125 protein-coding genes and 1 tRNA gene are annotated in these 167,214 nt (G+C 35.8%); 46 read left to right on the top strand and 80 right to left on the bottom strand.

What is annotated here, in order from left to right; all coding sequences use genetic code 11:
• Positions 1 to 58: 58 nt before the first annotated feature.
• The 5 genes from A8L32_RS13120 to A8L32_RS13100 all read right to left on the bottom strand — a co-directional run bounded on the left by A8L32_RS13120 (position 59) and on the right by A8L32_RS13100 (position 6,686).
• Positions 59 to 2,110 carry a TonB-dependent receptor gene (locus tag A8L32_RS13120; RefSeq protein ID WP_066631200.1) on the bottom strand — a complete coding sequence of 684 codons (2,052 nt, stop codon included), beginning with the start codon at positions 2,108 to 2,110 and terminating at the stop codon, positions 59 to 61.
• A 178-nt stretch (positions 2,111 to 2,288) separates the two neighbouring features.
• Positions 2,289 to 3,698: a PQQ-dependent sugar dehydrogenase gene (locus tag A8L32_RS13115; protein ID WP_066631199.1), complete on the bottom strand. Its 1,410-nt coding sequence runs from the start codon at positions 3,696 to 3,698 to the stop codon at positions 2,289 to 2,291.
• 299 nt (positions 3,699 to 3,997) lie between these two features.
• Positions 3,998 to 4,795: a DUF4382 domain-containing protein gene (locus A8L32_RS13110; RefSeq protein ID WP_066631198.1), complete on the bottom strand. Its 798-nt coding sequence runs from the start codon at positions 4,793 to 4,795 to the stop codon at positions 3,998 to 4,000.
• Between the two features lie 44 nt (positions 4,796 to 4,839).
• The gene (locus A8L32_RS13105) at positions 4,840 to 5,217 is read right to left on the bottom strand and encodes a ribosomal maturation YjgA family protein (protein ID WP_066631197.1); all 378 of its coding nucleotides are present in this window, start codon (positions 5,215 to 5,217) and stop codon (positions 4,840 to 4,842) included.
• A 65-nt stretch (positions 5,218 to 5,282) separates the two neighbouring features.
• Positions 5,283 to 6,686, bottom strand: coding sequence for a tryptophanase (locus A8L32_RS13100; RefSeq protein WP_066631191.1), 1,404 nt, complete (start codon positions 6,684 to 6,686; stop codon positions 5,283 to 5,285).
• A gap of 438 nt (positions 6,687 to 7,124) precedes the next feature.
• Here A8L32_RS13100 and A8L32_RS13095 point away from each other — a divergent pair, with 438 nt between their 5' ends.
• The 6 genes from A8L32_RS13095 (at position 7,125) to A8L32_RS13070 (ending at position 16,795) form a co-directional block, all read left to right on the top strand.
• Positions 7,125 to 7,628, top strand: a complete 504-nt coding sequence (locus A8L32_RS13095) for a YfiR family protein (RefSeq protein WP_066631189.1) — start codon at positions 7,125 to 7,127, stop codon at positions 7,626 to 7,628.
• 10 nt (positions 7,629 to 7,638) lie between these two features.
• Complete coding sequence (locus A8L32_RS13090) at positions 7,639 to 10,164, top strand: TonB-dependent receptor plug domain-containing protein (protein ID WP_066631186.1); 2,526 nt, start codon at positions 7,639 to 7,641, stop codon at positions 10,162 to 10,164.
• A gap of 291 nt (positions 10,165 to 10,455) precedes the next feature.
• Entirely contained in the window at positions 10,456 to 10,962 is a 507-nt protein-coding gene (locus A8L32_RS13085; RefSeq protein ID WP_083631322.1) for a YfiR family protein, read from the top strand.
• 42 nt (positions 10,963 to 11,004) lie between these two features.
• Complete coding sequence (locus tag A8L32_RS13080) at positions 11,005 to 13,500, top strand: TonB-dependent receptor plug domain-containing protein (RefSeq protein ID WP_158027243.1); 2,496 nt, start codon at positions 11,005 to 11,007, stop codon at positions 13,498 to 13,500.
• 311 nt (positions 13,501 to 13,811) lie between these two features.
• Positions 13,812 to 14,318, top strand: a complete 507-nt coding sequence (locus A8L32_RS13075) for a YfiR family protein (protein ID WP_083631321.1) — start codon at positions 13,812 to 13,814, stop codon at positions 14,316 to 14,318.
• Between the two features lie 11 nt (positions 14,319 to 14,329).
• Positions 14,330 to 16,795, top strand: a complete 2,466-nt coding sequence (locus A8L32_RS13070; RefSeq protein WP_083631320.1) for a TonB-dependent receptor plug domain-containing protein — start codon at positions 14,330 to 14,332, stop codon at positions 16,793 to 16,795.
• A gap of 77 nt (positions 16,796 to 16,872) precedes the next feature.
• Here A8L32_RS13070 and A8L32_RS13065 read toward each other — a convergent pair whose 3' ends face one another.
• From A8L32_RS13065 to A8L32_RS13055, 3 genes are all read right to left on the bottom strand, one after another.
• On the bottom strand, positions 16,873 to 17,730 hold the full coding sequence (locus A8L32_RS13065) for a hypothetical protein (RefSeq protein ID WP_066631179.1): 858 nt from the start codon (positions 17,728 to 17,730) through the stop codon (positions 16,873 to 16,875).
• Between the two features lie 191 nt (positions 17,731 to 17,921).
• Positions 17,922 to 18,782: a sigma-70 family RNA polymerase sigma factor gene (locus A8L32_RS13060; RefSeq protein ID WP_066631178.1), complete on the bottom strand. Its 861-nt coding sequence runs from the start codon at positions 18,780 to 18,782 to the stop codon at positions 17,922 to 17,924.
• A 90-nt stretch (positions 18,783 to 18,872) separates the two neighbouring features.
• On the bottom strand, positions 18,873 to 20,357 hold the full coding sequence (locus A8L32_RS13055; RefSeq protein WP_066631176.1) for a Do family serine endopeptidase: 1,485 nt from the start codon (positions 20,355 to 20,357) through the stop codon (positions 18,873 to 18,875).
• 276 nt (positions 20,358 to 20,633) lie between these two features.
• Between A8L32_RS13055 and dapF the strand changes: the two genes are divergently transcribed.
• Positions 20,634 to 21,425, top strand: a complete 792-nt coding sequence (dapF, locus tag A8L32_RS13050; RefSeq protein ID WP_066631174.1) for a diaminopimelate epimerase — start codon at positions 20,634 to 20,636, stop codon at positions 21,423 to 21,425.
• A gap of 41 nt (positions 21,426 to 21,466) precedes the next feature.
• Here dapF and mltG read toward each other — a convergent pair whose 3' ends face one another.
• Positions 21,467 to 22,540, bottom strand: coding sequence for an endolytic transglycosylase MltG (gene mltG / locus A8L32_RS13045; RefSeq protein ID WP_083631319.1), 1,074 nt, complete (start codon positions 22,538 to 22,540; stop codon positions 21,467 to 21,469).
• 205 nt (positions 22,541 to 22,745) lie between these two features.
• Here mltG and A8L32_RS13040 point away from each other — a divergent pair, with 205 nt between their 5' ends.
• Both A8L32_RS13040 and A8L32_RS13035 read left to right on the top strand, forming a co-directional pair.
• Positions 22,746 to 23,186 (top strand): SPOR domain-containing protein, encoded by a 441-nt coding sequence (locus tag A8L32_RS13040; protein WP_066631168.1) that lies wholly within the window; start codon positions 22,746 to 22,748, stop codon positions 23,184 to 23,186.
• Between the two features lie 115 nt (positions 23,187 to 23,301).
• Positions 23,302 to 24,501, top strand: a complete 1,200-nt coding sequence (locus A8L32_RS13035; RefSeq protein WP_066631166.1) for an FprA family A-type flavoprotein — start codon at positions 23,302 to 23,304, stop codon at positions 24,499 to 24,501.
• Between the two features lie 83 nt (positions 24,502 to 24,584).
• Here the strand turns inward: A8L32_RS13035 and A8L32_RS13030 are convergent, their stop codons facing one another.
• Positions 24,585 to 25,469, bottom strand: coding sequence for a dienelactone hydrolase family protein (locus tag A8L32_RS13030; protein WP_066631164.1), 885 nt, complete (start codon positions 25,467 to 25,469; stop codon positions 24,585 to 24,587).
• A gap of 37 nt (positions 25,470 to 25,506) precedes the next feature.
• Positions 25,507 to 27,876: an outer membrane beta-barrel family protein gene (locus A8L32_RS13025; protein WP_066631162.1), complete on the bottom strand. Its 2,370-nt coding sequence runs from the start codon at positions 27,874 to 27,876 to the stop codon at positions 25,507 to 25,509.
• Between the two features lie 195 nt (positions 27,877 to 28,071).
• Here A8L32_RS13025 and A8L32_RS13020 point away from each other — a divergent pair, with 195 nt between their 5' ends.
• Together A8L32_RS13020 and A8L32_RS13015 are read left to right on the top strand one after the other, a co-directional pair.
• Entirely contained in the window at positions 28,072 to 29,097 is a 1,026-nt protein-coding gene (locus tag A8L32_RS13020; RefSeq protein ID WP_066631160.1) for a sensor histidine kinase, read from the top strand.
• 40 nt (positions 29,098 to 29,137) lie between these two features.
• Positions 29,138 to 29,839, top strand: coding sequence for a LytR/AlgR family response regulator transcription factor (locus A8L32_RS13015; protein ID WP_066631158.1), 702 nt, complete (start codon positions 29,138 to 29,140; stop codon positions 29,837 to 29,839).
• A gap of 61 nt (positions 29,840 to 29,900) precedes the next feature.
• On the opposite strand, the gene gyrB is transcribed toward A8L32_RS13015, so the two are convergent.
• The 5 genes from gyrB to A8L32_RS12995 all read right to left on the bottom strand — a co-directional run bounded on the left by gyrB (position 29,901) and on the right by A8L32_RS12995 (position 39,072).
• Positions 29,901 to 31,868 (bottom strand): DNA topoisomerase (ATP-hydrolyzing) subunit B, encoded by a 1,968-nt coding sequence (gene gyrB, locus A8L32_RS13010; protein WP_066631157.1) that lies wholly within the window; start codon positions 31,866 to 31,868, stop codon positions 29,901 to 29,903.
• Between the two features lie 99 nt (positions 31,869 to 31,967).
• Positions 31,968 to 32,168 carry a hypothetical protein gene (locus A8L32_RS23405; RefSeq protein ID WP_143525094.1) on the bottom strand — a complete coding sequence of 67 codons (201 nt, stop codon included), beginning with the start codon at positions 32,166 to 32,168 and terminating at the stop codon, positions 31,968 to 31,970.
• Positions 32,169 to 32,251: 83 nt separating this feature from the next.
• Complete coding sequence (locus A8L32_RS13005; protein ID WP_066631156.1) at positions 32,252 to 33,940, bottom strand: Na/Pi cotransporter family protein; 1,689 nt, start codon at positions 33,938 to 33,940, stop codon at positions 32,252 to 32,254.
• Between the two features lie 263 nt (positions 33,941 to 34,203).
• Positions 34,204 to 35,973: a porin family protein gene (locus A8L32_RS13000; protein WP_066631154.1), complete on the bottom strand. Its 1,770-nt coding sequence runs from the start codon at positions 35,971 to 35,973 to the stop codon at positions 34,204 to 34,206.
• Between the two features lie 33 nt (positions 35,974 to 36,006).
• Positions 36,007 to 39,072, bottom strand: a complete 3,066-nt coding sequence (locus A8L32_RS12995) for a tetratricopeptide repeat protein (RefSeq protein WP_066631152.1) — start codon at positions 39,070 to 39,072, stop codon at positions 36,007 to 36,009.
• A gap of 268 nt (positions 39,073 to 39,340) precedes the next feature.
• Between A8L32_RS12995 and A8L32_RS12990 the strand changes: the two genes are divergently transcribed.
• On the top strand, positions 39,341 to 40,051 hold the full coding sequence (locus tag A8L32_RS12990; protein ID WP_083631318.1) for a cell division ATP-binding protein FtsE: 711 nt from the start codon (positions 39,341 to 39,343) through the stop codon (positions 40,049 to 40,051).
• A gap of 33 nt (positions 40,052 to 40,084) precedes the next feature.
• Here the strand turns inward: A8L32_RS12990 and A8L32_RS12985 are convergent, their stop codons facing one another.
• Positions 40,085 to 41,422, bottom strand: a complete 1,338-nt coding sequence (locus A8L32_RS12985; protein ID WP_066631150.1) for an amidohydrolase family protein — start codon at positions 41,420 to 41,422, stop codon at positions 40,085 to 40,087.
• 165 nt (positions 41,423 to 41,587) lie between these two features.
• Here A8L32_RS12985 and A8L32_RS12980 point away from each other — a divergent pair, with 165 nt between their 5' ends.
• A complete protein-coding gene (locus A8L32_RS12980; protein ID WP_066631148.1) occupies positions 41,588 to 42,484 on the top strand; it encodes a DMT family transporter in 897 nt (298 codons plus the stop codon).
• A 29-nt stretch (positions 42,485 to 42,513) separates the two neighbouring features.
• On the top strand, positions 42,514 to 43,062 hold the full coding sequence (locus A8L32_RS12975) for a WcaF family extracellular polysaccharide biosynthesis acetyltransferase (protein ID WP_066631146.1): 549 nt from the start codon (positions 42,514 to 42,516) through the stop codon (positions 43,060 to 43,062).
• A gap of 67 nt (positions 43,063 to 43,129) precedes the next feature.
• Here A8L32_RS12975 and A8L32_RS12970 read toward each other — a convergent pair whose 3' ends face one another.
• Positions 43,130 to 44,173 carry a hypothetical protein gene (locus A8L32_RS12970; protein WP_066631144.1) on the bottom strand — a complete coding sequence of 348 codons (1,044 nt, stop codon included), beginning with the start codon at positions 44,171 to 44,173 and terminating at the stop codon, positions 43,130 to 43,132.
• A 198-nt stretch (positions 44,174 to 44,371) separates the two neighbouring features.
• Here A8L32_RS12970 and A8L32_RS12965 point away from each other — a divergent pair, with 198 nt between their 5' ends.
• Positions 44,372 to 45,997: a sensor histidine kinase gene (locus tag A8L32_RS12965; protein ID WP_066631143.1), complete on the top strand. Its 1,626-nt coding sequence runs from the start codon at positions 44,372 to 44,374 to the stop codon at positions 45,995 to 45,997.
• Positions 45,998 to 46,022: 25 nt separating this feature from the next.
• Positions 46,023 to 46,724 (top strand): response regulator transcription factor, encoded by a 702-nt coding sequence (locus A8L32_RS12960; protein WP_066631142.1) that lies wholly within the window; start codon positions 46,023 to 46,025, stop codon positions 46,722 to 46,724.
• Here the strand turns inward: A8L32_RS12960 and A8L32_RS12955 are convergent.
• The 8 genes from A8L32_RS12955 to A8L32_RS12920 all read right to left on the bottom strand — a co-directional run bounded on the left by A8L32_RS12955 (position 46,721) and on the right by A8L32_RS12920 (position 56,011).
• Positions 46,721 to 47,617 (bottom strand): hypothetical protein, encoded by an 897-nt coding sequence (locus A8L32_RS12955; protein WP_075590701.1) that lies wholly within the window; start codon positions 47,615 to 47,617, stop codon positions 46,721 to 46,723. The two genes, A8L32_RS12960 and A8L32_RS12955, sit on opposite strands and share 4 nt — an antisense overlap.
• A 281-nt stretch (positions 47,618 to 47,898) precedes the next feature.
• Complete coding sequence (locus tag A8L32_RS12950) at positions 47,899 to 48,096, bottom strand: YwbE family protein (RefSeq protein WP_066631135.1); 198 nt, start codon at positions 48,094 to 48,096, stop codon at positions 47,899 to 47,901.
• 32 nt (positions 48,097 to 48,128) lie between these two features.
• Complete coding sequence (locus A8L32_RS12945; protein ID WP_066631134.1) at positions 48,129 to 49,250, bottom strand: adenylate/guanylate cyclase domain-containing protein; 1,122 nt, start codon at positions 49,248 to 49,250, stop codon at positions 48,129 to 48,131.
• 194 nt (positions 49,251 to 49,444) lie between these two features.
• Complete coding sequence (gene htpG / locus A8L32_RS12940; RefSeq protein WP_066631133.1) at positions 49,445 to 51,502, bottom strand: molecular chaperone HtpG; 2,058 nt, start codon at positions 51,500 to 51,502, stop codon at positions 49,445 to 49,447.
• A gap of 240 nt (positions 51,503 to 51,742) precedes the next feature.
• Positions 51,743 to 52,093 carry a P-II family nitrogen regulator gene (locus A8L32_RS12935; RefSeq protein ID WP_066631132.1) on the bottom strand — a complete coding sequence of 117 codons (351 nt, stop codon included), beginning with the start codon at positions 52,091 to 52,093 and terminating at the stop codon, positions 51,743 to 51,745.
• Positions 52,094 to 52,205: 112 nt separating this feature from the next.
• Positions 52,206 to 53,525, bottom strand: a complete 1,320-nt coding sequence (locus A8L32_RS12930) for an ammonium transporter (protein WP_066631129.1) — start codon at positions 53,523 to 53,525, stop codon at positions 52,206 to 52,208.
• A 276-nt stretch (positions 53,526 to 53,801) separates the two neighbouring features.
• Positions 53,802 to 54,170 (bottom strand): response regulator, encoded by a 369-nt coding sequence (locus A8L32_RS12925; protein ID WP_066631127.1) that lies wholly within the window; start codon positions 54,168 to 54,170, stop codon positions 53,802 to 53,804.
• Positions 54,170 to 56,011: a PAS domain-containing sensor histidine kinase gene (locus A8L32_RS12920; RefSeq protein WP_066631125.1), complete on the bottom strand. Its 1,842-nt coding sequence runs from the start codon at positions 56,009 to 56,011 to the stop codon at positions 54,170 to 54,172. Before A8L32_RS12920 ends, A8L32_RS12925 begins: the two co-directional genes overlap by 1 nt.
• Positions 56,012 to 56,213: 202 nt before the next feature.
• On the opposite strand from A8L32_RS12920, the gene A8L32_RS12915 reads away from it, so the two are divergent.
• The 7 genes from A8L32_RS12915 (at position 56,214) to A8L32_RS12880 (ending at position 61,559) form a co-directional block, all read left to right on the top strand.
• The gene (locus A8L32_RS12915; RefSeq protein ID WP_066631124.1) at positions 56,214 to 56,777 is read left to right on the top strand and encodes an RNA polymerase sigma factor; all 564 of its coding nucleotides are present in this window, start codon (positions 56,214 to 56,216) and stop codon (positions 56,775 to 56,777) included.
• A gap of 12 nt (positions 56,778 to 56,789) precedes the next feature.
• Positions 56,790 to 57,329, top strand: coding sequence for a hypothetical protein (locus A8L32_RS12910; RefSeq protein ID WP_066631118.1), 540 nt, complete (start codon positions 56,790 to 56,792; stop codon positions 57,327 to 57,329).
• Positions 57,330 to 57,353: 24 nt separating this feature from the next.
• The gene (locus A8L32_RS12905; protein ID WP_066631116.1) at positions 57,354 to 58,439 is read left to right on the top strand and encodes a hypothetical protein; all 1,086 of its coding nucleotides are present in this window, start codon (positions 57,354 to 57,356) and stop codon (positions 58,437 to 58,439) included.
• 75 nt (positions 58,440 to 58,514) lie between these two features.
• On the top strand, positions 58,515 to 59,033 hold the full coding sequence (locus A8L32_RS12900) for a hypothetical protein (protein WP_066631113.1): 519 nt from the start codon (positions 58,515 to 58,517) through the stop codon (positions 59,031 to 59,033).
• A 64-nt stretch (positions 59,034 to 59,097) separates the two neighbouring features.
• Entirely contained in the window at positions 59,098 to 59,754 is a 657-nt protein-coding gene (locus tag A8L32_RS12895; RefSeq protein ID WP_066631111.1) for a hypothetical protein, read from the top strand.
• A gap of 257 nt (positions 59,755 to 60,011) precedes the next feature.
• Positions 60,012 to 60,096, top strand: a tRNA-Ser gene (locus A8L32_RS12890).
• Between the two features lie 248 nt (positions 60,097 to 60,344).
• Positions 60,345 to 61,559 (top strand): site-specific integrase, encoded by a 1,215-nt coding sequence (locus tag A8L32_RS12880; RefSeq protein WP_066631107.1) that lies wholly within the window; start codon positions 60,345 to 60,347, stop codon positions 61,557 to 61,559.
• 40 nt (positions 61,560 to 61,599) lie between these two features.
• On the opposite strand, the gene A8L32_RS12875 is transcribed toward A8L32_RS12880, so the two are convergent.
• Together A8L32_RS12875 and A8L32_RS12870 are read right to left on the bottom strand one after the other, a co-directional pair.
• Positions 61,600 to 62,835, bottom strand: a complete 1,236-nt coding sequence (locus A8L32_RS12875; protein ID WP_066631105.1) for a type II toxin-antitoxin system HipA family toxin — start codon at positions 62,833 to 62,835, stop codon at positions 61,600 to 61,602.
• A gap of 7 nt (positions 62,836 to 62,842) precedes the next feature.
• Positions 62,843 to 63,121: a helix-turn-helix domain-containing protein gene (locus tag A8L32_RS12870; RefSeq protein WP_066631103.1), complete on the bottom strand. Its 279-nt coding sequence runs from the start codon at positions 63,119 to 63,121 to the stop codon at positions 62,843 to 62,845.
• Positions 63,122 to 63,672: 551 nt separating this feature from the next.
• Between A8L32_RS12870 and A8L32_RS12865 the strand changes: the two genes are divergently transcribed.
• The 4 genes from A8L32_RS12865 to A8L32_RS12850 all read left to right on the top strand — a co-directional run bounded on the left by A8L32_RS12865 (position 63,673) and on the right by A8L32_RS12850 (position 66,297).
• Positions 63,673 to 64,038 (top strand): helix-turn-helix domain-containing protein, encoded by a 366-nt coding sequence (locus tag A8L32_RS12865; protein WP_083631317.1) that lies wholly within the window; start codon positions 63,673 to 63,675, stop codon positions 64,036 to 64,038.
• A 92-nt stretch (positions 64,039 to 64,130) separates the two neighbouring features.
• Positions 64,131 to 64,949: a TOTE conflict system archaeo-eukaryotic primase domain-containing protein gene (locus A8L32_RS12860; RefSeq protein ID WP_066631101.1), complete on the top strand. Its 819-nt coding sequence runs from the start codon at positions 64,131 to 64,133 to the stop codon at positions 64,947 to 64,949.
• A 346-nt stretch (positions 64,950 to 65,295) separates the two neighbouring features.
• Positions 65,296 to 65,532 carry a DUF4248 domain-containing protein gene (locus tag A8L32_RS12855; protein ID WP_066631099.1) on the top strand — a complete coding sequence of 79 codons (237 nt, stop codon included), beginning with the start codon at positions 65,296 to 65,298 and terminating at the stop codon, positions 65,530 to 65,532.
• Positions 65,533 to 66,060: 528 nt separating this feature from the next.
• Complete coding sequence (locus A8L32_RS12850; protein ID WP_075590699.1) at positions 66,061 to 66,297, top strand: DUF4248 domain-containing protein; 237 nt, start codon at positions 66,061 to 66,063, stop codon at positions 66,295 to 66,297.
• 17 nt (positions 66,298 to 66,314) lie between these two features.
• On the opposite strand, the gene A8L32_RS12845 is transcribed toward A8L32_RS12850, so the two are convergent.
• The 9 genes from A8L32_RS12845 to A8L32_RS23780 all read right to left on the bottom strand — a co-directional run bounded on the left by A8L32_RS12845 (position 66,315) and on the right by A8L32_RS23780 (position 73,909).
• Positions 66,315 to 67,061 (bottom strand): metallophosphoesterase, encoded by a 747-nt coding sequence (locus A8L32_RS12845; protein ID WP_066631095.1) that lies wholly within the window; start codon positions 67,059 to 67,061, stop codon positions 66,315 to 66,317.
• Positions 67,062 to 67,144: 83 nt separating this feature from the next.
• Positions 67,145 to 68,674: a Fic family protein gene (locus tag A8L32_RS12840; RefSeq protein ID WP_066631093.1), complete on the bottom strand. Its 1,530-nt coding sequence runs from the start codon at positions 68,672 to 68,674 to the stop codon at positions 67,145 to 67,147.
• Between the two features lie 204 nt (positions 68,675 to 68,878).
• Positions 68,879 to 69,580, bottom strand: coding sequence for a WG repeat-containing protein (locus A8L32_RS12835; protein WP_066631091.1), 702 nt, complete (start codon positions 69,578 to 69,580; stop codon positions 68,879 to 68,881).
• Positions 69,577 to 70,539 carry a methyltransferase gene (locus A8L32_RS12830; RefSeq protein ID WP_066631089.1) on the bottom strand — a complete coding sequence of 321 codons (963 nt, stop codon included), beginning with the start codon at positions 70,537 to 70,539 and terminating at the stop codon, positions 69,577 to 69,579. The genes A8L32_RS12835 and A8L32_RS12830 overlap by 4 nt, the downstream gene beginning before the upstream one ends.
• Positions 70,536 to 71,228, bottom strand: a complete 693-nt coding sequence (locus tag A8L32_RS12825; RefSeq protein WP_066631088.1) for a tyrosine-protein phosphatase — start codon at positions 71,226 to 71,228, stop codon at positions 70,536 to 70,538. Before A8L32_RS12825 ends, A8L32_RS12830 begins: the two co-directional genes overlap by 4 nt.
• Complete coding sequence (locus tag A8L32_RS12820) at positions 71,204 to 72,226, bottom strand: radical SAM protein (protein ID WP_066631087.1); 1,023 nt, start codon at positions 72,224 to 72,226, stop codon at positions 71,204 to 71,206. The genes A8L32_RS12825 and A8L32_RS12820 overlap by 25 nt, the downstream gene beginning before the upstream one ends.
• A complete protein-coding gene (locus tag A8L32_RS12815) occupies positions 72,210 to 73,496 on the bottom strand; it encodes a glycosyltransferase (protein ID WP_066631086.1) in 1,287 nt (428 codons plus the stop codon). Before A8L32_RS12815 ends, A8L32_RS12820 begins: the two co-directional genes overlap by 17 nt.
• A gap of 122 nt (positions 73,497 to 73,618) precedes the next feature.
• Positions 73,619 to 73,768 (bottom strand): hypothetical protein, encoded by a 150-nt coding sequence (locus A8L32_RS23640; protein ID WP_198931777.1) that lies wholly within the window; start codon positions 73,766 to 73,768, stop codon positions 73,619 to 73,621.
• Between the two features lie 6 nt (positions 73,769 to 73,774).
• Positions 73,775 to 73,909 (bottom strand): hypothetical protein, encoded by a 135-nt coding sequence (locus A8L32_RS23780; RefSeq protein WP_262495118.1) that lies wholly within the window; start codon positions 73,907 to 73,909, stop codon positions 73,775 to 73,777.
• Positions 73,910 to 74,053: 144 nt separating this feature from the next.
• Between A8L32_RS23780 and A8L32_RS12810 the strand changes: the two genes are divergently transcribed.
• Complete coding sequence (locus A8L32_RS12810; RefSeq protein ID WP_066631084.1) at positions 74,054 to 75,874, top strand: sigma 54-interacting transcriptional regulator; 1,821 nt, start codon at positions 74,054 to 74,056, stop codon at positions 75,872 to 75,874.
• A 283-nt stretch (positions 75,875 to 76,157) separates the two neighbouring features.
• Here A8L32_RS12810 and A8L32_RS12805 read toward each other — a convergent pair whose 3' ends face one another.
• The 23 genes from A8L32_RS12805 to A8L32_RS12695 all read right to left on the bottom strand — a co-directional run bounded on the left by A8L32_RS12805 (position 76,158) and on the right by A8L32_RS12695 (position 112,747).
• Positions 76,158 to 77,795, bottom strand: coding sequence for a sulfatase-like hydrolase/transferase (locus tag A8L32_RS12805; protein ID WP_066631083.1), 1,638 nt, complete (start codon positions 77,793 to 77,795; stop codon positions 76,158 to 76,160).
• A 130-nt stretch (positions 77,796 to 77,925) separates the two neighbouring features.
• A complete protein-coding gene (locus A8L32_RS12800; RefSeq protein ID WP_066631081.1) occupies positions 77,926 to 79,743 on the bottom strand; it encodes an arylsulfatase in 1,818 nt (605 codons plus the stop codon).
• Positions 79,744 to 79,790: 47 nt separating this feature from the next.
• Positions 79,791 to 80,588, bottom strand: a complete 798-nt coding sequence (locus A8L32_RS12795) for a 3-keto-disaccharide hydrolase (RefSeq protein WP_066631080.1) — start codon at positions 80,586 to 80,588, stop codon at positions 79,791 to 79,793.
• Positions 80,589 to 80,608: 20 nt separating this feature from the next.
• Complete coding sequence (locus tag A8L32_RS12790; protein ID WP_071797469.1) at positions 80,609 to 81,793, bottom strand: DUF6786 family protein; 1,185 nt, start codon at positions 81,791 to 81,793, stop codon at positions 80,609 to 80,611.
• Positions 81,794 to 81,815: 22 nt separating this feature from the next.
• Complete coding sequence (locus tag A8L32_RS12785) at positions 81,816 to 82,802, bottom strand: family 43 glycosylhydrolase (protein WP_066631078.1); 987 nt, start codon at positions 82,800 to 82,802, stop codon at positions 81,816 to 81,818.
• Between the two features lie 31 nt (positions 82,803 to 82,833).
• Positions 82,834 to 84,399, bottom strand: coding sequence for a sialate O-acetylesterase (locus tag A8L32_RS12780; RefSeq protein ID WP_066631222.1), 1,566 nt, complete (start codon positions 84,397 to 84,399; stop codon positions 82,834 to 82,836).
• A 31-nt stretch (positions 84,400 to 84,430) separates the two neighbouring features.
• Entirely contained in the window at positions 84,431 to 86,539 is a 2,109-nt protein-coding gene (locus A8L32_RS12775; protein WP_158027242.1) for a glycosyl hydrolase 115 family protein, read from the bottom strand.
• A 4-nt stretch (positions 86,540 to 86,543) separates the two neighbouring features.
• A complete protein-coding gene (locus tag A8L32_RS12770; protein WP_066631075.1) occupies positions 86,544 to 88,007 on the bottom strand; it encodes a sulfatase-like hydrolase/transferase in 1,464 nt (487 codons plus the stop codon).
• A gap of 17 nt (positions 88,008 to 88,024) precedes the next feature.
• Positions 88,025 to 89,254 (bottom strand): SGNH/GDSL hydrolase family protein, encoded by a 1,230-nt coding sequence (locus A8L32_RS12765; RefSeq protein ID WP_066631073.1) that lies wholly within the window; start codon positions 89,252 to 89,254, stop codon positions 88,025 to 88,027.
• Positions 89,255 to 89,425: 171 nt separating this feature from the next.
• Positions 89,426 to 90,727, bottom strand: a complete 1,302-nt coding sequence (locus A8L32_RS12760) for a Gfo/Idh/MocA family protein (protein WP_066631072.1) — start codon at positions 90,725 to 90,727, stop codon at positions 89,426 to 89,428.
• Between the two features lie 8 nt (positions 90,728 to 90,735).
• Positions 90,736 to 92,385, bottom strand: a complete 1,650-nt coding sequence (locus A8L32_RS12755; RefSeq protein WP_075590698.1) for a T9SS type A sorting domain-containing protein — start codon at positions 92,383 to 92,385, stop codon at positions 90,736 to 90,738.
• 18 nt (positions 92,386 to 92,403) lie between these two features.
• A complete protein-coding gene (locus A8L32_RS12750; protein ID WP_075590697.1) occupies positions 92,404 to 93,819 on the bottom strand; it encodes an alpha/beta fold hydrolase in 1,416 nt (471 codons plus the stop codon).
• A gap of 583 nt (positions 93,820 to 94,402) precedes the next feature.
• Positions 94,403 to 95,191 carry a 3-keto-disaccharide hydrolase gene (locus A8L32_RS12745; RefSeq protein ID WP_066631070.1) on the bottom strand — a complete coding sequence of 263 codons (789 nt, stop codon included), beginning with the start codon at positions 95,189 to 95,191 and terminating at the stop codon, positions 94,403 to 94,405.
• A 9-nt stretch (positions 95,192 to 95,200) separates the two neighbouring features.
• Complete coding sequence (locus A8L32_RS12740) at positions 95,201 to 96,502, bottom strand: Gfo/Idh/MocA family protein (protein WP_066631069.1); 1,302 nt, start codon at positions 96,500 to 96,502, stop codon at positions 95,201 to 95,203.
• Between the two features lie 47 nt (positions 96,503 to 96,549).
• Positions 96,550 to 98,106 carry a sulfatase family protein gene (locus tag A8L32_RS12735; RefSeq protein WP_198931776.1) on the bottom strand — a complete coding sequence of 519 codons (1,557 nt, stop codon included), beginning with the start codon at positions 98,104 to 98,106 and terminating at the stop codon, positions 96,550 to 96,552.
• A 45-nt stretch (positions 98,107 to 98,151) separates the two neighbouring features.
• Positions 98,152 to 101,241, bottom strand: a complete 3,090-nt coding sequence (locus A8L32_RS12730) for a VPS10 domain-containing protein (protein ID WP_066631068.1) — start codon at positions 101,239 to 101,241, stop codon at positions 98,152 to 98,154.
• A 55-nt stretch (positions 101,242 to 101,296) separates the two neighbouring features.
• Positions 101,297 to 103,405 (bottom strand): glycoside hydrolase family 88 protein, encoded by a 2,109-nt coding sequence (locus A8L32_RS12725; RefSeq protein ID WP_066631067.1) that lies wholly within the window; start codon positions 103,403 to 103,405, stop codon positions 101,297 to 101,299.
• 85 nt (positions 103,406 to 103,490) lie between these two features.
• Positions 103,491 to 105,110 (bottom strand): arylsulfatase, encoded by a 1,620-nt coding sequence (locus tag A8L32_RS12720; protein ID WP_071797467.1) that lies wholly within the window; start codon positions 105,108 to 105,110, stop codon positions 103,491 to 103,493.
• 237 nt (positions 105,111 to 105,347) lie between these two features.
• On the bottom strand, positions 105,348 to 106,865 hold the full coding sequence (locus A8L32_RS12715) for an alpha-L-fucosidase (RefSeq protein ID WP_158027241.1): 1,518 nt from the start codon (positions 106,863 to 106,865) through the stop codon (positions 105,348 to 105,350).
• Positions 106,866 to 106,940: 75 nt separating this feature from the next.
• Entirely contained in the window at positions 106,941 to 108,518 is a 1,578-nt protein-coding gene (locus A8L32_RS12710; protein ID WP_158027240.1) for a sulfatase family protein, read from the bottom strand.
• Between the two features lie 4 nt (positions 108,519 to 108,522).
• Positions 108,523 to 109,941 carry a sulfatase family protein gene (locus A8L32_RS12705; protein ID WP_066631063.1) on the bottom strand — a complete coding sequence of 473 codons (1,419 nt, stop codon included), beginning with the start codon at positions 109,939 to 109,941 and terminating at the stop codon, positions 108,523 to 108,525.
• 21 nt (positions 109,942 to 109,962) lie between these two features.
• Complete coding sequence (locus A8L32_RS12700) at positions 109,963 to 111,426, bottom strand: sulfatase family protein (RefSeq protein ID WP_066631061.1); 1,464 nt, start codon at positions 111,424 to 111,426, stop codon at positions 109,963 to 109,965.
• A gap of 13 nt (positions 111,427 to 111,439) precedes the next feature.
• Positions 111,440 to 112,747 (bottom strand): amylo-alpha-1,6-glucosidase, encoded by a 1,308-nt coding sequence (locus tag A8L32_RS12695; protein WP_066631059.1) that lies wholly within the window; start codon positions 112,745 to 112,747, stop codon positions 111,440 to 111,442.
• A 395-nt stretch (positions 112,748 to 113,142) separates the two neighbouring features.
• On the opposite strand from A8L32_RS12695, the gene A8L32_RS12690 reads away from it, so the two are divergent.
• A complete protein-coding gene (locus A8L32_RS12690) occupies positions 113,143 to 115,620 on the top strand; it encodes a LamG domain-containing protein (RefSeq protein WP_158027239.1) in 2,478 nt (825 codons plus the stop codon).
• A gap of 534 nt (positions 115,621 to 116,154) precedes the next feature.
• On the opposite strand, the gene A8L32_RS12685 is transcribed toward A8L32_RS12690, so the two are convergent.
• The 4 genes from A8L32_RS12685 to A8L32_RS12670 form a co-directional block, all read right to left on the bottom strand.
• Entirely contained in the window at positions 116,155 to 118,764 is a 2,610-nt protein-coding gene (locus tag A8L32_RS12685; protein WP_066631055.1) for a glycoside hydrolase family 2 TIM barrel-domain containing protein, read from the bottom strand.
• 332 nt (positions 118,765 to 119,096) lie between these two features.
• Positions 119,097 to 120,146, bottom strand: a complete 1,050-nt coding sequence (locus A8L32_RS12680; protein WP_143525093.1) for a glycoside hydrolase family protein — start codon at positions 120,144 to 120,146, stop codon at positions 119,097 to 119,099.
• A 154-nt stretch (positions 120,147 to 120,300) separates the two neighbouring features.
• On the bottom strand, positions 120,301 to 121,935 hold the full coding sequence (locus tag A8L32_RS12675; RefSeq protein WP_066631052.1) for a glycoside hydrolase family 43 protein: 1,635 nt from the start codon (positions 121,933 to 121,935) through the stop codon (positions 120,301 to 120,303).
• Between the two features lie 7 nt (positions 121,936 to 121,942).
• Entirely contained in the window at positions 121,943 to 122,323 is a 381-nt protein-coding gene (locus tag A8L32_RS12670; protein WP_066631050.1) for a glycoside hydrolase family protein, read from the bottom strand.
• 519 nt (positions 122,324 to 122,842) lie between these two features.
• Here A8L32_RS12670 and A8L32_RS12665 point away from each other — a divergent pair.
• Positions 122,843 to 123,781, top strand: a complete 939-nt coding sequence (locus tag A8L32_RS12665) for an aldo/keto reductase (RefSeq protein WP_066631048.1) — start codon at positions 122,843 to 122,845, stop codon at positions 123,779 to 123,781.
• 74 nt (positions 123,782 to 123,855) lie between these two features.
• Here the strand turns inward: A8L32_RS12665 and A8L32_RS12660 are convergent, their stop codons facing one another.
• The 4 genes from A8L32_RS12660 to A8L32_RS12645 form a co-directional block, all read right to left on the bottom strand.
• The gene (locus tag A8L32_RS12660) at positions 123,856 to 125,730 is read right to left on the bottom strand and encodes a hypothetical protein (protein WP_066631046.1); all 1,875 of its coding nucleotides are present in this window, start codon (positions 125,728 to 125,730) and stop codon (positions 123,856 to 123,858) included.
• A 6-nt stretch (positions 125,731 to 125,736) separates the two neighbouring features.
• Positions 125,737 to 127,266, bottom strand: a complete 1,530-nt coding sequence (locus A8L32_RS12655) for a DUF1961 family protein (RefSeq protein WP_075590695.1) — start codon at positions 127,264 to 127,266, stop codon at positions 125,737 to 125,739.
• Positions 127,267 to 127,285: 19 nt separating this feature from the next.
• On the bottom strand, positions 127,286 to 128,428 hold the full coding sequence (locus A8L32_RS12650) for a glycoside hydrolase family 88/105 protein (protein WP_066631042.1): 1,143 nt from the start codon (positions 128,426 to 128,428) through the stop codon (positions 127,286 to 127,288).
• Between the two features lie 131 nt (positions 128,429 to 128,559).
• The gene (locus A8L32_RS12645) at positions 128,560 to 129,915 is read right to left on the bottom strand and encodes a helix-turn-helix transcriptional regulator (RefSeq protein WP_066631040.1); all 1,356 of its coding nucleotides are present in this window, start codon (positions 129,913 to 129,915) and stop codon (positions 128,560 to 128,562) included.
• A 220-nt stretch (positions 129,916 to 130,135) separates the two neighbouring features.
• On the opposite strand from A8L32_RS12645, the gene A8L32_RS12640 reads away from it, so the two are divergent.
• The gene (locus tag A8L32_RS12640; RefSeq protein WP_075590694.1) at positions 130,136 to 131,734 is read left to right on the top strand and encodes a LuxR C-terminal-related transcriptional regulator; all 1,599 of its coding nucleotides are present in this window, start codon (positions 130,136 to 130,138) and stop codon (positions 131,732 to 131,734) included.
• 29 nt (positions 131,735 to 131,763) lie between these two features.
• Here the strand turns inward: A8L32_RS12640 and A8L32_RS23315 are convergent, their stop codons facing one another.
• Together A8L32_RS23315 and A8L32_RS12630 are read right to left on the bottom strand one after the other, a co-directional pair.
• A complete protein-coding gene (locus tag A8L32_RS23315) occupies positions 131,764 to 132,528 on the bottom strand; it encodes an L-rhamnose mutarotase (RefSeq protein ID WP_083631311.1) in 765 nt (254 codons plus the stop codon).
• A 42-nt stretch (positions 132,529 to 132,570) separates the two neighbouring features.
• Positions 132,571 to 133,830, bottom strand: coding sequence for a uroporphyrinogen decarboxylase family protein (locus A8L32_RS12630; RefSeq protein WP_066631036.1), 1,260 nt, complete (start codon positions 133,828 to 133,830; stop codon positions 132,571 to 132,573).
• A gap of 89 nt (positions 133,831 to 133,919) precedes the next feature.
• Between A8L32_RS12630 and A8L32_RS12625 the strand changes: the two genes are divergently transcribed.
• Entirely contained in the window at positions 133,920 to 134,822 is a 903-nt protein-coding gene (locus A8L32_RS12625; RefSeq protein ID WP_066631034.1) for an AraC family transcriptional regulator, read from the top strand.
• Positions 134,823 to 134,832: 10 nt separating this feature from the next.
• Here A8L32_RS12625 and A8L32_RS12620 read toward each other — a convergent pair whose 3' ends face one another.
• Positions 134,833 to 136,005, bottom strand: a complete 1,173-nt coding sequence (locus A8L32_RS12620) for a hypothetical protein (RefSeq protein ID WP_066631032.1) — start codon at positions 136,003 to 136,005, stop codon at positions 134,833 to 134,835.
• Between the two features lie 215 nt (positions 136,006 to 136,220).
• Here A8L32_RS12620 and A8L32_RS12615 point away from each other — a divergent pair, with 215 nt between their 5' ends.
• From A8L32_RS12615 to A8L32_RS12590, 6 genes are all read left to right on the top strand, one after another.
• Positions 136,221 to 137,504 carry a Gfo/Idh/MocA family protein gene (locus A8L32_RS12615; RefSeq protein WP_158027238.1) on the top strand — a complete coding sequence of 428 codons (1,284 nt, stop codon included), beginning with the start codon at positions 136,221 to 136,223 and terminating at the stop codon, positions 137,502 to 137,504.
• A gap of 99 nt (positions 137,505 to 137,603) precedes the next feature.
• Positions 137,604 to 138,341, top strand: a complete 738-nt coding sequence (locus A8L32_RS12610) for a 3-keto-disaccharide hydrolase (RefSeq protein WP_066631025.1) — start codon at positions 137,604 to 137,606, stop codon at positions 138,339 to 138,341.
• Between the two features lie 10 nt (positions 138,342 to 138,351).
• Entirely contained in the window at positions 138,352 to 139,782 is a 1,431-nt protein-coding gene (locus A8L32_RS12605) for a sulfatase (protein WP_066631204.1), read from the top strand.
• A 22-nt stretch (positions 139,783 to 139,804) separates the two neighbouring features.
• Entirely contained in the window at positions 139,805 to 142,273 is a 2,469-nt protein-coding gene (locus tag A8L32_RS12600; RefSeq protein WP_066631023.1) for a glycoside hydrolase family 2 TIM barrel-domain containing protein, read from the top strand.
• A gap of 651 nt (positions 142,274 to 142,924) precedes the next feature.
• The gene (locus tag A8L32_RS12595) at positions 142,925 to 144,496 is read left to right on the top strand and encodes a sulfatase family protein (RefSeq protein WP_066631021.1); all 1,572 of its coding nucleotides are present in this window, start codon (positions 142,925 to 142,927) and stop codon (positions 144,494 to 144,496) included.
• A gap of 386 nt (positions 144,497 to 144,882) precedes the next feature.
• Positions 144,883 to 147,438 carry a T9SS type A sorting domain-containing protein gene (locus A8L32_RS12590; protein WP_066631019.1) on the top strand — a complete coding sequence of 852 codons (2,556 nt, stop codon included), beginning with the start codon at positions 144,883 to 144,885 and terminating at the stop codon, positions 147,436 to 147,438.
• Between the two features lie 205 nt (positions 147,439 to 147,643).
• On the opposite strand, the gene A8L32_RS12585 is transcribed toward A8L32_RS12590, so the two are convergent.
• The 4 genes from A8L32_RS12585 to A8L32_RS12570 form a co-directional block, all read right to left on the bottom strand.
• Complete coding sequence (locus tag A8L32_RS12585; protein ID WP_066631017.1) at positions 147,644 to 148,393, bottom strand: 3-keto-disaccharide hydrolase; 750 nt, start codon at positions 148,391 to 148,393, stop codon at positions 147,644 to 147,646.
• A 67-nt stretch (positions 148,394 to 148,460) separates the two neighbouring features.
• On the bottom strand, positions 148,461 to 149,336 hold the full coding sequence (locus tag A8L32_RS12580; protein WP_066631015.1) for a sugar phosphate isomerase/epimerase family protein: 876 nt from the start codon (positions 149,334 to 149,336) through the stop codon (positions 148,461 to 148,463).
• A gap of 44 nt (positions 149,337 to 149,380) precedes the next feature.
• Positions 149,381 to 150,676: a Gfo/Idh/MocA family protein gene (locus A8L32_RS12575; RefSeq protein ID WP_066631010.1), complete on the bottom strand. Its 1,296-nt coding sequence runs from the start codon at positions 150,674 to 150,676 to the stop codon at positions 149,381 to 149,383.
• A gap of 12 nt (positions 150,677 to 150,688) precedes the next feature.
• Positions 150,689 to 152,071, bottom strand: coding sequence for a Gfo/Idh/MocA family protein (locus tag A8L32_RS12570; protein ID WP_066631008.1), 1,383 nt, complete (start codon positions 152,069 to 152,071; stop codon positions 150,689 to 150,691).
• 271 nt (positions 152,072 to 152,342) lie between these two features.
• On the opposite strand from A8L32_RS12570, the gene A8L32_RS12565 reads away from it, so the two are divergent.
• From A8L32_RS12565 to A8L32_RS12530, 8 genes are all read left to right on the top strand, one after another.
• Entirely contained in the window at positions 152,343 to 153,509 is a 1,167-nt protein-coding gene (locus tag A8L32_RS12565) for a helix-turn-helix domain-containing protein (RefSeq protein WP_066631006.1), read from the top strand.
• A gap of 255 nt (positions 153,510 to 153,764) precedes the next feature.
• Positions 153,765 to 155,369 carry a sodium:solute symporter gene (locus tag A8L32_RS12560; protein WP_066631004.1) on the top strand — a complete coding sequence of 535 codons (1,605 nt, stop codon included), beginning with the start codon at positions 153,765 to 153,767 and terminating at the stop codon, positions 155,367 to 155,369.
• 23 nt (positions 155,370 to 155,392) lie between these two features.
• A complete protein-coding gene (locus tag A8L32_RS12555) occupies positions 155,393 to 156,466 on the top strand; it encodes a mandelate racemase/muconate lactonizing enzyme family protein (RefSeq protein ID WP_066630999.1) in 1,074 nt (357 codons plus the stop codon).
• Positions 156,467 to 156,475: 9 nt separating this feature from the next.
• Complete coding sequence (locus A8L32_RS12550; protein ID WP_066630997.1) at positions 156,476 to 157,492, top strand: zinc-binding alcohol dehydrogenase family protein; 1,017 nt, start codon at positions 156,476 to 156,478, stop codon at positions 157,490 to 157,492.
• Positions 157,493 to 157,538: 46 nt separating this feature from the next.
• A complete protein-coding gene (locus A8L32_RS12545) occupies positions 157,539 to 158,309 on the top strand; it encodes an SDR family NAD(P)-dependent oxidoreductase (RefSeq protein WP_066630995.1) in 771 nt (256 codons plus the stop codon).
• Positions 158,310 to 158,447: 138 nt separating this feature from the next.
• Positions 158,448 to 159,278 (top strand): amidohydrolase family protein, encoded by an 831-nt coding sequence (locus A8L32_RS12540; protein WP_066630993.1) that lies wholly within the window; start codon positions 158,448 to 158,450, stop codon positions 159,276 to 159,278.
• Between the two features lie 21 nt (positions 159,279 to 159,299).
• Entirely contained in the window at positions 159,300 to 160,241 is a 942-nt protein-coding gene (locus tag A8L32_RS12535; RefSeq protein WP_066630991.1) for an aldo/keto reductase, read from the top strand.
• A gap of 93 nt (positions 160,242 to 160,334) precedes the next feature.
• Positions 160,335 to 161,834, top strand: a complete 1,500-nt coding sequence (locus tag A8L32_RS12530) for an alpha-L-fucosidase (protein WP_066630988.1) — start codon at positions 160,335 to 160,337, stop codon at positions 161,832 to 161,834.
• A gap of 85 nt (positions 161,835 to 161,919) precedes the next feature.
• On the opposite strand, the gene A8L32_RS12525 is transcribed toward A8L32_RS12530, so the two are convergent.
• The 5 genes from A8L32_RS12525 to A8L32_RS12495 all read right to left on the bottom strand — a co-directional run bounded on the left by A8L32_RS12525 (position 161,920) and on the right by A8L32_RS12495 (position 166,694).
• Entirely contained in the window at positions 161,920 to 163,335 is a 1,416-nt protein-coding gene (locus A8L32_RS12525; RefSeq protein ID WP_066631202.1) for an SDR family oxidoreductase, read from the bottom strand.
• Positions 163,336 to 163,393: 58 nt separating this feature from the next.
• On the bottom strand, positions 163,394 to 164,074 hold the full coding sequence (locus A8L32_RS12520) for an SAM-dependent methyltransferase (protein ID WP_066630986.1): 681 nt from the start codon (positions 164,072 to 164,074) through the stop codon (positions 163,394 to 163,396).
• A gap of 337 nt (positions 164,075 to 164,411) precedes the next feature.
• Entirely contained in the window at positions 164,412 to 165,056 is a 645-nt protein-coding gene (locus A8L32_RS12510) for a transglycosylase domain-containing protein (RefSeq protein ID WP_066630985.1), read from the bottom strand.
• Positions 165,057 to 165,142: 86 nt separating this feature from the next.
• A complete protein-coding gene (locus A8L32_RS12505; RefSeq protein WP_066630983.1) occupies positions 165,143 to 165,652 on the bottom strand; it encodes a DUF6155 family protein in 510 nt (169 codons plus the stop codon).
• 238 nt (positions 165,653 to 165,890) lie between these two features.
• Positions 165,891 to 166,694 (bottom strand): DUF2971 domain-containing protein, encoded by an 804-nt coding sequence (locus tag A8L32_RS12495; RefSeq protein WP_066630979.1) that lies wholly within the window; start codon positions 166,692 to 166,694, stop codon positions 165,891 to 165,893.
• Positions 166,695 to 167,214 lie beyond the last annotated feature (520 nt).

Here is a 167,214-nt window from a genome sequence, read left to right as displayed (position 1 = left end):
AAAGTAAATCGTTTAGGACGCTATTGATTGAGATAAAACCTTTTTTATAGTTTCTTTCCTAAAACCGCCACTCCAATCCTCCAAACATATTAAATGGCAAGCCTGGATAATAATATCGAGGTAGGCTATTACCAAAAGCCTTAGCATTAACCAATACCATAGACGCGTAATGCGTATTGAACAAGTTATCTGCCCCCAAGTATATATTCCACTCCATTTTTTTGGCTTGAATACCATAAGCTATTTTAGCATTAGTTTTATGATAGGATTGGTATTGTTTGGTGTTGGCATCATTTAAATATTGTTTTCCGTAATATTTATGTCCCAAATAATAACTGAATGACTTATAAGAACCATTAATATCTATACTCCAATTAGATGCAGGAATACCTGGCAAATGTTTTCCATCATAGCTAACTCCGTTATCCACAAACTCATTAAACTTATTTTCTGATATAAAATAGGCTAAAGTAAAAACCAGGTCATGAGGATCATTAAATGAGGTAAGCTTGTAGCTCATACTGGTCTCCATACCTTTATGAGTGGTTTTCCCCGCATTTTTTCCGTAAAACTGGTCGTCCGCATCTCGTTCTGTAACCAATAGGTTATTCATCTTCATCAAATAAAAAGTAACATCGCCAAATAAACGTCGCCCTATATTACTTAAGCGAAAGCCTGCTTCATAGTTCCATCCTTCTTCTGGTTTAATAGTGGGGTTAAAAGAACCATCGGGTAATTGCGCTTCTTCCAACGAAGGTGCCGAAAAGCCATGCCCTGCAGAGGCATATACATTGGTGCGCTCACTTAGTTTGTAATTAAGCCCTAAGCGCGGCGACCAAACAGGTGAATACTGATAAGAAAACCCTTCATCTAATAACTTGTAGCCTGTCTGGTTATAATTGAGTGCCACATTAACCCTCAAACCATTTACAGGATTTACATGAGCCATCCCAAAAATATTGTAGTAATATCGATGATGTTCGGCGCTTGATAACTGTTCACCTATGTTATCTGCTTTTACAGCATACAAATGCTGGTTGTTGTTCTCCAACATTAGTTCGGCTCCAACAGTCGTGCTCACCCTGCAGATACTCGATTCTAAACGGTTTCTTAAACCCCAGCTATATTTATCCTCCTTTAACTGATTAAAAGGTCGCAACTCATCTAAATTAGAAAGCTTGCCGAAAACGCTTAAGGTATTAGACGATTGATTACCTAGCGGAGATATCAAACCTATGCTAGCCATATGTCTGCCTCCTTTTTCATAGCCTCCAATATTTTCCCACGACGAAGCCGCTTTATGCGGATTATCATTAAAATCGATACTATCTAAAGAGCTCGGTATTTCACCATTGAGGTAACGATAGTTGTATAGAAACCGCAAGTAATGATGTCCTATTTTACGCTCTCCTTTAAAGGTAGAGTTATACCTTTTATAATTGGCGTTATCGCGATACCCATCCGATAATAATGCGCCTCCTGTCCAGCTGTATCTACCGTTTTTCGTCCCTCGCCAATTTACCTGTGCATGCTGCGAAAAAGTATTATAACTGCCGTACTCGCTCTTTAAATGAACACCAGATACTATGTTGTTATTGTTCCATGGACTGATTAAAATAGCTCCGCCCATACCAGCTCCATATAAGGCAGAAGCCGACCCTTTTATCACCTGTAGACTAGTCATATCATTGAGTCCAATATCTTCAATGGATGTAGCGCCATCGCCATCCGTTAAAGGCATCTCACCCCAATAAGCTTTAATACGATTGGTTTGATATGGCGTTCGGGAACCTATGCCACGTATGGTAATGCGATTGGTACTCATGGTTCCTTGCTGCATCATCACTCCTGGCACAGTATTTAATTGTTCTTGCAGATTATAAGCATTGCCTTGCTTCAACTGACTACCACTTAAACGTGTATATCCACCCGACCAGTTTTCCTTAGCCATAATTCGAATAGGTGATTGTACTGTAACCTCTGAAATAAAGCGATGGTTTAAAGTTGGAACCGTATCGTTGGAGATGATAGCAATAGAATCATTTTTTGTTTGAGCCAACAAACCATAATTAATAAACAATAAGAGAGCTAATAGTTGAATTCGATTCATTTACAAAACGTTAAACGCGGCCAGTAACAATATGACCGAGTATAGTTTCCGACGCAAATTTATTCAGTATTGATAACACATTTTGTAATGCGTCGGGATAATTTACAATTCCTAATTCCCAGCCCTACAGACTGGGCTATTGCCTATTGACTAATACCTGATGACCATTGACTGATGACTAATTCATCGGAACCAACTTTAATATCTTACCTGGTTTTTCAATGGCTACATATATATACCCATCCGGACTCATCTCCACATTTCGAACACGTCCAATTCCTTGCAGTAATTTTTCTTCATGAGCCACTGCTTCTCCATTAAGTACAACACGGTGTAAATATTCAAATCGCAATGAACCTGTTAAAATATTATTTTCCCAGTTAGGATATCGATCTCCTTTAACAAAAGTCATCCCGCAAGGGGCAATAGAAGGAACCCAATAGGTAATCGGTTGCTCCATGCCTGCCTTGGCCGTATCGTTGGTAAAAGTGGTTCCGTTATAATTAATACCAAAGGAAATAACTGGCCATCCGTAATTTTTGGCAGGACTAATTAGGTTTATTTCGTCACCTCCTTTAGGCCCGTGCTCATCCGTCCATATTCTTCCGGTTACTGGGTGCATGCAAACACCTTGCGGATTACGATGACCGTAGGAATAAATTGTAGGCATGGCATTCTCATGAAGCACAAATGGATTATCCTCAGGAATACTTCCATCATCATTAATACGATGAATTTTGCCACAATGATTATCTAAGGCTTGAGGATTTCTATCCCGATTCCCTCTATCTCCTACTGAAAAATATAGATAACCTTGCTGATCAAATTCCAACTTACATCCCCAATGATGGCGTTTATTCGTTTCAGGCATCGCTTTAAATATACGTTGCTTATCAACCAACTGATTACCTTGCAAACGAGCTCTCATAATAGCCGTATTGCCTATCTTGTTATTTTGCTCATTGGGTGATGAATAAGCAAAGTACAACCATCCATTTTGTTTGTACTGCGGATGTAATTCTAAATCGAGTAAACCTCCCTGTCCACCTGCTTTAATAGGTGGCAATCCGTTTACTTGTTGCAGTTTTTTATCTTTTGTAAAACGATATAACTCACCTTTTCGTTCAGCAATTAACAAATCACCATTAGGTAAAAACTCCAATCCCCAAGGCACTTCTAATCCTGAAACTACTGTATCTACTTTAAACTTTTGGCTTTCGCTGATAACAATACCATCTTGGCTATTCACTGTTTCATCATCCAGTAAAGGTACCATGGTAGATAATCCTAAGATGTAATCTGTTAAAACATAAATAGCCGAATCACTTAATCCATCCGAAAATGAAGGCATCCCATGAGCCACTCTCCCATGCTTTATACTATTAAAAAGATCGTCTTTTTCATTTCCCCACAACCACTTTCTATCTACAAAAGATGATTTTTTATCGTTATGGCAGCCTAAACAATAGTTATTAAAAGTCTTTTCAACTTCAGTGAGTTCTTTCACTTCTTCATTATTGTTGGTTTGTTTGCACGCAACTAAAGAAGGAATAAAAGCAATTAGGATGATGATAAAAGTATGTTTCATGTGTTTAAATTTTCTTTCAATGGTCAAATGGAACTCGCCAAATTTTAAACATTTCTCTATGGTGAGAATCTATTTTCATGGCTCATTTCATGATAGATAATATTGCAGTTTTCATTTTAATGAACAGTTTATTCGCTACAGTGTTCTGAAAAGTTATGAATTGCCTTCCTTAAATTCAAATTTTCTTTTAGTCAACTAAAAAAAACAATTTAAATTGCAAAGGTTAAACTGCACCTGGATATACCAAAAGAGGCCATCTCAAACGAGACAGCCTCCAGTATTTTTTAATCAGGAATTAACTACTCTGTTAATTCTGAAATCATTATTTCTCCTAAATCTTTTACCACCCCTTCAACTACATCAATATCTTCAATCTCTTTTTTCTGATATCCTTCAACTGGTCGAATATCTAGTTTATAAGTTCCCTCAGGTAAAGCACGTATTAAAAATTCACCTGAAGCAGTATCGGCAAATGTTGCAAAAGTATCGTTAACAGCAGTAATAGCCATTACATAAGGTTTAGACTCTTTAGGATTAACGATTCCTTGTATTGCACCAGATGTAGCTTCTGTAAAAGTTCTGATTACCGGTTTTAGAGAGTAAGTACCATTCCCTTTTTTTACAACAGAACGACCTGCATCAAAATCAATCCATAACCTGTAAGTTAATCCAGCAACAAGGTCAGCATGAATGTTTAATTTTAATCCTGATTGCTGGGCAGAAGGAGTTTTAAGATCATGGTACTGTCCATCAACTTTAACTTTATTATTATCTCCAAGAATCAAACGCATTTGCGATACTTTTCCGGCTGGAAGTTCCTGTTCTGCTAAAAGTGTATCTACACCATTTGTAAAATCTAACAAATTATAGATACCTGTTTCAACATCATCTAACGTCATCCAGCCTTCATCCTCATCTTCATCGTTTACATTAATTTTAACGCCTTGAATATCGATAAGTACTTCTTCATAAGCAGCGGGTGCATCTGTAAGCCTGATACTCAACTTTGCTAACTTCTCATCATCATCATTATTATTACAAGATGCTACTGTTAATAATAATGCCATTAAAATCGCTCCTAATCTAATCTTCTTCATATCAAATAATTTTTATGTGTTGTGTGATAAAGCAAATATACAAACTATGGTTGGTTCTTTATAAAGAAACTTTCTAAACCAAAAGCTACAATAATACCAACTGAGTAACAAAGCAGGTCTGTCCATAAAAAGCCATGACCTAAAACCAAGGCAAACAACTTAATATCTCTGATCTGATTTATCCAATCGGCCTGATACAGCTGAGAAAATTCTATCATAAAGGAGAATATGAAAGTTGCTAAAAGTATTTTTTTCAAGGGTGCTTTATACAAAACAATGGTAAATAAGTAAAACACCATAAATGCCCAAATTACATCGCCAATATACGCATCGATAAATGGTGGAAGTACTATTAGATTTGAGCGAGATAATAAACCCAATAAAACAGAAAGTATCAGTAGTAATATTCTTCGTAATAGCATTGCTCAAATATAAAACAAAAAAAGAGAGGCATTACCCCTCTTTCATTTCTCCAAGTATTACGATGTTAGTATACCCCCTCTGCATTCTCATTCACTACTGGAGCAAGCTCTACCGTAAAATGTCTTAAAATAGGCGCTTCATTTATTATATGATAGCCTGTTTTTATTTCTTTTCTTCTATCAAAAACATTTTTTAAAGCCACTGCTATTACATCCATATGGTTATTGGTGTATACCCTTCGCGGAATAGCTAGGCGCAAAAGTTCTAATTTAGGATAGCGGTTTTCTCTTGTTACAGGATCTCTATCGGCCAATAAGGTTCCAATCTCTACGCCTCGCACTCCGGCTTCAATATACAACTCAACAGCGAGTGTTTGAGCCACAAATTGATCTACGGGTAATTGAGGTAAAAATCGTTTCGCATCCACAAAAATGGCATGACCGCCAAATGGTTCCTGAACAGGAATACCAAATTCTTTTAGTTTACTACCTAAATACTCTACTTGCTTTATACGTGTTTCTAAATAATCAAATTCAGTTCCTTCATCTAAACCTTGTGCTAAAGCATTCATATCGCGTCCCGACATACCTCCGTACGTAATATAACCTTCGTAAATAATATTAAACTGAGCTGCTTTCTTAAATAATTCCTCATCACGTAAAGCAATAAAGCCTCCCATATTTACAATAGCATCTTTTTTACTACTCATGGTCATTCCATCGGCATACGAATACATTTCTGCAACTATTTCTTTGATGGTTTTATCTGCATATCCTTCTTCACGAGTTTTAATGAAATAAGCATTCTCTGCAAATCGCGCTGAGTCAAAAAATACTTTAATACCATATTTTTTACTCAACTCATATACTTCACGTAGGTTTTCCATGGATACAGGTTGCCCTCCAGAAGAATTGCAAGTAACCGTAACAATGGTGACTGGTATCTGCTCAGCAGGATACTTTAGGTAAATCGATTCAAGTTTATTTAAATCAATATTTCCTTTAAATGGGTGATGAATAGTCGTGTCAAAAGCCTCATCAATGGTGCAGTCAATCGCTTCCGCTTTTCTAAATTCAATATGTCCTTTGGTGGTATCAAAGTGGGTATTTCCAGGAACTACGTCACCTTCCTTAATTAAAGCTGAAAACAATACATTTTCTGCAGCTCTACCTTGATGCGTAGGCAAAAAGTAATCAAAACCTAAAATAGTTTTAATAGCTTGTTTCATGTTGTAATACGATGAAGCTCCTGCATAACTCTCGTCGCCTAACATCATGCTCGCCCACTGACGGTCGCTCATGGCTCCAGTACCGCTATCGGTTAATAAATCAATAAAAACCTGGTTACTTTTTAAATTAAATAAATTGTAGTTGGCTTTTTTAATCCAACGTTCGCGTTCTTCTTTAGTACTTCTTCTGATGGGTTCAACCATCTTAATTTTATATGATTCTGCAAATGGTAAGTTCATAATTGTATATGATGCATTTAAGCAACCAAGGAAAAATATACTATTTATCCCAATGGTTATTTAAACAAATTTAAAATAGAGATGCTTAGAAAAAGTTAATCTCAAAAATCTTAAAAACGATACTTGTTAGTCGAATGACTTTTAAATGCAGAATGAATCCCTGTTCTTAATATTAAGAAAGAGTAATAAAGGGACTATGTATAATATGAGTTGCTTGTTATGCATGTTTTATATCTACGATACAAAGTTAATAAAGGTTTATCTATTTTAAACTAAAACCTCTCTCTTAATTAAGATGAATATATCACAAACAAGCGAATACTTAAACTATTGAATCTAATATTCTAAATAAATCCTTTCTAAATAATACATTAATGTAACCTACAAGAATTATCTACGAATACCCGTGTTATACTTAAACAACCTATTTATAAAAAGATGAAGAAGAAATTGATTGCCGCAATTTTGGTTTTAATGACCATTTCACTTAGCGGTCAGCAATCAATGTTTAAAGCACTGTTTATGTTTAACTTTGCTAAATACATTGAATGGCCCAAACAAGATTCAAAACAAGAGTTTGTTATTGGTGTATACGGTAACGACGATATCGTTCCTGAGCTAAAGAAACTAGCTGCCGCCAGAAAAATTAACAACAAAAAAATTGTTGTAAAAACGGTTAAAAATCCTTCTGAAGTTCCTGACGCAAGCCTGTTTTATGTACCTCACTCAAGCTCAGGTAATATTGAGAAAGTTACTTCATTTTTTGCAGGTAAACCAACATTAATAGTGAGTGACAAAGCCGACCTTTGCCAAAAAGGAGCAGGTATCAACTATGTTATGCAAGATGGAAAAATGAAATATGAAGTCTGCAAAAGAAACTTGACTTCTCATCAATTAAATGTAGATCCAAAACTTATTTCATTAGGAATAGAAATTAAATAAGACCACAACCATGTTATTAAAAAAATATATTCTACTATTCTTTTCTATAGTACTTTGTGCCTCATTATTTGCACAAGAAACTAAAAAAGACGTTAAGCAACTAAGCAAAAACGATGTGCTTGAAATGACCATTGAAGAGCTATCGTTTTACGATCTAGAAGAACTTACCACATTAATGGATCTAGTTGGTGCATCCAGCTTAGATGAGTTATATGAATTACTATTAAACAAAGATGTTACCTCAGCCTCTAAATCGGCAGAAAGCATATTTGACTCTCCGCTTTCAACAACGGTGTTAAGCCACGATCAAATTATTGCCTCTGGAGCAACTTGTTTTGAAGAGGCCTTAAGGATGGTACCTGGAGTAATTGTTCGAGAAAAAACCAATGGAAATTTTGATGTACACATAAGGGGTAATGATAATCTTCCTGGCAAAAACATGATGTTATATTCTGAAAATTCTCAGACTCTTGTAATGATAAATGGTCGTCCTGTATTTAATTACTCGCATGGAGGAACACTCTGGGAATCATTACCTGTTAGCTTTGAAGATGTAGACCGAATAGAAGTTGTTCGAGGCCCTTCAAGTGCACTATATGGACCAAATGCGGTTTCTGGTGTTATTAATATTATTACAGCTGACATTACTTCAGAAACACCACTTGTATCAGGAAACTTCCAAGGAGGAAGTCTGTCTACGTATATTGGAGACATTGCTTTCAGAAAACAAATTAACAACAAACTAGGTTTTGGCATAACTGGAAATTATGAAACCAGAAAACGTGAAAATGACGAAATTTATGTATACAATGGTCTGAATAGTTCTGGAGAAAAAAAATATCTACTTAACGGTAATGCAGTTGGAAACGATTACTATAGTTTAGATGAAATCAGAAATTTATACGTAGTTGATAAAAACAATACCTACAAAGTATTTCCAGAAAAAGGTGAATCGGGCCAATTCGAGAATGGTGAAGATATCACTATTTTTGGACCAGATAAAGTATTTGCTCACCCAGAAATGTCAAAGGAACGTTATGCTATCAATGGCTATATAGAGTATACCCCAAATAAAGAAACAAGCATTAATCTTAGTACTGGATATCAAAATTCAGATGTTCTTACATCTACTATGGGAGATATGCCAACTCCGTATTCAGGAAAAGAATCTACAACAAGTTATATTGATCTTAGAGCTACTATAAAAGATTTTAGCTTTCAAGCGAATTACAATGGTGGAGCAATAGACTTTATGGCTGGTAACGAAGGGTTTAAGTTAGATTTAAAACAATATAATGCTACAGCAGAGTATAATCTTAAGCTAAATAAAATAGATATTCGTCCTGGCTTAAACTACCAACACATATCTTACGATGACTCTCCATACATTCTATCTATGGGCAGAGGTTACCTTAACGGTAAAAAAGATATTGAGATTATGGCAGGAAGTATTCGATTAGATTACAAACCTACAGATAAGCTTAGGTTAATATCTGCGTTAAGAACAGAGAAGTACAACTATCCAAATGAATTCTATACATCGTGGCAGTTTGTAGGTTCTTACAAAGCAAACGATAATAACCTTTTCCGTATTGTATATTCACGAGCAAACCAATCATCCTTTTTAGTGAATGCTCACTCAAATTACACATGGAATCTAGTAAACCGTTCGTCTCCAAAAGTAATGCAGTTTAACGGAAACAAAGAGTATGATTTATTAACCACTGATATGATAGAGTTAGGTTATCGTATGCGCCCAACTAAAAGTGTATTAATAGATATTGAAGCTTTCTATAATACGTCTAATAACTTTGGAGCTTTAATGCCAAGCCAAACTTCATTAGCTGTTTTCAACCCATTAGATGTAATCCAACAAGTTGGCCTTCCTGATGTTAATGCTCATGTTACCATGGAGTATCAAAATACAGAGGTAACATCTAAACAAAAAGGCGTTTCTGTATCGATTGATTGGGTTGTCTCAGAAAAATTAATTGCTAACGGACATTTTACGCTTCAACAAACTAATCTAGATAATTACAATCCTAATAGTAGAGATGAAGTAATTACCTATCAGGCAGGTTCTTTATCGATGGATCCTGAATTAAAAAACCAAATAGGAATTGCATTAAGTGAATTTGGAGCAGGTGTAATGGGTGGAACTATTGATCCTTCAGAAGTACCTTACGTTATAGCAAGCACCACTGCTGCCTACCCTGATAACACTCAAGAAGACAACTACGAACATAAAGCCACCCCTAGTTACTTTGGTGGTTTCTCTTTGACCTATCGACCAATTAAAAAGCTTGAAATATTTCCACAGGCCTATTTCTATGGTGATCAAACTTTCGAGAATCAATATGGTACTATTGACATAGACAGTAAATTTCTGTTAAATGCAAAAGTTTCCTATAAAGCGACAGAGAATTTAACCCTGTTTTTAAACGGACGTAACATCCTTAATAATAGATCTGTTGAGTTTGCCTATATGGACGAAACTCCTGCAATGGTTCTTGTTGGTTTGAATTTTAAATTATAAAAAGTAGATATTTAATCATAAGGGTAGATAAATAATTATCTGCCCTTTTTTATTGCCTCAAACCAAATAGTTACATAATATTTTAACTTGAAAATTAATTAAATTTCTTATTTTTCATATCCTCCACTAAAGAAGAGTATAATCCACAAATACCTGATAAAACGAACCTTACATGAGCCAATATTCAATACTTTTGAATATTGGTCAAATTAATTCGAAAAAGAATAGTGACTTTCGTAACAATTCTATGATAATTACGAATAATGGGTCTTTTAACTTATACTTTATACTATGTTCAAAAAAGGCTCAATTATACTGGTATTGCTTTTGTTTACGCTATCAGTACCCGGGCAACAATCGATGTTTAAAGCTCTATTTATGTTTAATTTTGCAAAATACATTGAATGGCCTACTTCATCCAACCAAACCGAATTCGTGATTGGTATTTATGGCAATGACGATATTACACCTGAATTAAAAAAATTAGCTGCGGCACGTAAAATCAACAGTAAAAGCATTGTTGTAGTAAACGTAAAGAATCCATCTGAGGCAGCAAACGCAAACATCTTTTACATTCCATCTTCGAAGTCTGGTGATATTGAAAAAGTCACGTCTTTTTTCAAAGGAAAATCAACATTAATTGTAACCGACAAGAATGGCTTATGTAGCAAAGGTGCTAGCATTAATTACGTGACTCAAGATGGAAAAATGAAATTTGAAATCAGCAAAACCAACATTACAAAACATAACCTAAAGGTTGATTCTAAACTAATTTCTTTAGGTATTGAAACCAAATAACCAGATACTATGAAAATCAAAGCACTTATAACACTTTTTATAATGATGTGTATAACATCATCATTATTGGCACAACAAAAAAAAGACGTTAATTCAATTACTAAAGCAGAGGTACTAGAAATGACCATTGAAGAATTGTCAGCCTATGATCTTGAAGAGGTAATGAAATTAATGGATATAACTGGAGCGTCATCATTAGAAGAACTATATGAACTATTGTTGAATAAAGATGTAACTTCTGCTTCAAAATCAGAAGAAAGTTTATTCGACTCTCCGCTTTCTACAACTGTATTAAAGCAAGAGCAAATTATAGCATCAGGAGCAACTTCAATTGAAGAAGCACTTCGTTTGGTACCTGGCTTAATCGTACGCGAAAAAACCAACGGTACCTACGATGTACATATTCGAGGAAACGATAACATACCTGGAAAAAACATGTTGTTATATTCCGAAAATTCTAACACTCTTGTGATGATTGATGGACGTCCGGTTTTCAATTATTCGCATGGCGCTACATTATGGGAAACATTACCAATAAGCTTCGTTGATATTGAACAAATAGAAGTTGTACGTGGCCCCTCAAGTGCTCTTTATGGCCCTAATGCCGTAACTGGTGTCATCAATATCTTAACAAAAAAGACTAATTCCTCTTCACCACTCGTTTCGGCTAATCTGCAAGGAGGTAGCTTAAACACTTACATTGGAGATCTTGCCTTTAGAAAATCGTTTAACGAAAAACTTAATATTGGATTAACTGGAAACTATGAAATTAGAGATCGCGAAAAAGAGGAGCTCTATGTTTACAATGGAGGTAGCAGTCCTGAAGACTTTAATTACTGGTTAGATGGAGATGATAAAGCAGTTGGCAGTGATTATTACACTACTGAACAAATGAGTCGTTTACAACTACTAAATCCATATACCCGAAATGAACCATTATTAAATCCTAAGGACGGAAAACCATATTATTTGTGGCCAGCGGAAGGAACAAATGAATATGCTATATATGATACCTATAGTACTTATCCGAACCCAGAACTTTCTAAAAAGAAAATGGGTGTTAATGCTTATGTAAGTTTTAATCCGAATAAAACTACTACAATAGATTTATCAGGAGGTTATCAATATTCGGATGTAATGACTTCTACTATGTGTGATATGCCTTCATCATATGGACGAAAAGATTCTAAAACTGGCTATGCCGATTTAAACATAAAAATTAAAGATTTTAGTTTCCAAACCAATTATAATGGAGGAACTACAAACTACGCTATCGGCAATGAGGGGTTTGAATTAGACTTACAACAATTTACTAGTCAAGCAGAATACAACCTTAAACTTGAGAAAATTAGCATCCGTCCAGGAGTTAGTTTTCAATCTATGTCTTACGACGATTCAAAACACCTAACAGAACTTGGACGAGGATATCTAAACTCAAAACAAACTGTTAACATAGCGGCAGGAAGTTTACGCCTTGATTATAAACCTACTGAAAAGCTAAGGTTAGTTGCTGCACTGCGAGCTGAAAAGTATAATAACCCAAGTGATGTATACGGATCGTGGCAGTTTGTGGGATCGTATAAGATTAATGAGAATAATATTTTTAGAGCTGTATATTCCAGAGCAAATCAATCAGCATTTTTAGTTAATACTTATTCAAATTACTCTTGGAACGTAGTTAATCGACCATACCCTAATGTAATTCATTTTGATGGAGATAAAGATCACCAATTAAAAACAATGGACATGTTTGAAATTGGTTATAGAATTCGCCCATCTAAGAATGTATTAATCGATATCGAAGGTTTTTATAATATAACAGAGAATGGCGGAGCATTAATGCCTGATTACACATCAGCTACTTTTTATAACGTTGTTGATGCAGCAATAGACATTGCCGACAATGGTCAATTCGATACAAATGCACCAGTTGCTATTCCAGATTCCATTCACATGACTTACTTAAATATGCCACTTAAATCAAAGCAATTAGGGGCAAGTGTAAATGTTGATTGGGTAATTTCTGAAAAGCTGGTTGCTAATGCTCATATTACAGTACAACAAACTAAACTGGACAATTACTTAGCATATAGCCGAGATGATATAATAGAGTATCAAGTAGGTAAAGCTGTTGAACAAACTATAGGACTAGCATTGCACGAAATGGGACAAGGAGGAACAGTTAACCCTGTTCAAACTATTTCATCTAGCGAATATCCTACAGACTTTAATAACGATTACAAACACGAATCAACTCCAAGCTATTTTGGAGGTTTGTCTTTAACATATCGACCAATAAAAAAACTAGAGATTTTCCCTCAGTCATACTTTTATGGAGCTCAAAAGTTTGAAAATCAATACGGAGATGTAAATATTGATAGTAAGTTTTTACTAAATGCAAAAGTATCTTATAAAGCAAATGATAAATTAACCTTGTTTTTAAACGGACGAAATATTTTAAACAATAAGACTGTTGAATTTGCATACATGGACAATACACCAACTTTAGTTTTGGTTGGATTTAACTTTAAGTTATAGTAGAAAAATAAATATTTGTGGGCGAGATATAGTTCTCGCCCATTTTAGCTCAATTTTAATCGCATTTAAACATACGTTTACCGCAGCTTAAGTGCACTTAATCAAAATATATAAATTATTTGAGTGTACCTACACCTCACCAAGCCCCTCCCCTCAAAAAGCCTTACGTACTAATATTCTGCACTTTACACACCACCCTCATTTTAATCACAAAATCAACAAGCTTTTTCCACATTTATACTAAGCGTTATCTCGTAACCATTTTATAGCTAAATTCGAATACGTAGCTTGTAAACTTTAACTTTTTAACTATGCTTAAAAAAGGATTTATTTTACTGGTGTTGGTTTTTATGACTATATCAGTACCCGGACAGCAGTCAATGTTTAAGGCATTGTTCATGTTTAACTTCGCCAAATACATTGAATGGCCTGCATCTTCCAACCAAACCGAATTCGTTATAGGAGTATACGGTAACGACGAAATTATTACCGAACTCAAAAAATTAGCGGCAGCACGAAAAATTAATAACAAGAGCATTGTTGTTAAAAGTGTCAAAAGTCCTTCGGAAGCAGGTAATGCCCATATCTTTTATATTCCTCCTTCAAAATCAGGTGAAATAGATAAAGTCACTTCTTTTTTCACAGGAAAATCAACCTTAATTGTTTCAGATAAAGATGGCCTTTGTAAAAAAGGAGCTGGCATCAACTATGTGATGCAAGGTGGAAAAATGAAATTTGAAGTAAATAAGGCAAACATTATAAAGCAAAAATTAAAAGTTGACCCTAAACTTATTTCATTGGGTATTGAAATTAAATAAACCAGACTACTATGAAACTAAGAAATATAATTACAATATTACTGATGATGATATTTACATCATCATTGTTAGCGCAAGAGAAAAAAGATGTTAGCAAAATAACCAAAGGGGAAGTTTTGCAAATGACTATTGAAGAACTATCTGCATACGACTTAGAAGAAGTGATGAAATTAATGGACATTGCTGGAGCCTCATCTTTAGAAGAATTATACGAACTGCTTTTAAATAAAGATGTTACTTCTGCATCTAAATCAGAAGAAAGCTTATTCGACTCTCCCCTATCAACAACGGTACTGAGTAGCACTGAGATTAAAGCATCAGGAGCAACATCTATTGAAGAAGCTCTAAGGTTGGTTCCAGGTATTATTGTTCGCGAAAAATCAAATGGTAATTACGATGTACAAATTAGAGGTGGGCAAAATATGCCCATGAATAACATGCTTATTTATGCTGAAAACACAACTACATTGGTAATGATAGATGGCAGACCCGTATTTAATTATGGAATGGGCGGTATTCTTTGGGAAACCATGCCTGTTAGCCTTGGTGAATTAGATAGAATTGAGGTTGTAAGAGGTCCATCTAGCGCATTATACGGCCCTAATGCAGTAAACGGTGTAATCAATCTAATAACAAAAGATATCGATAAAGATACACCATTAGTATCTGCTAATTTTCAAGGAGGTTCACTTTCCACCTACATTGGAGACTTTAGTGTAGCCCAACAATTGAACGAAAAGTTTTCGGCTGGAATTTCTGGCTCACTGGAAAAAAGAAACAGGAACACTGATGAGATTTACGCTATATATGCGGATGAATTTATGTCTGTAGATAAATATGACCAGTTAAATACTTCACAAGCTTGGAGTAATGATGATATTTATAAAATGATGGATGAATCAGAAATTGCCAAAGATAAAATGGGTGTAAATGCATACCTAGATTATGTGGCAAATGAAAACTTATCATTTAATGTAAGTGGAGGTTATTTAGAATCTCAAGCCAATACTTCAACTATTGGAGATAACCCAACGCCATATAACATTCGAAGCTCTGAAGGTTATTTTCTGAACTTAATTGGTAACATATATGGGTTCAACCTACAAACTAGCTTGAATAATGTAGAGCAAGATTTTTGTAGAGGAAGAACAGGATGGCAACAATCTACAGAACAGTACAATGTAGATCTTGATTATTTATTTAAATGGGATAAATTAAGTTTTCGTCCTGGAATTAGTTACCAATCGGTATACTACGATGATAGAAACCATATTGATGAAATTGGAGATGGCTTTTTTAATAATAGAATAGCTTTAAGAAATTTTGCAGTTAGTGGTCGATTTGATTACACCCCGATTGAAAAATTGAGATTAGTTGCTGCTTTACGCTCTGAAAAATATAATGTACCTGATAAATGGATGCCTTCATATCAATTTATTGCATCTTATAAAATAAATGAGAACAACTTGGTAAGAGCTGTATATTCACGCGCTAATCAAAGCACATTTATGATTAACGCTTACAGTAACTATAATTGGAACAGAAAAGATTTACCAGGACCAGATAACGTACATTTTGGTTTTAACAATAATCCAAACATGATGGTAATGGACATGATTGAATTAGGCTTTAGAACACGTCCTTCTAAAAACATATTATTAGACTTTGAATTATTCTACAACAAAGCTAAAGACTTTAGCGCTTTAATGCCTGATAGTTTAGGGTATACAGTTACAGATTTTGATTTTACAGAAGAGGTACCAATAGGCTCTCAAACACTATACACTTCGCATCGTGCATTGGATTTCGATAGCAAACAGCTTGGATTAAGCGTATCTGCAGAAATGGTTGTATCCAAAAAACTACAACTAAAAGCACACCTAAACTGGCAGCAAACAAAGGTTAATAACTTCACAGATGCCAATAGAGATCAGATAGCTACTTTACAAGGTGGAGAACTTTCAGGAATAGTTGCAGCCAACTTACCTAACGATTTACCTAAGATTCTTGGAGGAACGCCTGTCACTTATACTTCTTCCTTGCAACAAGGAGAAAATCTTGCGCTTGAAGGAGCGTTGGATGAACTTGGCGTATTAAAACAAATTGAAGTTTTAGATAATGAGAAAAACGAAGCCATGCCTTCATTTTGGGGAAGCCTATCCTTAACTTACAAACCCATTGAAAAATTAGCTATTACAGCGCAAGGTTATTATTACGATAAATATTACTTGTACTCACAGTATGAAAATGATCCAAGAAGAGCTGGCCTAATTGAAGCTGGTGTTAAACAGGAGATGGAATATTCAGGAAATATAGATAGCAAGTTTATTGTAAATACTAAAGTGAATTACTCTATTAATGAAAACATTGATTTATTTGTAAACGCTAGAAACTTATTAAATAATGAATCGCAAGAATATGTGTTCATGGATAAAATTGGAGCACTGTACTTAGCAGGTTTTAATATTAACTTTTAAGCAATAACAAAAGCATCAAAAAAAAGACCGATTCAGCATTTGAATCGGTCTTTTTGTATATTATAAAATCTCTTTAGTTACACTCCTACTACTTCGGTGGTTACATCAGCAATAACTTCATCTCCAACAAAAGCTTGCGCAAACATAACAATAGTATTATCTTCCTTTTGCTCTAATAGCTTACCTTCAAAGTGAACAAATTCTCCTGCAAAAGCCAATCGTTTTGCATTTATCACTGCACTTTTATCAATCATCTGATGGCAACCAGTTACATGCTCCAATAAATTAACAGCTAAATCACCAAATAATCCACCTACAATAGCAACAGGTAAACAAGGGTAATTTTCAAAATGACCTTCGCACTCACTGCTATTAACCACTCCGTAAGTAGCTGATATTTTATTTTCATCAACGAAAACGTTTCTCAACCTTTTTCTTACTTTATACGGGCTAATTTCTTGTGAGAGGATATTTTCAATCTTGTTATTCGCATTTAAGCGCTGAAAAGTAGTACGGTTTAAAACCATATACCCAACCTCCGCTGTAAATAACACATTATCGTTTGAATCAAATAATTCACCATAAACACTCCCAGCCCTTTTGGTTTGAGAAATTGGCGACACTTTTATTGTGAATTCTTCATTCTCATAAACTTCTAAATGGTTTCTGGTTAAGTCTGCTTTTATGGCAAGATAGTAGTGTTTTTCTTGACGAGTATTATTTTTGGCCAAAAGCATTGATCCTAATATAGCTGCATGTCTACCAAACTCCGAACATTGCATAGGACCACTTTCCTGCTTCATTAAATATTCATTTTTCACACTGGCAATAACATTGCCTTCCTCATCTGTTTTAATATCCTCTAAAATATTATATGGTTTAGTAACCATGATAAGGTCTTGCAAGGATAACTCTAGAACATTAGTTTCCATCATCTTAAGTAGTTGTAGGATTAAAAATTGGCTTATCAATATGGTGGTATTATTGATAATAATATTTACATGGCACAAGTTACTTAAGCTAAATGAAAAAATATGCTAATTAATAATAATATTTATAAACAAAATAATGCACAAAAAAAGGCCATCTATAAATAGATGGCCTCAGTATATAATACTAAATAATATTATCCCAAGTACGACTTCAGTAATTTACTTCTAGAAGTATGTCTTAATCTACGAATCGCTTTCTCTTTAATCTGACGAACACGCTCTCTTGTTAATCCAAATCGCTCTCCAATTTCTTCAAGCGTCATTTCTTGTGTTTGAATTCCAAAGAATAACTTGATGATATCAGATTCACGTTCAGTTAAAGTAGCTAATGCACGCTCAATCTCTCTAGCCAAAGACTCATTAATTAAAGTTTTATCAGCATTTGGAGAATCTCCGTTTACTAATACATCTAATAAACTATTGTCCTCTCCTTCAACAAAAGGAGCATCAACTGAGATATGACGTCCAGATACTCTTAATGTATCGGCTACCTTATCAACAGGTAATTCTAACTTATCAGCTAACTCTTCAGGAGATGGCTTACGCTCATTTTCCTGCTCAAACTTTGAATAAGCTTTATTAATCTTATTTAATGAACCAACCTGATTCAAAGGTAAACGTACAATTCTAGACTGCTCTGCTAACGCTTGCAATATAGATTGACGAATCCACCATACTGCATAAGAAATAAACTTAAACCCACGTGTTTCATCAAATTTTTCAGCTGCTTTTATCAATCCAAGATTACCTTCATTAATTAAATCGGGTAAGCTTAATCCTTGATTTTGATATTGTTTAGCAACCGAAACAACAAAACGTAAGTTAGCTCTTGTCAGCTTTTCCAAGGCAATTTGGTCGCCTTTTTTAATGCGCTGAGCTAATTCTACTTCTTCTTCTACAGATATCAATTCCTCACGACCAATTTCTTGTAGATATTTATCTAAAGAAGCACTCTCGCGATTTGTAATTGACTTTGTTATTTTAAGTTGTCTCATATTCTATATGCAAAATGTGGCGCAAAATTATACTTTTAAATTGAATTTTCCAACTATTTTATTAAAGAGTGAGACAATTTATAATAAGCTCTACTCCTCAAGATTAATAGCATAATAGGCAACTTGCCCATTGGGATACACTCCTGTGATAAACAAACCGCCATCTAATGATGCCATCACTCTTTTCAAATCTGAAATATTACTAATAGGTTGACGATTGGCTTTTAATATAACAAAGCCCTCTCCTATACCACTTTCCTTTAATTTGCCACCAGATAGTTTAACGATTTTCATACCGTAGTTAATACCTAGTTTATACTTTTCATCATCGGATAGTTCTTTTAGCTCAGCACCTAATAAATCAGAAATTCCTTTTTTCTCATTCACTATGTCTACAGAGCCGTAGCTATTACGTAAAATTACGTCAATTTGTTTTGTTTTTCCAGCCCTTTTTATCACTAAATTAACACTATCCCCAGGACGATGTTTACTAACTTGCTCAATTAATTCAGAATTTGTGTTAACTACAACTTCATCAATACTAATAATTACATCTCCTTTTTTAACGCCAGCAGCATCGGCACCTCCATTAATAGTAACTCCATTTACGTATACTCCTTCAACTTTATCCAACTCAAGTTCCTTAGCCATTTCTGCATTAACGCCTTGTATGGTAACACCTATAAAAGCTCGTTGCACTTCACCAAACTCCTTTAAATCAGCGACCACCTTACTCGCAATACCCACCGGAACTGCAAATGAATATCCTGCATACGAACCTGTTTGAGATGCAATAGCCGTATTTATGCCAATTAATTCACCTTGAGTATTTACTAAAGCTCCACCGCTATTACCAGGGTTTACAGCCGCATCAGTTTGAATAAATGATTCAATACCCATAGGCTGATTTCTATTAGATAAAATATTTATACTTCGTGACTTCGCACTAATAATACCAGCAGTAACCGTTGAAGTTAAATTAAACGGATTACCAACAGCTAATACCCATTCTCCTATTCTTACATCATCAGAATTTCCATAAGTTAAAAATCTTAATCCATTCTCTTCAATCTTTAATAAAGCAATATCGGTTGTTGGATCAGCTCCAATCAATGTGGCCGTATAAGAACGTCTATCATTTAACACCACTTCTATCTCATCCGCATTATCTATAACGTGATTATTTGTAATAATGTATCCGTCTTGCGAAATAATTACACCTGAACCAGACCCCATCACTGGACTACGCTCAGGCATATTACCACCACCTCCACCACGTGGACCAAAAAAGAAATCGTAAAACGGGTTACCATGAGAATAGCCGTTACCAGAAACAGTAGCCTTTGTCATAACATGAACAACCGCCTCTACCGATTTTTCCGCAGCTTCGGTAAAATCGGTTACTCCGGCAGGAACCGGAACACTCATTGATGCGTACCTAGCCGCAGGAACAACCTGTTTTTCAACTGTTACAATTTCTTTATTTGGTTTTACCACTAATACAAAAGCGTAAACCCCAACAATCCCTCCAAGCACCGCTGTCAGGAATACAAAAAATATCTTTCTTACATTCATAACTAATAAGTTTAAAATTTATTCGCCAATGGGCATTAAATCAATTTATTTTCATTGAAAAGCTGAAGAACTTCAGCTACAACAAATTCATATAGTTAAAAACACTAGTACCATATTGAATCTGTATCCCAAAAATGGCAAATTATATGCCCTTATCATGCCAGAACAACTACGTTAACCTAATTTTAACTGATTTTTCGTTAACTTTGTTCAATAATTATTTATTAAATATCATACAAAAAAGACTAGCTATCAACTACTTTGATACCGAATTATATGAAAATTGATTTTTGTAAATACCAAGGTACTGGTAACGACTTTGTTATCATTGACAATAGAGATGGAAATTTTGACAGTAAAAACACGGACCTTGTCAGTTTTTTATGTCATCGCAGAATGGGAATTGGTGCAGATGGATTAATGCTTCTAGAAAATCATCCTTCTAAAGATGTTGATTTTACTATGCGCTATTATAATAGTGACGGCAAAGAAGCCTCAATGTGTGGTAATGGGGGGCGATGTATTGCTGCCTTCGCTGTAAAAATTGGAGCGGTAACAAAACCAGAAGAATTTTATTTTGAAGCTGTAGACGGTATGCACGTAGCCAAATACAATGATGGTATCGTGAGTTTACAGATGACCGATGTAAAAGAAATTAGCAATGGTGAAAACTATTATTTTTTAGATACTGGATCGCCTCATTACGTATCTCATAAATCGAAAATAGATACCATTGATATAAAAAAGGATGGGAGTGAAATTAGATATTCCGACACATTTAAACCAGGAGGAACGAATGTTAACTTTGTGGAAGAAATAGCACCTGATCACATTAAAGTCAGAACCTACGAAAGAGGTGTTGAAGACGAAACATATTCTTGCGGTACAGGTGTAGTAGCATCAGCTATCAGTACGTTTGTGCGAAACAACGAGTGTAAAGATTTTAATATCGATGTTAAAGGTGGAAAACTTCAGGTTTGGTTTGAAGGTGATTCTAAAGTAGGCTTTAACAACATTTGGTTAACTGGTCCAGCTACTTTTGTATTTAAAGGAAGTATTGAAGTTTAAAATATAAGTCATTGGTCAACTTGGCCAATGACTCTCTCCAACTACCTTCTTATCCCAAGCTTATTTAGCTCTCTGCGGTACTTAGCAGCATTAGCGTTGTGTTGCGATAAAGTTTTCGCAAAGTTGTGATAGCCTGAAAAATCTTCCTTAGCGCACATGTACAAATACTTATGATCCTTGGCATTTAAGACTGCTTTAAGTCCCGTTAATGAAGGGATACGGATTGGTCCTGGTGGCAATCCTGCATACTTATAAGTATTATATGGCGAATTTATTTCTTTATCCTCGTTAAGTAATCTCTTAATAGTAAAATCACCCAAAGCATACTTTAAAGTTGGATCTGCCTGTAATCGGATACCTTTTTTTAATCTATTCAAATAAAGTCCCGCAACAATAGGCTTCTCATCCACCTTTTGTGTTTCTTCATCCACGATTGAGGCTAAAATACCTACTTCTATCGGTGTTAAGCCTTTGGCTTTTGCCTTTGCAATTCTTTCCTCTGTCCAATACTTATCATATTCCCGTTTCATCCTAGACACAAACCCTTTTGCATCTGTATTCCAATACATTTCGTAGGTATTGGGCAAAAACAACACTGGAAAAGTATTATAATTAAAACCCTGTTCATTTACATAGGAAAAATCTTTGAATAAATTAACCAACTTTGTAGAATCAGTCATAATTTTATCACCAACAATACCTGCTAACTGGTTTAGTTTTCGAATATTATTAAAAGTGATTTTTATAGGCTCTTGTTTGCCACTACGCAGTAGGTTAACCAATTTATTATTGGACATTCCATCCTCTAACTTATACCTACCACCTTTTATATTATTCGTATATTTTTTTTGATCGGCAACCCAAGTAAAACTTTCTAAATCTTTTACAGCACCATGGTTTTCTATAATAGTCTTTAGCTCAGCAAAGGTTATATTATTAGGAATATATAGATAGCTAGTTTCAGCCTTAGATAAATCGACATTGGCTCCATTTATATATCTAAAAAATCGTCCACCAACTAATATGCCAATTAACACTAATATAACAAGAAACAAACCCATTCGCTTAATTCTTCTGGTCATCTTTCGCTTTGTCTTTTTTACTTTATTCTTCATTAAAAAAAATACTTGAGCATACTATAAGTCTACAAAAACCATTCATTTTTGGAATAAAGTTTGCTCTGTTCAATTCAAATATAACATAAAAATGTATTGCAAAAATAGTAACTCAATTTAAATATTATTCACAATAAAAAATAATTAAAAACAATTGCCAATAATATTCTATTTTTGCAGTCAGAAATAAATAAAAACAATAAATATGAATAAAGTAATTCTATTAGCCGCATTAACCTTAAGCATCGCAAGTTGTCGTTCTCTTAAAGATACAGGTAGTTCAAGTTTTAGCGATAGTGATTCTCCATACGTAAAAGAAGAACCTAAAGTAAAGCCCACCGTTAAAGCAAAACCCATTGTAGTTAAAGAGGAAAAAGTAAAAGTAATTGAATCAGAAGATCATGTTGCACATAAATACTATGTAATTATTGGTTCGTTTAAAGTTTTAAGCAATGCAAAAAACTATAAATCATCATTAAGTGAAGAAGGATTTACTAATCCAACCATATTAGAAAATGAGAACGGACTTTACAGAGTTTCTATAGCAGCGTATAACGACGAGAACGATGCACGTACAAAAGTAGGTAGCATCCGAACAAAGTATGAAAAATATAATGACACCTGGTTATTAATAAGGTTGCAGTAAATCAATGTAATAATACACTAAACTTACCCTCAAAAAGATGGATATTATTTTTGGTTTTGATTGTTTTATTTATTTTTGCAGCACTCAAATACCGAAATAAATAAAACTAATATATATGTACAAGCCAGTAAATTTAACCGACGACGTATTTTACGTAGGTGTAAATGATAGAAGAACTCATCTATTTGAAAATATGTGGCCTATTGATCGTGGGGTAGCATACAACTCGTATGTTATTAACGATGAAAAAGTTGCCTTAATTGATTCGGTAGAAATTGGACAAGTTGAGAAGTACTTAAAAAAGATTAAAGCCATCATTGGCGATAAAGATATTGATTACTTAATTGTAAATCATATGGAGCCTGACCATGGTGGCTCTATCGATATCATCAAAAAAATGTACCCTAACATTCAGATTGTTGGTAACAAAAAAACCTTACCAATGCTCGAAGGTTACTTTGGCATCAATGATAATACCATACTAGTTAAAGAAGGTGATACTTTAAGTTTAGGAAAACATACCTTAAACTTTTATATGGTACCGATGGTGCACTGGCCTGAAACCATGGTTACCTACGAATCTACTGAGAAAATTTTATTCTCTGCAGATGCTTTTGGTACTTTTGGAACGCTTGACGGTGGTATTTTTGACGACGAGTTTGACTTTGAGTACTATCGTGATGAAATGCGCAGATACTACTCTAATATTGTTGGAAAATATGGCTCGCCAGTACAAAAAGCACTTGAAAAACTAGGTGGTTTAGATATTAAAATGATTGCTTCTACCCATGGTCCTATCTGGAGAAACTACATTAGCGAAGTAATTGGCATGTACGATCGTTGGAGCAAGTATGATACTGAAGAAGGTGTTGTGGTAGCTTACGCTTCGATGTATGGTAATACGGAAGAGATGGCTGAAGCTGTGGCTCGTGAGTTAGCAGAAAATGGCATCAAACACATTCGTGTTCACGATGTTTCTAAATCTCATGCATCATTTGTTATTTCTGACATATTTAAATACAAAGGATTAATTTTAGCTAGTCCTACTTATTGTAACGAATTACACCCAAACATGGAATCACTTACAACTAAGTTAGTTCACATGGGCGTTCAAAAACACTATTTAGGTATTTTAGGTTCATTCTCTTGGGCAGGAGCTGCAGTTAAAAAATTAACGGCTATTGGCGAAGAGCTTAAATGGGAAATAGTAGGCGAAAGTGTTGAAGAAAAACATGCGCTTAAAGCGGATAAATACGAAGCTTGCTTACAATTAGGTAAAGCTATGGCTGACAGATTAAAAGCTGATAGAGAGTAATACTCTCTATCTTTAAATATATTTAAAATCCACTCTAATTTTTAGGGTGGATTTTTTCTTGCCTCAAATACTCCTTCACGAACCTACTTTAGATGCTCCTTAAAGAAACTTATTGTTCTACGCCACGATAATTCAGCAGCTTCCTTATCATAGCGTGGTGTTGTATCATTATGAAAACCATGATTAACTTTTGGATAAATGTAAGCCGTATAATCTTTATTTAACTCAGATAATCGAGCCTCATAAGCAGGCCATCCTTTATTAACACGGGTATCCAACTCTGCAAAATGCAATAATAATGGAGTCTTAATTTGCGCAACCACATCTGCAGACGGCTGGCCACCATAATAAGGAACAGCCGCTAATAAATCAGTGACTTTAACAGCCATCATATTAGAAATCCAACCTCCAAAGCAAAAACCTACAACCCCAATTTTTCCATTACAATCCGGATGATCTTTTAAGAAAGCATAAGCAGCAATAAAATCTTCTAGCATTTCATTTTTATCTCTCTTTTTCTGCAGCACTCTTCCTTCATCATCGCTTCCTGGGTATCCTCCTAACGGAGAAAGAGCATCTGGAGCAATGGAGATAAATCCTTCCAGAGCCGCTCTTCGAGATACATCCTCTATATGTGGATTTAATCCTCTATTCTCATGTACTACTATTACTCCTGGAAATTTTTTAGCAAGGTTATTTCTTTTTGAAATCAACGCTTTTATAGTACCTCCACCCTTAGGAGATTCATAATTAATATATTCAGAATCTAACCTTGAATCATCTGCCTTTACTTGTATTTTACTGTAATTAGGCATGATAAATCCTAACAAAGAACTAAGCGTTAATCCGCCAATTGCAAAAGTGGTCAGTCTTCCAATAAACTGCTTTCTATCAATTCGGCTATGTGCATAATCATCATATAAATCAAAAACCTCCTGCTGGATTTCTTCTTTCTTAATTTCCTTCATAGCTACCTTATTTATTCATTGACTACCTTAATTCCAACTAACGCCTTCTTCCAGAATACTCCATAGCTTCGCCATCTCCAAAACCATAACTTACTCCAAAAGTAATAAATCGGCCGCTTTGGGTTTGATTATATAAATAATATTCTGGTTCACTTGCTTTACCTTCTGAAATGCGAGATTCAAATACATCTCTTACACTTAAATTAACAACCGTTTTTCCTTTGAATAGTTTTTTTCTTAACCCAAAATTAGCATAGGATTGTGCGGCATATTCAAATTGGGTTGTTCTTCTATCCGAACGAAATATCCCCGTTAACTCAACTTCAAATTCAGCTGGTAGTTTAATTTTGCTCACAATTCTAGATGACCATTGATCCGCATTAAAATCTACAATGGTTTCATTGAATTCCCCTTCTTTTTTGAAGTAGTTATAATTAAAATCACCTGTAAACGTCAACCACTTTTGTGGACTATATTTCCCATTTATCTCTACTCCTGTTGCTCTGTTAGTTCCTATATTCATTGGCTTAGTCACAATTATATTATCCTGAAAAACAGAAACTCTTTCTACAGCATCTGTAGTATACCGATAATAAACACCCAAATTTAAAGAAGCCTTATTAAAAACGTAAATACTGGTAATCTCGTAGGAATCGGTAAATTCCGGTTTCAAATCTGGATTCCCCACCCTCACATTATAGGTATTTCGAATATTAAAAAAGGGATTTAAATCCCACAAACGCGGCCTATAAATTCTGCGGGAATAACCTGCCTGTAACGAAAAAGCACTACTCAACTTTAAAGAGCTATGCAAGGTTGGAAACAAGTTACTGTAATTCTGTTGGTTTCTTTCATTGGTATTAATAAGCAAGGTATTTAAGTTAGTATGCTCTAAACGCAAACCCAACTTTACACCCCACTTAGCACCTTCATAAGCCGCTGTACTATATACTCCCAATACTTTCTGGTCGTATTCAAAAACATTGGTTTGTCCTGGATCAGGAACCCACTCATCCCCATCTAAATCAAGTACCTCGTAATCATTACTTACATCTTGCAAAACGAATTGGCTTCCAGCCTCCAACGTAAATTCCTTGGAAAAAGGATTGGTATAATCCAAGTTAAATGTATGTTTAGCTTCTTTAAAGTCGGTTCTGGTTTGCTGATCTCCATTATCAACATCACCATATTCAATCGTATTTTTAAAATATGACGATTGATCTTTACCAAAAAAGTTACCCAGCGCACTAAATAATAACTGATGGTCCTTTTTATCTCTAAAATCCTTTTTATACTGTAGCTCATAACGCCATTTAGGATTAGTAGCATCTGTATCTTCATCTCTGTACCAAAGAGCTGTTTCAACATCTTTCTCTACAATTTGGTATTCAATAAGTGAAGGCTGTTTCTCTACTTCGTAAGCATAATTTCCCGATAGAGTTAATATATTATATTTATTAATGTGATAATCCGTTCCTAAAATCACATTGTAAAAAGTCTCATTTCGATATTCCGTCCCCTCACTAAAAACGGTTGTGTTAGTGTTATTATCGGTATTAATACTTTTTTTATCGCGAGGCAATTCTCTATGGCCAAAACCAAACTGACTAAACAGGTTAAATTTCTCCGTTCGCCTATTTAAACTTATCCCTACACTATGATTATTGGGTACACCCGCATTAACCGACATAGAACCATTCAAACCCTTTCGCTCTTCTTTTTTAATCACAATATTAATAATACCAGAAGTTCCTTCCGCATCATATTTAGCAGATGGGTTAGTAATCACTTCTATTTTATCAATCATTTCGGCAGTAATAGTACCTAGAGCATTACTCCCTTCACTGGCAATAACAGATGGCTTACCGTTAATTAAAATTTGAACTCCCGTGCTTCCTCTTAAACTAATATCACCTTCAATATTCACATTTACCGAAGGTACATTAGTGAGCACTTCTAAAGCACTCATTCCTGTACTACTAATATCCTTACCCACATTAAAAACACGCTTATCTAACTTAAATTCCGTGCGTGATTTTTCTGCTCGTACTGTTACTTCGTCAACCGTTTGATTATCCTTTGACAATTGAATAGTTCCCAAATCTATACTTCCATTAATCGTATTAAATTCACGAATTATAGTAGAGGCAAAACCAATAAAACTCACCTCTATATAAAGGTTAGCCGCATTAGTTTCTATTTCAAAGGAACCATCAGTACCCGTTGTCGTTCCCGTAATATTCTTCTTGGTTTGCTTATCTTTTATAATTACCGTGGCAAACTCCACCGGAGTATTATATTCACTCTCTACTACGACTCCTTTTACCAGAATACTATTACTTTGCGCTAGTAATGTTTTAGGCACAATGAGCAAAGCAATGAGCAGTATAAAATATATTAGTTTCATTATTACGTTTATTATAATTATCCTGCAAAATACAGGCAATAATTTTCAGGGTAAAAAAACATCTTTGAACGACAGGCTTTGGCATGTGAACAACAATGAAGGCCTGTTTCAAAAACTTTTGCATTTTATAGGTTAAAAATGGGAGTTCACGGGTTAAATTTTCATTTTTAAGAAAGAGAGCTTACTTTTAAAGTTATGGATAAAAAATTAAAATTTGCTGGCATTTCTCTATATGAAATTGTTTTTCAGATCATACTCAATATTCTGGCATTCATATTCTTTGCTTTTGATAAGAAAAACCCTCAGATAGAAATTCACCATGTAGCGTTTTATCTGAATTATGCTATAGTTGCTTTACTTATTAACTATGTCATATTCCCTCGTTTCTACTATAAGAAAAAGTATTTTATTTCGATAAGCTCCATTGTACTAATTACAACAGCAGCAATTATTTTGGAAGAATTTGTACTCGAGAAAATATTCTTTCCGGATACCAGAGGACGTGAATTTGCAGGTATTTTTTATACATTATTAGGCGGCATGCCAGTAATTACAATGCTATCTGGTTTTAAGTTTGCCTGGGATGCTCTAATGAAACAAAAGGAAGTAGAAGACTTAAAAGCTGTTGCCAAAGAAAGTGAGTTACGTTTTTTAAAATCTCAAATTAACCCGCACTTCTTATTTAATAACCTCAATAATTTGTACGCATATGCGATTGAAAACTCTCCTAAAACGCCAGAAATAATTTTAGAGCTTTCTTCGGTATTAAGATACATGCTTTATGAATGCAAAGAGAAATATGTTCCTTTGCAAAAGGAAATTGATTTAATCGAAAACTATATCCGACTTCACCAACTACAAATTGAAGATAGAGGTCACATTCAGTTTACTCAAAAGAACATTAGTGGATCATATCATATTGCACCACTAATACTCATCGTTTTTATAGAAAATGCTTATAAACACAGTACCGCGAGCCAAACAGAAAATATTTACATTGAAGTAAACACTCAACTGAGTGATGATGGAATATTAAGTTTTTATTGCAAAAATTCATTTCAAGAACAATCAAACACCGAGAAGTTACCAAACGGCATTGGGCTAATAAACGTTAAAAAGCGTCTCCAACTTTTATATCCAAAATTACATAGTTTAGAAATAAACAAAGACGAATCATTTTTTGAAGTACAATTATCCATAACTTTGACTAAACAATTGTAGTTAATATTTCTTTCAACTCTTTATAAAAAAGGCCTTTAAAATGAATTGCATTATCATAGAAGATCAGCCTCCTGCGCAAAGAATATTAAAGAAATATATTGATGATTTCGGGGTTTTGGAACTGAAAGCAACATTTTCTAATGCCCTGGACGCCATGGAATACCTAAAAAAGGAAAGCGTCGACCTTATCTTTTTGGATATTCATCTGCCTAAAATATCAGGTATCGATTTCCTAAAAATAATGCCACAAAAGCCATTTGTTATTTTAACCACAGCATTTCCAGACTACGCCATAAAGAGTTATGAATTTAGTGTGATTGATTACCTATTAAAGCCATTTTCATTTCAACGTTTCATCATGGCTATCAATAAAATAAAACCTCACATTAACAAAACGACTTCATCTGAAAATAGCTCTCATAAAGAGGAAGATAGGGACTTATATATTAAATCGGGGCATGATTTTATTAAAGTAAACTCCAAAGATATTATATGCATTAAGTCAGATGCTGACTATACAGAAATTCACACCTACGAAAAAGTACATTTATCTTCAGAGGCTTTAAAACATTGGGAAGAAAAACTATCTGATCAGTCCTTTGTTAGAATTCATAAATCATATATTATCAATACTTCAAAAATTGATAAGATTTCGGGCAACATGGTATTTTTAAGTTCTAAATATGAAATTCCTATAGGCCGATCTTACAAGGATGCTTTCATTAACAAATATGTACATTAAATCAATAAAAAAAACCGCCTTGAAATAAATCAAGACGGTTCATATAATATTATTAATCTACTTAAACATCAATATTGGCATAAGTAGCATTGTCTTCAATAAATTCTCTACGAGGTGGAACATCATCTCCCATTAACATAGAAAACACTCTATCCGCTTCTGCTGCACTTTCGATCGTTATCTGACGTAAAGTTCTGTCTTCAGGATTCATCGTTGTTTCCCAAAGTTGCTCAGCATTCATCTCACCAAGACCTTTGTAACGTTGAATATGAACAGAATCTTCTTTACCCGCACTAAAACGAGCGATAAAATCCTGACGCTGTTGCTCATTCCAGCAGTACTCTTCGTTTTTACCTTTTTTACACAAATAAAGTGGCGGAGTAGCAATATACAAATACCCATTCTTAATCAGATCCTTCATAAACCTAAAGAAGAAAGTCATAATTAAAGTTGTAATGTGACTACCATCCACATCGGCATCCGTCATGATGACTACTTTATGATATCTTAATTTCGTCAAGTTTAACGCTTTACTATCTTCTTCGGTACCAATGGTTACTCCTAAAGCAGTAAAAATATTTTTGATTTCTTCGTTTTCAAAAACCTTATGCTGAAGTGCCTTTTCAACATTTAATATTTTACCTCGCAATGGCATAATCGCCTGAAATTTACGATTTCGACCTTGCTTAGCCGTACCACCTGCAGAATCTCCCTCGACAAGGAATACTTCACACAAAGCAGGATCTTTCTCCGAACAGTCAGCTAACTTTCCAGGTAAACCACCTCCAGACATCACGGTTTTACGCTGCACCATCTCACGAGCCTTACGTGCAGCATGACGCGCTGTAGCAGCTAAAATAACCTTATTTACAATAACACGAGCATCCTTTGGATTCTCCTCTAGGTAATGACCTAAAGCTGCACTCACCGCCTGATCCACTGCTAAACTAACTTCCGAGTTACCTAGCTTAGTTTTAGTTTGTCCTTCAAACTGTGGCTCTTGTACTTTTACAGAAATAACAGCCGTTAAACCTTCACGGAAATCATCCCCTGCAATATCAAACTTAAGCTTAGCCAACATTCCCGATTTATCGGCAAATGTTTTTAACGTACGCGTTAAACCTCTTCTAAAACCAGTTAAATGCGTTCCTCCTTCAATGGTGTTAATATTGTTTACGTATGAGTAAACATTTTCACTAAACGAAGTATTATATTGTATTGCTAATTCAACAGGAACATCATTCTTTTCTGTGGTAATATGAATTACATTTTCCGTTAATTGCTCTCTTGTTTCATCAATAAACTCAACAAATTCTTCTAAACCTCTTTCTGAGAAAAACTCCTCACCTTTCAGCTTACCTTCTTCATCTTGCTCTCTTTCATCCGTTAAAGTAATTCTAATTCCCTTATTTAAGAAAGCCAACTCACGCAAACGATTGGCTAGAATTGAATACTTATATTCAGTTGTAGTAAAAATAGAATCATCAGGTGTAAACGTAACAATTGTTCCTGTTACATCTGTAGTTCCAAGCTCTTTCAATGCTCCTTGAGGCACACCAATAGCATATTCTTGCTCGTACACTTTACCGTTGCGATGTACTTCCGCTTTTAAGTGAGTTGAAAGTGCATTGACACAAGATACACCTACACCGTGCAAACCTCCTGATACCTTATATGAATCTTTATCAAACTTACCACCTGCGTGTAACACAGTCATTACAACCTCAAGTGCCGATTTACCTTCTTTTTCATGATGATCAACAGGGATCCCTCGACCATTATCCTTTACGGAAACAGAAGTATCTTCGTGAATAATTACACTTATAGTATCACAATGGCCTGCTAATGCTTCATCAATAGAGTTATCTACAACCTCGTAAACCAAGTGATGTAGACCTTTTACACCTACATCTCCAATATACATGGCAGGTCTTTTACGAACTGCTTCTAATCCTTCAAGTACCGTAATACTATTGGCTGAGTAACCATTTTCGTTTGAGTTGTTATCGTCAATAATTTCTTCGCTCATCAATGATATATTTCTTGTATGAAAACTTTTACTTTATTCTACTTTTACAAAGGCTTATACACCATTTGCAAAGCATACAAATATAGCAAAAATAGTGGTTTAAGAAAGCATCCTATACAGCTTTTTATCAACACCGATACTATCTGAATTACTGACCCTTACAAGACTTTCAACAAAGCAATTAATTCCTCCAATAAGAATGAAGTTTAAAAGGACAGATACCTCGGTAATTTCAGGCTGAATCCACATACACTTATCGCGCCAACCAAAACGACAAGAGGACCTTGTTAAAACCTTCATATTAGGCCACCAAAGTGCATAAAAATGACAGGGCGTACAAAAGTCATTTTGTACGCCCTGCCAACTAATATCTTTGAAATAATTTACTCTGCTGAATCTACAATAGAAGCACTTACATCATAAACACAATCTGCAAGCTTCTCTGACTCTGAGAAAATATCTTTATATAAAGAACCAACAGCATACGAATACTCTTCTTTTTCGACCGCTTTAACATGTTCTTTTCTTAATTTATTTCTGTACTCATTGATTTTATTTTCAATGTTTTCAGCACTTTCAATATCTACATCATAATGATGCTCATTAAGGTTGGCCAACATAACATCCAATGACTTTTCTAAAAGAGAAAACATTTTAGTAATCTTTTCTTTCATGTCTTCTGTCAATGGAGTTTTCTTGTCTCTAGCTCTGGACATTGCTCTAGCTATGTTTAAGCACGAATCACCCACACTCTCCAATTCATCGATAATTCTGAACATAGAGCTTATACGAGTTGCTGATTTCTTACTCAACTCACCCTCGGATACTTTAGTTAGATATTTTGCAATGGATATTTCCATCTCATCACTCTTATCCTCTCCATTTTTAACCTTATCAAATTGCTTTTGAAACTTACGTTCTTTAGTTTCTTCCAGCATATTTCCTAAGCGCTTAAAAAGCTTCTTAGTCTGTTCTCCGTACAATATAATTTCCTTTTTAACCTGAAGCATAGACAACTCACTTGTACTGAGCATTCCAAAGTTTATATACTTCAATCTAAACTCCTCATCCTCTTCTTGTTCTGGAATAATTTTCTTCACCAAATTCACCAAGAACTTAACAAACCATATTTGTATCAATACATTTAATACATTAAAAAATGTATGAAACAAAGACAAAGCAATAGGCACCGAAGCTGCATCAACAAAGGCTGACTTGCCTGTTAAGTTTGAAGAAATTGCGTCTATTCCTTTTAAGAAATACGGAAAAATTAGAAGTACCCATACAACACCGAAAACATTAAACAATAGATGCAATCGAGCGGCTCGCTTGGCCGTTGAATTGGCCACCATAGCAGCGAGGTTGGCTGTAATAGTGGTTCCAATGTTCTCTCCTAATACCATTGCGGCAGCACTATCAAAACCAATCCAACCATTATTACACATCACCAAGGTTAATGCCATAGTAGCACTTGATGATTGAATGATAACCGTTAACAAAGTACCAATTACAAGGAAAATAATATTAGATAGAAATCCACTATTGGCCCAATCTTTAATAAAAACTAAAACCTCTGGATTACCTTTTAAATCGGGCACACTAGATTTTAAACTTTCTAAACCAATAAACAGAAGTGCAAAACCTAACAATACCTGTCCCCATGATTGATTTCTGGTTTTTTTAGAGAAAACCAAAGGAAAACCAATACCAATAATTGGGTAGGCCAGTATGCTCATTTTAACCTTAAAGCCCAAAATAGAAATAATCCAAGCTGTAATGGTGGTTCCTATGTTGGCTCCCATTATTACACCAGCCGATTCCGACAAGGTTAATAAGCCTGCATTAACAAAACTGACAATCATAACCGTAGTAGCACTCGACGATTGAATAATTGCGGTTAATGAAAACCCAGTAAGTACCCCCATAACTCTATTCGAAGTCATGACAGCTAAAAAGTTTCGCAGTTTACTTCCGGCCACTTTCTGTAGTGCCTCACTCATTAATTTCATTCCATAAAGGAATAAGCCAAGTGAACCTATTAAGGTCAGAAAATCTAGCAATGTGTAGTTCATTTGTTTTTAATTTTTAACGCTGCGAAAATAAATCTTTTTATAAAATAAAAAAGAAACATTTCCTCTTATTACCAAATGAATTACACAAACATGCTTCTAGTGAAAATAATTAATGTTTGATTACGTAAATTCACCTCAATTTTGTGACAAAAAACTATTCAGGCAACTTTAGAAAATATAATAGCATGTAAAAAAAATCGCCAAGCAAATACCATAAATTAATTACAGCACCTACTTGGCGACTCTTAGCTTTTTAATTTTTCTTAGAAAGAGTACCCTACTCCTGCCCTAATATTTAAACCTTGTAGCGGATATCCGTTCCATTGATAATATTTTCCAATTAAAATATTATTGACATTTGCAAACAGATTCCATTTTGAACTCATGTAATAATTAACTCCTAAGTTTAAATCTATAACACCTTTTAGTTCTTTTTCCATATCTGCAGCAACATCATAGGCATATCTTTTTCCGATAGAATATAATCCGGCATTTACCCACACATCTTCAAACATTTCATAATTTGCTGTTGCGCCAATTTCTAGTTCTGGTTTATGCCATCCTTGCTTTAAGTTATCTAGGTTCCAGCCATTATACTTACCTTTTAATAGTAAGTTAAATTGAGTAGAAGGCTCATACTTTAATTCTCCAGACACCTCCAATAGAGTACCATCATCATAAACAACATCAAAAATATTATCCTGATGAATAGGTGCAGGAACACCAGAGAAGGAACCACTTACTACATATCCTCTATTTACAAAAAAGTGCTCATTATCAAAAGTAGAATAATCAACACGTGCCGTAAAACTAGTTTGGGAACTAAAGTTACCTTTTATACCTCCAAACAAATGAATACCATGAAAGCTGTTTTGCACATTCTGATCGGGCGTAACATATCTGTTTTCTCGCTGAACTTTTTCGTAATTGTTGATGTAGTAATCTCCCTTGATACCACCAAAAGCCGTTACAACACCTTCTGCAATTTCTAACTCAGCCTCAATATGCGGCGCTACGTTAAACTCATCATCTTGTCCACCCAATTGCGCATACATATCTAAACCAACCTTTACACTAGCCGCATCAAACTGAAACCCTAAAGCAGGTGCTATATTCACAACAGTCATCTTTCTATCTAAAAATAAATACTGAGGCGAATCAGGACTAGGTACAGAAGTGCCATAATAATCGAATCCTGCAGCCACATCAAAAAACATATTATTTAAATGAACTCTTACATTACCATCTAAACCAAAATTATTTTCGCGCACACCAGTATAGTTGCTAAAACTTCCGAACTTAAAATTGGCATCAAACGGAATATCTGAATCATCTAATATTTTATTATTAAAACCTACTGTTACATCAAAAGAACTTAAGCGCTGCTTGTCATCCTCCCCTAATAAATCGCTACCGGGGATTTCCATCATGCCTATACTTGGCAATGGGTTGAAGTACGACATATCACCATCAATATTTTGATATCCGTAATATCTATATACGTTATGTTGAAAATCAGCATCTATAGATAATGTATAATCTTTCCAAAAGCGACGAAAATATACCGAAGCCCACGTATCATGAAATGGAGCCTCAGATTTAGAATCATCTTCAAGCTTAACCTCACCCATTGATGAAGTATGTCCCACATTTAAACCAACAGCAAAGTCCTCTGAACGAAGCACATTGTAATTTAGCTCTCCAAATAAAGTAACATAGTTGCCCAGGCCTCCTTTAACATAAGACTTATCTAACACTGTCTTACGCTCAGGCGTTAAACGAGCTGCGGTAATGGGCTCTATTGCCAAGCCAGAAGCCATAGCTTTAGAAAGTATATTATAAGAAAAGTTGGGTTTAAACGTACTTGAATCAACCTCACTACCTGGCAATTGATTGATTTTATATGCATCCGAAATAATCGGATTGTATTCTCGAACTACTTTTACATCCTTATTTAATTCTTGCGCAGAAAGCGATACTGTACCTAGAATTGAAGTAGCAAGTAAAAGGGTTTTATATATCTTATTCTTCATCATTGACTTTATTCAAATAGTTAGATTAGTTGGTTATTCCTGAATTTTTAATGAATCGGCAGACTCCTCGGCAGTAGACACCGCCATTTTCTTCTCCAAATTCAACAAACGTTCATTTACCATACCTTGGATATCATCTTTGCCTTTATAGTTTTCTACAATACTCTCTAAATATTGCTTAGCCTGAAAAAACTCTCCACTACTGCTATAAATATCTGATAAAACAATAAAGCTACGCGCCAACCAATACTGATGCGAAGTACCTTTATTGGCAAAATCAAACACCTCGTCTTCTGCTTTCTTAGTATTCCCTGAATCGTAGTAATGCTGTGTAATAATATATTTAGATTCTGCGCCTTCTGCACTTTGTGGGTTTTTAGCCAACACCTCATATTCAGATATCGCCATATCTAAATCGCCTTTTAACTTATGTGCTCCAGCTTTTATAAATCGGGCTTCACGAACAATTTCGCCAGCTACCTTCGGGTCGTTCATCACCACTTGCGCAGCTTGAATAGAGTTCTCTACATCTTCTAGTTTAAAGTAACAGCGTAATAAACCAATTCGAGCCTCCATCTGGTTTTCCTGAATTTCGGCAATCTGAGATAGTTGTTGAAAGTTATTCAAAGCTAATTGATACTTACCCATACCGTAATTTATTTCTCCAGATCGAATTAAAGCATCCTCACTAAAAATATTTTTCCCTTTACTAGTTACTTCCTGATATGCTTTTAATGCATCAAATTTATCTCCTTGCTTATACAAGCAATCGGCCATGTAATAATTAGCATTTAAAACAAACATACCCTGTGGATATTTTTTCAGATAACGTTTAAAGTTATTGATGGCAATATTACATTTGCTTTCCATATAATAACGCTCCGCAGATACATAGCTCAATGAATCCTGCTCACGCTCATCAACCTGCGCAAAAGAACCAAGCGTTTTAGTATAACGAACATAACCATCTAAATCACTTTTATCCATGTAAATATTACGAATACCAAGCAAAGACTCAGTGGATTCTTGCGAACCTGGAAATTCATTAACCACTCGCTTATAAAAAGCCATGGAATTTTCATAATCGCTTGAATTATAATAAACCAACCCTAACTGAAGCATAGCCTTCTTAGAATAACTACTGCTTGGGTATTTTTCTTTAATAGTTTTATACTTTCTAATGGCATTATTCAAATCGTTCATAGCTACATACGACTTACCCATTTCGTATAAGGCATCATCTACATAGTTTGAATTTGGATATTTGTTAATCAATGTATTTAATTCTGATATTTTAGAATCGTGCTGCTTTAAGATTCCCAAAGAAATTCCTTTTTGAAACATGGAATAGTCTGGAGAACCATTGACTACCTGAGAACCTTGGTTGTAATATGAAATAGCTTGCTGAAAATCGCGTTGTACAAAATAACAATCGCCAATTCTATTGTAAGCATCACCAACTGTGGCAGCTCCTTTATCCTTCTCAATATTGATGTACTTGCGCCACCAAACTTTAGCTTTTTCATAGTTCTTCACTTTAAATTCAGCATAAGCAATGTTATAATGTGCTAAATCAAAGTATTCGGTATTAAAGCTACCTGGCAATAAAATAAAGTCATTATAGTCTTTTACTGCAGCAGGATAATTATTCAAACGGTATTTAGCCTCTCCTCGCCAATAAAAAGCCTTTACTTTTAATTCATTGTCGAACTTCTGGTACTTTAAACTATAATCGAAATAGTTGATTGACTCAGTAAATCTTAAATTGGTAAATAAATCGATAGCATGATAATAGGCTACACGCTGCAACGCTTGGTACACTCTGGCATTTTTGATTTTAATATTCTCCAAAGCATCCAGTGCTTGCTTATAGTTTTTAGTGGTTAAAAATACTTTACCTAGGTAGTCATAAGCCAAATCAATTTTATCACTCTCTGGAAACATTTCGATAAAACTCAAAAACGAGTTGATGATTTCGTTAAAAGGTGAGTATGATAATTCGTAGTTCAACTTAATGGTGTTAAACAATGCATCCTCCTGAATATCCTTATCAAAATCTACTTTTGATGCGGCTTCAAAAGCCACCCGTGCACGTTTGGTATCATTCAGTTTTAAGTGACAATCTGCTAAATGATAGTAGGCATTTTGTGCCATTTCATCATTCGCCGAAGTAACCATACTCAAATACTCTGCAGCCTTCTCATATTTCTTCTGGTAATAGTACGCAAAACCCAAGTGGTAATAATCTTCACGACGAGCTTTTTCCGATAGCTCCACCGTTTTCTCAAAATATTCAACAGACTTGTTATATTCCTTTTTTGCAAAATAGGACTCTCCCACTATTCGGGCCATATCAGCTTGGCGCTTTTTAGTACCCTCATCCATCATTGGCAAAGCATATTTAATGGCAGCATCGTAATCGCCTTTTAAATAATGAATTTGAGCAATATAAAATGGCACCACCTTTTTAAAGGCCTTTACATCTGCCAAACGCTCAAATCCTTCTAAGGCTGTTTCGTAATTCTCCTTTTGATATTGAATATGTGCGTAGTAGTAATTGGAAGCATCGTAATATTTTCCATCAATATCTTTTAAATCGTAAAAACCTTGAGAAGCTACATCATATTCCTCCTCCATAAAATGGCAATAACTCTTTTTAAAAGTATATGCATGCCACGTTTCATCATTTAGTTTTCGCTCCTCAACTTTGGCAAAATCGCGCAAAGCTTGCTTGTATTTTTTGCGGTTCATTTGCATATCTCCCAAATGGAAATAGGCATATGACTTTTTATTGCTTTCGGGATGTTCAATGACAAATTGCTCAAACAAAAATTCAGCATCACCATTCTCTAGCTCTTTCGCACATATTGCTCTATAATAGTAGGCTTCTGAAATTAAGGTTGAACCAGCTCTTACCGATTGAGCAATAAACTTTTCGAATTGCTCCCTAGCAGAACCGAATTTATTCAGTCGGTATAACTCTAAAGCCTTATCAAAATCTTTTTCGGGTTGCTGAAATCCAACAGATTGCTGTGAGAAAATATTAATGCTTACTAATAAAGCAATAATGGTTACGGATAGGTATTTAGTATTTATCATTCAATAAACTTTTACTTCTGAATAATGATGAATCGTGTGAATCCTGTTTTCGGGGCATAAAGATAAAAATTTTAGGCTACTACCCTTATACATCAGCCGAATGATTATAGGAATAAATCAAGTACTATTCTAAAATTAATCACTCTCGATTATTTCATGCTCGAAATCAAAATTTGCATCTGCTATTAAAACGTAAGAAAAACACAATTTATTTTTTTAATTTCACCCAATAATTAATTAAGTGTTCCGAAAATACATTTCATAGGCAATGAGCAATAAGCAATCCGTTTCCATCGAAAATAAGCAAAACAATATTGTTGAGTTTAAAAATGCAGTGATTCGCCATCAGGAAAACATTATTTTAAAGGATGTTAACCTAGAGGTTAAAAAAGGTGAGTTTATTTATTTGATTGGAAAAGTAGGAAGTGGCAAGTCTAGTTTACTTAAAACTATGTATGCAGAAGTGCCTGTTTCGGAAGGTTATGTTTTTACCGTTGGTTACAATCTAAAGAAGTTAAAATCGAAGGAAATTCCTTATTTAAGAAGAAAAATGGGAATTATCTTTCAGGACTTTCAGCTTTTAAGCGACCGTTCGGTTTACGAAAATTTGAATTTTGTTTTAAAAGCTACTGGTTGGAAAAACAAAAAAGAAATGGATGTTAGAATACGCGATGTACTCACTCAAGTGGATATGGTACATAAAGGGTATAAAATGCCACACCAACTATCGGGAGGTGAACAACAGCGTATTGGAATTGCCAGAGCTTTATTAAATGAACCCGAGCTTATTTTGGCAGATGAGCCTACAGGCAATCTGGATCCTGAAACGACCAATGACCTGATGCTATTGCTGTTTAAAATATCAGAAATGGGAAAAACAGTAATTATGGCTACCCATAATTATGGTATGATTGATAAATACAAAGCTCGTATTATTAGGTGCGAAGACAGCCACTTAAAAGAAGATGAAGCGGAGTAATCAGTAGGCTTTACAATACTTTTTGTACAAAAACTACATTGGGGATGTCCTGAACACAAATGCTCCATCGGAATGTTTGGGGTAAAAAGATTCTCCATTATATACCATTCTTCCTTTGGCAAAAACAAAATCAGGTCGCCCTATCAGCTTGTACTTTTTCAATGGCGTAATTTCTGCAGTTGGCATTGAGCAGTACAAATTTCTATCAAAAGTTGGGTTCCAGATAACAAAATCAGCATCGGCTCCTGCCTGCAGCACTCCTTTTTTAGGCCACAATCCCATAATCTTTGAAGGGCGAGTAGACACGATATCTACTAGGTCTAAAATATTAATATTACCTTCATTTACGCCAACCGTATACAACATGCTCAGGTAATTCCTGAGATAAAAAAACTTATCGGGTCTGTTAAAAACTAAAGCATCATCCGATTCATCCTCAAAATTTAAATTATAAGATGGTGGATTAATTAGGAACCTTTGATCCTTCACTAATAACCAAACCTCTTCTTCTTTGATAGGCGTTAAACCATGCTGATGGGTTAGTTCACCAAGCTTTTCATTGCTCGAAGTTTCATTTTTATCCGATAAGTTAATAGAAAACGGCATGCTCATACTTACGTAAAAGTCACCTCCGTTATCTAAACCATCATGAATCATTTCTAACTCTTCCTTATACTTTACATTTAAAAACATCAAAGGGCAATTATAGTTAATGCCCAGCTCCACCAATACCGACAGCGCTTCAAAATGATTTTGTAATGTTAAAGGATTGTTGAGCTTAATATCATCGGCACTACTTTTCTCTACATCTGGAATTAAAAGGTCACAAATGATTAACAAATGATAGTTGGCTGCTCTTTTTACAATAGATTCAAGTACGTTAATATTTACTTTATCTAACAATGATACACTCAATAATAAAGTTGAAATTCCCTCGTGAATAAAACTGTAATCAAATGCATTGGCCATACTAGCCTTTAAATCAGAAAAAGCTAAATGAAAGCCATAGTCAATTAAGTTATTTTTGGCCTTTTGCTTAGCTTTATAAATATTATAGAGGTAGTTTTTTTCGTAGAAATCCTCCACTGCATCTAACATTGTAGTGGTTCCGTTATATATCTCTGCTTGATTTAATTTATTAATCTCCTCGGGAGAATACTCTTCGGAAGTTAGGTCTAAAAAATGCCTATTCACATCCACCGCTCCAGGCAAAATATACTTTCCACTGGCATCTATTACTGGTGTTTCTCCCGTAGGTCGCTCAATACCTTGCCCAATTTGCAATATTTTATTACCACCCACCAAAATATCTTCGGTTATAATTGCCGACTGCTTTACAACAAATCCGTTTTTAACGAGCAGATAATTCATGGACGAGAAATTAGTTTATGGCACCAGTAAGATATTAACTTATTTATGAAGTACCTTTTCTAAATTTACGTTAAATATCTCCATTGTACAAAACAAAAACACAATAACTTACTCTGAATTATAATAAAAATCTATTTTTGTGCCCTCAACAATATACGAAGTAAAATGTGGTGGTTATTAGCAATTGTTTCGGCACTATTCTTAGGAATATACGATGTTGTAAAAAAGGTTTCTGTAAACAAAAATGCGGTACTTCCAGTATTACTTTTTAGCTCTATCAGTGGGGCAATTCTTTTCATTCCCATTTTAATTGCTTCTAGAAATGAATTTATCACTCCCGAGCATCTTTTTTACATTCCATCCATTAGCTGGAAAGAACATGCTATGCTCTTTTTAAAGTCGGCCATTGTTGTAACCTCGTGGATATTTTCGTTTTTTGCCTTAAAGCATCTGCCATTAACCATCGTTTCGCCCATTAGAGCTACTGGACCTTTATGGACACTCATTGGAGCCATTATCATATTTTCAGAAAGACTTACCCCTTACCAATGGATTGGCATCGCTATAACATTATCATTTTTCTATATGTTTTCCATTGCTGGAAAAACAGAAGGCATTTCTTTTAGAAAAAATAAATGGGTGTTTTTCATCATACTAGGAACTCTGTTCGGCGCTGTAAGTGGATTATATGATAAGTTTTTATTACGCCACATCAATAGGATGGCAGTTCAGTGTTATTTTACCTTTTACCAAGTGGTACTATTTGTGCCATTAGTATTTGCTATTTGGTGGCCTACTCGTAAAAAAACATCTCCTTTTAAGTGGAGATGGAGCATTCCTTTAATTGGTTTATTCTTGATTATTGCCGATTTCTTTTATTTTTATGCTTTACATATCCCCGAAAGTATGATATCCATTGTTTCAGCACTACGAAGAGGTAGCGTTGTTATCGCTTTTGCTTTTGGCGCATATTTATTTAAAGAGAAAAACATTAAAACAAAAGCTATTTACCTATTGGGTATTTTAATTGGTATAGGCTTACTTATTTTTGGTACAAAATAACATTATAATTCGCAGCAATAACATTTGCCATGAAGCAAACAGATCTCTCAAAATACAATAATAGCTGGTACAAACCAGGTAGTGCAATTAAAAGAACCTTATGGTATTTTATTAATTTATTATTCCTAATAAACCCACTTAATCCTTCTTCTGGACTTAAAAAAGCCTTATTAAAACTTTTTGGAGCCAAAATTGCTTCTGGAGTTGTTATAAAGCCGGGTGTAAATATAAAATACCCTTGGAAACTTTCTATTGGAGAGCATACTTGGATTGGCGAAAATGTTTGGATAGATAATCTAGACCAAGTCACTATTGGAAAAAACTGTTGCTTATCGCAAGGTGCTTTATTGCTTTGCGGAAATCACAATTTCAAGAAAAAAACCTTTGACTTAATGATTGGCCCTATAGTGTTGGAGGACGGGGTTTGGATTGGCGCACAATCTATGCTAACACCCAACACTATCTGCAAATCACACGCAGTTTTATCCGTACAATCTGTAGCCTCAGGAGAACTTGAAACTTATTCCATTTATCGTGGAAACCCTGCTGTAAAGGTTAAGCTACGCAAAATAGAATAAAAAAGCCAGCTCATACAAGACGTAGAACTGGCTTACCTAAATACACAATCTAATTTAACCCAATTTCTTAATCACCTATCATCCTAGCAAATAATTGCTTATTTCGTACTACCACAAAATAATAAGGACTTAAGGCATTCTTCATTTCTATATCTTTTTTATATTCCCCAGTAAATTTCTTTTTTACCTCTTCAAATAAAATACGTCCATTTCTATCCAGTATTTTAACTTGCATATCTTCCACATCTTCAAATGTCAAATACAAACCTGCAGTTTTCACTTCTTTACCAAACTCCTCCTTTACCTTTACATGAACTGCAATATCATTAGGATGCAAAGCCTCTCCTGTTATAACCTTCGGAGAAACTCCCCCTCTTACCAATACCTCAGCATCTGAAATAGGAATTTCAGCAACAAACTTTTGAGATGATTTTGCTCCTTTAGCCTTTATCTTTTTATCTCCTTTTACAATTCTAATGGTTTCTCCAGGATATTTATGCGTACCTACTGAACTATAGGCCATCACTTGTTGTACATCAGCACCCTCCCCATCACTCGAATGTTTAATCACAATAGGAGATTCTCTCCCATCACTACCATTCATTACAATTACTCGTTTCTTTATAACAGTTTTTCCATTCTCAGTCATGGAATCTGTTACTACCTCAATATTCATATTTTTATGAATAGTAGAGTCCATATCATTTTCGTCAAAAACCCAAACCTGCTTTCCTGGTTTGCTCGAATGTGATCTAATTAGGGCATTAATCCTTTTATCATTCGTACTTAATTTATGCATCAATAATACAGAGTCTAAATTGTGCTCAAACCTATACTGATTAAAAATCGAATCATTATTAAATGCAATTACCTCAATACGTTTATTCAAATCCTTATCTAAAGTAGAAAAGATACTATCTAGCTTTTTATGCATATCATTTACTTCCCCTACATTAAACATGGTACGATAAAAGTAATTACTGGTGACTGAATCACCTTCTTCGTTTAACACCTCTACCTTAACATGGTTATGCTGAGCAATAATAGATAATGGCGTTAATACCGCTATCAAAACCATAATGATAAACGACTTAAGCATATATTTCTTCATGATGATAAGTTTTTAATCTTTTACAAGACGGGTTTTAAGTATTTCAAAGGTAAACAACTTATTAAACTAGACTGGTTAAGGTGCGGTTAAAATCAGTTAAGATATAGTTAAAGTGAAATCAAGCCACTAAAAATGGGCTATATTTACATTGTAAAGTTGGCAAAACACAGCCATAAATACATTATTAGATAGCTTACAATGAAGAAAAAATCGTTCTCGGGATTAGTAGTATTAATGGGCTTCTCTCTATTGGGTATTATTATGGTTCAGTTTTTCTGGATGAATAATGCCATTGATGTTAGAAAGGAAAAATTTAACGCAACAGTTTACGATGCACTTAATGCAACCGCACAAAGAGCTCAAAGAGAACAAGCGGCTAATTATTACATGAAACAATTCTTTCAAAACCAGCCAGTAAACCGCAACCTGACCGATACATCTTCATTACAAAGAATGCCCCATTTCCCATTATCTAATCAAGGGAAAAAGAGATTTTCACCCGAAGATATTTATGCACAAGGTAGAGAAGAAACGCGTCCATTAAGTACAGGACATTTTGAAGCTCATATTGAAATATTAAACAATGGAAAATCGCAACAAATAACACTGACTGACAAAAATATAGATTTCAATAATAAATCTGATATTAAAAGAGTTGAAAGAGCCATAGCACATATTCAAGACTCATTACAAAGAGAGATGACGGGCAGTAGTTCCTTGAATGCACAAAGTTTTTTCAACCAATTCTCTTATGAAATTCAAATGCGTTCTTCAGATATTTCAAATAGAATAGACACTAAAAACCTGACCCGTATTTTAGATTATGAGTTAAAGGCAAGAGGTATAGATTTAGAATACGAATACGGCATCTTAAACAGAGACAATGGTCAATTAACCAAGCTTTGTTCGAATACTTACAAGCGTGAAAAAAGTAATTTTTTGTTTGTCGCTAACTTATTCCCTAACGATTTATTTAGAAACATGTCACCGCTTGCCATGGATGTATACTTCCCAAATCAAAAGGCATTTATATATAAATCATTAAATATACTATTGGCATCATCCTTAATTTTCACCCTATTCATTCTACTTACTTTTTATTTTACACTTAGAACCATTATCAACCAAAAAAAGCTTTCCGAAATCAAGTCAGACTTTATTAACAACATGACGCATGAGTTTAAAACACCCATTGCAACCATTAACTTGGCAACTGACAACATTGGAAACCCCATGATTATTGATAAACCAGAACATATCTCTCCTTTTTTAAGAATTATAAAGGAAGAGAATAAAAGAATGAATAATCAGGTTGAAAGAGTTTTACAAATGTCGTTAATTGAGAAACGAGATTTCCAATTAGTTAAGATAAAAACAGACTTGCATCCATTGATAAATGATGCAGTAGAAAAAATAAAACTATTGGCAGAACAAAAGTCCGCAAGTATCAACACACAATTAAATGCGGATCTGACTGTTTTCAATGTAGATGAAGTTCATTTTACCAATGTTATTATGAACCTACTTGAAAATGCACTTAAATACACCGAGCAAACACCTTTAATTGAAGTGTGCACACAAAATACCAAAAGCGGAATTGAAATTAAGGTAAGCGACAATGGTATTGGCATGACCAAGGAACAACAGGCTAAAGTATTTGAGAAATTTTTTAGAGCAACCAAAGGAAACATTCACAATGTAAAAGGCTTTGGCTTAGGGTTAAGCTATGTAAAAGCCATTATGGATCAACATCACGGAAATATTTTTGTTAAAAGTAAATTAGGCGAAGGTTCAACATTTAAGTTATTTTTACCATTTAGTTAATCAACCCAATAACAAATACAGAAAAATGAGCGATAAGAAAAAAGTTTTTATGGTAGAGGACGACCAAAATTTTGGAACCGTCATGAAATCGTATTTAGAAATTAATGGATTTGGTGTTACCTGGGTTAAAGATGGTAACAACGCCCTTAAAACTTTCTTAAAGGGTCATTTTGACATTTGTATTTTAGATGTAATGTTGCCCAATGTAGATGGTTTTACTATTGGTAGAGAAATAAAAGCGAAAGAAGAAACTATTCCTTTAATATTTTTAACCGCAAAAACCCTGAAAGAAGACATCCTACAAGGATTTGGCATTGGTGCCGATGATTATGTAACGAAACCATTTGATTCAGAAATACTGATTGCCAAAATCAATGCCATATTAAGCCGTAGCTCTAATCAATCTGATGAAGATACTCCAAGTTTATTTGAATTAGGATGTATTGAGTTTAATTTTGAATTACGCACATTAAGCTCCCCAGGAAAAGTAAATCAATTATCACCTAAAGAAGCTGAATTGCTAAAAATGCTTTGTTTAGATTTAAATAAAGTAATGCCTCGCGAAAAAGCGCTTAAAAGCATATGGGGAGAAAATAGCTATTTTACCACACGTAGTATGGATGTTTACATTACAAAGCTCAGAAAATACTTACGTGAAGAACCTAGAATTGAAATAATTAATATACATGGAAGTGGATATCTACTCAAATTAAACGAAGAGAGTTAATCCTCCCATTCAACTACAGTCTTTAAGCAACTTTTTACATCCGAAGCAATATCGAAAATTTTTAAAACTTTCGATCTACTTAAGTCTGTCTTAAAAACTGGAATTCTGTAGCGCCCGTTTAAAATAAAAGCCTTATTACCTTGCACCAATATTTCAAGTGGCATAGAGGTTATACAGTCGATTCCTAATAATTCAATTAGTTCTTTTTCTATATCTTCCTCTCCATTAAAGGAGACTCCAAAAATAGCTATTTCCTTATCATCAAAAGTCAACTCATAAACCAATTCACAACATTCTACACCCTTCAGCAAATTTGTCTTTATTGTTGCAATTGCCTCCAGATATTCACTAAATTCATTTAACTCAACAGTATCTTCATATTTAGCCATAGTAGGCATAAAATGATATTCCCACAACTCCTCTTTGGGTATGTCTTTTCCATAATACGTAGAATCTGAAACCAATGGCGAGAGCGCCTCCTTAATTAAAGAATCTGTTACTGCAGTCATTTTAACTGCTTCGTAACGATTAGTATTAGTACTAAAATAAGCTTGTTTTATATAGTGCGGGTTTAAAAGCGTAATATCTGTCATTCCATTATCATGCCCAACTAAACCCACTTTTAATGCAGCGCCAAAAGCTCCTTTATCTGCTACACTGGTGGCCATACTGGTCATCTGGTCGCAAGTAAAAACAATCACGCATAAGTCCTTATCATCATTAGGATGATACATGCCCAACACCTCAAAATCATGCCCCAAAAGAAGTTTAGTAACTTCTGCGGTTAAATCATGAACAGATTCGTGAGATTGCCCAATCCTAAAATATGGTCTTACTGCCCATGTAGAAAAAAACATTCCTAAAAACAGAATCGTAATAAATACCCTCTTCATTTTCATCAAATTTGCATTCGACTTATTATCATTAAATCATTATTCTATATTGAAATCTGCCTATTTCAATAACGACAAGATAGGTATTCCTTTTTATTTTAACAGTTGTTAACAATTTAATTTTAGGGGGTATTTTGATTTTTTACGCATAAGTATCACCTCAAACACATAGACACCTCCTAGATGCCAAGTATATAAAGACTGAATATCTGAAAGTTACCCTTAAAAAGCATACCCCATCTATATTCAATTAATTCTTCCCTATAAAATTACAATGAAAACTACGGAATGATATTTTTAACTCTTCCTACAATGCCTGACTGCAATTGAACTTTTATTCCGTGTGGATGATTACTTGAATTAGTTAGGATCCGTTTCACGATTCCTGTGGTTAATTCTCCTGTTCGTTGATGATGCTTTTGAACCACTTCAACCTCTACTCCTATTTGAATATTTTTTCTTTGATTTCCTGCGCTCATGTTATTTATAATAATGAAGTCGAAATATAGAATTAATATTCCACTTTCTTTTTCTTCTTTTTGGCAGTACGTTTTTGTTTCACAAAATGAATTTCCATGGGACGTCGTTTCCCCTTTAATTTAATTGGGTCTGGCAATGCTTTTATGGTAAACTCATCCTTATCTTCTAAAGCTTCATACAAAACTCCAGAAATCAATAGGTCTTGCTTTTTCTCACCGCACATAGACTCTATTCGTGCTGCTGTATTAATGGCATCTCCATTATAAGAAATATCTCTTCGAATGCTCCCCACCTGAAGCACCATCACTTTACCAATATGTAAACCTGCTTTAAACTTAGGCACCTCGCCATACTTGCGCCTATAATATCTCGAACGCCTTTCGATAACCCTAAGAAATGCAAAAAATGCCCTCAAACAATTATTATTTCTTAAACCACTGCCCTCATTAAAGGTAACCACAGCACCATCTCCCAGGTAGTTATAAATTTCACCGTGATAATTATACAACACCGACATATCATTAAAAACATCTTGCACTAAGCGACTAAACTTTTGATGCCCCAACTGCTCTGCTCTGGTCGTAGATGCCTTCATGTCTATAAACATGAATATTTTCTTTTCTTCTTTAGGTTTATTTAAGCGGCCAAAAAACCAGTTGAAAAAGTTACCAACCCCTATTTTTTTGTACATTTCTTTAAACGTACTGTTACCTACACAAGCCAAATAAAAATAAGTAAAAAAACGAATGTGCTTTATGGTAAACTCAGGAACATACTTTACAAAGGATGGATAATCTACAATGGTTTTTATTTGCAGGTTTTTGTTGGCAGCCAACATCACCAATACCAAAGCCACAGCAAAGTAAAATAATGAGCGAAAAAATACCATGGTTCTGATGGGAGAATATCGCATTATCCTATCAGAAAACAACATGTCTAAAATGGTAAATAAAATAGATATGGAAAGTGCTGCAAACACCACATTTGCATAAATAGATTCTATGGTTAAAAGCTCAAAGTAGTTTACAAAAAAAGAGGCATCTCCTGTTAAAAACCAGAAAAGAAATAAGGCTGAATTCCAGTACAAAAAATGATACCTTAACGCCTTAAACAACTGACTAAACCATATTTTTAATTTCTCTCTTAAAAACATCTATCTTGTAAATAACTTCTACTTTTTGAAATATATCAATACATCCTCAGTGCATTTACCTTTAATCATAAAATTAGTTTCATTACAAGGTCTGTAGTTATTAACAATCCGCAAAAGCGAATCTCATTTTTGGAGATAAAAAAAGCCGTTTGAAAAAAAATCAAACGGCTCATTTATATAATTGCTTAATCTTCTTAGATTAAATCGATGCTTCGTTTAACAAACTTAGTTAAAGCTTCGCCTTTTAGCATATTGTTAGATAATAGCGCTAAATCAATTAACTGAGAAACTAATTTATTATCGGTACTAAAACCACTTAAAATCTCTGTTTTCTTAGTATTTAAATCGCTAATTTTCTTATCTACATCAGCCAACTCATCTTTTTCAGCTTGAGGAATTTCTTCGTCCTTCTTGCCCTCCTTGGCTTTCTCTAATTCCTGACGCTTTCCATTTAAGCTCTCAATCTTACCTCTTAGCGAATCAACTTGCTCTCCTACCTTTTCTGTTTTATCAGCTAAGATACGCTCTACTAATGGGTGATTCTCGTTCACTGCAATTTGATAGCTATCTGGCATTTCACCGTAGAAATTCATTCCACCGCCACCTTGCATAGCACTCATCTCTTTCATACGACGCATAAACTCTTGTTGCGTAATAACTGCAGGATTCGCATTAGGCCCCATAGCTTCAAACGTAACAATAAAGTTCATTTTATCACCATTAGGCACTTGTGCAGCAAATACCGATGTTAAATCATCCTTATCTCCAGTTGAAAGACTTGACTCTAATGTTGATTCTTTAGGGATAAGCTTTTCAACCACATCTCCATCAACACGTACAAAACGAGTTTTATCTAACTTTTGCTCCATATGGTTAATGAAGTGAGAGTCTAATTGACCATCCATCACTAACACATCATAACCTTTATCAACAGCACCTTGAATAAAACTATGTTGCTCTTCAACATCAGTTGTATATAAGTATACAACCTGACCATCCTTATCAGTTTGGTTATCTTTTACGATATCGTTGTACTCATCCATGGTAAAATACTTACCATCTGAATTTTTAAACAATGAGAATTTCTGTGCTTTATCGTAGAACTTCTCTTCAGTTAACATACCATAGTTGATGAATAATCTCAACGAATCCCACTTCTCTTCAAATCCTTTTCTGTCAGCTTTAAAGATTTCTGCCAAACGGTCAGCTACCTTTTTAGTGATATGATTTGAAATCTTTTTTACATTACCATCAGCTTGTAAATAAGAACGAGAAACATTTAACGGAATATCTGGAGAATCGATAACACCATGTAAAAGCGTTAAAAATTCAGGTACAATATTCTCTACAGAATCAGTAATAAAAACCTGGTTGCTATAAAGTTGAATCTTATTTTTTTGAACCTCTACATTATTCTTAATTTTTGGAAAATAAAGAATACCCGTAAGGTTAAAAGGATAATCAACATTTAAGTGAATATTAAAGATTGGATCCTCGCTCATAGGATAAAGATCCTTATAGAACTTGTTATAATCCTCGTCTTTTAATTCATTTGGAGTACGTGTCCAAAGAGGGTTTGTATCATTAACTACATTATCCTCATCTAACTCAACATCTTTACCGTCTTTCCATTCTGTTTTTTTACCAAAAACAACTTCAACAGGTAAAAAACGACAGTACTTATTTAAAAGCTTAGTAATCTCTGCTTTCTCAAGAAACTGCTTATTCTCATCATCTATGTAAAGAATAATATCAGTACCAATAGCATCTTTAGCTTCTTCTTCTAAATTATACTCAGGACTTCCATCACAAGACCACTTTACAGCAGTAGCTCCTTCTTTATGAGATAATGTGTGGATTTCAACTTTTTTAGCCACCATAAATGATGAGTAAAAACCCAAACCAAAGTGACCGATAATTGCATTAGCATCATCCTTATACTTATCCAAAAATTCTTCAGCTCCTGAAAAAGCAATTTGATTAATATACTTCTCAATCTCTTCAGCAGTCATTCCAATACCGTTGTCAGAGATAGTTAATGTTTTCTTTTTCTCATCAACATGAATAGAAACTTTCATCTCTCCAAGCTCGCCCTTAAACTCACCAATACTTGATAGTGTTTTAAGTTTTTGCGAAGCATCAACTGCATTTGACACTAATTCACGCAAGAAAATTTCGTGATCTGAATAAAGGAACTTTTTAATGATGGGGAAAATATTCTCGGTAGTAACCCCAATATTACCTTTTGACATACTATTTTAAGTTTTTATGATGAAACATATTTTCTGATCTTTCCTTTTCAAATGATGTGCCAACAAAACATTGGTGACAGATAGACAGCTTTTATGACATCTTGTATATTTCCACGATATAATGAACGGTAAAAAAGTCAGATAATGACTAAACCGAAAGGAATAAAAAAATAAAACCCCTGCTATTTGCCAGGCAAACAACAGGGGTTTTGGTTTAGATTAGCGTATATAAATCTCTACTTATATAGCATCGCTTCCTCGCTCTTCGGTACGGATACGGATACATTGCTCAAGGGGTGTAACAAATATTTTTCCATCTCCAACTTCACCTTCGTGACCATTATGCGATTTAGCAGCTTTAATGATTGCATTAATTGTTAACTCGGCATACTCTTCGTTTACAGCAACCTCAACTCTCATTTTTGGCGTAAGGTTAGGTACTATTTCTTTACCACGATAAACTTGTTTTCGAACTTGATTACCATGACCAGAAACCCTGGTTACGGTTATACGGGTAATACCTGCACTTATCAAAGACTCACGTACTTGATCTAACTGGTATTCTCTTATTATTGCTGTTATTAATTTCATTTCTACAAGATTTAGTATAAATATTAAGTCATAAAGTATAAAGATACAACATTATCAAACTTCATATACTTAATCTTTATATGTTACTTATTACTTTATTTCTGAATAATATTTAGTTTGGATTTGTCATTCCGTAACCACGCTCACCGTGATAAGAATGATCTAATCCCATCATCTCCTCTTCGTCGGTTGATTTTAAACCAAACACTTTCTCCACAAACCAAATAATTGCAATAGTTAAAACAACTGAATACGCAATAGCAATTACTACTGTGACAACCTGAACACCAAACTGGTCCCAAACAGACCATAATCCAGTAGAAGAAGCTGCTGCTGCATCTGTCATCCAAGAATCTCTGATAAAGAAAACAAGTAAAATAGCTCCAACAATACCACCAACACCATGCACTCCAAATGCATCAAGTGAATCGTCATATCCAAGCTTATCTTTTAACAATAAACCACCGTAACAAACAACTGTAGAAATAGCTCCTAAGGCCATAGCTCCCATTGGTTGAACAACTCCTGCTGCTGGTGTCACAGCAACTAAACCTGCTAAAATACCAGATGCAAAACCTAAAGCAGTTGCTTTTCCGTGGTGTAATAATTCAACGATAACCCACATTAATGCTCCAGCAGCACCTGCCACCTGAGTAGCTGTTAATGCTTGAGCGGTTTCAATACCACTAGAAACACTACTTCCGGCATTAAAACCAAACCAACCTACCCAAAGAAGCCCAACTCCCATCATAGTCATAACTAGATTATTAGGACTTAACTGACGTTGTGGATATCCTCTACGGGCACCTAAATAAATAGCAGCTACTAAACCACTAATACCAGCAGAAATATGCACTACAGTACCTCCAGCAAAGTCAATAGCTCCGGCAGCACCCCAATGGTGTAAGAAACCGTCTTCGGCCCAAACCCAGTGACATAATGGGTTATATACTAATATACCCCAAATGGCTATAAAAATTAAATATCCTTTAAACTTAACACGCTCAGCAAATGCACCAGCAATTAGTGCAGGCGTTATAATAGCAAATTTTCCTTGAAACATAGAAAACACAAGATCTGGCACACCATTAGTAACACTGGTATCAATACCATTAAGGAATACAAAATCGCTATTCCAGCCGCACCAGCCTCCCAATACTTTATCTCCAAAGCACATAGAATAACCAAAGATTACCCATAGTACACTCATCACTCCCATTGCTGCAAAACTGTGCATCATGGTTCCTAAAACATTTTTCGATCTTACTAAACCGCCATAGAACATGGCAAGTCCTGGCACCATTAAAAGTACCAATGCAGTAGATGTAATCATCCAGGCAGTAGCCCCTGTATCAACTTGGGATCCATCATTGGCCCAACTAGTCACAAAAAACCCTAGCAACATGGTTGCTAAAAGAATCACTCTTTTCATAAAAATTATACGTTAATAGGTGGTAATAATCATTTCTCGCTGGCAAACTTATAATTTTTATAGGTATTGTGCAAATTATATTACAATTCGTAAGCCAATACCCCCTTTTTAAATACAGTTTAAATAATAATTAATGCTTTTACCCCTCAACACACCCATTATTCAACACCCAAAATGAAATAAAACATATTTTCAGCATAAAGCTAAAATCAAAACCATAAAAAAACCCAATACTAATAATAGTACTGGGTTATAATATATATACATGTTATATTCCTATTTAAAATACTTTCCTAACTCTTCTTCTATTTTCGATTTTTTTAAGGGTTTCTGAAAATAACCATCTATTAAGTCTTTATTTAAGGCTTCGTCAATTTCGGGAGTTAAACCATAACCTGATAACAGAAAATAGGGCAAGTCTGCTCTCACTTTACGCGCTTCCATTACAAACTCCAAACCATTCATTCCTGGCATCTTCATATCTGTAATGACTGCTCCTATATCTTTTTTATCGGCTAACACATTTAATGCATCCATCCCCGACTCACTTGTTATTATCTCAAAAACTCCTCTAAACATTATCCCAAACAATTTTAAATTGATGGGCTCATCATCTACATAAAGCACAACTCCTAAACTCTGCATTAATTTTTACTTTTAATGGGAATAAATACACTAAACCAGGAACCTTCCCCCTTTTTTGATTCCACATGAACCCTTCCCTTATGTTTATCTATAATATTATATACCGTTGAAAGCCCTAGGCCTGTACCTTGACCGGCTTCCTTTGTGGTAAAGAATGGTTCAAAAATTTTATTTCTAACCTCGTCATCCATCCCTGCTCCATTATCAATAATATCAACTTTCAGCATTATATTTTCCTGAACGCTAATATTTATCTTCACCTCTCCTTTATTTTCTATTGCCTGAATTGAATTATACAACATATTAATAAATGCTCTACTCAATTCACCTTCGCTTCCTTCTACAAACACATCTTCTTCTGGAAACTGCTTAACAACATTAATTCTTCCTTTTATTTCAGAAGCCAAAATACTTAAACAACTCTCAATAATAATACGAATATTACAACTTGTGAAATTTTTCTCGTTTTTTTTGTTGAAGCGTTGCAAACTCTTTACAATATTACTGATACGTCGTACACCTTCTTCCATACCCAAAACAATTTGCTCATTCAGGGATTTCAATTCCAATTCCGACAAGTCTCCATAATGTCCTTCATCTAAATTTTGAAGACTATAAAGACCAGATTGAATATAGTTTAATGGGTTATTAATTTCGTGCGCAACACCAGCTGTTAATATACCAATAGACGACATCTTTTCTGACTCTATTAATTTTTCTTGCGTTTCATGTAACTCCCTTAGTGCTAACTCTAGCTTATTTCTTTGGTCAATTAAATCGAAATTAGACTGTGTTAACTCTTCATTGGTTTGCTCTAACTCCTCTGTACGTACTTGCACCAAACCTTCTAAATGCGTTTTATAACGCTCTAACTCTTCTTCTTGTTTCTTTTGCTTAGTAATATCCTTAACCACGGCCTGATAAAATTGCACATCGCCATCCTTCATTAAGGCCAAGCTAACCGAAGCTAAAAAACTTTCTCCATTCGTTTTCAAATGTCTCCATTCAAAATAATTAGGCTTTCCAATTTCAACCTTACCTTCGATGTATTTAATTTTTTCCTCCGAACTAACTCCATCAACCTGATATATAGTAGACAGGTCTAATATTGTTTTACCTATGAGATTTTCTTTCTTTTCGCCAAACAACTCAAGCGCTCGCTCATTCACTTCTTTAACCTCAATACCATTTAAAATAAAAATAGCATCAAATGAATGCTCAAATAAGTAACGGTATCTATTTTCTCTGTAAGCTAATGCACCAGTTTTGGTTTTTATAACAGAAAGTTTTTCCAAGATGGTATCCGAATAAATTCTACCCACATAAAGCAATGTGAATCCTGTTAATAGAATAATACTTAAATCCATTAACCACGCATTGATATCGAGCACATACTCATTGGCATCAACTGTAAAGGGAATTATATCATATATATATAACACACCAAAACACGAATAGACTAAACCATAAAAGACCATAGCCATTAAAGCCTTTTTATACTCTAATATAAATGATACAAATACAGGTATTAAAATTATATAAGCTTTTGAGGAGACTAAAAATCCATATTTGGTTAGTCCTGAAATTAACGCCAGTAAAACAACCACCATGATGGTGTATACCTTAATACTTAAACTTAATCGTTTTCTGAAAAATGCAATTAACCCCATGCCAATCATAACTACTGTTATTAACACAAAGGCAAAGTCAAAACCATAACTAATTGCACGCGATAAGGTGACAAAATATGAGAAAAGCCCAAAGAAATAGCCAATCACCAATGCCTTATCGACAATAACATTTCTGACTTGAAATAATTCGTTGGGATTTTTCATCTTCATAATTCATTTTGCTCGATAAGAATTTAGTCTTATCAACAAATCGGATGTAATATATTAATAAATTATAAATTTATGCAAGCTATTTGAGTAACATACCAATACATCAAGATAACTGGATGATTCTATCCATAAAATTTTATTTTTATTTACTTTCGGTGCAACTATCCTAAAAACACATTGTCATTAGGTAAAATTTAGATTGTTGGAAACAGTAAATCTCGACATACATAAACCCATTATTAAAAAGGCACAAAAGGGCAACCCTAAAGCTCAGAAGAACCTTTACGAGCTTTATGCCAAGGCAATGTTCAATATATGCTATCGCATGATGAATAATGTGGCCGAAGCAGAGGATGTTCTGCAAGAAGCATTTTGTGAGGCTTTTAGGAAGTTAGACACTTTCCGATTTGAATCGACTTTTGGTGCTTGGATAAAACGCATTGTGGTAAACAGGTGCATCAACCAACTTAAAAAAAGAAAAGTAGAATTAGAATATGGAGACCATGCTTACAAACACGAACTGAGCGAAGAAACGATAGAGGATGATAGTTTAATGCAAGTGGAAAAAATTAAGAGAGCAATGGGGTTACTACCCGATGGATATAGGATAGTTTTTTCGCTTTACTTATTAGAAGGGTACGACCATCAGGAGATTGCAGGAATACTTGACATTTCGGAATCAACCTCGAAATCGCAACTAGCCCGAGCCAAAAAGAAATTATTAGAGATTATTAAGGCTGGGAATTTTGAATATAGTACAAATTAAAAACATTAAATGATGACTGATAAACTTGATAAATACATAGAGGAGAATCGCGGTTCATTTGATGACTTAACGCCCTCAGGCGATATGTGGGAAAGAATATCGCAAGACACTCAAAAAAAACGAGGCTTAAGCCGAAAGCTTATTACATACCGTATTTCAGGAGCAGCAGCTATATTAATGGTGGCACTGTTGGGATACAACTATTTCTCAACTAGTCAACCTCAACAACAACATATGTCAGCAGCTTATGAGGAAGTGCTAGAGACGGAACAGTATTATAATAACAAGGTATTACAAAAGAAACAGCAAATATTTAAACTCACATCGAGCGATCCTGATATTAAAACAGACATTGAAGCTGAACTTGCCTTACTTGATAAGGCTATGCTTGAGCTTAAAAATGATCTTCAGGAAAATATTTCAAATACCGAGGTGGTAGAAGCTATGGTACAAAATTACAGGATGAAATTACAAATATTAGAAGATATACTTAAATACATTGAACCTCAGCAAGAAATAGAAACTGAGCAAACTAAGATTTCTAATATTTAATAGGGACAGAATAAACAATACGTTATGCGATACTTTAAAATACTCATCATATTAACAGGTTTGTGGGGAATTAACCTCAGCACCTCCGCTCAAAATTTCAGGGAAGAATCTAACATTTCTAAAACCTTTAAAATTGCGCCCTCGGGTACATTAGAACTAAGCAATAAGTATGGTTCGGTATATGTAGATACTTGGGACAAGGATTCTGTAAAAATTAATATTGAATTTATTATTGCAGAAAAAAATGAAAATCGATTTAAGAAAATTAAGAATAGTGTAAACTTCGATTTTGCAGGAAATAGCTTATACAGAACCGTTAAAACACAGTACGGAAATAGCTACTCTTCTTTATTTAAGGATTTAAAAGAAGCTACCAATTTGTTTTCTTCTAACGCAGATCAAACACATGTTGATTATTACATTACTATACCCAACTATATCAATTTAAATATTGATAATAAATATGGCAATATAATACTGCCTAGTTTACTAGGTGACACCGATATAAAATTAAGTAATGGTGATTTTCAAGCCAGAGAGTTAAAAGGAAATAACCAGTTAGAATTATCCTTTGGAAGTGCTAGATTAAATGCCATTGAACGCGGTAACCTAAAGCTAAACTTTTTAGAAGCCAGCATTACTAAAGCTAATAATTTAACCATTGAAAGTAAATCTTCTAACTTAAATATTGAAGAGGCTAACCTATTAAAACTTACCAGTAAACGAGGTGATATTGAAATAACTAATACCAACTATTTGTTTTCTGAAACTGAGTTTTGCCAGCTATTTATCAACAACATCAGCTCCGAAGCTAATATTAGATTAAAATATGGCATTCTAAAAAAATTAAATTGTCAAAGTGGATTTGAATCCATAACTATATATAGTACACATGCCGATGTATGGCTTAAGCTACCTAAAGAAGATGCTTACAACATTAAAACATCATATCTAAAGGCAAATTGCAGTAGCGATAAAAGTATTATCTGGCAACCTGCAGAAGTAGCTGATGAAGAAGGTACTTTAACAAAATCTGGCTACCATCTGAATAAGAACAGTAGCAGTAATGTAAAAATTGATATTACAGAAGCCAACTTAAATATTTATTAATTAGTCAGGTACAAGTTCCTTTAAACATAGCTTAGAGAGGATTTTAATATCCATTCCCTAATAACTTCAAGCCCCATGAATACAACTATATATAAACTCTTATTTTTTAGTTTCATCCTAGCTTATTGCTCAAATGCAAAAGGGCAGGATTACAAAAATCTGGTTTCTCTTAAAACAGGTGTATACACAGGTTTTAATTACAAACGACTTTTACCCAACGAAACGGCTTTTTCTGCCCAGTTAGGTTTTAGAGACGGAGGTATAACATTAAATGCGTACAGAACATTTCATCAGCTAGCATTTCCTAAAAAACAGAACTATCAATTGTTTCTATTTTATGGATATGGTGCTCACTTTAGATATTATACTAGATACAAACGAAATAACCCTTTTAAACCTTGGCGCCCTACTAACGAATATAGGGGAAACTATTTTGCTGCTGGTTTAGACGGAATTATAGGATTAGAATATAGATTTTTGAAATATCCTTTTGTGATTTCAACAGATATCAATCCCAACTTTGAATTTGGAGGCGCCACCGCATTTAAAGTTAATATGGATTTAATATCCATAGGATTGGGATATACATTTTAACTGCATTAAAAATATATGCTAATTACATTTTTATCGATTTAAGAAAAAGAAAAACAATTATACCATGAAACATTTACTTTTAATCATTGCCGTTGCCTGTGTTACTAACCTTGTTTATGCACAGGAAGAATCAAATGAAATAAGAACCATTTTTAGTAATGAGTCGGTCCGTAGCAATGGTGGATACGGTGGCCTGATGGTTAATTATTCAAATATAGCCAACAGAGATGCCATTTTGATGGGAGCTAAAGGAGGATGGGTCATTAACCATGCTTTTACCTTAGGTTTGGGCGGTTATGGATTTATTACCGAACCAAAACATGATGTTAGTTTAAACAAGGATTATGAGTTTGCGGGAGGTTATGGGGGACTTCTTTTAGAGCCTATTATTGGAGCTAAACACCCAGTGCACCTATCCTTTCCAATACTTATTGGAGCTGGAGGTGTTGCGTATACAACTACCAACTTTGACTATGATAACAATTACAACTATGAGGATACTTATGAAGATAGCGACGCATTTTTTGTATTGGAACCTGGAGTTGAATTAGAATTTAATGTGGTTAAGTTTATGCGATTTGCATTATCATGTAGTTATAGATATACCAGCGATGTTAACTTAAGCTATACGAGCGAAGGTACAGACTTCAGTTCAATAGCTTCAAAAAACATGTTGCATGGATGGAATTTTGGTTTGGCTTTTAAATTTGGTAAGTTTTAAAAGCATTACAATAACACCTCAAGTCATACTTGAAAGGTATCAAGTAGCTTGAGGTGAAAAATAATTTAAATATTTTTTGAACACATACACATTTGAAAAAAAAGCACTTACGCCCTACAAAGCATTAAAGCTTATATTTTTTTTCATTTTTATTTTTGCAGTTCAAAAAATTCCTCTACATTTGCACCCGTTATCAAAAGAGATACACACTGAAACAATAGCAACAGCAAGGGTTTCAGACGAGATATAAAAATTTTGGAGAGATGGCAGAGTGGTCGAATGCGGTGGTCTTGAAAACCATTGTACTGCGAGGTACCGGGGGTTCGAATCCCTCTCTCTCCGCTGAGTGCGAAAGCAATTTAAAGTAAAACCTTGTAAGTCAACACTTACAGGGTTTTTTAATGCGCAAAAGTGTGCAATAAAAGGCAGAAAAAGGCAGTTTTTGGGTGGATTTCTGGTGGACTTAAAAAGTCCTCATTATAGTCCACCAGAAAGAGTTAAAAAAGCTCTGTATTGCGCTCTATTACTCGGTTTTAAATCGTTTAAAAATGAACTCATAAAAATAATTTTAACACCAAAAATTTATTATTATGAGTGGACTTGAGACCATTAAAATCAACTTCTTTATCAAGAAGACAAAATTGCTTAAAAACGGAGAAGCTCCTATCTTCGTTAGAATCATCATTAACAAAGAAAGAGACGAGTATGCCTTAAAGAAAAGCATTCAACCTAAACAATGGAATGAAACAAAACAATTAGCAAAAGGCAATTCTGAAAAATCACAGGAAGTTAATCAACTAATAGAGCTTCACTCTTCAAAAATTAAATCCTACTTTGATTTCCTCATTATGGACAATCAACAAGTATCTCCCAGAATTATTAAAGAGAAGATTGTTGGCAAAAAAGAAACCAGGCGCACTATTCTTAAAGTATTCCAGGAACATAACGACAATGCCAGAAAGTTAATTGGCATTGACTTCGCTCCTGATACAGTTCAACGCTACGAAACCTGTTATACACATACCAAAGATTTTATTCGTTGGCAACACAAACGTGAAGATATAGCCTTGGAAGACCTGAATCATCAGTTTGTACGTAATTATGAATTATACTTAAAAACTGAACGTAAATGTGCCCACAACACTACCATTAAGTATTTGAAAAACTTCAAAAAGATTGTTCGCATTGCATTGGCTAATGGTTGGATGAAGAAAGATCCATTTGCTACTATTAAATTCAAACTTAAGCCTGTTGATGCAGTATATCTTACCAAAGAGGAATTGGATATAGTCATTAATAAAGATATAAGCATAGAACGCTTAAGACAGGTTCGTGATGTTTTTATTTTTTGCTGTTTTACCGGATTAGCCTTCTCTGATGTCAAATCATTAAAAAGACAGCATATCACAACTGATGGAAATGGAATTACCTGGATACATAAAAAACGTACTAAAACCGATCAGATGAGTACCATATTCGTTATCGAAGCGGCTAAAAAATTAATGGCTAAATATAAAAACGAACCAGAACTCATGGGAAAGGATGCAGTCCTCCCCGTCTTGAGCAATCAAAAGATGAATGCCTACCTAAAAGAGATTGGTATTATATGTAGTATTGATAAACCCATTTCAACACATACGGCACGGCATACTTTTGCCACTACTGTTGCTTTAGAGAATAATATGCCTCTCGAAGTTGTTTCAAAAACTCTTGGTCATTCAAGCACTAAAATGACGCAGCGTTATGCACGAACGACAGAAGCTTTGATTCAAAAAAACATGGAGAAGATTAAGGATTTATACTAATGGATATGGATGATCTGAATTTCCCCTTTTTGGGGGAAATTCAGGCATTTTTATTTACATCATTCATTACCTTTTCAATATTATTAATTAAGGTTTTAGAAACACCACATTCTTTAGCTATTGTATTCCATTGACAAATGGCTTCTTGGACTTCCTCCAACAGTTGATATGGTTTTTTTATCCCAAAATGTTTAGCTAGCTCTAATAAATGTTTCTTTCCAGGATTCTTACTTTCTCCTGCAATCATAGTACTATGGAAACCGTACGCAGAATTTGAGAATGTTAAATCATAGACTGGTGCAAAATTCCAACGCCCTTTGGCATCCATTAAAAATGAAAAATTCTTACTATGATCGTCTCTATTGTGTGCAAACACATTAAATGCAGCTAAACGCAGAACCTTTTCATAGGCTTCAACATGTTTTTCCATCTGAAATGCACAATCCATTAGATGTCCATAATCCATGGTACTCATCCTAAAGTTATCATGCATTAAACCACTAGCTGTGTGCATATGGATTCTTTTGCCTTTAATGCGATCGAAGCGCTTTGTACCAAAATAAGTTTGCCCTGAGCGGCCTGTAAATAATTTACATTCACTCATATTAAGCCCTGCTTTTAAAGCCATCTTATGGTAGGCATACTCAACGTTGGCAATCTCTTTGTTATCTGAAGAAGATGGAAATTTTATAATCCAATCTTCAAAACCTTCAGCCAATTGATGGTGCCCATGCACTATTTCGTTGGTATCCTTATTATAACCAACAAATATTTTTGGGCGAGCACCTCCTGAGGAACCTCCGAGTGTAAATAATTCTTCTATAATATCAGAATCAATACCCTTTAAAATATGACCCATCTCCTGTGCGAGAGTATCTAACTCTATCTTTGATAAAACATTAATATCTTCATCAAACTTTGGTCTATAGCACAAGGCACCCATTCCTTTATCTCCAACATAAGACAAACGATCTAAGGGAGTCAAGCTTTGTAAATCCACTTTCTTAGATGCAAGCGTTCTATCGAGTAATAACTTACCCCAACCATCGGGCAACGAATCACTAAAAACTCCAAATAATCCTTCGAATGGTTCTGGGCCTGCAGTTGCTATTTCACTACTCAAAGGCAACTTAATAGGCGAAATATTTATGCCTAGTTTTAAAAAATTAGTATTATAACGAAAGTAGATAGTCCTATTGTTTAGTACTAATTCTCCAAGTTCATGAGATTGGCCTTCAATATCTAATGAGACTAAAATATTTTTAACATTATCCATAGTAAATTCATGAATTAGTAGTGAAAAGTCCTTCGATTTTGCTCATATCATCCTTTGCTTGGAAAATAGAATTAAAATCTTGCAATCTATTAAGAAGGTTTGCTAATTTAAGCAGTGATTCAAGTGATATATGACCAGTAGTTTCAAATCTTTTTAAACTACCTAAAGATACACCTGAACGTTCTGCAAGCTCTGCTTGAGATATCTTTAGTTGTTTTCGTAAGGCTTTGTGGCGTTTGGCCAATTCCTTAGCAATATCGTTTGGTGTTGGATCTATTGAGTACATACAGCTAATATATTAACCAAATATAATCATTATATACATAAATAGCTAATATATTAACCAGACTTACTTAAGGCATTAATTTATTTAGCCAAAATACTTCAGACGGTGGTCATTGTATTATTTCAATTGCATCAGTTATTTGAACTATGGTGCTGAGAACCATAGTTCAAAAAAGTCTAATATAATCAGTTGGGGTGCTGAGCACCTCAACTGAAAAACTGTTTTCATTAGAACAAACCTACTTGTTTTTTGAAGAACACTATTGGCAAAAATAAAATGTTAATACGGGTAAAAACCTTTCTGTTTACTTCTAAAATATGTCGCTTTTTTTTACAGGTAGAAACGTTACATACTAATCCTTCTACCCCAATTGAAAAAAGCCTATTAAAATTCAGTTGGAGGCCTGAGCCTCACAACTGAAAATTTGTTTTTATAGCCTCACTAGAGCTATTTAAATTTAATCAATAATGAGGAATTTAATAACAGACCTCAATTACAATCGTTGATTTGATATCTTTAATTCTCAGTAATTAAATTCAAAATACATCGTCATGAGAAATCTTATCGAAGAATTGCCTGAACAAATAAGCTTTACTGTTACAAAGCATGATTTAATTGAATTTGCGAATTATTTAATCAAAGAATATGCGTCCTTGCAAAGAACAGAATCAGTCCATGAACATGACTTTAAAAAAATAATTGACATCAATGAGGTTTCTGCATATACAGGATTCTCTCGTTCTTACATTTATAAATTAACAAGCGGAGGTTTAATCCCTCACTACAAAAGAGGTAAACGTTTATACTTCAAAACCAAAGAATTAGAAGAATGGCTTACAGAAAACAGAGGTTTCAATCGAAACGATATTGAGAAAAAAGCGACTGACTATATCTTAAGGAATTCTCGTAAATTATAACAATTTCATACGTAAACTCTCCAAACAATAATTATGGCATATTTACGACAGATTATTATTTTCTTTGTTAATGATTAGCTATTAAAAAATAAATGAGCAACATTGATCACCATATAAAACTTATTCAACAGCTCTTCAGATGTCGTGAAGATGTATTTGCTATTCGTTGGGAACATGGAAATAAAAAAGGTTATATGCCTTCATATAGTTATGATCCCTACGTTTACAAACAACATAAAATCGGCGGAGGTACTTTAGCAAACTTTAAAGACAAGGTTAGAAAGCAGCTTACAAATAATGAAATAAAACATCACCTTGAAGGAAAACAATTTATTGGGATTTATCCCCTACTGGAAAACAACACTTCATGGTTTATTGTAGCTGACTTTGATAAAGAAAACTGGAAGGAAGAATGCGTCCTATTTCAAAATAAGTGCAATGAATACGAAACTCCCGCATATATAGAGCGCTCTCGATCCGGTAAAGGGGCACATGTTTGGATCTTTTTTGAAGAACCACTTCTTGCAGTAGACTCTAGAAGAGTATTTATAGCATTACTGAAAGAGTGTGGGATCATTTCTGAATTTGATAAATACTCAAGCTTTGATAGGCTGTTCCCTAATCAGGATTATCTATCCGGTAAAGGTTTTGGCAACTTAATTGCTCTTCCCTTTAACAGACATACATTAGCCCAAGAAAATAACTGTTTCATTGACGAAACAAGTTTTGAAGCATTTGAAAACCAATGGCAATTCTTGGAGAGTATAAAACGTCTATCATCTGAAAAATTTCAAACTATACTATCAAAATACAAATCCAATCCTAAGTCCATTTCGTCATCAATACCAAAAAATATTGGCAAATTAGCTATTACGCTCCGTAATAAAATCATCCTTAATAGATTTAGTTGAATATTAATTTTTACACCTCAAACCTAAGCAATACGATGAAGTCACTTTCCAGTAAAAGATAGTAACGGAAAGTAAAGGAGAGTAAAGGCAAGTAAAAGATTGTTTTGTATCGTATTTTATCGATTTGCATGTTTTAAATTACGTTCAAGTAAATATTATTGAGTACACGATGCATTCTAATCAGTCTAGTAAAATCGTTTACATCCGTTTACTTCGTTTTATTACCATTTGATTCTCAACCCATTTACTTAACACTACCTTATATTACTATGTTTTACTATTGCTTTTTTATTGCATTCTAATTCTTTATTATTGAAACCGAAAAACGCAAAAAAGACTCAACAAAATGACATTTAGAAGAACGATTTTGAAACAAGATTTGGCAATAAAACTATATCCACAAAGCTCAAATATAAATGCTGCAATGCAGTTACTCAGAAAAGAAATTAAGCTATCATCGGAATTGAATAGTAAACTCGATTTATTGACCCGAAATAAAAGAGCACATTATTACACGCACAAAGAGCTGGAGGTAATCCTGCAACATTTTTGTATTAGTGAGGAAGAATTTGATTTGTTATAATAGGCTTACCTTTAAGAATAATGATAAAGCACAAGGTAAACCATATAGAAACAAGCTCAAAAGCACTAATTATGATAATAATCAGACTGCTTTTGCGTGCTTTTTTATGCTTGTGAGTACTTTTAGAGTATGTATAGACTATATTCAGAGTATATTTCACTTGCTTTTAAGAGCTTTGCCTATGTTGTAGTGTATATTTAGAGTGCTTTTTGAATGCTTCCTAAATTTATGAGAGTACTTTGTGGATGCTTTGCTCATTATCAATAGTACTTAACCCAAATCACCACCAATATGAAAACAGCAGCTATCATTAAATGGTGAAAATGCTTCATTTATGAGCGTATATTTTAGATGCTTATGGGGTGATCTTTAGAGTCTGTGGAGTATGAAGACAAAAAAATGTTCTAAATGGTAGTGATTGGCATAGTTGTGTCGCAAATTGGCACAGCCGTAAGTCGTTCGTTTTGTGATTTATAATATAATTTTACAACCATCAAAATGAAGTAGAATAATATTAAACGCAATATGATGATATTACCCCGAACAATACTAAAACAAGATTTAGCTAAAAAACTATACCCACAAAGTTCAAATACAACTTCCGCCATGCAATTATTGCGTAAAGAAATTAAACTATCACAGGAATTAATCACTAAGCTTGATAAGCTGACACGTAATAAACGTGCCCATTACTTTACTCACAAAGAACTGGAGCTTATCCTGGAACACTTTTGTATTAGTCAGGAAGAGTTTGAGGGGCTTTAAGACCGGATTGGGGCTGCTCAGGTTTCTATAATTAGTTCCTTTTCATAACCATTATATTTCTCATCAATATATCCATGTGGATTACAGATAACTTCAGTTTCATCAATCTTGTATCTCACAGGTGTATGCACGTGGCCATGAATCCAACACTGAGGCTTTTGCTCAATAATAAAATCCTCTAAATTGGAAGCATATGCAGAAGACACCGGATCTTTCTTATATGGATCTGGCACTGACTTTATGCTTGGAGCATGGTGGGTTACTACAATGTTTGTAACTGTTTTAGATTCAACTAAACTTTTTTTAAGCCATGATATGGATTGATTATGAAGATGAAAAGTATCTATGGTTCTTAGGCGTGAATATGACGGATCTCTTCTTATTTTCTTATAATCATTCATCTTCTCCTGACAAATGATTCCATATTTCATTGGATTACCAAATATTGAAAAATCAGTCCAAAGGGTAGCTCCATGGAATGTTATACCATCAATCTCTATCGATTCATTTTCTAACACATGAATATTTGTTCCTTTCCCAACTTCTTTAATCTTTAGCAATGTTTTAGGGTAAGATCCCTTATAGTATTCATGATTACCCAATACATATATAACTGGTTTATTGGGTATTTCTTTCACCATCCAATTTATTCCTTTTACTCCAAGATTGATATCGCCAGCAAACACAACAATGTCAGCATTGTCAAAACTAAATTGATTAAACCCGAACTCTTGATGTATATCGCTAATGATCTGTATTTTCATTCTATAATGACATTGATAATACCCGTTCGGGTATAATAACCGTTAACTATAATGATATTATACCCGATGTGGTATAGTTTATCTTATTTTGAACCTTTTTGCACTAATCCTCCCAAAAACTTAGCAAAGTCACTAATATCACCATGAACACTAGCTTGTTCCAGGGCAGCCATGTAAGCTTCCCTTTGAGAGAGAGGAATTACAGTCCAGGAATAACCTCCTGAAGCTAGCATCACATTAAATAGAAAACGCCCGATACGGCCATTACCATCCATATAAGGATGGATAAATACGAATAAAAAATGCCCCAAAACAGCTCGAACACCTGCATGTGTTTCTTCTCTAATCAAGTCAAATAAAACAGGCATAGCGTCACGAACAGCATCCGGATTAAGTGGTGTATGCATTGATCCCTTAATATAAACCTGAGCGGAACGATAACCTGCTAAATCACCTGCTTTTAAAAGGCCAGCTGTAACACTTGGTGCAAACAACTCCCTGTACCAATCTCCGTGATTATCATCTGCGACTTCTCCAGCATTCTCACCTTCCAATATTGCTTTTATACTATCTTTAACCAACTGAAATGCCTGATAATATCCTCTTGCAGCCATTGCATTTCTGGCTTCTTGGTCTGCTTCGTTATCTTTTGGATTCCAATTGCCACTTTTCACTTTCTCAATTAGTTCGGATGTAACCCGATATCCTTCTATTGATAGAGAATTATATGCATCATCTGCATAGTTATCTTCTACCTCTTTTAAATAAGCTTCAATATCAGATGGCAATTCTTTTGGTGAAGGAAAGTTACTAACTACTACTTCTCTCATATTGTGCCACATTAAACGCATCCGATTTGCATAAGGAGAGGCATCTCTTGTACTAAGCTTAATTGTAAATTGCTCAGTAAACGGATCGTTCTCACGTACATCATATCCTGCTGATTTCATTGTTTTAAGAATGTTATCAGCCAATTTTTTATTACCTATATTCCTAAGTGCCCCTGCTAAACGGCCTGAAACCACACTATGCCCACCATTAAGTAACTTTTCGAGCAAGAAAGAGCCGTCCTTAACCATAGCAAGGCAAGCCCTGGCATCCGTAGCATATCTGGTAAAAAAGTCCTCTCCAACAGCAATAAGACCATCCTCCAGGCTATAGAGTTGTAATCCATCTTTGATTATACGTGATTCTTCATCAACAATTTTTAGTTTGTTATCCAGAATAGAAGTGCCATGAAGTAACTGTACTATATTATTGTTGGCTTTGGGAGAGCGAACTAAAAGCTGAGTTGGGATAATGGTGTTGCCACTATGCAAAAGCAAAGACTGTTCTGCAGAAAGGCACCAGTCATTACCAAAACGTGAATTCACATATGTAGAAACGAATCTCCAGAAGGACATATACCATGATGTTGTATCTCCTTCTCGTTCATCAGGCCGAGTTGAAATATACCACCCTTTAATTACTTCCTTAATAAAGCCGTTGTCTTTCAATAGCTTTTTATGCGGAGCTGACAGATCATCTGCATTTATTATAATAACATCATTATCTTGTTGTAACACTTGTAATGCTTCCAAAGCTTTCGCAAGTTTCTCTTGTGGTGTTGCCATGATTTCCTTTGCTTAAAATCCGTATTACTTTTAGTATTTACCCGCGTATCACATTTAGTATATATGTACGTAGTGAATTTAGTAAATACAAATGTAGCATTTTTAGTTTATAGCCATGTGTTATTTTTAGTATATGTTCATGCATAGCTATATTTATAGGCAATACAATAGTAGTAAACTCATTAAAATAGGAATAGCTTTTTACTATATATTAACGACAACCTCACCCTTCTCATTAATAACACTTTGTTCATTATCACGAGTTTCGACCAAAGAAAAACCATTATAAAATGGTTCTATTGCAAGATACCTTTCGGTATAAAGTTGATTTCCATTTTTATCAATGTGAAACCATCCATTTTCATCTTTGGCTGTTGCAAATGACTTATGATATACCCCTAGATTTAAAAATAACTTTCCATTTAAATCTTCTCCAGATTTATTTATATGCTTACATAAACCGTTTTGAAGCTTCACAACTGCAAAACCATCCTTAAAATCACCTGAGTACCTGTATCTATCCGAATACAATGTTTTACCATCTGTATCAATATGAAAGTATTGTTTATCTGAACTTCGGACAGTACAAACATTCTCTTGAAAATTACCTACCCAAGCATATTTTTCACGGTAGCACCTGTTCCCTTTGACATCAATATGAAACCAGAACTCATCAAGAATAACCGCTGCCTTAGAGAAGTAATATCCAAACACTCTATCATATCTATCTTCATAAAGTGGGTTGCCATTAATGTCAATATGATACCATCCTGTTTCATCACATACAGGAGCTAATCCGTCTGAATGAAACTTCAAGACTTCTTTAAAGGTCTTATTAAAAATTTTTTGACTATTGTATTTAAAGAATGTAGAGCATTCTGAAACTTCTATATCTTTCCAATTCATTTTTCTGCTATAATTAAGGATTGAAGGTCATTTACTTTCTTATTCTCTATGTATTTAAACCCTGTTGATTTTATGAGATTTTTGTATTCAGATAAGCTTCTTTCAAAACCTCCTGTTAAAGCATGCATATTTAAAGATAGAATTGCTGCCCCATCATCAATTTTATCTGTTAAGTTCTCTACTAAATATAAAACCCCACCTTTGGGTAAAGATTCAAAAGCATTATTAAGAATTAATGTTGATTTATCATCACTCCAGTCATGCAAAACTCTACTCATTATAACCGCATCAGCAACTTTAGGAATGGATTGAAAGAAGTCTCCACCTATTACAGGAATATCTCCTTCATACAAATCAATCACTTCGGGCTTATCAAATAAATAGCTGTTAATTTGTGGATTATGGGCTTTAATAGCATCAATCAATGCGCCCAAACCTCCACCTACATCTATTATAGATTGGTGTTTTGAAAAGTCATGAACTTGATAGATATTCTCATAATCATCACGAGCATATTCATACATTGCCCTATGGTAACTCAATAACTTTTCCTTGTCATTTGATATATAATCGAAAAATGGCTTTCCAAATAAATGATTAAAAGCCTGTTTGCCTGATTTTAACGTATAATCTAAATTTTGCCATGCTGTTAAATGCTCTGCACCCCAATTTAAACATGCATATTTTAAAGAGTACGGATGAGATTCTGTTAAGAGTTCTCCTTTGATTGTCAACTTTAGCGTCTCACCATCTGCATGAATTAGCTTTTGCTGTTTAAGTACTGAAACTAATTCTTTTAAAACTTCTAAATCAAATCCTTCATTATCAGCAAGGGAATTAATTGACATAGAAGTATTCTGAATACAATCAAAAATATTCTGTTTACATGCAGCATAAACAGCTAAGTAATCCCAGTATTGAGTAAATAATCCTTTTAGCTCATTTCTATGCTCAATCATTTTCCTAATTTTTGTTTTAAAGTCGTGATAACATCTTTACTTATACCACTATGAGATAGATACTCCTCTATTCCTCCGACACCCATAATATAATCATAGAAAATCCTGAATTTGTACTCATCCGTATCCTGTTCGCTTTGTAAATAATCAACCAATAATTCCTCATAACCAGAACCTACTAACATTCCAATTAAAATGGTAATCAATCCGGTTCTGTCTTTTCCTGCAACGCAATGGATTGCAACCGGATATTCAGATACAGAAATGGTTTCAAGAACAGCTCTGATTTGATACTGACAACACTTAATAAAAAAGTAATATGCTTTTTCAGCATTTGAAAAATTTGAGTAGATGGTTTTTGTCTCTTCTACAAACCATTCCGGTTGATTCCATGGGTCAAGAGGAAAATTAATGCAATAAAACTCATGCGAAAATGATTCTGAATATGAATCTGCATTTACTTCCCTTTCCGCTCTTAAATCAATAACGGTTTTGATTTTATTACTCCTTATAACACCTAAAGCTGAACTGACATCCTGATATTTAGTTAATGATGATGTCCTAAATATCATTTTGGGTTTTATAGTTGATACGTATTTTGAAGCATCCCTAAAATTGGGAATTATAGGTTGTTCTATATAAGTACTTGGGCTATTTACACTGTCTAAAGCGGCTTTCTCATTATACATGATTGACATAAAGGCTTTTGCTTGTAATTAGTAATCAAATCTTTATAAACTTCATTATTCAACACCTCTGTAAATGTTATATTTTGGTAGTTTCCAAAGTTACCTAACGAGTCTCTTTCTTTGTCTGGAGCACAACATGGAGATATTTTTCCTGTTGCAGAAACCCATAACTCCTTACCTAAAAATGGACAGTTATAACTATCAGGAATTATGAAAGTTTCCTTTTCATTTAAATAGTCAATTTGTTCCAGTAAAATCTTTTCACCGCTTGGTTTCCTAAAAGCTTCAACTGCATCATTAGCCTTGTCAACTATTGAGTTCCATTCTGCGATTGATTCCTGATTCTTTTTAAAGGAAAGGTCTCTAATTTCAGCAAAATGCATCCATAAATGATGTCCCTTTATCCGGTCAACTCCCATGCTTGCCCCAAACTTTATTATTTCAGGTAGTTGATGCATATTATTTTGCATGAAAGTCAATTGCAAAGTTACTGTGCTATAAAAACCTGATTTCTTATGGTGTAAGTTCCTATATTCGATAAAGGTTTTTAGATTCGATACATGCTCTTCAAATGAAAGCCCATGCATGATACTTTCGGCTATATCTTTCGTAACTCCATTTAGAGATATTTTTGTGTCACTAGTTACCGGAATAATCAATTTAGCCCATTCCTTAACTTCTCTTTTGGGAAAAGTACCATTTGTCGTGAGGTTTATTTTAATATCATATTTCCTAGCGAGTTGAAAGAACTTATCAATATCTTTATATAATAGAGGCTCACCCATTGTCGAAGGAATAATCTCTTTAACCCCAAGTTCATTCGCTTCTTTAAATATTTTATCTATCCAAGTAGAAGGCATCCTTCTGGCTTTAACACCAGTAGAAACAAACAATTCATTTTTGAAATTGCTATATCTACTGTGTTCCTCACACATTATACATTTAAGATTACAATCTTCCGGATTTGTGTCCAATGTTAATCTATACAGTTTTTGCATTCTTTGATTCTAGTAAATAATTGTACTTTCGATATAACTCTTGGCAATGCTCAATAATATTCGGTATCTCACCACTCCCTGAATACAAATACCCTTTTCTTCCTAGCGAATTCATTTTTTCTGCATGACTGACAGCAAATTGAAGTTTTTCTCTTAAAGAATCGAGATTCCGATGTTGAAAGAGTAAACCGTTTACATTGTTCTGCACATATTCTTTCATACCCCCAAAATCAGCTGTAATTACAGGTATGTGACATGATTGCGCCTCATGTATGACCAATGGTGAATTTTCGCCCCATATTGATGGCACTACAATTGCGTGAACCTTACTGAATACATCCTTTGCTAAATTATGGTTGATATATTCACCACAGAACTCAACCGGATTTGAGCATTCCGAAGAAAGCTTTTTTAAAGCCTTTGTGCTTTGACCTAGTTCTCTGCCAAATATCTTAAGCTTAGCTTTTCCCTCTATTCCTTTAAATGCTTCAATTAATAAATTCACCCCTTTGGCAGCTATATGAGTTCCAATATAACCAAATGTAAAAGTATCAGAATCGGAATGTATTTCAGGCTTAAGGTAATGAGTAGGAAAACCATAATCGAGATAGAAAATTTTTTCTTTAGGCACATCAAAGTCATCAATAAAACGATTCATGAGGTATTTAGAAGGAGCATGAAAACAATCAACTTTGTCAATAACCTCCTTCGTAATTCTCATCCTTTGATTCACCCATTCTGCCCAATGCTTACTATCCTTTTGGGAATCTATACCGGATTGATACATTCTGTAGCAAGACTCAGCACACTTAGAATCCTCTTGCCGGTCACATAGCTTATATAAATTTTCACCATCAAAATTCCTTTGCAAAAATTGTCCTCTTGGACACATTAGCCAAAAATCATGAAGGGTGAACAAAATAGGAATGTTCTGTTTATTCAATTCATCAACTATTCCGGTTGACAAGTGGTTTAAATGACCGATATGAGCTACGTCCGGTTTTATATCTTCAATAAGCTCTGCTAACCTTTTATTGATTGCTGCATGATTATACCCATCTTTCCCTCTAGCCATATTGACAAAAACAAAATCAGCACCATCTCCTGACTCTCTTCTAAAGTTAAAGTCAGGTATGTACTCATTTTCCTCTCTGGTGAAAACGGTAATCTTATATGTCTTCTTTAGTTCATCTACTATGGATTGACTATATACCTCTGAGCCCGCATTGTAATAAGGTGGATATCCGTGAATTATTTTTAATATGTGCATTGAATAAAATATATAAAAAGAACACAAAGAAACTAAAGAAGTAAGTATAGAATTACTTAAACTTTAGTTTCTTTGAAAATATTTCAGAATATTATACTAATAGATTAGATATTGTTTTTCTATCAGTCATCCTTTTCTAATCTATCTTGCCAATCAGTAGGTCTTTCTTCTTCACCTCTTGATTGCCAATACGCGTCATTTTCCGGATCTAATTGTCTTGAATAATTATCAAGCTCTTCTTTTGAGTAATCATTATCGTTATTTAAACTCATACCTATTTATTTTTTTTGATTAGGATTTAATTGCTTACCTCGATTTCCTTGATTTTTTGCGTGTGTTTTGTTTTGTCCAGAAGTACCTTTGTTAGAATTCTTCATATCGGCATTATGACTGCCCGATTTAACATTTTTCATATTGATTGATTTTTAAAAGTATATCAATCAACAATTTTTCAATACCCGTGCCAATATTTTTAGAATCTCATTACCTTATACATATAGTATATTTAATATATTTCTATATATTTATATGAGCATACTATATAATCATATAATCACATGAAGGAAGAAAATATTTTTATTACATGGCATTATACAACGCATGGAATCGCATACCTAAAACATATTCTTTCAGCTTTTTATAAATATGGAATTCATGATATTTATAACCAAAGTGGAATTTGTCAGGAAGAAATGAATCTCTTATTTAATGAAGATATAGACAATGGAGGCTTTGTTTTTGATAAAGTTTATTACTTAACAGCTCCGCAGGTTACCTTTGATAAATTATCCAGAAGAAGATTCGATTATATATCAAATATTCTTGAGGACGAATTCATTAAGAGTGACAAGAGCTTTAAAGTCTGGCAAAAACTCATCAATAAAAGACGTATTCTTAATCATACTTGGAAAATGAAAGAAGAAGATTCTTTTGTCAGAAATCATTATAAAGATGTTTATCGACATTGGAAAAAAACCTTATGGCGAGATATGCCTCATTACGATGTAGAAGATCAAATATGGTGGTTTGGCAATTATAGTAATGCAAAACAATTTTACCCTGCAGGTGAACGGTTCATAGCCGAAAGTTTTGGTATTAAAAACCTCAGGGATGCATCCAGTATTTCTAAAAAAATACAACCTTTCATTAGTAAAATTAAAGCTAAACATCCAAACGCTAATTTCATAATTAACTCCTCGCTTGGTAGTAATGAGACTCAAGTGGTATGGCAGGTATTAAGTGAGACTGGGCATCTTCCTCAAAAAACCACACTCATACAAACATATGATAATAAGGAGGTTGCTAAAGGTCGCTTTAAGCCTTTAATAATAAAAAAGATACCCAATAAAATACTAACAGAAATAACAAAGCACTTCCCTTTATACGATACGAAAACCAAATCAGAAAACCGACAAGTTACTGAGCAAAAGATGGAATCTTACCTAAACTCAGGCTTTACAATTTTACTATTAGGAGAAAGAGGTGTTGGAAAAACTAGATTAGCTGAAAATAAAGAAGGAAAAGAAATCATACCATTTAATTGTGCATCTTTTACAAATAATCAAATTGCTGAATCCATTTTATTTGGACACAAAAAAGGCGCATTTACCGATGCAAAAGATGATCATATAGGAGCATTAAAACAAGCAGAAAATAACATTCTCTTTCTTGATGAAATTCATCACCTCGATAAACTAACGCAAGCTAAGTTAATGAGGGCACTTCAAACAGATGAGTATAACCAGTATAAAATAACTCCTCTCGGAGGCAAGGAAGAAACAATAAAGGAATTAACAATAATTTTAGCTTCAAATAACTCAATTAAAGAATTAAAACAAAAATTATTGCCAGACTTTTATGATAGAATTACCCAATTAGTTATTGAATTACCGCCTTTAAGAAACGCTAAGGAAGACATACCTGCTGAATTTGAAAAGATCTGGACTCAAATGAAATTTCAAGAACAATTTCCATTTGACAAATATATAAGTAAGGACAAAAACTTTCTTAACTGGATAAGAAGTCAAGAACTTTACGGCAACTATAGGGATTTACAGAAGATAGCCATATACTATAAGTCGTTTTTGTCTTTTAATAAAGAATTAAAGAATTTACTTAGTGAAAGAAATGCGTTTGATTTCGCAAGAAAAGAATTCGAAAGATATAGTTGGAATAATAATGACACCCAAGATGAATTTTCAAAAAGTAAAACTGCCGAAGAAATGATTGATGATTTTAAAAGTAGATTAGCAGAATGGGCAATTTCCAGTTTTGGTGGAGCACCTAAGGCTGCAACTCATTTTAATCAATTAGGTGGTAAAACAAGAAAAGAAACCTTATACAATTGGAGGCATACTGAAAATAAAAAACCACGTTAGTCATTTGAAAAATCCATTTTTAGGTTCGGTTCCTTTTTACTACTTTTGGAGAGAAATGAGTTCATTAAAACGCATTTAAAACGGGCATTTTTTACCCATTTTTGGTGGACTTACAGAGGACTTAAAAAATTGAATTCGTAAAACATTGAGAATAGGGCACTTAAAGCAATTTTTCAGTTCCCTCTCTCTCCGCTGAAAGCCCTGAGTTTATTAACTCAGGGCTTTTTTTGTGCCTACTAAGATTAGATTACGGGAGGATATTCCTACTCATCCAGTTTAAAATTTAGATTTTAGATTTCATATTACTATGAATAACTACTTTAGGTTTACCTTCGCCTCTAGCTTTTGTAATTTCTGATTTCCACGCAGCTCTTAATTCTTCTAAAATGGCCTTATGTTCTGCTTTTTTAACCAAGTTATGTACTTCATGCGGGTCTTCCGCTAAGTGATACAATTCCTCATAAACAGGAAGCTCGCCATTAATTGGGTTTTCTATATAATTTCGGTACACAGCAAACTGCTGCGGATGTACCTCGTAAAGCATAACTCTTTGAGAAATGCCATATTCTTTTGCCAAATTAACTTTTTCTGTAGCTGAAATATTATTGTTCTTATAGTACCTGATGTACTTCCATTCTTTCGTTTGTACCGCTTCGCACCTAGGATTACCAAAAGTGGTGGACCATAAGTTTTCCGTGTAGAGATAATCCCGAACTTTTGTTTTTCCATCCTTTATAAATGCAGAAATATCTTTTCCTTGAATAGCTTTAGGTATTTCTGCACCTGCTAATGAAAGCATAGTTGGGGCTATGTCTATGGTTTGTACCTGCGCATCACTTTTATACCCTTTTTTCATTTTAGGGTGGTACATAAACATGGGGACATGCGTACATTTTTCGTAACACAGAGACTTCCCTCCTAGTCCGTGTTCTCCCATAAACAGGCCATGATCTGAAGTGAAAATAATAATGGTATTTTTATCCAACTCTAACTCCTTCAGAGTTTCACGTAATTTCCCGACCATACGATCAACGCCAGTAATACACTGCATCTGAAGAATGTATCGTTCCTTCATATCTTCTGGTGTATCCACGTAGTTATAACCTGCCTGACGATCGTTGGCGTGATGAATATTGACTGGAAGTTTTGGATTTTTGATATCTCCTTTTGCAATATAGTTTGGAGGTAAAGGGATTTCTTTATCGCGATAAAGCGCGCGGTAAATTTCATCATCCGTTGCTCGCTGACGCATGGTTTGTGTGGTGGCCCCGTGCGGGATATTAAAATTCAGGCTGAGCATAAAAGGCTTATCCGATGGGCGTTCTTCCAAGAAGCTAATAGCTCCTTTTAATCTCCGTGCATTAGGATCGAGAAACTGATTTACGCCTTCTTCTAATACCTCTGCCTGAGTTTCTGCAATGGCATCTTTGTATATTTCTCGCCTTTCTTTTGGATAAAAATACACTCCTCCATGACTGGCAAACCAAAAATCAAAGCTATTTTCAATAATTCCACTTTCGTAACCCTCTTTACCTATGGGCGAATGGTTTTTTCCAATATATCCAGTATAATAACCAGCCTTTCGCATCAATACAGGGTACGATTCCTGCCATGCTTCTTCTGAAATAGCTGTTGACGAGTTAAAATTAACACTGTGTTTGCGTTCGTATTGCCCCAAGAATATAGATACTCTGCTTGGGGTACAAATGGCGCTACTAACATGAGCGTTGGTGAACAACACTCCTTCACCTGCCAACTTATCCAAATTGGGTGTTTGAATGATTTCATTTCCTGTACATCCCATCATCCCGTAGGATTGATCATCGGTTAAGATGAAGATGATGTTGGGACGTTCGTTCTTTTTAGCATAGCCGCTAATTGAAAGAAGTATAATGATTGAGAATAATAGTATTTGTTTCATTTGTTTTAATTTTACAGTTATACTGCTGAACACCGACCTGCCTGCAGCAGGCAGGGGCATCGAGATTCTGTGTTTTTTCTTATACCTTTATATTTTACTAACCTGTTAATCTCTTAAGCTCCAATTAGGCTTAATCGATTCGCCTGATATACACATAAAAAGCCGAGAATTCTTTATCGTCTTCATCAATAAAAGAAGCCTCTAGATGCTGCCTTCCCTCGCATAAATAAGCTTTAAAGCTCACATTATCCTTCGTCATATCCACCTTTTCTTCCATATGAATACCTTCAATATTAAGTATAGCTTTTTTAATTTCAACCTTTATTCCTGCAGGCCTAATATCCATCCAAGGTGTTCTAGTATTTAATTGAACAGTGGTGTCATCAAAACCTAAACCTGATTCTCGCGGCCATCTTCTTAGTTCAATTTCATATTCACCCTCTTGTTGAATGTCAATCATCCAATAACCTGTTCCCAACGCAGGTTTTTTTCCAAAGTACGGATCTCTGATATAAGTTTGGCTCCATGTTATTGGGGAGAAAGTATGCAAATCGTGCGCTGTTAAAACAGATTCTGTATGATCCGTCGCGCCAATCTTATAGGCCTCAAAACGACCAAATTCACGAGAAGTATAAGACCACCACTGCTCATAGGCAGAACGCATTTCTTTTACCTTTGCAGGATGCTTTTTGGCAATGTCATTCTTCTGTCCAGGATCTTTGCTTAAGTCGTATAACTTTTTCCCATTAATTAAACGCCAGTTGTCATCCATAACTGCACTTTGTCGCCATTTTTCAGGTTGTTGCAAGCGATTGTTATCAACCACACAATAGCGGTGAGGCCAATCTTTAACTTCTTGCCTTATAAGTGGTGTTAAATCACGTCCATCACGTCCTGTATTAGGATGGTTATTCATTCCGCACAAAGCAATTAAGGTTGGCAAAATATCAAAATTCATGGCTAACTGACTCACATCATGACCTCCTACGATATTGCCATCTTTCCAACGGATAAAGAAAGGGACACGATGTCCTCCTTCGTACGGCGAACCTTTATAACCATTCATACCCGCATTATAAACATATTTGCTTTTACCATCTTTAATTGTATGCCAGGCTGCGCCATTATCCGTGGTGAAAATTAGTATAGTATTATCTTTAATTCCAAGTTCTTCAAGTTTTTGCTCCAACTTGGCTATGTTATCATCAATATTGGTAATCATACCATAATAGGCTTTTTGCGTTTCATTCAGCAAAGGCTCATTTTTATAACGATTAAAATACGTTTCGGGAACATTATAAGGGCCATGAGGAGCATTTGGAGAAATGTACACAAAGAAAGGTTCGTCTTTCTTCGTTTCGATATAATCGATGGCTTCAGAGAAAAATACATCGGTACAATAACCTTTATATTTTTGAGGTGTTCCATTGTGCCAATAGGTATCATCAAAATAATCGTTATTCCAATAATCAGGAGTTTGCCCTACACCACCAGCACCGTGAACAACCGTTTCGTCAAAGCCACGATCTTCTGGACGATAAGGATATTCATCGCCTAAGTGCCACTTACCATACATAGCTGTGGAGTAACCGTTCTGTTTAAAAACCTGCGGCATAATGGTAAACTTCTCGCGCATCAGGCTGCATCCACCAATGGTATGCCATACACCTGCACGATTTCCCTCGGCTCCTGTCATTAAACCAGAACGACTAGGTGCGCAAGTAGTTCCTGCATGAAAGTTGGTTAAACGAACTCCTTCTTTATAAAGCTTATCCATTTGAGGCGTCTTTATTATCTTATTACCCAAAGCTGCCACATCACCATATCCTTGATCATCGGTAATAATTAAAATAACATTAGGCTTTTGTTTGTTGGAAGCTTGCGCATTGTTTGCGAACACTAAAAAAATTGCAACTACTATAGCTACAAAGTGCTTAATTTGTATCATCTTTTTATATTTATAATTAAATCATTCTCCTGTTTATAAAACACCTTCTATTTTGAAAGATCTTTAATTCTAATATCTCTAAACTCAACTCCTTGCCCTTCTGCCTGAAGCCCGATGTAACCTTCAGTAACTTCTTTATCCTCTATCCAAATTGTAGAATCACAATCCGTTAATATTTTGCCTCCTATCATTGGCTTTTGGTATTGCAAAACAGTATCACCATTTACAATATGAATCATACTGTTGTCTTTATTTACTATGAGCTCACCACTTACCCACTGATTCCATGGGTAGGTTTTAGCAGAGGATAGAATGACATGTTTTGTAATGAGTTTTCCGTCCATAAAAATATTTGTTCCTGGCGTACAAGCATTACCTGTTGATCTAGGTTCACCTTTGGTTTCCTCAGCCAAGAATTGAAACTCTAAAGCGATAGGCCAGCGTTGGTCTTTTAAAATGGAATGTGGACTTTGCGAATGAAACATGATACCACTATTCCTGAAGGCAAACACAGGTGCTTCATCCATCCATTGCTCTGTAAATCGATACTCAAATTTAAGATGATAAGTAGAAAAAGGCTGTCTATAATAAAGATGCCCAAAGCGTTCGCCAAACTCAGTGTACCCATCGTAGTTAACCTGAATAACACTATCCACCACCCTAAAGGTATTGGCGTAATTATCACCCATCTCGTGGTGATTGAGTTTTACCACCCATCCATCCAGATCTTTTCCATTAAAAAGTACCTGCCAATTTTCCTTATTTGTGTTTGGTTGTGTTGTATTCTGGCAATTACTGCATATCAGAACAATGCACAGAAGCAATAATATCTGTAGTTTTCTCATTTTATCTTATTCTATAGGTGCTATTTAATACTTATAAGATCCTTTTGTAATAGTTGCTTTGAGATACTGTTTAATGCATCAAAATCACCCTCAAAATGATACGTTTTGTGTATATGCTTTATATTCTCTCCAGGTTTTAATTCTTTAGCACTTGATGATGTTTCAAGTTCATAAAAACCTCCAAAGTGAGTACCTCCCTCCAATGGTCCATCATTATAAGAATTAACCACATCCCCTCCGTATGGATTGTCGGTTTTTCGCCAAACTGAATTTACATAATTAGTATCACCTGCAAAAGAGTAACTTACTATGGTAAGTATACTATTTTTGGCATCGTAACTTCCAATATAAGGCATAGCATTTTGCGGTGGTAATCCCATCTTAAACCTGCATTTACCATCACCTTTATACATTACATGCTTATCTGTTATAGTCAGTTTTTCTGGTGGAATAGTACCAAAATACGATGTATTTAAAGCCAAAGAATCTTTATATGGAAGAATAACAGTCGTATTCTCCGAAGGCATAAACATACCTAAAATCCAAATGGATAATAAGCCGTTTTCTTTCGTCCATTCCTGAGTTCCAGTATTCGTAATTTCATTATGGGATTGATAAGCAACAAAATCGACTTGGTCGGAGAGAATTACACCCAAGTCATTTTCAACCTGTTTTTTATTAAAGATAGATACGGTACGATTTACCTCAATATCAAATTCGAAATCCTGATAATTTACCAAATGCATTTTTTTATTAAAAGAGACTTCTTTTTCCGACTGATTGATAATATCAAAAGGTTCCGTATCTATAGCTTTGGGTGTATACCAATTCTCAAAAGTAAAGTCAGTTCCATTTTTAAAGAAGATTGAGTATTGTCCTCCTTCTGGACCTATCCAAAATCGGTCTTCTCCGCCAAAAGGATTATAGTGTTCTTCGAATTTACCAGAAGAAATCAGGTCGTAATGCATCCAGCCGTAGCTATTGCCTTGTAAACCTGCTGCAGTGCTAGTAATCACCCTTCCCTGCAATTCTGGCAAAACAATAATTTGACTCTTTTTATTGTTAGTAGAAAGAGTTATCACTTTTTGATGCCGTTCAAGAAAATTTAAATCATAGGCAAAGGTTCCTTTTGGTATTTCTTGTGAGCAAGATACCAGCACCACAATCATGAAAACTATTACAATACTTTTAACTAGGTTATGCATAACTACAGTTTTATTGTTTTACTTATTCCCATTCTAATTTATCGATACTAACTCCCATATCCGGGTATACCACACTTGAGATATACCATTGTCCATCTTCCCCTTGAAAAATCTCAGGTGCATGCGCATTTAATATGGTTATTTCTTTTTCGTCATCAATTCCAAAGTTAGTGATATCATTAGAAGCATAAACATGGGCATGATGTGTATAGGCGCCCATTAAACTCACACGATCCCACTGCCCTTTTTTCCATGAACACACAAAAAGATAAAAGGTGTTGTTATGAAGAATAATGGAAGGTGATTCTGGATCAAACTCGTTGGTGGTTAGAACCGTTTTGGCATCACTCCAATCAATCAGATCCTTCGAAGTTCGCATGCGTACGCATTTTTCAGAACAATACGTCATATAATAAGTACCATCGTAAAGAATTAAATTAGGGTCGCGCGCCCCCTGTTCTTCTTCGAATAAAGAACCTCGTGGAGTCCACTTATACAAATCAGGAGAAGTTGCCAAACGTATGGGGCTATGACCATAAACCATGTAATACAATCCTCCTTTTTTTACAATGTAAGGCGCATGATTTGCATTGATTTCACCTGGTCGTTCTTTGGGAGGAAGTATTTTGGGCTTATCAACATAGTGATCTACTTCAATTGATTTTTTAAAATCCGTAACCGTAGAAATTGCATGAAAGGAAGCATTTTCTCCTTGGTGAATATTGCCCAACTTAGGATCGGTATATGGATGAGTGATTCCAAAAATATGCCATAATCCATCGGTATGTTTCACAAAGCAATGGTCATTAGGAATCCATCTATCATACCATTCACCTTCTTTCAGCTCTTTTGTATCAGGACCAAAAAAATAATCTCCATCGGGATGATAAATTTTAACATAGTTGTTGGCCTGTTTGGGCACCAACACTTTATTTGTTTGGGCAAGGGCTAGTTGTGTACATAGTGCAAGCCCTATAGTAAACAATATTTTATATCGAACAGCTTTCATTTAGATTGATTTTAGATGCTATATATCAATGTTATTTTTTAGAGTGATCGAATTGATATCGGTACTGTGCTTTAATTTTGCCTTCAGAGGCAATGGGCCATTTGTCGGTTCTGAAACAAGCCACGGGTAAACTGTTTCGGTCGTACAAATTACAAACTGGCATATCAGACCAGGCATAACGAACCGCCACTGGATTTTTGATTTGAGTGGATGATATCTCTACCTGATTTTTGCTGATAATTTTAGCATCTGCCCAAACAAACTTCTGGTCGGAGCTGGCAATGGCAAATCCTTTGATGGTGTTGGAATTGAATGCATACAAGCCTTTATCCACATTTTTAAAGGTAATGACGATTTTGTTGCCTTTTATCTCCATGGATTGATAACGCGGACTTTTGCCAACAATATCATACCCATAGGTTTCATCCAAAGCCAATCGCGCTAAACGCTTACCTATTTCCTGTTTGTTTCGGTAGTGAATGTCGTTGCCTTCTCCCACATCCATTGAAATCACTTCTCCAGTTTTAGGTAATGAAAGGGTTTTAGACATGGCTTCACGTAATTCAGCCCACGAGCTAATCTTTGGCGCTACATCGGGTTCTTTCATGCTGGAAATTTGAACCCAGTAAAACGGGAAGTCGCCCTGTTGCCATCGCTCTCTCCAAGCGTTTATCATGATTGGAAATAAATCACTATACTGGTCACCACGCCCAAGGTTACTTTCGCCCTGACACCAAATGGAACCTCTAATTCCGTACCCTACTACAGGGTGAATTACTCCGTTGTAACCATTGGCTGGTCGGTTTTGTGCAATACGAATATCTCTGGGTGGACGCATTTTCTTACCTGGCTTCCCTGCTTCTTCCCACGCTTTGTATTCTTTGGTGTAATCAATAATCATTTGGTCTGAAAATTGAGAGATGCGCCAATCCCAATCCTCCAAAAACTCCTTATGCGCATAATTCTCTTCAATGGCATCACGCGGAATCCATGTTTCTAGGGAAGATGCTCCCCACGACGCATTTATCAAACCTACCGGAACACCCAATATTTTATGCAGTTGTTTACCAAAGAAATACCCTGCGGCTGAGAACTTAGGTAATGATTCAGATGTGCAAGCATACCATAAAGAATCTCTTATTTCTGATTGTGGCTCTGGGTTTCCAACCAAAGGAATGGTGAACAACCTGATTTCGGTATAGTCTGCTGCAAGCAACTCTAAGTCGGAATGATTCGAGTTTTCTACACTCCATTGCATGTTTGATTGCCCGGTGCAGATCCATACTTCGCCAACCAGAATATCTTCAAAAGTGATTTTGTTTTTTTTGCCTTCGACAGTCATGGTAAAAGGCCCCCCGGCTTTCATGGGATCGAGTTTAACTTTCCACTTTCCGTTTTTATCTGTTGTTGTAGTATGTACCTGCCCAGCAATCGAAACTTTTACAGTTTCTTTTTTATCGGCTGTACCCCAAACTGGGTTCGCTTGATTGCGCTGTAGTACCATTTTGCTACCAAAAACATTGGCCACTTTTACTTCTGCCTGTGCACTAAAACTAAGCAGTAAAATCAGTGCTATATGTAGAATCGAATTTTTCATTTTTAGGATTTTCTTCTTGATGTTCGTACTACTACTTTGCATTCTCCATATAAATAAGCTCCTTTTGGTATTCGCTTTCAAAGAAGGGTTGATATTTATGTTGGATGCCTGGTGTTTTACTATTTCTGTTTTTATATTCCAGGTTGAAGTACTTGAGGTCCTTCACATGAGCCATGTAGTTTTCGAGCACCTCTTCGATACGATAGGTTAAAGCTGTTTCATCCCAACGGTACCAATCTTTGAATTTACCAGAGCCGTTTTGTTCTATTTTTGTTTCAATTTCATTGGCTTTTTTGGCATGTTCCAAAGCGGCATAAGCGGCCAATTGACTCTTGTGATATTCTTTGTTGAGGTAGTAATTCAAAGACTCCGTGAAATCAGCAGCCATCGCGGTTAAGTGGAACATTTTCTGTGTTGGTAATGCCATATCCACATTATAAAAATTCAATCTTCCACCCGACAATGCACTCTTGGCATCTAAAGTATGTTGTACAGAAACAGACCATTTTGACCCAGTAGCACGGTAAATTTGCGCATAGGCATCAAGAATAAAATCCATTTTGGAATGAAAGTCTTTTAGCTTCTGAAACTCCTTTTGACCATCGCCTGGAAATTCTTTCTTTACAAATTTATCGTCGAATTCCTTCTGGTAGGCCATGTTTAATAATTGCTCCACGTAAAAGAAAAACCATTCATCTCCTGGTTTTCGTTCAGGGTCTCCTAAATCGAATTGATTGGCAAAAAAGTCTTTGTAGCTTTGAATAATAGCAGGCGAACTAGAATCAAACTTGTCGTTAACATACCAATCGAAATAATAGTCGCCAGTAGGTTTTTCTTTATAAGAATCGAAATCATTCATGTAATTCACCATTTGCTGCACACCGAATATCTTCTCTTTAAAATTGCCTACATTTAGCACAATCATATCTGTAAGACCATGACTAATTGCCAAGTCCATTTCCCGATGTAGAATATCAGGGTGAATAGTGTTAATGCGTAGATGTGTTTTTCGGTTGTGATAGGAAACATGCTGGTAAACGCCTTTGCCTAGATTCGTCTTTTTTGCAGATTCCCATGTGCCTTTAGGGAATTCACCATAGCCCTGGTCGGAGAATAGAATCATTGTCTGCGGCGGATATTTTAGTAAACCCGCGCGATACATACCTCCCAATTCACTCCACAAATAACCACATACCAAAGGTGTTTCGTTACCCGTGATTTCTTTGATTAAATCGTATTGAGTTTGTATCACTTCATTCACCACTTTTGCTTTCTCAGCGAGTGGACTATCATGCGAAACATTGGGGTCGTTATGCCAAAAAGCACCATCGAGATAACCTCTGAAATTAAGTGTCCAAATGACATTTTCACCTTTTTGTCGTTCGATGGCATCTCGCCAGAATTTCACAAAATGCTCCTTGTGTGTAGACCATGAATAAGGTATATTCTTTGGCCAATACAAAGGCACACTTCCAACAGGTTCGGCATGATGCTGGGCAATATATAAACCCATATCTGAAGCCAATTTAAGATGCGGTTCATCGGCCAATACTAAGGTTGAAGGAATAACTCCTGTCATCTTAAGGCGCAACATGGTTTCAAAAAAATGCTCCATGAACTCTAGATTGAAACCATATTCCAATTTTTCCATCTGAAATCCCACAATTAAGTCTTCATCGTTTACAAAAAACACACGGTGTTTATAGGTATATGGTTTTGAGGTAACAATACCTGCCTTTACTTGAATAGAAGACACAGGCTGTGGTACAATATCCGTGAAATAAACAAAAGGGTCGATGCCAAGATAATCCTCAGAAAAGGTGTAAATACCATGAAGCAAGCCCAATTCATCGGAACCGATAAAATTGATTTTTCCACTATTTATTTCAATTTTGAATTTATCAAAGGCATTCCAATCCTTATCGATGTTTAGAACAATATCAATGGCGGATTCTTGCGATACCGAAGTTCCAAATTTTCGTTGAAAATCTTGCTGTAATGCTTTGCGTGCATAAGCTACCGCTTGCGATTCTGTTTTATCATGTATGCGAATATTATTATATAACTTAACGTTTTTCGCACCTACCGTAGTGGCCATTAACAGTAGAATTACAACGTAAATACTTAATTTATTTCTCATCGTTTTAATCATTTGGATTTACAATATTCTTCCAATCAGGATATACAGTTCTTGTCTTTGCATTTCTAGCACCTACAACTATTGGAGCAGGAGGTGCGGTATCTAGTACTTTTTGCAATTCCACTTTTGCTTTTTGCGCAGAAGTATTATTGCTCTCCATTATTAAATCGTGTTTTTCATGAATATCGCTGGGCACATGATATAAGGCCCCCTTTTCGTACAATTTGTATTCCTGATTTCGCACGAATTGAATACCTTCAAATTTTCCCCAATAAGGTTGATATTGCCAGAAAACCCAATCACGAGGATTTGCTTTTTTGTTTTTCAGTTGAGGATAAAAACTACGACCGTCAATAGGGTCATCATCACCCAATTGAATTTGAGCTGCATCGGCTATGGTTGCATAAAAATCGGTAAAATCAATTAAATCATCGCTCACCAAGCCGTTGGGCGTATGACCTTTCCAATAGGTTACCAATGGCACATGTGTACCCATATCCACGGTTCTGCCTTTAGCTCCAGTTATGTTTTTTCCTTTCCAACAAGAAGTAATTGATGCGGTTCCATTATCAGAAGTGAACATGATTATGGTATTTTCAAGCTGCCCGATGTCATCAACCTTATGAACAATTTTACCCACTATCTTATCCAGATAATTGACCATGGCCACATAGTTGGCTTTTTTGGCAATTTTATCTTTTGGTGTTTTATTCGCTTCTTGTGATCTTGATCCGTTTCCTACTGTTTCAGGAGTAGGAACAAAAGGAGAATGTACCATGACGGTAGGGTAATAAACAAAGAAGGGTTCCTCTTTATTCTTTTCAATAAAGTCACAAACAAAATCCGACATAATATCTGGCCCATACTTTCCTTTATTATCTTCTATGGTTAGAAACTTACCGTTTTGCAATAAAGGCGGACTCCAAAAGCGTTCTCCACCATTCTCTCCTGTTTTTCCGGTAGTTACTTGCCATAAACACGACTCATCAAAACCTGCTTTTTGAGGTCTTGTTTTGTCGTAACAGCCTTCTAATTCATTATAAAGTCCGTTTAATTGCCATTTACCAGCTATGGCTGTTTTGTAACCAGCATCTTGCATTAAATGGCCAAAGGTTTTATCCTTCGGATTGAGGTATCCGAAATGGGTGTAGTTGCGGAAATTATACTGGCCAGTCATGATTTTTACACGTGATGGCGTACAAATGGGTGTTGAATAGCAATGATCAAATCGAATACCTTTAGAAGCTAATGCATCGATATTGGGAGTTTTGTAATCTTCTGCACCATAAGCGCCGAAACAATTCCAGCTCACATCATCGGCCATAATTAAAATGACGTTTGGTTTCCCTTGGACTCCGCTCCGGGCAAGCTGGCTCACTACAGGTGGCTGTGAGGCTTGCTGTGCAAAAGATGTTATGTTTATAATTATTGGCACAATAATTATAGCGAATTTCCTTACACTATTCATAATTAAACAATTTATGACTATTCATTAACAACTAAAAACTGTCCTATTTGAAATTCTTTTCCAGAGGCTAGCTTTACAAGTTTTATGGTAGTGGTATGTGAACCTACTTCTAATTCATCCATAAAAATGTATTTCTCTTGTGTCTTACCATTTCTCGATTTCAAATCAAACAGTTTTGGTTTACCTCCATCCGTTGTTACTTCCAGCTGAATATCTCCTAAGGCTTCTAGTTTAGCTGTGAGCCCCAACATAAAACCATCCCACTTTAAGGTAAAGCTTTCTCCAATAGTTGTGGATTTTTTAGCACTCTCATAAAGTGTTTTTTTGCCACCATTCTTGTCTGTTAAATCATCATTGATATGGATGTCACCACCTAAATCAACATTTTTCCATTTTGAAGAAAATTTAGCTTTTGTGATCGGCACCAATGAGGCACCAGAGAAAATATTCTTTTGGGATGGGGCAGGTATTACATTAGGTTCTGGTGTGCCATGGTTTTCAATCTTCTTTAATGATCTTACCAATACATCTCTGTAAATATCATGTCCTGCTTCTAAAGGGTGGGTTCCATCCTTACTAAATAAAACCTTTCCTTCTGCCGGGGCATCTCCTTTTTGAAAAACAAGTTTATCATCGTTTAATAATTTCACAACCTCCAATCCAAATTCGATAGATGTAATACCATAATGATTGGCAACAGGCTCCATAAATTTACCCGCATTGGTCTGATTCCCTTTTTGAATATCAGCAATCATGCCTTTTGAAATGGTATAAACAATACAAATTTCGGTATTGGGATTTTGTTTCCAGATTTGAGGAATAAGACCTTCTAATGCTCGTCCTTTATATGCTCCACCGTTATTTACGCGGTACTCAATGAAAACCATATCAGGTTTATGAACCAATAAATGATTATCAATTCTGCATGCACCATAATCGGGTCCTGTTCCTCCAATAGCCGCATTTATTTGGGTGATATTGGCTTTGGGGTACTCGCTCTTCAACCATTCTAAAGATTTGGCTCTCCACAAACCGCCATTGGTAATACTTCCGCCAATGTACCCGATTTTAACATCTTCGCCTGCTTTTAGCTTTTTAAAGAAGTTGGGCAAACCATCGCGTACTCTTAGCTCTTCTGTTTTGGTAGGATCAAAATTGTATGGTTTTGTATTTTCTGATAACTGAGCAGATAATGAGCTAAGATTAGTTATTATTAATATTATTAGAGAAATAATTAATGATTTCATAGGTGTGTTTTACTAGATTAAAATATTATCCTCTACTATTTGAATCGATTTTACTCAACCTCCCAAATCCCTTTTCTACATCCGAAAGTTGGTTGCATGGGTCTTTCTATGATATGAATAATTTTAGAAAAACAGCAAAATCCATTATACATATCTAAATAATCAATTAAGCTACAAACCTTTCAATGCCCAAGGTTTTCTATAATCATACCTCAAAAATGCATTGGCTTGTGCTGATGCTCCGATAAGCTCTTCTTTATCAGGATTCCATTTTAGTTTCTCGTTGGTGATACATGCAATCTCGCCAAGTAATCCTACCGAGATAGCGCGATGAGCAGATTCAACATCTGAAATCGGTCTTTCTCTGGTTTTAATGCAATCGATAAAATTGGAGTGATGCGTTTTACTATTGTGTCGGAACTTTGTTACATGACTTGCAATAGGAGTTTCAAGTATTTTATCATCACTTGCCGAAATACCGTCTCTGCCTACATGTATCCACCCCTTATCGCCTCTCCAGTATATTCCCATGCCTTTATCAAATTTGTCGTGCTCGGCAATACGCATGGTCACATCATTCTTGAACCTTAGCTTAATTTCAAAGTTTCTGGGAGCATTGAACAGCTCATCTTTTAAGAAGCTGGCAGAACCTTCAATTTCTACTGGGCCCGTATATTCTAAATTCATCGACCATGCTGCAATATCATAGTGGTGGCCTACCCAATCGGTTAAAGTGCCTCCTGAATATTCACGTTGCCAGCGCCAATGTTTATGCAACACTCCTCTAAAAGGTTTCTCCGAAGCAGGACCTTGCCATAAATCGTAGTTTACTGCGGCAGGAACCTCGATAATAGGAGGCATCCCTATTTTGCGATTCATTTTTAATAGCGCTACATCTAAATGATTCACCTCGCCAATAGCTCCACTATTAACTAATTCACATGCTTTTATAAAAATCTCTGTACTACGTTGCCAACTTCCGGTTTGAAACACCACTTTGTTATTTCTAACTGCATCAGAAACAATTCTACCTTCTCTTATTCTGCGAACCAAAGGTTTCTCTCCGTAAATATCAATTTTAGCATCCGCAAAATCGGTATACAACTTAGCATGCCAATGGTCAGGAACAGCAATCATTACGGCATCTATTTCACCATCATCAAGTAACTCACGATAATCGGTATATTGTCTGATACCTTTGTTTTTTCCGTTTTTCTGAAGTTTTCCTATTCTCTCGGATAATCGATTTTTGTCGATATCGCAAAGAGCAACTAATTCAACCCCTTCGTGACTGGCCAACTTTGATGTATTTCCGTTGCCCATTCCTCCAAGCCCAACCTGTGCCAACCTAATTTTATCACTTGGTGCAGTTCGACCGCATCCACTCAATACCGACGATGAAATGATGCTAGGTACAACAATACCAGAAGCTGATGTAAGTGATATATTTTTTATAAATTTTCTCCTATCCATAACTGTTTCTAATTCTTAACAATTAACTTTTCGGAGGTTTGTTCTCCACTTTTAAGTTGTACATTGATCACATACATACCGGCTTTTAAACCTTCTATTTTCAACAAGTTATCCCTAAGATCACCTCTATGGTAACTTTTCAGCATACTACCAGACATATCTGCAATTTGAACTGATTTAATGTTTATCCCACTTTTAAAAGATAATGAACCAGAAGTTGGGTTTGGATAAAATAATAATCCCTCACCATTTAGCTCATTGACAGATACGTCGGATCTAGCCTCAATTACAATAGGTTTTTGTAGTCTGACAGCAGGTAAATCGAAATACACATCTTTAATTTCAACGTTGGTAGCCACAATGTTTTGACCCGCTTTTATGAGAACATCACCCGTACCTTCATCGTTTCCACCAAAATGAATTTTAATGGTATTGGCATCTCCACCTATAAAATTATTTAAGGATACAGTACCATCTTTTTTAGTTCCAATCTGAATGTTTTCACCTTCGTTAGCACTAAAACAGCTACTCACTTTAGTGGATTCATTAAAGGTATTTCCCGCCACATAAATATTTCGGGGGCCATAAGAATGTACATCTCTTTTACAGTCTTTATTAATATGCCCTTCTTTTGCACACGAGGTATTAGCTCTACGTTCATTGCTACCAAAGACATTATAAGTCCATGTGGCATAAGTATTACTAGGTTGTTGCTGTGTAACCCGCTTGTGGCCTTCGGTACCATTTATATGAATATACATGTATTTCTGCTCCACCGTGTTATCCATGTAAAAGATGTTATCATATATTTCGATATTTTGGGTGAACTGCTCCATGTGGATAGGTTGACAACCTCCACCAGCGTCATCCGTCATACCATAAAAGGTATTGTTTTGAATGAGTACATCTTTGCTTTGTACCATAGCAATATGAAACTGCTTACTCTTACCAAAAACACAATTGGTTATCTCCGTTCCACTCAAACTTGTACTTTCAGTGTATCTTCTTCCTGTCCCGTCGCCACTATCTTCGCGGTCGTTTCCATTATCTGATGATACAGCTGTTTCATATCCATCATGAAAAGTACAATCGTCAATAATTACCTTGTCCACCGTTACAATTACTTCTCCTCCTCGCTTGTTGGTATTACGATTAAAGATTTGCAAACACATTAAATCGATGTTACTAAATTCGCAACGTATCAGTTGTAATCCATCAGTGGGATAAGCAGTAATTCCTGTAATACCCATCCATAAGGAATTGGTAAATAACACATCCTCAAAATGGTGACCTTTACTTTTATTAAATCTGAAAATCGGATTTCCCCATGTCTTTTGATTCTTGCCGCCATCCAAAGTTAGTTTACTTATTCTTGCATTATTTCCTTTAGCATCAATAAGAGAGTTCTTTACAGCATTCAATCTAATAATTGTTTCATCCTTTCCACTACCTTCCAAAATGAGATCGTCATTTTCGAGACTTATCGTTGAGTTGAAATTATAGGTGCCAGCGGGGAAGATAATTTTGGTTGTTGTTCCATCTTTCATCCAACTAATAATCTGGCTAATATTGTTTACATCTGCCGTTCTGGTTTCTGCCTCTGCTTGCATAAATTGTGTAACGGCAATCAGTATTAATAATAATCTTGTATAAAACATATTCATCATTTTTTAATTTCACTCACCAACAAAGTCATTAATATTTGGCAACCACGTACGGTTATATTTTTTCACTGTTCTATAGTCGAAATATTCCGCTTTTGAATTTTCATCTAGTTTTTTAGCAAGTTTGTTCATGTCTTTGGGTGCAGTACTTGGCCATGTGCCCGATTCGAGTCTTTGCATCATTGTTTCAATGGCAGCCAACCACTCGCCCACGGTAAAAGTGCAATGCCCCCATCTTTTTACATAGGCAGTTCTAAGTAATTCTGAATATCCTTTTTCGGAAACTAGATCTTCGTAACCTTTTACCATGGCTGGATACACCAAACCATCGCCACTTGTGCTCATGCGGAGAAATGGTATTTTGGGCTCACCAATATGCGTGCGTCCAGGTTTGCTCCACCATTGCTTTGCAGAAGCATCTGCCTTAATACGTGGTGTGGCGTTTATTTTATTAAGGTCATTTTCAAGCTTAACGCCAGCTTCTTTATACAAGTCCTTAACCGCTTTTTTATACAGCTCATCGCCATTATCGAAAAACGCTAAATAATCAACGCCTGTATTGGATTTTACTTGACCAGGAGCAGCCAGTTCAATCATACTTGTTCCAAAAGTACCACGACTTGGAAGTAGACCAAGTAGACTATGATACATGCTTAATTGTAACTCTTTCGTATTGTTAGAGTCGGGATTTGGGACGGGCGCTTGTCCTTTTCCACCCCAAGCGGGCCACTGACCAATTGTTATGGCCAAAGCAATTCGTGCACGGCCTTCGGGAGTTTGTTGTGCATCCTGAACTACCTTTTTCCAAGCTAAGGTTATCCGTTCTGTTTCTTTTCCACTAAGAGGAATATCAACAATTGGTAGTTCGGGAGCTAACAAAGCCTTTAAAACAAACATGGCATCTAAGTGCGTATTTGCCATCCAAGGACTTGTAGCACCGCATAAAGCAATGGCGCCATCTATCCTGTCGGGATGAATTTCGGCCATAGCAATGGTTACGGTTCCACCTCCTGAGCACCCAAGTTGAATTGTATGCACTGGTTTGCCAAAGTTAACTTCAAAGATATCCAACACCGAGATTAAATCATGTATTTCATGAGCTGGATCATAAGCTTTCATTCGTCCAGGGCGACGCTTCGTGCCTGATAAGGCATAACCCATTTCTAATAACTTAAGGTTACGTGGAGAATTGGCCGATTTATAATAATCCAAATCATTCAGTAGTGTGCCGTTCCAGTTTTCGGGTACACGAATTCGGTATTGCGTGCCACGGATTGGAATAGAATCTTCCAATTCTACAAATGTTCCTTCCTCACACGTTTTAAATTCTCCAGACAAATCGGGCATATGCCAATTAGGTTCTTTTTCTTGCCCGAGCAAGGTTACAGGAACACAAAAAAGAATCAGGATGTAGATAATCGTTTTCATTGATATGGTTTATTTATGATGTTTATACAAAGATTTTAGTAATTGATTAAAAACACGGAAAATAACAGGTTTTAATGCAGGGTATTAAAATGGTACTTTTGGTAATTTGCCGTTAAATCAATATTTACACCTTTTGAAATACCTATTCGTTTACTATACAACTTGATATTTCGTGCTAATTTTATATTACAATTGATATGAATACAATGTTGTCCTAATTAAATATACAATTTGGCGCTTCGCCCAAACCCGACTTCATTTCTTGCCTTGAAGCAAGAAACGAAGCAAAGAAATTCAAGGCTGCACCCTGTTTACTCATAAAACTACGGTTATTGAACGAAAATCATTTAAACTCGCTATGCTCAAACAAAAACGATTTTTATCGTTCAAATAAACCTTGTTTTATGGTGCACAGACTGAGGCCAGTCCTAACAATACCTACAGAATACGAAAAAGAATACTTAGGAAAATACTGATATAAATTCAACTTCTTCCGTTTGCTCATTTCAGCCACCAATCTAACTTCGCTCCACCTTATCTTAACATTCAAAAACCACCACAAATCTTCATCTTGTCCTTCCGCTTAAAGCGTTAATTCCCTTACCCAAATATTCCGATAACTAACGGGCTTACCATGGTTCTGAAGTATAATAGAACCTTTGCCATGTTTTTTGATTTGATATTCTGGCATTCCAATAAATACACAAGGGCCACGCAGTTTTACGGCATGTTGCACCAATACGCCATTATGCAAAACCGTAAAAACCGGAGGAACCAAATAACTGCCGTCTTCCTTAAAATGAGGAGCCTTAAAAATGATATCAAAGGTTTGCCATTCTCCTGGGCCTTTGCTGGCATTTACTAAGGGAGCATATTGCTTGTAAATACTGGCAGCCTGACCGTTTTTGTAGGTGCGATTATTGTAACTATCCAATATTTGCACCTCGTATTGTCCATCACAAAATATCACGCCGCTGTTTCCTCTCTTCTGACTTTCGCCATGTACTTTAGCAGGAGTTCGCCACTCTATATGCAGTTGAACCGAACCAAATTTACGTTTGGTTTTGATAAGGGCAGGCCCTTTAATACCTTTCCCTCTTTTTACAACTGTTACCACTCCCTTTTTCACAGGCCATTGTGGGAGACTGTCATTTTCATTAACCCACTCATCCAGGTTAGTTCCATCAAACAAAACAATGGCATCCGAAGGCGCATCTCCATATTTATCTCCAGGAGTAATAACTTTTACTTCTGGTTCCCAAACTTCGGTCATTTCGTGTTCCATCTCCATTAGTTTGGGAATCTCTTGTGCTGTGCTTGATAGCACAAAAAAGAAGAACAGCGCTTGTAGTATTATAATTTTATTCAACATATTATCAGATTAAAGTTTCCAGGGTTCTCTGTATTTACGATCGGTTAAGGCCAATGCCGCAGTACTTGGGTTAATGAGCTCTTCTTTTGTAGGATTCCAATGCAAGGTTTCTCCAGTCATATAAGCTATCTCACCCAATAGCCCTGCGGTAATTGCACGATTTCCTGCTTCTACAGGAGCTACAGGTTCTTTTCTTGACCTTACACACTCAATAAAATTACCTGCATGCCCTTTTGATTCGTACAAATGAATTCCATTTTCAGGGATAACTTCTTTTAAAATATCAGGATTACTAGCCTTTAACCCTTCTTTGCGGTTTGCATGAATCCAACCATTTTCGCCATACCAACAAATACCATGTTTGTGAGGTGTTTTTGATTCACTGCACATTCTTACTGGAATGCCATTGGCCATTTTCATTTGAATATCGAAAGAATAGGCAACATCGTAAATAGTATTGTCCCGGAAAGTTGCTTCTCCTGAAATCTCAACCGGACCAGCATTATTATGCTCCATCGACCATAGGGCAATATCCAGATGATGACCCACCCAATCGGTTAATTGTCCGCCAGAATAGTTTCTGAACCAACGCCAATGACCATGCAATATGCCACGGTATTCTTGAAATTTAGCTGGTCCTACCCAAAAATTATAATCCACCTCTGCAGGAGGTTGTTGAATTTCTGGTATACCAATCTCCTCTTTCATATCAGGAATACCAACTTCTATGTGCTTAATTTTTCCAAGTACACCATTCGCAACCAATTCGCAAGCATGCCTAAAGTGTTTCATGCTTCGCTGCTGGCTACCTGTTTGAAAAATAATATTATTGTCTCGTACCGCCTTAACAACTTGTTTACCTTCTTCTATTTTTCTAACCAAAGGTTTTTCACCATAAATGTCAATCTTATTTTCGGCAAAGCTTTTATACAGAAGTGCATGCCAATGATCAGGAACAGCGATGCATACCGCATCAATTGATTCCTTGGCTAATAACTCTCTATAATCAGTATATGCTTTGGCATCCTTATTTTTTGCATACTCCCACATGGCTTCCTGAGAGCGCTTTAACTTACCCTTATCTAAATCACATAAAGCTACAAACTGAACACCTTTCTGCTTAAGAAGAGCTTTTATGTTGCCGTTACCTTTTCCATTAAGACCAACTCCAGCCATCACAATCCTATCACTTGGAGCGGTATGTCCATTTTTGCCACGAGCACATGCTGGAATTATTGTAGGAACAGCAATAGCTCCAGCCGCTGCAATTCCCGTATTTTTTAAAAACTTTCTTCTGTCAATTTTATTCATTACTGTAGATTTCTTTAAATAGACTTGACTTACTTATTCTTTAACCATTAATGACTTCCTAAATAAACCTGACTCTTAATTGTCTTTTTATACTTACTGAGTAAAGCATCTACTTTCGACTTATATTCAGGGTTGTTGATAAAATTTCCACTTTCTTCTTCTGTAAGATTATCGTTCAGATTAAAAAGTCCGATGGGTTCTGCATCCAAGTAATCCTTCGTTTTTTTATTGACTTGCATAATCAGTTTCCAGCCTTCATCGTTGATGATATATTCTTTATCTGCACCGCCTTGAATCATTAGGAATTCGTGCGTTTGAGCACCTTTTTCGTTTTTAAGAACAGGCATTAAGTTATGTGAATCCTGCGCTACTGATGTTCCAATATTTTGTTGGGTTATAGCTGCTAGCGTGGCCATAATATCCATACCAATTATTGGCTTATCACAAGATTGTTTCTTTTTAATTTCGCTGGGCCACGAAACGATAAATGGCACACGATGCCCGCCTTCGTAAGGTAAGTTTTTAGAGCCACGATAAATGGTGCTCGGTTGGTGTCCAGCATTATACGAATCCGGAACGATATCTGGTCCTAAACCACCATTGTCAGAAGTAAAAATGATGACTGTATTATCATAAATACCTTGCTTCTTTAATTCATCTACCAACATGCCTACTTGTTCGTCCAGTTCCTTCACCATATCTAAATGTTTTGATGGAGTAGAGCCTTTAATTTTCACGCCATTAATTTCGGCTGGAGGAGCATGTGGCGTATGTACCGCTTGCGAGCAGTAATACATGAAAAATGGTTTCTCCTGCTTAGCATGTTTGGCAATATATTCCGCCCCTTTTTTAGCCAGTAAAGGCCCCATTTCGCTTGGATTCCAATTGGAGTCTCCCCAACCCGGTTTGTTAAAATGGTCAACCCCCAGACGATTGTAAAATTCCTGATCAATTACTTTTATGGTTGAATTATCGCTAAGCTTAAGCCATTGATGATTTTCGTAGATAGCGTAAGGTACATTCTGAATTCCTGCAGGAAGCGAAAGACTGTAATCAAAACCCAACTGCTTTGGTCCGATCTTGATTTTTGTAATATCTACAGGTACACGAGGGTTCCTTTTTTCTTGTCTGTTTGAGATAAACAAAAGCTCTGGATTATCCTTTTGCGGAAAGCCTGTACCAAGGTGCCACTTACCAAAAAATGCGGTGTTATAATCGGCTTGTTTCATCAATCGCCCCAAAGTCATTTGCTCATCACGAATAACAGGTTTGGAATATCCGCCCCAAACACCCCATCCTTCTGTGCTTCGATAACAACTATTTCCCGTCATGATAGCGTAGCGAGAAGTTGCGCACAAAGCAGCTGGAGAATGGGCATTGGTAAATATCATTCCCTGAGTTGCCAATTGATCAATATGTGGCGTTTCAAGGATAATGTTGTTACTATGTAAACGTTGATAATGCGAAACATCCCCTGTTCCAAGATCATCGGCTAAAATTACGATGACGTTGGGTTGTTTTGTGTTTTGCGCAAAACTTACGCAGACAGAACTCAATGCTATAGTAAGTGTAAGAAGTATGGTATTCATCTTATTAAATTCCATTGTAGTATATTTTAATACAGTTATGTTATTGTACAATAAAACGTGCTAATGATTTGTAATCATGAATTTTTCAGCCCAACTATTCTTTTCAGTCGAAAGCTTCAAAACATAGCTTTGTGGCTGTAAGTGTGAAACATCAATGTAATTATTTTGTATTTCACCACTTATAATTATTTTTCCCTCCAGGTCGAAAATTGAATAGTCAAGTCTGCCTGTTATCCCATGAATATGGAGCTTCCCATCTTTAACAGGATTTGGATAAAGATGAATAGGATTAACAGGAGTGTCACCAACAGCAGTATCATCAGAATTGTATTTCACATTGATATTTATATCATGAGTATCAGAATATAAATCATTACTAACCTTAAGTTTTACAATGATGGTGCTATCTTTTGTAACATCAGGTGCAGTAAATGTGGTTTTATATTTATTGGTTGATGACAGACTGACTTCATCTGGTGCTGTCCACTCATAATTAAGCTGTGTACCAATTGACCCAATACCGTACAAAGTAAGCTCTTCGCCCTCCATAACCTCTGTATCGTTACATACTGCTTTTACATAGTCGGTTTTTATCAAAGCCTTAAACCATCCACTTCCATAAGCCGCACACCAAAACATGCTCTCGTTATAGGGATCTGGTTTTATCTGATTAATTTTATTGATATTGCCCAGTCCTCTGTTAATTTTCACCCAACTGTCACCAGCATCTTTCGACAAGTAAACTCCCGGATTTTTAAATTCTGTATATAAGGAAGGAATCTGACCAGGAACATTAACCACCATTATATTAGAATTTACTGGAGAAACTTCAGCTTGCCACACGTAAGGGGCTTTAAAGATTTTTTCCCATGTACTACCGTTGTCTTTACTTCTCCAAACACCTCCTGTATTATATGTTCCAGAGCGAGAACCACAAGATATGAGTATGTGTTTTGTGTTTCTATCAATAAAAACATTATTCACTGATATTATTTCTGCAGGGATGGTCATTTTTGTCCAACTAACAGCTCCATCAGTTGATTTATACAAACCTCCATCTATTTGATAACGATTTAAAGCGGCATAAATAATTTGAGGATTATCCGGATCCATAGTTATTCTGCGTACACTGGCACCTTCGGTTGGATCTGGCTTACTTACATTCCAAGTGAATCCTCCGTCGTTTGAACGGTATACACCATAATCTCCTTTTGTAAGAGAAACTGAGTTTTTTGTGCCTATCTCGGAATAAATAGAAGTAAAATACATGTTATCCGGATTTACAGGATCGCACATTAAAGACTGTACTTGATTGATGCTTGCTGAAATTCCGCTTGAAGCTTCAAAAATAGTGGCTATGTTATCCCATGTTTTTCCTCCGTCAACAGAACGACGCATTTTCCCTCTGTGCGATTGTCGGGTGGCCATCATGTAAATAATATTTGGGTCATTGGGGTGAACAGCCACCGTTTTAGCTGTATGGGCTCCGCCATGATTTACTTGTCCTTCTAACTGCTCCACTGCTACAGCGTCTTTATCGGGATAATCGCCAATATCAACGGTTTGCCAAAGGGCATGCTCTCCACTGCACATCAATCTTCTATCCGGTATTCCCGTTTCGTGCAACATGTATAATCCCGGTAGATTACTCGCTCCTCTGCTTATCCATTGTTTACTTCCAGGAGTTAGTTCTATATCATCAATCTGATGCCAGCTGTCGCCATTATTGTTACTTCGTAAAGTTTGTTGATTGATGCCTATAAAGACTTCTCCCAAAGAATTAATTGCTAAATGTCTGTTCCCTTGTGTTTCGTTAGCATCATCCATTTCGTGCTGCAAATGAGCAAATTCTACATTCGCACCTAATGGGTTTCCTTTTGCCTGCCAATAGGATTTATTTTCTTCCTGAATCCAATATTTTCCATTTCGTGCACAGACAAACCAGTTTGCACCACCATCTTCTGTTTTCCAAAGATCTCCAGGTCCAAAACCTTTATCGTGCTTTTTATTATGGCATAAATAAATCTCGTTCTTATCTAAAGGGTTTACAACTATTCTATTGTATATAGATAATATGTTTGAAGGATAATTTGGATAGCTACTTGCAAAATCTCCTTTTGACATACCAAACCAATATCCTACCTGTTTTTTATAAGCTTCCCTAGTCGTATAATCCGTTATTACAGTTAAATCATACCCCAGATTACCGGTAATGCTTACCCAAGTAGCACCTCCATCGATACTTTTATAAATACCTCCTTTGGAGCTAATACTACCGTTATTGGGTTCGTATACGGTTTGCTCAGCTAAATACAATATAAACTCTCCGCTCTCTTTATTATAATAGGATGTAAGATCGCGAGGTAGGTCATTGGGTAATCCGGTGTTGCTTGCAGCCCAAGTTTCTCCTTTATCACTACTACTGAATAGGCCATGACTGGTTGCCATAATCATTTTATCCGGATTTATTGGATTAAAGATAATTCGCCCAACATCAAGATTATTAGAGATGTTGGTCGCTACTTTCTTCATTGTTACACCGCCATCTGTTGATTTCCAAACATGGCCGTATTCAGCTCTGCCAATAATAACTCCGTTTGGTTTTTCTTGGGTACGATGATTTTCTTTTACATTCCAAAAATCACCAGCTCCAATAAATATTATTTGGTTATCTTCTGGATGAATGGCCAATTCGTTATGTGCTTTACCCAACCTTTTTACAAATTGCCACGATCGACCTTTATCTATCGTCTTATAAAGCTTTCCTGAATTTGCATCGGCATCATAAACCAATGTAATGGCATAACCTAAATCAGGATTCTGCAAGGAGAATTCAAAATCAATTACCCTACGCATATCATCGCCATTGCCATCAAAATCTTTGATCGTATGCCATGATTCTCCATTATCCCAGGTACCATAAGAAACATGCATATCTGGCCCCATAAACATGACATTAGGATCGGTTGGATGACAGACAAATGTTTCATTATAACCCGACATGGCAGGTGCTACATTTACCCAATCAACAGAAGCGTCTGATACCACTTTTTCATTTTTCATCTTAGTGAAAAACTCCTCTGTTGTTAATTGGGCATTTACTACTGCAAACAGTAAAAGACTTATTGTGAAAAAATATATACGCTTCATGTTAATTAGTTTTATTAAACCTGTTATCTTCCTTAATTCTTTATACCTATTGGTATTACTTCCACTCTAATATTTCATTCATCTCTAAAAAGAAAAATAGCGCCCAGTCCTGATCGTTGGCAAATTCGTCGTAGAATTCAGATGCCACACCATTTACTTTTTCGGGATAGATGTAGGCACAAGCTCCGGTACCGTTATCCCGTATGTTACAAAGATTATTCTCTAAACATATTTTACCTCTACGCAAATAGTCTTCCTTGCCTGTAGCTGCATAATATTGGATGTACGCTCTGCCGGTAAGTGCCGACCAATAGTGTGGCATGGTATCGCCCCATGATTGTCGTTTACCAAACCAATAACCATCCCAATGGCGAATACCTACTTCATTTAAGTGATAATCGGGCTGCTGACCATTGAAGGCTTCTAAAATGGCCAAATGCTTTTCTCCTTCTTTTAAGTAGTGCTCGTCTTTGGTAATGTGGTATAATTCCAGATAAAAGTTAACCGCTGGCGAAACAATGGACTGCTCAAATACAACTTCGTGACTCGGGTAATTGATGCCATTTTTATCGTACTCTTTGGCTACCAATTTAAAGTCATTTAATAAAGTGTCGGCTTCTGCTTTAAACCCTGCCTCGCGTAAATAGTCGATACTTTTTTTGATAGGCACACAAATGGCATAAAAATCATATCCGAACTCAGCATACCATTTGCGCATGGTGTGGTAACAATCTTTTATGTAAAGCGGATTTTTTGTTTGTTGATACAGCTCTGCATAAAAGGCGGCTACCCAAGGATAATTGTAACCTCTGTGACGTTTGGTATGGTCAACCGTAGAGTATACTTTGTACTCAGGCGTTTGAAGTTTATAACGAACAAACTGATAATATTCTTTAAGCGATTTTTGGTACTTCTTGCTTTTTTGTGGGTTCATCTGCAACCAATTGGCAATGGCAACGCCCATTCCTAAACGTTCAGCCCCCTCATCATGGTCAACCTTAAAAGGGATATTCTGATATATTTCGTTGATCTCGGTATCGTAAACCATGTATGCGCCAAACCGTTGGTCTGACTTGTTTTTCATTTGTTGTTTGTCGATGATAAAGTCAACTCGCTTTTGTAACAAATCATCCGTAGGAAGAGAAAAGTAAAGGTTGATAACCGTTTTCTTATCGCCGTAATTCAGCGTTACAATTTTATCACCTGATTTTTTTGCCTTGTATTCTGCTGTAATAAAGTTGCCTGTTTGTTTAAGTTTAATCGATTTTCCATCAATACTGCAACTCACTTCCTCTAATGGCTTAGCTGATTTGAAACGCATTTTTGCTGTTTCTCCAAGCGGAATAAAATATTTGTCGGCTTCAGCAATGACTGTTCCACTTTGTAAGGCTTTTGCGTAAAAGTCCTCGTAACCTTCGTGCCAAAACACTTTCCAGGTTAATCCGTAAGAATCCGCTGCTTTAATGGTGGTTGGTTCCACCTTTAGGGTGATACCTCCACGCAAATTCGAACCTGCAACTTTGCGAGGTAAATCGCGGGTATTAATTAACTCATAATGACGGATGCTTCCATCTATTACAACCAAACCTAAATGAGGCGCTTCTGTTCCCATGCGAATGGCATTTACGTACGACGAGTTGTAACCACCTGCCCAAATATGCGTATTGCAACGGCTAGTCATACAAACTTCGGCTCCACCTGCATACCAATCTTTAAATGGTGTGTAGATTCCCATGTCCACAACTTTTATATGGCCAGAGCTGGTATTTTTTACCTCAAAATTTTCGATGAGTTCGCCATGTTGATTGAAAGAACGGCTAATCAATATTTTAAAATCAGGGAAACTATAAGTGTATATCGTTTTTCCATTTTTTGTTTCTGTTTCAGAGATATCATTCCATTGATATGTTTCTGTTTTTCCATTTTTTTCAATGGTGATAAAACCCAATCCCCAGGCAAACTCTGGCGTAAACCATTCTAGAACGCTACCGTCAGTAGGGAATATCCAATTCATATTATGCTTATCATCTTTATGCATAATTTTTTGAATTCCTCCGGTTTTCATATCCGTATGGATAACGAAATCTGTTTTTTGTGCATTTATGTTTCCTACTAAAAAGAAACAGGTGATTATAGCTATAACGTTTTTGAATTGATTCTTCATCGTTTAATTATATTTATTTGAATCTACCCCTAAATCCCCTAAAGAGGACTTAAAGCCCTACTCATAAGCCCTTTGGGGTAATTTTCTATTTTCGCACTACCTTCACTCGTTTTGCCCACTCGTACCAGCGATCAATCATTTCTTTCTGTTTTTCGGGATATGTAGAAGCCAAATTATTTACCTCTGTGGGGTCGTCTTTTAAGTTGAAGAGTTCCCATTCTTGTCCATCTTTTTGGCGCGACCAGGCTATTTTCCAATCTCCCTTGCGGTAGGCTTTGTTTCTGCCATGTTCCACAAACCATTCGTCACGTCCTAATCTTTGTCCATTTAATACAGGCTCTAAACTCAAACCTTCAGTAGCCTGAATCTTATTCTCCTTGTATGAATTCGGATAATTAGTTTCAGTGATTTCTAGGATGGTTGGCATAACATCAATAATGCTGGCCACTTCTTTAGTAATGCCATTTTTGCATTTTATCTGTTTTGGCCAATGCATAATAAAAGGGCTAGCAACGCCACCTTCATGACCTGACTTTTTAAATCGGCGATACGGTGTATTGCTTAGGTTAGCCCATGCTGGTCCGTAACTCATATAACTGGTTGCAGGGCCTGCGAACACATTTTCATCATTACCTGGATTTACTTTCTCACCGTCTAAAGTCACCGATACTTCACGACCAGTTACCCATTGCTCAACACCTTCCAAGGTTTCTGCACATCCACCATTATCTGATAAAAACATGATCAATGTATTATCCAATTCACCTTCTTTTTTCAGCTTTGAGATGATACGCCCTATGCCTTGATCCATATTATCAACCATGGCAGCATAGGTCATCATGCGCTGTAATTCCCATTCTTTGTTTTCAATATCTGCCCATGCTTTAGCACGAGGACTTCTTGGACTTAGCTCTACGTTTTCAGGAACAACACCCAGTTTCTTCATGCGCTCAAGTCTTTCTTCTCTTAAAACATCCCAACCCTTATCAAACACCCCTTCGTATTTGGCAATATCTTTGGACAATGCATGCAAAGGCCAGTGTGGAGCTGTATAGGCTACATAAAAGAAGAAAGGATCTTGCTTGTTATCCTTAAAATGCTGATCGATAAACGAAACGGTAGAATCTGAAATGGCATCGGTGTAATAAAAGTTATCAGAAGGTTTTAATACTACCGCGTTGTTATTGTAATTTAGTGAATACGGATCGAAATAACTTCCCACTCCTTTTATGGTACCAAAGAACTTATCAAAGCCACGTTGAATTGGCCAGTTGTGTTTGTCTTCTCCATTATCAGAATCGGCTACATGCCACTTGCCTGTCATGTAAGTAGCATAATCACTGTTTGATAGTGCTTCTACAATCGTTACTACATTTTGGCTCAGATCACCATGCCCGTGCCCCACCATTCCACCTACGCCAGCTTGGTGAGGGTAAACACCCGTTAACAAGGCTGCCCTTGTTGGACAACAACGTGCATTGTTATAGAACTGTGTAAAACGAATTCCTCCTTCTGCAAGTTTATCGAGATTTGGTGTATTTATTTCGCCACCATAACAACCAATATCGGAATAACCCATATCATCAGCCATTATAAGGATGATGTTGGGTTGTCTTTGAGCATAAAGGTGCGCTGTTACCAATAACAGTAACAAAACTGCGTATTTTCGAACTTTTCTTACATTATAAACTCTCTTGTTTTCCATTGAGCCATCATCTATTAATTAAGCTTCTTAATTTCGCTCAAGCCGCTGTCTCTTCATTTAGGCTTGAACCAAAAAGAAGCAAAAGTTCAAGGCTGCTCGTAGAAAATCATTCATTTTCTTGTAAAACCTAAGTGCGGCCGAGTGATTTTCGAGCAAGCACTCAACTTCTCGGTCTTACTAAGGTTGTTCTGCACAATAGATAATTTACTACAAGAGGCCAATCCTTAACCTTGGGTGTTACTTTAAAGTAATCTTATAAACAATCGCAGCATCGCCTTCTGCAGGCATCTTATTTGGAGAAGTTACTTTAAGTCCTTTGTCGGTTCTGCTCCATTTGATGCGTTCTTTGCTTCCTAGCACTTTTACAGATTTTACCTTCATGTCTTTTGCTTTATTAGCGAAGGCTGAAAGTGTAATGTCTTGCTTTGAACCTAGCCATCCTAACTGAATAGCATAAACGGCATTATCTTTTGTAGTGTAGCGAACGTCTTTTGCATTTAAGTTGTACAAACCTGCCTTAATGGCACCGTAATCGTTCCATTCATCTTCAGGGTTACGGGTTAGTTTTGTTGGCCCTTGACCGAATTCAACGAAAGGACGAGTGTTATACACTGCCTCTCCATATAATTTCAGCCAAGCCCCAATGCCTTCCATGGCTACGGCTTGTTCTTCAGGGATGATGCCTTCAGCCATAGGAGCAGCGGCTAAAATCATTACTCCGTTTTTACTAATCACTTCAGCAAAAATTCTAATGGCTTTTTTAGGATCCAAAGCGGTTCGTTTGTCTTTATTGTATCCCCACGAGCTACCCAACTGAAAGTCTGTCACCCACACTTCTGGTGCAATATCTTCAACAGTGGCTCTCTCTAAATTCACTACTGCTAAATCAGTAGGAAAGAAAGTACCCTTTGTATTTACCACTACATCTTTGTTTAACTCCTTTGCCTTATTAAAATAATTGGCCAAAAACTGCTGACGATAATCTTCGCTTATATACCCCTGAGCAAAATCCATCCAGATATAATCGGGACAATGTGCATCAATCACCTCATTTAATTTACCTAACCAAATGTCGCATTCTTCTTTATATGTCGTATTTCCGTATAGAATACGGTATTTATCGTCTTGTGGTACCTCGCAGTTTTTGTAGGTTGCCGCGTGCATACTTAATGGACGTAAAAAACTGTTTTCTTCTTTAGGGTAGAAATGCATATGGAAACCATGATGAAAAGTGGTCATGAATTTTAAATCACGCTTTTTTACTTCTGCGCCAATTTGTTTTACTACATCTATACCTGGGCCTTTATCAAAGGAGTTCCATGGATTTACTTCACTTTCCCACAATGAGAAGCCATCATGATGTTCGGCAATGGTTCCAATGAATTTGGCACCCATATTTTCAAACATATCCACCCAACGTTTAGCATCGAACTTTTCGGCCTTCCACTGAGGAACGAAATCGTGATAGTGTACATCTCTACCGTAAGTTTTTGTATGATAATCGTAGATGTCTTTACCCCACCTTTTAACTCTGTCTTTTTCGTACATAAAACGGCCATACCATTCGTTTCCATTGGCAGGAACATTGTATACGCCCCAATGAAAATACACTCCCAGTTTAGCATCAGCAAACCATTCTGGCGTTGCTTCGTGTTTATTAAGGCTTTTCCATTCCGGTTTAAAAGTTTCCTGAGCAATAGTTACGGTAACAATCGCCATAAAGGCAATAAGTAATGTGAATAGTTTCTTTTTCATTATGTTGCTTTTTATATTTTTAACAAAGTGTATTGAAGCTTCAGTAATTTTTAACCTTGCTGGCATTGTATAACCTTACTTCGAAATCTTTACATGGTCTTTTCCGTTCGCTTTATATCCAATATCACGTTGACCAATTGGTTTTAAATGATTCTTATCGTATGGTTTATAATAGTATGGGTAGTTGTCCCAAGGTGATAAACCCTTCATCCGCGGATCGTTGGTTTCATTTAAATAGGCAAAAAGCTCTTTTTGTAAAGACTTACATAACTGCTCGTACTTTATTTCGGATGCAAGATTATTTAAGTTATAAGGGTCGTCTTTTATATTGTATAGCTCCACTTCAGGACGTTTAGCAACTGCCAAATCGAAGTAGTATTTTGTTGGAGCTTTATCTTTATTATCAATTAAGTGGGTGCGTGTTGCCCCTGCATCGATATCGCCATAAAAACCTTGATGTATCGAATAATAATCGGAAGGACCTGCTGGCCATCTGTCAGCTTCAAAATTGACGATATATAACCAATCTCCTTTACGTATGGTGCGCATTGGGTAACCCATTCCTTCGGGACGAACATAGGCGTGGCGCTCTAAAGCTGTAAATACACGGTCTCTTTCAGAATCTACCTGGCCACTTTTGCCTGAAAGTAGAATATCTAGAAAGCTTTTGCCTGTTGTTCCTTCAGGAGCTTGTATTCCGACAGCTTCTAGTATGGTTGGTGCGAAATCGATGAAATTGACAAAATCATCCACCTTGGCACCTCCTTTAATTTCATTTCCCCAGCAAACAGCCAAAGGCATGTGTGTTCCATAATCGTAACAAGTACCTTTTGCACGTGGAAAAGGCATGCCATTATCAGCTGTAACAACAATAATCGTATTTTCCAACTCTCCAACTTCTTCCAAGGTTTTTATCATACGCCCTAAATGGCTATCAAACCATTCTATTTCGTAATAGTAATCGGCCATATCACTACGTACTAAATCATTATCGGGTAAAAAGCCAGGTACTTCAATCTTAGAAATATCCTTTCCGTTCTTCACTCCAATTCCGGGATTATACTTTCGGTGCGCTTCGTGTGAGCCATACCAAAAAAAGAAGGGTTTATCCTTATCTCGTTGAGTTAAAAAAGCATTGAAGTTTCCTGCATAATCTTTGTTCGACAAAAACTGAGGAACTTTAGTACGAACTTTATTAAACTCGGGAGCTAGTGGTTCGGTTTGATAAGGCTCCTTTAAACGAGCAGGCATATATCCTTTGCCACTGTAACCGGTGTTGTAGCCTGCTTTCTTTAATAAAGTAGTAAAAGTAGGATACTCTTTTTTCAATCCGCCAAACAGCAAACCTCCTTCTTCCAACTCCCAAATATTTTTTCCTGTTAGGATGGAAGCGCGAGAAGGTGCGCACGAAGAAGCATTACAATAGGCATTATTAAAAAACACACCTTGGTTGGCGACCCTGTCGAAGTTAGGAGTAGAAAGCTCTGCTGTTCCGTTTGCTGAGGTGTGGATAAATGATACATCATCAGCAATACAAAATAGGATGTTTGGCTTTTTCTTCTGTTTGGCTTCACAAGCTGAAAACAACACTAATAGAACAATAAAAGTAAGTACTAACTTCATGTTAAGTAATCTTTGGTAAGCTCTTTCCATACTTTTACTTTTTAGTCGATTTTTCCAATGTGGCATCGTAAGCATTCATCTGTTTGATTAACTCTTGTGCTTTTTCAGGATATTCTTCTATCACATTATTTTTTTCCGAAACATCGTTTTTTAAATTATAAAGCTTGGGTTTTAAATCTTCTTCAGAAAGTTTACGCCACGATGTTTTTCTATATCCGTTAATGATATATTTCCAATCCCCTACACGAATACCATCAATTTTTGTTGAGTTTGAACCATAAAAATACATTTCTTTTCTGGGCGACTCCTTAGACTTACCCTTCAAGAATTTTGAGATATCATACCCATCAGATATTAAACCCTTTGGCATTGATATGTCTGCATATTTAGCAATGGTAGGAAAGAGATCAAGGGAGGATACAATTTCATCTGAAATAACTCCAGCTTTTATATCTTGCGGTCCCCACATAATAGCAGGCACTCTTTGTCCTCCTTCGTAGGTATCAAATTTTCTTCCTTTAAGCGGCTTAGCAGATCCATGACTATTAGGGCCATTGTCTGAAGTAAAAATGACAATGGTATTTTCATCCAGACCATTCTCTTTTAAAGCCTTTATTACCTCACCAACACTCCAATCTATTTCCATCATAGCATCATAAAAAGGTGTTGAGCCAGATGCTCCTTTAAAACGGTCGCCAGCATAAATAGGAACATGTGGAAAAGAGTGTGCGAAGTACAAAAAGAATGGTTTATCTTTGTTGTCTTTAATAAACGAAACGGCTTCTTTAGTATAGCGCTCTGTCAGTGTATTCTGATTGCATGGGTATTCAATAATCTCATTTCCTCTCATCAAAGGCGGCTTATTCTTTAAAGAATTTTTAGCTCCTTTTTTAGATTCTTCGTCAACCTTACTGATGTCTGAGTGCATCATTTCAAGGGTGTAACCATCATTTAATACCACATCTGCTGCAATATCAATTCCATCTGCAATGGACATATTGTTACTGTAAGGAATTCCGTAATAAGAATCGAAACCTTGGTTAAGTGGTAAATACTTTTTGTCGTGCCCCAAATGCCATTTTCCAACCAATGCTGTAGCGTAGTCCTTTTCTTTCAACATTTCAGCAATTGTTATCTCATCTGACGAAAGCCCTTTTTCATTCTTTTTAGGAAATAAAACACCAGGAACACCAACGCGCTTAGGCATTCTTCCTGTTAATAAAGCAGCTCTGGAAGGCGAACAAACCGAAGAAGCCACATAAAAGCTGTTGAGCTTGATCCCCTCTTCGGCCATTTGGTCGATGTTTGGTGTTTTAACTTTATTCGATCCATAACAGCTTAGATCTTCGTAGCCTTGATCATCTGTAAAAATGATGATGAAGTTTTTTTGCTTGGCCTGAGCTTGACTCAGGATAGCGAATAAAAGAACTATGATGATTTTATATGATTTCATGTTTGTCTTTTTAATAAATTCTTATTTCGGATCTTGAACCTGTATACCTGCAGCTTCCTTGGTAGGTAAATCTATCGGACGAATAAATGGATTTCGACATGGAGGCATTTCGTTTCGATGCTTAATGTATGCTCCAAAAATCTTCTGCATGACTTCTGGGTTCTCTCGGCTCACATTCGTAGTCTCCGAAATGTCGTTTTCTAAATCGAATAAATAGTGCTTGTTATCTTCCACATAAAATTTCCATTTCCCACTTCTTACAGCACCCATCCTATTGGCATACCAATATAAATAATCGTGAGGATCTTGTTTTGCGCCTCCTATAAGGTAAGGCATTAGGTTTACGCCATCAAGGTGCGTGCTATCTGGTAATCGCACATCAGCTGCAGCACAAAGAGTTGGATATAAATCCAATGTACTCACGGTTTTTTTATAAGTAGTACCTTCCTGCAATTGCGATGGCCAACTCATGATATAAGGGATACGAATTCCTGCTTCGCGGAAAATACCTTTATAACCTGACAGACCGCCACGTTGCCCCATGATATGATAAGGCGAGTTATCGGGCCACCAATCAGGCACCTTAAAGTGAACTGGATTCATAGGGCCATTATCACTTAAAAAGATAACAATGGTATTGTCTCGCAAGCCTTCCTTATCCAAATAATCTAATATGCGACCCACATTATCATCAATAGCCAAAACCATGGCGGCATATAACTTCATGGCTTCCGACTGAATATGCGCCACACGAGGGCGATCTACTTTTTTAGCTTGTAGCGGTGTATGTGGTGCATTAAATGCCAGATAGAAGAAAAACGGATTCTCTTTATTCTCTTCTATGAATTCGACACATTGGCGTCCGCATCGATCTGTAATATACTCTTCACCTTCTCGGTCTGGACCCCATAAAGTAGGAGTCCAACCACCCTTAGGTTTAGGGTATTGATCCACACCAGCATAACCCCCTTTTTCGTCAGGAAAGTAATTACAGCCTGCTGAAGTTAAGGAGAAGGTTTTATCAAAAGTTGTATTTGGATATCCTGGCAAGTTATATTTCCCCGCTATAGCAGTTACATATCCTGCTTCAGAAAAAGCCTGATTGATATAACGATGCTTTTCAGGTACAATTAGTTTTCTTTCTTTTTGACCGGGTAAATTAAAAGTGTCATGGTTCCATTGAATCCCGAAACGTGTTTGATAAGTTCCTGTTAATAAACCATGCCGACTAGGAGAACAAACCGATGAAGATACATATCCATCCGTAAAACGAATTCCTTCATTGGCCAATCTATCAATGTTAGGTGTTTCGAATAATTTTCCTCCATAACAACTCGGATCGCCATACCCTAAATCATCCGCATTAATAATAATGATATTCGGTCTTCCTTGTTTTTTGTTTTTCTTAGCCTCAGTAAGCTGAGGAGTAAGCAACAAAAGAAATATAAGTAGCTTACAGCTTTGTAGTGCAAATTTGAATTTCATAGTGCTTGATTGCTTATTTAAAGTTTATACCTAGTTTATCACCTAACTTTAAGATATCCTTTTCTCGTAAGTCAGTCGGGTTGTAATTATGCTCTAATTCAAGGGGCAAATAGTAGGCTAAGGACGACCAACCAAAAAATGGGTTCATACCTAAGCCTTCACCTGTTTCAGCATTGTAAAATTCGCGGGTTGCTTTGTTGCCCAAAACCATGTTGTAGGTTTTTAAAGCAATCTCTTTGGCCAAATCCTCGTAACCATAATCCATCAAACCATGACAAATCATATAATTGGTAGGTATCCATGTGTTACCTTTCCAGTTACAGCCTTTTTGGCCTTGGTAATTTTGACGGTAATCAGGCTCCGTCAAAGCATAGGAAGGAACAGGATAAGCTGTCCAAAACTCTTTGGGATTAAGCAAGTGCTCTTCAACCATTCGTTTAACCTGTGCTTTAGAAGCAACTCCTGCCCATATTGGTGTAAAACACGAAACCGATTTTACAAATGTGGTAAGTCCATTCTCTTCGTTTCTATCGTAATAAAACCCCGATTTTTCGTCCCAAAGATGTTTGTTGATTAAAGCCTTTAACTTTACTGCATGTTCTTTATATCCAGCTACATCTTTCTTTTTACCAATTTCTTTAGCGATGATGGCCATGGCTTCTAACTCTCGCACTAGGTAACAGTTTAAATCCACACCTTCACTCTTGCCCAAACAGCGTGTATTCTGATTATCCATGCCACTGTGATCAGAAGCACCCGACCAAGTTTTCATTTGCTTACCTGACCAATAGCATAAACCATTTTTATCCGTATCATACTCAAACCAATGCTCTAAATACTTTTGAGTTTGCTCGTAGTATTTTGCTGCCCAAGTCCAATCGCCTGTTTGTCGAGAACCTAGCACAATTATTTGCGCAATAAAAGGTTTAAAGTGATGCGTGGTTCCAAATGGTCTTGGACCGAAGCAACGTTTGATAAAACCATCGGGATGCTGAATAGCAAAGAAACCTTCCAAGTTATCGAAGTTGAAGTTTGAGATGCCATAATAGGACATATATATATTCTCGAAGTATAAATCCCAATCGTAAAATTGCTCGTAGGCATAACCCGTCAATAATTTTTTGTGGGTAATTGTGGTATCAAGCAGAATACCTTTTCGAAGGATATCTTCGTTGAGTTCACGTAAGCGCATTTTTAGTTCGATTGAATTTACATCAAACTCTACATGCGGTGGAGCAACATACGCTTTTTGAGCAGTTGCATTAATCGATAGAAATAAAACAAGATATAAAACCCAAATATTAATTCTTGAAGTATGCATCACAGTATTTTAATATTAACTACCAGTAGGTTACTGGAATTTATTTTGTTATTAAATGATGATATGAAATTACTTTTGAGTAGATAAAAAGGCCTTAGTACAAACTTAAATACCCTATAGTACACACTTAATTTTGCACTTAATAACACACATTAAACACTGATTAAATGCTCAGTAACATTTTTTATAAAAAAAATACAATTCACTTTTTTATGCAGCTGTAGAAAACTTCTGTATGCAACATTGCGTCTCAAAAAACCCTATATTCTAGTTACTTTTTTATAAGTTTGGGCTTAATGTCAGCATATAGAGATATTTTAAAAATGATTCGTTGTAATAGGCCCTATTTCCAACATATATATAAGAATTTCCTGCTTTGTTTTACCATAGCGTTGGTGCTACTTTTTTTTGTTCAGAATGCGAATGCCAAAAGTTTTAATAAGAGCTCTTTTGCTATAGCTGAATTTTCAAGCAGCAAGGATATCATTTCTACTTTTCGCTTAAGCGAGAAAATGGAATATTTGGGCATGTCGATAACAGTGACTAATGACTCTGTTGATAACACACTTATTATAGATACAGAAGATGAGCTGTTAACTTTCGCCGACTTTCTGCAAGAATTAAAGCAATATCTAAATAACCATCCTGAGCGAGTATTCCCTTTATTTATTAAATTTTGGGGGAATGAATCTGAATTAATAGAACAATTAAAATCGAGTCATTTACTTAATCAAACATTCTTTCAGCCACCTGGAGAACGTTGGCCAAGTATCGAAGAAATTCAAGCGCAACATAAACCGCTGATTATATTTGATGCTTGCCAGAGTAATAAGACAAGCAAATACTTTAATTGCATTCAAAAACACATTGTTGAAATAAAACTTCCTAAGCTATTAAGAAGTAACAATAGCCGGACTATTTATAAAGGAAACCTACACAATGAGCTGTTGCAGGTTAAACGATTTACTAAGGAAAAGATAAAAAGAAATCCTCCTCCTAAAGATTGGTTTAGAATTAGCCTAAACACATTTTCGGTTGATTATTTATTGGAGTGTTGGAACACGATTGGAAAACAGCCCAACTTCATTTTTTATTCGTCGCCTGATTATAATCTAACCTTCCATTATCTAACACAAACCTTAAGCGAATTTACACCCATTAATGGTGAGATTTTGTTGGACGGCAAAATTGCGAATGAGGTGAGTTGGTCGCACAATAAAAATGCACTGACTAACGGCTATTTTAGTTTTCCTAACGATGAAGGGGCATCCTTAAAACTAGCACCCTTTAAAGCAGGTTATCAGTTTACACCTGAGCAGGTGGATATACAAAAAGCACTTAGCAGCAATCAGAATATTCAATTGATAGGGAGCCCTTTAAATATTTCGGAAGGTTTAACAGCTAGTTATAGCTTTAATCATTCTCTTAAAAATCAGGTTGCACCATTTCAGACACATCCTGACTCGGGTATGTTTGTTACAGATAACGAACGCGGCCATGTGCTTAAGCTAAGTAATGGTAACTACGCTACCTTAGATATGGTAGACGCCTATAAAATAGTGAATAGTAGCTTTACCATTTCGGTATATATAAAACTATTGGAACAACAAAATAAAATTGGTCATTGCATTGTTGGTAGCAATACCGAAGGCTACAGAAAAGGCTTACACGCTATTGTTAGATCTGGAAAACCGTTGTTTGGCTTTTATACCAACGACTGCAATGCCGATACAAAAATAGAAAACATGAAGTGGTATCAATTTACGGTTCGCTATAACATTGTTACCGAAGTGCAAAGCATATTTATTGATGGCGTTAAAGTGGGCGAATCGGATAATCACCCTTCCTTTATTGGAGCTAGCGAATTGTTGTTGGGTCATGGTATAAAACAGGATAACTTTATGAATGGTTATCTGGACGAATTGAAAATTTGGAATAGAGCACTTAGCGATGAAGAAATTAATTGGTTAAACCAAAACGTTGTAGAGATACCAGATCCTTCGTGGATAAATATTGACTCAGCTAAAATAATCATTGTTGTTCTGGCAATGTTGTTACTCGTTTTGTTTGTTATTTATCGCATGAAATTAGCCAGGCAGAAACCAATAGCATCTGCTAAACCTACTTATGTGAGTCCTGAGAAAAATGCTATTTACCTATTTGGTAAGTTTATGGTGATAGATGAAAATGGAGAGGACCATTCAGCGCAGTTCCCTCCTAAAATCAAGGAACTGTTTTTATTACTATTGTTCTCTTCATTAAAAAACCCTAGAGGTATTTCAACTTCCGATTTAACCGATGTGCTTTGGAATGGATTTGAACCTACTAAGGCCGCCAACAATAGAGGAGTTACCTTTAATGGATTAAAAAAAGTACTTGCCCATATAAAAGGTATTGATGTAATATTTGAGGATAAGTTTTGGCGATTGATAATAAACGAAGATATTTTCTGCGATTATAAAATCATTAACGATTACATTACTAATAACAATACTGAACTAAGGCAATTGTATACATTAATCAAGCGTGGCGAATTTTTATCTGGCACAAAAAAGGACTGGTTGTTAGATGTTAAATCGAACCTTAATTTTGATTTAACAGACCAACTTTTAGACTATACCAAAGAAAACTACAAGGCTAAAAACTTCGATATAGTATTGGAAGTAGTGAGTTATATCTTTAGGCTCGATGATTTGAATACGCAAGCTTTACATTACCAATTAAGTTGTTTAACCAAGCAAGGAAGTGGTAATAAAGCCACGTTTTTATTCGATAAGTTTTGTGAGAAATACAATACTGTTCATTCCAAAAATTACGAGTACGATTTAAAAGAATTCTTACATATTAATGTAGACGAACTTTGGGCTAAATAGATAAGTGATGTACTTTAATATTCTCCACTGCTGTAAATGGGTTCAATATTGTTATTTGCATTCATTTTGCTTATTGCGCGAGTTGCTACCTTAAATCCGTACATTTTGAGCAAATGTTAAGCGGATAACTCTGCAATACACTTTGATAAAATGTAAATATGAAAAATAATCGCTTGATACACGATGTACTTTTACATTTTAAGGTGAAACAACTCGGTACAGCTTGTTCTTTTGTAATTTTTGCGATAAAACACCTTAGTACAAGCTGTACTTTTACTTTTTAACACTAAAACACATTGGTACAACTTGTACTTCTACATTTTGAGCGTAAAATGAGCCATTACACTGGTGTACTTTGCATTTTCAGAAAATTCGCAGGTACACGTTTGAATTGGAAAAATGAGTAATAAATAGACCAGCAAAGATTTGGTTTCAATTCCAATATTGGTACAATAGTAATATTTTTGATAGGTATAGAAACAAAAAGAGGTTGCCTTGATGACAACCTCAATTATGTTTATAGTAATTATACGCTTATTCAACCTTAATAATAATAGGCTCTGATTTTACATCTCCTGCGCTAACAATAACTTGTACTGTTCCACCCGATTGAGCTGCTTGAATGATACCTAAGGCTTTACCTTGGTGTGTTATTAAATGATTTTCTTGATGACTTTGTACATTGTATTCCCAGCCATTATCTACAGCTATTAAACTTCCTGCACCAGTTACTTCAAATGTTACATCCACATCTTTATTCGGAATTAACACTCCATTTTCATCCTGCAAATTCACTTCAATATGTGCTACATCATAACCATTAGAATTCATAGTGCGAACATCTGACTCTATGGATATCTTAGCTAACGAACCTGCCGTTTTTAAGCTGTACTCATCCACTACTTGGTCGTTATTATAACCTACAATCTTTAATTCACCTTGAGTGAAAGGAACTAACCATTTAATAATATGGTCTTCGTTATCGTTTACTTTTTGCTTACCAAAGCTTTTTCCGTTTAAGAATAACTCGGCTACCTCACAGTTGGTATACCCCATCACAACAACATCTTCATTTGCCTCGTAATTCCAGGTATTATCAATATCGTACCAAGTCCATCTGCGTAACCAGTCTGTGCGCAACTGAATGGAGAAACCTTGGTCTTTATCATACTGAAACTCTGACTTAGATAAAGCGGCTGTACCAATATAAACCTTAGGATCATCTTTCCAAAGACACTCATAAAAATGACCGCGTGGAGTTTTAAAACAAGCAAAATCGAAGAACGAAAGATTTAAACCTTTACGTGGGAATGGTCCAGCTTCGCCCATATAAGCAATGCCTGTCCAAGTAAAAATACCTGCCACAAAATCTCTATCAGCAACCGCTTTCCACTCTTCCCAAGTACCATTATTTTCCGAACCCAGAATCTTAAGATTTGGATATTGTTCGTGCGCACCGTCATACTCCACCGCTCTATAATTAAAGCCTAAAACATCAACAGCCTGTCCTAGTCCGCTGGTTAAACCCACAACTGGTAATACGCTACCGATGGTTACAGGACGCGTAGTATCTAGCTCCTTAGTCCAAGCCACCAATTGATTTGCAATAACCACCAACGAATCAACTTCCGGGCTTAGTTCCTCAAACACCTTTTTGTTGGTTATAGAATCGTAATTGGGGATATGCTCGTAATACTTAACTTTACCATTTACTGTATTATAGGTTTGTGAATAGTAAGGGAAAGTCCACTCAATTTCGTTTCCAATACTCCACATAATAATTGATGGGTGATTAAAATCACGTCGGATACAATCCTTTAAATCTCTTTCGCCCCATTCGTTAAAATACTCTGAGTAACCCGCAGCGAATGAAGCTGGAGCATCGTTAGCGCCTAAACGCGTAGTATGTTTGTCTTTATCCTGACTCCACTCGTCGTAAAACTCAGCATCCACCAACATACCTAGTTCATCACATAAATCTAAAAACTCGGGAGCATAAGGGTTATGGGCAGTACGAATGGCATTACATCCAATACTCTGTAACTGCAACAGTCTGCGTTTCCAAACATCAATGGGAACAGCAGCTCCCACGGCACCCGCATCATGGTGTAAATTCACTCCTTTAATCTTTACTGACTTCCCGTTTAAAAAGAACCCTTTATCAGCAGTAAACTCCGCCGTTCTAACACCAAACTTTTGTTTTACATTATCTAATAAAACATCTCCCTTAAATACTTTTATGTGAGCTGTATATAAATGAGGATTTTCAATATCCCAAAGCTTTGGTTGTACAATATTTAGTTTGAGTTTGGCAATAGCCGATTTGTTTAATTGAATATTCTCGTTTATTGTTGCTACCTCATTACCTTCTTTATCTGCAATAGCCACCTGTACTTTCAACTCTTTTACATCTTCTATTGATGAAGCTAGCTCAGTACTAATAACAACATCTGCACTTTCGCGGGTAATTTTTGGTGTGGTTATGCGAACGCCCCAATTAACAATATGGGTGTTGGCTTTTTTTACCAAGCGCACATTTCTATAAATTCCAGAACCAGTATACCATCGTGAATCTACATAATTAGTATGATCCACCTGAACTGCGATTACATTCTCTCCTTCAAAGTTTAAATAAGGACTTAAATCGTAGGCAAAACTGATATAACCATTCGGTCTATAACCTAACAACTGACCATTAACCCAAACCTTAGAACGGGTATATATTCCATCAAATTCAATGCTTATATTTTTATCTCTATCAGAATCATTGAGCTGAAAACTTTTACGATACCAGCCAATGCCTCCTTGCACAAAACCTGTACTACTCGCTGTCTTTCTGTACTCATTGGCCTGAACGGCAGTAATGTTAGATGGTAAGTTACTATCATTGGTCGATTTTCTTACTTCGCCAGGCTTGGTTACGGCTAATGGTTTTTCGTAACCAATTTCTATACTCCAATCGTGTGGAAGTCTTAACTTACGCCATTCCTCATCGTTATAATCTGTTGCCGAAGCTTGTTCTACATCGCCCAAATGGAATTTCCAATCATCATTAAAATCAATGGTTTCTCTGGCATCCTGAGCTACATCAGCACAAGACATCATAATTAAAGCCATTAAACCTGCAAACAGTATCTGTTTCATTATCGTTAATTAAGTTACGATTATTAAGTAATATTATCTTTTAAAATCAATACTGCTAATATAACAATGAATTTACGATGACTCAAGGGGATATTATCCATCTTTTTGGGTGGGATTTTAGTTAAAATAAAAACTAGAGCCTGTTCTCTTAAATTTCAGAGCGACCGTACGGAGTTTTCAGAACGACCGTACGGAGTTTTCAGAACGGGCGTACGGAGTTTTCAGAACGGGCGTACGAGTTTTTCAGTACGGGCGTACGAACATTTCAGAACGAGCGTTCGGAGATTTCAGAGAAGGTATTCGGAAGAATATGCAAGTACTGACTCCAATCTTTACTGCTCTAACTTTATTCTCAAGTTACATGCGTGTCCGCGATGCACACCATTTACTGTAATGCCTAATGCGCCAAACAAGTATATAGGAATATTACCTTCGAGTAATAGTTGAGGACGTTCTATCTTATATTCGGTATACGTACCATCTTCTTTTAATATTTTACTGGGTAATACTTTTGGGTGTTTAGCTTGTTTCCAATCGTAACCATTGTTAGATTCCATTAATGCTAAAGCGCCTTTGTCACCCGTAAATCGCCCCTGAATATCAGTTACTATGGCATAATATTTTCCATCCTGACTCCAAACAAAAGGATCTTCGGCAATCATATGCTCATCTTCAGACCCTTTAAGTTCAAAAATGGTTTCATCATGTTTAGTAAACGGCCCCAATGGATTATCGGCAAAGGCAAGCATATAACGAACACGGTCGCCTTTTGAAACCTGCCACCCTGCACTACCATTCATATCCACTGCTTGCCACCCGGCCTGTTTACCTACCGCTTTATACACTGCAAAAACACTTCCATCAGGTGCTAAATTTATCGCCGGATTTGATGTCATTAAAGCATCTGGTGCTTCCGCATTACTGGCCACATCAATCACAGGCTTATCTAGGCGACGCCATGGTCCTGCAGGTTTTTCGGACCAAGCCACTCCAATACGTTGATTATTGCGATATATCCACCAATCCTTATTTTTCATAGAAGTAGGTTGCTTTGCAATTACATCGGACGTAGAGCCCATATAGTACAAGTAGTATTTACCATCCTTTTTAAATACGGTAGGATTATGCGTTGTGGTTCCATCCCAAAACCCTTTTCCGCGAGCAGGCAAGGCTACATTTACATGTTTATACGGACCTTCGGCTTTATCTGCTATAGCATAAGCTACTTCGGAATGTGTAACCCACGCCATATGCCCAAGTTCATACGGCCAGCGAGAATAATACATATGATATTTACCCTCTTCGCCTTTTACAACCGATGCGCCCCAAATATGATACTCAGCATCAATAAACTTGCTTTGTTCATTCACCGGTTGCACCATGGCTCCTATGTTCAGGTGTTTATTTTGTGCTTGAATATTTATAAACGCAAAAATAAAAAGGCAACTCAAAAATATTTTAATACAAACACAAGCTATATGCTTTTTAGTTATAGTGAGAATCATTTTCGGCAGGTACATATTTACTTATCTTTTATTACAATCCTTTGTATTTAAACCAATCAAATTTAGCTATACGCTTACTTTCTTCGCCAGAAGAGGTAGCATACATACCTACATAAACGCCATTAAACTTTTGCGCTACTTCATCCGACACTACTGTATAATCTTGCTCAACACTAATGGTTTTTAATTCAGCTTTGTTTTCTCCATAATAAAACTGCGCTTTAATACCATTTACTTTTACACTTAATACAACTTCGTCTTTTTTGTAAGGAACTGTGGCCATAACTTCCGATTTAAACTCACCTACATTACCCTGTTGCAAGGTTTTTAAAAGTACAATCGAATCATTCGTTTTTAGCAGTTGATAATGATTACCATGGCGACGATAAATAGCTAATCCAGCCTTTTCATTTTCTTTTTTAGTTTTAAACGATAACTGAGTAGTTGCTTCGTATGCAAAATGACGTGTGCGCTGCGCTATATAAGATGGATTAACTAGTTCTGACAAACTGGAAGGACGTAACTGAATTTGCATCTGCCCTTCTTTTTGCTGATACCAGGACTCCTTAGGCGAGCGTAAAAAGTTCCATGCTAAGCCCAACTCGTCCCCGTTAAACTCATCCAATTCTATTATTTTAGATACTGGACTCCATGGTAAAGCAGGTCGCTCTTGTTCTAATTGTAACAATCCAATTCCAGGATTAATAATTGGTGTAAGCCCACTCTCCTGCTGCGTCATCTCTACTTTAGCCAAAAAAGTTTCACGCGCTAAAGTCACAAAACCATCTACCCGACGTTTAGCTAACATTACAATCCACCAATCACCATTTTGCGTTTGAATTAAATCGGCGTGACCTGTTTGGCCAATCGGATGCGTTTTGCCTAAATGGCGATGTGTCATGATGGGATTGGCATGATTAGGAATGTACGGCCCCCACAAATCTTTACTATTAAAAACTGTAACGGCATGATACTCGCCAGTACCACCTTCTCCAATTAAAAGCAGGTACTCGCCATCAATTTTATACAGATGCGGTCCTTCTGCCCAACGCGCATTGGAGGCATGACCATAAGTAAGCTGTTTTTTTTCTCCCAGTAACACCCCTTTATCAGGATCTATCTCTTGCATCCAAATACCGTTTTTGCCAGGCCACTCCTTTTTCGTATCATCTATAACCCCGGCTCCTGTATAATAACAACGTCCATCATCATCCCAAAATAAAGAAGGGTCAATGCCTGGCGCATCCTGAATCCACATTGGGTCGCTCCAAGGCCCTGCAGGATCTTTAGCTGTAATGATAAAATTACCCTTTTGTCCCACCATGGTTGTTATAATGTAAAATGTGCCTTTATGATGTCGAATGCTTGGTGCAAATATTCCGTTTGAATTTCTTAATCCATCCTTATATACTATTTGGTCAGGACGGTGCAGCCCATGTCCAATCTTTTCCCAATTCACCAAATCTTTACTTTTATGAATAGGTAATCCTGGATACCACTCAAAGCTAGAGTTAACCATATAATACGTATCTCCAACTCTACAAATAGAAGGGTCAGGATAAAACCCGGAAAGAATGGGGTTTTTAAATGTTGTAGGTGCCGTTTGGGCGAAAACATTGGTTGCAATAACTAAAACAACAACTAAGTGAATAACTTTTTTAACCATGATTATTTTATTCTTGTGATTTTATTTGATTTTCTTTTTCAATACGTTGATACTGCTTCTGACTTAATCCATGCTTATAGAAAAAGGCAGGATCTAAACGGTAATATTCATGATGCTTCATTTCTGGATCGTCAACATCCAAACCTAAATCGCAATCGAAACGCATCAATATACTTAACCCATGTTTCCACGAAAAGGCTGGTGCCAAATGAGAAACGCCCCAGGTAATTCCCCTTCCATTTCCATTACTATTAAAAGCATCAGGAACATATGGCCCTAGCGCTCCTGGCATTAACTCAACAATAGAAGCTATCTCAAAATTAACTCCATCTTTGGCATATTGAATCGTAAAATGCTCATTTCCATCTTTAAGAACCATTGCAGCCATACCCTCTTTAAATGGAAAGCTTCGGTTTGTTCATTATCTTTCACTTTTTGGTCTCCGCACGATTGAATTATTACCGTAATCAGGGCGATTGATATAAGTGATACAAATCTGCTCATATTGTTTTTGTTATAATTTACTAATATTTAAACCATTTGAAGCTTCTTATTGAATATGTATGTTTGCAATAGATCCGTTGTTATCTGATCTAAAGCTGCCTTACCTTTATTTAAGGAATGCTAAGTTTAGAGAAATCTCTTAACTATCGCTTTATTTGATATTAGAAATATATAAACACAGTAATTTACCCCCTCGTTTTAACGAAAAAGCAGACTATCATTTTTTGTAAGAGCCGATTAATAATTCTGGAAGTTCCGAACTCTTTCATTTAAAAAGAGTAATGTTTACTTTTGTTATCTAAAGAATTTAAGAAGGATAAAGCCTTCGTCATAAAACCATACCCCTTAGTTACCATCAGGTTAAAATAAGGGCAACAAATACAAGTGAAAGAAAATTATAGATATGCAAAAGGTACAATTAGGTAAAACGGAAGAAACAATAAGTATCATGGGCATGGGAACCATGTACTTTGGTACTAAAGTGGATAAGAAAACTAGTTTTGAATTACTAGATCGTTATGTAGAAGTAGGCGGTAACTTTTTAGATTCTGCCAATAAATATGCGAGTTGGGTTCCGGGTTTTAACGGAGGAGAAAGTGAACTCCTTTTAGGAGAATGGATGAAGGCGCGTAATAATCGTGCTGATATGTTTATTACTTCAAAAGTAGGCTTCCCTTATGAAGATATTCCGCGTACGCTTAAAAAAGAGGTTATAATTTCAGAATGTGAGCGTAGCTTAAAACGCTTGGGTGTTGATACTATTGATTTGTTTTTTGCGCATGCCTACGATGTAAATACTCCCATTGAAGAAAGCATGGAGGCATTTAATTTATTAAAAGAACAAGGAAAGATTCGTCACATTGGAGGCAGTAACTTTCCTTCGTGGAGGTTGGAGCAGGCCAGTAACTGTGCACAACAGAATGGTTGGGACTCTTTTACCTGTTTACAACAGAGACATACTTATTTATCGCCTAACTTAAGGGCTCCATTTGGAAATCAGCTACTGATTACTCCTGAAATAGAAGATTACAGTCAGGCCAATGGTTTAACCCTAATGGGCTATTCTCCTTTACTTTCGGGAGCTTACTCTAAAGATGATGTTGAAATACCCTTACAGTACCAAAGTGCTATTGCTGATTCTCAGCTAAAAACACTTAAAGAAATTGCGCAAGAGCAAAACTGTAGTTCTAATCAGTTGGTATTGGCATGGATGTTACATAGTGTACCACAGGTATTGCCTATTGTTGCCGCTAGCCGTATGGAACAACTCAACGAAAACCTTGAAGCAAAAGACATCGTGCTTTCTGCAGAGCAGATGGAACGTCTTAATACAATGGCTTAAAAAAGTTTATTATATGTTTTAGGTGCGATATGATTTTTCGCACCTAAAACTTTTATTTCTCTTTAATTCAACCGTTAAGGAAGTGATAAACTATATTCAATTACATTTCCATCAATCTGTATTTCTGCCACTTTTGCCATTCCATTTCGATGATTGTATGTTTGATTAGGAATATGAATTATAGGCTTACTTTTGCTGAGAACTTTTAATTGTATACCTTCATTTCCCTTCATTAATCGAATAGTGTTTGCACTGGAGTTTACTTCTGATTTTGTTTCCCCATCATCCACTAACATGGGCCAGGTTAACTTGGTATTTCCTTTAACACCCACAATGCTATCTTTCACAAACGCTACATTATTTTCTATCGAAATAGTCTCCTGAATTTTAACAGAATCAGTGAGCACATAAACCACTTTAAAGGCCACTCTATCCTTGCTCTCCTCTAACACCTTAACTTCAGTAGGTTCTACTTTTTGCTGAGCCAAAGATATCCAATCTCCCTCATTGTTTTGCCAGCTTGGTCCCAAAGCAATACTTGTTCCTTCTTGGTTCCACATAGCTGCTATTCCATCCGAAGGCCCAAGCTGTGGTGATGTTCCTTTTAGGTGAACTCTTAATATTCCTGTAGGATTGTATTTCTGATCACCTTTAGTATCGTATTCAATATAGCTTCCGTTTAGGCTTGCAAAAACTTTATGGAAGGACTTAACTGGTAAAATGTATCCACCCATATCTGCCGGACAAATACCTTCATCAATATTTGCAGCAAATTCATAGGCCTGCGCTAACATTGAGGTGGCTAGCATATTGTACGTACTATGGGCGGTGTAGCTCTCGTAGCCTTGTCTTTTTTCTATCGGAAACTTGTTCTTTACCGCATAACCTGATCCATCGGGTCTGATCCATCCTTTTATATTTTGTAAAGATAACATGGCTGCTCTTTTAAAAGAACCTGCAATACCGTCCTGCCCAGCCAACTTATATTGCTGTGCAAAAATTTCAAACAACATAGCTTGTTCTGCTTCGTTCCAAATGTGGTGCGTACTTCTATATCCTGTTGGAAGTTCTCCTGTTGGCGATTGCATAAATAAGGACATCCAGGCACCTTTTGTCATGTTATTGCTGTAATAATCTAAATGCTCTCCCTGATAACCTAAAGCCAGCATTCCAGTCAAGTAATGCCTCGAAAACAAATCATAGGCCAATGGATCTCCCCACTCCTTATACATTCCTTCAGCTGTAATATGCTTCTTCTGATGATGCAAACATGTATCAACGTAATGAACATCGGTAAAACCTTCTTTATACCTAAGAAACTCCCCTGCGGCATGTACCAAGTTCCAGTTCATACTATAATTACGATGATAAGCATAAAACTTTTCTGGCTTAATTCCCGCAATACTCTCGGTCCAGTTTTTCAATCGGGTAGAATCAGCAAAACTCTTTAGATGACGATAGGCAAACAAAACAGGCCAAGTAAAAAAGTCGCCATGATTACCTGGTGCCCATTGATTTTTCAGATGACCACAAGCATTATCTAAAGCTTTCATACCACTCTCTATTAACGCAGTATCTTTTGTATAACCCGACGAAGCTAAAACAGAAACGCTATGTGCATAACAAGGCGTGGTATAGTACAACTCCTTTTTACGAACTGGGTCTACTATTCCTCCCTTCTCATTCTGATATGTTTGCATCACTTTTACCTGACCTTCAATCACTTTTAGGTAATCATTTTTTGTCAGTCCGGTTGTATTCTTAAGCTCTGCATGTTTACTACCCTCTGTAAATGCTGCTATTTTATCGCTTAATAACCATGTTTCAATACTATCTTGTTCAACTAAAAAGCGAATATTAGTTCCTTCACTACCTCTTTCGCATCCTGCTGAAAGTGCAACTAAAAGACATAAAAATGTAACTATTTTGAATAATTGTATTCTCCTCATCTTAAGCTAATCTTGTGTTTTTACTACTTTAAAAGCTTCGTTTTTATTATACACTTTTAAATTTCTGAACAGTATTTTGGTTCTTATCATACACCTAATAGCCATATAACCACTGTTAAGTACAGGACCATTATTTGTATTGGCATTATCTGTTCCTTCAACAATTATTTTACCATCAATAGCACCAATTATTTTATCTCCTCTTTGTAAAAATTGAAGCTTATGCCATTCTTTGTTCTCCAAATTATCCTTAAACGATCCATAAGATAAGGGATAGAAATATGGATTTTTCACCAAAGCACCAGAGGCAACATCGTTTCTGACATCATTCATCTCGCGATAATACTCCCAATGATAATTACGTACACCTTGTGCTAACACGGTACCCATATTTCCGTTTGTTCGTAAAGGGTAATCTTTCATAAAATCCTCCCGATTCATTCCTGAACTCTGTGCCATTAGCAAACTTAAACCACCTTCGCGTAAAGGTTTAAATTCATACTCAATGTAAATATCTCCTTCAAAACGTTGCAAGGGCCACATGTACACTTGTTTCTCTATTGTATTACCTTGTTGTGGTATATTAGGCGTTTCAATTAATAAACCATCTTTACTTACAGAAGGAGCATCCTGATAACCTTGAACATAAAATGTATCCAACAAATTAGGCTCATTAAGTTTAAGATTAAGTTTCTCTGTCCAAGTATTATCCAGTTTCCAAGTAAATTCTTTTACATCATATCCATTAAAAACATGATTTAAATGATCAATATATTCCTGATCGAAATCTGGAGCTTCATTTTTATACATTGCGGCTACTTCTTCTCCTGATAGTTCCTCATTATAGAAATCAATATTGCTATAGCAAATACTTGGATTACCAGTATACAACTTTTCATTTATTTCATCTATATGAAAAGCATTATGATACTTATCATCCGTTCCAATCAACACTCCATTAGCGTACAATCGGAGGTCCTCCTTCTTTTTATCCCATGTAAAAGTTAGCTGATACCATTTATTGGCTTTAAAACTAAAATGCTCCGAAGTTACAAAAGCTTTTTGCGGAGGATCAACACGGGTTGGATACAATTTACCTTTGTACATTTTTACATAAAACTGAGGATGCCATTCGGCGAAAAAATACATCCCAAAGTTAGATTCCTCTGAGTTGCTTACCTCTTTGTTATCAGAAATTAAAGGATAAACAAACCACGATTCGTTATCGTAAGTCATTGCCTTGGTTTGATGCGCCGCATTGAGTTCCTCCAAAAAGAAAGCCCAAATAACCATACTACCTTTCTCGTCTTTGTTAAGATTATGCTTCAGTAACTCAATACGAGAATGAATGCTGGTTGGATTAATTCCTTTCTTTCCTTTTAAATCGAGTACACGTGCTTCACCATGCGTTTTAAATTCGCTGGACTTAGCTGGATTACTTAAATTATATTGGAATATTGGTTCTATTTTTTTCTGGGCTTTACAAAGGCCCAACTGTACGGAAAATACAATCAGTAGTATTATTAATTCTTTCATAATTATTGTGCGTTATAGGTTAGTCTAGGTATTTATACATTTCTGAAGCAGCCAATAAATAAGCACCTACACCAAAATCAGCCGTTGAATTTTCATCTACTTGTTGTCCAGGTATTGCACGCTCTCCTATCGGTTGAATATACCCCACCATACCATTATCATTTAATGCTGTAGTGCTTAAATAATTCCATGATTTAGTTACAACTGGCAGGTAATCATTTTCTGAAAGCAGACCATTATTAATTCCCCATAGATATCCAAAAGTAAAAAATGCGGTCCCACTGGTTTCCGGTCCTGGTGCATGGTTAGGATCCAAAATGCTGCGCGTCCAGTAGCCTTCCGTTTGTTGAGCTTCTTTTAGTGTTACAGCCATTTTTTTATAAATATCTTCGAAAAAGGCTCTGTGCTCCCAGTTTTCTGGAACATCCTGAAGTACTTTAGCTAAACCTGCAAACACCCAACCGTCGCCACGAGCCCAAAAATCTTTTAGTCCATTTACCGACTTATGCTCGGGGTAAACATATCTGGCATCACGAAAAAACAAGCCTGTTTCTTCATCGTACATAATACTTTTAGCATAAGAGAAATACTCGTGAAGTTTAGTTAGGTATAGCTCATTTCCAGTCAGTTTGTACAATTTAGTCATTACTGGCATTACCATATATAAACCATCCGCCCACCACCAATAATCATTTCTGGTAGTGCTCATTTTATACTCCATTACTTCTTTGGCACGAGCTACCATTACTTCTTGTTTATCCTCTGATAAATTGTATAAATCTATATAGGTCTGAAAACAAATCTGCCAATCTCCAAACAACACATAATCATCCGTTTCGCCGTATTTATATTTCCATTCGGCTTTGTTATCCGATTTTGCACCTTTCCATTGGTTATGTTGGGCCCACGCTAATGAATAATCTTTATATTCTGCTTTTTGGGTTATTTCATAAGCGGCCATATTACCCGTATGATATGCTGCATGATCCCAAAATGATCTGATCTCTGCTTTATGATTGGTTTGCCAATAATCATTTACTTTAACAATGATATCTTTAACATCAGATTTATTGGCTATTTTTTGCGGTTTTTCAGCACAGGATATTGTAATAATTGCCATTACAATTAACAGTGCATACATAACTGAACCTTTCATTCTCATATTCCCTATATTTAATTTTAATGATTTTAAAACTAAATTATCGAGAAGTTAGTTATTGTATCTTCAAAAACATGCTAAGTTCATCTATAAAATAATGCTCTCTCTGATTAACAACAACTTACAAACACACTCTAAATTGAATCTAACTTATTATTATCCTGAAATTCAAGGGGGCTTAAGCCTTCCATTCGTTTAAAAACAGTACTAAAATAATTGGGATTGTTATAACCTACTTGGTAAGCTGTGTTAGCTACTGTTTTATTTTCGGCCAGTAGTTTTTTGGCTTGTTCAACCCTCAATTTAGTATGAAACTGGTTGATAGTTAAGCCTGTTTTTTTCTTAAACTCTCGCATTAAATGCGCTTTACTAAGTCCAGCAATATTGGCGAAGTCATCTGCGGTGTAATCCTCTGAAAAGTTATTTTTTAAATGCTCAATAAGCTTATCAATGGCGAGTGTATTTTTCTGTAAAGGGATATCTGTCATAATTTCAGAAAGCTCTAAAGCCTCATTCATTATAATTTCCTTAACCTGATATGTATCCGAACTTTTCTCGATAGCATTTGCGCGTTCTGCATTTCGCTGAATCAACACTTCTGTATTACCTCCAGCTTCAATGGTTGTATCGGTAAGCATATTCAGGATTTCGCGAATACGCATTTTATATATATCCAAATTACCCTGCGAAAGTTCCTCAAGGTTAGCCAGTAAAGCATTTATCTCGTTCGCTTTACTACCCATTCCCGAACGGAGCAAAAACTGTAATTCTTCTTTTAGCAGACCAACCTTACCTTTCATATCTCTGATGTCCAGAAAAACCGCCCAAATCCACATGATACCCGTTGGTATAGAACCTATATAATACAACCCTATATTCTGAGGTTTAGCTCCTACACCAATTACCAAGGTGATTCCAAAAAGAAAAGCTCCAGCCAAAAACAACAATAATTTAAGCTGCTTTTTCCTTCTAATTTCTTTAATAATAAGCCATGTACATGGGATAATCAATTGAAGTAAAGCACCCACAATCTGCGTGTTGTGCGCCCAATTAATTGGCTGATAAATTCCAATAAAATCCGTAATTCTATCGGAATAAAACCAGTTGGTTGAACCGGCATCATAAAATATGATATAAGCTAAAGAAAGTAATAAACCAATAGAATAAGGTACAGAATATAAGTACTTTGTTGGTTGAATGCCTGACTGCTTAGCCGCAGCTATTAATAACGAGGGAATGCCAAGCCCCATTAATAAACCCATCCGTATATAAAGCACCACAATAGCGCTATTATCGTTTAAAAAAAACCATCCTAAACGACCTACCAGAAAAATGATAAATGAAACCAGAAATAAATTATACAGTTTATAATCTGCCGCAATTCGTCTTCGTACTACGATAAAATAAAATAGAATTGTAATAAATAATTGAGCAGACACCAAGGGTGCCAGTACATATTCAAAAAGTTCGCGATGTGTTTCTAAAATCATTTATTCTTGTATCTGCAATTCTATAAAGCACCTTTTTTATATGTAAAAAATAAAAAACAGTGAATGCCAATTGTACAAACCTAATAAACTAATTCAATAGTATCAATGCAAAAAACACTGCAATTCTTTATGCGGAATAAATAAACATTAACCCATAAATATATCCCCCATTTAAAGCTAAACTTAGCTTATATTTGCCTAGCGAAAACAGATTGTTTCTATGAAATTAACACAGGCGTTTACTGGTATCAAAACCAAGTGCTTTATAATAATTACTGTACTCCTTTTTATAATGAGGTATGATGTTAATGCTCAAAATTACCATCAACTATTTAAGGAGTCTGTAAACCTGCGATACGCAAACCCAGACTCAGCACAAGTTAATTTTAAGCAGTGTTTATCTTACTTTGAAGAAAATCAGGACACGGCTGAAATAATAGACACCAAACTTATTTTGATAGAACTATATTCAGGCAATGGAAATTACCTACAAGCGTATGATGAAGCTTGGTCCTTACTTCCACTCGTTGAAAATCATTCATACCTAGAAAAAAAGATTGAGGCTAATTATCGTATTTCTACCTTGTATGTTATTCTTTACCAATTTAAAAAGGCTCACCTCTATCTGGCAGAAGCCGAATTAATGGTAGAGGAATTAAAAGATAAACAACAGCAAAGCTTATGGCGTGCTAAATTATATGCTTTAAATGCCTGGCTAATCACCAATGAAAAGCCGGATTATGAAACGTCGCAAAAGCTATTGCTTAAAGCCATTGAAGAAAATAGAAAAATAGACCAAAAAATAGGTATTGTGTATTCGCAAATGCAACTGGCAGAATTACACTTGACCAATAATTATTTAAAAGAAGCTGAATCCATTCTACTAAACATTGAAAAAAACAATATTTATAAACCCTCCAATAGTTTGTTATTCGACCACTTTGGGCAGCTGTACATGAAAAAAGGGAATTATGTATTAGCTTCTGTTTACTTAAAAAAATGTTTATTGGCCATTGATTCTTTTAAAAACCATCTGGACAATAAAGTAGAAGTATTGGATTCATTATCGAGCTGTTATCATTATCTGGGTCATAATGATTCTGCTTATTATTATTCACGATTGGCTTCGGAAGTAAGTCATAGCCTATTTGGAAACAAAAGCCTAAAAAACAAAGAGTTATTTGAAATAAAGGATGCTTACCAAGAGAAATTGGATCAACAAAAACTGATACTGTTAGAGCAAGAGAAGGAAGTAATTCGCTTAAAGCTTTTTATATACATGGCTATTTTAGCGATAATAATTACAGGTTTAATCATCCGATCTAAAATTAGAACCCGAAAGATTAAACAACTAAAAGAACAACAAGCACTTGAAAATAAACAACAACAACTTGATCTAAAATTAAAGAACAAAGAGTTGATGACTTCGGCACTTCAATTAATTGAGCGAGACTCTCTACTAACCGATATTCGCAGAAACCTGGAAGCCATGGATTTTGATGCGAAGAACAAAGTGAACGTTACCAACTTAATATCTTCGATTAACTCCAACAAAGCAAAAAAGTGGGATGAGTTTGAGCTATACTTTACGAATATTAACCAAGAGTTTTATTCTACTCTAAAGAACAGATACCCTTCCCTTTCTGCTACTGATTTAAAGATGTGTGCTTTAATCAAGTTAGGTTTATCGAGCAAGGATATGGCCGATATTATGGCTATTGGTTCTGATAGTATAAATACATCCCGAAGCCGAATTCGTAAAAAAATGAATTTGACTCGGGAAGTTAATCTTACAGAATTCTTGAGTTCAGTAAACTAATTATTGAGCACTAACAAAAATTTAGGCTCTTAATTCAGTGAAATATCCTTCATGGTTTTCCACTTTTCGGCCGCTTTGCTATCTGGATTGGTTTTTTGGAATTTAGCAACATAACTTTGCCACTCTTTTTCACGCGGTAAGGTTCCCCATTTTTCTCCATCCACAGACCAATCAAAATTAGGTTTTGCATCCATAATTAAAAAAGCACGATAACCAATCAGGTATAGTTCCATCTCGTGAATACCCACTGTTTTCATGTTTTGTGTAATCTCTGGCCAAGCTTTACCAATGCCATGAACATCCACATAATCTTTAGCAAGTTCTGGATTATTAATTATTTCGAGTGTTAATATAAAACGTGAATAATCCTTTTTCTGCAAAGGAATCAACTGTCCTTCTTCCGCTTTGTAAGCTTGCTTCTGCTCCATTTTGTAAGTCCTATTCAACAATTGATAATCTCCACTTAAAATTTCGTTTAACCTTTTTATTGTTGGAAACTTTTTCGCAAGTTTCGCTATACTTGATATTGTCTTCTCAAGATTGAAGGAATCCTCCATATCCAACACCAAATACGAAATGGAATCGCTGGTACAATAATTAAAGTTAATTAAACCAACTTTTCTTAATTCCTTATCTAGGCTTTCATTCGAAATTATTTTTTTAAATGCGGTTGTATCATTCAATGAATTAAACGCGGCAAAAGTAAACCTGCGCATTTTTTCGTTTGTTGTTGATTTTGGATTGACACATCCTATGGCTAACGCCAGAATAAAAATATATGCTAAGCTCTTCATTTGTTTAAAATTATCTTTTTAAAAGCGGAATAAAAATTTAGTTTAAAATATAATAGCATCATCACCATTAAACTCATTTACTGCATTTACCATAGCAATAATATTTTCAGCAGGTACGTCTGGTATAATGTTATGAACAGGATTAAAAATAAACCCACCATCTTTCGAAAATATTTCCAAACGTTCCAAACAATGCTTTCTAACCTCCTCGACACTTGCTTTATTTAGCACAGTGGTTGTATCCGCTCCACCACCCCAAAAAGTAATATCCTTACCAAACTCACGTTTTAAACGCTCGGGCTCCATATCTACACAGTTGGTTTGCACTGGATTTAGGATATCGAAACCTGCTGCTATTAAATCTGGAATTAACTGGTAAATAGAACCACAAGAATGTAGAAAAGTCTTCATATTGCTATGCTTTTTCACATAATCGTTCAATATGGTATGGCGTGGTTTATAAAATTCTGCATATACTTCCGGTGGCACCAACGGACCGCTAGTCATTCCTAAATCATCGCCAAAACGTATAATATCAATAACATCACCTACCGACTCTACTACCTTTTCTAAAGTTTCCATATGTATCTTCATCAAAGCATCCAACAGCTTATTGGTTTCTTCGGGATACATATAAGGATCCATCAAAAAATTATCCATTCGGCGTAAAAATGTCCCCCACTCAAATAAGTTACAACCTACGGTAATCATAATAGCCTGATCACTTTCCTGGCGCAATTGAATAGCCTTACTTCTTAAATCCTGCCAAAAGTTATCCTGATGCGCATGATCCCACGGACTATGAGCAAAAGCACTCCACAACACCTTATCCATAGCCTGTTTTAATCCCGATAAATCGGAAGGAAAAGCTTCTTGCCAAGGAAAAATAGTTTGATCGAAAAAGGTAGCGCCTTGTGGCATTTTTGCAATTACTTCACCCATTTTATCCTTGGCCAGATATTCGCCATTAGCCAATTTTTCTGGTTTAAACCAGTTAGGATAAAAAGCCGTATCGCCATTGGCCAAAGTAGTTTCGTACCAATCTTTAGTAGCAGTATTATATTTTACGCCAATATCAATTACATCTACACCTAAGTTATTTAGTATCTGCATATCGGGCTGCGCCAATTGCTGAACTACATCAAATATCTTTACTGGTAATTTATCTTTACCCATGTGTTTGAGTAGGTTAGAATATGCTATGGCTGAAATGCCCGAGCTTGGGTTACTCCCAATATCAAAAGGGACTTTACTGGTTTGTTTATGCTCAATTGAAGCAATTACTCTTTGTCTGGAATTCATTTTGTCTGTTTGTTTGATATAAAATTACCACAACTCAACTTGTATTAAAATAGTAAATAATATACATTTGATGGATTATTTTTCACTACATGAGCAATACCTCCATCAAATTAATTAAAGAAGGCTTTTTGGGACAACGCATGGTTTACGTTCCTGGAACAACCAATAAAAAGGTTCAAGAAGACCCTCGTATTCAAGATCTTTACATTACACACATTGGTCATTTCCCAAAAGCAGAAGGTCATTTTAGAGAACGAAAATTTGGATGTCATCAGTACATTTTAATTTATTGCAAAAGTGGTGAAGGATGGATTGAGTTGGAACAAACCAAGCACACGATAAAAGAAAATACCATATTTGTTATACCTCCCTTTACACGATGCACTTACGGAGCTTCAAAAAACAAGCCTTGGAATAATTATTGGATTCATTTTACAGGTAATAACGCAGAAAACTACACGCCTATTACAAATAAGGTATTAGCTATTCCTCCTGGAAAAAATGCGCGTATTGAAGATCGTATTATCCTGTTTGAAGAAATGTTATCGAATATGGAGCAACATAGTAATTTTGATAACGTTATCTATGCTAACATCTGCTTAAAATATTTCCTTAGCTCTATTAGGCAAATTGAAAATTATCGCCTTTCGGGAGAATCGGAAACACAAAGCTATCTAAGCTTGGCTATATCATTTATGAATAATAACCTCAAAAACAGGGTGACTTTAGAGGAGTTAAGCGAGGCTTGCAAATGTTCTAAATCTAACCTCAATAAAATATTTGCTAAGAATATGCATTGTCCGCCCATGGACTATTATATACAATTGAAGATGCAGCGCGCTTGCAGATATTTGGCTCATTCTACCCGTAAAATTAAAATGATTGCACAAGAACTAGGTTACGATGATCCATACTATTTCTCCCGATTATTTTCTAAAACCATTGGCAAATCACCCAGCGAATATCGACATGAAGAACATGGAAATGAGTAATAGTTATTTACTATTGCTCAATAAGTTCTAGCTCTACTAATTCGCAACTAATATCGGTACGCTCCATTCCTTCCACCTTAAATAGTGCATTAAAATAGGCGTCTTCCGAGGGTAAATTAAAGTAAAAACTGGATAAAAATTGGGGGTCGGTAAACTTATTCACCAAAGCCATGGTGCCAATATCATTATTCGAAACTATATAAATAGCTTTTGTGCCAGCCGTTAAGGGCATATAAGCAACCATAGCATATTCCGATCGAACTGTCTCTGAAAAACTAGGGCGATAGTGCTTTATCTTATCTTCTTTATGAGAGACGAAATGAACTCCATCTACTTTAAACACTTTACTGTTGCGCAAAAAGAGTTCCTTGGATACACTCATTGTTTTAAACTGACCGATATAAATGATATTATTCCTTTTGGTTTCTTCATATCGTAACTCACTCTCTGTTAATGGAACAAAACTAGATTGATGCTGAAAAAACCATTGCGATAGTTTATAAATAGAATGTGGAATAGCTTTTGTAAAAAAGGTAAAATCAGCCTTCTGTAAAGAATCTATTTGATGATTTTCGATGTGCTGTATAAAGTCTTCGGTACTATTAACCTTCAAATCAGTAATAAACTCACCAGAATTGCCCGCCTTTTTAAGCATAACAACCTGGTCGGCCATAATACATACGTTAGATGCACCCTTAACAAAGAATGCGTCCCACAGGTATTGATGTTGTTTTGATGTATAATAATAAGCAAACGCACACACCAATATTAAAAAAGCAAAAGCAATTGCTAGAATAGGTTTCCGGCTTTTACGATCCAAAACTTTCCTTTCCTCTACTTTTTCATTGGCCCTACCTTTAACCTCAAACTTTATTTTGTACGTTCCTTTTTCCAATACAAACTCAATGGGAGCATCTTTGCCTTCTTCGGCATAATAAGAGCTTAATTTTTTCCTCAGCTTATGCATATAAACACGCACCAAACCATCATTTTTAACGGCTGTATAATCACTATCAAAAACCTCCATTCCAATAATATCTTCCTTCAGGTTATTTCCTTTTAACGATTGTTCAACCAAAAAAGTAATTAGGTTTACAATACGAGGCGATTTATTAAAAAGTCGATGATTGGTTATAGTAGTTAGATGCTCTTTTATATTATTTGTATCGATTTCTTGTTCCATAGGCCAACAAATTTACAAATGTTTTCCTTGTTATTACCACAATAACACAATTCGCAACAGTACAGACACATTCGTATGTTCTGTAACGTTATGTTACCGTTATTTTGGACTTTAGATACCGTAAAGTTGCCCATTCCTTAATTCTATTAATCACTACTTAGTATTTTTAAAGATGTAATCTTCTCTTTTGAGTGATGCCCATAAAATACTACAACATGAACAGACGAAATTTTATAAAAAACGCATCTATTGCTTCTGTTGGAGCAGCTACATTTCCAACCATAATTACTTCTTGCGTTAAAGGAGCCAACGACAAGGTTAATATTGGTATGATTGGTACTGGTGACCATGGCATAATGCGAAACCTAAAAAATTACTTAAAGATTGATAACTGCCGTGTGGTGGCCATATGCGATGTAGATAAAACCCGAATGAATAAGGCCAAAGGCATCATAAATAATCATTATCAATCGGATGATGTACGCTTATATGATGATTTTAGGGAATTACTACTCCAGAAAGATATAGATGCTGTGCAAATATCTACGCCTGATCATTGGCATGTACACATGGCTATTGCGGCTATGCAAGCTGGCAAACATGTTTGTAGCGAAAAACCCACCCTCACTATTCAGCAAGGAAGAATCTTAGTAGATCAGATAAAAAAACACAATCTAATATTCCAAACAAGTCTTGAAGACAGGTATTTGGAACCATATTACAGGATGGCCAAGTTAGTGCGAGAAGGTCATATCGGAACCTTAAAGAAAATGCGAGTAGGTCTTCCTGGTCAATACAAAATTAGATATGATGCAAATACTGAAACAGCGCCTATTCCTGATTATTTTAATTACGATATGTGGTTAGGCCCTGCTCCAGATGCTCCATATTCTCCAGGACGTTGCCATTGGAATTTTAGATGGATTAATGATTATTCGGGCGGTAACCTAACAGACTGGGGAGCACACTTAATTGATACTGCTCAGCTTTGCAATAATGCTGAGATTTGGGGACCTACAGAAGTTGAAGGTGTTGGAAAAAGACCAGATAGTGGTATTTATAATGCTTTTTACGAATACGATTTAAAATATAAATATGCCAATGGTGTTGAGATGGATATTCATAGTAAAGGCGTTGAAATTTATTGTGAAGGAAGCAATGGCTGGCTGCACTCCAAAGGTTGGAACAAGAAACTACAAGCCAGTTCTGAGGATTTATTGCATATAAAACCAGGTGAAGAGATAAGAGCCGTTCGAGAATTGAATGAACATGTAGACTTTGTTAATTGTGTAAAAAATGGAGGTAAACCTAAACACGCAGCTGAAGATATGCATCGTACAGCAACGGTCAGCCACATGGGTAATATTGCCATGAACCTTGAAAGAAAATTACAATGGGATCCTGCCAAAGAGATGTTTATTGGAGATGATGAAGCCAATGCTATGCGCTCCAGACCAGAGAGAGCTCCTTGGACTTTGGATAAACTGATGAATGGATAACATTTAGTTGGCAGATATCAGTAGGCAGTAAATAGTCATTAATTAATACTTGCTCGCCTATTATTTTTTCAAAATCAACTTGAAATTAAATACTTAAAAATGAAAAAAACAATCATAATATCACTCATATTCTTTCTTTGCTTAAACACTTTTGGGCAAGAGAAAAAACAAAACAATTTTGCCGATTGGGAGATCAAACCAGCTTTGGTTGTTGCAGCTAAAAATTCAAAGGCGCCATCTGATGCTATCATATTATTTTCTGGTCATCTAAGCCAATGGGAGCATATTGATGGCTCCAAGATAGAATGGCCTGCTTCTAAAAAGCGTTTTAAAATACTACCCGAAACAAAAAGCATTCACACTAAAAAGAGCTTTGGAGATTGTCAGTTGCATGTGGAATGGCGCGTACCTAAAAACGAAGACCATGGTAAAAAGATGAACTACGGAAACAGCGGTATATATTTTATGGAACAATACGAAGTACAAGTATATGACTCGTACAATAATCATAGAAAAATATATTCTAATGGTCAGGCAGGTTCAATATATAAACAGTACTCGCCATTGGTAAATGTTTGTAAAAAACCAGGCAAATGGGAAAGCTATGATATAGTATTTACTGCACCTCAGTTTAAGGATGATGGAACGCTCAAGTCACCAGCTTATTTCACGGTATTTCATAATGGTGTTCTTATACAAAATCATGTAGAATTAACTGGCCCAACCACACATTTAAAATACACAGAGTACAAAAAGCACCCAGAAAAAATGCCTTTACTAATACAATCTCACGGCTCTGCTGTTGAGTATAGAAATATTTGGATTAGAGACCTTTAAAATCAATGTAATGAAATCGATTATTTTAGTTATACTATCCCTTTCTTATGTTACTTTGCTAGCACAAAACAAGGATAAGCCCAATGTACTTTTTATTATAGCAGATGACCTTAATACTGCCCTGAGTGGATATGGTCATCCCCAATGTAAAACTCCTCAACTTGATAAGTTAGCGCAGCGAGGTGTTTCGTTTAAGAATATGCACTGTCAACATCCACTTTGTGGCCCATCCCGTGCCTCAATTATGACCGGAATGTACACCTATTCAACAGGAGTGCTTTTAAATGCAGGCTTAAACAGGGAAATAAAACCAGAAATTATTACTCTTTCTCAGGCTTTCAAGAACAATGGTTATCATGCCGCACGTGTTAGCAAGATTTTTCATATGGGGATTCCTTATGATATAGAAAGGGGCACCGCTGGGGCTGATGACCCATTATCATGGGATGAAGCATATAATTTGAAAGCTCTAGAACACAATGCAAAAGGAGAACTAACCAACTGGTCTCCTAAATTTGATGGGCATCAAAAATTCAATGGTTTAATTGCTGAAGGAAATGATTCTGACCATGTGGATGGAATGGCAGCTGATAAAGCAATTGAGTTATTGCAAAAGCTTAAAGACCGTCCATTTTTTCTGGCCGTTGGTATGATTCGTCCACATGTACCTTTGGTTGCTCCAAAGAAATACTTCGATTTGTACAATCAGCATGAAATGATTGTTCCAGTAGTTCCAGAAGATGATTTGGATGATTTACCTCAAATATGCAGAAATCGCAATACAAATAAGAAATGGGGTGTAACGCCAGAATCTCACAAGGGTCTTTTGGAGGCATATTATGCTAGCGTATCGTATATGGATGCTCAGGTTGGACGAATTCTTGATGAGTTGGATAATTTAGACATAGCGAAGAATACAATTATTGTTTTTTGTAGCGACCACGGATACCTTTTAGGTGAACATCATAAATTCCAAAAACCACACCTATTTGAAGAAACTACCCGCGTACCATTTATTGTGCACGTACCTTGGATGAGTACTCAAAATGGAAAATCTACCTATAAAATAACGGAACTTGTGGATTTATATCCTACCCTAACTGATTTAGCTAACATCAGAGCTCCCAAAGAGCTACAAGGTAATAGTCTGTTACCATTGCTTAAAAACACAGCATCGAAACAGTGGAAAAAACAAGAAGCTTTTACAACAGGCCGTTCTGGTTCTGCCTCATTAAGAACAGATAAATGGAGGATTACTATGTGGAAACACGGTGACGGCGGCTTTGAGTTATATGATAAACAAAACGACCCTGGTGAATTTGTGAATTTAGCTGATAAGCCAGAATATGCTCAAATAAAAGCTAGTCTTGTAAAACGTCTTAAGCAAAAGAAGAAAGAAGCAGGATATAAAGATGAAATGTATAACGAAGGATATAAATAGTTTAATAAAAAAATAAATTAATATGAAGCGATTGTTTTATATGCTGTTACTAACAGTATTCACTACTCATATAAACGCCCAATACACGCCCGAAGAAAACTTTGATAAAAACTGGCTCTTTTTTAATGATGTAGCGGAAGGAGCCGAACAGCTTGATTTTGATGATTCGAATTGGAGGAAACTTAATTTACCCCACGATTGGGCAATAGAAGGCCCTTTCGACAAGAAATATGATTGCCGAATGGGAGCCTTGCCTGTATTGGGAACAGGCTGGTATCGCAAGCATTTTACCATGCCAGTTTCTGCGAAAGACAAAGTAGTGCGTATTGAGTTTGAGGGAGCCATGTACAATACGCATGTTTGGGTTAACGGTCAGCATGTTGGAGAGCGCCCGTACGGTTATATTGGCTTTGAATTTGATATCAGCCAATACTTAAAATATGATGGATCGGAGAATGTTGTTGCCGTTCGTTTAACACCTAAAGATTATTCTTCGCGCTGGTATCCTGGTGCAGGGTTATATCGTTCGGTTTGGCTAAAAGTAGATGAACCTGTTTATATCGATTTATGGGGAACATACATTACCACACCAACAGCCACTGAGGCTAAAGGTGTTGTTCAGCACGAAACGACTATAGTAAACAAAACTTCTGCAGATAAAACCATACAAGTAAATCACGAATACTTTGATACTGAAGGTAAATCAGTGGCCAAAACATCTGATAAAGTAACGGTGAAAGCAGGAGAAAAAATGTGGTCAGGTACATTTACAAATATCTTAAAGCCAAAATTGTGGAATGTATACCAAGGCAATTTATATTCGGCAATTACCACAATATCAGATGGAGAAAATGTACTAGATACCTACAAAACTACATTTGGCATTCGTAATATCACCTTCGATGCCAATGGTTTTTATATCAATAGAAAGCAGGTAAAGTTTAATGGAGTAAATCTTCATCACGATAATGGCGCTTTGGGAGCTGCTGTATACAAAAGAGCCGACGAACGTAAACTGGAAATCATGAAAGATATGGGTGTAAATGCGATACGATGCAGTCATAATCCGCCTTCGCGTGAGTTCCTAGAGGTATGTAATGAAATGGGTATTTTGGTGATTGATGAATCCTATGACTGCTGGGAAATACCTAAAATTAAAAACGGCTATAACGTGATGTTTAAGGAATGGGGAGAGCGTGATTTGCAGGATATGATATTGCGCGACAGAAGCCATCCTTCGGTAATAATGTGGAGTATTGGAAATGAAATAAAAGAGCAATGGCAAAGAGATATTGGCTGGAAAGAGGCGAAGAGACTAAATGCCATCTGTAAATTGTTTGATACTTCTCGACCAACAACTGCCGGGTTTAACTCTTTCCCAACGGCATACGATAATAATATGGCGCAACAAGTGGATATTGCTGGTTCAAATTACAAAGCAGTTAAGTATAAGTGGTTTAAAGAGAACTATCCAGATGTTCCATTGTATGGTTCCGAAACATCGGGTGTGGCCAGTAGTCGCGGAGTTTATCACTATCCAGTTGAAAAATATCAGAAACATGAATCTCTTCATGTAACCAGTTACGATATTGTGGGTCCGCGTTGGGTATATCCTCCCGATATTGAGTTCCATTTTCAAAAAGAAACGCCTGAAATTTTGGGCGAATTTATATGGACGGGGTTTGATTACTTAGGCGAAACAAGTCCCTATGGAGGTCTAGATAACATAGACAATAAAGAACATTGGAATTCTGATTATCCTTCACGCAGTTCGTATTTTGGTGCGGTGGATTTGGCCGGTTTTCCAAAGGATAGATTTTATCAATACCAAAGTCAGTGGACCAGCAAACCTATGATTCACCTAATGCCACATTGGAATCTTGGTAAAGAGATGATTGGCGAGACTATTCCTGTCTATTGCTATACCAATTGCGACGAAGCTGAGCTTTTTGTCAATGGAAAATCGATGGGCAGAAAGGTAAAAGGCAAAGACTTAACAACGCGTATCGTTAACTTTTTACGTTACGAACCAAAGAGTTTTGATTCTCCATATTTATTAAGCTGGGATGTGGCTTATCAACCAGGATCTATCAAAGTTATTGGATATAAGGACAGGAAAGCCATTCAGGAAAAAGAAATTAAAACGGCTGGTAAACCTGCCAAAATTAAGCTTTCCGTAGATAGAAGTACCATTGATGCTGATGGCAGGGACTTGGCTTATGTAACTGTTCGCATTGAAGACAAAAACGGGAACTTTTGTCCCTTAGCAGATAATCTAGTAAAGTTTAATGTTTCGGGAGTGGGTAAAATAGTTGGTGTAGATAATGGAAGCCAAATTTCCTTAGAGTCATTTCAAGCACCACAACGAAAAGCTTTTAATGGTTTAGCTTTAGCTATTCTTAATTCTAACCAAGGTGAAGCAGGAACAATTAAACTAGTAGCAAAATCAAAAGGTTTAAAAGGAGCTGAAATTATTGTTGAAGTGAAATAGTTCCATCATATATTAAATATGCTATTTTGAGTCTGTTCATAAAGTCAGATGTTTGAACCAGAAGCTTCGAACTCAAGGCTTGTGAAGTCTTAAAATAGGAAACTTATAAACAAATACCATCTCGTAAAGCGTACTATATTTGGTGCGCTCTACGAATTTTTTAAGTTTAATTTATATGATGAAAAATAGATACAGAATCAATAGCATCCTAAACGATTTATTTTAATGCTCTGAACATATTTTGTAGAGTCGGCCTCAGCAGATGAGTACAAAAACAAGGTTGAAATGACGCTTAAAAATTATTTTCTGTTTGAGCCCTTTTGAGAAATGAAAAAAGGTGAGTTTAAATAATTTCAGTCATGAACCGTAGTTTTTGAATGAAACTGGTGCAGCCTTGACTTTTTTTGCTTCGTTTTTTGTGTCAAGATATCGGAACGATAATGAATTGAGTATTCTTCATTGTTTCAGGATGAAATCAGGTTTGGGCGAAGCACCAATTTAATTTAGGACAATATTGATACAATATGCAAAGTTGTTGAAATATAATCCATCATTTTTACTATTCTATCTATTTTTATCGTTGCCTGTTTTGTAAAAATTTGTATCATGCATTAAATCTGCATAAAAACATTGAATATAAATATCTATAAAATGAAATCAGTTTTAATAATTCTTGCCCTTCTTTCCTGTCATCATTTAATGGCAAAAAAGAAACAACCTAATATTATTTTCATCATGAGCGATGATCATACCTCTCAAGCTATTGGTAGTTATGGTGGTAGATTGTCAGGACTAAACCCAACTCCCAATCTGGATAAATTGGCCGCAGATGGAATCCGATTTGAAAATGCGTTTTGTAACAACTCTATTTGTACGCCTAGTAGAGCTTCAATTATTACAGGTCAATACCCGCAAACCAATGGAGTTCTAGATTTGGATATTCACCTAGATACTGCAAAACAATATTTGCCCGTTGAACTTAAAAAGCTGGGATATAGTACCGCAATTGTGGGTAAATGGCATTTGCATGAAGAGCCGGTATCCTTTGATTACTATAAAGTTTTACCAGGACAAGGAAAATATTTTAACCCTTCTTTTTTAGAAAAAGGAAAAGGACAATGGCCTAAAAACAAGGTAAAATCAGAAGGACATTCTACCGATGTAATTACGGATATATCCATCGATTATATAAAAAACGTAGACAAGAAAAAGCCATTCTTTTTAATGCATCATTATAAAGCGCCGCACGATTTTTTTGAATATGCACCAAGATACGAAGACTATTTGGCTAAAACTGAAATTCCAGAACCATCTAGTTTATACTATCAACCAAACTGGGGTTCGGAAGGAACGCGTGGTAAAAACGATTCTCTGATTAATTACATTGGTACTTCCATTTCAGATAGACATATGTATCGCAATTACAATACGTTTTTCTTCGAAGACACCTTGTCTCCAGGCCCCATATCTGCACATATAGCCTATCAGGAATATTTAAAAAGATACTTGCGCTGCGTAAAAGGTATTGACGATAACTTAGGTCGCTTATTTGCTTTCTTAAAAGAAGAAGGACTGTGGGAAAACACCGTAATTATATACACAGGTGACCAAGGAATGATGTTAGGAGAGCACGATTTACAAGATAAACGTTGGATGTATGATGAGTCCATGCGCATGCCGTTTATAATGCATTATCCTAAGGGTATTGATCCAGGTATGGTAAGCGACCTCCTAATCAACAATACAGATTATGCACCTACCATGATTGAACTTGCCGGAGGCAAAAAACCTGAGTATATGCAAGGTGAAAGTTTTATCAACACTTTACAAGGTAAAGAGGAAGTTGATTGGAGAACAGCTACCTACTATCGCTACTGGATGCACATAATCCATCATTACGTACCTGCTCATTTTGGTGTTCGCACTAAAGATTATAAGTTGATGTTTTATTATGGAAAACATTATTTACCAGAGTCAGAATTTAGCAAGCACTATTGGGGCAAACAATACTTTGGAATTGAGCGAGAGACACCACACACATGGGAGTTTTACGATTTAAAAAATGACCCGCAGGAGCTAAATAACCGTTATAATGATCCTGAATACAAAGAAATTATTACCCAATTAAAAGCGGAACTTAAAAGACAACGAGAAGAACTGAATGAAACGGATGTAAACTATCCAGAAATTCAGGCCATTGTTGATAAACATTGGAATGACTAAGGCTGATATTAAATTATAAGCCTTGTTAAGTATCTTTTTAAAATATGCGTGCCTATACTTTTCTCTCATCGGAATAAGATGGAGATAAGTATAGGGCACCATAAAGTTGAGCGGAACCTACATTAGTAGTTGATATTAACTTAAATAATCGAGCTTAACTGTTTAATAATGGAGATGAGATACAGTCTAGTGAAATAGAGTAATTAAAACCACTTCATAATCATTTTCTAGAGTGTATTTGCAAATTTAACACCTTAAATAAATGATTTATTCGCTCTAAGATATGCTGATAATATACCATTTTAGGCCTTGAATTAGATCTAAATAATTATAGCTAATTCGCATTTAACAAGTATATAAATTCAGATATCCTTAAAAGTTTAATAATGAAGTTATTTTATCACTTAAGTTTAATTATCTTTTTATTATCTGGTGTTACGGGTTTTGCAACCGAATACCACGTTAATCACAGCAATTCTTCTTCGGGAGATGGAACAGAAGGAAACCCTTTTCAAACCATCAAACAAGCAGCCGATATTATGGTGGCTGGTGATGTTTGTTATATTCATAAAGGAACCTATAGGGAGACTTTAAACCCTGTGAATTCAGGAACTGCCGCAAGTCCTATACGCTTAACTTCTTTTCCAGGAGATACCGTTATTATTTCTGCTACCAGCTCAGTAAGCGGTTGGCAATCTCATGCAGGAAATATTTATAAAGCCAATGTTTCGATGAATCAAGGCTTAAATAATAACGTATATCTTGATTATGAAAAAATGCAATTAGCACGTTGGCCAAACGATGTGGATAATAATGAATATTCTCTAAATGCAAAATTCATCAATACCAGCGAAGGTACCTACTCTATGTCGTATATCAGCAATAATGAAATTCCGAATATTGACTGGACAGGTGGTACTATACATTATTTAGGAGCACATAGCGGGTGTAGCTGGGAACGATCCATCACCGATTACGACAATTCTTCACGTCGGGTTCATTTCGCAGAATTACCAAGCAATTGGCCTTTTGGCACGCATAGCCCTCCACGATATGAGAATGGTCATCGTGGTATTTTTTACCTGATGGACAAACTAGAAGCCTTAGACTACCCCCGCGAATGGTATTATGATGAAGGTACCACCACCTTATATTTTTATGCCCCTGATGGTAATATGCCTGAAGATGAAAAAGTAGAATTTGTGGCTCGCGGATATTCAGTTGAATTAAATGGAAATTATATTGAGATAGATAACCTGAACTTTTTTGGGGGAACGGTACGAATTAGAGGAGATTATAATAAGATGACTCAATGTATGGTAAAACATGCTTCCAACCGTTTAATTACTAATAATGGTTCTGCCACTCGAAGTAATCCTGCTATATTTGTTAATGGTGCTGACTTTAATGTAATAGAAAAGTGCGTGATTGAAAACGGAACCACGGATGGTATTATTATAGATGGTCAATCTGATGATAATAGAGTTGAAAATTGTATTGTGCAGTATTTTAACACCATGGGTTTACATGCCTGTCTCATTCGCAGTCATGGACTTAGAAATAAAATCCTAAAAAATTCGCTTTACGGCTCGGCACGTGATGGTTCTAGAGTTACAGGTGAAGATAGTGAGTTTGCTTATAACCATGTACAAAAATGTTTGATCTCTGGCGCTGATGGTGGCTTATTTTATGTTACTGGAAATAGCGTGCCTAAAAATATAGAGTTACACCATAACTGGTTTAACGATGCATATTCGGATGATGCACATGCTGGTCATAAAGCAACAGGTATTTACCTTGATAATGATGCTGCTGGTTTTATAGTACATCATAACGTTGTTTGGGATGTTGAGTGGGGTGGATTGCACTTTAACTGGGATGCCCTGGAAAATGAAATTTACAACAATACTTTTTGGGCTGTTGGAGACGTAGAACAATCTGTTATAGATAGTTGGGTTCCAGAAAGAAACGGTGTAAGAACCAACGTGAGAGATAATACACTGTACAATAACTTTTCGGATGTACGCCCTTGGTGGCATTCTGGAGCAGGTAGCTTTAGAATAGATGAAAATGAATGGAGTGGAGCTGAAGCCGATAATGAATGGGAAAATAATGAGCAGTTTGCTGATATGCCATTTATATCTATGGAGGGTAAAAACTTTATGCCCAATGAAGGTTCTCCTTTAATTGATGCAGGACAAGAGATTAGTGGTATTACTGATGGATTTAATGATGATGCACCTGACTTAGGTGCATACGAATATGGATCTGAATATTGGGTAGCTGGAGCAGATTGGATACCACAAGGATTTGCTTGGACGCCAGGAACAGATTATCTGGCCATTAACGGGGAATTTATTCCTTCTGTTAAAATAAACGAAATAACAGATCAGATTTTACAAACCGACTTAAATATAGATGTAAATTACACCTACACATCAACTGTAAACGGAACTGTGGAAATTGAATTATTAAATGAAGATGATGTGGTGCTCGCTGAAACAAGTAAAACGGTAAGGTTCGGTCAGTTTGGTGAGATAAGAGACTTAGCTTTAAATGCCAGTCTTGAGCTTGGTCATAGTTATGAAATTGTAGCCATACTAAATCCTGAGAACGATGAGTTCACCCCAGTAACGGACACCTTAAAAAACGTAACCGTTTACGATCCGGATTCTTCTGTGGACGAATTACCCCAGAGTGCTTTTAAAATTTACCCTAACCCTGCAAATAATAATATTTCAATTGATTTTGAATATGGATTTGGCGATATTGAAACAGTTGAAATTATAGGGGTTGCAGGCATAGTTCATACATTTCAAGCTCAAAACTCAGGAGAAGGTAAATTAAATCTTGATATTTCATCTTTAGAAAATGGAATTTACGTAATTCGAGTTCTGACTAACAAACATGTATTAAAAAGCAAGTTTGTAAAAGGCCTGTAGATATCATTATAGAATCAATTATAAAACTATTATTTCCAAAAAATATCATGAATTGCGAGTACCATTTTTGGTACTCGCTTTTTTTCTGGAAAGAATATCAATAACTGTATCCATTGATAAAAAGTAATACCTAAAATGAACAGTAATACAATGGTATTATTTCCATCTTCGTTTCAACGTTTGAGTATTAACTGATAACAAATTACTACAATTTTCTAATCTTAATATTTCGGTAACTTACTTTACCACCATGATCTTGCAATAAAAATTTACCGGTATCTTCCTGACCAAAGTTTTTAATTTTCTTGAACTTACTTTTACCTAACATCTCTAAAAACTCTTCACCGCCACGCTCGTAAGTCAATATTTTTTTGCCATTTAACCAGTGCTCAACTTTGTTATTTTTTGACACTATTTTACTGGTATTCCATTCGCCAAGTGGAGCTGGACTTTTCTTTGGTGAGGCAGGAAAAAACTCATATAACGAACCCAAGGTATGATAATCATTAGGCTCCATTTTTCCATTTTTCATCCACGTATGGTTCATATCATCCAAAACTTGATACTCCAAACCATAGCCATATTTTTTACCTTTTTGGGTTCTGTTTTCCTGTACAAAGTATTTTAAACCACTGTTGCCTCCAACCGTTTCCATCTTCCAATCCCACACTAAAATAAAATCAGGACCATAAGCTTTATGGGTAACAATATCGCCTCCATTTTTTGACTCTGCACCATCGGTGGCATTTACTTTTAATTCACCATTTTTAATCACCCAACCATGCGTTGGGAAATGATCTAAGGAAATTCCTTTCCATCCATCCGATGTTTTACCATCAAACAAAAGCTCCCAGCCTTTTTTAATTTCTTTTTTTGTTAGTGTATTATTTTCTTCTTTTTGAGCTGATATGATTACTGTACTTAGTAATAAAATTGATGTTAATATTTTTTTCATGATATATAATTTTTTAGTGTCTAGATTCAAGTATCATGACACAAGACTATTTTATTTTTCCTTTTATTTATTCTTCTTTTTTGTATTTTTTTCGGTATTGTTCCCAGGTATTCATAGACTGAGCTAGCGCTGCTTTACAATCTTGATTAATTTTATAACATTGCAATCCAAAAACACCTTTATAACCGTTATCCTTCGCCGTTTTTATCACCTGATAAGTATCAAAGCTTCCCTCTCCTAATGGTTGAATTAGCTGCTTCCAAGTCATACTTTTAGTATCTCCTTCATCCAAACCATTGATTGAAATCATATATAAATAAGGCGTTGCATCCTTTAGTTTTTGTTGCCAGTTTTTCATTCCTTCTACTTTAAAAAAATGACAGGTATTAAAAATAGCACCAACATTAGGACGATCTACCTTTTTGGCAAGTTTGATGGAATGATCAAGTCTCTCACAATAAAAATTAGCATGTGGATAAACCGCTATTTTTACACCAAATGGTTGTGCATAGTCAGCTAAAAGCTGAAGCGTCTTAACCAAATATTTATCTCCTTCTTTCAAATTGTTTTTAAAATGCTCAGATTGCACCGCTACTCCAATTAAAAGATTTCTATTTTTAGAATCTTTTATAATATTCTTTAATTCATTTAAATATGAAACAGATCCATCTTTGTTTATAGTGGCAAGAAGATAAAATACAGGCATCTGCAAAGCACCCTTATCCAGACTTTTGCGTCGTTTAAAATAGCTCTCACTAAAATGACCTTCAAAACCCTGATAACCAAGCTCCATTAATAACTCGGTCTGAGCATCCATTCCATTTGGTGCAGCGGGCATAGTGCGCATACTATTATTAAAAGGGTAAAGCATATTATCAAGCTTTTGAGCCTTTAACAATCCCAATGAAAGCATCATGAATGCAATAAAAATATATTTAATCATTATTTTTTCTATTTAATCGGCCCAAAAACGCTAGCCGATAATATTTAACATTTCATCTTCATAATTTTATCATAACTCCAATCTGTTCGTGGCGTTTTAGCACATAAAGCATTCGCTTCGGTGTCATCTATAAACTTCTCATTCTGTGAGTCCCAAACTACTTTCTTATTTAATTGAGCTGCAATATTACCTACATTACACATGGTTGAGGTACGTTGCCCTAGCTCTGCATTCATTATGGTTTGACGACCTTCTTTTATAGCGTTTAAAAAATCATAATGCTCTCCTTTTCTATGAGGCACTTTCATTGGCATTTCTGGAAGATCGAGTAAGTTTTCTTGACTTGCTGTTAGTGGCTTGTTCCAACCTTTGCTTTCAATCCAACCTTCGGAGCCTATAGCTCTAATCCAGGGAATACCATTCTTCACTTCCATCTGCACACCATTTTCATAAGTATACATGATGTCAAATTCCTTAGCAGTATTGAATATCCCTTTATGGAAAACGGTAGGCTTTACAGGTTCTATAGTTTGAGGAACTAGCTTATCATCGCCAATCATCCACTGCGCTGTTTCTCCCTGATGTGGAAGCCAATCGGTTAAGGAACCTCCTGCATAGTCATAATTCCACCTGAAATTATAAAAACAGCGGGCTTGGCTATATGGGTGCTTTGGAGCTGGTCCACACCATAAATCATAATCAAAACCGTTGGGAGGTTTAACAATTTCCATACCTGTTACAGGAACCTTTCGGACTGGCAACTCAATATATATTTTTTGGAGCTCTCCAATACGTCCAGCTTTAACCAACTGAACCATTTGTTGGTACACAGGGAGAAATCGATCCTCCACGGAAACCCCGAATACACGATCGCTCTTTTTTGCCACATTTACCAACATACGTCCCTCTTCAATGGTATGAAAGGGCTTTTCGCACGAAACATGTTTTCCACTATTTAAAGCAATAATGGACATGGGAACATGCCAGTGGTCGGGCGTGGTGCATTGTATAGCGTCAATCTCTGGCCGTGCCAACACTTCTCTAAAATCCTGATAAACGATACAATCTGAATTTCCGTAGGCCTCATCTACCAGTTTTTTTGCTTTCTCGGCTAAAGGAAGGTACACATCGCAAACAGCTACCACACGGCACATCTTATTTATTTTCAGATACTTTTTAAGATTGTGTACCCCATGTCCTCCTAAGCCTATGCAAGCCACATTAATCAGTCCATTAACATGGCTTGGCTTTTTTTGCTTACACGAAAACGCCGTTGGAATAATCAGTGTTCCTGCAGCACATAAGGAACTTCTCTTGATAAAATCTCTTCTTGATGACATTTATTCAATCTTTTATTTTAAACCAAATGATTGATACTTATTCATCCAGTCGGACACTTCTTTATCTAACCATTTTTTACGAATTGGACGAGACATCATGGCATTGGCAGCATTATCATTCACAAATTGCTTTACTTTATTATCCCATGTTAATTTGCGATCTAGATGGGCGGCAAACATGCCCATTACAGTAGTAAAGTATACATTATAACCTACCTCTAAAGGCTCCATAGATGGCTTTCCAGTTTCAATGCTTTTCAGGAAATCAGCCTTATCGGATAATGTGCCTGCATATGAAACCTGCTTTTTCTTGGGTTCAAAATTCAGGATAGAAGGATCGCTAGCTGTTAACTTATCTTTGTATTCAATTTTAACCCAACCTTTTTCTCCTATAAATTTCACATAAGGTTTATCAATAATGTACTGAAGCTGAAAACCATCCGCGTATTTATACTTTAAATCAAATGAACTTATGGTTTGCCAGAGTCCTTTGTTAAACGTACCCTTACCTTCAACACTAACAGGCAGTTCAAATTCGCGCTTCATTCCCCAAAAAGCAATATCCATCAAGTGTGCTCCCCAGTTAGTTATCATACCATTACAGTACTCAGGAATACGCATCCATCCTGGGCGAGTTTTATAAGTTTTAGGATCATGAACCCGTTTTTGTGTATAAGGAGCAGGAAATTCGGTACCTAACCACATATCGTAATTTAACTCTGCAGGTACAGGCATATTAGCTTGAGCCTCAATAGCACTTCCATTTAAAGGTGCTGGCACTCCAACAATCACTTCTTTTAATTCTCCAATTACATTGTTATGAACGATTTCAACCGCCTTGTGAAATTTTGGTAAGGATCTAAATTCACTATCTAACCTGTTAGCTACACCCGTTTTTTTGATGGCTTCAATCGTGGCTATTCCATGGGCAGGCGCTACGGTAAAGGCCTTTTCCATACAAACATGTTTTCCGGCAAAAGCTGCAGCTATAGCTTGTGGAGCATGCCAGTGGTCGGTAGTAGAAACCATGACCGCATCTACATTTTTATCATTAATTAATTCTCGATAATCATCATACTTGGCAACACCTTTATAACTTTTCCCGTTTTTAGAGTAACTGTTATTAATAATATTTGTAGCCTGTTCCATACGCCAAGAGTCTACATCATTAGTTGCCACTACACGACAATTATCTAACTTTAGAAAACCATTATTTAAGTTAGCCAAAATAGCTTGACGCCCCGTTCCAATCATTCCAATATTAATTTGATTGCTGGGTGCAGTTCTACCAAAAACTGATGAAGGTACAATTGTAGGAACGGCTATTGCTCCAACTGTTGCAAGCGTTGATTTTTTAATAAAACTTCTTCTCGAAGTCTTTTCTTTTTTCTTCATATTACTAGATTATGATTTAAACTTACAGATTCGGACTTTCGCTTATCGCAGATGATAAACTTTAGATATTTGAAAAAGCTTATTAAAACTAAGCTTATCTGAGTATAACAAAGACAGAACCGTCATTTATTACGTGATTTTTACGGTTAAAAATTAGATTTACAATTCAGATATTCAAGCCATTAACTTCTCCACTTTTTTATCTACACGAATTATGATATTATTAGCTATTCTTGATGGAGAATCCTATTTTTGTTGAAATTACACACGCATGCAACCGGACAAACAAACCGTTTTAGAGCAATTGAATAGAATATTAAACGATGCTTCTTTTTCTCGTTCAAAAGTTAATGGCAGATTATTGAATTTTCTGGTTAACGCTAGTTTGAATAATGAGGAAATTAAAGAAGTAATTATTGGTAATGAATTGTTCGGTTCTGGTTATGATCCCATAAAATCGGATAATAAAGTAAGGGTGTATGTGTACAACCTCCGAAAAAAACTGAATGAGTATTACGCTAAAAATGCCCATGACGAAATAATCTTTGCCATTGATAAAGGTCAGTATCAGGTAAGTTTTACAAAAAAAGAAGATCAGCATACATCTAAAAAAACAGTCCAAAAGAAATATGCCAAACTAGTATTTCTAATTACAGCAGTTATAATCGCTTCTTTAGTATTAATATTTACGCTTGAAAAAAAGGAAGAGAACCTATTTTGGAATCAGAGTCTACAGAACAATAAACCTACCACCGTACTTTTTGGGGATTTCTTTACTTTTCAAGGCCCCACGGTAATTAACAGGATGGGAGCAATAAGAGATTACAGCATTAACTCTACCGAAGACTTAGATTTGTATTTAAAACAACACCCCCACTTAAAAGATACTTTAACCCCTTCGAAAAACCCATACATGGGTGGTTATGTACCCTATTGCACCAAAGAAATCAGTTATTTATTTTTTAAAAACAACCACCCTTTTAATGTTAATTTAGTTTCTGGATGGGATGAAACATATATGCAAACAAATAATCTGGTGTACTTTGGAGCGGGTAAATGCATGGGAATACTCGAAAAGGTTTTAACCGATATATACCCGCAATATAGCTTTGCTCCACAAATGGTAAGCAGACTCGATACACTAAGTGGAAAGGTCATCAATTACATGGATGTGGTTTCATTTTCTGATAAAATTATTGACTATACCGTTGTTGCCAAAGCAACAATGCCTTCTGGTAATCAAATGAGCTTTTTCCTTTCCGATCAGGACTGTGGTGCTATTAGTGCTTTGCAATACTTTACACAAAACAACTCTGTAACATCCTTTTACAAACGCCATAATTTACAGGAAGATGATGACTTTATAGCTTTGTTTAAAGTAACAGGATGGCTTCGTAAGAGCTATGATATGGAGTTTATTTTACTGGATAAAAAATAATTCAATATAATACCATATTATCTATCTATGAATTAACCGCAGCTGCATAAGCTATTTCAAATCCTCAACACAAGCTATCTACACCCCTGCAAAACTGCACATTAAGCACCTAATACCAGAATATTAATTCTAAAACAAGTGCACCCAGTCACTACAATATAATCCATCTTTTTTACCATTACCTCTATTTACAAATAAGGTATTAGCCTGTTTCTTTGTACCGTAATCATAAACTAAAACATTGAAACAAATATTATGCAATTACTAGATTATATAGTATTGGCTTTTTACTTGCTCGTAGTAGTAGGTATTGGAATTATTACAGGAGTTAGAGAGAAAAAAGCAACCAGTGAAGGATTCTTTTTAGCAGGACGATCATTAAAATGGCCTTTAGTAGGAGCCGCCTTATTTGCTGCCAATATTTCAACCATACATATGGTGGGTTTGGCCGGACAAGGGTTTAGTGACGGACTTGTTTGGGGAAACTTCGAATGGTCTGCATTTCTTTTTCTAATTGTACTATCCCTTATATTTGCTCCGTTCTATTTTAAGTCACAAATTTCAACCTTACCGGAGTTTCTTGAGAAAAGATACAATGGAAAAGCCCGAACCATGTTGGCGGTCATCTCTTTGGTAACCGCATTGTTTTTGCACATTGGTGTTAGTTTATATGCTGGTGCTTTGGTATTTGAAAAATTCTTTGGCATTAGTCAGTACACAGCCATTTTTGCCATTTCCATTGCAACTTTAGCTTACTCAGTTATAGGAGGACTAAAAGCCGTAGTAATAACCGAAGCGCTACAAACGGTTGTATTAATCGTTGGTGCGTTAATCTTAACCTTTTTAGCCATGTCGGCTCTACCAGAGCATGGGGTTACCAGTTTTGCAGAGCTCAAAGCGGCATTAAAACCGAATCAATTGAGTATGGTTCATACCGATGCTTCGTCTCCTTTACCGTGGTGGGCATTCTGGTTAGGTATACCTGTGCTGGGTTTAAATTATTGGTGTGCCGACCAAACTGTAGTACAAAAAGTATTAGGGGCCAAGGATTTAAAACATGCTCAGAATGGTCCAATATTCGCAGGATTTATCAAGATACTACCTGTCTTCATTATGGTATTCCCAGGTATTTTTGCCTATATCATTCTTAAGGATAAAATAGGTAATCCTGATGATACACTTCCTATACTAATATTGGAAATATTACCTATCGGATTAAAAGGCTTGATGTCGGCAGCATTATTGGCGGCCTTAATGAGTACCATTGCTTCTGCTTTGAATAGTGCAGGCACCTTGATGTCAATGGATATTGTAAAGAAGCTTCGCCCAGACACATCTGATAAAAAACTATTAATTATTGGAAGAACTACCATATTAGCTACCATTTGTATTGCTGTAGCTTGGTCGCCACTAATTGCTAAATTCCCTAGTATTTTTGAGGCCATCAACGATTTATTGGCGGTGCTATCTCCTCCTATTTCTGCCGTATTTATTTGGGGAGTTTTCTCTAAAAAAGGAACACCAAAAGCAGGTTTTGCAACATTACTATTTGGTTTTATCATCGGTATTACGGCCTTTTGTTTCGATTTTGAAGTGATAGCAGGCAAAAGATATTTATCGGAAGTAATGGGTATTCATTTTATGACCAAAGCCTTTTACCTATTTTTCATCTGTTCTATTTTCTACTTTGTAGTGAGCATGTTTACACCCAAAGCCGACGCCGAAACACTGGAGCAACTAACCTTTAAAAAACCGCTATCATTTCTTACCGATACCAAGTTAACATCTATTAGCGACCCAAGAATAATGGCCCTATTACTAACAACCATTATGCTAACCTTATACATCATCTTTAGATAGAAAACAAGTAATATATATACATCATGCAAAAAATAAAGAGTTACAATATTTATTCGGCCAAAGCCAAGTTAGAGAAACCAATTTCGGATGCAACACATACCTTAACTGAAATTTCATTTTTAGTATTGCGCATCACTACCGAGCAAAATATTATAGGAGAAGCTTATTTGTTGAGCTTTCAATATAGCCCGCAAACCATTATTGGCGCTTTAAAGGACCATGGAGAAATGATTATTGGCGAAGAAGTTAATAATACGGGTATGGTTTTTAATAAGATGAATGCTGAAAACGAATATTTTGGTCAGGAAGGTATTAATAGATGGGCTCAGGGTATTTTTAACATTGCTATGTGGGATGCACATTGTAAAATTTTAGGTGCTCCTATCTGGAAAGTTCTGGGAACATATAAAACTGAGGTTCCTATCTACGGTAGCGGAGGTTGGATTTCGTATACCAGAGAAGAGTTGAAAGATGAAGTGGTTGGTTATGTAAAAAGAGGTTTTAAAGCCGTTAAAATTAAAGTTGGAAAGCCGGATTGGAAAGAGGATTTGGAGCGTTTAAAGTTTGTACGCGAATCGGTTGGGCAGGATGTTGAGATTATGATGGATGCCAACCAAGGCATGAGCTTACCCAACGCCATGAATTTATCTTTTGCAGCGCGTGATATTGGCATTACCTGGTTCGAAGAGCCTATCAACCATAGCAACTACAAAGGTTTTGAATCTTTAAAAAACAAAAGCGGTATTTCATTGGCCATGGGTGAGCGCGAATTCAGCACACAGCCCTTACGCGAACTCATTGACAAAAGTGCCATTGATATTTGGCAGCCAGATATCCTTAGAATTGGTGGTTTAGAAGCATGGCGCGACAGTGCTGCATTGGCAGATGCTTATGATATTCCTGTGCTACCTCATTATTACAAAGATTACGATATTCCTTTGTTATGTACTATTCCTAACGGTGTTGGAGCTGAGTCTTTCGATTGGATTGACCCATTGATTGATAACCCGCTGCAAATTCATAATGGTGTTGCACGTCCTCACCAAGGTGCAGGATGGGGATTTAATTTTAAAGACGAGTGTTTAACGCAGATTTAAGTTTTAAAGATGAAAGCATTTCAAATTACAGGTAAAGGAAGTACACGTTTCGAAGATATTGCAATGCCTATTGTGCAAGAAGGTGAGGTTTTGGTTCGTATCAAAAAGCTAGGTTATTGTGGTAGCGATTTAAATTCGTTTAGAGGATTAAATCCTTTGGTAACCTACCCCGTTATACCGGGCCATGAGTTAAGCGGAATTATTGAAGAAGTGGGTACCAACGTGCCAGACACCATTAAGGTAGGTGCACAGGCAGCCATTATGCCACAAACCGCTTGTGGCAAGTGTTCTTCGTGCCGCAACAAACGTTTTAACGCCTGTAAATACAACGAAACCCTAGGGGTTCAGCGTAATGGCGGTCTTACAGAATACCTGGCTGTGCCTTGGGAGAAATTAATTATTGATGATTCTTTAAACCTGACACAGTTAGCCTTATTGGAGCCTTTAGCGGTAGGTTTTCATGCGGCCAAACGCGGACAAGTTAAACAAGACCATTACGTGGTTGTACTTGGTTGCGGGGTTATTGGTTTGGGAGCTATTGCTGGCGCAACTGCCTTTGGTGGACATGTAATAGCCGTAGATTTAGCCGATGATAAATTGGAGAAAGCAAAACAAGCCGGTGCCAAATACACCATTAATGCAGCTACCGAAGATGTTGAAGCCCGCGTAAACGAAATGACCAAAGAGTTTGGTGCTGATGTGGTAATTGAAGCGGTTGGTTCTCCTAAAACATACACCTTGGCCATAGACTTGGTTTGCTTTACAGGATGTATTGTGTACATCGGTTATGCCGCCGAACCTGTCAGTTTCAACACTAAATTCTTTGTATTAAAAGAAATGGATATTCGTGGTTCCAGAGGTTCTGATGCGGAAGATTTCAGCAATGTATTAAAGGCCGTTAAGTCGGGTGCTGTTAATCCCGAAGACATTGTATCTCACACCTTTAATTTTGAAGAGTCGGATAAAGCGATTGCCATGTGGGCAGATGACCCTTCTAAGGTGTCCAAGGTGGTTATTAACCTTTAAAAAGAGTTTTTACCAAGAGAACTCAACAATCCATTAAAACAAAATCATGAATAAATTAGAGCAATTATATAGCTTACAGGGTAAAACCATCATTGTTACAGGAGCGTCTAGCGGACTTGGGCTATCCATGACTATTATGCTAGCGGAGTGTGGCGCAAAAGTGTATGGCTTAAGTCGTCGTGGGATTCCTGAAAAGGAAGTTGGAACACTAAGCCATGGAGAAATCATTTTTGATAAACTTGATGTAACAGATAAAGCTTCGGTACAGAAGAAGTTTAAAGAAATAGCTGACGCCAATAATGGAGTTATTGATGTGTTGGTAAATAACGCAGGCGTAACCATTAAAAACAGAGCAGAAGAATTTACCACCAAAGATTGGGAATACATTCAAAGCATTAATGTTAGTGCCGTATTCAGCTGTTGCCAGGAAGCATATCCTTACCTTAAAATGGCTAACAATGTGGGGAGAATTATCAACATTTCATCCATGGCTTCTTTCTTAGGATTTTCTGAAGTGGTTCCTTATAGCTCTAGTAAAGCGGCTGTATTGGGTATTACCCGCGGGCTGTCAGTGGAATGGGCACAGGACAATATTCTGATTAACTCAGTATCGCCAGGTTGGTTTCCTTCAGAGATGACCCAAGGTGTTATGGATGATGATCGTAAAGCAAAAATTTTGAATAGAATGCCTTTACACCGTTTTGGCAAACCAGAAGAATTGGCCGCAATGATTAGCTTTTTAGCTTCTCCTGCAGCATCATATATCACAGGACAAGATTTTAGTGTGGATGGTGGTGCCTTGGCTTTTGGCTACTAACCGCTGCGAGCGGAGCGATAAAATGTTGTTTAACTTGATTATCGACATATGAAACGAGCATGATAAAAGATTTCTCATACAAGAGGATGATTGAATTTTGCTAGTTCCATGCGACCATAAAAAACAAAATTTAAATGCATGAAAATAGATTCGCATCAACACTTTTGGCAATACAATCTTGAGGATTATTCATGGATTAGTGATGAAGTTGCATCCTTAAAAAGGGATTTTCTTCCTGCCGATTTAGAGCCTTTATTAAAGGCCAACAACATGGATGGTTGTATTGCTGTTCAGGCACGTCAGTCTTTACAAGAAACACAATGGCTATTAGAATTGGCGGAGAATCATAACATCATCAAAGGTGTTGTGGGTTGGATGGATTTATGTGGTGATAAACCCGAAGCCACTTTGAAAGCATTGTCAGAAAACTCAAAGCTTGTTGGCATGCGTCATGTGGTGCAGGATGAGCCTGATGATTATTTTATGCTTCGCAAAGATTTTATAAACGGCATTAGCCTACTTGAGAAATATGGTCTCACTTACGATATCCTCATTTTCCCTAAGCAATTACCAGCCGCTTTAGAATTGGCAAAAAAGTTTCCAAATCAAGCTTTGGTGATTGATCACATAGCCAAACCAGCTATTGCCAGTGGAGAAATTGAACATTGGCAAAAACACATTCGTCAGTTTAAAAACTTGCCTAATGTGTACTGCAAAGTATCAGGAATGGTGACCGAAGTCTCTTGGCAAAATTGGACACAAGATGATTTTACGCCTTACCTAGATATTATTGTTGAAACCTTTGGTACGGATAGAATCATGTTTGGTAGCGATTGGCCAGTGTGCCTTTTAGCTGCAGATTATGGACAAGTGTCGCAGATTGTAAAGAATTACCTGAAGACTTTTAGCCAAAATGAACAGGATAAAATATTTGGCATCAACTGTTCTCAATTTTATTTGAAAGATTAGGGCATCATTAATTCAAAAAACATGGATTATAGACAATTAGGAAATACAGATATGCACGTGTCTCAATTAAGCTTTGGGGCGTCGGCTTTAGGTGCTGTATTTGGCAAAATAGATAACTCGGAAGGTATTAAAACAGTGCATGCTGCCATAGATAATGGGATAAACTATTTAGATGTATCTCCTTTTTACGGTGATACAGTGGCAGAATCTGTGTTAGGAGAAGCCTTAAAAACAATTCCTCGCGACAAGTATTATTTGGCTACAAAAACAGGCCGTTTTGCAAAAGGAAATTTCGATTTTTCTGCCAAAGCCATTGAAAAATCTTTGCACGAAAGCTTGAATCGCTTGGGCGTTGAATACTTAGATGTACTTCAGCTACACGATATAGAATATCAACAAGGTAAACATTTGGACATCATAGTAAACGAATCCATTCCTTTTTTACATGAACTAAAAGAAAAAGGGCTTATTCGCTATGCTGGCATTACTTCTTATCCTATCGAAGTATTTAAACATGTTCATCAGCATGCTCAGGTAGATATTATGTTGTGTCATAGTCATTATATGTTGAACGATACTTCCATGCTGGATCTTTTACCTATGGCTAAACAAGATGGGGTGGGTTTAATTGCCGCTTCGCCATTAGGGATGGGATTATTGACAGAGCGAGGTGTGGCTGACTGGCATCCCGCTACAGATAACGATAAAGCCATAGTTCAAAAAGCTGCTTCGTTTTGCAAAAAGAATGGCACCAGCATTGAAAAACTAGCTCTTCAGTTTGGATGTGCCAATACCGACATACCTACCAATCTGGTTTCTACCTCTAAAACACATCGAATCATCGATAACATAAAAGTTGTAGAAGAAAAAATGGATGAAGAGCTGGTTAAAGAGGTTCAAAAAATTCTTCATCCTATTAAGAACAAAGATTTTGACTTTGCCAAAAATTGTGAATTAATGTAGTTGAAAAAGGCTACTGTATTTCATCTCTTATCGTCACCTCAATTTATGATATCATAAAAACAATATTGACCTATAATTAGCATTATTAAAAAAATGAAAAAAATTGTATGGATATTTTTCACTGTAACATTAATGTCGTTTACACCGAAAAAAGACAAGAAAAATCCTCCTAAGTTTGAGGAAAATTGGGAAAGTTTAAGCAATTATGAAATTCCACAATGGATGAAAGATGCCAAATTCGGAATTTTTATACACTGGGGTCCCAACTCTGTTGCAGAACTTCATACCGACTGGTATCCGCGATGGATGTATTTGGATAATGGTATTATGAATCCGCAAACAGGAGAAGTAACGCATAATAAACCTCATCCTGCTTTTCAATACCATAAAGATAAGTTTGGCGACCAAAAAACCTTTGGGTATAAAGACCTTATTCCGATGTGGACGATGGAGCATTTTAAACCTGCAGAATGGGTTGAGCTATTCAAAAAAGCTGGTGCACAATATGTGGTTCCGGTGGCAGAACATCATGATGGTTATGCGCTTTACGAATCAAGCTATACACCATATAATGCTGTTGATATGGGGCCAAAATATGATGTATTTAAAGCCTTAACCAACGAAATTAAAAAACAGGGATTAATATGTGGTGCCAGTTCGCATCTGGCATTTAATTGGAACTTTTACAACCAGCAAGATTACTTTGACACGGGAGATCCTGCCAATGAAATTATTTATGCACCTCCACATAAACCTTCTGAGCCAGCCAGTGAAGAATGGTTAGCCAATGTTTGGTGGCCGCGTACAAAGGAGATCATCGATTTATATGAGCCTGATATTCTTTGGTTCGATTTCTTTTTAGATAGACCAGAATTTGCACCCTATCATAAAAAGTTAGCGGCGTATTATTACAACTCAGGTTTAAAAAGAGATAAAGCCGTGGTGTTACAAACTAAAAACTACAAGTATCCATCTTATCCGGAAGGAACTCATATGTTAGATTTGGAACGCAGCAAATCGGATAAAATATTAGATGGCTACTGGCAAACAGATACTTCTATTGGTAAAAACTCTTGGTACTATGCCAAAAACTGGAAATCGAAAACCTCGCAGGATTTAATTGCCGACTTGGTGGATATTGTGAGTAAAAATGGTTGTATGTTATTAAATATCGGCCCTAAAAAAGACGGTACTATTCCTGAAGACCAGCAAAAGATATTATTAGAAATTGGGGACTGGTTAAATACCAATGGCGAGGCTATTTATGGTGCTTCTCACTGGGAAGTATTTGGAGAAGGCCCTACCAAAACAGCCACTGGTCATCTTTCGGAAAGTAAAAACAAAAGCTTTACTAAGGAAGATATTCGTTTTACATGTAAAGATGGTATTTTATATGCTATCTCTTTAGTTCCTCCTAACCAACAAGTAATTGTAAAATACTTAAACAGCTCAAAGATGAAGATTAAGTCCATTGAACTACTTGGACATAAAGGAAAATTAGATTTTTCGCAATCTGCCGAACAGTTAAATATTGAAATACCTCAGAATACCCACTTAAAAAGTGCCTGGGTATTTAAAATTAAAGGCAAGTAAATATTTGCCATAAACCAAACGGCATTAACGGGATAATCATAATTGATAAATCCTGTTAATGCCGTTTTGTATAAATAGATATTCCTTATTTGGTCAATTTATTGATTAATCCTCTAAAAATAAAACCATGAAAAGGCAATACAGCATACCAATATAACCTCCCATATAATCCTAAAGGTCTAAATGTGGCCGTTTGTAATAACTTATTATCTACTACTTTAAATTCGAGCCAGGCATCACCAGGCAATTTCATTTCAGCATATAAAAGCAACCGTCCCTCCTCTTTATTGGCATATAAAACGCGCCAAAAATCCAATGCATCACCTGTATTTAACGAATCTTCCGAAGTCCTGCCTCTTCTTAAACCAACACCACCAGCCATCTTATCCATATATCCTCTAATCTTCCATAGAAAATTACCAGAATACCAGCCCGTTTCGCCACCTATACTCCATATTTTATGAATACATCGCTTCTTATCAGCATATGCTTTTTCCTGCACATCCTTATAACAACCAAAGGATGGTATCTGAATAAATTCGGAAATATTAAAGTTAGAATCACTACTCACAAAGGCATCTTTCCAGCTAGAAATCACCTCGTTTCGTACAATTTTACTAAAGGCACGCTTTAAGGCTTCTTTGTAGGTGATGGGCTTTATATCTAATATGGTGTTGATATCATCATTACGACACACCACCTCTATTTTCATGCTATTAACCAAGGCTACTGCAAGTTTATACGAGGTAGAAGTAACAAAATACAACCAGTACGACGAGAGTTTGGGCGTCATCACTGGAATCGTAAAAATATATCGCTTCAGCTTTCTGACTTTAGCAAAAGCCAGCAACATTTGCTTATAACTTAAAATATCAGGGCCTCCTATATCATAGTCTTTATTGTACAACGCAGGATTTAAAACTGATTTTGCCAGAATCTGCAATACATCTGAAATCCCTATAGGCTGACAACGGGTATTCAACCAGCGTGGCGTAATCATAATGGGAAGTTTCTCCACTAAATCTCGCATTATTTCAAAAGATGCACTACCTGAACCTACGATAATACCTGCTCTTAAGGTGGTGAGTTGATAATTTCCTTTACTCAGTTCTGCTTCTACATTCTTACGCGAAGTTAAATGTTTAGATAAAGTCGATTCATTGACAATTCCGCTTAGGTAAACCACATGCTGCACCTTTGTTTTATTGATAGCACGCCTAAAATTCTCTGCCGACCGCTGTTCTAATGCTTGATAATCGGAAGATGCAGACATAGAATGCACGAGGTAATAAGCTCCATCAATATCTTCAGGAATATTTTTAAGGGTTTCCTCATCCAGCAAATCTAGTTGAATGGTTTGTATACTAGACTGCAGCGATGAAGGAGCATTAAAACGTTTTAAATCTCTAACACAACATATAACCTCATGTCCATTTTCTATTAAAATAGGAAGTAGCCTTTTACCAATATATCCTGAAGCGCCTGTTAAAAGTATTCTCATGATTGCAGCATTAAACATGGTTTACTATTAAACCATTCAGGCAGCGTATAGTTGTAGACTAATCTCTTTTAATCCTTAACATCTCATTACCTCCCTTTTGAAACTCATAATCTACCTTTTCGATACTTACCTTAAAATTACTATTAAAATGAGTAATAAGCTGCTCCAGCAGTTCCGTTTTTTTAGCGTCTAAATCAAGTATTGGGAAGATTCTAACCTCATTAGCCAGCCGTAACATTTCGGTGATGGATGTTATATGAAAATCGAGCCCTAGTTGAGCGTACAGAATTAAAAAGTGAGAGCTTATGGCTAAGTCAAAGGATAAATCTTCAAATGCTGTTTTATCCGGCAAAGCATGAAAAACATACCTCCCTGCTGCTTTTCCTTTGGAGAAATCCTTAATAAATGCCTGCATAGCATTTAAACGAACTTGCTCCAGTTCTTCAACACTTTTAATCTGTTTCCAAACAAAATTATCCTGGTTATTGCGGGTTTGCTCAATTACCATATCCTTTACTTCAGCAATACGTTGCTCTAACTCTTTCGCAGTAAATTGATAAACTGGGTCAACAGAAGTCACACTTTTATTGTCCTCGGTCATTTCACTATTAAAGCTAGCAGGGCCATCTCCAAAACTGATAATTCGTTTTTTTAGCTCAGCCTCCGTCAAGCTAAACATGCTTTTATATTCCGATAATGTCCGCCCCCAAGGAACGGTAGTTTTTAATTCAAATGCCATGGTTAAAAATAATTCGTTTAAGGCTTAGTAAATGTCTGCTTGCATTGCTTACAAACCACTCTATAATCAACTTCTTTAATATTCTTATCTACAATAGAAAATAAGGGAAGAATCATCATTGGGGCAACATAAACGATTTTTGTTTTGCTTTAAGTCTGCTGCCCCTTGCACAAAGGTTTTTTCAGGCGCATACGAAAGTTGAAAGTTTCCAACATTGCCACAATTACATTTAAAGTTGAATTCAAACTGTAGATACGTACTGTAACACAAATAGCCCACTGTTTTATCACATTGACTACAATACATCCAGCTTCCATTATTTTTTAATAATCTGCCGTTAGTTATTTGTTTGATTAGGTTTGTCATTGTTTAATTTATCTACCAAAATTAATGATTTTGATTTAACTAACTCAGCTCTTCTTACCGGATTATATAGAGCAGGATTTCTCATCATTACAACTAACGAAGCCATTTGAATAGTATCCAACTCTTCTAGTGTTTTATGATAGAAAAACAAGCTAGCCTGTTCAACTCCAATATTATCATAGACAAAATTATCATTTCTCGCTAGCCAGTTTAAGCATTCTTTTTGAGTTGTATATTTTTCCAGTTTCCAAGTCAATGAATATGGATAAAAAAGATAATCTCTTCTTTGTTTTTTAGGTTCATTAATATCTTTTATGTAGTGCCCAATATGCTTTGAAACGTTTAAACTTACTGGGGTAGAATATTTCATTAAGAAGATGTCATTAAATATGTGTTTATCCATACCATATTCTAAGGAGTTTGGTTTATCCTGTTGGTACAAACAATAAAACAAATCCGGTAGTTCTTGTGCATTTTTAATTTCTTCTACTATTTCCTGAATTCTCTTTTCTGATACAAATGATCTCCAACAAGTTCTTACATGATAATAACTATATAGCACAATCACTATAAAGATTAGAAATGCATACTTTAATATCTTAAATAAGATCTTCATTAGCTAACTTTTATCCTCTACCATATTAAACATCCCAATAACCACAAACGCCATACGCTTTATACTAGCGTGTTGTAAGACTTTTTTTATTCATAGTATTCTGAATAGACATCAGCTAAATAATCATGAAATCCCCAACCAATATTTTGGGCATTTTCAACAATTTCATAAGCTCGGTCTTCAAATTTGGCAAGAATGCCTTCTTTACTCATAATCTGAAGAGCCTTTCCAAAAGCATTTTCTATGCTTGAATAAAAATTTTCGTCGATGTCCCCAAAATCATTCGTGAATTCAACTCCACATTCCACATAATAGATTAACAAATCAGACAATGCCTCTTTTGATGTTCCTAACTTTTTAAATTCATTTATTGCAGTTCTGGAAATTGATAATTTTAAAGCAAATCCTCTCTTCGGATAAAATCCCTCTCTTACTTTTTCTTTATATTTTTCTAAAATTTCCTCTTCTTTCGGATTAACATAGAAATCAAAATATTCTTTAACAGGCTTATATATCTTATAAAGTTCCGAAATATGCTTTATCAAATCCGCCTTATCAAGTTTATTTAATTCTGATTTTACCTCTCTTAGTCCCATAAGTCTATACTCTATAAAAACAATTTCTTATATCCAGGTTTTGCTTTTTTATAATCTTCTTAAGCGGTTTGGTCAAATACCCTACAACGGCCACTGTGATGAACTGTGTGGAGATAAAACCTAAATCTACTTCCGAAATCCAACCGAGCCAAAACTTTTTTTTGTATTTGTAGCTTTTCATTCCAAATGGAAGGAATAGATTTGGCGGAACTTGTGTCGCCATATTTAACTTCCAAAATCAGAATGCCCCACATTGTTTATTCCAATTTGTGGGGGGAGCTGCTTTATCAAAAGTATATGGTTTACTTTCTAGTTTCAAAGTATTAGGGTCAATATACATTTTTTCATATTTAGGAGTCAAACCATTAGTTAGAAACAACTTTCTAGTTTCTATTTCGTTGGAGAGTTCTGATTTAATTCCAAAAATAACCTTTGAAATAGACTCCAAGTCAAAATCTGCATCCAAAGAATATGAATTATCACATAGTTTAAATTTCTCTAAATCGATATTAGGAGTTCTTATATCAACAATCAATCTTACTTCTTTCTCATAAGACCACTGCCTTAATTTATTTGTTACCACAAAAAGTCCAATTGATTCTTTTTTATGTTTGAGAATATTATTACGTTTCTCAACTAAATTCTTTGGATATATAACTTCAGAAGGAGTGCTTAAACCAGTATATTTTGAAAAATCTATTTCAATACACACCTGACTATGCGATAGTCCATAATGAGACCACATTAAATATGAATCATCTGATTTATATTCCTTGCAGAAACAACATATATATAATGATTCTAATTCTTTAGAAATTTTGTCATAACGGACTTTTTTTAGAAAATTACCTAAACTACCATCTCCTTGTTCTTTATCATGCTTCCATTCATTAGAAGCTAAATAAGGACTATTATCTAATGGGTCGTTAAACTTATCAACTCTTTTAAACCTTAGGCTCCTATTTTTTATTGTATTAAACAGTACTTCAAATGAAAAAAATCTATAAGATTTTGCTAAATATGTATTATAACCATCATTCATTTATTGCGCTTTTTTTGGACTTGCCCCAAACTTACCTCTATATAAAACACATGCCATATATTTTTTCTTTGACTCTCGTAAAAGTTTTCATTACTTAACTTATATAGGCTTGTTTTACAGCCTTTTTTTTATATTCCTGTTTAAAACTACATTATTGTTTAATACATACCAAAATGTTATTCAACACAATAATTTAACCATATAACACCCCCTACATATTACCTATAAAACAAAGCACAGACTAATTACCAAATGACTTTTCGCTACTCACTCTTCACCGCTGAACACCACCACTTACCCGCTGAACCGCATCCCGTATGCGCTGAACAGGTCTACCTGACCGCTGAACCATCATTTTCAATCAATTACGACATTAACATGCAAAAAAAATACCAACACAAAACTGCATTGGGAGTATTTTTATAACTTTCTACTGTTGATCTATGACCCATGGCAATTGCATTTAAACAATATTGTACTAAATAAACTGGCGCTTCGCCCAAACCCGACTTACTTTTTG

Origin of the sequence: Labilibacter marinus (genome assembly GCF_001659685.2) — a bacterium.
GTDB lineage: Bacteria > Bacteroidota > Bacteroidia > Bacteroidales > Marinilabiliaceae > Saccharicrinis > Saccharicrinis marinus.
This window is presented reverse-complemented; position numbering and strand designations above follow the sequence as displayed.

What these genes read in the sequence shown, in the direction of transcription:
- A8L32_RS12830 (WP_066631089.1), bottom strand. Translation starts at nt 70,539, where the DNA reads ATGATTGAGCATAGAAATGAGCTAAAAGGATTATTTACTCAATACTGG.
- A8L32_RS12865 (WP_083631317.1), top strand. Translation starts at nt 63,673, where the DNA reads ATGAGAAATCTTATCGAAGAATTGCCTGAACAAATAAGCTTTACTGTT.
- A8L32_RS12525 (WP_066631202.1), bottom strand. Translation starts at nt 163,335, where the DNA reads ATGAGAATACTTTTAACAGGCGCTTCAGGATATATTGGTAAAAGGCTA.
- A8L32_RS13085 (WP_083631322.1), top strand. Translation starts at nt 10,456, where the DNA reads ATGTTCAAAAAAGGCTCAATTATACTGGTATTGCTTTTGTTTACGCTA.
- A8L32_RS12950 (WP_066631135.1), bottom strand. Translation starts at nt 48,096, where the DNA reads ATGAGCGCAGGAAATCAAAGAAAAAATATTCAAATAGGAGTAGAGGTT.
- A8L32_RS12565 (WP_066631006.1), top strand. Translation starts at nt 152,343, where the DNA reads ATGCAACCGGACAAACAAACCGTTTTAGAGCAATTGAATAGAATATTA.
- A8L32_RS12660 (WP_066631046.1), bottom strand. Translation starts at nt 125,730, where the DNA reads ATGAGGAGAATACAATTATTCAAAATAGTTACATTTTTATGTCTTTTA.
- A8L32_RS12870 (WP_066631103.1), bottom strand. Translation starts at nt 63,121, where the DNA reads ATGTACTCAATAGATCCAACACCAAACGATATTGCTAAGGAATTGGCC.
- A8L32_RS12935 (WP_066631132.1), bottom strand. Translation starts at nt 52,093, where the DNA reads ATGAAATTAATAACAGCAATAATAAGAGAATACCAGTTAGATCAAGTA.
- A8L32_RS12750 (WP_075590697.1), bottom strand. Translation starts at nt 93,819, where the DNA reads ATGAAAACGATTATCTACATCCTGATTCTTTTTTGTGTTCCTGTAACC.
- A8L32_RS12720 (WP_071797467.1), bottom strand. Translation starts at nt 105,110, where the DNA reads ATGGAAAACAAGAGAGTTTATAATGTAAGAAAAGTTCGAAAATACGCA.
- A8L32_RS23640 (WP_198931777.1), bottom strand. Translation starts at nt 73,768, where the DNA reads ATGAGTTTAAATAACGATAATGATTACTCAAAAGAAGAGCTTGATAAT.
- A8L32_RS12605 (WP_066631204.1), top strand. Translation starts at nt 138,352, where the DNA reads ATGAAATCGATTATTTTAGTTATACTATCCCTTTCTTATGTTACTTTG.
- A8L32_RS12945 (WP_066631134.1), bottom strand. Translation starts at nt 49,250, where the DNA reads ATGTTTTTAAGAGAGAAATTAAAAATATGGTTTAGTCAGTTGTTTAAG.
- A8L32_RS12910 (WP_066631118.1), top strand. Translation starts at nt 56,790, where the DNA reads ATGACTGATAAACTTGATAAATACATAGAGGAGAATCGCGGTTCATTT.
- gyrB (WP_066631157.1), bottom strand. Translation starts at nt 31,868, where the DNA reads ATGAGCGAAGAAATTATTGACGATAACAACTCAAACGAAAATGGTTAC.
- A8L32_RS12785 (WP_066631078.1), bottom strand. Translation starts at nt 82,802, where the DNA reads ATGAAAGCTGTTCGATATAAAATATTGTTTACTATAGGGCTTGCACTA.
- A8L32_RS12820 (WP_066631087.1), bottom strand. Translation starts at nt 72,226, where the DNA reads ATGCAAAAACTGTATAGATTAACATTGGACACAAATCCGGAAGATTGT.
- A8L32_RS12600 (WP_066631023.1), top strand. Translation starts at nt 139,805, where the DNA reads ATGAAGCGATTGTTTTATATGCTGTTACTAACAGTATTCACTACTCAT.
- A8L32_RS13040 (WP_066631168.1), top strand. Translation starts at nt 22,746, where the DNA reads ATGAATAAAGTAATTCTATTAGCCGCATTAACCTTAAGCATCGCAAGT.
- A8L32_RS13065 (WP_066631179.1), bottom strand. Translation starts at nt 17,730, where the DNA reads ATGATGGAAACTAATGTTCTAGAGTTATCCTTGCAAGACCTTATCATG.
- A8L32_RS12765 (WP_066631073.1), bottom strand. Translation starts at nt 89,254, where the DNA reads ATGAAATCATTAATTATTTCTCTAATAATATTAATAATAACTAATCTT.
- A8L32_RS12595 (WP_066631021.1), top strand. Translation starts at nt 142,925, where the DNA reads ATGAAATCAGTTTTAATAATTCTTGCCCTTCTTTCCTGTCATCATTTA.
- A8L32_RS12790 (WP_071797469.1), bottom strand. Translation starts at nt 81,793, where the DNA reads ATGCATAACCTAGTTAAAAGTATTGTAATAGTTTTCATGATTGTGGTG.
- A8L32_RS13055 (WP_066631176.1), bottom strand. Translation starts at nt 20,357, where the DNA reads ATGAATGTAAGAAAGATATTTTTTGTATTCCTGACAGCGGTGCTTGGA.
- A8L32_RS12560 (WP_066631004.1), top strand. Translation starts at nt 153,765, where the DNA reads ATGCAATTACTAGATTATATAGTATTGGCTTTTTACTTGCTCGTAGTA.
- A8L32_RS12835 (WP_066631091.1), bottom strand. Translation starts at nt 69,580, where the DNA reads ATGAATTGGAAAGATATAGAAGTTTCAGAATGCTCTACATTCTTTAAA.
- A8L32_RS13090 (WP_066631186.1), top strand. Translation starts at nt 7,639, where the DNA reads ATGTTATTAAAAAAATATATTCTACTATTCTTTTCTATAGTACTTTGT.
- A8L32_RS12620 (WP_066631032.1), bottom strand. Translation starts at nt 136,005, where the DNA reads ATGGAACAAGAAATCGATACAAATAATATAAAAGAGCATCTAACTACT.
- A8L32_RS13005 (WP_066631156.1), bottom strand. Translation starts at nt 33,940, where the DNA reads ATGAACTACACATTGCTAGATTTTCTGACCTTAATAGGTTCACTTGGC.
- A8L32_RS13120 (WP_066631200.1), bottom strand. Translation starts at nt 2,110, where the DNA reads ATGAATCGAATTCAACTATTAGCTCTCTTATTGTTTATTAATTATGGT.
- dapF (WP_066631174.1), top strand. Translation starts at nt 20,634, where the DNA reads ATGAAAATTGATTTTTGTAAATACCAAGGTACTGGTAACGACTTTGTT.
- A8L32_RS12555 (WP_066630999.1), top strand. Translation starts at nt 155,393, where the DNA reads ATGCAAAAAATAAAGAGTTACAATATTTATTCGGCCAAAGCCAAGTTA.
- A8L32_RS13015 (WP_066631158.1), top strand. Translation starts at nt 29,138, where the DNA reads ATGAATTGCATTATCATAGAAGATCAGCCTCCTGCGCAAAGAATATTA.
- A8L32_RS12715 (WP_158027241.1), bottom strand. Translation starts at nt 106,865, where the DNA reads ATGAAAAAGAAACTATTCACATTACTTATTGCCTTTATGGCGATTGTT.
- A8L32_RS12610 (WP_066631025.1), top strand. Translation starts at nt 137,604, where the DNA reads ATGAAAAAAACAATCATAATATCACTCATATTCTTTCTTTGCTTAAAC.
- A8L32_RS12575 (WP_066631010.1), bottom strand. Translation starts at nt 150,676, where the DNA reads ATGTCATCAAGAAGAGATTTTATCAAGAGAAGTTCCTTATGTGCTGCA.
- A8L32_RS12905 (WP_066631116.1), top strand. Translation starts at nt 57,354, where the DNA reads ATGCGATACTTTAAAATACTCATCATATTAACAGGTTTGTGGGGAATT.
- A8L32_RS13075 (WP_083631321.1), top strand. Translation starts at nt 13,812, where the DNA reads ATGCTTAAAAAAGGATTTATTTTACTGGTGTTGGTTTTTATGACTATA.
- A8L32_RS12670 (WP_066631050.1), bottom strand. Translation starts at nt 122,323, where the DNA reads ATGGCTGCAATGGTTCTTAAAGATGGAAATGAGCATTTTACGATTCAA.
- A8L32_RS13035 (WP_066631166.1), top strand. Translation starts at nt 23,302, where the DNA reads ATGTACAAGCCAGTAAATTTAACCGACGACGTATTTTACGTAGGTGTA.
- A8L32_RS12780 (WP_066631222.1), bottom strand. Translation starts at nt 84,399, where the DNA reads ATGAAAAATTCGATTCTACATATAGCACTGATTTTACTGCTTAGTTTT.
- A8L32_RS12545 (WP_066630995.1), top strand. Translation starts at nt 157,539, where the DNA reads ATGAATAAATTAGAGCAATTATATAGCTTACAGGGTAAAACCATCATT.
- A8L32_RS12990 (WP_083631318.1), top strand. Translation starts at nt 39,341, where the DNA reads ATGAGCAATAAGCAATCCGTTTCCATCGAAAATAAGCAAAACAATATT.
- A8L32_RS12625 (WP_066631034.1), top strand. Translation starts at nt 133,920, where the DNA reads ATGAGCAATACCTCCATCAAATTAATTAAAGAAGGCTTTTTGGGACAA.
- A8L32_RS12960 (WP_066631142.1), top strand. Translation starts at nt 46,023, where the DNA reads ATGAGCGATAAGAAAAAAGTTTTTATGGTAGAGGACGACCAAAATTTT.
- A8L32_RS12650 (WP_066631042.1), bottom strand. Translation starts at nt 128,428, where the DNA reads ATGAGAATGAAAGGTTCAGTTATGTATGCACTGTTAATTGTAATGGCA.
- A8L32_RS12980 (WP_066631148.1), top strand. Translation starts at nt 41,588, where the DNA reads ATGTGGTGGTTATTAGCAATTGTTTCGGCACTATTCTTAGGAATATAC.
- htpG (WP_066631133.1), bottom strand. Translation starts at nt 51,502, where the DNA reads ATGTCAAAAGGTAATATTGGGGTTACTACCGAGAATATTTTCCCCATC.
- A8L32_RS12685 (WP_066631055.1), bottom strand. Translation starts at nt 118,764, where the DNA reads ATGAAACAGATACTGTTTGCAGGTTTAATGGCTTTAATTATGATGTCT.
- A8L32_RS12710 (WP_158027240.1), bottom strand. Translation starts at nt 108,518, where the DNA reads ATGGAAAGAGCTTACCAAAGATTACTTAACATGAAGTTAGTACTTACT.
- A8L32_RS12895 (WP_066631111.1), top strand. Translation starts at nt 59,098, where the DNA reads ATGAAACATTTACTTTTAATCATTGCCGTTGCCTGTGTTACTAACCTT.
- A8L32_RS12700 (WP_066631061.1), bottom strand. Translation starts at nt 111,426, where the DNA reads ATGAAATTCAAATTTGCACTACAAAGCTGTAAGCTACTTATATTTCTT.
- A8L32_RS12880 (WP_066631107.1), top strand. Translation starts at nt 60,345, where the DNA reads ATGAGTGGACTTGAGACCATTAAAATCAACTTCTTTATCAAGAAGACA.
- A8L32_RS12630 (WP_066631036.1), bottom strand. Translation starts at nt 133,830, where the DNA reads ATGAATTCCAGACAAAGAGTAATTGCTTCAATTGAGCATAAACAAACC.
- A8L32_RS12520 (WP_066630986.1), bottom strand. Translation starts at nt 164,074, where the DNA reads ATGGCATTTGAATTAAAAACTACCGTTCCTTGGGGGCGGACATTATCG.
- A8L32_RS12655 (WP_075590695.1), bottom strand. Translation starts at nt 127,266, where the DNA reads ATGAAAGAATTAATAATACTACTGATTGTATTTTCCGTACAGTTGGGC.
- A8L32_RS12580 (WP_066631015.1), bottom strand. Translation starts at nt 149,336, where the DNA reads ATGATTAAATATATTTTTATTGCATTCATGATGCTTTCATTGGGATTG.
- A8L32_RS12775 (WP_158027242.1), bottom strand. Translation starts at nt 86,539, where the DNA reads ATGAGAAATAAATTAAGTATTTACGTTGTAATTCTACTGTTAATGGCC.
- A8L32_RS13025 (WP_066631162.1), bottom strand. Translation starts at nt 27,876, where the DNA reads ATGAAACTAATATATTTTATACTGCTCATTGCTTTGCTCATTGTGCCT.
- A8L32_RS12825 (WP_066631088.1), bottom strand. Translation starts at nt 71,228, where the DNA reads ATGTATAATGAGAAAGCCGCTTTAGACAGTGTAAATAGCCCAAGTACT.
- A8L32_RS12585 (WP_066631017.1), bottom strand. Translation starts at nt 148,393, where the DNA reads ATGAAAAAAATATTAACATCAATTTTATTACTAAGTACAGTAATCATA.
- A8L32_RS12860 (WP_066631101.1), top strand. Translation starts at nt 64,131, where the DNA reads ATGAGCAACATTGATCACCATATAAAACTTATTCAACAGCTCTTCAGA.
- A8L32_RS12695 (WP_066631059.1), bottom strand. Translation starts at nt 112,747, where the DNA reads ATGCATACTTCAAGAATTAATATTTGGGTTTTATATCTTGTTTTATTT.
- A8L32_RS12495 (WP_066630979.1), bottom strand. Translation starts at nt 166,694, where the DNA reads ATGAATGATGGTTATAATACATATTTAGCAAAATCTTATAGATTTTTT.
- A8L32_RS23780 (WP_262495118.1), bottom strand. Translation starts at nt 73,909, where the DNA reads ATGAAAAATGTTAAATCGGGCAGTCATAATGCCGATATGAAGAATTCT.
- A8L32_RS12975 (WP_066631146.1), top strand. Translation starts at nt 42,514, where the DNA reads ATGAAGCAAACAGATCTCTCAAAATACAATAATAGCTGGTACAAACCA.
- A8L32_RS12900 (WP_066631113.1), top strand. Translation starts at nt 58,515, where the DNA reads ATGAATACAACTATATATAAACTCTTATTTTTTAGTTTCATCCTAGCT.
- A8L32_RS12855 (WP_066631099.1), top strand. Translation starts at nt 65,296, where the DNA reads ATGACATTTAGAAGAACGATTTTGAAACAAGATTTGGCAATAAAACTA.
- A8L32_RS12930 (WP_066631129.1), bottom strand. Translation starts at nt 53,525, where the DNA reads ATGAAAAGAGTGATTCTTTTAGCAACCATGTTGCTAGGGTTTTTTGTG.
- A8L32_RS12730 (WP_066631068.1), bottom strand. Translation starts at nt 101,241, where the DNA reads ATGAAGCGTATATATTTTTTCACAATAAGTCTTTTACTGTTTGCAGTA.
- A8L32_RS12725 (WP_066631067.1), bottom strand. Translation starts at nt 103,405, where the DNA reads ATGAAGAATCAATTCAAAAACGTTATAGCTATAATCACCTGTTTCTTT.
- A8L32_RS23315 (WP_083631311.1), bottom strand. Translation starts at nt 132,528, where the DNA reads ATGAAGAGCTTAGCATATATTTTTATTCTGGCGTTAGCCATAGGATGT.
- A8L32_RS12740 (WP_066631069.1), bottom strand. Translation starts at nt 96,502, where the DNA reads ATGAATAAAATTGACAGAAGAAAGTTTTTAAAAAATACGGGAATTGCA.
- A8L32_RS12590 (WP_066631019.1), top strand. Translation starts at nt 144,883, where the DNA reads ATGAAGTTATTTTATCACTTAAGTTTAATTATCTTTTTATTATCTGGT.
- A8L32_RS12745 (WP_066631070.1), bottom strand. Translation starts at nt 95,191, where the DNA reads ATGTTGAATAAAATTATAATACTACAAGCGCTGTTCTTCTTTTTTGTG.
- A8L32_RS12970 (WP_066631144.1), bottom strand. Translation starts at nt 44,173, where the DNA reads ATGAAGAAATATATGCTTAAGTCGTTTATCATTATGGTTTTGATAGCG.
- A8L32_RS13080 (WP_158027243.1), top strand. Translation starts at nt 11,005, where the DNA reads ATGATGTGTATAACATCATCATTATTGGCACAACAAAAAAAAGACGTT.
- A8L32_RS12770 (WP_066631075.1), bottom strand. Translation starts at nt 88,007, where the DNA reads ATGAATAGTGTAAGGAAATTCGCTATAATTATTGTGCCAATAATTATA.
- A8L32_RS12965 (WP_066631143.1), top strand. Translation starts at nt 44,372, where the DNA reads ATGAAGAAAAAATCGTTCTCGGGATTAGTAGTATTAATGGGCTTCTCT.
- A8L32_RS12530 (WP_066630988.1), top strand. Translation starts at nt 160,335, where the DNA reads ATGAAAAAAATTGTATGGATATTTTTCACTGTAACATTAATGTCGTTT.
- A8L32_RS13020 (WP_066631160.1), top strand. Translation starts at nt 28,072, where the DNA reads ATGGATAAAAAATTAAAATTTGCTGGCATTTCTCTATATGAAATTGTT.
- A8L32_RS12640 (WP_075590694.1), top strand. Translation starts at nt 130,136, where the DNA reads ATGAAATTAACACAGGCGTTTACTGGTATCAAAACCAAGTGCTTTATA.
- A8L32_RS12800 (WP_066631081.1), bottom strand. Translation starts at nt 79,743, where the DNA reads ATGATACAAATTAAGCACTTTGTAGCTATAGTAGTTGCAATTTTTTTA.
- A8L32_RS12665 (WP_066631048.1), top strand. Translation starts at nt 122,843, where the DNA reads ATGCAAAAGGTACAATTAGGTAAAACGGAAGAAACAATAAGTATCATG.
- A8L32_RS13030 (WP_066631164.1), bottom strand. Translation starts at nt 25,469, where the DNA reads ATGAAGGAAATTAAGAAAGAAGAAATCCAGCAGGAGGTTTTTGATTTA.
- A8L32_RS13115 (WP_066631199.1), bottom strand. Translation starts at nt 3,698, where the DNA reads ATGAAACATACTTTTATCATCATCCTAATTGCTTTTATTCCTTCTTTA.
- A8L32_RS12815 (WP_066631086.1), bottom strand. Translation starts at nt 73,496, where the DNA reads ATGCACATATTAAAAATAATTCACGGATATCCACCTTATTACAATGCG.
- A8L32_RS12505 (WP_066630983.1), bottom strand. Translation starts at nt 165,652, where the DNA reads ATGGGACTAAGAGAGGTAAAATCAGAATTAAATAAACTTGATAAGGCG.
- A8L32_RS23405 (WP_143525094.1), bottom strand. Translation starts at nt 32,168, where the DNA reads ATGAAGGTTTTAACAAGGTCCTCTTGTCGTTTTGGTTGGCGCGATAAG.
- A8L32_RS12840 (WP_066631093.1), bottom strand. Translation starts at nt 68,674, where the DNA reads ATGGCAACACCACAAGAGAAACTTGCGAAAGCTTTGGAAGCATTACAA.
- A8L32_RS12615 (WP_158027238.1), top strand. Translation starts at nt 136,221, where the DNA reads ATGAACAGACGAAATTTTATAAAAAACGCATCTATTGCTTCTGTTGGA.
- A8L32_RS13100 (WP_066631191.1), bottom strand. Translation starts at nt 6,686, where the DNA reads ATGAACTTACCATTTGCAGAATCATATAAAATTAAGATGGTTGAACCC.
- A8L32_RS12645 (WP_066631040.1), bottom strand. Translation starts at nt 129,915, where the DNA reads ATGATTTTAGAAACACATCGCGAACTTTTTGAATATGTACTGGCACCC.
- A8L32_RS12925 (WP_066631127.1), bottom strand. Translation starts at nt 54,170, where the DNA reads ATGCAGAGTTTAGGAGTTGTGCTTTATGTAGATGATGAGCCCATCAAT.
- A8L32_RS13060 (WP_066631178.1), bottom strand. Translation starts at nt 18,782, where the DNA reads ATGAGACAACTTAAAATAACAAAGTCAATTACAAATCGCGAGAGTGCT.
- A8L32_RS12805 (WP_066631083.1), bottom strand. Translation starts at nt 77,795, where the DNA reads ATGAAACAAATACTATTATTCTCAATCATTATACTTCTTTCAATTAGC.
- A8L32_RS12920 (WP_066631125.1), bottom strand. Translation starts at nt 56,011, where the DNA reads ATGAAGATGAAAAATCCCAACGAATTATTTCAAGTCAGAAATGTTATT.
- A8L32_RS12755 (WP_075590698.1), bottom strand. Translation starts at nt 92,385, where the DNA reads ATGTTTTATACAAGATTATTATTAATACTGATTGCCGTTACACAATTT.
- A8L32_RS13070 (WP_083631320.1), top strand. Translation starts at nt 14,330, where the DNA reads ATGAAACTAAGAAATATAATTACAATATTACTGATGATGATATTTACA.
- A8L32_RS12995 (WP_066631152.1), bottom strand. Translation starts at nt 39,072, where the DNA reads ATGATAAATACTAAATACCTATCCGTAACCATTATTGCTTTATTAGTA.
- A8L32_RS12875 (WP_066631105.1), bottom strand. Translation starts at nt 62,835, where the DNA reads ATGGATAATGTTAAAAATATTTTAGTCTCATTAGATATTGAAGGCCAA.
- A8L32_RS12535 (WP_066630991.1), top strand. Translation starts at nt 159,300, where the DNA reads ATGGATTATAGACAATTAGGAAATACAGATATGCACGTGTCTCAATTA.
- A8L32_RS12680 (WP_143525093.1), bottom strand. Translation starts at nt 120,146, where the DNA reads ATGGTGCAACCGGTGAATGAACAAAGCAAGTTTATTGATGCTGAGTAT.
- A8L32_RS12540 (WP_066630993.1), top strand. Translation starts at nt 158,448, where the DNA reads ATGAAAATAGATTCGCATCAACACTTTTGGCAATACAATCTTGAGGAT.
- A8L32_RS13105 (WP_066631197.1), bottom strand. Translation starts at nt 5,217, where the DNA reads ATGCTATTACGAAGAATATTACTACTGATACTTTCTGTTTTATTGGGT.
- A8L32_RS12985 (WP_066631150.1), bottom strand. Translation starts at nt 41,422, where the DNA reads ATGAATTATCTGCTCGTTAAAAACGGATTTGTTGTAAAGCAGTCGGCA.
- A8L32_RS12570 (WP_066631008.1), bottom strand. Translation starts at nt 152,071, where the DNA reads ATGAAGAAAAAAGAAAAGACTTCGAGAAGAAGTTTTATTAAAAAATCA.
- A8L32_RS12735 (WP_198931776.1), bottom strand. Translation starts at nt 98,106, where the DNA reads ATGGAATTTAATAAGATGAATACCATACTTCTTACACTTACTATAGCA.
- A8L32_RS13000 (WP_066631154.1), bottom strand. Translation starts at nt 35,973, where the DNA reads ATGAAGAATAAGATATATAAAACCCTTTTACTTGCTACTTCAATTCTA.
- A8L32_RS12810 (WP_066631084.1), top strand. Translation starts at nt 74,054, where the DNA reads ATGAAGGAAGAAAATATTTTTATTACATGGCATTATACAACGCATGGA.
- A8L32_RS12510 (WP_066630985.1), bottom strand. Translation starts at nt 165,056, where the DNA reads ATGAAGATCTTATTTAAGATATTAAAGTATGCATTTCTAATCTTTATA.
- A8L32_RS12850 (WP_075590699.1), top strand. Translation starts at nt 66,061, where the DNA reads ATGATATTACCCCGAACAATACTAAAACAAGATTTAGCTAAAAAACTA.
- mltG (WP_083631319.1), bottom strand. Translation starts at nt 22,540, where the DNA reads ATGAAGAATAAAGTAAAAAAGACAAAGCGAAAGATGACCAGAAGAATT.
- A8L32_RS12705 (WP_066631063.1), bottom strand. Translation starts at nt 109,941, where the DNA reads ATGAAATCATATAAAATCATCATAGTTCTTTTATTCGCTATCCTGAGT.
- A8L32_RS12955 (WP_075590701.1), bottom strand. Translation starts at nt 47,617, where the DNA reads ATGAAGAGGGTATTTATTACGATTCTGTTTTTAGGAATGTTTTTTTCT.
- A8L32_RS12675 (WP_066631052.1), bottom strand. Translation starts at nt 121,935, where the DNA reads ATGGTTAAAAAAGTTATTCACTTAGTTGTTGTTTTAGTTATTGCAACC.
- A8L32_RS12550 (WP_066630997.1), top strand. Translation starts at nt 156,476, where the DNA reads ATGAAAGCATTTCAAATTACAGGTAAAGGAAGTACACGTTTCGAAGAT.
- A8L32_RS12760 (WP_066631072.1), bottom strand. Translation starts at nt 90,727, where the DNA reads ATGGATAGGAGAAAATTTATAAAAAATATATCACTTACATCAGCTTCT.
- A8L32_RS12845 (WP_066631095.1), bottom strand. Translation starts at nt 67,061, where the DNA reads ATGAAAATACAGATCATTAGCGATATACATCAAGAGTTCGGGTTTAAT.
- A8L32_RS13110 (WP_066631198.1), bottom strand. Translation starts at nt 4,795, where the DNA reads ATGAAGAAGATTAGATTAGGAGCGATTTTAATGGCATTATTATTAACA.
- A8L32_RS13095 (WP_066631189.1), top strand. Translation starts at nt 7,125, where the DNA reads ATGAAGAAGAAATTGATTGCCGCAATTTTGGTTTTAATGACCATTTCA.
- A8L32_RS12795 (WP_066631080.1), bottom strand. Translation starts at nt 80,588, where the DNA reads ATGAGAAAACTACAGATATTATTGCTTCTGTGCATTGTTCTGATATGC.